The organism is Kribbella sp. NPDC050470, assembly GCF_044458365.1.
In the GTDB taxonomy this organism is placed as follows: domain Bacteria; phylum Actinomycetota; class Actinomycetes; order Propionibacteriales; family Kribbellaceae; genus Kribbella.
On record NZ_JBITHV010000007.1, the window covers coordinates 333,639 to 557,566 of the forward strand.

Below are 223,928 nucleotides of genomic sequence, written 5' to 3' on the forward strand. Positions count from 1 at the left end.
TCGTCGTCGATTGCGTACGTCGGCGCGGGAATCCTCGCCGCCCACTTCTCGGCGTTGGCAAACGAAGCGTCAGGATGGTGTTCGTGCTCCAGGTGCGGGATCACCCCGAAGTCGACGAGTCCCGTTCCCTGACCCGTGACCAGGATCCTGTCGATGTCGCCCTGGGGCGTGCTGAAGACCACCTCTTCCAACTTCAGCGGTCCATCGTTCACGCGGGGCGGATCGACGTACGTCTCGACGAACGTCGAGGTGGCAGCGATGCTCCCCGCGCTCACCCCCACGTACACCGCATCAGAGCGCAACGTCGGCAGGAGATCAGCCAGACCCGACCGCCGCATCCAATTAGCGAGGAACAACGGGTCACCACCCCAGACCAGCAGCGCATCGGCCTCCCGAACCGTCGGCACCCAAGCCTCCTCCTCGATACTCGGCAGCACCGACAACTCCAGAATCCCCAACGACTTCCAGCCCAATTCAGCCAACCGCGACGGCCCCTTACCGGAGAGCGCCCGCCACGCCGCCCCGGCCCCACCAGGGAACGGATAGATGGCCGTGGGGATGAAGAGAGCGCTGGACTCTTCGATCGACTTCCCCAACAAATCAACCAACGCATCCCGGATGCTGTCGTTCTTGATCCCGCCAGACGTAAGAAGAGCTCGCATTCTCCTACCTTCCTATTTCCCGTCACAGCATTCGATCAACCCGAATCGACCTGAGCCCAGCGCCACCGGCCAAAGGCCGTACCCATCGGGAAGCGCCATACGGATCTCTGTGCAGTCGACCCGAACGCGGTGTTCTCCCCACGCACAACCTGCACGCGCCTTCGACACCTTCCCCGGGCACGCGCGCACCGTACCCCCGGATCGTCAACCGTCGCCAGAAGCCAGCGTGCGCCTATCTCGCCCCGCGCTGAATCGCCCGCTGCCGCCATTCCTCGGTCCGGTCGCGACCGCGACGCCCGACGTACATGGTGAGATCACCGATCAGACCCTGTGCACTCATTCGAAAGGTCTCTCTGGTCCCGAAGTGGCCCATGAACGCGTGCGGCTCCGTGCGGTGGTCGGCGCAGAGTTCGATGATGCGCTTCTCAGCCGAGGCAACTTTGTCGAAGGGAGCACCGAGCCGCAAATGAGCGTCCAGCCGCCCAAGGCCAGATGTGGTGAGCCCAATCTTGAGCAGCCGACTCCCGCGGGCCTGGAACCGCACAAGGTAAAGAAGCGCCGGCCAAGCGGGGTCTCGCGCGGTGGACCGTCGCCATGGTTCGCCACCACAGAAGTAGCACAGCGGCGGCGCACCCTCACCTGTCTTGGGATCCGTCCGCCGGAATTGCCACGCCGGCACGATCGCGCCGCACGCTTTGTGCCGATACCAGACGGACGAGGCGAACTCGGGTCGGCCACCGGTGTTCAGCAGATGGTGCCGCGCGTAGGCGACCAACTCGAACCCTGCGGCGAGTTCCTCCGTACGGCGCTCAGCCAGAAACCGATCGTCCGACACCTGGCGAATGTCGCACTCGAAGCACGGCCGACGCTCGCCACGATGCACCATCACGCGATGCCCGCAGTTCGAGCAGGTCAGAAGATCGACCGGGAACTCCGGGATCTCGCGAGCCCGAATCCCACGAGTGCACGCCCTGCAGTACGACCGGCATCGATCGACACGGCGACAGCAGACCAGGTCCGGTGTCGCACGCTCACATCCCGGGCTCCGACAGACTGACACCGCCCCTCCTCTCGCTCAGAACGTTGCCGATTCGACGTATCCAGGATGGACTGGAACAGGTAGACCGACGCGAAATCCTGGGAGGACGAGTGTGGACTGGCTGACCAGACACTGCACGGAGGTCAAGGCCGTGTTCGATCTCCTCGGGCACGATGAGAACGACCTGACCGCCGCACTCGGATTCACGCTCCCACATTGCGACGACTTGCTCGAAGCAATCGTTCGCCGTACCGCACCAGGAATCGGCCGCCCGGATCGGAACCAGATCGCGATCGATCTCGAGGTCCGCGACCAGGTCGGCCGCACCGACCTGGAGGTCGCCTGTCCCAAGCCAGCGAGGCGCTGGCCAGGACCCAGCTGCCAGCGGAGATCGATGGGGTACCTAAGGTCCACCTGCCGTGGCTGCACGTTCTGGCCGGCATCGTCGCGGTGCGGTCGGCCTGCCGCGGCCGCGAGCGCTTCTGGCTCGACCAGCTCGACACCTACCTTGCAGGAGTGATCAACGTGCGAAGCGTGGCCGACAGCTGGACATACTGCGTCGCCGTGAACGACCAACAACCCGGTGGCGGCGGCCCACACACGTTCCGCCAGTTCGTCACCGACGAACACTGCTACTTCCACCCGTACGGCGTCAGCGGCTGGCCAACCGAACCACCCAACTTCATCGCGTTCCGATGGCAAGGCTCAGTCCACCGAGTCCGACCGCCGAGGTGGTCCCCAGCCTCCTGGAACGCTGGCCCGACATCCCACCAACCGAGGACACGACTCGACCCCACGCAATCTACGACCTGGGTCCACGCATTCCCCCATTCGACCCGATCCCCAACGGCGCCCAGTACCGCGCATCCCGCCTCTGGGTCCTACTGGACCAACTACAAACCTCCCCCGCCCTCGCCCAAACAAGGGCCCTCAACGCCTGACCCCATCGACCGAACTCACTCTCCACTGAAGTTCGTTGCGCCAAGCATCGATCGACACAGCTGCGCCTCGGGTGACGACGCGTGAGGTAGTCAGCTGTAGTGGGTACGGTCGAGGCAGTTCAGGAAGTTCGTCTCAGTCAGCCGGGTGTTCCAGATCCAATGCGTCCGGTCACTTGGTCGCAGCTCGTAGGAGTTGTCGCCGGGCACGTACCAGGAGAACGTCTCGACCTTCGCCGCGCGCAGGGCCAGCACCTCGTCGATCGCAGGAACCAGGTCGCTGTCCAGTGACGCGAGAATCACCAGATCGACATCGTCGCGCAGTGCGTGCCGCACCAACGCGAGTGCGCACAGCACGTCGACGCCCTTCTCCGATGGTGGACCGGACGGGATCTTGGTTCCGGTGACCGGATCGCGGAGCGCCTTTCCGTCGCCGTCGTACAGGTAGCGGTACTTCAGCGGACGGAGGGTCACCGTGACTCGCTTGTCGCGTTCCCAGTGTGCTTTCTGTGCCTGATTCCGGGCGTAGGCCTTCGGCTCGTGATCGGGGCTCGGCTCGCCGCGATACACATCCACCCGTCGAAGCACAGCATGTGGATATCCCGGACGCTGCCGTGAATTGCGCACGTGAAGCAACTGCTGAGCGAAGAACAGTGGATCGACCAGTACCTCGTGCTTCGGCCCGTACTTGGTCTTCTCGAAGCGTTGGTGTCCGGTGAGGTGCACGTTCTGGTAGTCGATCACCACAACAGCACGCAGGTCGGGCATCAGGCGTTATCCCCCAGGAAATGAAAAACCCCACCAGTCCCGGAGGACGGTGGGGAGCTAGACCGCAATCTTCACACGGCCGACCAGACGGAGGCAAATCGAAGTCTCATCCAGGCCCCCTCACTCTGGCACACGAGGCAGGCAACCGGCATGAGCCCGTACGAGGCGGTTGCAGCAAGCCGCGAGTGCGCGACGCAGGAGCGGGCGTAGCGGCTACGGCGTCCGGGGGCGGCGCCCAACCGACGCCGCCGAGCGAAGCGACGGCGCCACCCGACCGCCGCGCCCAACCGACGCCGCCGAGCGAAGCGACGGCGCCACCCGACCGCCGCGCCCAACCGACGCCGCCGAGCGAAGCGAGGGCGCTAGGGGGTGCGGGTGGCGGAGCCCCCGCCTGCGGCAAGCGAAGCGCAGCCGCACAACACGACGAAGGCGAGGCGGTCAGCGCAGAAACTGCGCGACACACCTCGCCTATCGCCTTCGTGGAGCTGAGGGGATTCGAACCCCTGGCCTCTTCGTTGCGAACGAAGCGCGCTACCAACTGCGCCACAGCCCCGAGCGGTGCGCCGGGTTTCCCTGGCGACCGCGAAACTCTAACACGCACATGGTCGCTGGTTAAAACCGAGGTTGTCGAGTGGGTTTCAGTCGCCGACGGCGCGCTTGACCTCGGGCTCGACGGGGGTCACCACCGGTTCGGCGGGCTTCTCGGCGGGGTCCGTCGTACGGGCGCTGGAGAAGACCTCGTCGTCGGTGAGGGAGATGGTGCGGACCGTGCGGTCGGGGGCCTTCTCCTTCATGACGTACGTCGGCAGCGTGACGGGCACCGGGTCCCACAGGCCCTCGGACGCGGCGGGCTTTTCGGCGGGCGCGGGCGATGAAGCGGGGAGCTTGACCTCGATGGTCAGCTCCTCGTCGGGCGACGGAGCGGGCTTGCCGGCGGGACCGCGGTCGTGTCGGGCCTGGGCGCGGGCCCGGCGCTCGGCGGCGATGCGGGCACGCTCGCGCGCCTGGCGCCGTAGCTGCACCCGGGTGAGTACGACGAACGCGACGATCAGCGCGCCCGGGATCGCGACCGTCCACCAGAGCAGGATCTCCAGGCCGGCCAGTGCGGTCACCGACAACAGCGAGAGGGTCAGGATCGACAGGACCCGCCGGCGGCGCATCGCGGCCACCCGGCGGGCACGGTTCGGGACGTAGCGGTGCCGAACCGGCGGCGGCAGGTCCTCCTCGACCGCACCCGAAGCCGAGCCGGCAGCAGCACCCGAGGCAGCCCCCGAAGCCGAGGCACCAGCCGGGCGTACGACGTACCGCGGCCGCGACGGGTCGCGCGAAAGCACCCGTGCGTCAGCGGCCGATGACACCGGCCGGCGCCGGGCCTCGTCTCCACGCTTCAGCATCATCGGGACGAGGTAGGCGGCCCACGCGGCGACGATCGCCACATAGATCAGCCCTGTCGTCCCCATGCGACGACGCTAAGACCCAGCGAGGGCCAGATGAGGCATGTCCGCCGGTGTGTCGCAAGAGAACTCGTGTGACTGGTGTGAACAGCACGCAGCGTAGTCAGGTCAGTCGCGATACGAGACCGGGCCCGACTTCCTCGACGTTGAGGGCGAAGATGCGGTGGTCGCGCCAGTCGCCGTCGATGTGCAGGAACCGCGGCCGCTCGCCCTCGTACCGGAAGCCGAGCTTCTCCACGACCCGCAGACTCGCCTTGTTCTCGGGGCGGATCGCCACCTCGATCCTATGCAGGCCGAGGGTGAACCAGCAGTGGTCCGCGGCCATCGCGACCGCGGTCGGCACGATGCCGCGGCCGGCGTACTGCTCGTCGACCCAGTAGCCGAGGTTCGCCCAACGCGCTGAGCCATAGGTGATTCCGGACACGGTGAGCTGCCCGACCAACGGCCACTTCGCCCGTCCACCAGCTCCTGCAGCACCGCCGTAGGTAATGACGAACGGCAGCATGCGCCCGTAGCGGGCCTGCCGGTTCCAGTCGCGTGCCATCGCGCGGAACGTGCGTGCGCCGTCCTCCGCGCCCGGCGGCTGGGTGGCGTCCCACGGACGCAGCCAGCTGACGTTGCGTTGGCGTGCGGCGGCCCACTCGGCGCCGTCGCCGGCACGCAACGGCCGGAGCCCGACCTGCCCGTGCCGAAGCTCGACGGGCCAGTGGACGATGGCCATCAGTCGGTGTCCGTCCTGACGTGGTCGCCACCGCGGACCTGGTCGACGGCGTGCCGCAGCAACGGCTCCAGCACGGCCAGCCCGTCCTTCACCCCGCCACGCGACCCGGGCAGGTTCACGATGATCGTCGTACCCGCGACACCGGCCAGGCCGCGCGACAGAGCAGCAGTCGGTACGCCGTTCACCACGCCATACGCGCGAATCGACTCGGCGATCCCAGGGATGACGCGGTCCAGGACAGCAGCCGTCTCCTCGGGCGTCGCGTCGGTCGGCGAGATCCCGGTCCCGCCGGTCGTGAGGATCACGTCGTACGACGCCGAGACACCTGCGCGCAGCGCATCACCTACTGGCGCACCGTCGGGCACCACTTCAGGACCGGAGACCTCGAAGCCCCACTCAGCCAGCCGGGAAGCGATCAGTGGACCTGTGGTGTCGGTGTAGACACCGGCGGCGGCGCGGTTGGACACGCTGACGACCAGAGCCCTCACGGCCGCTCCCAGTGCCCGGTCTTGCCGCCTTCTTTCAGCTCGACGCGTACGTCGGACAGCACCGCGGCCGGGTCGATCGCCTTCACCATGTCGATCACTGCGAGCCCGGCGACCGCCACTGCGGTCAGCGCCTCCATCTCGACACCGGTCCGGTCCGTCGTCTTCACCGCAGCGGTGATCAGTACGGCGTCGTCCGCCACCTCGAGGTCCACCTTCGCCCCGGTGATCGCGATCGGGTGGCAGAGCGGAACCAGGTCCGGCGTGCGCTTGGCGCCCATGATCCCGGCGATCCGGGCCACGCCGAGCGCGTCCCCCTTGGGCACACCCTCGCCGCGCAGCGCAGTCACCACCTCGGCCGAGACGTAAACCTTGCCGCTGGCAACGGCTCGGCGGCTGCCCGCCGACTTGGCCGAGACGTCCACCATCCGCGCGGCCCCGGTCTCGTCGACGTGGGTCAGTCCGGTGGCAGGCGTCGTACCGGTCTCGCGCCCGGGGTCCGTCATCCCGTCTCCTCGTCCAGCAGCATGAGCTCCACCTGGTCACCGGCCCGGACCGACGTCACGTCCTCGGGCACCACGATCAGCGCGTTCGAGCGGCTCAGCCCGCCGAGCAGGTGTGAGCCGTGCCCGCCGACTGTACTGGCCATCCAGCCCTCGTCGCCGGACGTGGCCGCAGCGCGGACGAACTGACGCTTCCCGCCCGGCGAGTTGAAGCTGTCCAGCGAGACCCCGTGCACCGGCTGTCGGCGGTACGGCATCTGCCCCATCAGCTTGCGCAGCGCTGGCCGGACGAACACCTCGAAGGACACGTACGCCGACACCGGGTTCCCGGGCAGCGTGAAGATCGGCACCTCCTCCTCACCGAGGACACCGAACCCCTGCGGCTTCCCCGGCTGCATCGCGACCTGCGGGAAGTCGACTGTGCCGGTCTTGGTGAGGACCTCCTTGACCACGTCGTACGCGCCCATGCTGACGCCACCGGTGGTGATCACCAGGTCGGCGCGGACGAGCTGGTCGGACAGGGTGTCCATGATGCGCTTCGGGTCGTCGCCGACGATCCCGACGCGGTACACCACCGCTCCGGCGTCCCGCGCCGCGGCGGCCAGCGTGTAGCTGTTCGAGTCGTAGATCTGCCCCTCGTGCAGCTTGCTGCCCGGCTCACGCAGCTCAGCTCCGGTCGACACGACCACTACCCGCGGCCGCGGCCGCGCCTTGACCCGGGCCCGGCCGACAGCGGCCAGTACGGCGACCTGCCGCGGACCGATCAGGGTGTCGGCGTCCAGCACCTTCTCCCCCGCCTGCACGTCCTCACCGGCTCGCCGCACCGACGCGCCCAGTGCGGGCTGCTGAGCAATGCGCACATTCGCCGTGCCACCGTCGGTCCACTCGACCGGTACGACGCTGTCGGCGCCACGTGGCATCGGTGCGCCGGTCATGATCCGCACGCACGTCCTGGGCGTCACCACGATCGGCTCGACCCGGCCGGCCGCGATCTCACCGACCACGGGCAGCGTGACCGGGTTGTCCTGGGTCGCCCCCGCCAGGTCGGCAGCCTGGACGGCGTACCCGTCCATCGCGGAGTTGTCGAACCCCGGCAGGCTCAGCCCCGAGACGACGTCCTCGCAGAGCACCAGCCCGACAGCCTCCATCAACGGCTGCTCGAACGCCGGCAGCGCCCGCACCCTCCCCAGCACCACTTCCAGGTGTTCATCCACACTCCGTCTCACGCCCCGACCCTAATCCAAGCGGGCCGCCGCGGCTCAGCCGGTGGATTCGGGGTGGTTCCCCCAGGTCATCCGGATGTCCGGAGCGCGCTCCTCGTTCGCGGAGCCGTCGGTACGGCGTACCTCAGTGAAGCCGTGCGCCTGGTAGAAGGCCTGCGCCCGGAGGTTGGACTGGAAGGTCCACAGCGCCAGACCGCCGGGCCGGAGGTCCTTGGCGAGGTCCACCAGCGCGGAGCCGATGCCGAGACCGTGCGCGTCCGGGTCGACGTACAGCTGGTCGAGGTCGTCACCGTCCAGGGTGAGGACTGCGACGATCCGGCCGTCGTCGAGCGCGACCCAGGTCTGGGCGTCGGGCAGCAGTACGTCGGCGAACCAGGTGGCCACCTGGTCGAGGCTGTGGATCGCGGCGGGCAGCTGCGCCGGGTCGGCGTGCCGCGAGCGCCACCACAGCCGGGCCGCCTCGTCGGTGTCGTACGGCTCCAGCGGCCGGATCAGCAGGTCGTCCACATGCTCCCCCAGGTACGAGCGTCAGCCGCCGAGCTCGGCGCCGTCCGGGATCTCCCGGCGCTCACCCTCTGCCGCGGCGATCTCGACGTCCCCGACCACCGTCACATCTTTGCCGAAGGCAACGTCACCGCGCACCTCGAGCCGGTCGGCCCGGACCAGCGACGGCGGCCCGGCCGGGAACCGGGCCTCGAAGTCGGCCAGGATCTTGAAGAACTCCGGGTCCAGGTCGACGTACGGCTCGTCACCCTCGTGGGTCGTGGTCAGGTCGCCGGCCTCGGTCAGCTCGTAGACGTCGGACCGCAGCACCAGCAGGTCGTTCGTGGTCTTCACCGGCTTGAAACGGCTCCGGTCCACCAGCACCGCCTGGGAGCCCTCGAAGGTCTCGATCGCGGTGCCCATCCCGGTCTCCAGCTGAATCACCTTCGGCGACGACGGGTCGGCCGGGTCGACGGTCTTGCGGTTCACGATGATCGGCAGCCCGAGGATCCCGTCGTGCCCGGCCATCAGCTCGGCCAGCCGGTCCAGGTCGATCCACAGGTTGTTGGTGTTGAACGTCTTGTGCCGGGTGATGTCCTGGAAGTGCTTGCCGTCCTCCTCGGCGACCTGTGCGCTGTCCCGCAGGATCAGCCGGCCGTCGGACTTGCGCACCGCGACGTGCCCGCCCTTGCGGTCGGACCGGGTCCGCCGGCAGACCTCCATCCCGAACGGCACGTCGTGCTCGGCCATCCAGGCGGCGATCCGGGCGTCCGGGGTGGCGCCAAGGTTGTCGGCGTTCGAGATGAACGCGTGCCGGAAACCGCGCTCTCGCAGCGCGTCCAGGGTGCCGGAGGCAACCAGCGCGGTGAACAGGTCGCCGTGACCGGGCGGGCACCAGGCCAGCTCCGGGTCCGGCGGCCATTCGGCCGGCGTCAGGTCGTCGGCGAGCAGCTTGGGCTCCATGTTCTGCAGGAAGTCGAGCGGGAGGCCGTCGAGCGCGAGGCCGTCGTACTCGCTCAGGATCTGCAGCGACTCCTCCTTGGTCCGGAAGGAGTTCATCAGCACGAGCGGCAGCGGTACGTCGTACTCCGCGCGGGTGCTGAGGATCTGGCGGGCGATGATGTCGAGGAAGCTCAGCCCGTCCTTGACCGGGAGCGCCGACTTCGGCCCGGTCACGCCCATCGACGTGCCGAGGCCACCGTTGAGCTTGATCACCACGGTCTCGGCCAGCGCGGCCCGCATCGCCGCCGGCTCGGCGTCGAGATGGTCCAGCTGCGGCAAGTCCCCCACCGGCTCGATGTCGTCCTCGCGGATCTTGCCCTGCTGACCCGACTCGAGCAGCCGGTAGTAGTGGGTGAAGACCCGGATCGCGACCTCGGCAGCGCCGGCCGCGCGCATCTTGTCCTGCGCTTGTCGTAGACCTGCCTCACTCATGTCCCAACCCTAGGGGACGCCGGGTAATCACCGTGTTATCCGCGTCACGTGCTTACGATCAGGGAGTGTTCCCGTCCAAGGCCGCTGCACGTCAGCACCTGCTGAGCGCCCGCAGGGCTCGTCCGCACACGGGCGACCTGCTGGAGACTGCTCAGGCGCAGCCTGTGGTGCAGGCGGCGCGGCGGATCGCTCTGTACGTGTCGATGGGCGCGGAGCCGCAGACCGGGGCGCTGATCGACTGGCTACTGGCTACTGGCCGTGAGGTGCTGCTGCCGATCCTGTACGCCGACAACGACCTCGGTTGGGGTGTCGCACCGGGCGCCGCCGACCTCGTACCCGGCCGGCTCGGCCTGCGGGAGCCACCTGCCGACCTTGGCCCGGACGCTATCGCCACAGCCGACCTGGTCATCTGCCCAGCGGTCGCGGTCGCCCGCGACGGTGTGCGTCTCGGCCGCGGCGGCGGGTCGTACGACCGCGCCCTGGCCCGCGTCAGCCCTGGTACTCCGATCTGGGCCGCGGTGTACGACCCAGAGGTAGTCGACGAGCTCCCGTCCGACACGCACGACCACCTGGTGCACGCAGCGCTGACGCCAAATCGGTTGATCGCGCTGAGAAGATCGGCGGATGACTGAGAACGCAGTACAAGCCGCCGCGGCAGCCGCACGGAGCCTGGGCCTGACTGTCGACGACCCGACCGTTCTGTACGACGCGTTCTCCGTGGTGGTCCACCTCAAGCCGTCACCGGTGGTCGCGCGGGTCCCTCTGGCCCTGCCAGAACCCCTGATGCAGCCGGAGGTCGCCGTACGGCGGATGCAGCGTGAGGTGGACGTGACCGCGTGGCTGGTGGCGCAGGGCAAGCCGTGCGTGACACCGAGCCCGCTGGTGCCGCTGGAGCCGGTGCAGCAGGACGGGTTCTCGATGACGTTCTGGCAGTTCGTTGAGCAGGACAAGTCCGTGGAGCTCGACTTCCTCGCCGGGACTGCGCGGGCTGCCGAGCTGCACGCCGTACTCGCGGACTACCCGCAGGAACTGCCGTGGATGACGCCGCTCCTCGCAGTGCCGTCGGCGCTCGCCGTGCTGGAGGCTGTGCCGGGTCTGCTCGAGCAGGAGGACCTGGACCGGGCACGAGCCGAGTGGGAGGTGCTGAAGCCGCTCCTGACCAGGCGGAGCGCCTTCGAGGAGGTCTTCCCGTCGGCGACGATCCAGACGATCCACGGCGACGCACCGTCGTACAACGTGATCCCCACCGCGGACGGCGTGCTGCGGTCCGACTTCGAGGACACCACGCTCGGTCCGATCGAGTGGGACATGGCCGGGTTCGGTCCGGACCTCGGGAAGGTCTACAACGAGGCTGCGGCTGCGCTGGGGCGCCCGCTGCTGGACGAGCGGGTCCAGCAGGTCATGGACACGTCACGGGTGCTGCAGGTCATCGCGTGCACGTCGATGGTGCCCTTGCTGCCCGCGCTGGCGGACGGGATCCGGATGTTCGTCGGGCAGTGGCGGGACACCCCGTTCGCTGGTGGACTGGGCTGATGCTGAGCCAGTACGTCGACAACGGCGACCTCCCGGGATTGGTATCGCTGGTGAGCCGGGCCGGTGAGACGCGCGTCGAGGTACTGGGCAACACCGCCTTCGACGGCCCGCCGATGCAGCGGGACAGCCTGTTCCGGGTCGCCTCGTTCACCAAGCCGATCGTCGCTGCGGCCGCGATGATCCTGGTCGACGAGCTTCGGCTGTCCATGGACGGACGGGTCGACACCCTGCTGCCCGAACTGGCCGCGACGCGGGTGCTGCGCAGTCCGGACGGGCCGGTCGACGACGTCGTCCCGCTGGAACGGCCGATCACGCTGCGGGACCTGTTGACCTTCCGGCAGGGGCTGGGTGAGACGGACCACCCGGGCATCCGGCAGCGGGAGGACGAGCTGGAGCTGCGGACGTTCGGGCCGCCGGTGCCGCGCACTCCGCTCGAGCCGGACGAGTGGATGCGACGGTTCGCGACGCTGCCGCTGCAGTACCAGCCTGGTCAGCGCTGGATGTACTCGACTGGCTCGCACTTGCTCGGCGTACTGATCGCACGAGCCACAGAGCAGCCGCTGGAGGAGTTCCTGCAGGAGCGGCTGTTCGAGCCGCTCGGGATGCGGGACACGGGTTTCACCGCCCCCGACCCCACGCGACTGACCACGGCGTACGTCGGCGACGACCTGCTCGACCCCGCGGCGGCGAGCCAGTGGCTGCAGCCGCCGTCGTTCCCCGACGCGAGTGGTGGGCTGATCTCGACGGCGGATGACTTCCACGCGTTCGCCCAGATGCTGCTGACCGGCGGCGACCGCATCCTGTCACCGGCGGCGGTCGCAGAGATGACGACGGACCACCTGACGGCCGGCCAGCGTACGGCGGCCGCCGACTTCCTCGGCCCGGACACCGGGTGGGGCTATGGGCTCTCGGTCAGCGCCGACCGCTACGGCTGGGCCGGCGGACTGGGCACGCTCTGGTCGACCACTCCGGCCGACCAGACGATCTCGATCCTGCTGACCCAGCGAGCGCTGTGGACCTGGCCGGAGGAGCTGTTCGCCGAGGCCAACTCCCCCGCCTGGTGACTGCTACGGCTCGGGCTTGGTGAAGGTGAGCGTGTGCTCGCGGACCGCCTCGACTGCGCCCTTGGTGTAGGCCCACGGCAGCGTCTCACCGCGCACCCACAGGTCCGTCTGGTCCGTGTAGTTCGACGAGAACGCGTGCCCGGACACACCGGTCAGGTTGATCCACCGGGACTTGTCGAAGTCGGACAGGTCCACGACCATCCGCATCGACGGCGTCGCGGTCACGCCGTACCCCTTCGAGGCGTCCCACGCGGTCGCGTTGACGATCGAGGAGCCGCCGCCCAGCTCGTACGGACCGCGGTTGAACAGCTTGTCCACCGCCCCGATGCCGGACTTGCCGAGCGTCTGGTTGGTCAGCGTGAGCTTGTGCAGCTGACCCCACTTCCAGTTGGCCGGGTCGCGCGCCATCTTCTGGGTGATCTCCTGCCGCGCGTCGATCATCGCCTCGCGCAGGATGTCGTCCCGGCTCTCGTGCTGCCCGGTCCGCAGGTCGTCCCACCAGCCGCTGTTCGGCTGCGACAGCAGCGTGCGGATCACCTCGAACCAGCGCGATCCGCCGTCCGGCCAGGTGCCCTCGGGCAGCTGGTCGTGGAAGGTCAGCGCGAGCAGGTTGCGCCAGACCACGTTGAAGTACGCCGCCGCCGCGGAGTCGGCCGGCTGGGTGAAGTCCCAGTTCCGCAGCGTGTCCTGGCCCTGGCGCTCGAACTCGTCGTCGATGCCGATCTGGAGCAGGTACGGCACCAGCATCTCGGCGGCCCGGTTCTTGGTGTCGAGCTGGATCGACGCCATCGCGTTCGCGTCCAGCTTCCCGGCGGTCTTGATCCGGTCCACGATCTGCTGCGACCGGTACCCGTAGTCCCAGTCGTTGGTCAGGTAGTAGGTGTACGTCCGCGGCACTACCGCCTGGTTCGCGGTCACGATGATCCCGTCCGCGGGATCGAACTCCGTGGGTAACGCCTCGAACGGGATGTACCCGGTCCAGTGGTACTTCGGGTCCCAGCCCGGCACCGGCCAGTCGCCGCGCCCAGTCTTGCGGATCGGGATCAGGCCGGGCGCCTGGTAGCCGATGTGTCCTTCGGTGTCGGCGTACACGAGGTTCTGCGACGGCACCTGGAACAGCTGCGCCGCGGATCGGAACTGGGTCCAGTTCTGCGCCCGGTTCATCGCGAACAGCGCGTCCGCGGTGCGACCTGGGTTCAGCGCGGTCCACTGGATCGCGACGCCGTACGGCGTGGCGTACTTGCCCTGTTTCGCGGCCAGGTCACCGGTCTCGCGCTGGTCGTCGCCGACGTCGGAGATGAGTGGACCGTGCCGGGTCTCGCGGACCGTGATCTTGACCGGTTCGTCCTGGCCGGCGACCTTGAACGTCTCCTCGCGGGTCGCCATCGCCCGCCACTTGTTGTTGTAGAGGACGTTGTCGCCGTCGATGCGCTCGAGGTAGAGGTCGGTGACGTCCGGGTCCAGGTTGGTGAATCCCCAGGAGATCGCGTTGTTGTGGCCGATCACCACCCCGGGCAACCCGGAGAAGCTGAAGCCGGAGACGTCGTACGGGCAGGCCTTGCCGACGTTGTTGCAGTGCAGGCCGACCTGGGTCCAGATGCCCGGCATGGTCGCGCCGAGGTGCGGGTCGTTGGCCAGCAGCGGCTTGCCGGTGGTGGTGTGGTCGCCGGAGACGACCCACGAGTTCGAGCCGATACCGTCACCGCGGCCGAGCAACTGCGGGAGGCCCTTGACGACCTTGTCGACCGAGTCCAGCGACTTCAGCAGGTCCTTGGTCAGCATCCCGCGCCGGGCCTCGGAGGCGATCGGCGCGGTGCTGAACTTGCCGTCCCGGACCGAGCCGGAGGCCATGATCGGCTCGTTCCGGTCGTACGGGTACGGCGGGTAGAGGCTCTCGATGTTGCGCGAGGGGAACGAGGCGAGCAGCTTCGTCCGGGTGATCTCCTCGTCCATGTTGCCGCCGAGGTCCCACGCCATCGCCTTCAGCCAGCCGAGCGAGTCGGCCGCGGTCCACGGCTCCGGGCGGTAGTTCTTCGGTCCGTTGGGCTGAACCGACAGGACGGCGTACTCGAGGCTGAGGCCGGAGCCGCTGTGGGTGTCCAGGTACGCGTTCACGCCGCGGGCGTAGTCGTCCAGGTACTGCCGGGTGGACGGGGTCAGCAGGCCGAGCTCCTTCTCCGCGACCCGGCGCCAGCCGAGCGTGCGGACGAACTTGTCGGTCTCCAGCGCGTCCTTCCCGAACAGCTCCGACAGCCGGCCGGAGGTGACGTGCCGGCGGAAGTCCATCTCGAAGAACCGGTCCTGCGCAGCCACGTAACCCTGCGCGGCGAACAGGTCACTCGGGGTGTCGGCGTAGATCTGTGGAATGCCGTTGGCGTCCCGGACCACCTCCACGTCGCCCTCGAGGCCGGTCAGCTCGATCGATCCGTCGTACGTGGGGAACGAGTGGCGGACGACGAAAACGACGGTACCGGCGATCACCAACAGGACGGTGGCGAGGGCGATTCCGCTCATGATGACGACTCGTAGCAGGCGACGCACGGACCAACCGTAGAGAATCCGGCCCCGCGCCCCAAATGGGGTGCCGCACAACTTTGCGTTGCTCTGCGTCCGGTGGACATCCACGCAGAGTTGAGGTAACACGCGCCCGACTTGGAATACTTCGGGGTCCTGGCGCATTATTAGCAGTCGAGTAGTAGGAGTGCCAACGGCCTGAAGGGAACGAACCGTGCCGACGTACCAGTACCAGTGCACCGACTGTGGTGAGGCGCTCGAGGTGCGGCAGAGCTTCACGGACGACGCGCTGACCGTCTGCCCCGCCTGCCAGGGCACCCTGCGCAAGGTCTTCAACGCCGTCGGCGTCGTCTTCAAGGGCTCCGGCTTCTACCGCACCGACAGCCGCAACTCCGGCAAGGGCACCGTCGCAGCCAAGTCCGACACCCCCTCGACGACCACCTCCTCCACCTCGGACTCCTCAAAGCCGTCCCCCAGCACCACCTCCTCCTCGACCACCAACACCAGCGCCGCCTGAGCTCAGCCGCCTGTGGATAACTGACAGGTGGGGTGCGGGGAAACTCGTACTTTCTCTGGCATGAGAAAGCCCTTCGCACTTCGTGAACTGTTGCGTGCTGTCAGGTGGCACCGCCGGCTCCTGGCCGGTGTGGCCGCCGCGGCAGCTGTGTACTTCGGCCTCGTCGCCCTCTCCCCACCACCCCCGCCGACCATCGCCGTGCTGGCGGCAGCGCGCGACCTGGTCGGCGGAGCTGTGCCCACCGGCGCCGACCTCCGCACGCTCGACCTCCCACCCGAGGCCGTGCCCGACGGCGTCCTCAAACCCGGCGCCGACCTGACCGCCCGCGTGCTCACCAGCCCGGTCAGATCCGGCGAACCACTCACCGACGCCCGCTTCCTGGCCCCGGCCGCCGTCCCCAAGGGCGAGCTCGCCTACCCGTTCCGCATCGACGACGCCGACATCAGCGCCCTGCTCCGCGTCGGCGACCACATCAATCTGTACGCCGCCACCAGCACCCCAACCGACTCCGCAAACCTCCTAGCCCGAGCCGTCCGCGTGGTCGCCCTCCCAACCCCGCGTACGACGACCACCGGCGCGCTGATCGTGGTCGCGACCACCCCCGAAACCGCGACCCGCCTGGCCCAAGCCACCACCAACTCCAAACTCACCGTCGCCCTCACCCCGGACACCAGCTGACGGTCACTTACCGGACACAACTGGACACGATCCGTGGTGTTGCGGTGCGCTCGCTCGCATGGGCAGGGCAGTGGCCCTACGTTGACCGGGAACATCACCCGCTCAGTGGAGGAATACCCACATGCTCAAGGGCTTCAAGGAATTCATCATGCGCGGCAACGTCGTCGACCTCGCGGTCGCGGTCGTCATCGGCGCCGCGTTCGGCCAGGTCGTGACCGCGATCGTGGACAACCTGATCAACCCGCTCATCGCGGCGATCTTCGGCAAGCCCGACATCAGCGGCGTGCTGACCTTCACGATCAACAACGCGAAGTTCTCGATCGGTGCGGTCCTGCAGGAGATACTCAACTTCCTGTTCGTCGCCGCCGCCATCTACTTCGTGATCGTGATGCCGCTGAACAAGCTCGCCCAGCGCCGCGCCCGCGGGATCGAGCCCGAGCCCGACCCGCTGACCACCGACCAGCAGCTCCTCACCGAGATCCGCGACCAGCTCGCCCGCCGGCCCTGACGGCGCCGGGAGCGGGTGGGGGCGCCCAAACCTCAGCCCCTGAGCTCGCCAACCGCCCATCACTCCCCACCCCCCACTTCCCAGCTCCCCACTTCCCAGCTCCCCACTCCCCAGCTCCCTGCTCCCACTCCCTGCTCCCACTCCCTGCTCCCTGCTCCCTGCTCCCTGCTCCCTGCAGGTCAACGTTTTCCACGGCCTCCTCGGGAGCGAGCCAGACCGCCCAGGAGACCCATTCCGTCAAACAGGCAATGCGATTCGAGCAGATCAGTACCGCGCACGATGCGGCCTAGCGGTGTCCTTCGTGGCACAATTTCGGTGAGCGCTTTCTGAAGGGCGGAGCCGGTGGCCAGACTGTCGTCAGGGGATCGCCCCACAGTGAAGGACGTCGCGGCGATCGCCGGCGTCTCGGCCACGACGGTCTCCCGGGTGCTCGCCGGCAACTACCCGGTCGCCGCCACCACCCGCGGCCGCGTGATGCGTGCGGTCCAGCAGCTCGACTACGTCGCGAACGCACAGGCCCGCGCCCTCGTCGGCGGCGGTCCGCGCACGGTCGCCTTCATCATCCGCGACCTGGTCGGCCCGTTGTTCGCCTACATCGGCCAAGGCGTCGAGCAGCAGACGACTGCCGAGGGACGACTCTGCCTGGTCTGCACCCACAACGGCGACCCCGACCGCGAGCTCGAGCTGATCGAGCTGATGCGCGAGCAGCAGGCCGAGGCCGTCGTACTGGTCGGTGGTGGTGTCCGTACGGCGTCCAACCTCGAGCGGATGACGCAGCTCGCGAACGCCCTGGACCGGACCGGCTCCCGGCTGGTGCTCTGCGGCCGCCCACCGATCGGCGCTGACGTGCCGTCGACAGTGGTCGAGTACGACAACGAGGGCGGCGCGTTCGCCGCCACGAGCTACCTGATCTCACTCGGTCATCGCCAGATCGCCATCATCGGCACCGGCGTACCCGAGCACACCACCACGAAGGCGCGCTTCGACGGCTACACGCGAGCACACAAGGCACGCGGTCTCGAGGTCGCGCCGGAGCTTGTCCTGCCCGGTGACTACGACCGCGAGTCCGGATACCAGCACACCAAGGCGCTGATCGACCAAGGCATTCCGTTCACCGCGGTCTTCGCGATCACCGACGTGGTCGCCAGCGGCGTCCTGCTCGCGCTGCGCGAGGCCGGTCGCCGCGTCCCCGAGGACGTCTCGGTGATCGGGTACGACGACATCCCGCTGGCGGCCGACCTGACACCAGGACTGAGCACGGTCCACCTCCCCCACGAGGAGCTCGGCCGGACCGCGATCCGCCTCGCACTGCACCGCGACCAGCACGCCCTCGACCAGCACGTCGTCCTCGGCACACATCTCGTCATCCGCGACTCGACCGGCCCGGCACCACACCAATAGCCGGGCCAGCCCCGGCAGCCGGCCCGGCACCACACCAATAGCCGGGCCAGCCCCGGCAGCCGGCCCGGCGCCACCACCCAGTAACCGGCCCGGCTCCACGCCGGGAGAACGTAGACTCGGCCCGCCGATTCAGGAGGGGACATCGATGCCACGCACCCCGCGGACAGCCGACGACAGCGCATCGTCGTCGCGCCGGAAGGCCGCTGCGACGCTCGGCGATGTCGCGACCCACGCCGGCGTCTCACCTGCGACCGTTTCCCGCGTCCTGGCAGGCAACTACCCGGTCTCCCGCTCGGCCCGTCAGCGCGTCCTCCGCTCGATCCGCGAGCTCAACTACGTCGCCAACACTCACGCGAGAGCGCTGGCCGGCGTCCAGACCAAGACGATCGCCTTCGTGCTGGCCGACGTACGCGGACCGTCGTTCGCCGAGGCCGCGCACGGCGTCGAGCAAGAGGCCGCGCGACTCGGCTGGCTGTGCCTGATCGGCACCACCCAGGGCGATCCCGACCGTGAGCTCGCGATCGTTCGGCTGATGCGAGAGCAGCGCGCCGGAGCGGTCGTACTGATCGGTGGAGTCGCGGACGCCGACGACTACGACGAGCAGATGACCGAGCTCGCGCATTCGCTGCGGGCTGCGGGATCCCTGCTCGTGCTCTGCGGCCGCCCGCCGCTCGCCAAAGGCGTTCCCGCGGCGGTGATCGGCTACGACAACGAGGAAGGCGCGTACGCGATCACCAGCCACGTGCTGGCACAAGGACACCGGCGCATCCTGTTCCTGGGCGGCGAGGAGCGGCACACCACGAGCATGGGCCGCCTCGACGGCTACCGCCGTGCCCTCAGCACATTCGGCGTGGAGTTCGATCCCGGCCTGGTCGAGCACGGCGTCTTCACCCGCGCCGCCGGCTACCAGCTCACCAAGAAGCAACTGACCGGGAGCCGCGACTTCACCGCGGTGTTCGCCGCGACCGACGTGATGGCCGCCGGCGTCTACGCCGCGGTCACCGAGGCCGGCCTGAGCGTCCCGGACGACATCTCGATCGTCGGGTACGACGATATCGAGCTGGCGCAGGATCTCCGTCCGAGGATGACGTCGGTCCACGTCCCGTACGAGGAACTCGGCCGGATCGCCGCCAAGGTCGCCGCCGACGAGGACCACCAGCGCGAGGACTGGCCGGGCCTCCAGGTCACCCTGAAGACCCACGTGGTCGTCCGCGACTCAGTCGCCAGAAGGGACTAACTCAGCCAGCGCCCGGCGCGCCGTCTCCCCGAGATCGTTGCCAAGAGCAAACGTAGTCACGTGCCGCGGCGAGCGCCCCGGCGGAGCGATCAGCACCAGCGGCACGTCGTGAGTCGCCAGGTACCCGAGTTGCGCCTGAGTGAAGTCGACCAGCACCCCCACGACACCCCGAGTCCCCCGCGCCGACACCTGATCGAGCCAATGCCGCGGCACCGGCCGATCAGGAATAACCGTCGTCACCACGACCGACAGACCGGTACGGCGTGCCTCCATGTCGAAAGAGTTCAGCACCGCACCGGCCGGTGCCGGACTGGCCACGACCACGTCGACCAAGGCGGCCGGCCGATGACCGGCCGCGCTCACATCTCCGGAGTACCCACGTTGCCGCAGTACGTCCCGGACCCGGGCCCGGGTGGCCGGCGCGACGTCCGGGTAGGCGCGGAGCACCTTCGACACCGTGGACACCGAGACGCCGGCCTCCCGGGCGACGACCGCCAGTTTCGATCGCGCGGTCATCGATCCGGTCCTACTGACCCTTGAGGTACGCGTCGGCCTGCTTGGCCATCTCGGCCTGCAGCTTGCTCAGCCCCGCCTTGTCCACGGCCTTCTTCAGCTGGTCCAGCCCCTTGTCGACGTCGACCGCGCCGATCCACAGCGGGTTGCCGTACTGCGTCATCGCCGCGGTGATCTGGCTGTCCTCGCGCTTCACCGGCGTCACGTCGGGGACGAACGAGGAGTACGGGTCGACGGTGAAGTTGTCGTAGTCCTGGGCCCAGTCGAACCACTCGTTCTCGGTGGGCGTGATGTCCTTGACCTTCTTCTCCAGCTGCTGCCGCCAGCAGAGCGCGTATCCCGGGAAGCTGTACCCGGACAGCTGCTCGATCCGGTCCGTGCCGACCGGCTTCCAGTCCTTGCCCTCGACGCCGTAGCTGAGCAGGTCGTGGTTCTCCTTGATCGACACCCAGTCCTCGAGCTGCATGGCCCGCTCGTTGTTGCGGCCCTTCGCGTTCAGCACCACGAAGTTGTCGGCCTGGAAGGTCTGGTTCGGCTTGGCGTTCTTGCCACCCCGCAGCGGTACGACGTTCGCCAGCTGCGCAGTCGGGACGGCCTTACGCAGCGGCGCGAGCGACTGCGACGACAGCCCGTCCGTCATCGCCCACCGGGTCGCGATGCGGCCGGACTCGAACTGGGTCTTGACCGCGTTGGAGTCGACGTTCAGCGCGTCCTTGTTGATGATGCCGTCCTGGTAGTACTTCCGAACGGTCCGGAGCGCGTCCATCACGCCCGGCGCCTCCCAGAACGGGATCGGGTTGGACGACCCGGTGGTCTTGCCGTCCTGGGCCAGGTAGAACGGGAACGAGCCACCGCTGAAGAACTGCACGCTGACGTGCGGGTTCTCCCAGTCGTGCCGGTTCAGCCAGCCGACGGGCGCGAACGCGATCAGCAGGTCGGGCATGTTGGACGTGATGCCGATCGGAGTCAGCTTCTCCTTCTGCTTCACGTCGTACCAGTACTTCTCCAGCTGGTCGAACGTGGTGATGTTGCCGAGACCGTGCTTGTCGGCCAGGTCCTGCCGGATGGTGAAGTGGTGCAACCGGGCGGCGGAGTTGACCTGCGGGATGCCGTACAGCTTGCCGGACCACTTGTTCTGCTCGATCAGCTGCGGGTCGAGGTTCTTGCTCAGGTTCGGGTACTTGCCGATCAGCTCGTCGACCGCGACCACCGACTTGCTGCCGACCAGCTGGACCATGTTCAGCCAGCGCGCCTGCAGCGCGGTGTCGAAGTTCTCGCCGGCGGTGAACTTCAGCAGCGCCTGCTGCTGGTAGTTCGACCAGGCGATGAACTGCGGGGCGATGGTGAAGCCGAGGTCGTTCTTCAGCTTCTTGTTCACCTCGGCCAGGATCGGATCCCAGCCCTTCGGCACATCACCGGGCAGCAGCAGCGACAAGGTGTCGCCGCCGGACGACGACGAGCCGGACGTGGACGAGTCGCCGCAGCCGCTGAGGCCGAGCACGGCACCGATCGACAGGCCGCCGGCCGCGGCCAGGAAACCGCGCCGGGAGAGTTGCGTGGCGGGCACAATGCCTCCTGAAAAAGGATGGAGTGGCTGGGGATCAGCCTTTGGTGGCACCCAACGTGATGCCTTTGACGAAGTAGCGCTGCGCGAACGGGTAGGCGAGCAGGATCGGGCCGATGGTGACGACCGTCAGCGCCAGCCGGAGCTGGTAGACCGGCGTGGACTGCCCCGACGAGGTGGGCAGCATCTGCGAGAACGACACGTTCGAGACGAGGTTCTGCAACAGCAGCGGAAGGGGGTACTTGTCCGTCTCGGAGATGAACAGCAGGGCCGTGAACCACTCGTTCCAGTAGTGCACGGCGTAGAACAGGCCGACCACCGCGAGGATCGGCTTGGACAGCGGCAGCCCGATCCGGAAGAAGATCTGCATCTCCCCGGCGCCGTCGATCCGGGCGGACTCCATGATCTCCTCGGGCAGCTGGCGGAACGCGCTGACCTGGATGAACACCAGGAAAGGGGCGATCAGCAACGGCAGGATGACCGCGAAGTACGTGTTCTGCAGCTTCAGGTACTGCGTCACCAGCAGGTAGAGCGGGACCAGTCCGCCGGTGAACAGCATCGGGATATAGGCGAAGACCGCCAGCGGGCGGCTCACGTACGGCAGCCGGCGGGCGATCACCCAGCTGAGTCCGGACGTGAAGGCGAGGGCGAGCGCCGTACCGACGACCGTGATGAAGACGCTCGCGGTGTAGGCGCTGAGCACCGTCGGGCCGGTGAAGATCAGCTCGTACGACGCCAGCGAGAACGGCTTGGGCAGCAGGCTGTAGCCGGTGGTGGCGAGCTTCTGCTCGTCGGTGAACGACCCGGACACGATCATCCAGAACGGCACCACGCAGACCACCATGAACAGTCCGACCCCGATCAGGCTGACGATGGTGAAGGGCTCGGGCCGGGTACGGCGTTTGCGCGTCGTGGCGCGACTGGTCACCTTGGCGACACTCGAAGTCATCGTGGTCACAGCAGGCTCGTCTCCTTCGAGTAGCGGCGCTGGACCAGCACCGCGGTCGTCACCAGGACGAAGCCGACGACCGACTGGAACAGGCCGACCGCGGCCGTGGTGCCGAAGTCGCCGATCTGGCGCAGCGACCGGAACACGTAGGTGTCGATCACATCGGTGGTCGGGAAGAGCGTGCCGTTGTCGCCGATGATCGCGTAGATGGTGCCGAAGTCGCCGTAGAAGATCCGGCCGACGCCGAGCACCAGCAGCACCGCGGCAGTCGGCTTCAGCAGCGGCAGGGTGATCCGCCACGCCATCTGAGCCCGGCTGGCGCCGTCGATCTGGCCGGCCTCGTAGACCTCCTCGGGGATCGAGGTGATCGCGGCCAGGAAGATGATGCTCATGTAGCCGCCGAGCTGCCAGACCTTCACCACGGTGAGGATCCACGGCCAGGGGCCGGGCTCGCTGTACCAGTCCAGCGTCGGCAGGCCGAGGCCGGTGAACGCGTCGTTGACCAGGCCGCCCGAACCCTGCGGGCCGGACAGCAGCACCTGCAGCATGATCGCGATGACGACCGGCGAGACGAAGTACGGGAAGAAGATCACCGACTGGGAGACCCGCTTGAAGTACCGGCCGCGGATCTCGTTCAGCATGATCGCGAGCGTCACGCCGGCCGCGAGTGTGGCGGCGAGGAACAGCGTGTTCAGCACCAGCGTGTTGACCAGGATCCGCTGGGCGTCACCGGAGCTGAAGAAGTAGCGGAAGTTGTCCAGGCCGTTCCACGGGCTGCCGAAGATGCCGCGGCTGATGTCGAACTCCTTGAAGGCGACCACCAGGCCCGCCATCGGCGCGTAGCTGAAGACCAGGAAGAACGCGACCGCCGGCAGTGCCAGGGTGCCCACCCACAGACTGCCCCGCAGGGTCACCCACCGCCGGCTGCGACTGGATCGGGTACTCATCGCGAGATCCCCTCGATTGGATAGAAAGCGCTTTCCAGTGCCGGAAACATAGCTCCGGCGCATAGGCCTGTCAAGAACGGAGTCGCCGGATGGCAAACGTTGTCTATGCGCACCTCAGGCCACCCGCTCGAGATCGGCCAGCGTGACCTCGTGCAGCAACGGCCGGCCGGCCACCAGACGGGCCAGCTCGTCCACCGCGCAGGTGCCCAGCCGGGCCAGCTCGTTGCCGTGCGACCCCGCGATGTGCGGGGTGACGAAGACGTTGGGCAGGTCGAACAGCGCCGACCCCGGCGGCAACGGTTCGGGATCGGTGACGTCGAGCACGGCGGAGATCCGCCCACTGCGCAGCTCGTCGACCAGCGCCTCGGTCTCGACCAGCTCGCCCCGAGCGGTGTTGATCAGTACGGCGCCGTCCGGCAGCAGCCCGAGTCCGGCCCGGTCGATCATCCGGTACGTCTCCGCGGTCGACGGCGCGTGCACGCTGACGATGTCGCTGGACGCCAGCAACTCCGGCAGGCTCACCCGCGGGATGTCGACGTCGTCGGCGTACGGGTCGTAGAGGCTGACCTCGAAGTCGAACGGCCGGAGCAGCTCGATCACCTGCCGGCCGATCCGCGACGCGCCGATGATGCCGACCCGGCGACCGTAGTTCCCGATGTCGGGATGGATGTAGGCGAGGGTGAACGATCGCCCGCTGCGGTAGTGCTCGCGGAGCGCGAAGACGCCCTTGCCGGCCAGCAGGATCGCGCCGAGCGCGTACTCCGCGACCGGGATCGCGTTCGCGGCGGCGGCCGACGAGACCAGGATGCCGCGCTCCCAGACACCCGTGGTGACGTGCGCCTTCACGCTGCCGGCGGCGTGCAGGACCGCCCGCAGCTTCGGCGCTCTGGCGAGGAACGCCTCGTCCAGCGGCGGGCAGCCCCAGCCGGTGATCAGCACCTCGAGGTCGTCCAGCCGGCCGGCCACCCGCGGGTCGTCGAAGTCGTCGACGACCAGGCCGGTGTCGATGTCGGCGAGCTCGCCGAGCCGCTGCCGGACGAGCGGCGGAAACAGCATCGGCCAGTGCTCCGCGGCGAGGGCGAACAGCGCCACCGGGCGATCGGTCACGGGCGGTTCTCCGATCAGAGTCAGGGATAGAAAGCGCTATCTACGCTAGGCCGCCAGGATCGGGAACGTCAACGTGGGAAATGCTCCATGAATGAAGGCGATGCGGGCATGCAGCCGCCGAGGAGGCTTGTCAGCCCCCTCGGGTCACCGTATGGTTAGGCGAACGTTTTCTATCCGGCGTACCGCATCCAGCGGTAGGCCAGCGGCTGTCCCGCGTTCCACTCGTCCATTTCGTGCTGGGAGACGTCCACGAAGCCCACCCCCAGATAGGTCCGGATCGCCGGCGCGTTGTCCGGCCGCACCCGCAAGAAAATGTCCGGGTGCCCGGCCGCGATCGCTGGTGTCAGCAGGGCGCGGACCAGCTCGGCCCCGATCCCCTGCCCTCGCCGTTCCGGATCCACGATGATCCGGGCCAGTTCGACCTCGTCCTCGTCGTCGTCGAGCCACACTTCGCCGTACCCGATCGGCTCGTCGCCGTCGAAGTACACGTACGCCTGGATGTCAGGCTCGAGCTTCCGCCAACTGGTGACGGCGTCGGCGGGAAACGGGTATTCCTCCCGGCCGCACAGCAACCCCACCTCGCGCGGTGTCCGGGCCCATCCGGCCACCTGGCCGTCGTACCCCTCGTGCACCCCCCGGAGCTGCCTCATTCGTGGTGCGGCGGGACCTCGCGCAGGATGCGCTCGTCGTCGTCGGCACCGAAGTCGTTGTCGCCCCACGACCGCGGGTCGTCGTCGCGGGTCTGGTCGGGCAGCAGCGGCTCGTCGTCTTCGTACGGGCTCGTCATGGCTCCAGATTACCGAGTCGACGCGGCTCTCCGGTATCCAATTCACCCGGTACGACGCCCGGCGGCAACTGTGGTTCGGCAGCGGCCTGCAGCAGCGGCGCAATCCCCGGTTCGCCTTGCCAGCGGTCGTTTCCGAGCACGCACCACGCGGTCAGCACGGACAGTGTCGGTGCCGCCAGGCCGGCCAGCCGCAACGGCTCCGCGTTCTGGAAACCGAAGGTGATCATCCAGTTCACCGGATCGGGGTAGAACTCCTGCACGGCGCTGTAGTAGAAGCTCAGCCAGCCACGCTGCGGCAGCATGCACAGGATCCGGTAGTTCGTCACCACGGTCGGGACTTCCTGCAGGTCGCGCCACAGCAGCTGCATGTCCCGTTTGGCCGCGGCCTTCCGGCTCGCGTTGATCGCCGCGTTGGCCGCCATCATCCCGAGCACGACACCCGGCTTGCCGATGAACAGTCCGCTGTTGTGCGTGTAGCGACCACTGCCGCCGTACAGCCGCGCGTAGTGCGCCGGGGTGTTGACGTAGGCGACCTCACCGGACTCGAGGACCAGGCCGTACATGGTCAGCGGCTGCGGACTGTTGCCGGCCAGCAGCCAGCGCGCCCAGTCGATCCCGAGCTTCCACTCGTCCCGCTCACGCTGCGCCGTCGCCTCGGCGTTCTTCTTCCGGCCCACGACAAGAGATCGTAATCGGGGTCGAAGGGCGTGTCTGGTGATCCAGCGCAGTAGGCGATGGATCGCCAGACACGCCCTACCAGCGCGTGCGCGTTACAGGTGTGCCTCGGTTGGCGCACGATCGGGCTGCGTGACCGGAACGACGCGCCGCCGTGATGGTTTAGGGGCGCGCGACGTGACTCCGGTCGACCATCATGGGTGACCTTGCCAACCCGGAAGGACCGAGTCGTGAGTGCATTACGGACACGGGGCCTGATCGGTGCGACGCTCGTCGTGGCTGTACTCGGAGTCACCGCCGCCTGCGGTGACGAGAGCGCCACGTCCCCGCCCGCCGCCCAGCCCACGGATACCCCGACCACCCCTTCGTCGCCCACCCCCAGCGGCACCCCGAGCATGGACTGCCCCGACACCATCGCGGCAGTGCGTGCGGCCACCGACAAGGTCGTCTGGGGCAAGGGCGCCGCCAAGTCCCTGTTCAACCCGGTCAGCGTGGCGGTCTGCCAGTACGACGCCAAGGCGTCCGGGCAGGACTACGCGACCGTCAGCACGAAGCGCAACGCCAAGCAGGCCGCGGAGCTGTTCGCTCTGGTGAACGCTCCGAAGCCGGTCGCCAAGAAGCCGGGCTACTGCACGCAGGAGCTCGGCCCGACGTACGTGCTGCGGTTCACCGACAACGACCGTGGCGTCCTCTCCTACACAGTCGAGGCCTACGGCTGCCGCCGCCTGGTGGCGACCTCCCTGGAGGGCCAGGGCAAGCCCGGCGAACTGCCGGCGCCCCGCCAGGTGACACCCGAGCTGATCAAGTCGCTCGGCCTGCGCTGACCCTGCCCGGACGCGCCCCCCGAAGCCGTCCGGACCGGGTCAACCCGCGCCTGCCTTGCGGGTCTCCTCCCTGGGTTGACCCGCAAGGCAGGTGGCGGCTCCTCGCCATCTGTTGCAAGCTGCAGCATGCGAGTGTTCCGGTTGCTGTGTGCGCTGCTGCTCGTCAGCACCGCCTGCTCCTCGCCGGCGGCGTCTCCCACGGCTCCATGCATCAGCGGCTTCACCTGTACGACGCTGAGCGTGCCACTCGGCGCTGGCGATCAGACCCTGAAGCTGGCCGTGGCCGCAGCCGACAACGTCGATGCGCCACGCGGTGTCCTGCTGATGCTCACTGGTGGCCCAGGCCAACCAGGTGTCTCCCTGCTACCGCGGGTCCGTACCAACCTGCACCCGGACCTGCTGCGCGAGTACAGGCTCGTCATGTTCGACCAACGCGGCACCGGGTCCGCTGGCATCAATTGCCCTTCACTGCAAGCAGCTGTGGGTGGTTCGGACTTCCTGGCTGCGCCGGCCGGGACTGTCGAGGACTGTGCGCAGCGGATCGGCCCAGGGCTTGGGTACTACGGCACGCCGGACACGGTCGAGGACATCGAGCGGCTGCGCCAGCACCTCGGCGTCGAGCGGCTGACGCTCAACGGGACGTCGTACGGGAGCTTCACGGCGGCGCAGTACGGGCTGAAATACCCGGACCGGGTTGCCTCGATCGTGTTGGACTCGGTCGTGCCGCACAAGGGGTTCGACCCGCTCAGCGTCGACCTCATGGCTGCTACAGGCTCCGTGCTCCGCGCTACCTGCCGACAGGACCCCGCATGTACGACGGACCCGGTGGCCGACCTGGCGTGGTTGGTTCGGCATGGGCCGGTCGACGGCACGAGCCTGTTGGAGAGCATGTCGATCTCCAGCCTCAACTCGGTCAACCCGTCGCTGAAGGGGATCCCGGCGATGCTGCACGCCGCCCGCAACGGGGACGACGCGGGCCTGAAGGAGTTCGTCCAGACCGTCACCAGCAGGAACATCGCGTACGACGAGTTGTCCGCCGGGCTGCACCTGGCCACGCTGTGCGCCGACTTGCACGTCACCAAGGCCAGTGTCGAGTCCGAACTGACGAAGCTGGATCCGGCAAAGCTGTATCCGTACGACGTGGAGACGTCACGCAACCAGCTGATCGTCGACGGGTGCTCCCGGTGGCCGGCTGCGCGGATGTCGACATATCCGGCGGCTGACAAGCTGATGCCGCGGACGCTGATCCTGCACGGCACCAACGACCTGTTCTGCCCGGTGGAGTGGGCGCGGTGGGAGCAGGAGCACGCACAGTCGGCGCGGCTCGTCGTCGTACCCGGAAGTGGACACGGCGTGCAGCGGGATCCGCGCGGCAAGGAGGAGGCCCGGGCTTTTTTGCTGGGCTGAGACTCGACTGTGTGTGATTGGTTGCAGCACCCTGAGCCACTCGATGCGTCTAATAGGTGTGAGGTGTTGTACGCCCAGCCGGGGAGTGGCGAGTGGAGTTCGAGGAGTACGTGTCCGCACGCGGACAGGAACTGGTGCGGCTCGGTTTCACCGTCTCCGGCGACTACCAGCGAGCAGAGGACCTGGCGCAGATCGCGCTGATGCAGGCGTTCCGGTCGTGGCGGAAGGTTCGGAAGGCAGACGACCCGCACCACTACGTCCGGCGGATCCTGATCAACGCGTACCTGTCGATGACGCGGCGACGGTCGTTCACCGAGTCACCGGCCGCCGAGATCGACGCGGAGCGCACGGTTCCCGACCACGCCACCGAGGTCGCGAACTCGGACGCGCTGTGGCGAGCGCTCGCTGAGTTGTCGGCGCGGGAGCGAGTCGTGCTGGTGCTGCGCTACTACCAGGACCTGGACGACCACACGATCGCCGAGGTGCTCGGCATCAAACCGTCCTCCGTCCGGGCGACCGCCAGCAGGGCGCTCGCCACGCTACGGACGACAAGGCAGTCCCACCATGTGTGATGAGAGGTTGTCGTGAGCAACACCGATCTCGAGGATGACCTGCGGGGTACCTTCGACCGTGCCGCGGCCTCGGTGCCGCAGGCCACCGGTCTGACCGAGCGCGCGACCACGGGCGCCCGGCAGGCCCAGCGTCGTACCTGGATCGTCTCCGGCGCCGCAGCGGTAGCAGTGGCCGCCATCGCCGTCGTCGGGTTCAGCCTGGCGGGCGGGAACTCACCAGTGCAACTGCCGGTCGCCGGCGGCGAGGCGTCTGTCGCCACGCCGTCCGTGCAGCCGCCGCCGTCGGCCGAGAGCGTGGCCGGCACGTGGCGTCCGGTCCAGATGGCCGGGCTCACTTCGCTGAAGACGGAGCGGCCCGACGACCCGGTGATCGAGTTCCTCGCGAACGGGACGTGGACCGGCTCGGACGGCTGCAACGGGCTGCAGGGGACATACACGATCGGTCAGCGTGGTGAGTTCACCGCGAAGGCCGGGCCGCAGCGGCTGGTCGGCTGCGACAACGTGCCGCATACCGCCGTACTGCAGGGTGCCAAGCGGATCACGCTCGACGCCGACACACTGAAGTTCTTCGGCGCCGACGGGCGCGAACTTGCGAGTTACGCTCGCGCACGGTAGTCGGAATTGCTCGCTTTCGGTGATCAGGCCTTGACTGAGCGGAGTCACTGACTGGACCATGGAGACGGCCGTCCACCGATTTGGGGAGCTACGTGCGACTCTCAGTTACCGTCCCGCTGCTCACACTCGGCTCAGTGTCACTCTTCGCGGTCGGCTTGACGGCGTCCGGGGCTGCCCCGGCCGCCGCGGCGCGGTGCTCACACGCGGAGCCCAGCGTGAGCTCGGTGCAGTCCCAGCGGCTGGCGCAACCGACGTCCGCGTCGGACCCGCGGCCGCTCGGTGAGAGCCTCGGCGACGGCATCAGCCTGGCCGTCCGGTCCCTCGAGCCGGTGGATGCCACCGGGCGGCCGACGTCCGGCCTGCCGTATGGGTTGAGCCAAGGTGTGATCGGCGTGGTCGGATCGGCGTCGACCGGCTACAAGGTCGTGGTGGACACCTCGATGGTGGACACCCGCAGGTATGAGGCCGCGATGAACCGCAACGTCCCCGCGGCCGGCAAGCAGATGGTCCGGGTCGAACGCAGCTGCCGATCGGCCCGCGCGATCGCCGACGCCTGGAACACGGTGGGCGCCCGGTCGTGGTCGGGCGACGCCACGCGGACCACGTTCGCCGCCGATCTCGACCCGGTCAGCGAGGACATCGTCGTCGAGTACGACAAGGAGACGACGTCCGGCGAATCGTTGGAGGGCCTGCGCGGGCTGTCCGGCGTACGGCTGGTGGAGAGCTCACTAGCGCGGACGTCCCGGCTCAACGACACCCCGAAGGGCGGTCACTGGGGCGGAGCGCGGATCACGTCGGCGCTGAAGAACTGCACTGCCGGCTTCTCCGTCGTACGGCGGTCCAACGGCCAGCGCGGATCGGTGACCGCCGGACACTGCGGCGGCGTCGGCACGCTGTGGAAGTCGGGCAGCCACTACTACGGCACCACCTCGGTCCGCACGAACTACCCCGACTACGACCAGGCCCTGCTCACCGGCAGCACGTACGGCGCCAAGATCTGGACCGACGGCCCCGGCGACTCGGCCGACACCCGCACGGTGAAGGGCGGCGGCGACCCCGGCGTCGGCACGGTCGTCTGCCAGTCCGGCAGCTTCAGTACGTCGCTCTGCGGCATCACGGTCCGCTCGACGTCAGCGAAGTACTGCGACACCGACGGCTGCACGACGTACGTGATCCGGGCCACCCGCGGCGGCAAGATCGCGATCATCGGCGGCGACTCCGGCGGCCCGGTCTACACCGGCCGCGGCTCCACCGGCGCCACTATCCGCGGCACCACCTTCGCCGGCTCCGGCTGCGCCTCCTCCCGCTGCACCACCCTCTACGCCGAGCGCTACGCCTCCATCTCCGGCCACCTCGGCGTCTCAGCCCTCACCGGCTAGGTCCACACCGCCAGAATCACCGCGATCACGAGGATGCTGACGGCGTGGTAGCCGGCCGTGATCCCGATCCACGTTTGCGGCTCGGGCTTCCGCGGATCGAAGAACCCGGTGACGTACAGTGCCGGCGCCACGAGCAACAGGCCCGCCACCAGGCCGAGCACCACACCCTCGCCGAACGTATCCGTCACGGTCGCCTCGGCCACCATCGCCAGCGCCACCGTCGACACGAGGCAGGTGATCGCCGGTACGACGTACATCACCGCCGGCGTCGCCCGCTCCGCGTCCGCCTCGGTCCACCCAATCGCCTCCTGCCACTGCTTGCCAAAGGCAACCGGGGCGTACCACAACCCACCGATCCCGAAGTACACCACCGCGCTCACGACCACCGCGAGCCAGTTCAAGTCCCCCAGCACACCAAAACTCATGATGCCTCCCCCACGAACCACCCCATCCCCGCAGCGTGCGCCCACCCCACCCCCGTGTCCAGCGCTCACCCTCCGCACACGAAGATGAGCCCCACCCCCAAGTTCCGCTACGCTGTCCCCGTCTGTCCGCCCCCGTAGCTCAGGGGATAGAGCGTCGGTTTCCTAAACCGTGCGTCGCAGGTTCGAATCCTGCCGGGGGCACCTATCGGTGCTGATGGAAATGCTTGATCGAGCATCCAGGCCGCGGCCGGGAAAACGCCGGGCTAGGGTGACCGTCGTGTCCGTGTACGACGAACTGGAACGGCTGCTGGTCACCGGGTCCTGGCGTGAGCTGGTGCCATATCTGGACGCCCCGGCGACCAGCCAAACCGGCAAGGAAACTCGAGCGTGGTACCGGTCGCGTCGGGCTCACTGGACCGGGGAAGTCCACTACCCCGAGTTCGATCTCGCCGCCTGTCTCCGCGCCCTCGCGGTCGCGCTGGCGAAGCCGGAGCAGGCGGCGAGGTGGCTGTCGAAGCTCGCGTCGGACTGGCGTCCCGGTCCCGCTGACGAGTTGCTGGTCGAGCTCGCTTCCCGCCGCGGCCGGGACTGGTGTGTGGCATTCCTCGAGACCGCGTCCACGGTGGCGAAGGGCGACGGGTTCCTTTCTGCGTGGATTGCGCGACTCGCGCGGCCGCTGATCGCGGCCGGTCTGGCCGACCTGCCGACCGGCCCGGCCTTTGCCAAATCCTGGGCCGAACTGCACGCGCTGGCAGCGTCGGAGATGAAGTGGGCGCTGTGGCGGCAAGAGCGTCACGGTACGCCGGAACCGCTGCCCACCGGATCACTCGTCGAGGAGTTGCGCGCTGACCCCGTCCTGCCCGAAGCCCTGTCAGCCGCGCTGGCCGGCCCGGGCGTGATCGGGATTCTGGAGCGGCACGCCGTACCGTCGTGGGAGCTCGGTCCAGCCGTCGCCGAACTGGTCGCCGATAGCCACCTCGACCGGTCCCGCGTTCTGGCCGACGCCTTTGTCGCATTGACTCGCCAGGACACTCCCAGCACCCAGAAGGGCATCGCGAAGCTGCTGGCAGCACTCGACCTGAAAGGTCCGGACCTCGCCGATCGCATGCCGTTGGTCCAGGGGTTGCTGGCGACCAGCCACGGATCGGTGACCGCCGTGCTGTTGCCCGCAGCGGTCGAAACCGCTCACGCCGACGACCTCCCCGACCTCGCGGCCACGATCTTCGCGCGTCCGGAGAAGGCCCAGAAGACCGTGCTGCTCAAGGCGTTGACCGGGCCGCATGCGGTCGACCGGTGGGGATCCGACGCGGTGACGATCGCGCTCAAGGTCGCGGCCGACGTACCCGACCAGGCGCTCGCGGACCGAGCCGCCAAAGCGCTGACCGCACTCGGAGTCGCCCAGGAAACCAACGCAGAGGCTCCGCCGTGCGATCTGTGGACCGCTCCCCTGCCGGTGGACGACACCGGGCCGGCCGCCAAGATCGAGCCGGATGAGCCTGGTCTGGCCGCTGCTCTGTCGCGGATCATCAGATCGATCACGGCTGCGGACGGCGCGGTCTTCTGGGACGCGATCGTCCGCTGGGCTGCCAGATCGCCTCATGAGGTGCGCTACTGGGCCTGGTCCGCACATCAGAGCCTCGGCGACGGAGTGCGCCCGCCGTCGGCGCTGTGGGCGGTGGTCACCGCGGCCGATGTGACCGCGAAGACCCACCTGACCTTGTGCGACAAGATCGCGAACGGCGTCCATGCGCCGACCGACTGGGAGATCGCCGGCCTGTCCCTGACCGGTGCGGTCCACGAGATCTTCGCGAGCGAGACGACCCTCAGACTCGGCACGATCCCGTACCTGCTGAGCACCCCGACACAGTGGAACGGCCTGCTCTCCTTCGACACCCTCGTGGACCGTCTCAAAGGCTATGGCCGCACGTCGGCAGGCCCGACGGATCTCTTCCTCGCGCTACTCCGCCTCGAACCCACACGACCCGAACACACAACCCAACTCGACGGATTGTCACTCGACCTGTGGTCTCCAGGATCCCGGTGGCGTACGGCGAAACACACCGTAGATGCGGTCGACCTGCTGCGACAGTGGATCGAAGGCGGCGGCCTCCCGAAGCTCGTGGCTCGGCATGACGGAGCCACCGTGACCGTCGAACCGGTCCGGCTTCCGATCGACATCGGCCTCATCCCAGGCATCCCGGCCGGGCTCCTCGACGGTCACACGAGCGGTACCCATCGCGAGTACCACGAGTGGGCGATCCGAGCCGACACCGGATTCGGGATCGTCCCGGCCTGGCCGGATCTGTTGGCCGCCAAGACGCAGACGCAGTACGACCAAGCCGCGCGGCACCCACCTCGCTGGTTGCCGATGATGGCGCACGCGCCCGGCCCCGGCCTCGCTGTCCAGCATGACATCGCGGCCACGCTGTGCCACGCCGACGAGGATCGACGGCTCCTCGCCGTCGAAGCAGCGCTGGCGCTGATGGGCCGCAGTCGGTGGGACAGCACGGCGTACACCGAGTGTTGTCTGCATCTCCTCGATGACGGCTTACTGCGTCTCGGTCGCCTTGGCCACTCGTGGGAGCAGCTGATTCTCGCGGGTGGCCTGCAACCACTCTGGCCGACCGCGATGACCGTGCTTGGCAAGGCTTCGGTGCTCGAGCGGAAGCCCCCTGGGCTGGCGGAGCTGTACGGCATACTGCGTCGCTACGTCGGTGCGGTCCCCGATCCACAGATCCCCGAATCCGTCCTGGAGCTGGCGGCATCGAAGGGTAGTAGCAAGGCGCGGGTGGAGGCAGCCGCCTTTGTGGCAGCAGCCGCACGGGGAGACGGCAGAGCGTGACGATCGAGGCCGGTTACCGCACTGATTCGACACTCGTCCGGCGTACCGATCGCAGCGCACTGCTGGAACTCGAGACAGCGCTCGGTGCGACTCCCGGCGGGCTCGTCGAGCAGCCGCGGTTCTTCAGCGGAATGCTGGCGCGGCCGGACGTGACCGCGGCCGGCATCCTGGCGGTCGCCGACGTGGCCAACAGCCGGTACTTCGACGCGGGTCTCGTCCACCGCCTCAGCAATCTCGATCCCGTGGTCACCGCGTCGGGCGACCGGCTGCGATTCGAGGCGTTCTCACTCTGCAACGGAGTCCATGCCCGGCTCGATCTGCTTGCCGACGGCATCGACTCGGGCGAGGTCGCGCACGGGACCACCAACGTGGACATCAACCAGCCGCTGCGCACCGCACTCGCCGGAGTCGGCGGCACCGAGCTCGTCCACCTCGACGTCGGAACCGAAGGCCTCTCAGTGGCGACGCTCGACGCGACCCATCACGAACGGAAGGTCGATCTCCCGGACCGATGGATCAGGGGCTTCGCCGAGACGCCCGTGCTCGCCGCGCGGATGACGCAGCGGGCCGAGCTCGCCGGATCGGCGGCGGCTCGATGGCTCGCCGCATTGCCCAAGTCCGCGCCGGGTCCGTCGTACCACCTGCTCCCGGCGCCAGGCGGATTGCGACAGTCGACCCGGCCATCGCCTGGGTCCGTGCATCTTGCCGGAGCCGCGCGGCTGGGAGCGTCGGCGCGGGTCGCGCGCTTCACGCACCGCCTGCGCGTGTTCGGGTCCGACGATCACGCCAGCGCGTGGGTGTTCGAACTGCCGGGCGCGCGGTTGACGCTGCTGCTTTCCCCAGAACCGTACCGAGGCTTCTCGGGTGAAGGGGGCCTGCTGACCACCTTGACGGCGCCTTCGGCCGGGTCCGCTGCCGCCCGGCTACTCGAACATCTCGCCTGGCAGCCGGACATCGATCGCGATCGGCTGGCGGCGACGACGGATCTTTCCCTCGCGGACGTCGATGCGGGCATCGGCTTTCTGGCCGTGTCCGGCAAGGTGGGCTACGACCTCCACGAGAGCACCTGGTTCCACCGAGAGTTGCCGTGGGACAGCGAACGGATCGAGCGTGACAACCCTCGACTGAAGGACGCCCGCCAACTACTGCAGGACCGAGCCGTCGCACCATCCGCCAACGGCTGGTCGATCACCTCCGGCAACCACCGTCACTGGGTCAAGGGCGATCCGTACACCTGCACCTGCCTGTGGTGGGCCAAGTACCACGGCCAACGCGGCCCCTGCAAACACGTCCTGGCAGTCACCCTGTACGTCCAGACGCAGCAGCACTAGCAGGTCACTCGCCGAACAAGAGTGGAGCGGTGCCGGGTTCCAGGGCGTGGCGGAAGTGGACGGGGTCGGGGAAGGTGGTTGGGACCTTGCCCAGGCCTTGGATGATCGTGGTGGGGCCGGTTGCGTGGCCGATGGCGTACAGGTAGCCGGACTGGGTTTCCTTGTCGATGCCGAGTAGCAGGGTGCCGTACTGGCCGCATTTCTCGGCGATCAGGGCGTCGAAGGCCTGCCACGTGGAGGCGCGGACCCGCTTCACGACCGGCTTCATCGGCGAGGTCAGGGGAAGCCGGATCGTGTAGAGGGCGCCGCCGCGCGTGGTGGCCAGGAAGGTGTCGTACGTCGAGGTCTGGCTGATCAGCGCCATCGTCTTGACTGCCGAGAAGCCACCCGCGGACTGCGGGTTGGTCCAGCCGAACCCGCCTCTGGAATCCCACCGGGTGAGCGTGCCGTCTCCGCGCAGCGAGTAGTGGTTGACGAGGGCAAAGGGGTTCGTGTCGTACGGGTAGCTCGTCTCGAGGAAGGTGACGTCGCCCCAGCCGCCACCGATCCGGGAGTTGAGGGCCTGCGACCGGTCGACCTCGCCGTCCTCCGTGAGCAGGTAGAAGCTGCTGTACAGCCCAGCGCCGATGACCACGTGGCCGTGGTAGCCGCCGCCGAAGTTGGGGATCTCCGGGTCATTGACGATCAGACTGCTCAACCTGGGCTGGCCGTCGGGGTAGATATCGGTGTACCGCGGCTTCTGCTGCACCGTTGGTGGCGAACCGGCAGTGATCACCCGGGCCGTGTGGTCACCACCGGCGGTCACCGATCCGACCTTGACGGAACAACCAGCCGACACCTGCGCCGGCGCAGACGTCCCCGCTTGTGCGGGACCAGGGGTGAATCCGACCACCAGACATGCGGCAACAGCCGCCTTACTCAATCGACCGGACATACCCAGCCCCTCGGATCGCAGTACGAAGTAGCACTCCTGCCTACCTCGATACACATCAGCCCCGGAAAGTTGCTGCGTCCGAACAGCGGGAGGCGAAGGTGGCGATTGGGGCGGCTACGGCCGATGGGTTTGTGGTTACTGAGAAGTGGTCGCCGTTGGTGAGGGTGGTCTCCTCGTGGTCGGGGAAGAGGGCGTGGAGGAAGGCTCTGGTTGCGGGGTTGAGCGGGTTTTCTGAGGCGGCGCTCCAGGAGAGGACTGGGCTGGTGATGGTTGCCGCCTGGTCGGGGTCGAAGGTCCAGTCGACCAGGGCGGAGGCTTCGGTCTCGATGAAGGTTGCCGCGTCTCTGATGCCCTGGTCGATGACGCCGGGTCCTGCGGCCTTCGTCGCCGTGCGCCAGTCCAAGCCGGTCGGCTCGAAGAGGGCGTCGAAGGCGCCGGCAACGTCCCCTGCCTGGTAGTGCCCTGCCATCGCCTCGAACGCCGGCCCAAGGATTCCCAGCAGGTCCGCGAAGTTGCTCGCGGCCAGCCAACTGCTCGACGGCAGCGGCTCGAGCAGTGCCAGGGATCGCACCCGATCCGGGTAGGAGGATGCGAGTACGAGCGCGATCATCGCGCCCTCGGAGTGACCCACCAGGTGTGCCCGGTCCACCCCGAGGTGGTCCAGCAGGGCTACGACGTCGGCCGCCTGCAGGTCGAACCCGCCGGCCGGTCCGCCGCTCTCGCCGTACCCGCGCCGGTGGTAGCGGATCCGCTGGAATTCGCTGAACGCCGGCTGCTCGGCCAACGGGCGAAGGAAGTCGGCCCAGATGGCGCCGTGGATGAACAGCACCGGTTCCCCCTCGCCTTGGACGTGGTAGGCCAACTCGGTGCCGTTCACGGTTGTCGTCTTCATCAGAACTCCCTGGTTTCGTAGGACGGCTTCTGATTCGAGACTGGCCGACCGTGCCACCGCAGGGATCGGCATTGGCTGCCACCCTGGATCCGAGGGTGTGGGTACAACTACCCAACTCCGATGGGCCGGGGGCATGCTGATGCCATGGATGCCATGGATGCCGTGGCCACGGCACACCTGGCCCACGCACGGGAGCTGCACCGGACCTCCCGGTGGGAGGCGGCGTGCGTCGAGTACGCCGCTGCAGACGCCGAAGAGCCGCTCACCGTCCAGGATCTGGAAGCGTTCGCAGAGGCAGCCCAGGTCTCCGCCCGGGGCGATGAGGCGGTCGCCCTCCTGCACCGGGTGTTCGACCTCCGAGTCAGTGCCGGCGAACCTGCAGCCGCAGCGCAGGTCGCGTTCTGGTTGTGGTGGGTGCTCCTGAACACCAACGAGGTCGTCCAGGCGAACGGCTGGCTGCAGCAGACGAGCCGCACCTTGGGTCCCGAAACGGCCGCCAGCCTGTGGCTCCGGATCCCTGAGGCAATGTTCCACGCCGCGACGGGCCAACACGGTCGCGCTGAAGAGCTGCTGAGCGCGATCGTCGACGAAGGTCAGGGCGAGGTGATCCCGTGGGCCTTGAGCATGTTGGGTCAGACCTTGATCGACGAGGGACGGCTGCAGGACGGGCTGGATCGCCTGGAGGAGGCGATGGCCCTCAACACCGGCCTGTCGCCACGCGTCACGCCGTGGATCTACTGCGCCGCCGTCCGCGGGTGCTGTCTGGCCCGCGACTTCGCTCGCGCCCGAGCCTGGAACCGGTCGATGGCCAGGTGGCTCGATTCGCTGAGCAGCCTCGGCGGCGCGTACCTCGGGAACTGCCGCATCTATCGCTCACGGTTGATGTGTCTCAACGGTGCCTGGCCAGCGGCGGTCGACGAGATCGCCGCGGTCTGTGACGACCTCGACGGCTACACAGGTTGGGTTTGCGGGCACGCGTACTACCAGCTCGGTGAGGTACGACGGCTCCGTGGCGAGTGGAATGCCGCCGAAGATGCCTACCGCCGCGCGGCGGAACACGGCTGCCTGACGCAGCCTGGACTCGCCCTCCTCAGACTCGCCGAAGGTGACGTCGACGCCGCGTCGGCCGGCGTACGGCGAGCGCTGGCCGAGGTGACTGCGGCGCCCGATCGCCTGGACCTGCTGAAAGCGGCGGTCGCCATCCACCTCGAGGAAGGGAACATCGAGGCGGCCCGGGATGCCGTGACCGAGTTCGAGGGGATCACGCGAGGGCTGACGACGCCGGCCATCGAGGCCGAGATGTCCGCCGTCAGCGGCGCGCTGGCCCTCGCCCATGGTGATCCCGCAAGCGCATTGCCACTCCTCCGGCGGGCCGCCGCCACCTGGCAGGAGCAGGGTGCCCCGCACGAGACGGCCAAGGTGAACGTCCTGATCGGCCAGGCGTGCCGCGCGCTCGCTGACCATGACGGTGCGCGGCTCGAGTTCGCAGCGGCCCGGGAGACGTTCGAACGGCTCGGCGCGCGTCCGGATCTGGCTCAGCTGAACAGGATTGTCGCCGCCACGGACGCCGACGCCCACGGGCTCACTCGACGCGAGATCGAGGTCCTCCGCCTCATCGCCCGAGGCAAGGCGAATCGTGCGATCGCCAACGAGCTGCACCTCAGCGAGCGCACGGTCCATCGCCACGTGTCCAACATCTTCACCAAGCTCGACGTCGACTCGCGTACCGCCGCCGTCGCGTACGGGATCACCCACCGCATCGTCGAGACAGGCACCCTCTGACCGGAGACTTGAAGGACTCGACGGTTGGCGCGGGGTTAGAGGCGTGAGACGGTGGGGTGGTGGGGAGCGCTCTGCTGATCATCGGTGGTCTAGTGGGGCTGTTGGGTGGGGCTGAACTGCTGGTCCGGGGTGGGACAGGGCTGGCGCTGCGGTTGGGGATTGCTCCGATCGTGGTCGGGGTGACTGTGGTGTCGCTGGGCACCAGCATGCCGGAGTTGGCGATCGGGATTGACGCTGCGCGACAGGGCAGTGCTGGGCTCGCGGTCGGCAACATCGTGGGGACGAACCTGGTCAATCTGTTGTTGATTCTCGGGTTGAGTGCCCTGATTGCGCCGATCGCGCTGGACACCCGCACGGTGCGGTTCGACCTGCCCTGTATGACTGCGGCGTCGGTGGTGCTGCTGGTTGTGGCGCTCGATGGGACCCTCGGGACGCTGGACGGTGTCGTGCTCCTGGTTCTCGGAGTCGGTTACACGCTGGGCGTACTGCGCACCGGCCGGCAAGAATCGCCGGCAGTCCAGGAGGAGTACCAGGCCGACTACGAGGCGAAGAAGGCGCGGCCCTGGGTGCACCTCGTGAGCCTGCTGGTGGGGATCGTCGTCATCGTTGTCGGCGCGACGCTGCTCGTCGACGGGGCGGTCGATGCCGCCAGGGCCTTCGGGGTGAGCGATGCGGTCATCGGACTGACGATCATCGCGATCGGTACGTCGGCTCCCGAGCTGGTCACCACGATCTTGTCGACGATCCGTGGGAACCGGGACATCGCCCTCGGCAACCTTCTGGGATCGAGCGTCTACAACATCGCGATCATCCTCGGCGTCACGATCCTTGCAGCGCCCGGCGCCGTACAGGTCCCTGACGAGATCCTCGGCGGGGACCTCCTGCTGATGGTCGGCGCGGCGGTCGCGTGCGTGCCGGTGTTCCTGTCGGGACGCCGGATCACCCGCGCCGAAGGCGGTGTGTTCGTCGCGGCGTACGTCGCCTACCTCACCTGGCTGCTCATCTCCCAGTAACGCTGACGTCCACTGGACTTCGGTGCCTTGAGCACCGACAGTGGAGCCATCGCGCGCTGCGCGAGTGGGGGGAAGGCACAATTTCATGGTTGATCTACGTGGGGTGGGATCAGCGATGCCGCGGCTCCTGAAGGACTGGGAGCGCACTGTCGCCATCGCCGTCGGCATCGTGACGCTGAGCGCGGCTTTGCTGACGTACGTCGCAGTCCGCCAGGACGACGCGGCCGCGGAAGCACGCGGTCAGGCCACACTGGAAACGCTGCAGGTACAGCGGCAGCGGTCCGTGGCCAGCATCCGGGTGGAGGCCGAGTCCAGCGCGGCCAGTCGCTACCGGCGGTCGCTCGCTGAGGCGGAGGCCATGGAGGCGCAGGCGACAGCCGCAGCGGCCGCCGGCCAGCAAGCGCGAGCCGCGCAACTGCGGGCGGAGGCGCTCGTACTGCGCAGTGTGGCCGACGCATACCGTGAGACGACGTTCGACGTCACACGCCTGAGCGGTACGACGGCGTCCGCCAGCTACGACACCGAGCGCCGACTCGAGACGATCAAGGGCTACGAGGCGTTCGAAGCCCTGCAGCCCGACCAGCCCGCGGCCACTGCCGAGGTCGCCGATGCCCGGCACGCGCAGAGCATCCGCACGATGCTGTCAGTCGTCGCACTGCTCCTGCTCGTCCTGCTGCTGACGGTCGGTCGGGTACTGCGTCCGCGGTGGCGCACACCGGTGCTGGCAACGGCCGCGATCGTCTTCGTGATCGCGACGGCCGGCGCCGGCCTCAACGCCACCGTCGGCGGCTGAGCGAACGGAGCCTGCCCATGCCTGTTCCCGAAGCCCAGATCGAGCTCCCGGACATCGACGTACTCGACACTCCGTTCAAGAAGGCAATCGCTTGTTCTGCAGCGCTTCTGGTGCTGCTCGGCAGCCTGCTCGCCCTGGCTGCGAGCCGAGCGGGCGAGCACGAGCGGAACCTGTCGGCGCATGCGCAGGAGACCTCGATCACCTCGCTCGCCCAGTACGGCGCTGCCTACGTGGAGATCTCCAAACTTGCGGCCAGCGACGGCGAGGTCCGCTCGCTGCGCCAGCGGGCCGAGTTGGCACGGTTCGCGTCCTCGCTGACCGGGACGGACACCTACACGACCGCGGCGCAGATGTGGGACAAGTCGTCGCAGGCGCTCGCCGACCTCGCGGTGACGGAGACGGGCTCGACGCACTTCGAGGACGTGAACCGGCAGGCCTCAGATCGCCTTCTGGAGCCGCGGGTCACCGCGCTCCGAGCCGACGCCGAACGGGAGACCGCCACGGCCTGGGGCACCAAGTCGGACCGCTACGTCCTCGGCATCACCTTGCTCGCGGTTGCCCTTTCCTTGTTGGGACTTTCGCTCACGCTGGCCCCGGGAACCCGGAACCTGGTGGTCGTCCCCGCGCTCGTGATCGCAGGCTTCGCGGTCCTGGTCAGCGTCATCGCGGCGAGCCAACACCCGTTCGTCACACCCGACGCGGCGGTCGTCGCGCTGGCCGAGGGCGACAAGCGGATGTGGCTGCGCCAGTACGACGGCGCCGTCGACTCGTACACGGAGGCGATCCGGCTGCGCGGCGACTACACGCAGGCGTACCGCGCCCGCGCGACCGCGATCGTGCTCGCCGGCAGCCCGGAGAACGCCGCCTACGTCTTCACCACGGTCGACGAGAAATCACGGCTCCGTTCGATCGCCGACCTGGACCGGGCGCTGGAGCTCAGCCCGGTCCCCGACCACCTCTCGCTCGTCAACCAGGGCGCGAATCTCTTCCACGTACGGCGCTACGCCGCGTCCGAGGTGCTGACGCGCAGAGCGCTGGAATCGAACGATCGCCTACCGCTGCCGTGGGCGAACCTCGGTCTCGTCCAAGCGGCCCAAGGCGATGAGGCCGAGGCGCGAGCGTCGTACGGCGAAATGATCCGCCGGACAGCGGAGCGGCCGGACCCGCTCGAGCAGGCCGAGTTGTATGCCAGCTCGCGCACCACGCTGGAGATCCTGGCCGTCAAGGAGCCGGACCGGAAGGAGCTGGTGCAGAAGCTGCAAGGGATGCTCGTTGCCGCACAGGCGGAGCAGTTCTCCCCCGGACCAAACCCGGCCGGCGCGGACGCGGCGATCTCCGCGCTGAAGCTGACCGCCATCGGTTGGTCCGTCGGGGCGACGTACCAGAGCACAAATCTCCCCGCGAAGTCACGGATCTCCTGGATCGGCTACTTCCGGCCGAGGTCCGGCGATCCTTGGCAACAGCGGTCCACTCTGGTCGCGACCGATCGGGTCGTTGCCGGGCAGCCGGGCCAGCGGTACTTCATGGACAGCGGCTGCCCGGGGCGTGGTGAGTACCGCCTCGATGCCTGGCTCGACGACCGGTTGCTGGCCTCTGCCACGGTTTCGAGCACTCCCAGCGGAACGACGTCCTTCGTCGGGTCCTACGACTCGTCAGGTCGCATCTCGGCCTGCCGACCGCCCGGTTGGGACCTCGACGACAGCGTGCCGGGGCGGATCCGGCTGTCCGCCCCGGGCGCTGCCATCGAGAGGTTGACCGTACGCTCGGCGCCGCTCCCGGCCGAGTTGCTCGGCCAAGCCGTGCCAGGCGTGATCGACACCGCGCTGAACACCGAGTCCCTGTGTACGAGCCTTGGCAAGCCGACCGCGCAGGCCCCCTTCGCGCTGGGTGGTGTCAACGGCGTGTTCCGCCAGTACAAGCAGCAGAACGGCGATCGTGCCGTCTGGTGCTGGGCTGGGGTCGGCGCAGACAACTCGGTGCGCACAGTGGTCGCCCAGTACGAGGACAAGGCAACGTCCAGGGGTCTCATGGGCGACCTGCTGACCCGCCTCTACTTCGACGTCCGCCGGCCCTGATTCACGCAGGTACGGCGACGGTCGCGAGCGCAGCCGTCAGTCGTTGCAGGTGAGACTCGGGCGCCTCGAGGAGCGGGCGACGTACGGTCGCGGAAGGGATGATGCCCAACTCGGCGAGGGCGGCCTTGGCCATGACGGCGCCTCCGGACGTACGCATGATGGCGTCGGCCAACGGGAGCAGGTCACGTTGGATCGCCTGCGCCTCGTCGAGGTTGTTGGCGCGGATCGCCCGGATGAGGTCGGCATTGCGGTTGGCAACTATGTTGCCGACGACGCTGACCACGCCAGTCGCTCCGGAGGCGAGGTAAGGCAGGTTGAGCTCGTCGATTCCGCAGTAGTAGGCCAGCGACGTCCGGGCCATCACGTTCATCGCTTCGAACAGGTCGCCCTTGGCGTCCTTGACCGCCCGGATCTGCGGGTGGCCGGCGAGCTCGATCAGCGTCGGGGCCTCCATCGCGATACCTGCTCGCGCGGGTACGTCGTACAGCATGACGGGCAACGCAGTCGCGTCGGCCACGGCCACGCAGTGGGCGACCACACCGGCCTGGCTGGGACGGGAGTAGTAGGGGCAGACGAGGAGCAGCGCGTCCGCACCGGCGGCTTCGGCTGCCCGGGCACGGTCGATGCTGGCGGCGGTGTCGTAGGTGCCGACGCCGGCGATGACCTTGGCTCGCTTGTCGGTCTGGGTCGCTACGGCGCGGACGAGGTCGGCCGACTCGGTGTCGGTGAGGGTCGGTGCCTCGCCGGTCGTGCCGCCGACGACGAGGCCGTCGCAGCCGGTGGCGAGGAGGTGGTCGACGAGGCTGGTGAGGCCGAGTTCGCTGATCGTGCCGTCGGGGTTCATCGGGGTCACGAGGGCGACGAGGTTCGCGCCGAAGAGTTGGTCGGTCATGGTTCGATCCTGGCGCGGACGATTGATGTGGTCCAGCGATGCTTTTTTGGCGATATTGCTTAATCTGTCTTCATGATCGACGTGGGAGCCCTGCAGGCGTTGCGGTCGGTGGCCGCGCTTGGGACGCTGGCGCGTGCGGCCGATGAGCTCGGGTTCACCGCGTCGGCGGTGTCGCAGCAGATCAAACGGCTGGAGCGTCAGGTGGGCGTGCCGGTGCTTGCGCCGGCCGGTCGCGGGGTCGTGCTGACGCCGGCTGGACAGGCGATCGTCGACTCCGCGCCGGAGGTGTTCCAGGCGTTGGAGCGCTGTGCGGAGGCGGCCCAGTCGGTCGCGGAGGGCTCGCCGCGTGGCGTTCTGCGAGTCGTCGCCTTCTCCACGGCCATCCGCGGTCTGCTCGCGCCCACGCTCCAGCAATTGTCCGTGCGCTGCCCGGACCTCCAGGTGCACCTCACCGAGCAAGACCCGGATGAGGCGCTGCGCAGTGTCGATGCGGGGACAGCGGACCTCGCTCTCATCCATGACGCCGATGGGATTCCGGCCGTGGTGCCACCCTCGCTTACCCAGCGCGGGTTGCACACCGACGTCGGCGACGTGGTCATGCATCGGACGCATCCGCTCGCGCGCCTTGACTCGCCTCTCACCGGTGCTGACCTTGCTGGCCAGGCCTGGGTGACGAGTCCGCCTGGGACGGTGTGCCACCAGTGGTTCCGGCGGCTGTTCGCCGACGTTGCCGAGGATCCCGACGTACGCCATCTGGTCGATGATTTCGGCACCCAGTTGGCGCTCATTGCCTCGGGCAACGTCATCGCGTTGATCCCCCGCCTGGCCCGCCCACCGCTCGGCTCCGACCTGGTCGCCCGCCCGCTCCGCCGCCCGCCGAAGCGCGAAGTCCACGCCGCCTGGCGCCGCAGCGCCAACACCAGCCCGGCGATCCAGGCGGTGCTCGCCGAGCTGTCCGCCTCAGGACGCTAGGGCCGGTTCGCGGCGATGGCGGTGTCGATCGCCGTACGGGCGCGGTCGAGGACCTTGGGGTTGCCGAAGAGGACGTGGTAGTAGTTCGCCAGCTCCACGGCCGCAGTCAGGTCGAAGACGAGTTGAGGTACGTCGGTGGAGCGCTTGAGCTGCCCGCGTTCCCGGGCCACGGCGGCGAAGGACTCGAGCAGCTCCGTCCAGCCCTGCTGGTCCGAGGCGACGGCGTCGTGAGCCGCCGTACCGGAACGGGCGTCGAACTCCGCGAGCATGCCGGCGAAGAAGCAGCCGCCGGGGAAGACGCGTCGCTCGATGTAGGAGAGGTAGGACGCGCAGATCTGCTCCAGCTGCGGGAGACCCTCGTCGGCGGCCAGGGCCGGCTGGATCACCTCGCGCTCGAAGATGTCCCGGGCCGCCTGGATGATGTCCAGCTCGAGCTGCTGCTTCGACCCGAAGTGCGCGTACAGGCCGCTCTTGCTCACCCCGGCCTCCTCGGCGAGCCGGCCGAGGGTGAGCGTGCTCAGGCCTTCGATCGAGGCGAGGCGGACGGCCGTCTCGAGGATGGCGGCGTACGTCTGCTCGCCGTCGGAGCGCCGGAGGCGGTTCACTCTTGACAAGGTAGCACGACCGTGCCATCTATGAGATAGACAGCACGGTCGTGCTGTCTATCGGGAGGGTTCAGATGTACGACGTGATCGTGGTCGGGGCGAGTATCGCGGGATCAACGGCGGCGACCCTGCTCGGACGGGCCGGCCTGCGGGTCGCGCTCGTGGAGAAGCATCACCGCATCGACAGCTTCAAGGTGCTGTGCACACATCATGTGATGGCCTGTGCGACTCCGACGATCCGGCGACTCGGCCTCGACCGGACGATCGAGGCGGCCGGTGGGATCCGGAACGGGCTCGACTGCTACACGCCGTGGGGGTGGGTGGTCGCTCCACCGGGCAGTCCGCACGGGTACAGCATTCGCCGGGCGAAGCTCGACCCGATGGTCCGGGCGTTGGCCGCCGGCACGAGCGGTGTCGACCTGATGCTGGGGCAGCGGGTGTGCGGGCTGCTCGACGATGGTGGCGTCCGGGTTCGGGGCGATGACGGCAGCGAGCGGTCCGTGTCCGGGCGGCTCGTGGTCGGCGCGGACGGCGTGAACTCGGTCGTCGCGCGGCTCGCCGGCACCGAACAGCGGGTGGCGGCGAACGAGCGGTTCATCTACTTCGCCGAGTTCACCGGTGTTCGGCTGACGTCGGGCTCGAGGACGCAGATCTGGTTGCACGAGCCCGGGATCGCCTACGCCATGCCGAACGAGGACGGCGTCACTGTGCTGGCGTCGATGCCGGTCAAGGCAGCACTTCCGGCGTACCGCTCCGATCGGGAGTCCGCGCTGCTGGCCGACCTGCGCCGGCTGCCGGATGCTCCGGTTTTCGAAGCAGCCCACCGCAGCTCACCGATCGTCGGTGCCACCGACTGCGCACTCATCACCCGCTCCGCGGTGCCGCGTCCTGATGTCGCTCTCATCGGTGATGCAGCGATGACCTCGGACCCGTCCCAGGGGGTCGGGTGCGGGTGGGCGTTCCAGACCGCGGAGTGGCTGGCCGACGCAGTCACACCGGCGCTGCTCGACGGCAGCCCGATCGAGCCGGCGCTTCGCCAGTACGTACGGCGTCGCAAGGCGCTGACCGGCCACCAGTCGACCATCGAGGACCAGGCGAAGGCCGGCCCGCCGACGCCTGTCGACCGGTTGCTGCTCGGGGCCGCCGTACGGGACGAGCGGACCGCGGCGCACATGCTTGCCTTCGTCAACCGAACCATCGGTCTTCGGCAACTGCTGGCGCCGGCGGCGATCGCGCGGGCTGCCTGGGTGATGGTCCGGGTGCCTAGTGGTACGTGAGGTTGGTGATCAGGGCGGCCAGGGGAGGCGGTGAAGAAGAGGGTCCAGGCGGCCAGTTGGTGGTCGTGGACTCGGAGGTGGGCTGCCAGGGCGCCCAGGAAGTAGAGGACGAGGCCGGCGCTGGCCAGGAGGCCTAAGGGCGGGATGGCCAGGCCGGCCAGGAGGCCCAGGGATGCTGCGCCCAGGAGGGTTCCGAGCGGGCGCATCCAGGTGTGGGGGACGTTGAGCTTGTCGGCTTGGGACTTGGGGTAGGCGTGGCCGATGAGGTTGGCTACTGCGGCTGAGGCGGTGAGGGTGGCGGCCAGGAGGGTTGCTGCGAGGTAGACGGCGTACATGGGGTTCCGTTTCGTCCGCTGGCGGGTGGGCGCCTCACGGACGAGATGGCTGGGTGGAGCGTGACAGGGCTGGCTGGTGAGTCAGATCACTTCCGCTACACCGGTGAGCTTCTGCGGGTTGCTGACGACATGGATGGTCTCGATCGCGCCGTCGACGAGGTGGAAGGTGGCTGCGATCACCGGGGTAGCGCCGGCGTAGATGACCAGGCCGGGCGCGCCGTTGACGTGCCGCAGTACGACGTGGGAGTCGGCGGGGCGGCGCTGGGACAGCAGGATGATCGCCTGGGCGACGTACTGCGGGCCGTGGATGGGCTTGCGTGGGGCGCCGGTCAGGCCGCCGCCGTCGCTGATCAGGGTGACGTCCGGTGCTAGGACGTCCATGAGCGCCTTCAGGTCTCCGCCGAGGCAGGCTTCGAGGAATCGCTCGGTGACCTGCTGCTGCGTTGCCGGGTCGGCGTCGTACTTGCGGCGGCGGTCGGCGACTGCGGCGCGGGCGCGGTGGGCCAGTTGGCGGACGTCGGCGTCACGGCGGTCGAGGATTGCTGCGATCTCCGTGAGGTTGTAGCCGAAGGCCTCGTTGAGGATGAAGACCGCGCGCTCGGTGGGTGACAACGCCTGCAGGACAAGGAGCATCGCGGTCGAGACTGTGTCGGCGCGGACGACGTCGTCGGCGGCGTCGGGGGTGGTGAGCATCGGCTCGGGCAGCCACGGGCCGACGTAGGACTCACGTCGTATTGCGGCACTGCGGACGCGGTCGATCGACAGCCGGATGGTGACTTTGACGAGGTAGGCCTCGGGGTCCTCGATCGTTGCCTGGTCCACCTCGTCCCAGCGAAGCCAGGCTTCCTGTACGACGTCCTCCGCGTCGGCGACGCTGCTGAGCATGCGGTAGGCGACGGCGTACAGGAGCCCTTTGTGGCGGGTGAAGTCGGCGACCGTCACTTGGGCAGGCCGGCGAGGTCGGCCATCAGGATCATGTGGTGGTCGAAGTACTCGGCGCGGGCCTCGATCATGTCGTCGAGACGGCCGAAGACCTCGAAGTTGAGGACGCCGAACAGGTGCGTCCACGCGACCAGCACGCGGTCGAGGCGCTCCTCGAGCAGCTCGCCCTGGCGCTCGTCGATGAGGCGGCGGAGGTCGGCGCGCAGCGGCATGGTGAGTGGTGAGGCCTTGATCGAGTTGAGCCGGCCGAGGCCGTCGGTGACGATGCCGACCAGCAGCAGGATCACCTTCGAGGCCGGCTCGACGGTGTCCTGCGGGGCGGCGTAGTCCGGGACCGGGGCGCCGTAGATCAGGCCATACTCGGCGGGGTTTGCGAGAGCCCAGGCGCGTACGGCGCGGCAGACGGCCAGCCAGCGGGCGCGGAGGTCGTCGCGGGGGACGGCGGACTCGGCTTCGGTCGCGGCGGCGGCGAGGGCCTCGTAGGCGTCGATGATCAGGGCGGTGAGCAGGGCGTCGCGGCTCGGGAAGTAGCGGTAGAGGGCGGAGGCGACGATGTCCAGGTCGCGGGCGACTGCGCGCAGGGAGAGGTTTGCGCCGTCGGTCGCCAGGTGCCGGCGGGCGACGGCCTTGATCTCCTGGCTCATCTCCGAGCGGACTCGGGCGCGGACCGATGGTGCGGACATGGGATCAGTCTGACACAGAGCTGAGAACACTGGAACGTTTCGAGAACAGTGTTCTTGACCATGGCATTGCGGTCTGCGTACAGTGAACTTGTTCGAGAACACTGTTCTCGCCCCGAGTACGAGAGGTCGCCCACCATGTCTCTGCACGTCGTCGTCGGAGCCGGCCCGGTCGGATCAGCCACCGCCCACCTCCTCGCCGCCCAAGGCGAGCAGGTCCGGCTAGTCACCCGCTCGGGCCGGGGCCCCCAACCCCTCCCAGCCCCCACCGCGGGCGGCCCCGGCGGCCCCACCGGAGCAGCCGCTGCCGGCGCGGGCGCTCCCGACGCAGCGGGTGCCGCCGGGGCAGGCGCTAGCGGAGCAGGCGTTGGCGTAGGAGGCGTTGGCGGGGAGGGGCGGATTGAGTGTGTGGCGGGGGACGCTTCGGATGGGGAGCGGTTGGCGGAGGTGGCCAAGGGGGCTGTGGGGTTGTACAGCTGTGCGGGGCCTGCCTATCACCGGTGGGCTACGGACTGGCCGCCGCTTGGGGCGGCGCTGGTGCGTGCGGCTGAGGAGACAGGCGCCGTACTGGTGACGACGGGGAACTTGTACGGGTACGGCGAAGCGGACGGGCCGATGACCGAGGGCATGCCGTTGCGGCCGAACTCTGTGAAGGGTGAGGTGCGCACCAAGCTCTGGACCGATGCGCTGGCGGCGCACGAGGCCGGGCGGATCCGGACAGCTGAGGTGCGCGGGTCGGACTACCTCGGCGCGCACACGGTGTCGCCGTTCAGCGTGATGGTGCTGCCGAAGGTGATCGAAGGACGGCGCGGTACGGCGCCCGCCGACCTGGACGCACCGCACAGCTGGACGTACGTCGGTGACGTCGCGCGCACGCTGGTCGCTGTCGCCGCGGACGAGAAGGCGTGGGGGCGGGCGTGGCACGTGCCCACTCCCCCGCCGCAGTCGATCCGCGAGCTCGCCACCCACGCTGCCGAGCTCGCCGGCGCCCCAACCGCCCGCGTCGCCAAGATGCCTGGCTTCGCGCTGCGTCTCGCCGGCCTCTTCAACCCAGCCGCCCGCGCAATGGTCGAAACGCAGTACCAGTGGCAGCGTCCCTTCGTCATCGACTCCACCGCCGCAACAGTTGCCTTCGGCATCAACCCCACCCCCACCACCCAAGCCCTCCAAGAAACCATCAACACCCTCCGCACCCCCGCGTAACAGCTCCTGACAGGAGTGTGGGGAGGTGGGTTGGGGGGCTGGCCTAGGCTGTGCGGGGTTGACGGGGTGTCGGGGCTTGCGGGCCGGATGGTGGGAAGGGCTGGGATGGGTTCGAGGAGACCGCGTCGTTGGGGGCGGCGTCTGGTGGTCACCGTGGTGGTGCTGGGGTGCCTCGTGGTGGGTGCTGATCGGGCTGCCGCGTGGGTTGCCGAGGATCGGCTGGCGACGATGGCTGCCGACGAGGCCGCGAAGTACGACGTCCAGGCCGCGGACACCAGCGTCTCGATCGGCGGGTTCGGGTTCCTGCCGCAGGTCGCGCGCGAGGAGTTCCAGTCGGTCACATTGACAATGCAGCAGCCCACGTTCTCGTCCGTCCCGGCCGAGGACCTCACGGTGACGATGAGCGGCGTGCACGTCCCGCGCGCGCTGGTGACGGGCGGAGCCGGCGCGGCGGTCACCATCGACTCGACGGACATGAAGCTCCGGCTGTCGCCGGCCGAGCTGACCAAGCTCGCCGCACGGGCGACTGGCGTCGACGACCTGACTCTGCGCGTCGTGGACGAGAAACTGCACGCCCAGCTGGCGGTTCGCGGTGTCGACGTGGACGCGACGCTCGTCCCGAAGGTCGAGAAGGGCCGCATCGTGCTCGCCGTCGACCAGCTCTCCGACGCAGTCCCGTCAGCACTCCGCACCGTCGTGAGCCGGTTGCTGGCCCGCGGCATCACGCTCCCCGAGCTCCCGTTCGGCGCCTCCCTCAAGCAGGTCGCCGTCGAAGGCAGCTCTGTCGTCCTCGTCGCCACCGCCGACGACCTGCAGTTCGCCGCCTGACCCCCGATCAGCAGCCCGTCAGGTCACGGGTTGCGTACCTGGGTCGGGGGTTGGCCGTAGGTTGCGCGGAACAGGCGGGTGAAGTGGGCAGGGCTGCTGAAGCCCCAGCGGGTTGCGATGGCGCTGACTGGTACGGCGTTCAGGGTGCTGTCGAGTAGATCGCGGTGGCAGCGGGCGAGTCGGCGGCGTCGGATCGAGGCGACCACGGTCGTCTGCTCGGCTTCGAAAAGCTTGTGGAGATAGCGGACCGAGATGAAGTTGGCCGCCGCGATGCTCCGCGGCGACAGCGCCGGATCCGACAAGCGTTGCTCGATGTACGCGTGGATCTGGACCAGCAGCGCCCGGCGCCGCGTCGCCGGCGGAACGCTTCGACCGTCGCCGAGCCGTTCGGCAAGGACCACGGTCAGCAGGTCCAGCATCGCCGTACCGAGTCGTCCGCCGTCGGCGTCGTCGAGGTGCTTCGGAAGCCGAAGCGCCAGCGAGGACACGAGCGCACCCAGCCCGTCGTCACCGGCGATCCGAATTCCGGTCAGCGAGTCCAGATCCCAAGCAGGCAAGAGCGATCGCGGAAATGCCACCGCCACCAGGCCGGCCGCCGGACTGTTCGCCCAGCCACAAGGCCGAGACAGATCGACCAGCGTGAAGTCCCCCGGCGCGCAGCGAGCCTCCCGACCGCCATGTGCGATCAGACCATGCCCGCGCGCCTGGACGTCGATCTTGAACACCTCAGGATCCGAGCTGCTGATATGCGTACGGCGACGAGTGGCCCGGCTCGACTCGCCGGTCGACAGCTCGACCACCCGCACCGGACCGACCTCGCCGACCCGCAAGCGGTCCCGGGCATCCAGCGACGGCGGAGCCGCCAGATCCAGGCGCGCGAGCGTGTCCCCGACCACCTGGTGCCAGTAGCCGGCTCGTGCCTTCAGAGGCTGGTCGTCGGCCCGGAACACGACGCTCATCCGCCCACCGTAACCAACCAGCACCGGCCAGTACACGGATCCTCAACGCCTGTGCACTCCTGGTCATGTCCCCGCAGTGCACCCGGTGTGAGCGTGGCCGAATGACCACGAACCAAGACCAATTGCTGTTCGGAGCGACCGTGACGAAGGTCGTCAGCGCGACCGCCGAGCTCGGCCTGGCCGACCTGCTGGAGGACGGGCCACGATCCAGCGCCGAGCTGGCGAAGATCCTCGACGCCGAGCAGCAATCCCTCCGGCGCCTCCTGCGCGCCTTGGCCGGACTGGGCCTCACCCGGCAGACCGACACCGACATGTTCGAGCTCACCGAGGCCGGTGGATGCCTCCGCAGTACCACTGACGACTCCATTCACGCCCTGTCCGCCATGTTGTGGGACAAGGCCTCCTGGCTCAGCTGGGGTGAGTTGGTCACCGCGATCCGAACTGGCGTACCCGGTTGGCTGCAGGCCCATGGCATGTTCTGGATCGACTACTACACAAGCCATCCGGCGGCATCCGCCGTCTTCAACAAGGCGATGGCGCAGCACTCCCGCGCCGCCGCGCCCGGCCTGGTCGACGCCATCCGCCCAGAGCGCTTCGACACCATCCTCGACGTCGGCGGCGGTGACGGCACCCTGATCGCCGAACTGCTCGCCGCACAGCCAACCCTGCAAGGCATCGTCTTCGACCTCCCCTCCGGCCTCGAGGATGCCGCGACGACACTCGACGCACGAGGTGTCGCCGATCGGTGCCGCCTGGAGCCCGGCAACTTCTTCGACGAAGTGCCCAAGGGCGCGGACGCCTACCTGCTCAAGCAGATCCTGCACGACTGGGACGACGCCGCAGCCCTGCAGATCCTTCGCAACTGCCGAACCGCGATGCCGCCGAGCGCAAGCCTCCTGATCCTCGACCGAATGCTCCCCGAGCTCGCCGGACCGAATGACGTGCCGACGCTGCTGGTCGATATCCACATGCTCGTCGTGACCGGCGGCCGGGAGCGCACCGAGGCCGAGTTCCGCAGCCTGCTCTCCCAAGCGGGCTTCACGCTGACCGCGGTCAGCGACGCGATCCCGCCGTACGACTACCGCGTGATCGAAGCGAGCTGAGGGTGGTACTCACAGGGCACCCCTGACCTACAACACCCGCGCTAGCCTCGAAAGCGTGGACAACCGCAGTGAGATCCGCGAGTTCCTGGCCAGCCGGCGGGCGAAGGTCACGCCGGAGCAGGCCGGGATCGGCGGCCTGCACTCGGGGCACCGCCGGGTGCCGGGTCTGCGGCGCGAGGAGGTCGCCCTGCTCGCGGGCGTCAGCGTCGAGTACTACGCTCGCCTCGAGCGCGGCCACCTCGGCGGAGTCTCCGACAGCGTGCTCAACGCAATCGCCGACGCCCTAAGACTGAACGAGGCCGAGCGTCAGCACCTGTCCGATCTGGCTCGCACCGCCGGCGCATCCCCGCGTACGGCGCGACGCCGCCGGACCACCGAGGAAGTCCGCCCAGGCATCCTGGCGATCCTGGAGTCGCTGACCGAGTCGCCGGCGTTCGTCCGCAACGGCCGACTCGACCTGCTCGCCTCCAACGAGCTCGGCCGGGCCATGTTCGCCCCGGTCTTCGCCACAGCCAGTCGACCGGCCAACCTGGCCCGCTTCAACTTCCTCGATCCGGCCGCGCGGACCTTCTACCCGGACTGGAACCACTCGGCGAACACCACCGTCGCCTTGCTGCGCACCGAGGCCGGCCGCGACCCCTACAACAGCAAGCTGACCGAGCTGGTCGGCGAGCTCACCACCCGGAGTGAGGAGTTCAGCAAGCGCTGGGCCGCGCACGACGTCCGCCTGCACCACTCCGGCGTCAAGCACTTCTGCCACCCGGAGGTCGGCCCGCTCGAGCTGCGGTTCGAGGCGATGCCGCTGCCCGCCGACCCCGGTCTGACCATGACCGTCTACACCGCCGAACGGGGCTCACCGACGTACGACGCGCTCCGGCTGCTCGCGAGCTGGCGGGCAACTGTGGAGTCGGCGGGCTGAATCCCTTGGGTTGCGATCGTTCGCGATATATCGTCGAACTATCGCATTCTCAGCCGAGGGACGGGTGGTCGAGATGACCGGATCGACGTACGCGGCGGGGTGGCCCTGGCAGCACCTCGCCCGGCACTGTTCAGCCTTCGAGGACCTGAAGGAAGAGTTGCGCGCCGCGATGAGTGGCGGCCGCAAGACCCATCACGGCCACCAGCACCCGTTCGGGGGCGGCCAGTGGGGGATGTTCGGCGGGCAGTTCTTCGGGCCGCCGTGGGGCGGGCCGCCGCCGCGCTGGCGCGGGCCCAAGGCCCGGCGCGGTGACGTCCGGGCGGCGATCCTCGCCGTCCTGGCCGAGCAGCCGATGAACGGCTACCAGCTGATCCAGGAGATCGCCGAGCGCAGCGGCGGGGTGTGGAAGCCGAGCCCGGGCTCGATCTACCCGACCCTGCAGCAGCTCGAGGACGAGGGCCTGGTCACCGCCGACGCCGAGGTCGGTCGCCGGACCTTCACGCTGACCGACGAGGGCCGGGCGTACGTCGCCGAGCACGCCGACGAGGTCCGGGCGCCGTGGGAGGCGATGGGCGCGCCACAGCACGACGACGAGAACGGGCTGAAACCGATGCTCGGCCAGGCCGCGGCGGCGATGTGGCAGATCCTCGCGACCGGCACGCCGGAGCAGCAGGCGCAGGCCAAGGACGCGCTCGCCGAGCTGCGGCGCAAGCTGTACGGGATCCTCGCCGACGACGAGCCGCAGGACCGGTCATGAACCCGTACCTTCCCGAGCGCCACGGCCCGGTCCGGATCGGCGACGCCGAGCGCGACCAGGCCGTGGCGATGCTCAGCGACCACTTCGTCGCCGGCCGGCTGACGCAGGAGGAGTTCGAGGACCGTAGCGAGCACGCGACCCGGGCCCGGTACGCCGACGACCTGGTGCCGCTGTTCGACGACCTCCCGGACCCGGCCGAGCTGCAACTCGTGCAGGGCCCCTGGTCGCCGGCCGGGAAGCCGGTCCGGCAGCGGCAACGGCAGGCGCCTCCGCCGTTCGTGATGCTCGCGCCGATCCTGATGATCGGCCTCGTCGTCACCGCGGTGCTGCTGACCGCGCCGTGGCTGTTGTGGGGCCTGTTCTGGATCGCCTTGTTCAGCGGGGCGCACCGCCACCGCTGGCAGCATCAGCAGCACTACCACCACCGTCGCCGCTGACCCGCCGCCCGCGCCGGCGCGGGATCTCCTGAGCCAACTCGACCACGAACCCGTCGGGATCGGCCACGTGCACCGTCCGGTGTCCCCACGGACGGTCGGCCGGCCCGCTGAGCACCGGCACGCCCAAGCCGGCGAGGCGATCGGCGCACGCGTCCACGTCGCCGACCATCAGCACGATCTCCGCGGCCGGGCCGGGCGTCACCGCCCGCCCGGTCAGCCACTCCGCCCGCCGCCGCTCGTACAGCGCGAACCGGGTCGCGCCCGTCGCGAACTCGGCGTACCCCGCGTCGGTGAACTTGTGCGGCAGTCCCAGCACGTCCCGGTAGAACTCCACCGAGACGTCGAGGTCCTCGACGTACAGGATCACGTATCCAAGCTCCACGGCCCCACGGTATGTCGGCGCGGCGAGTTAGCGTCGGGGGCGAGGAGAGGAGATCGGCATGTACGAGGGTGTGTTGATCCTGGAGAGCCTCCGGGTGGGGACGGAGTTGTCGGAGATCCCGCTGGCCGTGCGGAAGATCAGCAGGTACGACGTGAGCAGCGCCTCGACCGGCCAGCCGCCGGTGTGGTCGGTGCTGGAGTTCGAGGTGGAGGACTGGCACTCCGAGACGCTGGCCCGGGAGCTGGCGGCGAGCCTGGACTCCCCCGGCTGGTACGCCGACTTCCACAACGCCAAGGAGATCTTCGTGGTGTTCCCGGGCCGGGTGTTCCGGTACCCGCGCGGTGACGCGGCGGCCCGAGCAGAGGCGCAGGCATTCGGGCGCGAACTGGAGATTCCCGAGCCGCAACTGGACTGGACCGAGTAACCATGTCAAAGCGACCGGACCGGCTCCGACCAGCGGGTGTAAGCACAACCTGAGGAGACTGCCATGGCCAAGGTTCGGGTCCACAACTTCACCATCACGGCGGACGGATTCAGCGCCGGGGTGAACCAGCGCGAGGAAGCGCCATTCGGTGACGGCGTGGAGGGGTTGCACGACTGGTTGTTCGCGGCGCAGGAGCCCGGCGCGACCGGGATCGACGCCGAGCGGGTCGCACTGTGGGACCAGGAGGTCGGCGCGACGATCATGGGCCGGAACATGTTCGGACCGATCCGCGGTCCGTGGCAGGACGGCTCGTGGAAGGGGTGGTGGGGTGACAACCCGCCGTACCACCACGACGTCTTCGTGCGCACGCACCACCCGCGGGAGTCGCTGCCGATGGACGGCGGGACGACGTTCCACTTCACCGACGAGCCGGTCGAGGTCGTGCTCGAGCGGGCGTTCGCGGCCGCCAAGGGACAGGACGTGGTGATCGCGGGCGGCGCGGCGACGGTCCAGGCGTATCTGCGGGCTGGTCTGATCGACGAGCTGTACCTGGTTCAGGTCCCGCTGCTGGCCGGGGCCGGTGAGCGACTGTTCGACAACGTCGCCGAGGCTCTGCGGAACTACAAGGTGACTGAGATGATCAGCTCACCTGCTGCCACCCATCTCACGCTGAGGCGCCGATGACCGACGTACTTCGCTACACCGCTTTCACCACCAACCCGGCCGGCGGCAACCCGGCCGGAGTAGTGCTCGACGCGAGCGGTCTGGACGACGCCGCGATGCAGACGATCGCCGCCGACCTCGGGTACTCCGAGACCGCCTTCGTGACTGGCAAATACCAGGTGCGGTACTTCTCGCCCAAGGCAGAAGTCCCGTTCTGCGGACACGCCACGGTGGCCACCGCCGTGGCGCTCGCCGAGCGGATCGGCCCGGGTGAACGGGTCTTCTCGACACCCGCCGGCGACGTGCCGGTCACGGTGGACGAAGGCATGCGAGCGACGCTGACGAGTGTCGAGCCGTACGTCGAGGAGGCCGGCGACGTCAGCGAGGTCCTGGACATCCTCGGCTGGCGTGCTGACCAGCTCGACCCAGCCCTACCGCCGGCCATCGCGTTCGCCGGCGCCCGCCACCTCGTCCTGGGTACGGCGACCCAGCAACGACTCGCCGACCTCGAGTACGACTTCGACCGGCTGCTCGCTTACATGCTGGAGCGCGATCTCACCACTCTGCAGTTGGTCTGGCGGGAGTCCGAGACGACCTTCCACGTGCGCGATCCGTTCCCGGTCGGCGGGGTCGTCGAGGACCCGGCGACCGGTGCGGCAGCGGCCGCGTTCGGCGCCTACCTGCGCGAGCGCGGTCTCGTCCAGGCGCCGGTCACGCTCACGCTGCACCAAGGCGACGACCTCGGCCGGCCGAGCTTGATCCACGTCGAACTGCTGGCCGACGACAACAGGGTCCGGGTGAGCGGCAACGCCGTACCGATCAGGGAACCCGGGTGAGCCAGTCCTCGGTGCCGAACTTGGTGGTGACCCGGTCCTCGGCGAGCTCGACGGTGGCCGGGTCGATCGAGCCGGGCTTGAGGCCGTAGCGGCCGGCGAACGACGCGACCATGCGATCGATCACCTCGGCACGGTCGAGACCGGTCTGGCTGCGCAGCGGGTCGACGCGCTTGTTCGCGCTCGTAGTGCCCTTGTCGGACAGCTTCTCCCGGCCGATCCGCAGCACCTCGAGCATCTTCGCGGCATCCATGTCGTAGGCCATCGTGACGTGGTGCAGAACGGCGCCGCCCGCCAGGCGCTTCTGGGCGGCGCCGGCGATCTTGCCGGCCGGCGAGGTGATGTCGTTGATCGGCTGGTACGTCGCCGCGATGCCGAGATCGTTCAGCGCGCCGATGACCCAGTCGTCCAAGAATGCGTACGACTCGGTGAACGACAGCCCGGACACCAGCGACTCGGGGACATAGAGCGAGTACGTGATCGTGTTCCCCGGCTCGACGAACATGGCTCCGCCGCCGCTGATCCGCCGTACCACTGTCACGTCGTGCTTGGTGGCGCCGTCGAGGTCGACCTCGTTGCGCAGCGACTGGAAGCTGCCGATGATGACCGCGTTCGACGCCCACTCCCAGACCCGCAGCGTCGGCGGGCGCTCACCGGAGCCGACCTGCTCGGTCAGCACCTCGTCGAGCGCCATCTGCAGGGCCGGCTCGCGCGGTACGTCGTGCACGAACTCCCACTCGTGATCGCTCCAACCGGTTGCCCCGGTCAACGCACGCCGCACGGCGACCGCCACGGCATCCGGCGAGAACCCGAGCATCTCGACGCCATCCCCCAGGACACCGCGGACCCGGGCAGCCACCTGCGCCGCCGGAGTCGCCACCGGCAGACCGGCGAGGGCACCGTTGATCCGCTCCAGGGCGTCATCCGGTTCCAGGAAGAAGTCCCCACTGATCTGCGCCCTCCGGACGTGCTCGTCCACCACGTCGAGGTCCGCGACAACCAACTTCCCACCGGGCACCTTGTACTCACCATGCACGTTGTGCTCAACCACCCGCGTGCGTGGGATGTTCCCGGGATCAGGGATGCAGGACGACGTCGATCGGGTCGCCGACCGCGGCGCCCGCGGATTTCAGCGCGGCTTTGCTGACGCCGACACAAAAGCCGCCGCCGGCCACCAGCATGGTGCTGGCGGTGAAATCCGCGCCATTCAGAGTGCCGGTGATGCGTCGCTGTTTGCGTCCGCCCAGTTCCGTTACGAATTCGGCCGGTACGTCGACCACTGCCAGCCCGCCAGGCTTGTCGTCGCGCCACTGGCGCACGGTCCCGCGAAATGCCACCGCCATGTTGTCTCCGAATTCCGGGGATTTCAGCCTACACTCCGGATTCATGGCGGAAATGAGTATGAACAAGGCGATCCACGCCGCAGTACGGCGGGATCTGCAGCGATTCATCGATGCGTTGGGGCGATTTCCGGAGGGGGATCGGCAGCGGGCCGAGCAACTGGCCACGGCCTGGGCGAACTTCGACCAGCAGCTGACACACCATCACGAGGGCGAGCACGACATCGCCTGGCCGGCGCTGGAGCAGATCGGTGTGGGCCGCGACCTGCTCACCCAGATGGATGCCGAGCACGACACGATGGCGACCGCGCTGAACGCGGCGCGCAGCTCGATCGCGAGCTTGCGCAGTACGGCGAGCGCCGCGGACGTAGCGGCCGCGCTGGCGGCGATGCAGGAGCTGCAACGCGTGACGGTGCAGCACATGGATCACGAGGAGGCCGAGATCGAGGCCGTGTACCTGGAGAAGAAGGACTCCGCCGAGCTGAAGGCGATGGGCCGGGAGTTCGCCAAGATCGGGCCGTCGCAGGGCGGCACGTTCTTCGCCTGGGTCTCCGACGGCGCCGGACCCGACGAGATGGCCGCGATCACCAGCGGCATCCCGAAGCCGGTCTACACCGTGATCACCGGCATCTTCGGCCGCAACTACCGCAAGTCGGTAGCCCCCGTCTGGCGCACCTGAGCCCCGGGCAGGGCACCCGGGGCTCAGTACAGCTCAGGCTGCCGGCGGGGTGTCCGTGGGTGGAGTGCCGGTGGGTGGAGTGCCCGTCGGCGGGGTGCCACCGCCACCCGGCATGCTGAACGCGTCGTCGGCCCCGACCGCGGTGTCGGACAGGTCCAGGGCGATGGCGAACGAGGCCTCGTAGCCGCTGCTGGTCTGCTTCGGTTGCAGAAGCATCTGGTCGCCGAGGTCGGCGTAGTGCATGTCGGTGTCGTTCGTGGTGTCCGGCGTGCCCTTGGCGGCGTACGGCGCCGCGGCCAGGTAGGCCGCCTTGAACTCCTCGGGGAAATAGAGCTGAGACGTGAACTCGTACGGGCTGCCGTCGGCGCCCGTGGTGCGGACCTTCACGTGGGTGTGGACGGTCCGGCCCTGGTACCAGCCGGGCAGGATCGTGGTGAACTTGACGATCCCGCCCGGGTTGCTGACCTGGTAGCCGCGGAGGAAGTTCTTGCCCGTGGTCCCTTCGGCCGCGATGTCGGAGTAGATCCCGGCGGCGTCACAGTGCCAGAGGTCAACAGTTGCACCAGGCAACGGTGTGCAGGCCTTGCTGCCCACCTGCAGGATGTGCAGCACCAGGGTGAACGTGGTCCCGGCGACCCTGGACCCGTCCGACGTGTCCACCCGCAGGTCCGACCGGTTCAGCCCTTCGTCCACGAAGTAGGGCCCTTCGGTCATCTCCGGCTTGGCCACACAGTCGACCGTCGTACTCGTCGCGGCGTCGGCGGCCACCGCCGTACCCACGGCGGTGAACGTCACGCCGGCCGCGCCGAACACGGCCAGGGCCCGGCGCCGGGTGAGCACCCGGCCGACCGGCTTGTCGTCGTCTTCCACTGTCCTTCTCCTTCGTCGGTTCCGATCCCCGTGCGAAGGTAAAGACGTTAGAAAGACCCGCTGGGAGAGCCCGTGGACTTTCCTGGCAGTACGCCGTGAACGTCGCGGGTCACTCGGCCGGCGTAAGTTCGACGGCGACGTCGAGGACGCGCGTGCGGACTTCGTGGATCTCGCCGGTGCCGTCGATCTCGCGGAGGACGCCGCGCTCGTCGTACAGGCTGATCAGGGGGACGGTCTGGTCGCCGTACACCTGGAGGCGGCGGCGGATGACGTCCTCGGTGTCGTCGGAGCGGTGCTCGATCTCGGCCCGCCGGAGCAGGCGCTGCACCAGGGCTTCCTGGTCGACGCGCAGGATGACGACCGCGACCAGCCCGCGGCCCTGCGCCGCGAGGACCTCGTCCAGCACGGCGGCCTGCTCGAGGGTGCGCGGGTAGCCGTCGAGCAGGAAGCCGGTACGGCAGTCGGCGGCGGCCAGCCGCTCGCGGATCATCGCGTTGGTGACCTCGTCCGGGACGTACTCGCCGGCGTCGAGGTACCGCTGGGCCGTCCGGCCCAGGTCGGTCCCCTCGGCGACCTGGGCACGGAAGATGTCGCCGGTCGAGATGACCGGCACCCCGAGACGGCCGGCCAGCAACTCGGCATGGGTTCCCTTGCCGGCTCCGGGCGGCCCCATCAGGATGACGGTGGTCACGGGCAGTGCTCCTGACTCTCGGTAGTCGATTCAGAGTAGGAGAACTTCCGCACCGGCGGTACGGCGTACATCACTTGATTTGCGGGGCCCTGATCACATCAGCACGTCACATCATCACGGGCCGTAGCTCCACGGTGTCACCGGGACCGGCGAACTGGGTGGCGACCTCCTCGGCCCGCTCCCGACTGGCGAACTCGAACAGGAAGAACCCGGCCAGCTGCTCCTTCGACTCGGCGTACGGCCCGTCGGTGCTCACCGGACGCTTGCCCTGCCAGCGGTAGACGGTCGACGAGGCGGGGGCGTCGAGCGCGGCCGCGGACAGGAACTCCCCCGAGGCGTGCAGGTCGGCCAGCAACGCCTCGAACTCCTCGTACATCTGCTTGCGCTCCGCCGCCGGGATCGCCCGGCCGGCCTCGGTGAAGTCGGGGGTCGGGTGGCCCCACGGCTGCGGGTTGGAGTGGATCAGGATCACGTACTTCACGACAACCTCCTGCAGTTCTGAGTCGGTACGCGGGAGACGTCGGACCTGGCCCACTCCCCTCGACATTTTGCCCGAGTCACACTCCCCGATCGGGGTCCGTCAGAAGGGTGAGGGCCCGGGAGACGGGCCTCGGAGACGAGTGGAGGAATCGTGGGAACGATGCTGGTGACCGGTGGGACGGGCACGCTGGGGCGGCAGGTCGTGCCGCTGGTGCAGGCCGCTGGATGGAAGGTGCGGGTACTGAGCCGGCACGCGCAGGACCGGGGTGACGGGATCGAGTACGTCGCGGCAGACCTGACGCAGGGTGACGGCCTGGACGCGGTGGTCGAGGGCGCCGAAGTGGTCGTCCACCTGGCTGGTGGCCCGAAGGGCGACGACATCGGGACGCAGAACCTGGTCCAGGCGGCCGAGCGGGCCGGCGTACGTCACCTGGTGCACATCTCGGTGACCGCGGTGGACCAGTTGCCGTTGACGTACTTCAAGTCGAAGCTCGGCGCCGAGCAAGCCGTACGCCGGTCGTCGGTGCCGTGGACCGTACTGCGAGCCGCGCAGTTCCACGACTTCGCGTTGCGGACCACGCGGGCGATGGCGAAGCTGCCGGTGCTGCCTGTTCCCGGCGGGGTGCGGTTCCAGCCGGTGGATGCGCGGGACGTGGCCGAGCGGCTCGTCGAGCTAGCGCTGGGCGAGCCCGCCGGCATGGTGCCCGATGTCGTCGGACCGAAGGTCTACACCGTGGGCGAGCTCGCGCAGGACTACCTGAAGGCGACCGGCAAGCGCCGGCTGTCGCTCCCGATCCGGGTGCCGGGCAAGGCCGGCAAGGTGTACCGGGCCGGCGGTAACCTGACGCTCAGCGGCGCCCACGTCGGCACCCGCACCTGGGAGGACTTCCTGGCCGCGCAAACTTCCGCAAAAGCCGCCGCGGAGTGATGCTTGCCCCATGGCGATGGTGGGGCGCCGGGGGGAACTGCAGGCGCTGCGGGGCTGGGTGGATGAGGCACGCGCGGGACACGGACGCCTGGTGCTGTGCACCGGCGAGGCCGGAATCGGCAAGACCCGGCTCGCGCAGGAGGTCGCCGGTGTAGCCCTCGCCCAGGGCGCCGCCGTCGCCTGGGGACGCTGCGCCGAGACCGAAGGCGCGCCCGCTTACTGGCCCTGGCGGCAGGTCCTGCGATCTCTCGGGCTCGACGCGGATCAGGTGCTCACCGGAGACGACCGCTTCAAGCTCTTCGAACAGGTCACCGACGAGGTACGGCGAGCCGCCGGCGACCACGGCCTCGTCGTGATCCTCGACGACGTGCACCGCGGCGACGAACCGTCCCTGCTGGTCCTGCGGCAACTCGCCGGCCACCTCGCGAACCTGCGAGTGCTGGTTCTCGCCACCGCCCGCGAGAGCACCGGACTCGGCGACCTCTCCGCGGCCGAACGCCTGGACCTGCACGCGTTGGCCGCGACCGAGGTCGCCGAACAGTTGTCGCCGGCAACCACTGATCCAGAGTTGGCGGCAACGGTGTACGACGTCACCGGCGGCAACCCGCTGTTCGTCCGGGAGCTCGCCCGCGCGATCGCCGACGGCTCCTGGCGTCCGAACGAGCCACCGCCACGATCGGTGCGGGAGATCGTCCGGACCCGGCTCGATCGAGCCTCGGACGACTGCCGCCGCCTGGTCCAGGCGGCCGCTATCGTCGGCCGCGACTTCGGGCTCAGGACAGTTGCCGCGACGCTGCAACGACCAGTCGACGACTGCCTGCCACTGGTCGACGAGGCAACAACTCTCGGCTTCGTCGACCGGTTGGACCAGGACTTCCGCTTCGTCCACGCCCTCACTCGAGACGCGGTCGAGGCATCCCTGTCGACCACCGAGCGGACAACGCTCCATCGTGCCGTCGCGACCGCACTGGAGGCCGATCCCGAGACCAACCTGGCTGCGATCGCCAGTCACCACGCAGTCCTGGCGCAGTACGGCGACGGGACGACCGCCCGGATGTGGATGGTTCGCGCGGGCGAGGACGCCGTACGTCGACTGGCGTATGAGGAAGGTGTCCGGCTGTATCGGCAAGCGTTGACGACGCGGCCTCCCGATCCGCCAGCGTGCTGCGCGATCTTGATTGCGCTGGGCAAGGCCGCGTACCTGGCCGGTGATCTGCGTGCGTGTTGTGAGGCGGCGGTCGACGCCGCGGCAGCGGCGCAGAGTCCGGAGCAGGCGGCCGAGGCGGCGTTGGTGCTCGAGGCCGTGCCCGATCCGACGATCAACGCAACTGCCAAACGACTGTGTGAACAGGCGCTTGCGCTCGACGTCGGTCCGGCGTTGCGCGCTCGACTGCTGTCGCTGCGCAGCCATCTGGCCTTCTACGACGGTGAGCAAACGCGGCTCGACGCGATCAGTTCGGAGGCGCTCGAGCTGGCTCGGGCATCCAGGGACGACCGGGCGCTGGCGGATGCGCTGCGGGCGCGGCAGGAAGCCTGCCCAGGTCCCGAAGGTCGCACCGAGCGGTTGACGCTCGCGACCGAGATGCTCGACCTGGCCAAGCGGACGAGCGATCCGCGGGCCGAGATGTGGGGTGCGATCTGGCGACTCGATGCGCTGATCGAGAGCGGCCGGCTGGCTGCCGCAGCCGAGGAACTCCCCCGCCTCCGCGTCGCCGTCGATCGCCTCGGCGGACCGGTCGCCGCCTGGCACCACGACCGGATCGCCGCTTGTATCGCGCAGGCTCGCGGCCTCTACGCCGAAGCGGCCGTGCTTGCTCGCCGCGGGTTCGACCGAATGCGCCCGATCGAACCGGCGCCGGCGACCGGCGCGTACTTCGCCCTGCAGATCGCGTTGGCCGGACACGTCGGGCCCAGCGAGGAGATCCGCCGGTTCGCCGAGCAGCCGTTCACACCGCCACCGCGGTTCGTGACGCTGTCGCTGCTGTCGCGGGCCCATCTGTTGCTCTGCACGAACTCGCCCGAGCAGGCGGCCGCGTCGTACCGGCAAGCGGGGCCGATCGACACGTGGTCGCTGCCCGCGTTCTTCGTGCTGCCGGCGTACGTCTACGCAACGCTCGCTTGCCTGGGACTCGGCCGGTACGACGACCTCGCCGTACTGCTGGACCGGCTGCAGCCGTTCCGCGGGGAACATGCCGTCGGCAACGGTGTCGCCTACATGGGACCGGCCGAGCTGGCGATCGGTCGAGCCGGCGCGGCTCTCGGACGGCTGGATACCGCGGTCGACGATCTCAGCACAGCCGTCGAACTGGCCGAGACCGCCGGTGCGGCCGGGTTCGTCGCCGAGGCGCAGTACCACCTCGCCTCGACGCTGTTCACCCGGCACCGGCCGGGCGACCACGACCGGGCCCGGTCGTCGGCGACCGAGGCGGCCCGGCTGGTCGACATGCTCGGGATGACGGCGTACGCGGAGCGGACCGAGGTGCTCGTCGCGCGGTTGAACGGCGGGGAGGAGCACGGCCTGAGCGCGCGCGAACTCGAGGTCGCCGGCCTGGTGGCCGAAGGGCTGACCAACCGGCAGATCGCCGAGCGGCTGGTGATCTCCGAGCGGACCGCGCAGAACCACGTCCAGCACATCCTCACCAAGCTCGGGTTCGCCACCCGGAGCCAGATCGCCGCGTGGTCCAGCCGGCGATGAGTACCTCGAATGAGTGATCCGGCGGATTCGGCCCGGCGGTCCGATCCCTAGCGTCAAGGGTGTCGGAACTTACCGAGGAGGAATCATGCAGTGGATCGCAGTCGCCACCCCGCCGTTCGCGGCGATCGAGCAGTTCGACAAGGTCCTGGACCAGCTCGGCGAGGAGCAGGCCGACGGCCTGGAGGCCCGGTACGTCGGCACCACGGCCGACGGGCTGCGGGTCGTTACCCTCTGGACCACCCGGGAGCACGCCGACCGCTTCTTCGCCGAGCGCCTCGGCCCGGCGCTGGCCAAGGTCCTCGGACCCGAGCCAGCCGGCCGCCCCGAGATCCTCGGCATCGACGTCGCCCGCTCCTACACCCGCCAGCCGGTCGGCTGATCCAGCATGGTGGGCGGGTAGAGCCCGCCCACCAGGTAAGGCCGGAGCAGGTCGCTCGGACTGGCGTGCATGCGGCGGGCGATCCCGGCGAGCAGGTCAGCCACTTGGACCCGCGGGTCCCGACGCGAGTCGACCTGGGTCACCGTCAACAACGGCGTCGGAGCAGGGAACACGGCGCCGGCCAGGTAGGTCCGCAGCCGGGCGACGCGCCACTTGGTCAGCGCACTCTGCTCGTCATGCACTACCGCGACCGACCGGCGACCGCCGCTCCAGAACAGCGCAGTCTCCGCAAGCGCGGGCACCAAGGGCTCGAGCGGCGGCGGGATCGCGGGATCGTCGTCGATCAACCGCCGTACGACGTCCTCGACGTGCGCGCGGGTCAGGTCGCGCAGCGCCGGGACGCCGGGCGGCATCGTGGCGAAGAAGCGGTCGATCAGCGCGTGGTCGAGCAGCCGGATCCGCTTCGTCCGCGTCAGCTGGAGGAACGCGTCCAGGAACTCGGTCCGGTTCGCCGCCTGGTAGATGCCGAGCGCGGCAGCGTCGTGGTCGGTGGCCAGGCTGGTGCCCGCGCCGTACGACGGTTCGGCGACGAGTAGCTCGATCACCCGGCGGGCGACGTACCAGGTCTTGTCGATCACGTGGACGTTCGCCCGCCCGCGCAAGGCGGTGAGGAACCACTCCAGGTCGGCACGCTGCCCGGGCCGGAGCAGCAGGTTGGACTTGTACTCGGTGGACCCACGGCGGCGGAACGACGACCGCAGTACGGCGACCAGCTCGGCGGCCTCCGGTACGGCGAGATCCACGCCGGCGTGGGTGATCACGGGTGACTCGGGATCCAGGAGGTTGCTCCCGGAGAATCCCGACTCGTCACACGCGATCTCGACCCACGCCGGCGACGGCAGGGTGTGCATGGGTGATGAGCTCCAAAGACTGAGAGGGCTGCACGCTGAAGGGCCCGTCGGCGACGGGCGTGATCCTGCGGGGTGTCGCGCGATCAGTGAGCGGCAGCGGCCTTCGGAGTCATGCCGACCATGATCGGCCACGCGGCGGCCGGTGCACCAGTGATTTGGTCAGCGCTTGCGGCCGGCAGCGACCTGGAGCAGCCGGGCGGTGCCGGTGGGGTCGAGCTTCTGCGCGTTCGCCGGCCACCAGCCGGCAAGGTCGACCAGACCGGGTCCGGACAGGTCGAGACCGTCGAGCAGTCCGGCGATCTCGCCGGCGGTCCGGAACCGGACGTCGGGGAAGGCGTCCTTCAGCTTGTCCTCGAGCGAGCCGGCGAAGTCGGCCAGCGGGCTGCCGTCGCGCGGGTGCACCGGGTGGCTGATCGCGAGCCACGAGCCGGACGGCACGGCCTCGAGGTAGTCCGCGATGATCCGCCGTACCTGGTCGTCGTCGGGGACCAGGTGCAGGACCAGGCCGAGGACGATCCCGACCGGCTGGTCCAGGTCGAGGGCGCCGGAGACGACCGGGTGCCGGAAGACGCCCGCAGGGTCGGTCAGGTCGGCGTCGGCGAAGTACGCGTGCTGGTCGTCGGCGAGCAGCGCCTGTCCGTGGGAGACCGCGGTCAGGTCGTTGTCGACGTACACCACCTTGGCCGCCGGATCCGCGCGCAGCGCGACCTCGTGGGTGTTCTGCGCCGTCGGCAGGCCGGAGCCGAGGTCGAGGAACTGACTGACGCCGCCGTCGCGGACCATCAGGCAGACCGCCTCGGCCAGCCAGCGCCGGTTCTCGGCCGCCAGCAGCGGCGCCTCGGGGGCGATCCGGACCAGCTCCTGGTAGAGCCGGCGGTCCGCCTCGAAGTTGTTCTTCCCGCCGAGGAACAGGTCGTAGAGCCGCGCCTGGGACGGCCGGTTCACGTCGATACTCGTCGCGTCGGCGGCCCGGTGGTACGACGTGGACCGGCGCCCGGCGTCCTGCTCCGGCATCGTCCGGGTCCACCTCCGTCCGCCGCTCGAAAAGCTCCCGAAAATCCGAAAAGCCCGATTGTCGGGAAGGCTACCCGGGCCGGCTCCGGCGGCTGCACCCGGGCTGTGCCACGGAACCACCGGCCACTTGCGTCCCACCGGACGGGAGATCCGGGCATCATGGTTGGTAAACGCTTGCCAAGATCACCGTGCCGACCACAGACTGAGCGCCACCATCCGGATCACCGCCCCGAACAACCGGAGGACCGCCCATGCATCGCCGTACCTTCCTCACCGCCGTCGGCGCCGGTCTCGCCACCTCGGCCGTCGCCATCCCACCCGCCCGGGCGGCCGCCCGGCCGGTCCGGGCCCGCACCCTCGACGAGCTCCGCAAGGCGATCGCCGCGGCCCGGCCAGGCGCCGACATCGTGCTCGCCAACGGGACCTACGCCGTACCGGACGGCCAGACGATCGCCATCCAGGGCAAGCGCGGCACCGCGGACGCCCCGATCACCGTGCGCGCCGAGTCGGTCGGCGGGGTGACGCTGACCGGCAGCCGCGGCTTCGTGCTCGGCGACTCGTCATACGTCGCGGTGAGCGGCTTCAAGCTGCGGCAGGGTACGACGTTCGAGGTGCCGACCAGCTGTCATCACGTCCGGATCAGCCGCAACGACTTCCAGCTCGCCGACATCGAAGGCCTGCACTGGCTGATGGTCCGCGGCGACCACTCGACCGTCGAGCGCAACCACTTCCACGGCAAGTCGACGCTCGGCGTTTTCCTCGGGGTCGAGGGTCCCGACTCGGACGGGATGGCCCGCGGGGTCCGGATCACCCGGAACCACTTCTCCGACCACACCTTCGCCGGCGACAACGGCGGCGAGCCGATCCGGCTCGGCCTGAGCGGGCGGTCGCTGAGCGACGCCGGCGCCGTGGTCGAGTACAACCTGTTCGAGCGCGTCGACGGCGATCCGGAGGCGATCTCGGTCAAGTCGTCGGCGAACACCATCCGGCACAACACGATCCGCGACAGCCTGGGCGGGATCGTGCTCCGGCACGGCAACCGGACCCGGGCCGAGGGCAACTTCATCCTTGCCGGAAGCAACGGGATCCGGATCTACGGCAACGACCACCTGGTGATCAACAACTACCTCGAGCGGATCGGCGGCTCCGGCGTCGTATTGGGCAGCGGCAACGTCCAGGACCACAAGCCGGAGGATTCCCCGGAGAGCCGCCGCGGCAACGACGCGCCGGACCGGGTGACGATCGCGCTCAACACCGTGCTCTCCTGCGGTACGGCGATCAGCGGCGAGTCGCAGCGGACGCTGCCACCACGCGACTGCACGATCGCGGACAACCTGCTGCTCGGCGACGCCGGCCGGCAACTGGTGTCGATGCCGTACCTGGACGGCATCAGCTGGTCCGGCAACATCTGCTGGGGCGACGCCGCCGACGGCAACATCCCGGGCGGTTTCAGCCGGAAGGATCCGAAGCTGGCCACCGGGTCCGACGGCATCCGCCGCCTCAGCTCGACGAGCCCGGCGATCAACGCCGCGAGCAGGACATACCCGAGCGGCACTCGCGACCTCGACGGTCATCCGCGCACCGGCCGGGCCGATGTCGGCGCCGACGAGTACAGCCCGTCCGCACCGCTCAACCGCCCACTGACTCCTGCGGACGTCGGCCCGCGATGAGTTTTCCCCGGCTCGCTCGTCTGAAGATGGGTAGGGACGAGCGAGCCGGAGGTTTGTGATGGCGAAGGTGCTGTACTCGGTGACGATGTCGGTGGACGGCTTCATCAGCGGGCCGGGTGGCGACATGCAGTGGATGCGGCCGTACCTCGGCCCGAACCGGGAGGTCGAGGAGCTCATCCCGCGGATCGGATCGTTGCTGATCGGCCGGCGATCCCACGACGGCGACGATCCACACAAGGGCGAGCAGGGCGAGGGCGAAGCGTTCGGCGGCGGCTGGGACGGGCCGATGTTCGTCGTCACCCACCGCCCACCGGCCACTCCGGAGGCTGGAGTGACGTATGTCGGGGAGTTCGCCAAGGCACTCGCGATGGCGAAGGACGCGGCCGGCGACAAGTACGTCAACGTGATCGGGGCGAACATCGCCAAGCAGTGCATCGAGGCGGGTGAGCTCGACGAGGTCCTGCTCTGCTACGCGCCGGTGATGCTCGGCGACGGCACCCGTCTGTTCGAGCACGCCGGCGGCCGGACCGTCCGCCTCGAGCGCCTGAGTCTGACGGAGAACCCGCTCGCCTCCAACCTCTGGCTGAAGGTCGTGAAGGACGGCTAGAAGTCGGCCGCGGTCGAGTGCATGACCGCGCGGACCTCCACCGAGCGCCCGGCCGTGTGCGCGTCGGGCAGGAGCTGCGCGAGCTCGACCGCGCGGGCCCGGTTCTCCACGTCGACCAGGTAGTAGGCATCGATCGGGGTCGCGCGGGCGCGGTCGGGAACGGTGACCGCCGACTGCGGATCGGCGAGCAGCTCGCCGCCGACCAGCTCGCCGGCCTCGGACGCGACGTCCTCGAACTCGTCGCGGCACAGGTCCCCACTGGTGTCGCCCTGCAGGATCAGTAGGAATTTCATCGGCGCCACTCCTCTCACTGACAAGACGGAGCCGCGGCCGCGGTTTTGACATCATTGCGGCATGTTCGTGCGAACAGAGCGGTTGGGACTGCGCCGTTTCACGACCGCCGACGCGGAGGCGTTCGCGGCGTACCGGTCGGTGCCCGAGGTGGCCCGCTACCAGTCGTGGGAAACGCCGGTGACCCTGCCGGCAGCGGTCGCGCTGGTGGCGGACTTCAGCGAGGGGGATCCGGCCGCGCCGGGCTGGTTCCAGTACGCGATCGACCTGGACGGCGTGCTGATCGGGGATCTCGGCCTCAACCTGCACGAGAACCTGATGCAGGCCGAGCTCGGGTTCACGGTGTCACCGGCGTACCAGCGCCAGGGGTATGCGACCGAGGCCGTGCGTGGGCTGCTCGACCACCTCTTCATCGACTGGGACCTGCACCGCGTTTCGGCGGAATGCGACGCCCGCAACACCGCGTCGGCTCGCTTGCTGGAGCGCGTCGGCTTCAAGCGGGAGGGACTCCGGTTGGCCAACAGCTGGTTCAAGGGCGAGTGGACCGACGACCTGCTGTTCGGTCTGCTCCGCAGGGACTACGTCGGCTGACTGCCTTGGCTGCCCATGCCCTCGCGGTGAGGCGGATCGAGCCGTCTGCCTCGATCGGCAGCCGGGCGCGCACGGCCTCGCGCAGTTCGTCCTGATCCGTCTCGGGCAAGCTGCGCAGATACGCCGGCGCGACCCCCTGCCCACCCAGGAACGGCTGCCAGTAGTCGTCGAACGAGGCAAACTCCGTCGGTACGACGATCTCGCGCGTCCCGACCGTGGTGAACCCTGCTTGGGTGAACAGGTCGTCCAGCCCTTCCGCCGTACAGAACGGGAAGCGGAGGCCCTCGTCGTGGTCGCGGTCCTGCGGCCGGACGTCGATCATCGCGTCCCAGAAGTGCTTCATGAGTTGCATGCCGTCGGCGTAGTCCCAGACGTAGACCGCGACCGTCGAGCCGATCTCGCGCATCCGGCGCAGCGCCTCGACGCGTTCCGGGATGAAGTTGAGCACCAGGCCGGCGACGACCGCGTCGTACGGGCCGTCCGGGAGCTCGGCCGCGGACCTGACCTCGAAGCTCGCCCGCTCGTCGTCGACGGTCTGCCGGGCGTAGCCGATGAAGCCTTCCGACGGATCGACACCGAGGACTGAGGCAGGATCCGCCGTCCGCAGGATCGTGCTGGTCAGGGCGCCGGTGCCGCAGCCGATGTCCAGCCAGCGCAGGCCGGCGGGCTGGTCGAGCCAGCCGAGGAACTCCTCGGCGACCAGCCGGCTCCACCGGCCCACGTACGACTCGTAGATGTCGCCAGTCGACCACTCGCTCATTCCCGCAGCGTAGGGCCTACTTGACGCCGGTAGGGAGCGTGACGCCGGTGAGCTGTTCGGCGGCGTGCCACAAGCGGGCGTTGGTTTCGGGGTCGAGGGCTCGCTTCGGTGGGTGCACGACGGTGGCCGGGCCGACGAGGCCGAGGCGGCCGGACGGGCCGTAGTACGCTCCTGGCTCGGCGTCCGGGCTGGTTGCCGCGACCAACAGTGGCTCGGTGCCGACCTCGACCCCCTGGCTCGGGAGCGGGCTCAGTCGGTAGCCGATCCGGTTGAGCAGTGACGGCTTGTCCCGGCCGAGTGCTGCGCCGGCGCTCTGCAGGTTGGTGCGGGTGAAGCCGGGGTGAGCGGCGGTGCTGAGCAGTGGCCAGCCGCGGTCGGCGGCGACCTTCGCGAGCTGGATGCTGAGCATCAGGTCGGCCAGCTTGGACTGCGAGTACGCCACCGTACGGCGGTAGCTGCGTTCCCACTGCAGGTCGTCGAAGTTGATCCGGCCGAAGTTCGCCGCGCCGCTGGCGTGGGTCGTGATCCGCGGCGCCGGCGCGGCCAGGACGAGCGGCAGCAGCCGGATCGTGAGCGCGAACGGGCCGAGGTAGTTGGAGCCGAACTGCAGCTCGAACCCGTCCTTCGTGGTCTGCCGGGTCGGCGGGTTCATCACGCCGGCGTTGTTGACCAGCAGGTCGAGGTGCGGCTCGTCGGCGCTCAGCTTCTCGGCGAACTCCTGGACCGAGGCCAGGTCGGCGAGGTCGATCCGCCGGACCTCGAGCTGGGCGTGCGGGTGCTCGGCGAGGATCTCGGCGCGGGCGGCCTCACCCTTTGCGACGGTGCGGACCGCCATCACCACACGGGCTCCGGCGGCGGCCAGGCGCTTGGCGGCCTCCTTGCCGGTGCCGCTGTTGGCGCCGGTGACGACCGCGAGCTTGCCGGTCTGGTCGGGTACGACGTACATGATGGTCTCCATAAAAGACTGGTGGTCTGTTATGGCTTCGACAGTAACAGACCGGCGGTCCGTTAACAACAGACCGCCGGTCTGTAGACTGTGAGGGTGACGACATTCCAGCGCGCCCGGAGTGCGGAGCAGCGGGAGGCCAGGCGCCGGGCGATCCTCGGCACGGCCGCCACGATGCTGACCGAGATGCCGGTCGCCGACCTGAGCCTGAACGAGCTGAGCCGCCGCGTCGGCCTGGCCAAGTCCAACGTGCTCAAGTACTTCGAGTCCCGCGAGGCCGTGCTGCTCGAGCTGTTCGGCACCGAGTTCGACGCCTGGATCGACGATCTCCGGACCGCGCTACGAGACGCCAAGGGCTCTCCGGCCCAGCGCAGTGAACAGTTGGTGGACGCTGTGGTCCGGACACTGGCAGCGCGGCCGGTCTTCTGCGATCTGATCAGCGCGCAGGCCGCCGTGCTGGAGCGGAACGTCTCGACCGACGTGGCGCTCAACTTCAAACGCCACGCCCTCCGCGGCTACGAAGGGCTGCTGATGATCGTCATCGCCGCCCTCCCGCAGCTCAGCGTCGAGAACGCGTCCCGCTTCGTCGCCACCGCGAGCATGCTGGCCGGCGCGATCTGGACCCACTCGCACCCGACTGCGGCGATCCAGGCCGCGTACGACGCCGATCCCACCCTGGCCGCGATCCGGCTGGACTTCGAGCCCAACCTCCGCGACGCCCTCCAGAGCCTCCTCTACGGCCTCCTCCCCCGCTGACCACCGCCCGCTGACCACCGCCCGCCGGCCGCCGGCCGGAAGAACAGGTCAGGGCAGGTAGTAGTTCGGGTTCGGGACCTTGAAGGTGCGGTCGGCATACCCGCCCTTGAGGTCGCTGTACTGGTCGCCGAAGTTGGCGACGATGTCGTACCCGAGCGACTCGATGTGGGCGCGGGTCGCCGACTTGTAGTGGATCGTGGTGCAGGACCCGTTCGGGTCGCTCGCGCACGCCGTCTTCAGGTAGTCGGGGTAGTCCGCGACCGCCGGCTTGGTGAACAGGCCGTCCTCACCGTTCGGCAACGTGGTCGGCTTCGGGAAGCCGGCGTCGACACCGACGCCGTCCGCGGTCAGGTTGCCCAGCGTCGCCTGCTCCTGCGCGGCGCCGCGCCCGGTCAGGAAGAAGATCGCGTACCCCTCCCGCTCAGCCGTCGTCACCAGGTCGACCATCCCCGGTACGGCGGGGAATTTCTGGTCCAGCACGTAGGTCGCGTTGGTCGCCGGGTTGTACGCCCAGTTGCTGGCGATCTCGTAGTTCCAGGTCGCCAGCGAGGTGTCGTCGACGTCCAGCAGGATGGCCTTGGTCTTCTTGGTGTGATGGGGTGCCGAGATCCATCGCGCGCCCGCGGCGGCGACGGCCTTCGCCTCCGTGGCGTAGTTGCTGTTCGCACCGAACGTGCCGGTGCCGAGCGGATCGCCGTAGTAGTTGCGCAACTGCTGGCGCAGCACGTCGATGTTGGTGACCTGTCGTTCGGTCCGCGGTGTCGACGTCTGGATGGCCGGCTGCTGGGACGCGACCCCGGCCGAGTACGCGACCCCGCCGACGACCGACGTGATCGCGACCGAGGCAACCCCGGTGAGCAGCAGGCGGCGCGACGGCAGCCGCACGGAACGGATGTTCATGGGTGACCTCTCCAGGAAAGAAAGCTTGCCGAAGCAAACTAACTCCATTGGTCACCGATATATCTGCCGAACGACCGAAGTTCAGGGGAATCCTGCGTCAGACCGGCTTGACGTAGCGGTGGCAGGGGACGGGGATCGGGCCGGAGTCGGTGCCGGCCGGGTAGTTGAAGGCGCCGGCGTCGGACCAGCCGCTGCGTTCGTAGAAGCGGCGGGCACGGGCGTTGCCGGTGGCGACCGCGAGCCAGGCCTCGGCGTGCCCGTTGGCCTTGACCTGCCGTTCGGCCTCGGCAAGCAGTACGGCGGCGATCCCGGAGCCCCGGTGGTCGCGGGACACGTACACCTGCTCGACCTCGTCCGCCACCACCATCACGAACCCCGCGACCTGGTCCCCCTCGACCGCGACCGTGGTGTCCGCGACCCGCTCGGCCGCCCGGGTCCAGAACGACTCCGTGGTCCGGATCGCGACCAGTTCCTCGGGCACGTGCCCGAGATGCCCGTCGCCCCACCCGGAGTACCAAATCGCAGCAACCGCGTCGGCGTCCCCTGCCTGAGCCGACCGAATCAAAGCCGTCATCCAGTCAGGGTAAGCACCAACGAGGCCCCAGCCGCCCCCAGAAACACGACAGCCAGCCCGGCGGCACCGGTGGCCGTCATGTCAGTCCACCCAGCTTGTCCGGGTTGGTGATCGCGTAGATGCCCGTTACGTGGTCGTCCTCGACGTCCAGCACGATCAGTGCGAACGGCGTGTCCCCCGACAGCACCAGCGCCGCTGGGTCGCCGTTGATGGTTCGGTAGTGGATGCCGAGGTCCGGCAGCGGGCGGCGAAGGCGGTCGCCGATGATCAGTGGGGCGATCCGGTCGCGACCGAGGATCGGGTGCAGCCCGGCTGCCCGGGCCTTGCCGCCGCCGTCGGCCCACAGGGTGACGTCGGGCGAGAGCACGTCCATCAGGGCGTTCAGATCCCCACCCGCAACCGCCTCGACGAACCGTCGCGTCACCTCGTGCTGCACCTGGGGATCCGCCGGGAACCGAGGCCGCCGCGCCTCCACGTGCTCCCGCGCCCGGTGCGCCAGCTGCCGGACCGCCGCCGGCGTCCGGTCCAGGATCTCGGCGACCTCGGTGTGCGCGTACCCGAAGACCTCGTACAGCACGAACACCGCCCGCTCCAACGGCGTCAGCGTCTCCAGTACGACGAGCACCGCGAGCGACACCGCCTCGGCCCGCTCCACCGGATCGACCGGCGTGACCACAGGCTCCGGCAGCCAAGGCCCGACGTACGCCTCCTTGCGCCGGTTGATCGTCGTACGGCGGGCCAGCGCCGAGTTGACCGCGATCCGCACCAGGTACGCGCGCGGGTTGTCCACCGCCGACCGGGTCGACTGCGCGGACCAGGCCAGCCAGCTCTCCTGCAGCACGTCCTCGGTGTCGGCGACCGACCCGAGGATGTTGTAGACCACCGAGAACAGCAACTCCCGATGCTGCAGAAACACCTCGGTGGCCGCGTCCGAACTCATCTCCTCGTGTGCTTTCACACCTCTATGAGTCCAGCGGGCCACCGATGTGTGACATCACTCCGGGTCGTAGGCCAGATTCGGGCGTAGCCAGCGCTCGACCTCGTCGACTGGCAGGCCCCGCCGTACGGCGTAGTCCTCGATCTGGTCGCGGCCGAGACGGCCGACGCTGAAGTAGCGGGAGGCCGGGTGCTGGAAGATCAGGCCGCTGACCGCCGCGGCCGGAGTCATGGCGAAGGACTCGGTCAGGCCGAGACCGATCTTCTCCGCCTCGAGCAGCTCGAACAGCTCCTTCTTCTCGGTGTGGTCCGGGCTCGCCGGGTACCCGAGCGCCGGCCGGATCCCGCGGAACCGCTCCGCGTGCAGGTCCTCGAGCACCGGCTCGGCGTCCGGCTCGAACCAGTCCCGCCGCGCCTCCAGGTGGATCCACTCGGCGAACGCCTCCGCCAGCCGGTCGGCCAGCGCCTTGACCATGATCGCCCGGTAGTCGTCGTTCTTTGCCTCGTACGACGCCGCCAGTGCCTCGGCGCCGTGGATCGCCACCCCGAAACCGCCGAGGTGGTCACCGGCAGGTGCGACGTAGTCGGCCAGGCACCGGTTGTGCCGGCCGGCCGGCTTCTCGGTCTGCTGCCGCAGCATCGGGAACGACACGTCCTGGCCGTCCAGGACGATGTCGTCACCTTCGCTGTGCGCCGGCCAGAACCCGTACGCGCCCTCGGCCGTAAAGGAGCCATTGGCAACGATCTCGTCGAGCAACGTGTTCGCGTCGTCGAAGAGCTCACGGGCGACCGGCTGGTCCAGGATGGCCGGGTACTTGCCCTTCAGCTCCCAGGCGAGGAAGAGGAACTGCCAGTCGACCATCGCGCGCAGCGTCTCGATCGACGGCGACACCTGCTTCAGCCCGGTGAACGCCGGCACCGGCGGTTCGGCGTGGTCGACAGGCTCGGCGTTCGCCCGCGCCGCCGCCAGCGACAGCAGGGGGCTGCGCTGCTTGTTCGCGTGCTGCTCGCGCAACCGCTCCTGCTCCGCAGCGTTGCTCCGGGCAAGCTCCTCGGCTCGCTCGTCGTCCAGCAGGTCCGACACCACCCCGACCACGCGCGACGCGTCCAGCACGTGCACGGTGGTCCGGTCGTAGGCCGGTGCGATCCGTACGGCGGTGTGCTGCTTCGACGTCGTCGCGCCGCCGATCAGCAGCGGGAGCTTGAGCCCGCGGCGCTGCATCTCGGTGGCGACGGCCACCATCTCGTCGAGGGACGGCGTGATCAGGCCGGACAGGCCGATCGCGTCGGCGCCCTCGGCGACCGCGGTGTCCAGGATCCTGGCCGCCGGCACCATCACGCCGAGGTCGATCACCTCGTAGTTGTTGCAGCCCAGGACCACGCCGACGATGTTCTTGCCGATGTCGTGCACGTCGCCCTTGACGGTGGCGAGCACGATCTTGCCCTGGCCGCGGACCATCTCGGCCCGACCCTCCAGCCGGGCCTGCTCCTTCTCGGCCTCCATGAACGGCTCCAGGTAGGCGACCGAGCGCTTCATCACCCGGGCGCTCTTCACCACTTGCGGCAGGAACATCTTGCCGGCGCCGAACAGGTCGCCGACGATCTTCATCCCGTCCATCAGCGGGCCCTCGATCACCTCGAGCGGCCGCGGCAGCTTCTGCCGGGCCTCCTCGGTGTCGTCCTCGATGAAGTCGACGATCCCGTGTACCAGCGCGTGCGACAGCCGCTCCTCGACCGTCCCCTCGCGCCAGGACAGGTCGACCTCGCGCTGCTTGCCGCGGCCGCTGACGGTCTCGGCATGCGCGACCAGCCGGTCGGTGGCGTCCTCCCGGCGGTCGAACAGCACGTCCTCGACCAGCTCGAGCAGCGTCGGCTCGATGTCCTCGTACACAGCGAGCTGACCGGCGTTGACGATGCCCATGTCCAGCCCGGCCTTGCCGGCGTGGAACAGGAACGCCGAGTGCATCGCCTCGCGCACCACGTCGTTGCCGCGGAACGAGAACGACAGGTTCGAGATACCACCGCTCACGTGCACGCCGGGGCAGCGTTCCTTGATCAGCGGCAACGCGTCGAGGAAAGCCTTCGCGTACCCGTTGTGCTCGGCGATACCGGTCGCGACGGCGAGCACGTTCGGGTCGAAGATGATGTCCTCGGGCGGGAAGCCGACCTTCTGGGTGAGCAGGTCGTAGGCCCGGGCGCAGATCTCCACCTTGCGCTCGGTGGTGTCGGCCTGGCCCTGCTCGTCGAAGGCCATCACCACCACGCCGGCGCCGTAGTCGCGGACCCGGCGGGCGTACTCGAGGAACTGCTCCTCGCCCTCCTTCAGGCTGATCGAGTTGACCACGCCCTTGCCCTGCACGCACTTCAGCCCGGTCTCCAGCACCGACCACTTCGAGCTGTCGATCATGATCGGGATTCGGGCCACCTCCGGCTCGGTCGCGATCAGGTTCAGGAACGTGGTCATCGCCTGCTCGCTGTCGAGTAGGTCCGCGTCCATGTTCACGTCCAGCAGGTTCGCGCCGCCGCGCACCTGCTCCAGCGCCACGTCCACCGCGGCCTGGTGGTCACCGGACTCGATCAGCCGCCGGAACCGCGCCGACCCGGTCACGTTGGTCCGCTCGCCGATCATCACGAACCCGGTGTCCGGCCCGATCCTGAACGGCTCCAGCCCGGAGAACCGCGTGGTCTCGTTCGGCGGTACGACGTTCCGCGGCGGCAGGCCGGCCACGTTCGCCGCGATCTGCTTGATGTGCGCGGGAGTCGTCCCGCAGCAGCCGCCGACGATGTTGACCAGCCCGGACTCGGCGAACTCCTGCAGCATCCCGGCCGTCTCGTCCGGCGTCTCGTCGTACCCGCCGAAGGCGTTCGGGAGACCGGCGTTGGGGTGGGAGGCGACGTAGGTGTCGGCGAAGCGGGCCAGGTCGGCCACGTGCGGGCGCATCTCGGCGGCGCCGAGGGAGCAGTTGACTCCGACGACCAGCGGCTTGGCGTGCTCGACCGAGCTCCAGAAGGCCTCGACGGTCTGGCCGGACAGGGTCCGGCCGCTCAGGTCGACGATCGTCACCGAGATCCACAGCGGGAGGTGCGGCGCGACCTCGCGGGCCGCCATGATCGCGGCCTTCACGTTCAGGGTGTCGAAGATGGTCTCGACCAGCAGCAGGTCCACGCCGCCCTCGGCGAGCGCGGCGATCTGCTCGGCGTACGCGGCCCGGACCTGCTCGAAGGTCACCGCCCGGTACGACGGATCCTCGACCCGCGGCGACAGCGACAGCGTCACGTTCAGCGGGCCGATCGAACCGGCCACGAATCGGCCGCCGAGCTCGTCGGCCGCCTGCCGGGCCAGCCGGGCGCCGGCGACGTTCATCTCGCGCACGTGGTCCTGCAGGCCGTAGTCGGCCTGGCCGATGCTGGTCGCGGTGAAGGTGTTCGTGGTGGTGATGTCCGCGCCGGCCGCGAGGTACTGCCGGTGGACGTCGAGGATCACGTCCGGCCGGGTCAGGTTGAGCAGGTCGGGGTCACCGGTGACGTCGTGGGTGTGGTCGCGGAAGCGGTCGCCCTGGTAGTCGGCCGGACCCAGTTTCGCGCCCTGCAGCATGGTGCCCCAGGCACCGTCCAGGATCGCAACCCGCTGATCCAGCAGCTCCCGTAGAGCGGTTTCGCTCATCTGCCGTCACCTCCAGAAAATCTCCGGAGGCGCCCTTGCAACAGATACCCCGGGTCGAGCGTGGCGGACCTGAGCGTCCGTTGCAGCGCCTCTCGACCTGGCTGCACCATGTTAGCGGCGTCACACCGCGTGAACAGGGGGCCTGCCCACTAAGTGAGACTGCTGTTCACTCAGTGGATGAGCGCCTGGAGGCCCGGGGCGAACAGGTCCGCGATGGTCTCCGGGTCGGCCGTCGTACTCGGGCCGGTCTTGTCGATCGACATCACCGCGCCGAGTCCGAGCAGTTGGGCGGTGATCAGCTCCGCCCGCAGCCGGGCGTCGTCGCCGCTGAGCCGGGCGGTGAATGCACTGGTCACCTGGTCGCGGAAGTGCTCCCGGATCAGCGCCCGTTCGTCGCCGCTGCCGGCCGCGAAGATCACCCGGACGAGCAGGTCGAGACCGTTCTCCCGGCGGTAGTTCACCAGCGTCAGCACGGCGTGCCGGCCGAGCTCCTCGTCGGGTGCGTCGAGCAGCAACTGCGAGGCCTCGCTGAAGTCCGCGACCTTTTCGAACAGCGCTTCCTTGCTGCCGAAGTGCTTGACGATCAGGGCCGCGCTGACGTTCGCGTCGGCGGCGATCCCGCGCAGCGTGACCGAGTGGTACGGCTGCAGCGCGAACGCCCGCCGAGCCGCCCGGAGAATCGTGATCCGCCCCGGGTCCGTCACGTCGTGCCCACCGGGCTCTCCAGGTGCACCGGCGCCTGCCGCCGGGCCGGGATCAGCAGCACCGCCCCGGCCGCGACCGCCGCGGCCAGCCCGGCGATCACGAAGACGATCAGGTACGCCGACAGCGCCGGCGCCACCAGGTCGTCCTTGGTGATCGTCACGTTGGTCAGCACCGTCACCACGATCGCGCTGCAGATCGCAGCCCCGATCGTGCGCATCAGCGTGTTCAGTCCGTTCGCCGCGGCCGTTTCGGTCACGGGCACAGCATGCATGATCAGGGCCGGAAGTGCCGAGTAGGCGACCGCGGTTCCGGCCGAGACGACGGTGGCGCCGACCACGATCCCGGCCAGGTTCTCGCTGGTGAACAACCGGACGACGTACCCGGCGGCCATCAGGACCGACGCGATCGCGAGGGTGAACCGCGGACCGCGGGCGGACGAGATCCGCGCGGACACCGGGGACAGCACGACCATCGCGAGACCGCCCGGCAGCAGGCACAGACCGCTGACCACGATCGACGCGCCGAGCCCGTACCCGGTCCACTTCGGCTCCTGCACCAACTGCGCGGTCGACAGCGAGTTGGCGTAGAACGAGAACCCGATCAGCAGCGCGGACAAGTTGGTGAACAGTACGGCGGGCCGCGCGGACACCCGCAGGTCGACGAGCGGGCTCCTGGTCCGGAGCTCGAACAAGCCCCACAACGGGAGGACGCCAGCGGCAGCGACGTACAGGCCGATGGTCGCCGTCGTGCCCCACGCGCTGCCCTTCGAGACCGCCAGCAGCAGGCAGACCAGGAACACGCTGAGGCCGAACGCTCCTGGGACGTCGAACCGGCCCCGGGTCCGCACCGCCGACTCGGGCACAATCAGCAGCACTAGCAGGATGTCCAGCAGGCCGATGCCGAAGTTGACCCAGAACATCGTGTGCCAGTTGGAGTACTGCACCACCAGCGTCGCTGCCGGGATGCCCAACGCCGCGCCGACGCCCAGCGTCGAGCTCATGATCGCGATCGACGGCAGCACCCGGCGCGGCTCGAGCTCGTCGCGCAGGATGCTGATCCCGAGCGGCACGACAGCCACCGCGGCCCCCTGGAACGCGCGGCCTACGATCAGCACAGCCAGGTCCGCACTGCTTGCGCAGAGCAACGACCCGATCACCATCGAGCCGAGCGCGACCAGCAGCACCCGGCGCTTGCCGTACATGTCGCCGGCCCGGCCGAGCAACGGCGTGAACACCGCGCCGGTGAGCAGCGTGACGGTGACCAGCCAGCTGACGTCGGCGGGCTCGCTGTGGGTGATCCGCGGCAGCTCCGGCAGCAGCGGCACGACGATCGTCTGGCTGATCGAGACCAGTACGCCGCAGAACGCGAGGGCGGCCAGTACGAGCCGCGGACGAGCGGGGCGGACGGTCGAGGGCTCACGCGGTGTCCTCACGATGGTGAACAGCTGTTTACTTTCGCCCCACCCTAAACCCGCGGTGCCGAAGTGGCCCATGGGATTGATCACAGACTGGCCCCCGGCCGCAGCACAGCGTTCGCCTAGCGTGGGGCGCCATGCGGATCTTTCTCGCCGGCGCGACCGGAGCGATCGGACGCCTGCTGGTGCCACTCCTGCTCGCCGAAGGTCACCAGGTCACCGTCGTGACCCGACGCGATCCATCCACGCTCGACGGCGTGACCGCCGTACGCGGGGACGTGTACGACGCCGCGCACCTGCGTGAGGTGGTCGCGGCCGCCCGGCCGGACGTGGTCATGCACCAACTGACCGACCTGGCATCCCGCGACTTCGCGGCGAACGGACGGCTCCGGCGAGTGGGCACCCGCAACCTCGTCGACGCCGCGCTGGCGGCAGGCGCCGACCGGGTGATCACGCAAAGCATCGCGTGGGCCTACGAGGGCGGCGACGAACCGGCCGACGAGTCGACACCGCTGGACCTGGCGAACCCGGACGACGGACGCCGGGGAATGGTCGAGGCCGTGGCGGAACTGGAGGCCATGACTGCCGAGGCACCGGAGTGGGTAGTGCTGCGGTACGGGATGTTCTACGGCCCCGGCACCTGGTTCACGAAGGGCGGGCTGATGGCGGACCTGGCCGCCGCCGGCAACCTTCCCACCGGCCCGGACATCACGAGCTTCCTGCACGTCGAGGACGCCGCGATCGCCGCCGTACGGGCTCTGCAGTGGCCGAGCGGGCCGGTCAACATCGTCGACGACGAACCGGCTCCTGCCTCGACCTGGGCGCCGGTCTTCGCGGAAGCCGTTGGTGCGCCGACTCCGGCACCCACAGACGGGATCCGACCTGGCTGGGCTCGCGGTGCGTCGAACGTTCACGCCCGCACGCAGCTAGCGTGGACGCCGAGCCAGCCGACGTGGCGTGAAGGCTTCGCGAGCTAGCAACAACGCGCAGGCGATCACACCGAGGACCACGGTCGCGAGACCTGAGACACCGAGCGTTCCACGCGGACCCAGCGCCGTGGTGAGTGGGCCGCCCAGCGCCGTACCGAGCGGGGCCGCAGTCAGGAGCACCGAACTCCGGGCAGCGAGTACGGCGGCCAGGTGCTGCGGCGGCGACTTCGCCTGGACCAGCGTCACCGACAGCGGGACGAACGGGCCGTAGATCGCACCGCCGAGCATGAAGCAGATGACGGTCACCGCGATCGGAACGTCGAAGGCGAACGGCACGAGCAACAGACCCCAGAGCACAACGATGGCCACTGTCACCGGCCAGAGCGGGAGTTGGCGCAGCGCCCCGATGGTGAGGCCGCCGAGGACCGCGCCGATGCCGAACAGCATCCAGTAGAGGCCGAGCAGCGTGCCCGGCGCGTTCAGGTCGTTGGTCACGTGCAGCGGCAGGGCGACCTCGACCGGCCCGTAGAGGAAGTTGAAGAACCAGGTCAGCGCCAGCAGGCCCAGCAGTTCGGGATGCGAACGAATGAAGGCCAATCCACCGCGGGCGGCCGGCTCCTCCGGATCATCCGCGACCGGCTGCGAGTCCGGCATGCGAGTGGTCACCACGATCAGCGCCAGGAACAACCAGGACAACGCGTCCAAACCGATCACCAGGGCAGAGCTGACGTAGGTCACGAGCACGCCGGCGACGGCCGGCCCGGCGATCGTGGCCGCAAAGTTGATCGAGCTGACAAGAGTGTTGGCCGCCAGGCGATGCTCCTCGGGCAACAACTCGGCCATCAGCGTGTACATGCCCGCGCTCCCCCACGCGTGCAGCAACGACGACCCCGCAAGCACGACGACGAGCAGCGCAGGTGTCAGCACTCCGGCGAACCAGGCGAGAGGTATGACGACGAGGAAGACGCCACGTACGACGGTGTCGGCGAGCAGCACCCGCTTGGCCGGCAGCCGGCGAAGGCGGCGGCCGAACACCAGCGCGCCGACAACACCAGGCAAGGTGTACGCCGCCACCGCGCCGCCGACCCACAGCCCTTCGGACGCTTCCGGCGCAAGCTCGATCGCGAGCCAGGCCACCGCGACGAAGCTCATCCCGTCACCCAGGAACGAGACCGCGAAACCGAGGATGAGCCGCCGGAGCACCCGGTGGGCAAGCACCGGGCGGTACGCGGCGGGGACGAGGCGTCGGAGGACCATGACACTCACGCTAAGCGCGGTGCGCTGGCCTGGGCTTCTTGATTCCTGACAGAAGACAGCGATCGGGCCCGGCCGCCTCGTGGGGGGATGGAGGAGGCGCCGGGCCCGACCAGTCGGTCCGCTTCAGCGGGGGGTAGCGCTGGGGTCAGCGGACCGGGCCTGTGATGAGTTCGATGGTTGCCTTGTGCTGCTGTCCGTTCTGGTCGACCCAGCCGACCTCGACCTTGTCGCCGGGGTGGTGCCGGTTCAGCAGGGTCGAGAGCGTGTCGGGCGACTCGACGGTCTCGCCGGCGAAGGAGGTGATCACGTCACCGGCGGTGATACCGGCCTCGTCGGCCTTGCCGTTGGCGAGTACGTCGCCGACCACGGCGCCGGTGGTGTCCGCGTCCGGGACCACCGAGACTCCGAGCATCGCCGACTCGCCGATGTGCACGGTGTCGGACGCCTTGCCGTCCTGGATCTGGTCGGCGATCTCCATCGCCTCGTTGATCGGGATCGCGAAGCCCTGCGTGGTGCTCTGACCCGACCCGTTCGAACCGCCGTTGCCGTTGCCCGATCCGTCGCCGTTGCCTGATCCGTTGCCGTCGCCGAAGGGGTTGCCGTACCCGTTCCCGTCGCCGAGGCCGTTGCCGCCGAACGGTCCGTTGCCGGGGTCGCCGTACCCGTTGCCGTCTGCGGTCGTGGTCGTCGTGCCACCGGCCGACGCCAGGGTCGCGGTCGCCGCGGTGGCGGTGCTCGCGGCCGCCTGTCCCGGCCGGCCGGCGCCGCCGTTGTTGCCGCCCGAGCCGGCCGTGTCGACGCCGATCACCTCGCCGGCCGTGTTCGCCAGCGGTCCGCCCGAGTCACCGGCCTGGATGTTGGCGTCAGTCTGGATCATGCCGGTCAGGTGCTCCGGGTCCTGCCCGTTCTCGTCGGTCGCGGTGATCGACTGGTTCAGCGCGGTCACGGTGCCCGGCGCGTAGCTCGGCGTACCGCCGTCACCGCCGGCGTTGCCGATCCCGACCACCTGGTCGCCGACCTTGACCTTGTCCGAGTCGCCGATCTTGGCGGTCTGCAGCCCGGAGGCGTCCTTCAGCTTCAGTACGGCGACGTCGTGGTCCTCGTCGTACCCGACCACGCTCGCGGTGTACGTCTTCCCGTTGCCGATGTCGGTCACCGAGATCGACGTCGCGCCCTCGATCACGTGGTGGTTGGTCAGCACCTCACCGTCGGAGCTGAGCACGATGCCGGTCCCGGCGGCGCGGGCGTTCTCGTAGCCGAGCACCGTGTTGACGTCGACCAGCCCGGGCGACACCTTCGCCGCGACCGCGGCCGGGTCCAGCTGCTGCTGGGAGAGCTGCGACGAGTTGGCCACACGCTGATCGATGCCCCAGGCAACCGATCCGGCGACCAGTGCAGCGGCGAGACCGATGGCCCCGGCGCCGAGCAGCCGGCGGCCCCGCTTCCTCGGCGGGCGCTGCTGCGGAGGGCCGTAATAGCCCGGGTAGTAAGGCATTCCGGCGTACGGCTGCGGGCCACCCTGCTGCGGACCGCCGTAGTACGGACCACCCTGGTACGGAACAGACTGCTGCGGACCCGTCGGCGGCCAGTACCCCGGCTGCTGCCCCGCCCCACCCTGTCCTTGCCCCTGCTGTCCCGCGTTCTCGTTCATGTCCCGGTGCCCTCCTCGGCCAGTTCCCTCTGCCTTCGAGTAGAGCGCGCCGAACTGAGAACTCCTTCTGGCCAACCGATGAGTTCCCTGAGAATCACGAGTGGCCTGCGCCACACTCACCTAGGACAGGAGTCGCTGGACGGCTTCGACGACGGCGGCGCGGCGGGCGGCTCGGTCGGGTGCGGAGGCGCCGTACTCGGGGTTCATCGAGGACCAGCTGGTGGCGATCGCCTGGAGCAGGGCGAGCAGCTCGGCAGGAGTGAAATTCCCCGGTACGACGCCAGATCGCTGGGCCCGGTCGAGGTCGCCGAGGCGGCTCTTGTTGACCGCGACGATCGCCTCCAGCGCGCTGCCCTCGGGGCGCTCGAGGCGGTACCAGACGTTCAGCCGCTGGTGCTCGGGGTGCTCCTCGAAGTAGTCGAAGACGCGGCCGGCGTACCCGGGCAGGTCGGTGGTGTCGAACCCGACCTCGGCCAGGTAGGTGTCGACGGCGACGGTGTAGACGGCGTCGAACAGGCCGTCCTTGCTACCGAAGTACGCGTACAGCATCGCCTTGTTGCAGCCGGCCACCTCGGCGATCCGGTTCACCCGCGCGCCGGCGATCCCGCGAGCGGCGAACTCCTCGGTGGCGGCGGCCAGGATCCGGCCCCTGGTCCGGTCGGCGTTCCTCTGCATGTTTCTCAGCTTACCCGGGAATACAACCAACCAGTTGGTTGGTTAGCACTCACATGACCAAAACTTGGCTGATCACAGGCAGTTCCCGCGGGCTGGGCCGCGCCCTCACCGAGGCGGTTCTGGCCGCCGGCGACCGGGTCGTCGCGACCGCCCGCAAACCCGAGCAACTCAAAGACCTCGTCGACCAGTACGGCGACCAGGTCCGCGCGATCGCGTTGGACGTGACGGACGCGGCCGCCGCGCGCGCCGCCGTACAGACCGCTCTCGACGAGTTCGGCGGCCTCGACGTGGTCGCGAACAACGCGGGCTATGCGAACAGCGCCGCGATCGAGCAGACCACCGACAAGGACTTCCGGGCCCAGCTGGAGACGAACCTGTTCGGGCTCGTCAACGTCACCAAGGCCGCGCTGCCGGTCTTCCGGCAGCAGCGCAGCGGCCACTTCCTGCAGTTCTCGTCGATCGGCGGCCGGGCCGGCGGCACCCCGGGCATGGGCGCCTACCAGACCGCGAAGTACGCGGTCGAAGGGTTCTCGCAGGTGCTGAGCAACGAGGTCGCGCCGTTCGGGATGAAGGTGACGATCGTCGAGCCGGGTGCGTTCCGGACCGACTGGGGCGGCTCGTCGATGACGCTGGCGCCGGTCGACCCCGACTACGACTCGACCGTCGGCGCGATGAACCGCTACCGGCTGGAGACCGACGGCACCCAGCCCGGCGACCCGGCCAAGGCGGCCCGGGCGATCGTCGACATCGTCGCGCTCGACACCCCGCCGCTGCGGCTGCTGCTCGGAAAGGACGCCCTGCAGCACGCCGACCAGGCCTCCCGCTCGCGCGCCGAAGAAGCCGCCGCCTGGGCGCACGTCAGCGCATCCACGGATTACTGATCAGGGGTTGTCGGCGAGGAAGTCGTCGATCAGCGCGTTGACCTCGGCCGGTGACTCGAGCGCGGCAAGGTGCGCGGACTGCTCGAGTACGACGAAGCGCGCGCCGGGAATCGCGTCCGCCATCTCCTCGGTCTCCGCGACCGGGAAGGTGGCGTCTTCGGCGCCCGCGACGACCAGCACCGGCGTCCGGATCTGCGCAAACAGCTTGCGCTGATCCGGACGCCGCGGGACCACGCTCGTGACCGCGTGCCGGCCGGAGGTGATGTCCACCCGCCGGACCGAATCGTTGACTGCAGCAACGACCGCGGGCTTCTCCTGCTTGGCGGTCGGGCCGAGGAACGCGTCGATCACCGGCCGGACCAGCGGCCCGCGGACGCCTCCGATGAGCTGGGCGGATCGAGTCAGCACGCCGTACTCGACCTTCTGCCGCAGGCCCGCCGGTGAGGCGGTCGCGTTCATCAGTACGGCGACGCCGATCCGGTCGGGATGGAGCGCGGCGAAGGTGCCGCCGATCATGCCGCCCCACCTGTTGCCGACCAGATGGGCCTTGCCGACGCCGAGGTCGTCGAGGATCTTAGTGATCACCTCGGCGCACTGCTCGAAGCTGAACGGTCCGGTCAGCGGTGTGCTGTCACCGTGGCCGGGTGGGTCGACCAGGATCACCTGGAACCGGTCGGCGAAGTGCGCCGCCTGCCCGGACCACAGCGTCCCGTCCATCATCAGACTCGGCCAGAACACCATCGCCGGCCCTGATCCGCCGACCCGCAACCGGATCCGGCCCAGCACCGTGTCGACGTACCGATCCTGCAAGCCGTCGAGAGACATGACCGAACGCTACCCGCCGGACGGCAGCGCCGCGGTCAGGCGAGCGGTCAAAGTCTGGATCTCGGTGATCAGCTCGGGCGGCGACTCGACTTCGAAGGGGTAGCCGAGGAGACCGATGTAGAGGATGAGCTCGGTAAGGGAGTTGGCGCCGGTGTCCACCTGGGTCGTGTCCGCGGCCAGCGGCGTGAGGGTGGCGACGCTCGGCGACAGGCGGTCGGCGAGTTGCTCGGCCGGGGCGTCGACGCGGAAACGGGCCTGGTAGCGGTAGCCGCCGGAGGCCACACCGCGGGCGGTGAGGTCCGGATCGGGGACCTCGCGGGGTGCGAAGCGTGGGCCGGTCGGGATCCGCGGCTCCATCCGGTCGAGGCGGAAGGTCCGCCAGTCCTCGCGCTCGACGTCCCAGGCGACCAGGTACCACCGGCGTCCGGTATGCAGGAGGCGATGCGGCTCCGTCGTACGGACGCTCGACGTACCGTCATGGCTTCGATAGTCGAAGCGCAACCGCTGCCGATCGCGCGAGGCCGCGGCCACCGCGAGTAGGACGTCCGGCTGCACGACCGCCGCTCCGGACGGCGTCACATCGACTGACTGGAGCAGGCTGATGCGATGACGCAGCCGGGACGGCAGGACCTGCTCGAGCTTGGTCAGCGCCCGGACCGACGACTCCTCGATGCCCGCCACGTTCCCGGTCGCGGCCGCGCGCAGGCCGATCGCGACCGCGACCGCCTCGTCGTCGTCCAAGAGCAGCGGCGGCAGCGCCGTACCCGAGCCGAGCCGGTAGCCGGCCACCCCGGGTACGGCGTCCACCGGGTAGCCGAGGTTGCGCAGCTTGTCGACGTCGCGGCGAACGGTCCGCACGTCGACCCCGAGCTCGATCGCGAGCGCTGCGCCGCTCCACTCGCGAGGGAGCTGCAACAGGGACAGCAGCTTGAGCAGCCGGGCCGAAGTTTCGAGCATGTCCTGATTCTGTCAGCCAGCTAGGACCGGAACTGTCCTAACCGGCTGACAGAGTCGAGACATGATCAAGCCATTCCGCATCGACATCCCGCAGAGCACCCTCGACGACCTGGCCGCCCGGCTGCGCAACACCCGGCTGCCGGCCCCGCTCCCCGGCGACGACTGGGACACCGGTGTGCCGGTCTCCTGGCTGAGCGGCCTGGTCGACTACTGGCGCGACGAGTACGACTGGCGCCAGGCCGAGGCCGAGCTCAACGCGTACCCGCAGTTCACGACCGAGATCGACGGCCAACTGATCCACTTCCTGCACGTGAAGTCGCCCGAGCCGGACGCGCTGCCGCTAGTCCTGACGCACGGCTGGCCGGGCTCGATCGTGGAGTTCCTCGACCTGATCGGACCGCTGACCGACCCGGTCGCGCACGGCGGCGAAGCCCAGGACGCCTTCCACCTCGTGATCCCGTCGCTGCCCGGGTTCGGCTTCTCCGGCCCGGTCAGCAAGGGCGGCTGGACGCGGGCCCGGACCGGGCAGGCCTGGGCCGAGTTGATGGAGCAGCTGGGCTACGAGCGGTACGGCGTCCAGGGCGGCGACATCGGCGGCGCGGTATCACCCGAGGTGGCCCGGGCCGCGAAGGACAAGGTGGTCGGCGTACACACCAACGGCGGACCCAACCTGCCGACGTTCCCGCTCAGCGACGAGGAGCTGAAGAGCCTCACCCCGCTGGAGCAGGACCGGATCCGCCGGATCGGCGAGTTCATGCAGAAGGAGTTCGGCTATATCGCCATCCAGTCGACCCGGCCGCAGGCCCTCGCCTACGGACTGACGGACTCACCGGTCGGGCAGCTCGCCTGGATCATGGACAAGTTCCGGGCCTGGACCTACCCGATGGAGACGCTGCCCGAGGAGATCATCAGCAAGGACCGGCTGCTCACCAACGTGATGATCTACTGGCTGACCGGCACGGCGGGATCGGCGGCGTACGTCGGTTACGCGCAGGAGCAGGCGTGGGGCGAGACCCGCGAGTACTCGGGTGTCCCGACGGCCGCGCTGGTCCTGGCCCACGACGTCGCGATCCGCCGGTACTCCGAGAAGGACAACAACATCACCCGTTGGACCGACGTCGACCGCGGCGGCCACTTCGCCGCCCTCGAGGTCCCCGACCTGCTGCTCGCCGACGTCCGCGAGTTCTTCCGCACCCTGCGCTGACGGTCAGCGGCGCGGTGGGACCCGGGTCCGGGTCAGGTCGGATGCTACGACGAGGTCGCCGGAGAACTCCTCGGCGGCTTCGTCGTGGAAGGCCTGCGGGTCGAGGTAGCGCTGGGAGAAGTGGGTGAGGACGAGCTTGCGGACCCCGCACTCCTGAGCCACCCGGGCGGCCTGCCGAGTGGTCAGGTGACCGAACCGGCGGGCCAGGGTCGACTCCGTGGACAGGTAGGTGGACTCGATCACGAGCAGGTCGGCGCCGTCGGCGAGTTTGAGCACGTTGTCGCAGAGCCGCGTGTCCATCACGAACGCGAACCGCTGACCGGGCCGCGGCTCGCTGACCTGCTCGATCGTGACCTTCCGCCCGTCCACGTCGATCGATCCGGTCTCCTGCAGCCGGCTGATCGCCGGGCCGGCCACGCCGTACTCCGCGAGCTTGTCGGGGAGCATGCGGCGGCCGTCCGGCTCGATCAGCTGGTAGCCGAAGGACTCGATCGGGTGCTCCAGGCGGCGGGCCCACAGCTGCCCGAACGGCCCGACCGACAGCAGGCCGTCCTCCTCGACGGGCTCCTCCAGCAACTCGGCTCGCTCGTAGAACGAAGCGGCGTACCGAAGGCGGGTGAAGTACGTCTGGCCCGACGCCGGGTAGTGCGCCCGGACCGGATGCGGTACGTCGTCCAGCGATAGCCGCTGCACGATGCCGGGCACGCCGAGACAGTGGTCGCCGTGGAAGTGCGTCACGCAGAGCCGGGTGATCGCGCCGGCCGGGACCCCGGCGTACAGCATCTGGCGTTGCGTGCCCTCACCCGGGTCGAAGAGGAACCCGTCGGTGTCCCAGCGCAGGAAGTAGCCGTTCTGCGTGCGTTCCCGCGACGGCACCTGGCTTCCGGTGCCCAGCACAACCAGTTCGCGCACGCGCCAACAGTAGCTAACCGAGCGCCTTCTGGAACGCGGTTAAAAACTGCTCGACCTCGGCGGACTCCCAGATCAGCGGTGGGCGGATCTTCAGCACGCCTCCGCCGGGACCGGTGGTTCCGATGAGTACGCCGTACTCCCGCAACCGTTCGGCGAAGTCGGCCGCGTCGGGCAGCTCGACTCCGACCATGAGGCCTTGGCCGCGGACATTCGGGACGAGAGCCTCCAGGCCGGCGCGGAGCTCGGCGCCGACCTGGCCGGAGCGCTGCACCAGGCCGGTCTGCTCGATCACGTCGAGCACGGTCAGGGCCGCGACGCACGACACCGGGTTGCCGCCGAAGGTGCTGAAGTACTCGTCCACCTCGACGAACGCTTCCGCGATCTCCCGGCGGGTGATCAGCGCCGCGACCGGGTGACCGTTGCCCATCGGCTTGCCGAGCGTGACGAAGTCCGGTGTCAGCCCGAAGTCCTGGAACCGCCAGAGATTGCGTCCACCACGACCGAAGCCGGCCTGCACCTCGTCCGCCAGGAACAACCCACCGGACGCCTGCGCCTCGTCCTGCAACCCGCGCATGAACGAGTCGGCCGGCGTCAGGATCCCCGCGCTGCTGAACACGGTGTCGACCGCGAGCAAGGCAAGGTCGTGCCCGGCACGCTGCAGATCCGCTCGCGCCGCCCGGACGCGCTGCACGGCCGCAGGACCGTCGTCGGTGACCTGGCGGGGTGCTTCGAAAATCGCAACATGCGGCGGGCGGGCTTCCGGCGGGTACGTGTTGGTCGAGAAGGCCGCGGTTGCCTCGCTGACCCCGTGGTAGGAGAGGTCGGCAACGATCGCACCGCCCCGCCCGGTCACCACGCGTGCCATCCGCCACGCCAGGTCGTTGGCCTCGCTGCCGGAGTTGGCGAACACGCACGTGTCCAGCCCGTCCGGCATCGACGCCGTCAACCGCTCGGCCAGCTCGACCACGTTGGCATGCAGGTACCGCGAGTTCAGATTGAGTACGGCGGCCTGCCGCGAGATCGCCTGTACGACGGCCGGATGGGCGTGCCCGACCACGGGAACGTTGTTGTAGGCATCGAGATACCGGCGACCGTCCGCCGTGTGGATCCATGCGCCGGCCGCCCGGACGACCTGCAGCGGTGAGCGGTAGAACAGTGGCGACAGCTGACCGCCTAGCGCGGTTTGCCGCCGTACCAGCAAGGTCGGATCGGCTGCTTGGGCGGAGCGGACGCGCTTGGTCCCGCAGAGGCTGTGGAAGCGGGCGGCGAGGTCACCCGCCGGTACGTCGGTGAGTTCGTCGAGGATGCGCCAGCTGCCCGCGACCAGACTGGTCAGGTACTCCTCGTTGTCCGGGTAGAGCGGCGCGCGCCAGGCCGAGATCAGGACACTCGCGGCGGAGCGGGCCAGGACGAGCTCGCCGATGAGCTCGACCTCAGCGGGCTCGAGCGGCAGCACTCGCTGGTAGCCGTCGAGGAACCGGCCAGCGTCCCGCCAGAGGTCGTCGGACTCACGCAGCAGCGACGTCAGGCTGATCGCGAGCTCCGCGATGCGAGCCGTGTGGTGCATGTCGCCGAAGTCGATCACACCGGTGATGCCGCCGTCCCGCAGCAGCACGTTGCTCAATGTCACATCACCGTGCAGCACGAACCCGGGCAGCTCCCGCGCCGCCGCGTCGAGGCCTTCGAAGCGGTCGAGCAGGCGATGCATCGGGACCCGGCGCGTGTCGTCCGGCAGCCGGTCGGCGTACGGCCGCAAGGTGGTCACGATGCGCGGGTCCCAGTCGAGCCGCCGGTACGCCGCCGGATGCCCGAAGCCCTGCAGTGCACGCGTCAGCCGCGCGCTCACCGACCCGAACTCGGCGCCGAACCACTCGGGCAGCGCCATCAGGTCGGCGACCTCACCGGGCATCACCGTCATCACGCGGACCAGATGCGTTCGCCCGTCCGCGGCCTCGACGGTCACCGCCGAACGGCCGTCGAGGCTGGTCAGCACGCGCGGAATCGGCAGGTCGGGATCGACCTGCTCGACGTGCTGCATCGCGGCGTTCTCCATCGCGATCTGCTGCGGGTCGTCGCCGGTGTTCGACACCTTGACGACGAGCCGCCGGCCGTCGGCGGCGTGCGCGAGGAAGTTCCGGTCCCGTTCGCTGCGCAGGTCCGACACCTCGGCGTCGATCCCGTACTCCGACTGCAGCAACCGCGTCGCGGCGGCCACCCCGACCTCGGGTGGGTCCTCCTGCATGCTCGGCGTCCGGTCCGGCGTGGTCTGCACAGCAACTCCTTCGCTCACGGCACCCGGAACCCGAGTGGTGTCGCATCCCCGATGTAGTCGAACCCACGGATCGCGCGGTCATGCCCTGGATACACGACATCCGCCAGCTTGGCGACCCGCTCGACCGACGCATCCGCCTGCTCCCGGTCGTACGGCCGACCGGACGCTTTGCGGGACCGCAAGACAGCAAGCGTCGGTACGGCGTCCGCCGCGAGCACAGTGCCGTCGGACACGAGCAGGCCGATCGAGCCGGGGGTGTGCCCGGGGAGTTCGATCACCGTGACGCCGGGTATCACCTCGTCGCCTTCACCGGTCTCGCGGAGTTTCAGACCGGACAGGATCGCGTTGGCCCAGGGCGGCGTACCGAAGTCGGTGGCTGGTGGGTCGGCTAGGTTGCGCAGCTCGGCGGGGTGGATGAGGACCTCGGCGTCGCGGAAGAGGTCGGCGTTCTGGAGGTGGTCCCAGTGGCCGTGCGAGACGACGATCTTGGTGATGTCGGCCGGCTCCAGGCCGCGATCCTTCAAGGCGGTCAGCAGGATGCGGCGTCGGCCGACGTGACCGAAGTCGAACAGCACGCGCTCGTCACCGCTCTCGACGAGCAGCACCGAGCAGAAGGCCGGGTTGCCCTGGTCCGAGGTCAGGGAGTAGCCGTTGAGCAGGGGGATGACCGAGGGCATGCAGTCTCCGGGTGAGTGGTGCAGCAGTGCCCCGCGGAGTTATGAGCACGCGTCACGCGGGGCACTGCTGGATCAGGGGAGGGTGAGGGGGGCGGCGTCGATCAGCAGGGACGGGACGACGACGCTGTCCATGAAGGTGGTGTCGCCGCACTCCCGGGTGTTGCCGACGGCAAGGACCGCGTTGAGTACGTCGTCCATCCGGAAGGTGAACCGTACTTGCGGGTGCCAGGCGACGATCTCGCCGTCTTCGGCCCAGTAGGTGCCGTCGCGGGTCGTGCCGGTGACGAGTGTCTGCTTGGGGTGCAGGGAGCGGAGGTAGTCGAGGCGGTTCACGACCAGGCCGCTGCCGCAGTCATCGAGGAGTTGCTCGTCGGTCGCGTCGCCCGGGGCGAGCAGTAGGTTCGACGGGCTCGGGTCGCCGCCGAACCGCCAGCCGTCGGGTACGGCGTGCCCGGTGGGGACACCGCCGGTGACTGCTGCGCGGCGGCGGTCCGAGACGACGCCGGTGAGCACGCCGTTCTCGATCAGCTGGGTGCGGCGGCGTACGTTGCCCTCAGCATCGAATCCGCTGGGCAGGCCGGCGGCGTCGGCGCCGTCGTCGACCAGGTTGAGCAGGTCGCTCACGACCCGCTCCCCCAGCCGCCCGGCCACCGCCGAGCGGCCGGTCGCGTATCCGGTCGCGCCGAGCACGAAGTGCCCGTAGGTCGCGATCAACGTGATCACGGCCTGCGGCTTCAGCAGCACCCGGCACGGCCCGTGGTGCGCGTCCTTCGTCGGCAGCGGCGTGAGCGCCTCCCGCAGCCTCCCCGCGATCTCCCCCACCGGCACCTGGTCCGCATCCCGATGCATGTACCGCACACTGACCGAGTTGTCGCCTCTCTTCGCAATCGCCTGAATCGCAGCCTTCGTCAACGTCTCAGCCCGAAACAACCCCTCGGAGTCCGCCACCACCCGATCCAACACCTCAAACCGAATAGCACCCCCAAGCGTCGTCGACGAATCCAACCCGTCGCGTACACCAGCAAACCACCGGTGTCGGTCCGCGGGGTCTGCTTGCAGTACCGAGTCGGCAGCAGCCACGTGAGGTGTTTCAGTGGAGTGATCCACGGCAAAGGAATCTGTAGCTGCGGAGGCTTGAGGTAGATCGGCCAACGCGGCTTCTAGGCGGTTTGCGAGTGTGCGGACTGCGTCGGGGGCGAGGGTTTCCAGGGAGCCTGCGGCCGAGCGGCCGTTGCGGGTGGTGCGGACTCGGACTCGGAGCCGGCGTTCGCTGTGCTGGGCGGTGATCTGGGACTCGGCGTAGCGGAGCAGGTCGGCGTGCTCGCCGAGGACGTCGAGGCGGGTGCCCTCGCCGAGGATCTCGAGGGCCTGCTCGACCTGGGACTGCTGGATGCTCATCGTCCTACCTGCACCTTCTGGAAGCGACCTGGGACCGTGCCGTGGCCGACGTGCGCAACCTGCAGCGGCTCACCTTTGTTGCAGGACGGGACGCCGTGCACCTTCCACTCGTCCGGTCCGCCGAGCGCGTCGAGGCTGGCCCAGAACTGCGGCGTGACGCTCTGGTAGGTGCAGTTCTTCAGCATCCGCCCGAGCTTGCCGTCGCGGATCTCCCAGCCGATCTCGGTGCCGAACCGGAAGTTCATCCGCTGGTCGTCGATCGAGAACCCGCGGTTGGTGTCGACCAGGATGCCGCGCTTGGTGCCGGCGATCATCTCCTCCAGCGAGGACTCCCCCGGCTCCAGGCAGATGTTCGTCATCCGCACCAACGGCAGCCGCTGCCACCCGTCCGCCTTGGCCTGCCCGGTCGACTCCAGACCGAGCGCCCCGGCCGACTCACGACCCGACATATATCCGACGAAGATCCCGTCCTTCACCAGTTGCGTCCGCTGCGCCGGCACACCCTCGTCGTCGTACCCGAAGGAGCCGAGCGCGCCCGGGATCGTCGCGTCGGCGTACGCCGAGACGATGTCGGAGCCCCAGCGGAAGTTCCCCCGCCGTTCGGGAGTCGCGTAGGTGCCGCCGGCCAGGCTGACCTCGGTGCCGAGCGCCCGGTCGGCCTCCATCGGGTGACCGGCGCATTCGTGCAGCACCATCGCCAATTGGTTGCTACCAGCAATGAGTGTCGTAATCTCGTCCGGGCACTGCGGCGCGGACAGCAGCGCGACCGCCTCGGACGCGATCCGCGCCGCCTCCCGATCCAGGCCGAGCGAGACCACATGCTCGTACCCCGCGGTCGCGAAGTCGCCGCGCTGGCCACGGATCTGCCGCGGCACACCTTGCGGGAACGACCGCCGCTGCAGGTCGTCACCGTCGCTGGCGTTGACCATCAGGCCGCCACCGCACTCGGTCAGCGTCTGCTCGATCAGCGCGCCGTCGGTGTTCGCGAACACCTTCTCGTCGCGGTAGAAGTCCACCGAGGCCTCGATCTGCTGCACCAGCGGCCCCGCGGTCGACGCCTCCTTCACGGCCGCCGCCAGCAGGTCGAGCTTGCTGGACAGCGGCACCGTGAACGGGTCGACCTGCATCGGCGAGCTCCAGCGGTCGCGGGTCGTCACCGCCGACCCGAGCGACACCCGCCCACCACCGCCGGCTGCGCGAGCCTGGCCGACCGCCTGCGCTACAACGGCGTCGAGACCGCGGCGATCGAGCCGGTGCGTGGCAGCGAACCCCCACTGACCGCCGATCAGCACCCGCAGTCCGAGGCCGGTCGAGTCGTCGTACCCGACCTCGCCGGGGCCGTCGAGCTCGACCAGGACCTGCTCGTGCGTCCGCCGTACGACGCGGATGTCGCCGTACTGCACGTCCGTGGGAAGGAGGCCGAGCACCGCCTCGGCGGTGTCGCGCATCACCGGTGAATCGGACACTTCGGGACCTCCGATACGGAAGGGGAACGGGCGCCTCTCCGGCACTGTAGCAGACACTACGAGATTCTGAGAAGACGTTGTGTTTGCTACAGCGCCAACTGAAGAGGTCAGCGTTTCGGGCGGACGTCGATCGCCAGGCTGATGGCGAACGCCGCGAAGATCGCGACCCCGCCCAGGGCGGTCAGCGCCGTGTCGCCCAGCACGCCGGTAGCCATCACGACGAGCGTCACGCCCAGCGCGAGCACCACGGCGACGGCGATCTTCCAGTCGTCGCCGATGATGAAGTCGTACCAGAACTGCCCGAAGGCCTTGAGGAACTTCACTTCTTCACCTCCACAGCAACCTCGGCCGCTGCCACCGGCGCCGCGGACACTCGCAGGACCGCGACGAAGATCCGGCTGAGCAGCAACCACGCGGCCAGCAGGACCAGGAGCATCAGGTCGTGGCCGAGCCAGTCGAGACTCTCCCGGTCACCGCGGAAGATGCCGAGACCTTCGACCGCCCAGTAGGTGCCGAACGACGCGAGCAGCAGGCCGACGCCGTACTTGAGCAGGTTCTCGTTGATCATCGACAGCGGGCGGCGGAGTGCGACCGCGACGCCGAGCACGATCACCACGGCGGCGATCGCACCGAGCGCGGCGCCCGGGATGTTGTCCGCGTTCAGGCCGAACGTCAGCACGATGAACACGACCTCCATGCCTTCGAGGAAGACGCCCTTGAAGGAGACCATGAACGCGAACAGGTCCAGGCCCTTCGCGCTCTCACCGGCCGCCTTGGCCGCGGCGACCTCTTCCTTGTAGATCGCTTCCTCGTCGTGGATCGCCTTGCGCCCGGATGATCTCAGAATTGCCTTGCGCAACCACTGCAGCCCGAAGATCAGCAGCAGGCCGCCGATCGCGAGTTGCAGGGCCGACTCCGGCAGCCAGTTCGCCAGTGCGTACCCGGCCGCCAGGGTGACCACCGCGAGCGCGCCGAGCGCCGCGAACGTGCCGGCCAGCGCCGACCGCCAGCTCCGGGTGTACCCCATCGCCATCACGATCGTGGTGGCTTCCACCATCTCCACGAAGCACGCGACGAACGTCGCGATGATCAACCCCCAGGTTGCCGCATCCATCTCCCACATCCTCGTCTCAGTTGAAACATATGCTGCACGCAACGCTAGCTACATCGTTGCGAGTGTGTCAACGCAGTCCGCAGGCACCTGAAAACGGGCAGGCCGAAGCACCCGAGGGAGGGGCTCCTCGGGTGCTTCGGCGGGAGGGATTACGCCAGGGCGGCCACCAACGTGCCGGCCGAGATGTTGCCGCCGCAGGACACTACGGCGACGCGCTTGCCTTCGAGCTCGGTACGGCGGGCCCGCGCCGCCGCGAACGCCATCGCGGCGGACCCTTCGATCAACTGGTGCTCGGTGTCGATCACCATCCGCAGGGCGGCGCTGATCGCGTCCTCACTCACCAGCACCCAGTCGTCGACCAACTCACGGCACAGGTCGAACGTGATGCTGCCCGGCTCGACGCTGCCCGCCGTACCGTCGGACAACGTCTCCTGCGCGTCGACCTGGACGATCTCCCCGGCCCGCACGGACGCGGCCATCGCGTCGTCGCGGACCGGCGAGGCGCCGTACACGCGGATGTCGGGCAGGTGCTTCTTGAGGACCGCCGCGACCCCACTGACCAGGCCGCCACCGCCGACCGCGACGACCACCGCGTCGAGCGGCTCCCCGCCCAACTGCTCGAGGATCTCGACCGCCACCGTCCCCTGCCCGGCGATGATGTCCGGGTCGTTGTACGGCGGGATGTAGGCCAGATCGTGCTCGGCCGCGTAGGCCCGCGCCTTCGGCTCGAGCACGCCGGAGTCGTTGCCCTCGGCATGTAGTTCGAGACCGAGCCGGCGCAGTGCGGCCACTTTGCTCGGTGACGCGTTCTCGGGCAGATAGACCAGGCCGCGGCCGCCGAGCGTCGCCAGCGCGTTCCCGACCCCGAGGCCGTGGTTGCCGGTCGAGGCGGTGACCACGCCGCGTTCGCGCTGCTCGTCCGTCAGCGTCAGGATCTTCGCCATCGAACCACGGGCCTTGAACGAGCCGGTGCGTTGCAGGTGCTCGCACTTCACCAGCACGTCTGCCCCGAGCTCGTCGCTGAACGCGCCGAACCGGACGAACGGCGTGGGCGGCAGGTGCTCACGCAGTCGCGGCGCGACCCGTTCGGACCGCTCGGCGACTTCCGCAGGGCTCAACGTCATGCAGTAACTCCTATCCGGTTGCCACTGACAGCTCGGCCCGTAGGCCGGCCCTCAGCGGGATACACATCGGCTTGCCACTGACCGGGTGCGGAACGACCTTCGACTCCACCCCGAACACGTCCCGGATGATGTCGCAGGTGAACACGTCCTCCGGCGATCCCTGGGTGACCAGGCTGCCGGACTTCATCACGAACACGTGGTCGGCGTACTCCGCGGCCATGTTGAAGTCGTGGAGCACCATCGCCACCGTCTTGCCCTGCTCCTGGTTGAGCTGGTGCAGCAGGTCGAGCACCTCGAGCTGGTAGGCGACGTCCAGGTACGTCGTCGGCTCGTCGAGCAGGATCAGGTCCGTGCCCTGGGCCAGGCACAGCGCGATCCAGACCCGCTGCCGCTGGCCACCGGACAGCTGGTCCACGTGCTGGTGCCGCAGCTCCGCCGTACTGGTCACCTGCATCGCCCACTCGACAGCTTCCTTGTCGGCGGGGCTCGGGACCTTCAGTGAGGCCCGGTGCGGATGGCGGCCGAACCAGACCAGGTCCTCGACCGAGATCGACTCGGGCGTGACCAGCACCTGCGGCAGGATCGCGAGCAGCCGGGCCACCTCCTTGGTCGGGGTCTCCTGGATCGACTTCCCGTCCAGGATCACACTTCCCCGCTGCGGAGGCAGCAGCCGGGCCAGGGCCCGCAGCGCGGTGCTCTTGCCGGAGCCGTTCGGCCCGATCAGCACGCTGACCTTTCCGTCCGGGATGGTCAGGGTGAGGTCGCGAGCGATGACCCGCTGGTCATAGGCGAGCTGGACGCTCTGTGCCTGCAGACGCATGGCGGTTCTCCTACTTTCCGGTCTTCACGAGCAGGTAGAGGAAGTACGGTCCGCCGACGACGGCTGTCACCAGCCCGGCGGGGATCTCGAGCGGTGGGGCGATCCCGCGGCCGAGCATGTCGGCGAAGAGCATCAGCAGTACGCCGAACAACGCCGCGGCCGGAATCGACGCGAGGTGCCGGCCGCCGAACACCCGGCGGGCCATGTGCGGGGCGATCAGGCCGACGAAGCCGATCGTGCCGGACACCGCGACCGCGGCCGCGGCCAGCGCGACCGAGAACAGCAGCAACGTCCGGCGCGTCCGCTCGACCGGCTCGCCGAGCCCGGCGGCGAGGTCGTCACCGAGCCCGAGGACGTCGAGCTTGCGGCTCCAGATCACGATCAGCGGCACCAGGACCAGAACCCAGGGCAGGATCTCCAGCACCGACCGCATCGACCGGCCGAACAGGCTGCCGGTCAACCAGATCAGCGCCGCGCTCACGTCGAGCGGGTTGCGCACCAGCAGGAACCGGATCCCCGCCTCGAAGGCCGCGCTGACCGCGATCCCGACCAGCGCGATCCGCACCGGCGTCGCGCCCCGGCGGTAGGCCAGCAGGTACACCAGTGCAGCGGCCGCGAGGCCGCCGACGAAGGCTGCCGGTACGACGGCCACGACCGGGATCCCCGGGATCGCGAGCAGCAACAGCATGCCCGCGAACCCGGCGCCCTTGGTCACGCCGACGACGTCTGGTGCGGCGAGCGGGTTGCGGATCACGCCCTGCATCACCGCGCCCGACACACCGAGCGCGATCCCGACCAGCCAGGCCAGCAGAACCCGCGGCAACTGGAACTGCGTGACGATCTGCGCCGCCTGGTCGGTCGTGTTGCCGATCACGGCGTTGAACACGTCGCCCATCGACACCTCGGTCGCGCCGACGCTGAGGCTGTAGAAACTCAGCACCACGGCCAGCACGCCGAGCGATCCCATCAGGACACCGGGATAACGCTTGGCCAGCGACGTACGCCGTACGTGCTGCGCGACTATCGCCGTACTACTCATCGACGTCCTCGCTTCGCTCCGGGCGCCGATGAGGCACAAGTGGACTGAGCTGGATGATGAACTCGCTACGCTCGTTCATGAGCTTGTCACCTTCTGTCGGCGAGCGAGGTAGACGAAGATCGGAGCGCCGAGCAGCGCGGTGACAACACCGGCCGGCACCTCGAACGGCGGCTTGACGTAGCGGGACACGATGTCGGCGTAGAGCACGAGGACGCCGCCGGCCACCGCGCACAGCGGCAGCAGGACCGTGTAGCTGGAACCGACCAGCCGGCGCATGATGTGCGGCACGATCAGGCCGATGAAGGCGACCGGACCGGCCACCGACACCGCCGCGCCACACAGCACGATCACCAGCGCCGACCCCATCATCCGGGTCCGCTCGACGTTCTGGCCGAGCCCGCGGGCCATGTCGTCACCGAGCGCCAGCAGGTTCAGCGGCCGGGCCATCGCGAACGCTCCGAGCAGGCCCAGCACCAGCCACGGCAGCAGGTTGCGAATGTCCGCCCACGAGGCGAAGTTGACGCCGCCGACCAGCCAGAACAGCACGCTGTCGGCCGAGTTCTCGTCGAAGATGATCAGCACCTGCGTCAGCGAGATCAGCAGGCTGCTCGCCGTGACACCGGCCAGCGCGAGCCGGATCGGGCTGACCCGGCCGCGCCCTGATCCCGCGAGCAGCATCACCGAGACACCCGCCGCGGCAGCGCCGCCGAACGACAGCAGGATCGTCGGCGCCCCCGACAGCGACGGCACCACGGTGATCGCGAGGACGACGACGAACACCGCGCCGGCGTTGACGCCCATGATCTCCGGCGCCGCGAGCGGGTTCGCGGCGACCGCCTGCATCAACGCACCGGCGACCGCCAGGGCGGCGCCGACGCAGAGCGCCAGCACCACCCTCGGCAGCCGGATCGCCTGGATGATCAACTCGTCGGGCTGATCGGCCTTGACGATCGCGCCCGGGATCCGCGACAACGGAATCGGCTGGCTTCCGATCGACAGGCCCCACACCACGCCGGCCACGACCACCACCAGCAGCGCCAGCGTCACCCAGGTGACCCGCTGCCTGTTCGTGACGATCTTCGGACGCTTCCGGGTGGCGGCGTCCTCGGCCGGCCTGGGCCCTGGTCTGGACGCAGTGCCTACGGACATGGCCGGTTCACTTCCCGTAGAGGAGCTTGACGGCTTCCTTGGCGACGACCTCGGACGCGATCAGGCCGCGCGACCGGGACCACTCGTTCGGGTCGACGTCGTACGACGCGTTGTTCTTGACCGCCGGGATCTCCTTCCACAACGGGCTCTTCGCCCAGGTGTCGCGCAGCGTCGGTCCGTCGTTCGGGGCGATGAACATGACGTCCGGCTTGGTGGCGACCAGGGTCTCCAGCGTCAGCGAGACCGACGCGTCACCGGACTCGTCCGGCAGCGGCGACTCGATGCCGATCACGGCCAGCACGCCCGGCGTGTAGGCCTTCGGCGGGAACCCGGTGAAGCCCTTGTCCGACGCGCGGACGAAGAGCGCCTTGCGGCTCTCGTCGGCCGGTGCGACGGCCTTCAGGTCGGCCATCGTCTTGGCGTGCTCGGACAGCCGGGTCTTCATCTCGTCGCACTTGTTCAGCGCGATCGCGGTCGACATCTCGCTGTCCAGCACCTGCTGGTAGTTGCCGTTCAGGCTGGCGTACGCGATCGTCGGCGCGATCTTGGACAGCTGCGCGTAGATCGCTTTGTGCCGACCGCTGTCGGCCACGATCAGGTCCGGCTTGAGGGCGGTGATCACCTGGATGTTCGGGGTGGCGCGCAGGCCGACCGACTTGTACTCGCCGACCTTCTCGCGCAGGGCGGGGATGATCCGCTTGGGCTGGTCGTCGTCGGCGACCCCGATCGGCGACATGCCGACCGCGACCAGGGCGTCGACGAAGGAGTACTCCAGCGCCACCACCTTGGTCGGGCTGCCGGTCACGGTGGTGGTGCCGAGGTCGTGCTTGACGGTGCGGGTCGGTTTCCCGCACTGGTCCAGGTTGACGTCCGGGCTGACACCCTCGGCGGCCGCGGCGCGGTCGGCGTTCGGCGCCGCGCCGGTCGCGGGCGAGGACGAGCCGCCGCAGCCGGTCAGGGCAGCCGCGGCGGCGAACAGGGCGAGGGTGGCGACAGTACGCCGTACCTTCGTGGCGGAGTGGGACATGGCACGTTGCTCCTTGAGCTGAAGCAGGTCAGCGGATGCCGGCGAGGACTTGCGCCGGCCCGGGGACGTCGGGACGGTCGGCGGCGCCGGGGCCGTCGTACAGGTTCCACGGGAGCTGCTGGTAGCTGTTCGCACACGGCAGGCCCGGGGTGAGCCGGTAGGTGCCCGTGGTCAGATCGACCAGGCTGGACACGATGGTGGCGTAGCGGTCGAGCTCGTGCCGGCGCGGATCGACGTGCTGGCAGACGGCGTCGGGGTGACCGAAGTGGTCGCTCATCGTGGTGCGCACGAGCTGAGCGAGGTGCTCTTCCGTGGTGCCTTCGCGGCGGATCCGGTCGAGGCCGGTCTCGACCCGCGGCACCCGGTAGAGCGAGTCGACCGAGAACGGCTGGTAGGTGTTCTCGAGCTGCGGTGGGACGAACGCCTGGAAGTGGTTGCCGTGCACCAGCAACCCGTCGGTCGGGTACATCCAGGCGTTGCGTCCGGGCGTGGTTTCGACATCGATGGCGAAACCGTCGGAGTGCGTGAGCAGCAGATTGCTGGACAGGGTCTGGCGGGCGTCGAAGATCGCCTTCAGCGCCTCGTGGAAGTCCCAGCTCTCCAGCACCTTGCGGCGGACGAACGCGCCGGGAACACCGAGTCCGGTGCCGAAGCCGGCGCCGAGACCGTTGGCGTTCAGGGCGATGCCCGCCGAGTTCGCGCCGTGCCGGCCGACCTGGCCGGCCTCGACGTGACACAGGATCGTGGGCTTGCCGGGCTGCGCGATCCGGACCGCGACGACGGTGTCGGCGACGCCGGCCCACAGGTCCCAGTTCTGCCCGGCCCAGGTGCGGCCGAGCGGGTTGGCCGCGGGCAGGATCGCGAACGAGGTGCAGTCCTCGTCGTCGTCCGGCCCGGCTTCGCGAGTCGCGAACGGGTTGCCGCGGGTGAGCTCGCCGCGGCTGTTCAGCGCGACGATCTCCTCGAAGGTACGGCCGGAGCCGTCGGCGATCCCGCGCAGCTCGGGCACGATGCCCGGCAGGTAGCCCTCGATGATCGGCACCCAGGCGCCGGCCCGCTCCTGCACCTCCGGCCAGCGCAGGCCGGTCTTGTGGGCCACGGACTCGGCGTAGAAGGCAGTCGACGCGGCGATCTGCTCGCGGGCGGCCTCGCCGTACTGCCGGCCGCGTTCCCGCGGGTCCGCTGCCGAGATGTCGATGGTTGCGATCACGGATGCTCCCTGACGTGCCGTCCGTTGTGTTTACTACGAATATTCACTTGACGGTAGTGATTGCTACAATCGCTGTCAACGGTTGGCCGGGTGAAATGATTGAGCCGACTCGGACGGAGGGACCCTTGTGACCACCGCGGAAACCAAGCCGCCCACCCTGCAGGAGCGGGTGGCGGCGCGCCTCGGCGATCTCACCGCGACCGAGCGGAAGGTCGCGGAGTACCTGTCCGCGCACCCGCAGGAGGCCGCGTTCTCGTCCGCCGAGGAGCTCGGCCGTGCGACCGGCACCAGCGACGCCAGCGTCGTCCGCACCGCCAAGGCCCTCGGGTACGACGGCCTGCCCGGGCTGAAGCGTTCGCTACAGGGCCACCTGCAGACCCTGCTCACCCCGGCCAACCGGCTGAGTGCCAGCCTCGAGAACGTCGGCGACGGACCCGAGGGCGTGCTGCGGGCGATCCTGCGCGATCACATCGAGCACCTGACGATGGCCGAGCAGCTCATCGACCCCGACGAGTTCCGCCGGGCGGTCGAGCTGATCCACGGCGCCCGGGAGACGGTGGTCTGCGGGTTCGCCGGCCTGGACGGCGTCTCGGAGTACATCGCCACGCACCTGACCCGGATCGGGCACCGGGCCCGGATCGCGACCGACACCGGGTACCGGCTGGCGGACCGGATCCTGCTGCTCAGCGCCGAGGACGTCGTCATCGTGATGGCGCACAACCGGCTGAACCGCGAGGCCCGCATCGTCCTGGACCAGTGCACGGAGTCCGGTGTGCCGGTCATCCTGGTGACCGACACCCTCGGTGAGGCGTTGCGTGACGAGGTGGCCGTCGTACTGTCCACCCGGATGAGCCGCCCGGGCACGTTCACCAGCCAGGCGATGGTGCTGATCCTGCTGGAGGCGCTGACCATCGCCGTCGCCGCGCACGACCGCGACCGCGCGCTGAGCAACACCGAACGGATGAACCAGCTCCGCGAACAGCTGAACGGCTACCCGCTCGCCGACGAGACCATCCTCGGCCTCCCCCGCACCGCCGTACCCCGGCCGAAGCCCCGCAGGAAGAGTTAGGTCGTGTCTGGTAATTCCGCGCCGTAGCGAGCAGGTGCTCGGTGCGGTGCATCGGCGTGCTGGAACGGAGGTCTCGATGCGGAGCATCGTGGCCTTCGGGCCAGTGCGGCGAGGTGCCGTGCCGAGTGCCGCGCAGTAGGCGGGGAATTGCCAGACACGACCTACACCTTTCCCTCGGTGCGTTCGTAGACGTCGGCCTCGAACTCCTCCAGCAGGCGTTCGCAGTCGGCGACCTTGGTGCGGGCCAGTTCCTTGCCGTCGGCATCCATCCAGTCGCGACCCTCGACCTTCGCCAGCCAGCGGCGCAGCTTCTCCAGGTCCTGGCGGATCTCCTCGGCCTCCTCGAACGTGTAGTTCTCCCGGAACCGCTCGAACTCGATCTCCTTGACGAACTTGGTGTCGCACTCCTCGACGATCTCGGCGTACTCCTTCGCGGACTGGCTCCGGAAGCCCTCCACGAACTGCGTCCGCGCGTCCTCGTCGACGTCGGTGAGGGTGAGGAACACACTCGACCCGCCGAGCTCGGCGACCCGCTCCCGCACCTTCTCCATCCCGGCCCGCAACTCGTCGCGGTCCGGCAGCACGCACACCGCCTGCTGGACGTAGAACCCGCCGAGCCGCTTCAGCTCCCGCCAGACCGCCACCCGCGCCCGCGACGAGTCGCTGGGCACCTTGTAGATCAGCAGCAGCCAGGCTTCGGAGCCGTTCACCGCAGCCTTGGTCCGTCGGGTCGTCGCCATGCCGCACAGGTTATCCGCTCCCCCGAGCGCGCAGACCTTCCACCAGTTGCGGTATCACCTCCCGCCAGTCCGCGACCAGCCCGACGTCACAGTGCGCGAAGACCTCCGCGGCCGGGTCGGTGTTGATGGCCAGCACGGTCCCGGCCCGGCTCGCGCCGGCCAGGTGGTTCAGGTTGCCGGACAGGCCGACGGCGAAGTACATCCGCGGCGCGACGCTCCGCCCGGTGATCCCGAGCTGGCGGCCGTGTGGCAGCCAGCCCTGGTCGGTCACCTTGCGGGTCGCGGCGAGCTCGGCGTTCAGCAGCAGGCGCATGGGTTCGAGCTCGGGGTAGGCGTCCGGCGAAACTCCCCGCCCGACCCCGATCACCACGTCGGCCCGATCCAGCGCGTCCCCTTCGTTTCCAGTACGACGCTCGGCCCGTCGTACTCCTGGATCGTCGGCGACGTGGAGGGTGTGCTCGTCGATCCGGCGGGCGGCTCGTGGGGTCCGCAGTGGCAGCAAGCCGGTCCGGATCGTTGCAATCTGCGGGGAGCCGTGGCTGACGATCTCAGCCAGGGTGCCGCCACCCGACGGCTTCAACCCGGACAGCCGGCCGCCGCTCACCCTGAGACTCACCAAGTCAGACATCAATCCGGCACCCGTAGCCACCGCCAACCGGGCCAGTACCTCCCGGTCCCAAGGCAGCGCGGCCCCCAGCACGGCCCACGTGTCGCGCCCAGCCATCCACTTCGCCAGGCCCTCCACCACCGGCCGAGGCTCATCCCCGCTGAGCGTCACAACACAGTCCGCACCCCACCGCACAAGCTCCCCGGTGCTCTCCGCCGTCCGCACCGCAGTCACAAACCCACCAACCTCAGCCGCCAACGCCGCCGCAGCCCCCAGCAACGCCTGGGTCCCAGCCTCGGGCCCAGACCCCACCAACACGACCACCTCACAGCAGCCTCGCGGCCCTGCGGGCCGCTCGCCGGGGGAAGTCACGGAGGCGCCACCGGTGGTGGCGGAGGTACAAGTGGTGGCGGATGTAGACGCGCCGGTGGGCGCCGGCCGGTGCTGGGCGCGGGGCGCCACCCCGACCGGGACCACCTCGGCGACCGCGTCCTGAACTGGCTCGGCTGCCGGGTCCGGGACTGGCTCGGCGGGGCGGGGCGGCTGGGGTTCGAAGCAGCCGCGGGACAGGAGTTCTGTTATGGCTCGGGTTACCTGGGTTTGGGGGCGGCCTCGGAAGATGATGGGGTCTCGGGTGAGGGGCGCTGGGTGGACGTTGGCGACCTTGGTGGGGCTGCCGGCGAGGCCCCAGCTGCCGGGGCCCAGGTCTGCGACCTTCACACCGCGGATGCTGTGGTCGGTGGACCAGGTTTCCGGGGGCGCCTTGCAGGGATCGCAGGAGCGCTCGGCGATGGCTACTACGGCGGGCAGTTGTACGGCGACCATCTCCGTGCCGGTGTCGTGCTGGACGGTGGTGTGGAGCGTGGTGCCGGAGGGTTCGAGAGTGAGGACGGGGCCGGTGAAGGGCAGGCCGAGCAGCTCGGCGAGCATCGCGCCAACTGCGCCAGTGCTGCCGTCGACGGAGCTGGCCCCAACCAGGATCAGGTCGGGACGTTCGTCGAGCACCGCGATGGTGGCAGCCAGCGCGCGAGCCGTGACCAGGCAGTCCGACCCGGCCAGCGCCGGATCACTGAGGTGTACGGCGTCATCGACACCCCACGCCAGCGCCTCACGCAGTACGTCAGCCGCCACCGGAGGCCCCATGGTGATCGCCGTACTGCGACCACCCGACTCCCGGGCCAACCGAACAGCCTGAGCGACAGCCCGGCGGCACCACGGATTCATCTCCGTGACCGCCCCGGCCCGCTCGAGCCGCCCATCAGCATCCAGGCGCCCACTGTGATCACCCTTGGGCACCTGCTTGATCAACGCCGCGACACGCACCTGCCACCCTCCATCTCTGTCAAGACAATCCAGTGCCTACTGCCAGGCCGATCACGAAGGTGACTGCGGCTGACAGGCCGCCCAGGAGTAGTTGGCGGCCGCCGCCGTACCAGACGGGGCGGGCGGTGATCTTGCCGACGATGCCGCCGGTGACGACCAGGCCGAGTGCGCTGAGGAGCAGCGCCGGCCAGACACTGATGGCGCCGAAGATGAACGGCAGCAAGGGGATCACGGCGCCGACCGCGAACGCGGCGAACGACGAGCCGGCGGCCAGCCACGGCGACGGCAGGTCGTTGGGGTCGACGCCGAGCTCTTCACGGACGTGGACGTCGAGCGCGACCGAGGGATCGCTGGTCAGCTCACGAGCGACCTCGGCGGCGAGCTCGGGACGCAGGCCCTTCGCCTCGTACATCATGGCGAGCTCGCGCTCTTCCTCCTCGGGGTGGATCCGCAGCTCGCGCCGCTCCACCTCGATCTCGGCCTTCATCAGCTCGCTCTGCGACGAGACCGAGGTGAACTCACCGGACGCCATCGAGCAGGCGCCGGCGACCAGGCCGGCGAGTCCGGTGATGATCACGACCTTGCCGGACGCGCCACCGCCGACGACACCGGCGACGAGGGCGAAGTTCGACACCAGGCCGTCCATCACGCCGAAGGTCGCCGGCCGCAGCCAGCCTCCGGTGACGTCGCGGTGGGAGTGGTGGATCTCGGGGGGCTCTACTTCCGCTACTGACGCGGTCATTCAGAAGTTCCTTCCGCGGGTTAGGTGAGCGTAACCTTCGTTAAAATGCATCACCTGTTACATCAGTCTACCCGTTACTTTCCTGACCCGGCAACGGTCAGGCGGTGCAGCACGTAGGGCAGAACTCCGCCGTGGCGGTAGTAGTCGGCCTCCCGCGGGGTGTCGAGCCGGATCTTCAACCGGTACGACTTGCCGGCCGACGTCGCGGTCGCGAACCCGTCCGCGCCGAGCGAGATGTCGATCGGCTCCGCGCCGGTGAGGTCGTCGCCCTCGCCCGGAAGGAACTCCAGCGGCAGGATGCCGAGCCCGACCAGGTTCGACCGGTGGATCCGCTCGAAGGACTGCGCGAGCACCGCCCGCACCCCGAGCAGCGCCGGCCCCTTCGCAGCCCAGTCCCGCGACGATCCCGTCCCGTACTCCTTGCCCGCGACAACCACGATCGGCACACCGGCCGCGCGGTACGCCTCGGCGGCAGCGAAGATCGACGTCGGTACGCCGTCCGGCCCGGGCGTCACCGGTCCTTCGACGCCCTGGGCAAGCTGGTTGCGTAGCCGAACGTTGCCGAAGGCACCGCGCATCATCACCCGGTGGTTGCCTCGTCGCGACGCATAGGTGTTCAACTGCGTCACCCCGAGCCCCTGGAGGTAGCGCCCGGCCACGCTGTCCGGCGGGATCGCGCCCGCGGGCGAGATGTGGTCCGTCGTCACCGAGTCCCCCAGCCGCACCAACGCGCGCGCTCCGGTCAACAGGCCTGGCGCGGGCGGCTGGTCGAAGTACGGCGGTCGCTGCAGGTACGTCGAGTCGCCCCAGGCAAACGTCACACCCGAGGGCGCATCGAGCCGCCGCCACCGCTCGTCACCGGCGAACAGGTCGTCGTACACGGTGTTGAACAGCTCGGGCTTGAGCGTCTGACCAATCACCTCGTCGATGTCGGTCGGACTCGGCCAGAGGTCGGCGAGGTAGATCGGCTGGCCGCTGTCGTCGGCCCCGAGTGGTTCGGTGAGCAGGTCGATGTCCATCCGGCCGGCCAGGGCGTACGCGATCACGAGTGGCGGCGAAGCGAGGTAGTTGAGCCGCACGTCCGGCTGGATCCGGCCCTCGAAGTTCCGGTTACCGGAGAGCACGGCCGCGACGGTCAGATCCTGCTCGCGGACCGCCTGCCCCACCTCGGCGATCAACGCGCCCGATGCGCCGATACACGTCATGCAGCCAAAGCCTGCGAGGTGGAACCCGAGCTTCTCCAGGTACGGCGTGAGCCCCGCATCGCCGAGGTAGTCCATCACCACCCGCGACCCCGGGGACAGCGTCGTCTTCACCCACGGCTTGCTGGTGAGACCACGCTCGACCGCATTGCGCGCAAGCAGCCCGGCCGCGACCATCACCGCCGGATTGGACGTGTTCGTGCAGGAGGTGATCGCAGCAACAACCACAGCACCATGGCCTGGAGTCTGAGTAGTGCGCGGACCTGGAGGCAACTCTGTCTCTACGGCTGCTCGTGAATCAGCAAGCGACGTGCGCTGCTGCGGTCGGCGGGGCCCGGCGATCGACGGGACCACACGACTCAGGTCGACGTCGACGTACTCGTCGTACAAGAGCTCCGCCGACGGCTCGTGCCACAACCCTTGCTCCCGCGCGTACTCCTCGACCAGGCCGACCTTGTCAGCAGTCCGTCCCGTGAAGAGCAGATAGTCCAGCGTGCGCTGGTCGATCGGGAAGTACGCCGCAGTCGAGCCGAACTCCGGGCTCATGTTCGCGATCGTCGCCCGATCCGGCACCGGAAGCTCGGCCAGCGCCGGCCCACCGAACTCGACCAGCTTCCCGACCACACCGTGCGCCCGCAACGTCTCGGTGATCGTCAGCACCAGGTCGGTCGCCGTCGTCCCGACCGGAAGCGAACCACTCAGCCGTACGCCGACCACCTTCGGCAGCACCATCGACACCGACTGCCCGAGCATTGCCGCCTCGGCCTCGATCCCGCCGATCCCCCAGCCGAGCACGCCGAGCCCGTTGACCATCGTGGTGTGCGAGTCCGTGCCCAGGCAGAGATCCGGGAACAGCCAGCCGTCGCGTTCCTCGACGACCCGGGCGAGGTGCTCCAGGTTGATCTGGTGCATGATCCCGGCGCCCGGCGGCACCACCTTCAGCTGCCGGAACGTCTGCTGGCCCCAGCGCAGGAACCGGAACCGCTCGGCGTTGCGCTCGTACTCCAGCGCCACGTTCAGCTGCATCGCGTCCGGCCGTCCGAAGACGTCCGCGATCACCGAGTGGTCGACCACCAGCTCGGCCGGGATCACCGGGTCGACCAGCGCCGAATCCTTGCCCTGGGCCACCATTGCGTCGCGCATCGCGGCCAGGTCGACGAGCACGGGTACGCCGTTCGTGTCGTGCAGGAACACCCGCGACGGGTGCACCTCCAGCTCGCCGGCCGCGCCGGGCATCCAGTCCCGCAGTACGTCGCTCGCCGTGCCATGCCGGAGCGCGTTCTCGAGCAGGATGCGCAGCGTGCGCGGCAGGTGGTCCGGCGCGATCCCTCGCAGCGGCTGGATGCGGTGCCCGTTCATGTCAGCTCGTTGATCGACGCGACGACTGCGTCGGTGAACTCGGCCGTCCCCGCCGTGCCGCCGAGGTCAGCCGTACGGACGCCACGAGCGACGGCCGTGCGGAGACCTTCATCAACCAGTACGGCGGCCCGCCGGGAGCCGAGCCAGTCGAGCAGCATCGCGCCGGACGCGATCATCGCAGTCGGGTTGGCCAGGTTGCGGCCGGCGATGTCGGGCGCCGAGCCGTGCGCGGCCTGCGCCATCGCGCGCTGGTGGGACGCGTTGATCGACGGCGCGATCCCGAGCGACCCAGCCAGCTCGCCGGCCAGGTCGGACAGGATGTCGCCGAACATGTTCTCGGTGACGAGCACGTCGAAGTCGGCGCCGTGCCGGACCAGGTGAACGGTCATCGCGTCGATGTGGAAGTCGTCGACCCGCACCTCGGGATAGTCGGCAGCGATCTCGCGGCAGATGTCGCGGAAGAAGCCGGTGGTCAGCCGCAACACGTTCGCCTTGTGCACGATCGTCAGGTGTTTGCGGCGCCGCATCGCGAGCTCGAAGGCCTGCCGTGCGATCCGCTCGATCGCGGGCCGCGTGAAGATTCCCATCGCGATCGCCACGTCGGCGGTCGGCATGTACTCACCGGTGCCGCGGTACGTGCTGCGGTCGGCGTAGAAGCCCTCGGTGTTCTCCCGGACGACGACCAGGTCGAGCCCCGGCACCAGCGCCGGCGTCCCCTCGAAGGCCTTCGCCGGGCGGATGTTCGCGAACAGGTCGTAGTGCTTGCGCAGGAACCCGCTCGGGTTCAGCTGAACGCGGTGCTCCTCCGGGTACGACGCGCTGTCGTGCGGACCGAGCAGCCAGCCGTCGAGCTGCTCGAGTGTCTCCAGCGTGATCGGCGGCAGCGCGATGCCGTGCGTCTCGATCGCCTCGGCGCCGACCGGGAGCGGGACCCACTCGATCGGCGCACCACCGGCAGCAGCCACGGCGGCGTCGAGGACCTGGACGGTCGCGGGCACGATCTCCGGCCCGATGCCGTCACCGGACAACACTCCCAGCCTGTACTCGTCTGCCATGGCCATGAGTGTGAGTCGTTATAACCTTCTGCGTCAACCTCCCGCCGAGATCGTCTCGAAGCCTGGTCTTGAGGTAATCTCTGCCGTGACGCTGTTATAACCGTGGAGGTGCGCGCCCGTGACCGAGGCGAAGCTGGCGACCAAGGCCGAGACTGCGTACGAGCTCGTCCGCGCGCAACTCCTGCGTGGCGACCTCGTCCCGGGCGCCGTCATCCAGCAGGCCGCGCTCGCCCGTGAGCTCGGCATCAGCACCACGCCTCTACGCGAAGCACTGCGCCGGTTGATGACCGAGGGCCTCGTCGAGCTGGACGCACATCGGGACGCCCGCGTCACCCGGCTGACCGCGGAGGAGGCGCGCGACCTGATCGAGATCCGGCGTTCGCTGGACCCGCTGGCGGCCGGCCTCGCGGCGGAGCGCCGTACCCGGCAGGATCTCGAGCTGATCCGGCAGACGGCGGACGAGCTGCTGCCGTTGCACAGCGACCCCGGGCCGGCCGAGCTGGCGACCCATCGGCGCTTCCACGTCGCGATCTACACCGCGTCGCACAACCAGTTGCTGGTCCAGACCCTGGACGGGTTGTGGGACAAGGCGGACCGGTACCGCAGGCTTGCTCTCGAGGACGGCCGGACCGAGGAGGACCTGGACCGCACCCACGCCGAGCACCTCGCACTGGTCGGCGCGATCGCGGCCGGGGACGCCAAGACGGCCGCCGCGGTCATGCTCGCCCACGTCGACGCCAGCCTCGGTGCGCGCGCGGTCGCCCGCCTCACGTCCGCCGCCGCACAACCCGTCGCCCGGTCACTCCGGGGCATCCGAGGAGGACGAACATGAGTGACGCCTTGTGGTCCGGGTACCAGCACCGCGAGGCCGACGCGGACGGCTGGACGACGTACTGGCGGCTGGACCCGCGCGGTCGCGACTTCCGGATGATCGACTGGACCGGGTACCCGGATCGCCCCGGTCACCGGCTATGGGAGCGCGCCGCGACACCCGCCGGCGTCCGGGCCTCCTGGCGTACGGCGGCCTCCTCGGTCAGCCTGCAGATCCGCGCGAGCCTCGGCATCTACTCGGTGCTCGGCCCGCTCGACGTGCTGGTCGACGGCGAACTGCACCAGCGCCTCGAGGTTCGGGACGGAGAGCAGCGCCTCGTGGCCGACCTGCCGGGCCGCCCGGCCGAGGTCGAGATCTGGCTCCCGCAGTCAGGTGTGATCGCGGTCCGAGGCCTCACCTTCGACGGTGCGGCCGAGCCGCTCGCGCCGACCGGACCGCGGTGGGTCACCTACGGCAGCTCGATCACGCAGTGCACGGGTGCCTTCGGACCGTCCGAGACCTGGCCCGCGGTGGTCGCGCGCAAGCACGGCTGGGATCTGGTCGCGCTCGGGTTCGCCGGCGAGTGCCATCTCGACCCGATCGCTGCGCGGACCATCCGGGACACCCCCGCACGGCTGATCTCGCTGTGCCTCGGCATCAACATCTACGGCGGCGAGACCTACAGCGGCCGCACGTTGCCGGGCCAGGTTCAGGCCTTCGTGTCGACCGTCCGCGACGGCCATCCGAAGACGCCGATCATCGTGATCACGCCGCTCGTCGCCCCACACCTCGAAGGCAAACCGAATGCGGTCGGGCTCACGCTGGACGACGTACGCGCGTGTGTGGAGCTCGGCGCCCGGACGGATCCGGCGGTTCAGATCATCGACGGGCGGACGATTCTCACCGCGGACGAAGCGCTGGCGTTGTACGTCGACGACGTACACCCGGGTCCGGAGGGCTACCGCCTGATCGGCGAGCGGCTCGCTCCGTTGCTCACACTGGACGCCTGAGCACCAGCGTCGCGCGGACGCCGCCGGCCGGTGACTCGCCGAGGGTCAGCGTGCCGCCGTGGCGTACGGCGATCTCGCGCGCGATCGCGAGTCCCAGCCCGACGCCGCCCGCGTCCCGGCTGCGCGACTCGTCCAGCCGGGTGAACCGCTCGAACACCCGCTCCCGGTCGGCCGCGGGGATCCCCGGGCCGTCGTCGTCGACCTGCAGCACGACCTCGGTCGGCGCTCCGAGGATGCGTACGACGACCTGCCCGGCCGCATACTGGGTCGCATTGTCGACGAGGTTGCGTACAAGGCGATCCAAATGCTGTTCGTTGCCCAGCACCGGTGCCTCCTCGATGGACTCAAGCACGAGTGCCGGACCCTCGTCGTCGAGCCGCCGGGCCAGGTGCCGCCGAACGAGCTCAGCGAGGTCGACGGTCGTTTCGGGTACGTCTGCTTCCGCGTCCAGGCGGGCGACCAGCAGGAGGTCGTCGGCCAGCTCCTGCAGGCGGCGCGTCTCGTCGGCGGCGGTCCGCACCACCTGCTGCCAGTCCGCGCGATCCGGGTGCTCGGCGGCCACTTCAAGCGTCGCCCGCAGACTCGCGATCGGGCTGCGCAACTCGTGGGAGGCGTCCGCGACGAACCCGCGCTGCCGGTCCGCCGCGGACTCCAACCTCCCCAGCGTGTCGTTCAACGTCGACGCCAACCGGGCCACCACGTCCCGCGTCCCCGGCACCGGCACCCGCTCGTGCAGATTCCGCTCACTGATCGCCGCCGCCCGCACCCGCATCCGCTCCACCGGCCGCAACGCCGCCCGCGTCCCGACGTACGCCCCGACCATGATCAGCAACACCCCCGCCGGCAACGCCCACCGCAACACCCGATCGATCTCCCCCACCGCATCCTCAGCCTCGAACGGCAGCACGAACACCGCGATCGATGTGGTCGGTGCGTCACCTTCGACCTGCCTGGCATGCTGCAGCAGGAAGGCCGTCGGGTCGTACCTGCGGAAGACCTTGATGCGCCGGCCCGCCAGCCGTTTCGCGTACTCACAGCGTTTGTGGTCCTCGAGCCGGAGCCCGACGCAGCCGTCCCGGCTCGGGTCGTACGCGCCGAAAGTGACCTCCAGGCTGTCCATCTCGAAGGTGTCCCGGCGCGGCGGAACCGGTGCGACCGAGCCGGTCTGTTGATAGGCGCGCAGCTCACCGGTCGACTCGATGATCCGGCCCGAACTGTCCACGATCTCGTAGGTCGGGTGGAGCATGAAGCCGTTGGCCTGATCCGTCAGGGTCCGATTCGTCCACGCGTTGTTGAAGATCCGGAACCTGGCCTCCTCCGCGACGCGCTCGGTCACGCGGTACCGCGACTCGTAGACCTCGTGCCGGAGCCAGAAGGCGAAGCCGGTGGCGAGCAAGGTGCCGATCAGGCCGGCGACCACGGTGACACGGGCTGCTGTCGAGAGGCGGTTACGCATGGCGGCCGGTCAGGCGGTAGCCCATGCCTCGGACGGTTTGCAGGGAGCGGCGGCCGAAGGGGTGGTCGATCTTGCGGCGCAGGGCGCTGACGTGGACCTCGACCACATTGACCTCGCCGTCGTAGTTGGCGTCCCAGACCTGTTCGAGGATCTCCCGCTTCGTCACCACCACGTCCCGCCGCCGGGCCAGGCACTCCAGTACGGCGAACTCGCGCGCGGTCAGCTCGATCGACCGGTCACCCCGCCGGCAGGACCGGGCCGCCGGGTCGATCACCAGGTCGCCGATCTCGAGCGGAGTCGCCGGCGCACCACCCCGGCGGAGCAACGCTCGCAGTCGCGCGACCAGAACGACGTACGAGAACGGCTTGGTGAGGTAGTCGTCCGCGCCGGTGTCGAGTCCTTCGGCCTCGTCGTACTCGCCGTCCTTCGCGGTCAGCATCATGATCGGGGTGGTGTTGCCGGTCTGCCGGAGCGTCTCGCACACCTTGTAGCCGTTCAGGCCGGGCAGCATCACGTCGAGGATGATCGCGGCGTACTCGTTCTCCTCGGCCGCCCAGAGCGCCTCGGGTCCGCTGTGGACGACTTCGACGACGAAGCCGTGGGACTCCAGGCCCCACTTCACCGCCGCCGCGAGCCGCCGCTCGTCCTCCACCACCAGTAGTCGCACCGCACGAGGGTTGCACGCGACTCAGGCCAACCTGAAGAACACTTCAGGAAACTTCAGGCTCGGTCGGCTCGAACGACGTCCTCGACCCGACCGGATTCACCGCGCGGTCAGCGCACTCACTCAGCGGGGCTGAGGCTGGTGCCCAGCGCCTGCCAGTCGAGCACCGGAGCGGCCAGCGAGCTGATCGTCGCCAGCAGCCCGAGCCGCGCGGCCCGCAGGTCCGGGTCCTCGGCCATCACCAGGATCTCGTCGAAGAACGTGGTGACCGGCTCGACCAGGACCGACGCTGCGGTGGCGAAGTCGGCCAGCGCGGTCGGCGCCTGGCCGACCTTCTGCACTGCCTCGTGCAGGACGACCTCAGCCGGCTCCGTGAGCTTGCCCGCGTCGTACGACGCCTCCGTGCCCTCCGGGACGATCCGGCGCACCCGCTGCAGGACGGCGACCAGGTCGGCGAAGTCCGTGCTGGTGACCAACTCCTGCAGCGCGGCCAATGTCTCGTCCGCGACCGCCGGAGCCGTTGCCAGCGGCAACACCGCGGCCACCTGGTGGTGGTCGTCGCCGCGATCGATCAGCTGCTGCTCGTACCGCCGCACGGTGAACTCGGCGACCTCGTCGAGCGAGTCCGCCGGCACGTCGATGCCCTGGGCACCGATCTCCGCGGCGGCGGCCTGCAGACCGGTGGCGAGGGTGATCGCCTTCAGCTCCGGGTGCTCGCGCAGGATCGCGACCACACCGGCGGCCGCACGCCGCAGCGCGAACGGGTCGGAGCTACCGGTCGGCTTCGCGCCGATGCCGAACAGGCCGGCCAGCAGGTCGAACCGGTCGGCCAGCGCGAGCAGCGCACCCGGCGTGGTGGACGGCACCGGGTCACCGGCGGAGCGCGGCAGCTCCATGTCGTAGAGCGCCTGCGCCACGGCCTCGGTCTCACCAGCGCGCTGCGCGTACTCGCGGGCCATCGTGCCGGCCAGGCTGGTCAGCTCCACGACCATCTGCGAGCCGAGGTCGAACTTCGCCAGCTCGGCTGCCCGCTGCAGCGTGGTCAGGTCGTCGCCGTCCAGCCCCACGACCGCGGCCAGCGAGGTCGCGATCCGGCCGATCCGGGACGCGCGGTCGGCCATCGAGCCGAGCCGCTCCTCGAAGGCCAGCTTCTCCAGCTCGCCCTTCATCGTCTCCAGCGGCGTCTCCAGGTCGGCCCGCCAGAAGAACGCGGCGTCCTCGTAGCGCGCCCGCAGCACCGCCTCATTGCCACCGCGGACGACGTCCTCGTCGACCGAACCGTTGGCGACGGCAACGAAGTACGGCAGCAGCTTGCCGTCGCCGTCCCGCACCGGCAGGTACCGCTGGTGCTTGCGCATCACGGTGGTCAGGATCTCGCCCGGCAGGGTCAGGTAGTCGGCGGAGAATCCGCCCAGGATCGCGGTCGGCTCCTCGACCAGGTTGACGATCTGGTCGATCAGCGCGGACTCACCCTCGACGTCGATCACGCCGCCGACGCCCTTGGCCAGCTCCTGCGCGGCCTCGACGATCTGGGACCGGCGACGAGCCGGGTCGGCCTCGATGCCGTGGATCCGGAGCAGGTCCAGGTACCCCTCGGCGGCCGCGATCTCCACCTGCGGCTGCGCCGCGGTCCGGTGCACTCGCGTCGTCCGGCCGGCGGCCAGCGACGACACCGAGACGGGCACCACCTGGTCGCCGAGCAACGCGACCAGCCAGCGGACCGGCCGGGTGAACGACAGCTTGGCGTCGTTCCACCGCATGTTCTTGTCCGAGCGCAGGCCGCTGACGATCTCGCTCAGCACGCCACTCAGCACCTCGGCCGCGCCGCGACCCGGGTCGGGCTTGGTCACCGCGACGTACTCGACGCCGTCGACGTCCAGGTCGTGCAGCTCGCTGACGTCGACACCCTGGCCGCGGGCGAATCCTTCGGCGGCCTTGGTGACGTTGCCGTCGGCGTCGTACGCAGCCGACTTCCGCGGGCCGCGGACCACCCGCTCCGCGTCCGGCTCACCGGACTGGACGCTCGTCACGAACGCAACCACCCGGCGAGGCGTCGCGTACGCCGTGATGTCGCCGTGGCGCAGCCGGGTCGCGGCCAGCTTCTCGGTCAGCGCGGTCCGGACCGCCTCGGCGGTCTTGGTGACCTCCGACGGCGGCATCTCCTCGGTGCCGATCTCGAACGTCAGCTGACGCGTCCCGGTGCTGACCGGGAACTCGGTCGGCTCCGGCGCCGCCGCGGGCAGCTCGGCGATCCCCAGCGGGTGCTCGAGCTCGGTACGGCGCTCGGCCCACAGCTGAGCCACCTCACGGGCCAGCCCACGCATCCGGCCGAAGGCCTTGGCGCGCTCCGTCGTACTCACCGCGCCGCGGGCGTCGAGCACGTTGAAGGTGTGCGAGCAGCGCAGCACCATCACGTGCGCGGGCACCGGCAGCCGGGCGTCGAGCATCCGGCGAGCCTCGCTCGCGTACTCCTCGAACAGCCGCTTCTGGCTCTCGACGTCGGCGTCGTCGAGGTAGTACCGGCTCATCTCGTACTCGGCCTGGCCGAACGCCTCGCCGTACGAGATGCCGGGGGCGTAGTCGATGTCCTTGAAGTGCGAGACGCCCTGCAGCGCCATCATGATCCGCTCGATGCCGTAGGTGATCTCCACCGACACCGGGTCCAGCGTCATCCCGCCGGCCTGCTGGAAGTAGGTGAACTGGGTGATCTCCAGGCCGTCCAGCCAGACCTCCCAGCCCAGTCCCCAGGAGCCGGTGGCCGGGTTGGCCCAGTTGTCCTCGACGAACCGGACGTCGTGCGCGTCGATGTCGATCCCGAGCGCGGTCAGGCTGTTCAGGAACAGCTCCTGCGGGTTGCCCGGGTCCGGCTTGAGCACCACCTGGAACTGGGTGTGCGTCTGCAGGCGGTTCGGGTTCTCGCCGTACCGGCTGTCGTCGGGCCGGACACTCGGCTCGACGTAGGCGACCCGCCACGGCTCGGGACCGAGCACCCGCAGGATCGTCGCCGGGTTCAGCGTTCCGGCGCCGACCTCGGTGTTGAACGGCTGCACGACCATGCACCCGCGGTCGGTCCAGTACTTCGTCAGCGCCAGCAGCGCGTCCTGCATGGTGAGCACAACAAACCTCAAGCGTTCTTCCGAGGGGTATCGGGAGGAAGTCTATTCGGCCCCCGCCGACGGCGAGTGGCCGGACTACTATCGGCGCGTGACGGTTGTGGAGGCTCATGGGGCCGTTGACGCGGTCTGGCGGATCGAGTCGGCCCGGATCATCGCCGGGGTGGCCCGGATCGTGCGGGACGTCGGCCTGGCCGAGGAGCTGGCCCAGGACGCGCTGGTGGCGGCGCTGGAGCAGTGGCCGGAGTCCGGTGTGCCGAACAACCCCGGCGCCTGGCTGATGGCGATCGCCAAGCGGCGCGCGATCGACCTGATCCGGCGCAAGGAGACCTACCAGCGCAAGCTCGCCGAGATGGGCCACGAGCTCGAGATCGACAGCAATGGAGTGGAGGACAGCGTCGAAGACCAGGTCGAGGCGATCCTCGAGGACCACATCGAAGACGACCTGCTCCGGCTGGTGTTCACCGCCTGCCACCCGGTGCTGACCATGGACGCCCGGGTGACGCTGACGCTGAAGCTGCTCGGCGGCCTGAAGACCGACGAGATCGCCCGCGCGTTCCTCGCGCCGGAGGCGACGATCGCCCAGCGGATCGTCCGGGCCAAGCGCAACCTGGCCAAGGCGGGCGTCGAGTTCGAGGTGCCGTCCGGTGACGACCTGCTCGAGCGGCTCACGTCCGTGCTCGAGGTCGTCTACCTGATCTACAACGAGGGCTACTCGGCGACCGCGGGTGACGACTGGATGCGGCCGGCGCTCTGCAACGAGGCGATGCGCCTCGGGCGGCTGCTGGCCGAGCTGATGCCGCAGGAGCCCGAGGTCCACGGCCTGCTCGCGCTGATGGAGCTCCAGTCCTCGCGCGCCAACGCCCGGATCGGCCCGGACGGCGAACCCGTCCTGCTGCTCGACCAGGACCGCCGGCGCTGGGACCGCCTGCTGATCCGCCGCGGTCTCGAAGGACTCGACCGGGCCTGGGCGCTGGACAAACCGCCCGGGCCGTACCTGCTGCAGGCCGCAATCGCCGCCTGCCACGCCCGCGCGGCGGACCCCGACGACACCGACTGGGCGCGGATCGCCGGCCTGTACGCCGTACTCGCGCAGGTCACTCCGTCACCGGTGGTCGAGCTGAACCAGGCGGTCGCGATCTCGATGGCGTTCGGCCCCGAGCGCGGGCTCGAGTCGGTCGACGCGCTCGCGGACGAGCCGTCACTGAAGGACTACCACCTGCTGCCGAGTGTGCGCGGCGACCTCCTCTTCAAACTCGGCCGGCTCGACGAGGCCCGAGCCGAGTTCGAGAAGGCCGCCGCACTCACTCGCAACGAACGCGAACGCACGCTCCTGCTGGAACGCGCCGCGGCCTGCTGACTACTTGGAGCAGGTGTAGACGGCGGCGTTGTCGAGCCACCAGTTCGCCGGGATCAGGTCGGCGAAGTCCTTGCCGTGCTCGGTCCAGCGGAACTTGAGCTGCTTGCCCTGGAACTCGGTCAGGTCCAGCCGGCTGGTCTCCCAGCCGCCCGAGTTGCCGTGCCAGGCAGCCGGCTCGTCGGCGAAGTTCTCGTCGACGGTCGGGCCGTTGACCCAGCTCAGCCCCGCGCTGTCCTTCCAGGTCGCGCCACCGTTGTCGGAGTACTCCAGGGTGGCGGCGCCGGTGCGGACGCCGAAGATGACGAACACGTTGTAGAAGTTGTACGCGTGCGTGAAGCGCAGGTACGTCTTCGCCTTCTTGATCTTCGTCCCGTTCGCGGTCTGCAGGCTGATCGAGCCCTCCGGGTCGGTCGCCACGCCGAGCATCGAGTCGTCGCCGTCGAGGGAGTACGACGTGTCGACCAGCGAACCGTCCAGGCCCTCGGCCTTGCCCAGCACCCAGCCCTCGTCCCGGACCACCTTGCCGTCGGGGTACTCGGCGAAGCTGGTCCTGAACAGGTTCTTGGCCTTCGCACCGTTGGTGTCACAGACCGGCGCCTGAGCCGGCTTGCCGATCGTCGGCTCGAAGTCCATCTCGGTGGCCTTGACGGCCAGTTCGACCTGGGCGCAGTCGGCCTTGGTCATACCCGACTTCCTCTTCTTGGCGAGCTTGGCGCAGGTCGCCCGCAGCCCCTCGGCCAGGTCGCCGTAGTCGGCGCCGGTGGTGAGCACCTTCTGGGTCTCGTGCCACAGCACCTCGGAGCGGGCCAGGCCGATGCCGAGCAGCTTCTGGCCGTTGAACGCGCCGCCGTCCGCGATCAGGTACGCCGCCTTGTTCGCCACTCCGGAGTTGCTGTGCACGCCACCGTTGTCCTGGAAGAACGTGTCGTCGAACCACTTCGCGCTGCGCATCCGGTCCGGATCGTTGTACCGGGTCGGGTCGGACATGCTCCGGATCACGCCCAGGCTGGAGCCCTCGCCGATCTGCCAGCGGTTCGCCGGGATGTCGTCGGCCGACCCGTTGGTCAGGTCGACGAACTCGCCCAGGATGTCGGAGAACGCCTCGTTGATCGCGCCCGCCTCCCACAGGTAGGCCAGGCCGGAGGTGTGCTGGGTGACGCCGTGGGTCAGCTCGTGGCCGGTCACGTCGTCGGTGCTCACGCCCTCGCCGAAGGCCATCTGCTCGCCGTTCCAGAACGCGTTCGCGAACGGGCAGCCGCCCTCGACGCAGACCCGAACCGTGCCGCGCAGCGCCTTGCCCAGGCCGTCGCCGTAGTCCACGCCGATCAGCTCGGTCAGGTCGGTGCCGAGCGCGGCGTAGGTGTCGGAGGTGTCGCCGAAGAACTCGAACACCTGGTTGACGTCGGTAACGGTCGACGGCGGGCCGCCCTCGACGCGGGTCGGCTGGAACACCGTGCCGCAGCGAACGTCCTCGTAGCCGGTCTCGATGATCGCCCGGTTTGCGTCGCAGACGACCCGGTTGATGTTCGCGTTCAGGTTCCAGGCGAGCAGCGCCTTACCGGCCGAGGCGTGCACCATCGCCTGCCAACGCACGTCACCAGGGCCGTGGACCTCGAACATGTAGACCGGGATGGCGACCGAACCGGGCTGGCGGGACATCAGGCCGAGGTCGAACCAGCGCGGACCGATCAACTCGGACGACAGCTTGCCGGCGTCGACTTTCGCCCGCTGCGCCACAGCCTGTACGGCGGAACCCGTGGCGGCCGCCTTGGCCGCGTCCACCTTGTCGGCGGCGGGGAAAGCGCCGTACGTGGCCAGGGTGACCTCGCCGTTGGCGGACTCGAGCGAGCCGGCCTTGTCGAGGTTGGTGACGATCTCGCCGCCGTACACCGGGACGCCGTCGACGGTCTGCTGGAAGCGGGTCTGCGAGCCGTACTCGGTCAGCGTGCTGGTGGTGGCGACCAGGTCCGCGGGGCGGGCGCCGAAGTACGGCGCAACCGTGGCGACCTGGGCCTTGGCGACGGCCAGCGAGTCGGGCTTGCTGGTCGCCGACCGGGCGGCCTTCGACGCCACCGACGCCGGCGCCTTCAGCGGGGTCGCGGGCCGGATCGAGTGCGCGCGGCCGAGCGAGTCGCGCTTGGTGACCAGGCCGGCGCCACCGCCGGCCGGGCCGTCGAGCTTGCGGACCTCGGGGCTCTGGGCCACCGGATCCGGCGGGGCGCTGTTCGCGAGCCCGGGTGAGGTGAGCGTCAGTGCGACTGCGCCGGCGGCAAGGCCGGCCAGCCAGGTGCGTACTTTCACGGGGTTCCTCCCAGTTCCGTCAGGCGCCGGGAACGTCACGAGGGCCCCCAAGCCCGTCCCCAGCCGGAACGTCCGCCCATGCGAGGCGACAAGCGGGGGCGGACGCTTGTACTGACTGCAGACTGTCATCTGACAGACGCGCTGCGCGACCTTATTGTGGCCTAAGTCACACTCGGCACGGGATTTCCTACACCGCGGTCGATTTTCGCGACCGATGTTCGACGCGTCGGTGAGGCCAAGCCACGACGCGGGAGGATTCGACTATGAACACTGTTGTCTCGAAGGACGGTACGACGATCGCCTACGACCGGCGTGGCGACGGCCCCGCACTGGTACTGGTCGACGGCGCGCTGTGCAGCCGAGCTCAGGGCCCGATGCCGGACCTGGCCGAGCAGCTGGCGTCCGGGTTCTCCGTCTACAACTACGACCGGCGCGGCCGCGGCGACAGCGGCGACCAGGCCGAGTACGACATCGAGCGCGAGATCGAGGACCTGGCTGCCGTGATCGAGGCGGCCGGCGGATCGGCGTACGTCTACGGCACGTCGTCGGGCGCGGCACTGGCGCTCCGGGCTGCCGAGGCCGGGCTGCCGATCACGCGGTTGGTCGCGTTCGAGCCGCCGTACGTCGTGGACGACAGCCGCAAGCCGATCCCGCGGACCTGGGTGTCCGACCTGGGGGCGCTCGGTCCGGGCGACGCGGTGAAGTACTTCATGACCAAGGGCATCGGGCTGCCCGGGTTCGTGGTCGCGCTGATGAAGCTGATGCCGGGCTGGAAAGGCATGAAGGCGGTCGCAAACACCCTGCCGTACGACGCGGCGATGCTCGGCGAGAACTGCTTCGGGCAGCCGCTGGACGCATCGCAGTGGGCGAGCATCGACCAGCCGGTCCTGGTCGTCAACGGCGGCAAGAGCCCGGGCTGGATGAAGACCTCGGTGCGGGCGCTCGCGGCCGCCGTACCGGGTGCGAAGCATGAGGAAGTGCCCGGTCAGAACCACGTCATCAAGGCGTCGGCCATCGCACCGGTGATCGCCGGCTTCCTGCGCTGAAAACAGCAGGGGCGCCCGGACCACCTGGTCCGGGCGCCCCTCGGTGCTGTTCGCTCAGCTGACGGTGATCAGGCCGCCGGCGTTGCCGCGGGCCGCGTCGAAGCGGGCCTGCGCGTCGGCCCAGTTCACCACGTTCCACCAGGCCTTCACATAGTCCGGCTTCACGTTCTTGTACTGCAGGTAGAAGGCGTGCTCCCACATGTCCAGCATGGCGATCGGGATCTGCCCGGCCGGCAGGTTGCCCTGCTGGTCGTACAGCTGGTGGACGAGCAGCCGGCCGGCCAGCGCGTCCCAGCCGAGGATCGCCCAGCCGGAGCCCTGGATGGTGGTCGCCGCCGCGGTGAAGTGGGCCTGGAAGCCGTCGAACGAACCGAAGTACTCGTCGATCGCGGCGCCCAGCTCACCGTCTGGCTTGTCGCCGCCCTCCGGGGACAGGTTCTTCCAGAAGATCGAGTGGTTGACGTGCCCGCCGAGGTTGAAGGCGAGCGACTTCTCCAGCCCGACGATCGCGCCGAAGTCACCCTTCTCGCGGGCCGCGGCCAGCTTCTCCAGGGTGTCGTTCAGGCCGTTCACGTAGGTCTGGTGGTGCTTGGAGTGGTGCAGCTCCATGATCTCGCCGGCGATCGACGGCGCCAGTGCGCCGTAGTCGTAGGGGAGGTCGGGAAGCGTGTACGTGGTCAACTCTGCTCCTTCGTCGGGGCCCCGCGAGGGCCGGTATCTCCGATGTCCTTGTTCAGCGGCACCAGCTTGAAACTTCAACCACGGTTGAGGTCAAGGCGCCACGCGGGCCAGGTGGTGCATCTCTCAGGTCCCGGCGGGCACGTCCGACCAGTGCCCGGTCCAGGCCCGTTCACACAGGCCCGCACCGGTCACCACCAGCTTCACATACTCCGCCCTCGGAGCCACGGGCGGAGTCTCATCTCAGAGCAGCGGCCGCAGTACGGCGGCGAACGGCGCCGGGTCCTCCGCGAACCCGATGTGGTCACCGGGGAACCGGGTCGGCTCGATCCCGAGCCCGGCAGCCAGCGCGGTCGTGGTCCGGTCGCACAGCTGGCCGCCCGACTCCGCCCCGATCCCGGCCACGATCCGGACCCCGCCGTCCCGCAGCGCGCCAAGGTCCGGCTTCCAGGTCACACTCGCCCGCAGCTCGTGCTCGAACCAGAACCGCTCGTCGGCCACCACCCGCGGATCGCGCTCACCACCGAACATCATCTGCAGCATGTCGTCCGGCAGTTGGATGTTCGCGATCACGAAGAACTGCCGCCAGGCGCCGAGCACGTCACCGGCCAGGTAGTCGGCAATCATCCGCTCGGTCGCCGCCAGCAGTTCGTCCGCGTCGTCGACCAGCGTGTCCAGCGGCGGCTCGTGCGCGATCACCGCACTCACCAGCTCCGGATACTCCTGTGCCAGCGCCAAGGCCGTGACCGCACCCCCACTCGACCCGAACACGGTCGCCGGCCCGGCATCGACGTACTCGATCAGCCGCGCAAGATCCCCGGCCCGCTCCTCCGGCGTGGACCCCACACCGTGCAGCCGACTGCGGTTGATCCCCCGCGGATCGGTGGTCAGTACGGTGTGATCCACCGCCAGCAACTCCGCCAACGGCGCAAACGAGTCCGCATCCATCGGCGCCCCTACCAGGACGACCAACGGCCCACTCCCCCGCACCTCGTAGTACAACTCCGCTCCGGGAACTTCCAGTGTGTTGTTCATGGCATCACCACGAACGGCACCCCGCCGGATGGACACGGGCTCGGTCAGTTCTGGTAGAGGTCCGAGTTGGGGTCGAAGTCGGCTTCCTCGACGACGCGGCGGACTTCTACCTCGCTGGTGAGGGCTTCGGCGAGGCGGGCGGCCCATTCGATGGCTTCGTCGCGGTTGCGGACCTCGACGACGATGACGCCGCCGATGAGCTCCTTGGTCTCGGCGAAGGGGCCGTCGGTGACGGTGCGCTTGCCGGCGTCGACCTTGACGCGGGCGCCCAGCGCGCTGCGGTGGACGCCTTCGGCGAACAGCAGGACGCCGGCCTTGGACATCGCCTCGACGGCCTGGCCGACCGCCTCGGCGATCTCGTCCGGCGGGAACTTGCCGGCCTCGCTGTCGGCGTCCGCCTTGTTGATGATCATGTATCGCATCGCAGTGCTCCTCGTCGTGTCGGTCTGATCCTTACTCTCACGTCGAGCGGTTCATCGCCAGATCGACACCCGCGGCGCGAGAAACTCAGATCATCGGCCATCCTTGACCTCGACCAAACTTGAGGTTGAACACTGTCGTGCATGACTGAACTGAGCACGCAGGACGAGCAGGCCATCCGCGAGTTGGTCGAACACGCCGACAAAGCGCAGAGCGACGCGGAGGTGCTGCCCGGCCTGCACACGTCCGAGATGGTGATCGTCAACATCGCCGGGCGGCGGCTGTTCGGGCGGGACGCGTTCAGCCAGGCGATGGCCGCGGCGCTCGGCTCCGACCTGAAGGACGTCCGGACCAGCGTCGAGATCGTCGACGTCCGGGCGCTCACCGAGGACGTCGCCCTGGTGAGCTGCGTCAAGACGGTCCACGACGAGCGAGCGGATGCCGCCCCGGACGCACTGCCGGCCAGGGGCGCGTTGACCTACGCGGCACTGCGGACCTCGGAGGGTTGGCGGCTGGCGCTGGCTCAGACGACGCCGATTCAGTTCGGCTGATCGCCGTCCGGGTGGTAGGCGCAGGCGTCGACGAGGTCCTGGGTGGGAGCCGGCGTCGCAATGGTGGTCGGCTTGCGGGTGGGCTTGGTCGTGCCCGGCGTCGTCTTCGGGGCGGTGGTGGCCGGCGGCGTGGGCTGCTCGAGGGCCGCCTCGACCGTGTCGCGCAGGGCGTCGTAGTCCGGGTGCAGGTACTTCAGCCGCAGCTTGCCGGCGTCGAGGTGGACGTTCGAGACAGTCCCCGACTTCACCCGCAAGCCCAGCTCGACCAGCGCGGGCAGCAGTTCCTGCGGGATGTCGGTGCGCAGCAGTTGCTGGCCGGCCCTGGCGATCGCCTTGTACTTGGTCACCAGGGTCTGCGGGTCGGCCGCGTCGACGATGCCCTTGATCGCGCAGCGCTGCCGGATCTGGCGTTGGTCGTCGTCGGCGCCGTACCGGCCGCGGGCGAACCACAGCGCGTGCCGCCCGTCGAGGTGCTGGTTCGGACCCGGCTCGATCCACTCGCTGGGCGGGATGTGTGAGCTGCTGACGCCGCCCATCGCGACCCGCTCGTTGACGTTGACGGTGATGCCGCCGAGCGCGTCGACGAGTTCGGCGAACCCCTTCAAGTTGGCCTGCACGTAGTAGTCGAGCTTGAGCCCGATCGCCTCCCCGACGGACTGCTTCAGGACGTCTGCGCCCTCGTTGTCGGACGGGCCGAGGATTCCGGGGTGCGCGGCCGGGATGTTCTGGTACATCGCCGTCAGCATCCACTCCAGCCGGCCCTCCAGGCTGAGCCCTTCCTGGCCGTAGCCGTTCGGGTAGATCTCGTGCAGCGGCGAGTCCTTCGGGAACGGCATGAAGGTCAGTTGCCGCGGCATCGAGATCAGCGCGGTGTTGCCGGTCTTGGTGTCGATACTCGCCACGATCACCGTGTCGGTCCGGACCCCGGGCCGGCTCGGCGCGTCGTCGCCGCCGAGCAGCAGCAGGTTCAGCCGCGGCTTGTCCTCCCACGGGTCCTTGGTGTCGATCTCAGTCGGCCGGGTCGCGCTCTTGCCCTCGCCCTGCGCGACGAACACGTCCTGGACCAGGTCGCGCTGCGCCAGCACACTCTGTACGCCGATGGCCGCCGGCACCGCGATCGCGAAGCACAGCATCCCGACGAACAGCGCCCCGACGGCCCGGCCGACGGCCCCACCTGTTGCCGGACGCAACGAGCGGTGCGACGCGACGATCACCGCCATCCAGAGCACCGCGAGCGCGCCGATCGCGACCGAGGCCATCAGCAGCCGGCTCGGTACGACGCTCGCCGCGAGCACGTCCTCGCGCCGGGTCAGGCCGACGTACACACCGAGGCCGACCAGCCCAAGGGTCAGGATCAGGATCAACGCGCCGATCCGGCGGCGACCGCCGGCGATGAGTCCGGTCCCGGGGAGCAGGGCGCCGAGCAGCGTCAGCCCGAGCAGCCTCGGCACCGACCGCGGCCGGCGCGGCGGAACGGCATCAGCCACCTCGGAAGTCTCCGCACCACGTTTCCCCATGGCTCCCCTGTCGCCGTCCCCAGATGTCCCCAGATCCAGTGTGCGTCAAGTACCCGCACCTGTACCTCCTCAGACGTGTTACAGGGGTGATCGGTTGTCACACGGGGAGGTGACTGCCCGAAAGGCCCGGGGTTTCGACGAGGGTGCGGACCACGACGGCGATGCGTTCGGGCGGGCTCCAGCGGCTGGTGTCGGCCTTCGGCATCGCGGCCCGGTTGGCCGGGGTGTCGATGGTGCCGGGGATGATCGTGTTCACCCGAATGCCGTCGGCCGCGTACTCCGCGTGCAGGGCGTCGGCGAAGGCGAGCACCCCGGCCTTCGCGGTGATGTACCCGGCCGCACCGGAGAACGGCCGCAGCGCCGCGCCGCTCGACGTACAAACGATTGCTCCGCCGCCGCCGGCGAGCAGGTGCGGCAGCACTGCCTGGGTGATCAGGTACGTCGGACGCAGGTTGAGCCGGAGCAGTCGCTCGAAGTCCTCGACCGGCGTCTCGTGCACCCGCGCCCCGGACGCGAACCCGCCGACCAGGTTGACCAGCGCGGTCAGCGGTGCGCTCTCGTCGGAGGTGGCGAGCGCGACGACGTCCGCCGTACCGGCCGGGTCGAAGGGGTCGGCGACGATCGGGTTCAGCCCCGGATCCGTGCCGAGCCGGGCCAGCGACTCCTCGGTCCGTCCGGGGACGACCACCCGCCACCCGGACCGCAGGAACTCCGCGGTCACCGCCGCGCCCAACGCACCGGTGCCTCCGGCAACCACCACCGTCTCATCCATGGCCCCGAGCCTATCGGGGCGCACCGCCGCGTTAGGGTCGGCGGTTGTGCGGATTCTGATGCTGGGCGGGAACGGGTTCGTCGGGCGCGCGGTCGTGGCGGACGCGCTCGGGCAGGGCGCCGAGGTGACGTCGTTCAGCCGGGGCAAGAGCGGGACCGACCTGCCGCCGGAGGTGACGCAGTTGGTCGGCGACCGCGACACCGGTGACTACGAGTCGCTGCGGACCGGCGAGTGGGACACGGTCGTCGACCTGAGCGGCTACCAGAGCCGGCACGTCGACGACGCGATGGACGTGCTCGGCGACCGGATCGGACGGTACGTGTTCATCTCGAGCCACGCCGTCTACGTGCGCGACCTGCCGGCCGGCACCGACGAGACCGCAACCCGCCGGCCCCCGATGCGCGCGGCCGAGTTCCTCGACAACGACACCTACGGCATGTGCAAGGTCGCCTGCGAGGACGACGTCCTGGAGAGGTACGGCGACCGCGCGACGATCGTGCGGCCCGGACGGGTGACCGGTCCCGGCGACACGGCGAGCACAGTCCTCTACTGGGTACGGCGTGGTGCCCGAGGCGGCCGGGTCGCGTTGCCGACGAAGCCGGAGCAACCGCTGCAACTCACCGACAGCCGCGACCTCGGACGACTCGTGGTGCAGCTGGTCACGGACGATCGGTCCGGTGCGTTCAACGCGGTCGGCCCGTTCACCACCATCGCCGAACTGATCGAGATCTCTGCCGACCTGTCCGGCAGCACTGTCGAGTTGGTGCAGATCCCGACCGACGCCGTACCGCCGCGCTTCCCGCTGATCGAGCCCGAGGCTGAGTGGGGCGAGCGCCGCCGCAACCCGGCGAAGGCTCGGGCCGCCGGCATGCCGGTCACGCCACTGCGGCAGACGCTCGCCGACCTGATCGCCTGGGACCAGGGGCGCGGCGAGCCCGATCTCGGTTTCGGTCTCTCACCTGAAGAGGAGCAGCGCCTACTCGGGGAGCGCTAGAGTCCGGCCGGCGTCGCGGGCGGCGTTGATGCTGCGGGTCAGGGTGTCGCGGAGCGCGCTCGCCTCGTCGGCGAAGCCCTGGACGATGGAGGTGTCGCCGGCCGGTTCGGTGCGGGCGAGGAGCTCGATGTAGCGGTCGCCGTCCCCCAGCGCGGCCTCGGCGCGGAGGGCGGCGTCGGCCGAGCGGACCCGGTCGGCGTACCGGTCGAGCAGGTCGACCTTGCGCTTGATCGCCTCCACCGAGAGCGCGAGTGCCCGGCGTTGCGGTCCGAGCACGGCCTCCAGCTCGGCGGTCGCCATCCCACGCGCGACCTCGCGCTGCCGGGCCCGCAGCGCGGTCTGCTCGCGCAGCACCTGCGCGATGTCCCAGAGCTGTTCGGGCAGCACCAGGTCGTTCTTCACGTCGTCCAGCAAGCCCTGCCGGGTGACTGTTGCCTCAAGCACCGTTTTCACCGCGCGCTGCCCCCGGCCGAGCAGCCGGCCGGCCTCCTCGTCGAAGTCCTCCGGCAGCAGGTACTTGCCGTGCTGCAGCCGGACCGCCTTGTGGCCGCGGTCCTCGACCCCGGTCTTGACCAGGACGCCGACCGTGGCGACGCCGGCGATCCCGGCCAGTACGACGGCGGACCAGGCTGCCACCTCCGCCGGCAGCGTCGCGGCCATCACGATGAGGGCGAGGATCCAACCGCCGACGCAGACCGCCAGCCAGACCAGCAAGGTCCCGAAGGTGTTCCCGGGCGCGACCGACCAGGACGTCTCCCGCTTCGGCTTCGGTTGCCCGGCCGGGACGAACAACTCGGGCCGGTTCCGGTACAGCCGCCGTACGCCGTCGGGAACGTCGGGCGCGTACACCGGCTCCATCGGCACCTCCGCGGCGGTCGACACTGTCAGCACTCAGCGTAGCCGGGACAGCTTTACTTCGAGCCCGTCCAGAACCAGTTCGAGACCGAACTCGAACAGTCGGTCGAGGTCGTAGTCGAAGTCGAAACCGGGCTGGAACACGGCCCGGAATCCGGCCAGGCCCTCGAGGCTGATCATCGTGCTGATCGGGTCCAGGTGCTCGTCGGCCCACTCGTCGGCGGTCATCCCGGTGTCCTGCTCGGCCTGCACCTCGGCCTCCATCGCCAGCGCGACGCCCCGGACGTACGCGAACACCGTGATCGCGGTGTAGAGCGCCGTACTGCCGTCGAGGCCGAACGGACCTAGTGCACGTAGTACGGCGTCGGTGTGCGGCAGCAGGTTGGGCAGCGCCTGCGGACGGCTCAGGCTGATCGCGCTCGCCAGCCAGAGATGCCGCCGGTACGCCGCCCACTGCAGACGGGCCGCGGTCTCGATCCCCGCTCGCCACGTCGTCGCCGGCTTGGCCGGGAACGGGAACTCGCCGATCGCGGTGTCGACCATCCGCAGGACGAGCGCCTCCTTGCCGCCGACGTACCGGTACAGCGCCATCGTCGACACCCCGAGCTCGGCCGCGATCCGGCGCATCGACACCCCGGCCAGCCCCTCGGCATCGGCGATCGCGATCGCCCGCCGAACGACCTGCTCGCGGTTGAGCTCGAGCGGCTGCTCCCGGGTCGGCCGGACCGCGGCGGGCGGCGACCCGACCACGGTGCCGACGCCCGGCTGGGCGTGGACGAGGTCCTGCTGCTGAAGCACCTGAAGCGCCTTCGTGGCGGTCGCCATCGCCACGCCGAACTCGCGGACGAGCCCCCGCGTGGACGGCACCCGATCGCCCGCAGCCAGTTCGCCCGCCTCGATCCGGCGCCGGATCTCGGCCGCGATCACCTGGTACGGCGCCTCACTCATCAAGCCTCCTGCACTAGTGCGCTCCCCCCGTAGTTGGACTCGGCGAGTAGTGCGCTTCACGGTGTACGTGTACAGCGTACGTGCACTAGCTCCACGAGAGGAACCACGATGACGAAGACCGTTCTGATCTCCGGCGGCGGGATCGCCGGACCGGCCTTGGCGTACTGGCTGCGGCGGCAGGGGTTCACCCCGACGATCGTCGAGCTCGCCCCGTCGCCGCGGCCCGGCGGGCAGACCGTGGACATCCGCGGGACCTCCAAGGTGGTGGCCGAGCGGATGGGCCTGATGCCGGCGATCAAGAAGGCCCAACTGCACGAGCGCGGCCTTGCGTACATGCGGGCCGACGGCCGCACTGCCGCCGAGATGTCGGTCGAACTGCTCGACGGCGCGGGTGCGATCGCCGACATCGAGATCCTCCGCGGCGACCTGGCCGGCATCCTGCACGACGCGACCAGCAACGACATCGAGTACCTGTACGGCGACTCGATCGCCGCGCTGGACCAGGACGCGACCGGCGTCGACGTCACCTTCACCAGCGGCACCCGGCGCCGGTTCGACCTGGTCGTCGGTGCGGACGGCGTGCACTCCCGGGTCCGGAAGCTCGCCTTTGGGCCGGAGGAAGACTTCGTCCACCACCTCGGCGGCTACACGTCCTTCTTCACCGTCGAGTCACCCGAGCCGCTGAACCACTGGATGAAGATCTACTCCGCTCCCGGCGGTCGCTGGGTCGGACTCCGGCCGGACCACGACGAGCGGTACGCCAAGGCCCTGCTGAGCTTCCGCTCCCCCTTGCTCAACTACGACCGGCACGACGTCGACGCGCTGAAAGCCCTGCTGGTACGGCGATTCACCGGTCTCGGCTGGCACACCGGCCACATCCTCGCCGCGCTCCCCGACGCGGACGACTTCTACTTCGACAGCACCAGCCGGGTCGTCGTTCCGGACTGGTCACGCGGCCGCGTCGTCCTCGTCGGTGACGCCGGCTACTGCGGTTCGCCGCTGGCCGGCCACGGCACCGCGTTGTCCCTTGTCGGCGCGTACGTCCTCGCGGGCGAGTTGGCCGCCGCGGACGGCGATCATGTCCGGGCGTTCCCGTCGTACCAGGCTGAGATGCAGGCGTACGTCGACCAGCGGATGGAGCTCCCGCCGGGCGGGATCAAGATGGCGATGCCGATGACCGCACTGGGCATCCGGTTCCGCGACGCCTCGACCCGGCTGATGACGTCGCGGCTGCTCGCTCCGGCGCTGGCGAGGATGGCGGCCGCCGTACCGGACAGGATCGAGCTGAAGGACTGCTCAGTCCAGTGGCGAGACCCAGTCGGGGTTACGGCCGAGGAGACCGAGTAACTGGTCGAAGTCGGACGCGTCACCGGGGACCTTGACGCTGCGCTCGAACGCGGCGCCGGGACCCCGGACGGCGTCGGTGTCCGGGATCTTGCGGGCCAAGGCGAACCCCTGCTCGACCAGGTCCGGCGGCGGGTCGTACGTGACGTCGATCGCCCGGGCCAGGTCCCAGGCGTGGACGACGCAGTCGAGCAGGTGGAAGGTCAGCGCGATCCGGCGCGGGAACGAACCGTACTCGCGGACCTCCATCAGCCGGTCCAGCGCGCCGCCGTCGGCGAACGCGTCCGCGATCCGCGCGTTGGACCGCCGGTAGGCGCCGGACGGGTGGTCGCCGAGCCGGCCGCCGTTCCAGGCCTGCAGCGGCGCCGACCCGTTCAGCGCCGCGGCGGCGAAGCCCTCGTTCTCGCTGACGATGTGCCGGAGCAGGCCGCGGACGGTCCAGTCCGGGCAGGGGGTCGGGAACCACAGCTGCTCGGGGCGTACCTGCATCACCACTTCCCCGAGTACCGCTCCGGCCCTACGATCCAGATCCCGGATCTCCATCCGTGCTCCTCCCGTCGGCGCCCCCGGCTGAGCATAGGCGGGTTCGGGGTGTTTCGGCAGGGACCTGCGGCGAGCACAAGGGACATCCCGCGCCCCGCAGGCCCGTGAGATGATGCGGCGATGGGCTTCCAGATCGCCAACGTGCCGGACGCCGACCGCGTCCTCGACGAGTACCCGTTCGCAGTCGTGCTCGGGATGATGCTGGACCAGCAGTACGGAATGGAGCACGCCTTCCGCGGCGGCTACAAGGTGCTCAGCCGGTTCGGCACCCTCGACCCGGCGGCGATCGCCGCCGCCGACCCGGAGGCGTTCAAGGAGCTGTGTTCCCAGCCCCCGGCGATCCACCGGTTCCCCGGCTCGATGGCGGCCCGGCTGCAGGAGCTGGCCGCGCTGGTCGAGACCAAGTACGACGGTGACGTGACGCGGCTGTGGACCGAGCCGACGACCGGCAAGGAGCTGCTCAAGCGGGTCCAGGAGCTGCCCGGTTTCGGCAAGCAGAAGGCGCAGATCTTCGTCGCACTGCTGGCCAAGCAGCTCGGCGTCCGGCCCGAGGGCTGGGAAGCGGCCGCCGGCGACTACGCGCTCGACGGGTACCGCTCGGTCGCGGACGTCGTGGACGCGGACTCGCTGCTGAAGGTCCGTGAGTACAAGCAGGCGAAGAAGGCGGCCGCGAAGGCGACCTGATCAGCGGTTCGGGACCCGGGTCCGCCAGAGCAGGTAGACGAAGTACGGCGCTCCGATCAGCGCGGTCAGCAGGCCGGCCGGGATCTGCGCCGGGGCCAGCAGCGTGCGGCCGAGGCTGTCCGAGACGCTGACCAGGATCGCGCCGAGCAACGCCGCGACCGGCAGGATCCGATTGTGCCGGCCGCCGACAAGTGCCCGCGCCGCGTGCGGTGCGACCAGTCCGACGAATCCGACCACCCCGATCGCGGACACCGCCGCCGCAGTCAGCAGCGCCGCGCACAACAACGCGGTCAGCCGCTGACGCTCGAGCCGTACGCCGAGAATCCGCGGTACGTCGTCGTCCAGCGCCAGCAGATCGAGCTCGCGCCGGGAGTGCACGATCAGCGGGGTCAGGACAAGCAGCGCGAGCGCGACCGGCACCACCTGCGGCAGCGTCCGCCCGTAGGTGCTGCCGGACAACCAAGTCATCGCCAGGCTGAGGTTCCACGGATCCGTGGCCACGATCAGCAACGTGATGATCGCGGTCGCCCCCGAGGACACCCCGACACCGATCAGCACCAGCCGGTCGGAGCTCAGACCACCCCGCCACGACACCACGTAGACCAGCGCAAAGGTAGCCAGCGCAGCTACTGCTGCGACGCCGGACAGCAGCCAAATGCTTGCTGCTGGCAACAGCACGAGGGTGATCACGGCACCCACGCCGGCGCCACCGGTGATGCCGAGAATGCCCGGCTCGGCCAACGGATTCCGGCACACCGCCTGGACCGTCGTACCCGCGATCGCCAGGGCCGCACCACACAGTACGGCGGCCACCACGCGGGGGAACCGCTGGTCGAGAACATAGGTGATCGCCCGCCCGGAACGACCGTTGATCCAGTTCAGCACGTCGCCCGTGCGCAGGAACGCGTCGCCGGCCAGCATCGCCAGGACGCCGGCCACGAACAACAGCGTCACAAGCACAGCCGTGACGATCCAGAACGTCCGCCGGCTACGCAGGCCTGAGCTCGCGCCACCCGGCGTCCGGCTCGGACCAGAGTCCCGGTACCGCCGCGCCAGCCACACCAGCACGGCCGCGCCGACCATCATCGTCATCACACCGGTCGGGATCTCCACCCCGGCCTGACCACCGAGCAAAGCCCGGAGTACGACGTCCGCGCTGAGCACGACCAGCACACCGGCCAGCCCGCTCAGTGGAAGCAGCACACGGTGCCGCAGCAGGCCCGGCACCAGCGGAGCGATCAGCCGGACCAGCACCGGCGCGACCAGCCCAACGAAGCCGATCGGTCCTGCGACTGTGACGGCCGCGGCCGACAGCAGGACCGTGACGAGGGTGATCAGCACGCGCACCCGTCGTACGTGAACGCCGAGCACCGACGCGGTGTCGTCGCCGAGCCCGAGGATGTCCAGCTTCGGTGCCAGCAGCAACGAAGCGATGATGCCGACCACCACGACCGGCGTCATCTGGCCGACCGCGTTGAGGTCGGTCTGGACCAGCGTGCCCGCTCCCCAGGCGAACGTGCCGACCGTCTCCTCGCGGTACAGCAGCAAGAGCAGAGTGGTGACCCCGGCCAGCGCCATCGCGACGGCCGAACCGGCCAGGATCAGGCGGGTCGGCCCGGACGAGCCGCCCGCCGACAAGGCGAGGACCAGGACGGCCGCCGCCAGCCCGCCGAGGAAGGCGACTCCCCCGGCGGGCAGCACCGGCAGCGAAACCCCGAACGCGGCCACGACCACGACCGCGAGATAGGCCCCGGCGTTGACCCCCAACGTGTCCGGCGAAGCGAGCGGGTTCCGGGCCAGCGACTGGAGGCCGGCGCCGGCGAAGCCGAGCGCGACGCCGACCAGGACACCGGCCAGCAGCCGGGGCAGCCGGGACGCGATCAGCACGTTGGCCGAGTTGTCCGTGCCCTGGCCGACCAGCAGCCGGAGCAGGTCGCCGGCGTTCACCGACGACGTGCCCTGGGTGAGGTGCACAGCAGCCAGCAGTACGGCGACGACCGTGGCGATCACGAAGACGGTCGCCACCCGGAGCCGCCGTACCGGCTGCTGCAGTGCCTCGGAGACCTGGAGATCAGGCCTCGGGGCGGTCGTCTGGGTCAAGAGGTGACTGCCTGGACGGTTGCGTCGATGAACTGCTGGGTGGACTTCGGGCCGCCGAACATCCAGATGCCGTCCGGCAGCCGGTGCACGTCGTCGCTCTTCACGAACGGCAGGTTCTTCCAGATCGCGTTCTTGGCCAGGTCGCCGCCGAACACGTCACCGCCGTCGGCGTTGTTGGCGATGTAGAGGAAGTTGCCGTTCGGCAGCTTGGTCAGGCCCTCGAGGTCGGTCTGGGCCAGCCCGTAGTCCTTGTCACCGGCGCCGGTCCAGCCGTTCTTCAGGCCGAGCTCGGTGGTCACCGCGCCGAGCAGCGAGCCGGTGGTGTACATCCGGACCGAGATCGTGCTGCCCTGCTTCCAGCCGTCGGCCATGGTGAAGTTCTCGCCGGCCTTGCCCGCGTCGGCGATCTTTTGCTTGCCCTCGGCAACCGCCTTGTCGAAGTCGGCGTTGACCTGCTTGGCCTGGTCGGTCTTGCCGATCGCGCTGCCGATCAGCTCCAGGTTGGTCTTCATCTGCGGGATCGCGTTGGCCGCGTCCGCGCCGCGGATCACCAGCACCGGGGCGATCTTCTCGAACTGGGTGATCGAGTTCGCCGACTCGTCGGTGGTGGTGATGATCAGGTCCGGGCTGAGCGCGGCGATCGCGTCGACGCTGGACTCGCCGCGGGTGCCGACATCCTTCACCGAGGCGTCGAGCTTCTCCGCGGTCACCCAGGCGGTGTAGCCCTTCACGTCGGCGACGCCGACCGGCATCACGCCGAGGGTGATCAGGTTCTCGATCGCGCCCCACTCCAGGCCGACCACCTTGGTGGCCGGCGCCTTCAGGTCGACCTTCTTGCCGCGCGCGTCGGTGACCGAGACCGGCTGGGCCGTGGTCTGCGCGCCGGCGTCGGTGGTGGCGGGTTCGCTCGTCCCGCACGCCGTCAGCGCGAACAGGGCAGCAGCCAGCAGAGCAGTGGTTCTCTTCATCTTTGACCCTCAGATAGTGGTGACGCGGCTTGTATGCTTGCCGATCGGGCGGGTGGTGACGAGGCCGGTGGCCGGGTCGGTGCCGACCTCGATGCGGATGCCGTAGGTCTCGGACAGCGCATCGGCCTCGAGCACCTCCTCCGGCGTGCCGGACGCACGTACCCGCCCTCGATCGAGCAGTGCGATCCGGTCCGCGACGGCGGCGGCCTGGTTCAGGTCGTGCAGTACGACGCCGACCGCGACCCCATGCTGGTCGGCGAGCTCGCGCATCAGGTCGAGGATCTCGATCTGGTAGCGCAGGTCGAGGAACGTGGTCGGTTCGTCGAGCAGCAGGACGCCGGTGTCCTGCGCCAGACAGGTCGCGAGCCACACGCGCTGCAGCTCGCCTCCGGACAGCTCGTCGACCGCCCGGTCCGCCATCGCGGTCACCCCGGTGACCGCCATCGCGTGGTCGATGGCCCGCTTGCCGTCCGGGTCGTCGGTCCGCCAGCGCCCGCGGTGCGGATGCCGGCCGTACCCGACGACGTCGCGCACGCTCACGCCGTTGGGAGTCGGCCGCGACTGCGACAGCAGCGTGACCTTGCGGGCGAACTCCTTCGCGGACAGGTCGAGCGCGTTCACCCCGTCCGGGAAGGTGATCCGGCCGCCATCGGGGTGATGGAGCCGGGCCAGGGCACGCAGCAGCGTCGACTTCCCGCTGCCGTTCGGACCGACCAGCGCGGTGACACTGGCCGCCTCGATACGCAGGGACGCACCGTCGACCACCAGCTTGCCGTGATAGCCGAGGCGCAGGTCGTCTCCTGTCAGCCCCACCGTCTCCTGCATGGAGCAGAGGATAGCCTTACCTTAATTGAACTGTCAGCTTTGCGTTCAGTGCCCGGACGGGATCACAGAGTGAGCGCGAGCCGAGTGGCCTGGTCGATCGCACGCTTCGCGTCGAGCTCGGCGGCGACGTCGGCTCCGCCGATCAGGTGGACCGGGCGCCGGGTGTCCCGGAGCGCGTCGGCGAGGTCGCGGACCGGCTCCTGGCCGGCGCAGACGACGACGGTCTCGACGTCCAGAACCCTTGCATCCCTGCGATCCGGACCGAAGGTCAGGTGCAGGCCGGCGTCGTCGATGCGTTCGTAGTTGACGCCCCGCAACTGCTCGACCTGCTTGTTCTTCAAGGCGGCGCGATGCACCCAGCCGGTGGTCTTGCCGAGGCCGGCGCCGATCTTCCCGGTCTTGCGCTGCAGCAGGTAGACCTGCCGGGGCGACGGCTCGGGCCGCGGCTTGGTGAGTGCGCCGGGCGCGATTGTCGGATCGGTCACACCCCACTCGGCCTTCCACGCCTCGATGTCCAGCGCCGGCGACGACTCGGTGGTCAGGAACTCGCTCACGTCCACACCGATCCCACCCGCTCCGATCACCGCGACGGTGGCTCCGACCGGTCGACGGTCGCGGACGACGTCGACGTACGAGAGGACCTTCGGGTGGTCGATACCGGGGATGGCCGGGACGCGCGGTACGACGCCCGTGGCCAGCACGATCTCGTCGAAGCCGGCCAGGTCGTCGACGGTCGCGCGGCGGCCGAGGTGCAGCTTGACGCCGGTCAGCTCGAGCCGGCGCCGGTAGTACCGGATCGTCTCGGCGAACTCCTCCTTGCCGGGGATCCGCTGCGCGATCCCGAACTGCCCGCCGATCTCGTCGGCGGCCTCGAACAGCTCCACCGAGTGCCCCCGCTCGGCCGCCGTCACCGCCGCGGCCAGCCCGGCCGGCCCCGCACCGACGACCGCAAGGTTCTTGGTACGGCGAGTCGGCAGCAACTGGAGCTCGGTCTCACGGGCCGCCCTCGGGTTGACCATGCAGCTCGCCTTCCGCTTGGCGAACACATGGTCCAGGCAGGCCTGGTTGCAGGCGATGCAGACGTTGATCTCGTCGGCTCGGTCGGTGGTTGCTTTGAGCACCCAGTCCGGGTCGGCCAGGAACGGCCGGGCCATGCTGACCAGGTCGGCATCGCCGCGGGCCAGCACCTCCTCGGCGACCTGGGGCAGGTTGATCCGGTTGGACGTGACTACCGGGATACGCACGTGCGGTTTGAACGCGGCGGTCACCGACGTGAAGGCGGCCCGCGGCACCGAGGTCACGATGGTCGGCACCCGGGCCTCGTGCCAGCCGATGCCGGTGTTGATGATCGAGGCGCCGGCCGCCTCGATCTCTTTGCCCAGCGCAACGACCTCGTCCCAGCTCTGGCCGCCTTCGACCAGGTCGGCCATCGAGAGCCGGTAGATGATCACGAAGTCGTCGCCGACCCGTTCCCGGGTCCGGCGGACGATCTCGACCGCGATCCGGCGCCGGTTCTCCGGGCTGCCGCCCCACTGGTCGGCCCGCTGGTTGGTGCGCTCGGACAGGAACTGGTTGATGAAGTAGCCCTCGGACCCCATGATCTCGACACCGTCGTACCCGGCCTCGCGGGCGTAGGCGGAGCAGTCGACGTACGCCTTGATCTGCTTCTGCACCCCGCGGTCGGTGAGGGCACGGGGTTTGAACGGGTTGATCGGGGCCTTGATCGCGGAGGCGGAGACGCTCAACGGGTGGTACGCGTACCGGCCGGCGTGCAGGATCTGCAGCGCGATCCGGCCGCCCTCGGCGTGCACCGCGTCGGTGACGATCCGGTGCTTGCGGGCTTGCCGCCGACTCGTGAGCCTGGAGCCGAAGGGCGTGAGCCAGCCGGTCCGGTTCGGCGCGTAGCCGCCGGTCACCATCAGGCCGACGCCGCCGCGGGCCCGCTCGGCGAAGTACGCGGCCAGCTTCGGCAGATCCTTCGCCCGGTCCTCCAGGCCGGTGTGCATCGAGCCCATGATCACCCGGTTCGGCAGCACGACATGCCCGAGATCGAGCGGCTCCAGCAGGTGCCGGTAGCCGGTCATGGGGCCTCCCGGCCTGGACTGAGGAGCGGAGGGAGCGAAGCGACCGGAGTGACGAGGGAAGGCCGGGAGTTCCAGCCCCATGACCCGCCGCGCCGGAGGCGTGGCATCAGTAGAGTCATGACTCGTCCTTCCGGAGGGCTTCGATCACTTCGTCGCACCACTCGACGAACGACTCCTCGACACGGACGCCGCCGCGGAGGACCAGGTACTGGTGCAGGTCGCGGCCGTTCAGCGTGGCCGGCTTCGGGAAGTCACGCTTCTGGATCCCGCGGTAGACCTCGAGCCGGGTGGCGTGCTCGGCCCGGTGCCGCTCGACCTCACGCAGCACGACGCCGGGATCGCCGTACGACGCCCCCCGCAGCTTCACGCCGAGTCCGTCCCGCAGGACCGCGGGGTCCTCGGCCTCGGCCAGCCACCGGGCGAGCTCCGCCTTCCCGGCGGTGGAGATCCGGTAGACCTTCTTGTCCGGGCGGCCGTCCTGCGCGATCTCGGTGTGCCGGACCCAGCCGGCCTCGTCCATCCGGCGCAGCACCCGGTAGATCTGCTGGTGGGTGGCCGGCCAGAAGTACCCGATCGACCGGTCGAACCGCCGGGCCAGCTCGTAACCGGACCCGGCCCGCTCGGTCAGTGAGACCAGAATCGCGTGCTCCAACGCCATGGTCGGCACTGTACCTATGCAACTCGTTGCAGTGCACCTGTTTGCAAGTCAGATCACAGCAATCCGCCGGTGGGCGCTGAGGGAAGGAAAGAAGGGGAGGAGAGGGAGGGCGGAATCACCTCGGCGCGGGGGTGGTTGAACTGAAAGAATGGTTGCAGACGCCATCTATCGCGGGATCGAGGAACCATGGACCAGCAGGCCCACCCGACCAGGACGACGTTGCCCGGAATCGGCACCCGGTACGACCTGATCACCGACGGCGGCAAGCACGTCTCCGTGGTCGTGCACAACGACGGCCGGCGGTTCCTGGGGTTCCACGATCCCGACGACGACGACAACTGCAAGGACTCGGTCCCGCTGGATCCCGGTGAGGCGGCCGCGCTGTCCGCGCTGCTGATCCCGGCGCCGCTCGACCCGGTCCGCAACGAGATCGAGATCGACCTGATCACCGAGCACATCCCGATCACGGCCAAGTCGCCGTACTCGGGCCGCACGCTGGGTGACACCCAGGCCCGCAGCCGGACCGGCGCCTCCATCGTGGCGGTACTACGCCGCACCGGCGCGACCCCGTCGCCGACGCCGGACTTCCGGTTCGCGACCGGCGACACCCTGGTCGTGGTCGGCACCCGCGAGGGCGTCGACGCCGTGTACGACCTGATCGCGGGAGGGTGAGATGCACGAGGACATCACCGCCCTGCTGATCGAGCTGGGCGCGGTCATCCTTGCCCTCGGCATCCTCGGCCGGATCGCGTCCCGGTTCGGGTTCTCGCCTATCCCGCTCTACCTGCTGGCCGGCCTGGCCTTCGGGCACGGCGGGCTGCTGCCACTGGCCGCGAGTGAGGAGTTCGTCGCGACCGGCGCCGAGATCGGCGTCATCCTGCTGCTGTTGCTGCTCGGCCTCGAGTACACCGCGTCGGACCTGGTCGGCACGCTGAAGACGCAGTACGTCTCGGGTGCCGTGGACTTCCTGCTCAACGCGTTGCCGGGCGCAGCCGTCGCGCTGCTGCTCGGCTGGGGCCCGGTCGCCGCGGTCGCACTGGCCGGCGTCACCTGGATCTCGTCGTCGGGCGTGATCGCCAAGGTGCTCGGCGACTTCGGCCGGCTCGGCAACCGGGAGACCCCGGTGGTGCTGGGGATCCTGGTGCTCGAGGACCTGTCGATGGCGGTCTACCTGCCGATCCTGACCGCGCTGCTCGCGGGTGTCGGGCTCGCGGGCGGCAGCATCACGTTGCTGATCTCGCTCGGCACAGTCAGCGTCGTGCTGTTCGTTGCCCTGCGCTACGGACGGGTGATCAGCCGAGCGGTCTCGTCGGACAACCCGGAGATGCTGCTGCTCGTCGTACTCGGACTGACGTTGCTCGTCGCGGGGATCGCACAGCAACTGCAGGTGTCGGCGGCTGTGGGCGCGTTCCTGGTCGGGATCGCGTTGTCGGGTGAGGTCGCGCACGGCGCGCGGAACCTGCTCAGCCCGCTGCGGGACCTGTTCGCCGCGGTGTTCTTCGTGTTCTTCGGGTTGAGCACGGATCCGCGGGCGATCCCGCCGGTGCTCGCGATCGCGCTCGGGCTCGCGCTGGTGACCACGCTGACCAAGGTCGCCACCGGCTGGTTCGCGGCGCGCCGGGCCGGCGTGGGCACGGCCGGGCGCTGGCGGGCCGGTGGCACTCTGGTCGCGCGCGGAGAGTTCTCGATCGTGATCGCCGGCCTGGCGGTGGGGGTCGAACCACGGCTCGGTCCGCTGGCGACGGCGTACGTGCTGATCCTGGTCATCCTCGGCCCGATCGCCGCCCGCTACACCGAACCGATCGCCCGCCGCCTCACCGCTCGCCGGACCGCCGCCGGCCCACCCGCCGCCGAACGCCTGGACGACCCCGCCAACACCCCCACCTGAGCCACGGTCGCCGGGGACCGCGGCCAGGAACCGGGGACCTCGGACATCTGACAAGGTGTAGGAGCCCCCAGATGGTGTCCGAGGTCTCGCGGCGGGTTCAGCGCGCGCGCACGTTCTGCGCTGCCTGTGCGACGGTTTGCTCGATCCGGCGCGCACGAGTCTCCGGCCGCTTCGCAAGGGTGATCCACTCGAGGATCGCCCGCCTCGCCGACGGCGGGAAGGCCCGGAAGTGCTTGTCGGCTTCGGGCTTCGCGGCGAGCGCCGCGGCGAGGTCGTCCGGGACGATCAGGTTCTGGGCGTCGGCGAGCAGGTCCCAGGTGCCGGTGCGCTTGGCCAGGTCGATCAGCTCCTGACCCGACGGGTCCATCCGGCCCGCCGCGGTCAGGCGCTCGACCCGGTCGCGGTTGACCTTGCTCCAGGTGCTCCGCGGGTTCCGTGGCGTGAAGCACTGGTACGTCGTCTTGTCGTCGCGCTTCACGGTCTTGCTGTCGATCCACCCGAAGCACAACGCGGTCTCGACCGCCTCCGCGAGGTTCGGGCCGGCCGCGTCCCGGTGCACCACCAGCCAGACCGACCGCTCGGTCCGCCCGTTCGCGGCCAGCCAACTCCGCCACTCGCCGGCGGTCAGTTCCAGCGCGTCCACATCAGTCAGCGTGCTCATACCTGACAGCATGCGCCAGATAAGTGCTCAACCAATGAGCACTTTCTGACCGCGTTCGTGGTCCAGCAGGGCTTGCTTGCGCTCGAGGCCGCCGCCGTACCCGGTCAGGCTGCCGGTCGAGCCGACCACGCGGTGGCAGGGAACGATGATGCTGATCGGATTCTTGCCGTTGGCGAGCCCGACCGCCCGCGATGCCCCCGGCACGAGGCCGAGGGTCCGGGCGAGCTCGCCGTACGTCGTCGTCTCGCCGTACGGGATGTCCTGGAGCGCGGTCCACACGCGCTGCTGGAAGGGTGTGCCGGCCAGATGCAGTGGTACGTCGAACGTCGTCCGGCCGTGCTCGAAGTACTCGGTCAGTTGCTCGGCGACGGCCGGCAGCACCGAGTCGTCGCGGACGCCGAAGGTCTCCATCGGCGGGCGATGCCGGTGCCGATCCATGTAGACACCGGCGAGCTTGTCGTCGACCTCGACCAGCATGAGCGGGCCGAGGGGACTGTCCGTCAACGCATACGTCACCGCGTGGACTCCCACTGCGCGCGGTCGATCCGGTAGAAGACGTGACGCTGGAGTCGGTGGCCGGCCTCCAAACGCGGGTGGTCGAAGTCCCCGGGCTCGTCGTGGGTCATGCCGATCCGCTGCATCACCCGCTGGGACGGCAGGTTGGTGGTCGCGGTGAACGACACGATCGCGTCCAGCCCGGCCGGACCGAACCCATGAGCCAGCGCCGCCCGGGCCGCCTCGGTCGCATAACCGTTGCCCCAGGCCTCTTTCGCAAGTCGCCAGCCGACCTCGACCGCCGGCATGAAGTGCGCCTCGAAACTCGGCACGGACAGTCCGGTGAAGCCGATGAACCTGCCGGTCTCGCGCACCTCGAGGGCCCACAGACCCCAGCCGCGTTCGTCGATCGCGGTCGTGTTCCGGTCGATCAGGGCGTCGCTCACTTCCCGGCTCTGCAGCGACGGGAAGTGCTCCATCACCGCCGGGTCGGCGTTCAGCGCGGCGAACGGCTCGCGGTCGGACTCGCGCCACTGGCGCATCAGCAGACGGTCGGTGGTCAGCTCGGTCATACTCACTCCGCGGGGATCTTGTTGATGGCGTGGTCACCGGTGGCCCACAAGTACTGCACCGCGTAGGCACGCCAGGGCCGCCACGCGAACGCGTGGGCGGTCAGTGGTTTGGGGGCCTCGGGCAAGCCTAGATCACGCGCCGCGTAGCGGATACCCAAATCACTGGCCACGAAGGCGTCCGGGTCACCCAACGCACGCATCGCGATCGACTCGACCGTCCAAGGCCCGATCCCTGGCAGGGCCGCCAACTGCTCGCGCGCCCTGTCCCAGTCCGCGCCGGCCCCGAGGTCGATCTCACCGGCGGCCAGCGTCCGGATCAACGTCATCAACGTCGTACGGCGGGACTTCGGGAACGCCAGCGTCTCCGGATCGAGCCCGGCCAGCGCCTCCATGGTCGGGAACAGATGCGTGAGCCCACCGGCCGCGTCGTCGATCGGCTCGCCGTGCTGCAGGACCAGCCGATGCGCATGCGTCCGCGCGGCCGCGGTCGACACCTGCTGCCCGAGCACCGCCCGGACGGCGAACTCCTCGCCGTCGACCGTGTGCGGAACCCGGCGACCGGGGGCCTTCACGATCAGCGGCGCGAGCACCGGATCGCTGCTCAGCAGGTCGTCGACGGCGACCGGGTCGGCGTCGAGGTCGAGCATCCGGCGGCACCGGCTGATCGCGATCGCGAGATCACGCTGATCGGTGAGCGACAGCTGGCAGGCGATGTGGTCGGGCATCGGCTTCAGCGCGACCACTCCATGGCCGTGCGGGAGTCGCAGCGTGCGCCGGTAGTGCCCGTCGCGCCACTCCTCCACTCCCGGCACGCCGGTCGCGATCAAGTGGCCGAACAGGTTGTCCGGTGTCAGCGGTGCGCGGAACGGGAGCCGGAGCGAGATCGTGCCCGGTGCGGAGGTCGCCGTACCTTTCTTGGCCCTTCGGCGCAGCTCGGTCGGCGGGAGCGCGAACACTTCCTGGACCGTCTCGTTGAAGGTCCGCACGCTGGAGAATCCGGCTGCGAAAGCGACGTCCGCCATCTGCAGCTCGCTGGTCTCGATCAGCAGCCGCGCAGTCTGTGCACGCTGAGCCCGGGCGAGCGCGAGTGGACCGGCGCCGAGCTCGGCCTGCAGCTGGCGTTGCACCTGGCGGACGCTGTAGCCAAGCTGGCCGGCCAGTCCTGGTACGCCGTCCCGGTCGACGACGCCATCTGCGATCAGCCGCATCGCGCGGGCGACGAGGTCAGCGCGGTCGTTCCACTCCGGTGAACCCGGGCTAGCGTCCGGGCGGCACCGCTTGCAGGCGCGGAAACCGGCCTGCTGAGCGGCGGCGGCGCTCGGGTAGAACCGCATGTTCTCCACCTTCGGCGGCGCCACCGGGCAACTCGGCCGGCAGTAGATCTTCGTCGTCAGCACCGCGGTGAAGAACCACCCGTCGAACCGCGCGTCCTTCGACTGGACCGCGCGGATGCACCGCTCTCTGCACTCGTACACGTGGTCCAGCATCCCTGCTGCCACCGACAGTCTCTAGCGGTTTTGCGACATGGAGGTATCGCGAGAAAACGACGCCAGGATCCCGGGTCGTTTTCCCGCCAGAGTCCGGGTGGCTCACCGGGTGGACTGGAAGACATGAACGAACTGACTGGCAAGAAGGCACTGGTGACCGGTGGCAGCCGCGGAATCGGCGCGGCGACCGCGATCGCCCTGGCCGAGCGCGGCGCCGATGTCGCGCTGACCTACAACAGCTCTCCGGACGCGGCGGCGAAGGTCGTGAAGGAGATCGAGGCGCTCGGGCGGCGAGCGTACGCGTTGCCGGTGGATGCGGCTGATGCGAGTGCAGTGGCAGACGGCGTTGCGCAGGCCGCGGAACGGCTTGGCGGTCTCGACATCCTGGTCAACAACGCCGGCGTCGGCGCGATCGGGCCGATGACCGACTTCAGCCTGGACGACGTCGATCGGGTGCTCGCGGTGAACATCCGTGGCGTCTACGCGGCTGCGCAGGCCGCAGTACCGAGGCTGTCCGACGGCGGCCGGCTGATCCACCTCGGCAGCTGCGCCGCGGGTCGTGTCACCAGCCCGGGCATGACGCTCTACGCGATGAGCAAGGCCGCACTGGTCGGCCTGAGCAAGGGCCTGGCCCGCGAACTCGGCGCCCGCGGCATCACGTCGAACGTCGTCCAGCCCGGCCCGATCGACACCGACATGAACCCCGCCGACGGCCCCTTCGCCGAACCCCAGATCGCCGACCTGGCCCTCGACCGCTTCGGCACCCCCACCGAGGTCGCCGCCGCCATCACCTACCTGGCCGGCCCCAACGCCGCCTTCCTCACCGGCACCGAACTAACCATCGACGGCGGCCACACCGCCTGAGAGTTGTCGGCGCCGATGGCTAACGTCATCGGCATGCGTTACTCCGTGACAGTTGGGGCGGTCGGTCCAGGCCGCGACCCGCGCGGGCTCGCTGAGCTCGCGCGGGCAGCCGAGGCCTCCGGCTGGGACGCGATGTTCCTGGAGGACTACCTCGTCTACCAGGGCGACACCACACAGCCGACCTACGACCCGTGGATCTGTCTGGCGGCAATGGCGATGGCCACGTCGCGGGTCAGGATCGGTACGACGGTGACACCGCTGCCTCGGCGGCGGCCTTGGAAGGTCGCGGCCGAGGCAGTGGCACTGGATCACCTGTCGAACGGGCGGTTCGTGCTCGGGGTCGGCAGCGGGGATCCCGGCGACCCGTTCATGGGCGACGGCGACCCGAAGGCACTGGCCGAGATGCTGGACGAAGGGCTCGACGTGATCGCCGGGCTGTGGACCGGTGAGCCGTTCAGCTTTGCCGGAAACCACTATCAGCTCGATCAGGTGCAGCTGATGGCTCGGCCGGTGCAGACGCCGCGGATCCCCATCTGGGTCGGCGGGAACCTCCTGGTGCCCGGCGTACGACGCCGGATCCTGCGATGGGACGGGAGTTGCGCGTACAAGGGCTCGACCTCCGCACCACAGCAGATCACACCGGACGACGTACGGGCGTTGCTTGCCGAGCGTGACGGGCCCTTCGACGTCAAGGTCAGCGGTGGTGACCCTGCGGAGTTCGCGGCGGCAGGTGCAACCTGGTGGGGACGGTGGATCGCACCCGGGCCGCCGGAGGAAGCCCTCGCGATCATCAGGCAGGGGCCGCCGAGGCGTTGACACCGGGCGGGGCGGGAGAGAGACTGCGGATGTTTTTAACGTTCAAAATGTTCGTGGGAGGTTGCGGTGGCTACGTTGAAGCAGGTCGCCGCGCATGCCGAGGTGTCGGTGCAGACGGTGTCGAATGCCTTGAACGCACCGCATCGCCTCCGGCCGGACACGCTCGAACGGGTCAATCGCTCGATCGAGCTGCTCAACTACCGGCCCAATCGTAATGCCCGCAGCCTGCGCACCAGCGCGGTCGAGCTGATCGGCTACTGCGTCCCGAGCTGGCCGAACCAGACCCACCTGGTGATGGACCAGTTCCTGCACGCGCTCTGCGCCGCGGCGGAGACGAGCGGCCGGCACATCCTGCTGTTCACCGCCCCGGCCGCCGTCCAGGGCATGCCCGTGTACGACGACCTGCACGCGCGCCGCCTGGTCGACGGGTTCGTGCTCTCGCAGACCGAGACGCACGACCCGCGGCACGGCTGGCTGAAGGACAAGCAGATCCCGTTCGTGTCCTTCGGGCGAGTGTGGAAGCAGACCACCCAGCCCGGACCGTGGGTCGACGTCGACGGCGCGGCGGGGTCCGCGCTGGCCGTGCAGCACCTGTACGACGCCGGCCGCCGCCGGATCGCCTTCCTCAGCTGGCCGAAGACATCCGGCCTGGCCGAGGACCGCCTGACCGGCTGGCGCAACCGCTGCAAGAAGCTCGGGCTGCCGACCACCGGCCTGGCCGTGCGCTGCGGCGAGGACAGCATCGACGAAGGCGCCCGGGCCACCGCCGCGCTGCTGGACAGCGACCAGCCGCCGGACGGAATCGTTGCCCTGAGCGACATTCTCGCCCTCGGCGCGCACCGCGAGCTGAGCGACCGCGGGCTCACCCCGGGCGCCGACGTCGGCGTCACCGGCTTCGACGACTCCCCGCTCGCCTCCGTCGTCTCCCCCGGGCTGACCAGCCTCCGGCAGCCGATGGACCAGATCGCCTCCGAGCTCATTTCCATCCTGACCGGCACGTCGAACGGCATGCCGACCGAACGCCTGCTGCAACCCGAACTGGTGATCAGGGGTAGTTCAGCCCCTGGCTGATTGCGGTGCACGCGCGCCGCGAGAAGGAGGACCCGCCATGTCTCCCCGCCCAACCGTCAGACGCAGCACCGCCCCGCCGCGCCGGGCCCGTCGTACGGCCGGTGTCACGCTGCTCGCCGCAGCCACCATCCTGGCCGGCACCGCCTCCGCCACCGCCGGCTCGACCCCTCCGCAGGGGACCGCCGGCCCGACTGTCCAACCGTCCGAGCTCTCCGAGACGACAAGACTGGCCGACCGACGCTCACTCGTCGTCGGCGACCGCGCCTACGCAATGGGCGACGAGACCGGCCTCTACCCCGCCGCGGGGTGGCACATCCGCGGTGAGATGGGCGGCTTCTGGACCCAGCCGATCAAGCTCCTCGACGGCCTGTGGTTCGGCCTCGACGGCGCCTGGCTCGGCAAGGACGTGGCCGCGCAGAAGTACACCAGCGGCCACGGCTACAGCCGCATCGACTACTCCGGCGACGTCAGCGTCCGCCGTACCGACTTCGTCCCCGACGGCATCCGGGCGACACTGGTCGGCCTGACGCTGCAGTCCGATACGGCGAAGACGGTCAAGCTCGACGTCGACGCGCACTCCGAGCTGATGGCGTCGTACCCGTGGGGCTGGACCACCCCGAGCGCGGCCAACGCCAACCTGCAGGACACGGGCGCCTACGCGGACGGCTCGCTGCGCTTCCGCGAGCAGGGCACGCCGTCGCACCCGAACGCGACCGAGCACAACTACGCCGCGTTCGTCGGATCGTCCCTGCGTCCGACGAGCCACGCCCTCAGCCCGAACAACCGCGGCCCGCAGGACCCGGCAGTGATCTGCCCGGCCGACGGTACGACGCCCGCCCGCTGCGACGACTCGCTGATCGGCAAGGGCACCGGCGGCCGGCTCACGTACGACGTCAAGCTGGCAGCGGGTCAGTCGAAGACCATCTGGTTCGCGGTGGCCGGGTCGGACGACGGGACGTCCGCCGCGCAGCGCGAGTACCGCCGAGCTCTGAGCAGCCCGGATGCGTTGCTGAAGGCAAAGATCCGGGACCGCCAGAAGATCGACAACCTGTCTGCAGTGGACCTGCCTGGTGATCGGCTACTGCAGCAGAGCGTCGAGTGGAGCAAGCAGAACCTCGCCGACTCGGTGCAGGAGGCACGCAACCTGCGCATCCGGGACGTCAACGAGGGCAAGGACTATCCGGCGCCGGTAGGCACCGTCGAGGCGGCGCGCTGGTTCGGCGCGGGCTTCCCGGACTACCCGTGGATCTTCGCGACCGACGGTGAGTACATGGCCTTCGCAGCCGTCGCCGCCGGGCAGTTCGACACCGTGAAGGAGCACTTGCGGGCGCTGCGGGACATCAGCGACATCCTCAACAACCGCAGCGGCAAGGTCGCGCACGAGGTGGTCCCGACCGGTGACGTGTACTTCGGTTCCAACCAGAGTGCCGGCAACACCGACGAGACGGTGAAGTTCCCGAGCGCGGTCGCGCTGCTGTGGCGGTGGACCGGCGACGACCGGTTCCGCGACTCGATGTACGACTTCAGCGTCCGCAACCTGCAGTACGTCTACCGTGAGCTGGACAAGGACGGCGACGGCTGGCCGGAGGGCCTGGCGAACGTCGAGCGGGCCGGCATGGGTGTCGAGAAGCTCGACAGCACCGTCTACCTCGCCCGCGGTCTGCGCGACCTGGCCGACCTGGCCGCCTCCAAGGGCGACACGACGGTCCAGCAGTGGGCGACCGCCCGCGCGAACGACCTCGAGTCCCGCTTCGAGGCGCAGTGGTGGGTCCCGCAGGCGATGGGGTACGCCGACTCGGTCGACGACCCCGCGAACCCGGCGAACGACAACACGCCGATCTTCCAGCGGCACTGGATCGGTGTCACGCCGATGGAGGCCGTCCTGACCCGGCCCGGTCAGCCGGCGTCCCCGCTGGCCTCGGCCGAGCACGGGCAGATCGCCCTCGAGCAGCGCGAGAAGCCTTGTTTCACAGGAGAGTTCGGGCTCTACCACACCGGCACCGGACCGACGTCCGACCCGGCCGGCAACCCCGGACCGTCGTGTGACCCGATCGTCTCGCAGGTGAAGAGCGAGCGGGCGATGTTCGGCCTGAACACCGCGATCATGGCCGTTGCTGAGGGCAACTTCGGCCGGATGGGCGAGGACCAGCAGCAGTTCTACACGACCGGCAACGCGCGCATCCAGCTCGACCCGTCGGTCTGGGAGACGCCGGGCGCGATGCCGGAGATCGCGCCGTCGCCCGACTCGCCGGCGAACATCGGCCGGCCGTTCTACGACCGCTCGATGTCGCTCCAGGCGTGGGGCGCGTACGGCATCCTGTGGCCGGTCGTGCACCAGCAGCTCGGTGTCGCGCCGGATCTCGGGCACGGCAAGGTCGCGGTGGTCCCGCAACTGCCGGAAGGCCAGCAGAAGGTGGCCGGTAGCAACATCCGGCTCGGTCGCGGATCCGTCGACGTGTCCGCACGCCTTGCAGGCAAGGAGTTGCGGACCGACGTGCGGATCAAGGGGGTCGGCGCGAAGTTCACGGTCGGGGCCGTCCTGCCGGCGGGTGCGACGGTGAAGAGCGTCACGCTGGACGGCCGCTCGGCGCCGTACCAGCTCGTCACCACGACGCGCGGAGTGGAGGTGCACGTGGCGGCGCGCGGTTCGTCGCCGTCGCTGAAGATCACACTCAACTGATTGAACTTCGGGGCCTGACCCTGCCGGGCCCCGAACCGCCGGCCGGCGCACATCCGTCCTGTGCGCCGGCCGGCTTCGTCATGGTTACGGACTGGCCGGTGCCGCATGCGCACGGAAGCGGGGCCCCTCCGAGTATGAGTCGGAGGGGCCCCGCAATAGCTGAAGGAAGGTGACGTCTCCAGCCTCCCGAACGAATCCGTGGGGCCGGCAGACCCCGTCACCGGTCTACCTCGGTGGGGATCCCCACCGCCAGGGTCCTCGGTTTCCGTTCGACCCGCCGCTCAGATCAGAAGCGGCGTGTCGATATTTTTACCGCTGTCGCCGGGGGCCGCACAACCCTTTCCTGCCGAGAGATTTCGTCAATTCGCCACCGACTGCGTGTCGTCCACAGTGATACCGGAACCATCCACAGGTATCCCCCGACTTATACACACCCCCTGTGCATAACTGGGCTCAACTCTTCGACGGTTTGAGACCCATCGGGCGCAGCAGCAGGTAGCCCGCGTAGCACCCGAGGGCGCTGACCACCAGGATGGACGGCGCGGCGACGGCCAGTGGTGGACGGTGGTAGTCAAGTCGGCTCAGCACGTCGGCGAGCCACTGAGCGATCAACAGGAACTCGGCGGCCGCTGCCGGGAGCACCGCGAGCGGCAGCATCAGCACACCGCGCCAGAAGCCGAACCGGTAGAACGTGATGCCGAGCAGCCAACCGGCAGCCTCGTGCGACAGGATCAGCAGGAAGAACTCGGTGAAGATCAGCCCGCGCTGCGAGGTGTCGGTGAACAGGTGCGGGTTCTGCAGGGCCTGCGACCACCCCTGCGAGCTGTAGACGGCGTGCTCGACCTGGTACACGAGCACCCACAACGCCGCGGTCGCGAGCGCGGCGCCGGTGAGATAGATGCCCGCGGCAACGGAGAACATCCGCCGGGTGACACCTTGCGCGATCAGCAACGTGAAGAAGCCCGGCGTCAGCGTGATGCCCATCGCCATCGAGAAGTACTTCGGCGACTGGGTGCCGAAGTCCCACATGCTTTGGTCGAGCCCGCCGGTGGCGATCAGGAAGCCGACGCCGATCGCGGTGAACGACACCAGCATCACGACCCAGTACCCGAGCACTGCCGGCCGGGTGCCGACCACCATCGCCAGCAGCACTTGCCGCAGCCGGTGCGTCGCGGTGGTTCCGCGCGGCAGCGCGTACGCCGGTGCCGCCTCGTCGAGCGTGGTCACGCGCGGGCCCCCTTGCCGTTCGACGTCAGGTGCACGAAGAGGTCCTGCAGTCCCACCGGCCCGATCTCGAGCCCGGCGGCACTCGCCTGGGCGACCAGGTCGGGGTCGAGGTCGCCCAGCACGGTGGTCGACTTGGTGCCGCCGAGCCGATCCTCCGCGAGCACGGTGAGCCCGGCGGTGAACCTGTCGACCGCAGCCGCCGGCCCGACGATCGAGGCCCCACGACCGCGCAGCGAGTCCACCGGCGACTGGGTGACCAGGCGGCCGCTGTCCAGGATGACGACCTCCTCGAGCATCGTGCTGACCTCGCTGACCAGGTGGGTCGACAGGACGATCGTGCGCGGGACCTCGGTGTAGTCGGCGAGCAGCGCGTCGTAGAACAGGTTGCGGGACGGCACGTCCATGCCGAGGTAGGTCTCGTCGAAGATCGTCAGCGGCGCGCGGCTGGCCAGCCCGAGCACGACGCCGAGCGCGGACTTCTTACCGCGGGACAGCTTGTGCACCTTCTTGCCGGTCGGCACCTCGAAGCGGTCCAGCAGGTCACCGGCGAGCTCGCTGTCCCAGTACGGTCGCAGGCTGGCGGCGAGACCGAGCACGTGTTTGACGGGCGCCGACGCGACCAGGTCGCCCGACTCGCGGATCAGGCAGATCCGGCTGGTGACGACCGCGTCCTCGTAGGGCTCGGCCGCCGTACCGAGGTGGCCGCCCTCGATCAGGACGCGGCCCTCGTCCGGCTGCCGGAAGCCGGCCAGCGTCGCGGCCAGGGTGCTCTTGCCGGAGCCGTTGCGGCCGAGCAGGCCGTGGATCTTGCCGGGCGCCAGTCGCAGGTCGAGCCGGTCCAGCGCGGGCTCACCGGCGAACCGGACCGAGAGGTTCTCTGTCCGGGCCGCGAGCGGTGGCTCGGTGTCCGTCGTACGCACGAGCTCGGTGGTTTCCAAGGTGCGGTTGGTCATCACGCGTCCCCGTAGGTTCGGATGTGCTGGACGACGTCCTTGAGCGGTACGCCGATCGCCTTGGCCTCCCGGATCATCGGGTCGACCACGTCGGCGAAGAACGAGTCACGCCGGCCGGTGCGGAGGAGCTCGCGCGCGTTCGGGCTGACGAACATCCCGATCCCGCGCTTCTTGTAGAGCACGCCCTCGTCGACCAGCTGGGCGAACCCTTTCGCCGCGGTGGCCGGGTTGATCCGGTAGAACGCGGCGTACTGGTTCGTCGACATCACCTGCTCGTCCTCGGCGAGGGCGCCGGTGACGATGTCGTTCTTGATCTGCTCGGCGATCTGCAGGTAGATCGGACTCCGGTCGTCGAACATCCCGGCCCTCCTCTCACCGACGGCAGGTTCTTAGGTTCATTACTTGAGTAACGAACCATAGCACCCAGTCGGGTTCACCGGTCAACTATCCGCCGGCCTGGCTGCTCGACTGCTGCAAGGCCTTCTTCAGAGCCGGCACCACCGGACCGACCCGTACGGCGAGTTGCGCCAGCCGATCCTTGTGCCGTTTGCGCTGGTCCTTGGTCAGGACGGTGCGCAGGTCGCCGGTCGCGGCGAGGGTGACGACTGCTGCGTCGCGAAGATCGACCCGGGTGACCAGTCGGGACGGCCGGAGCGTGTCCGTCGCGTTGCGCAGGAGCTGACGCCGTACGAGCGGGTGCCGCAACGTGATGCGGTCGGCGGGGAACACACCGAGGATGCGGTAGCGCTCGACCTTGATCAGCCGGGCGCGTTCGAGCTCGTCGCGGACGTCACGGACGATCCGGCCGTGCCGCCGGTCGATCCAGGTCCGCCACTTGCGCGGGCCGATCCGGCGGATGTCGTTCAGCACCGCAGCCAGGACCGGGTCGGCCGGATCGGCCGCCTTGGTCAGCCGAGCCCGGCCGTTGTCGTCGGCAAGGTTCCCACGCAGCTGCAGGTCGGCGAGCGCGGCCGCGCGCAGGACCCGGCCCAGCCTTGTGTATCGTCCATTCAGGCGGCCGGTGGTCGGGTCGTAGGCGAGCAGGAAAAGCCTTGCAGCCAAGGCCTCCGGGGCCTTCACCCTGCCCAGCGCGGCGACCTGAGGACGACGGACCGGAGGCCGTCGCGGCAGCGTCCCGCGACTGCCCCGCACCAGGGTCAGATGGTTGCCTGAGGCGACTTTACTCATCGTCTTCCTCCTTTGACGGGCGGCCTGGCCGGCGCATCTTACCGACTCCGGAGGGGAGCCGGCCGGCGTCGGCGAGCGCCCGGCGCAGCAGGTACTCGATCTGGGCGTTGGTGCTGCGCAGGTCGTCGGCTGCCCAGCGGGCCAGCGCGTCGTGCACCACGGGATCCAGCCGGAGCAGGACCTTCTTGCGTTCGACGGCCACGTCGAACGCTCACTGGTAGAGCGTGCCGGTGTTCACGACCGGTTGAGCATCCCGATCGCCACACAGGACCACCATCAGATTGCTGACCATGGTCGCCTTGCGCTCCTCGTCCAGCTCCACGACCTCGTGCTCGGACAGCCGGGCCAGCGCGAGCTCGACCATGCCGACCGCACCTTCGACGATCCGCTGGCGAGCGGCCACGACGGCGCCGGCCTGCTGGCGGCGCAGCATCGCCTGGGCGATCTCCGGCGCGTAGGCCAGGTGGGTGATCCGGGACTCGATCACCCGGACCCCGGCGGCCTGCACCCGGGCGGAGATCTCGGCCGACAGCGTCTCGGTGATCTCGTCGGTGCTGTCCCGCAGCGACAGCGCGCCGTCCTCGGTGTGCACGTCGTACGGGTAGCTGTTCGCGATGTGCCGGACCGCGGTCTCGGTCTGGATCGCGACGAACTCGACGAAGTCGTCCACCTCGAACGTCGCCTGCGCGGTGTCCTCGACCTGCCAGACCACCACCGCGGCGATCTCGATCGGGTTGCCGTCGGCATCGTTGACCTTGGCAACGGCGGTCTCGTGGTTGCGGATCCGGGTGGACACTTCCTTGCGGGTGGAGATCGGGTTCACCCAGCGGAGTCCGTCGGTGCGGATCGTCCCGGCGTACCGCCCGAGGATCTGCAGCACCCGCGCGCGGCCCGGCGCCACCGGCGTCAGCCCACCGGCCACGATCAGCCCGGCCAGGAAGACCAGGATCGAGATCGCGACCACGGCGCCCTGCCCGGCCCCGATCCCGACGACGAACAGCACCACGCCGGCGACCACCAGCACGAACGCGAGCGCCGCCATCGGCCACCCGTTGACCTCCCACGCCACCCGCTCGGTCACCTTCGGGGCCGGCATCTCCACCGCAACATCCAGGTCCGCCATCACATGCTCCTCTCGATAGCCTCAAGGTAGCATTGTGATATCACTTTTTCAACACAATTTGGCCGCCGTACGGCAGCGGCGGGTGCTACAGGGGCTGAGCGAGGTCGGTCAGGCGTTGCTGCCAGGTGGTGGACTGGGAGTTGGGGAGCGGGTCGATCGCGGAGTCGGACCAGGCGTGGATCGGGCGGATGCCGTGCAGGGCGTTGAGGAGCCAGACCTCGCAGGACTGAAGGTCGGCAGGGGTGGCCGGGCGTTCCACGACCTCGACGCCTTGGGCCTCGGCGATCCGGCGGAGCAGCTTGGCCGTGACCGACGGGAGCAGCGGGCGGTCGGACGGCGGGAAGCACAGTACGTCGTCGTCCCACCAGGCGATGGCGGAGTACGCCGCCTCCAGCACGGTGCCGTCCTCGTCGAGCAGCAGGATCTCGTCGGCGCGGTTGGCCACGGTCTCCCGAAGTTTGCCGAGGAGCTCCAGGTCCGGGCCCTTCACCCGCGGCGCCGTCCGCGGATCCGGACCGTCATGGACGACGACCCGGAGACGTCCCCCGATCGGCGGAGCCGGCCGGAGCTGGACGGCCAGCTCACCGGAGTCCTTCAGCTCGAAGCGCGGGAACCAGCGCCCGAACCCGGGCAGCCGGCCGAGCTGCTCGGCCCAGAACCCCGAAGCGTCGACACCGGCCGCAGCACACGACCCGACGAACCGCTCCCGGTGCAGGTCGATCCCCCGGACCCGCCCGTTGGCCACCAGGAACGAGTCCGCCACCTGCAAACCACTCATTTCCCCCACCCTTCGGCCGCGGCGTTCCCGCCCACGGCTGCCGTTGCCTTCAGCACCATTTCGTCGTACTCCGCGATCGCGTCCGAGTCGAGCACGATCGCACCTCCCGCACCGATCACGGTCTCCGACGGCGTCAGCACCGCCGTACGGATCACCACGCTGAGATTCGCTCGCCCGTCCACGGTCAGGTAGCCGAGCACTCCCGAGTACACCCCGCGCGCGCTGTCCTCGAGCTCGTCGAGGATCTCCATCGTCCGGATCTTCGGCGCCCCGGTCATCGACCCCGGCGGGAAGCAAGCCCGAACGGCGTCGACCGCGGACACCCCGGACCGCAGCCGGCCGCGCACGGTGGTGACGAGCTGGTGCACGGTCCGGTAGCTCTCGACCTGCATCAGCTGCGGCACGTGCACGGTCCCGGCCTCGCTCACCCGGCCGAGGTCGTTGCGGATCAGATCGACGATCATCAGGTTCTCGGCCCGGGTCTTCTCGTCCTCGGCGAGCGCCTTCGCGGCCAGCTTGTCCTGCATCGGGTCCGGGTCCCGCGGTGCGGTGCCCTTGATCGGCCGGCACTCGGCCCAGCCGTCCGCGTCCACGGTGAGGAACCGCTCCGGAGACGAGCTGGCCACCGCGAGGTCGCCGTACCGGAGGAAGGCGGCGTACGGCGCCGGGTTGTGGGCGCGCTGCCAGAGGAAGAAGTCGAACGGCTCGGGGACGGCGGGCAGCCGGACTCGGTTCGTCAGGCAGACCTCGTAGGTCTCGCCGGCCTCGAGGGCGGCCATGCACTTCCCGATCCCGGCCAGGTACGTCGCCCGGTCCTGCTCCAGGTGCGCTTCGAGGTCGAGCCGCGCGATCGCCGGCGGCTCGATCTCGGCCATCGACCAGTGCGAGACGATCCGCGCCGCTCGATCCAGCCAGCCGTCGTCGGCCGAGTCCAGGCTGACCAGGTAGCTGAGCTCCCGGTCGTGGTCGATGACGACGAACCGGTTCGCCCAGATCCACAGCGCGTCCGGCGTCGGCGACTCGTGCGCCACCGCTCCCCCGGTCAGCGCCTTGAGCTCGTAGCCGAAGTACCCGACGTACCCGCCGTCGAAGAGCCCCGCCAGCTCCTCCGGTACGCCGTCCAGCCGGGCAGCCTTGTCCGCGATCAGCCCCTGCAACTCCGCGAACACGTCGCCGTCGGCAACCGCCCGTACGACGACCTTGGCGTCGGCGCCGAGCGTCGTACCAAGGACCGAAACCCGGCGAGCCGCCCGGTCGGTGAAGCTGCCGTCCAACCAGAACGCGACGGCTTCCCCGGCCAGCAGCTCGCGGTAGACCGTCTCACCGTCGAGCGCCCGGTCCACCACCCGCACGAACCAGCGCAGCGCACTCACACGCACACGTTACCTACCGTGGGCGCTGTTGGAGTGGGTGTTCAGGTGCCGGTCAGGGCCAGCTTGGTGCGCATGGCGGTGATTCGGCGGATCGGGATCGCGACCTCGAGGCCGTCCTTGGACTCGGCGCGGTCGGCCAGCCAGCCGGCGGCGGTCTCGCGGCGGGCGTCCGGAGTGCCGGGGAGGTAGAGCGCGTTCACCAGGCGCTGGGCGTCGTCGCGGGTGCGGATCAGGTAGACGTACCGCTCGCGCTGGCTCTCCATCACGTGGAAGCCGGCGTGGTGCAGCTTGTCCTTCAGCTCGGTGATCTCGCCACCGGCCGGGAACTGCGGGGTCGACCGCAGCCGCGTGGTCAGCCCGCTCAGCGTGCGGATGTCACCGCGCCGCAGCGGCCGGACGGCCGGCACGATCGCGGCCAGGACGCCGCCGCGCCGCAGCACCCGGGCCGCCTCGGACAGCACCGCGGGCAGCGGCTGCAGGACCGCCAGGCCCATCGAGCACGTGACGACGTCGAAGACCTCGTTCGCGAACGGCAGGTGCAGCGCGTCCGCCTGCACCTTCGGGCCCGGCGCGCCGGCGAGCTGGACCGGGTTGTTGTCGACGCCGACGACCCAGCGTCCGTACAGCTCCCGGGCTACCGGGCCGTTGCCACACGCCAGGTCGAGCACCCGGCGCGCCTCACCGGAGACGGCGCGCACCAGCCAGCGGTACGGCGTGTGGTCGCCTGCCACCGCGCGGGACAGCAGGGCTTCGGTGCTGCCCGGCGTCGCGGAGTGGAACTCCCGCAGGTACGCCGGCCAGTCGATCGCGTTCTCAGACATTGCGGACGGATGCTACTCCTCGACCACACGCTGTACAGCATCGAGCGCTCAGCGTCGATCGTCTTAATACAGCTTTGAAGTACGAACCTCAGACCCGGCTGACGAAGATGTGCCCGGCCGTCTCGTCACTGATCACACCGCCGGCTTCCCGGCTGCCGACCAGCACGCCCTCGGCGTCCAGCGTGGAGTCGACCTCGCGGCCCGGCAGCGCGCCGGCCTTGCGCAGCACCGCCATCGCGCCGTCGTCGGTCTGCACCGGCTCGGCGATCCGGCGGACCAGCACCCGGACGCTCTCCCCGGTGGCCTGGTCGAGCACCTTGTCCAGCGGCTCCACGCCGATCCGGAACTCCTCGATGCCACTCGCCTGACCGTCCTTGAGCAGCTCCTCCAGGCCCGGGATCGGGTTGCCGTACGGCGACTCGGTCGGGTTGTCGAGGATCTTCAGCAGCCGCAGCTCGACCGCGTCGCTCATCACGTGCTCCCAGCGGCAGGCCTCGGCGTGCACGTCCTCCCACTCGAGCCCGATCACGTCGACCAGCAACCGCTCGGCCAGCCGGTGCTTGCGCATCACCCGGGTCGCCTGCTTGCGGCCGACGTCGGTGAGCTCGAGATGCCGGTCGCCCTCGACCGTGACGAGCCCGTCGCGCTCCATCCGCGCCACCGTCTGGCTGACCGTCGGGCCGGACTGGTGCAGCCGCTCGGCGATCCGCGCGCGCAGCGGGAGGATGCCCTCTTCCTCGAGCTCGTAGATGGTCCGCAGGTACATCTCGGTGGTATCGATCAGCTCGCTCACGAAAACCATTCTCGCCTATGCAGGCAAGCCTTACCCAATCCGCGTGAACTCCGCCCCTCCGGCGCACGGACAGTTGCCGACGTTTCAGTTCGCTTACAGGCCGTTGTGGGCACCAGGATGCGGTGATGAGTCCTGCGGTGATGTGGTTCCGGCGTGATCTTCGGCTGGCGGACAATCCGGCGTTGCTGGACGCGGTCGCCGCCGGGGACGGGCGCGTCGTCGGCTTGTTCGTGCTGGATCCAGCGCTGTGGGAGCCCGCAGGTGAGCCTCGGCGGGAGCATCTGACCGCGTCGCTGCGGAGCCTGTCCGAGTCGATCGGCGGCAAGTTCGTCGTACGGCGTGGAGACCCCGCCGATGTGGTCCCGGCGGTCGCGAAGGAGGTCGGCGCGGCGAGTGTCCACATCAGCGCGGACCATGCGCCGTACGGGCGTCGCCGGGATGCCGCGGTCGAGGAAGCTCTGGACTGTCCGCTGGTCGTGACGGGGTCGCCGTACGCGGTCGCGCCTGGGCGGGTGCTCAACAAGCAGGATCGGTCCTACCAGGTGTTCACGCCGTACTTCCGCGCCTGGCTGGACCATGGGTGGCGGCGGCCGGTCGACCCGCCCTCGAAGGTGCGCTGGGTCGGTCTCGACGGCGAGTCATTGCCCAGGTCAACGGTCGACGGCGCGGGCGAGCAGGCTGCGCTGGACCACTGGCACGACTACCTGGACGACGTCGCGCAGTACGACGACGAGCGCGACCGACCCGATCTCGACAGCACCTCGCGGATGTCGATCCCGCTGAAGTACGGCGAGATCCACCCGCGCACCATGCTCGCCGACCTGGCCCGCAAACGCAGCGCCGGCGCGGAGGCGTACCGGCGCGAGCTCGCCTGGCGCGAGTTCTGCGCCGACCTGCTGGCGCGGAACCCGCACGCGGCGTGGAAGCCGTTGCGGCCGGAGTTCGAGCGGATGGAGTACGACGAGCCCGGCGAGCTCTTCGACGCCTGGCGCGAGGGGCGGACCGGGTTCCCGTTCGTGGACGCCGGAATGCGACAGCTCGCCGAGTCCGGCTTCATGCACAACCGCGTGCGGATGGTCGTCGCCTCCTTCCTGGTCAAGGACCTGCACGTGCACTGGAAGTACGGCGCCCGCTGGTTCATGCAGTCGCTGCGCGACGGCGACCTCGCGTCGAACTCGCTGAACTGGCAGTGGGTGGCCGGCTGCGGCGCGGACGCGGCGCCGTACTTCCGGATCTTCAATCCGGTCGGGCAGGGCACGAAGTTCGACCCGGACGGCGCGTACGTCCGCCGCTGGGTGCCCGAGCTGCGGCAGCTCGACGGCAAGGCCGCCCACGAACCGTGGAAGCACGGTGGCGCCGACGGCTACCCGGACCCGGTCGTCGACCACGCCGAGGCCCGCCGCGAGGCGCTCCGCCGGTACGACGCCATCCGCTGATCCGCCCCCCTCTTGACTTGGTCTTGCATCACACCCCTATAGTGCTAGTTACCTAGATGAATGGGGTTGTAGATGATCGAGTTCCATCTGGACGGCCGGTCGGGGGTTTCGCCGTACCAGCAGATCGTTCAGCAGACCCGGAACGCGCTGCGGCTCGGGCTGCTGCGGAAGGGGGACCAGCTGCCGACCGTGAAGGACGTGGTCGCGACGCTGGCGATCAACCCGAACACGGTGCTCAAGGCGTACCGCGAGCTCGAGCACGAAGGCCTGGTGCAGGCCCGCCCCGGCCGCGGCACCTTCGTCACCCGGACGCTGACCGACAACACGCTCGCGGCCCACGGCCCGCTCCGCCAGGACCTCCGCCGCTGGCTCACCAAGGCCCGCAAAGCCGGCCTCGACGACGAAAGCATCGAGGCGTTGTTCATGACAACCTTTCGGACCACCTCTGAGGAGGACATAGCATGACCGCGGTGCTGCAGGCGCACGGGCTGGGGAAGAGGTATGGGCGGCGGTGGGCGTTGGCCGACTGCGACTTGGAAGTGCCTTCGGGGCATGTGGTTGGGCTGGTGGGGCCCAACGGTGCTGGTAAGAGCACGTTGCTGAATCTGGCGGTGGGCATGCTGACTCCGACGACGGGGGCGGTCGAGGTGCTGGAGGCGCCGGCCGGGACGCAGCAGGCGAAGGTCGGGTACGTCGCGCAGGACACGCCGACGTACAGCCGGCTGAGTGTTGCCGACCACCTGAAGCTGGGCGCTCGGCTGAATCCGGCGTGGGACGATTCTCTTGCACAGCAACGGATTCAGGGTCTCGGATTCGACCTGAAGCAGCGAGCAGGCAAGCTGTCGGGCGGGCAGCGGGCGCAGCTCGCGCTGACGCTCGGCCTGGCGAAGCGGCCGGAGTTGCTGATCCTCGACGAGCCGGTAGCGGCGCTCGATCCGCTGGCTCGGCGCGAGTTCCTGCAGGACTTGATGGAAGCGGTCGCCGAGCAGGAGTTGAGTGTCCTGCTGTCGTCGCACCTCGTCTCCGACCTCGAACGCGCCTGCGACTACCTGATCGTGCTGGTCGATTCGCGGGTGCAGGTGAGCGGCGAGATCGACACCTTGCTGGCCACGCACGTGCGGCTCACCGGGCCGCGGAAGAACGCGAAGGATCTGCCGCGCGACCAGCACGTGGTGACCGAGAGCCACACGGACCGGCAGTCCACGTTCCTGATCCGGACCGACCAGCCGATCCTCGACCCGGCCTGGAACGTCACCCACCTCACGCTCGAGGACCTGGTCCTGGCCTACATGGCCCGCAACGTCCCGGCTCAGCCCGAGCGTCCGGTTCTGGAGGTGCAGCGATGATCTGGCTGACCTGGCGGCAGTTCCGTGTCCAGCTCCTGGTGGTCGCCTCGGCGATCGCCGCCGCGATCGTCTTCTTCGCGGTCACCGGGCCGGGCCTCGCGGACGACTACGAGCGGCTGACCACCGAGTTCATCAGGAACCTCGGCCTGCAGCGGCTGAACCCGACCCTCTACATCATCGGCCAGGCACTGCTGTACGCCGTGCCACCAGTCGTCGGGGCGTTCTGGGGCGCACCGCTGATTGCCCGCGAACTGGAGACCGGGACGCACCGGCTGGTGTGGAGCCAGAGCATCGGCCGGCGGCGCTGGCTCGCGACGAAGGTCGGGTTCGCCGGCCTGTCCGCGATCGCGATCACCGGTGCCCTCAGCCTCGCGGTGACCTGGTGGGCGGATCCGATCGACGACGCGCTCAACGCCGGCCAGGACTCGAACACGTTCCTGCCGCGCATGTTCCCGCCGGTGTTCTCCGCCCGCGGCCTGGTCCCGGTCGGGTACGCCGCCTTCGCGTTCGCTCTCGGGGTCGCGGTCGGCCTCGTCGTACGGCGCACCCTCGTCGCGCTCGCGGTCACGCTGGCCACCGTGATCCTGGTCCAGATCCTCACGCCGACCTTCATCCGGCCGCACCTGATGGAGCCGACGGACCGGTACATCGTCGCCTCCACGGACAACATCCGTGGCTTCATGCTCGACGGGTCCGGGCCCGATCCACAGGTGAAGCAGATCGAGGTCGCGACCGGGGTCATCGGCGCGTGGAAGCTGTCCGACGAGACTGTCGACAAGTCCGGTAAGGCGCTGAGCACGCTGCCCTCCTGGACCATCGACTGCGAACCGGGTCCGCCGCCGGGTATGCGCCCGGAGACGGCCCCGACGAACCCGAAGGCGGACGCGTGCTTCCAGCGGATGGCCGACGAGGGCTACCGGCAGCACGTCCGGTACTTCACGCAGGACACCTTCTGGGCACTGCAGTGGCGCGAGTTCGGATTGTTCGTCCTGCTGGCGCTCGGGCTGACCGGGTTCAGCTTCTGGCGGATCCGGCGGGATCTTTCCTGAGCCGCCGTACCAGGAGGGCGACCGCAAGCAGGGCGGCGGCCACTACAGCCGAGGTCCAGGGCAGAGTGACCGCGAGCACGACGCAACCGACCAGGCCGATCACGTTGAGGGCGCGCGGCCAGCGACGCTGATCGGCCGGTTGGGTGAACGCGGAGGCGTTCGCGATCGCGTAGTACAGCAGCACACCGAACGACGAGAAGCCGATCACGCCGCGCAGGTCGGTGGTGAGCACCAGGATCCCGACGACCACGGCGAGCGCGAGCTCGGCGTGGTGCGGGACCTGGAACCGAGGATGTACGGCGGCCAGCCAGCCGGGCAGATCGCGGTTGCGGGCCATCGCCAGCGCGGTCCGGCCGATGCCCGCGATCAGGGCGAGCAACGCACCGAGACTGGCGAGAGCGGCACCGATCCGGACTACTGGTTCGGCCCAGGCCGCGCCGACCGCCTCGGCCAGTGGTGCGGTGGTGCCGGCGGGGTCGAGCACCCGCAGCAGTCCGATGCCGACGAACAGATAGATGCCGATGGCAATGACCAGCGCGATCGTGATGGCGCGGGGGATGGTCCGGGCGGGTTCGCGGACCTCCTCGCCCATCGTCGCGATCCGCGCGTAACCGGCGAACGCGAAGAAGAGCAGTCCGGCGGCCTGCAGGACGCCGTACACGGAGGTATCGGTGAGTGCGGGCACGTCGCGGTGGGAGTCACCGGTGTACAGAAGGACGAGCACGAGGGCGAGCACTGCCAGGGTGCACCCGACGAGGATCCTGGTCAGCCGGGCGGTCCTGGTCACGCCGCGATAGTTCACCGCAGCAAGCGCAACGACGGCCGCGAGCGCAAGCAGTCGTTGCAGCCACTCGGTCTGAGGCGCCACGTACGTCGCAAACGTCAACGCCATCGCCGCGCACGACGCCGTCTTGCCGATGACGAAGCACCACCCCGCCGCGAAGCCCCACCACTCCCCCAGCCGTTCCCGGCCGTAGACGTAGGTGCCACCCGACACCGGGTACACGGCCGCCAACTGCGCCGACGAGACCGCGTTGCAGTAGGCAACAATCGCGGCGATCACCAGCCCGATCAGCAGCCCGGATCCAGCCGCCTCCGCAGCCGGCGTCCAGACCGCGAACACCCCGGCGCCGACCATTGACCCCAGGCCGATCACGACCGCGTCGGTCACGCCAAGGCGCCGCGCCAACGCGGGCTGGGAGTGCGACTGAGACCGGGCCGGCGGCGGGGTGGACGGCTGGGTGGGCGGCATCTCAGTCGCCCGCCGCCATCGCCGCAGCGATCTTCCGCTCGGCATCGGCGACGACCTCCTTGGGCGCTTCGGGCAGCAGGTCCGCCCAGAGCGGCAGCATCTCCCGCCGGGCCTCGAGCATGCCGAGCGGCCGCGGGAAGAACCACACGTGGAAGTGGGCCGAACCGTCGCCCCAACGATAGACGTGCACCCGCGCGATGTCGCCCAGTGCGAGGATCGCGCGCTCGATCCGGGCGACCACCGGCCCGTAGCTCGCGGCGACCCGGCCGGGCAGGTCGGCGAACGAGTCGTGGTGTCCGCGGCTGGCCAGCCAGACCACACCGGGGATGGTGACGTCGGCGGCGCGGCACAGCGCCCAGTCGTCATCGACCCAGAGCGGCGGCTCGTGCTCGGACTGCTCGTAGTTCGCCAGCCAGTCGCACAGGCCACACGGGTCGCCGCCGGGCTCGCCGACCCGCGGCGGCTCGGGGATCACCCGTGGCTGCGGCTCCAGGCGGACGAGTGGTTCGGCGTACGGAAGAGTCATGGCGGTCCCTCCAGAAGGTGGTTTCCACGAGTGAAACATGGCCGTTGCAGGAATTGCAACAGCCATGTTTCATCAGAACGCGACGACGCCGCGCAGCACCAGGTCGAGGGTGAGCCGGCGGACCCGGGCGCGGGACCAGTGGTGCCGGCCGCGCATGTGCACGTAGGTGAAGGTCGCGGACACCATCAGCACCTCGGCCACGTCGCTGATCCGGCCGTGCGGATGCAGCGTGCCGTCGGCCTCACCCTCGCGGAGGAACCGCTCGAACGGGTCGATGAACGACACCGGGCCGTTGCGCGCCTGCTCCTGATGGAAGACCAGGTCCGAGGACATGATGAGCGGCAGGTGCCGGTCGATCACGTCGAACAAGGCTTCCAGCGTCCGGACCAGGCCCTCGCGACCGGTGCCGGAGGCCGCCAGCACCGGCCACATCGTGTTCCGGTAGTCCTCGGCCAGCGCGTCGAGCAACGCGTTCAGCAGCACCTCGACGGTCAACCCCTGCCGCCACAGCGTGACCCGAGAGCGACCGACCTTCTCGGCCACCCGTTCCAGTGTGACCCCGGCCCAGCCGTGCTCGGCCAGCACCGCGATGGTCGCCGTCCGCAGTGTCCCGTCCACCGTCACGGTCATCCGGCCGGCTCCTCACCCGCGAGTATTGTGCAACACAGTCGTTGCACGGCACCATGACTGTACCAAGCGCACGAGGAGTGGACGTGGACAGCAGAACCGAGATCACGCTCCGGCTCACCGACCACGAGCGGACCGGACTGACCGCGCTCGCGGCCGGCCTGCGCGAGGTGGCCGAGTCCGACGTTTCCGAGGAGGACGCCATGGTCGCCGCTCTGGAGCTTGCCCTCACCCGGTTGATCGAGGACTTCGAAGTCCCCGACCCGAAAGCCCGCGAGCAGGTCCAGGTCGCGCGTGACGAGCTGCGCGCGCACTGGGTACGCGGCAGCGCGACCCTCTAGTAGACAGCCTTCAGGACACCCAGCAGGCGGGCCACCTCGGCGGCCACGGCAGCACGGGCCGGTCCGAGGTACTTTCGCGTGTCCACCAGCTTCGGGTTCGCCTCGAGGGTCTGACGTACCGATGCGGTGAAGACGTTGTTGAGGTGGGTGGCGATGTTGACCTTCGTCATGCCGGCCTCGACGGCGCGGGTCAGGTCGGGGTCGGCCACGCCGGACGAGCCGTGCAGGACGAGAGGTACGGCGACCGCCGCGTGCAACTCACCGATCAGGTCGAAGTCGAGGGTGGCGGTGCGTTCGGTCATCGCGTGCGACGAGCCGACGGCGACCGCGAGCGCGTCGACCCCGGTGGCCTCGGCGAAGGCGACGGCCTCGTCGGGACGGGTCCGGGCACCGGGTGCGTGTACGCCGTCCTTGCCGCCGACCTCACCGATCTCGGCCTCGACGAAGACACCGTGGTCGTGGCAGAACTTCGTCACTTCGCCCGTCGCGGCGACGTTGTCGGCGTACTCCAGCTTCGACCCGTCGTACATGACGGAAGTGAAGCCGAGGGAGACGGCCTCGGTGACCAGGTCGCGGTCCATCGCGTGGTCGAGGTGGACGACGACCGGGACCGATGCGGCGGCCGCGGCGGCGAGCGTCGCGACACCGATCGGCTTCAGGGCGCCGTGGTACTTCACCGCGTTCTCGCTGATCTGCAGGATGACCGGCGCACCGGCCTGCTCGGCGCCGGCGATCAGCGCGATCGCGTGCTCCAACTGGATCACGTTGAACGCACCGACACCCCGACCGGCCTTGGCTGCGGCCAGCACGACCTCGGCCCCGGATACCAACGGCATGAGCTCTCCTCCTAGTTCACGGCAACCTGAGGTTGCCACCGCCGGTACGCGGCGAGATCGATGTCGCCGGCAACCGGCGTCAGTACAGCGGCAGCCGAGGCGGCGACAGCAGACTTCAGTACGACGGACCAGTCCGGCTCCGGCGTCTCCGCGACGGCTGCGGCGACGACCGCCGTACATGCATCGCCTGCGCCGGTGGGATTCCCGGACACCTTCTCGACCGGGAGCGCGCGCCACACACCCTTGTGGCTGGCGGCAACCATTCCGCGGGAGCCGTCGGTGATCACAGCCGCGGTCGCGCCGAGCTGCACGAGCTCCCGCGCGCCGTCCTCGACCGTCGTCTCGCCCAGCGCCTCCCGCAGCTCGGCCGCGTTGGACCGCACGACCGCACCAGCCTTGGCCGCGGCGGTCAGCGCGTCACCACCGGCGTCGATCACCGTCAGTACGTCGTGGTGCCGAGCCCGGACCGCGATCTCGGCGTATGCGTCGGCCGGCAGGCCCGGCGGCAGGCTGCCCGAGCACGCGAGCACTCCGAGCCGTCCCCACGGCATCCGGTCGAGGAACGCGCGCCACTCGTCTGCGGTCACCGACGGACCGGCCTCGTTGAAGATCGTCGCGTCCCCGTCTGTGCCGTTGACGACGGCAACGGTACGGCGGGTCTCGCCGGCGATCGGCGTGAGCAGGGCGGTCAGCCCGGCGTCGAAGAGCTCCTCGGCGACCAGCTCACCGGTGAGACCGCCGACGAACCCGAGCACGAGCACCTGGTGCCCGAGCGTGGACGCCACCCGGGCGACGTTCACGCCCTTGCCGCCGGCCCGCTGCCGGATCCCGCCGACGCGGTGACTGCCGCCGACGACGAGCTCGTCGACCTCGTAGGTGACGTCCAGCGCGAGGTTGAGCGTGACGGTGCCGATCATGGGCCGATCAGTCCAGCCACGACCCGGCCCGCATCACCTTCTGGACGGCGTACTCCGCGTCCAGCAGCACCAGGTCGGCCCGCTTGCCGGTCTCGATCGCGCCGACGTCGTACCAGCCGAAGGTCTGGGCCGGGGTGGTCGAGGCCATCCGGGACGCGTCCACCAGGGACACCCCGGACTTGACCGCGTTGGCGTAGGCGACGTCCATGGTCAGCGTGCTGCCGGCGATCGAGTGCGTGCCGTGGGCCAGCGTCACCAACCCGTCCTTCACGTCCACCTCTAGGTTGCCGAGCTTGTACCGGCCCTCCGGCATCCCGGTGGCCTCCATCGCGTCGGTGATCAGCGCGATCCGGCTGACGCCGGCGGCCGCCAGCGCGACCCGGACGACCTGCGGGTCCAGGTGCAGCCCGTCGTTGATCACCTCGAGCAGCAGCCGGTCGTCGTTGATCGCGGCGCCGACCGGACCGGGGTCGCGGTGGTGGAACGGCCGCATCCCGTTGAACAGGTGCGTCGCCACGGTCGCGCCGGCGTCGGCCCCGGCGATCATCTGCTCGTACGTCGCGTCGGTGTGCCCGAGCGCTGCGACCGCGCCGGCGTCGACCACCTGCCGGATCGCGTCCAGCCCGTTCTCGAGCTCCGGCGCGATCGTCACCATCCGGACGACGTCGCTCAGCACTTTCGCCACGTCGTCCGTGAGCGGAGGCCGCAGCAGCGACGGCTCGTGCGCACCGCAGCGCGCCTCGGACAGGAAGGGGCCCTCCAGGTGCACGCCCGCGATCACGCCGTCCGCAACGAGATCGGCGAGACACGCGGTCTGCGAGACGAGATCGTCGAGCGGCGACGTGACCAGGCTGGCCATGGTCGTCGTCGTACCGTGCTTGGCGTGGAAGGCCGCGACCTTGCGGGCCTCCTCCGGGTCTGTGGTCGAGTACGTCGACCCGCCGCCACCGTGGGTGTGGATGTCGACGAAACCCGGGACGACGGTGGCGTCGCCCAGGTCCTCCGGCCGCTTCCCGTCGGCCGGCATCCCGTCGGAACGACGGCCCAGGGCGACGATGTCCTCGTCGACCACCTGGATCCACGCGTTCTCCAAGACGTCGTCCGGCGTCACCAGCCGGCCCACCCTGTACGTCGTCATACCGTCCCCTCGTTCTCGTCTGCAGCTACGCGGTCCCAGGCCATCAGCGCGGCGCCGAGGCAGCCGGCGTCCTCGCCCAGTACGGCGGCGACGATCTCCGGCTCGCGCTGGAACGTGAGCCGCGCGTGGATGCCGTCGCGGAGTGGTTGCAGCAGCGTCTCGCCTGCTCCTACCAGTCCACCACCAATTGCGATCCGCGTGGGCGCCACCAGGGTCGTGTAGAGGACGAGGGCGTCGATCAGGACAGTGAGCGCGTCGTCCCAGACCTGCGCGGCATCCGGGTCACCGGCCGCGAGCAACTCCAGGACCTCGCGAGCTCCGTCCACGGTCCGCCCGGTGCGGGCGCCGTACCGGCGAGCCAGGGCGGCGGCGGAGGCGACGGTCTCGAGACAGCCCCACTGGCCGCAGGCGCACTGCTCGGCGGCGTCGCCATGCACGAACCGGGTGTGGCCGAGCTCACCGGCGTACCCATCGCCGCTGACCAGGGAGCCGTCGACCACCATCGCGGCCGCGATCCCGGTGCCGAGCGGGAGGAACATCGAGTTGGTGGTACCGGCCAGGGCACCGTGCCGGAGCTCGGCGTACCCGCCGGCGCGCACGTCGTGGGCGAGCACGACCGGCACGCCCTCGCCGATCGCAGCCGTCAGCTCGGCGAGCACCGGCGTCCCGACCCAGGCCAGGTTCTCGGCGCTGACCGTGCCGCTGGCGGCGTCGATGACACCGGGAACGACGACGCCGATCGCACGCACCCGGTGGCCGTCGGCGGTCGCCTTCTGGCCGAGCTCGACGACTGTTTCCAGCAAGGCGTCGAGCACGGCGCGGCCCCCAGCGTCCCGGGGCGTCGGCCTGGTCTCGCGGTGCAGCACGGCACCGTCCGCGGCGACCAGGCCGCACTTCATCCGGGTTCCACCGAGATCGACGGCAACCACGACTTCACAGGGCTCCACGGAGCGCCATTATGCAGCGTTACCCGGCAGTCCGAACATCCGTGAGCAATTCTTGGACGTCGCTGTCCAGACCACCGGTGATGCTGGTCCGGTTGCGTCCGAAGAGCCGCGGGCAGGGCGCCGCGGGTAATCGGCCGCCTCCGGATCAGGCGCGCAGGCCGCGGTCGAAGGCCGCGACCAGGAACGCGATCAGGTTCTCGGCCAGCTTGCCGGAGTCCTCCGCGTCCTGCAGGCCCGGTGCCCGCGACAGCGCCTGCGACTGGTGCAGGGCGAGCAGGCCGAGCATGTTCACGTACCCGAACGCGACGGAGTCCGGTGTCGCGTGCGGCAGTGCCGACTGCAGTGCGGCCAGGTACCGAGCCTCGATCGGGTCGGACTCGGCCGCGTACAGGTCGCGGATCCGCTGGCTCGGATCGAACGCGATCCGGCCGATGAACCGCGCCACCACGGCGCCCCGGTCACCCCGGCGCAGGACCAGGTCCAGCCCGGGCTCGATGAACGCCCGGATCAGCTCCTCCGGCGTCGGGCTGCCCTTGGCCTCGAGCTGATCGAGGCGGCGCCGGCGTTCGGTGTTGACCGGCGCCATCGCGCGCGCCACCGCCGCGCGCAGCAGCGCCTCCTTCGAGCCGAAGTGGTAGTTGACCGCCGCGATGTTGGCGGCTGCCGCGACCGTGATGGCGCGCAGCGACGTGCCTTCGTAACCCCCCTCGCCGAATCGTTGCTCAGCGACGTTGAGCAACCTCTCCCGGGTCGTTTCGACCGGTGTCTCCACAGAGTTCTCCTTCCCCCCGGCCACTGCTTGCTCAGGCACCCCACCTGCTCACTCGCCGTAGCCTGCAGTCAGCATAGTTCAAGCGGTCGTTTGAACAGGAGTACTCAGCTCAGTAATCTCCGAGAATTCCTCAGATTTCTCTGACACTCCTCATTTCCCGCCTGGATCGGTCTCACACCTGTGTATTTCACCGGCGGCCGGGTCGGTCCCGGCCAGTGGGACGCAAAGGTTTGTTTGGTCACTTTCTGTGGCAACGTGGCGCACCAACGGTGAGCGACTAGGGTGAGGCGGCATGTGGATCGCCAAGCGGTTTCAGGGCCCCGAGAGATCCGGCAACGGCGGTTACGTGGCCGGGCAGCTCGGGACTGCGCTGGCCGGCCTGATCGAAGCGGGGACCGTGCCGCAGGTGACCTTGCGGATGCCGCCACCCCTGGAGCGGGAGCTCGAGCTGGCCGCGGATCCGTCCGGTGCGCGGCTGACCGACGGCGAGTCGCTGGTGGCCGGCGCCGTACCGGTCGACTCCGGGTTTTTGGGCGACGCAGTAGTGGAGCCGGTGTCGGCGGAGGAGGCTCTTGCGGCCGAAGCGTCGTACAGGGGTCTGCAGAACCACCCGTTCCCGTCGTGCTTCGTGTGCGGTCCGGCCAACGAGGGTGGTCTGCAGCTCAAGCCCGGGCCGTTGGGCGACGGACGTACGGCCTGCACCTGGAAGCCGGCCGCCGACCTCGCGACCGGCGGCGACGGGCTGGTGGACGCGGTGTTCCTGTGGGCCGCGCTGGACTGTCCGGGCGGCTGGGCGATCGACCTGGAAGGCCGGCCGTCGGTGCTCGGCCAGCTGACGGTGTGCATCGACGCCCGCCCGCAGGTCGGCGAGGCCTGCGTGGCGCTCGGCCGCTACCTGGGCGAAGACGGCCGCAAGACGTTCACGGCCAGCACCTTGTACGACGCCGACGGCCGGATCCTCGCCCGCGCCCGGCACACGTGGATCGCTGTCGACCCGGCGCTCTTCAACTAACGCACCCGGGCCGCGTGAGCCCGGACCTTCGCACGGTTGCCGCAGGTCGCCATCGAGCACCAGCGCCGGCGACCGCGCGGATCGAGGAACAACCAGCCGCACGCCTCCCCTGGGCACTTCCGGACGTGCGCCTGGGCATGGCCGGTCAGCAGCTCGCCCGCGAGCAACGCCACGTTGTCGAGCGGCAGCGCCAGATCCTCCGGTAGGTCCCACGTCGCGCCCTCGTCGGTACGCACGAGCTGCCGTCGGCTGGATGCTTTCTCGACCACCCGGGCCACTGCTTCGAAGGCGCCACCGGTCGCCTGGCCGGTCAGGACGTCGTACAGGTCGGCCCGGAACTCCAGGGCGGTGTGCAGCCGGCGGGTCGCCTCGGCCGGCTTGCCGCGGGCTTGGTCGATCAGGCGCGAGACGGTCGCCGGCGGCAACAGGCCGACGTACGAGTTCCAGACCAGGAAGGCCTCGTACGACGTCAGCCACTCGGTCCGGGCCGGGCCACGGACGGTGGTCCAGTCGGACCGAGTGTTGACGAAGTCGAGCACCGGGTCCGCGCCGACCGGCCGCGGCAGGACGACGCCCTGCACGAGCTCGAGATGGGACGGCAACGCGGACACCGTTTGATCAGCGGTTCGGCTGGGAGGCCTGACCGGACTGGTTCGGCGGGGTGGTCTGGGCGGTGGTCGGCACCGGGATGCTGACGTTGCCGTTCTGGGGGATCACCATGAACTGGATCGAGCCCGACTCGATCGCGGTCTTCAGCAGGTAGCCCTGCGACCCCAGCAGCGCGACCTGCTGCTTGACCGACTGCAGCTCGACGTTGACCTGCTGGTTCTTCTGCTCCTGCGTCGCCTTCGCCAGCTCAGCCCGCTGCTTGGCCTCCAGGCCGTCGATGATGCCCTTGTCCAGCGGCGTCGGCTTCTGGATCGTGAACGACAGCTCGCCGCACGGGTTGTTCCCGGTGTACGACGGCCCGCAGAAGTAGTCACCGCCGACGGCAGCCGGCAGCAGCCGGGTGAACTCCTCGGCGGCGGCCTTCTGGAAGGCCGTCTTCTTCGCCTCGTTGTTGTAGAGCTCGGCCCAGCTGTAGTTGGTCGCGACGGCCGACAGCGCGCGGTCGATCTGCGGCCGGAAGTAGCTCTGCAGCATGTCGTTCCAGCCGTCCTCCTCGTAGGCGTCGGTCTTCAGGCCGATCCGCTCGTGGAAGGACTTCAGCGTCGCCTCGTTCCGGTTCAGGGTGAAGTAGACCTGCACCCGGACGCCGAGCCGGACGTTGTCCTTGCTGACCACGGTGACCTCGTCGGCGCTGTCGGTGTCCGCGCCGTCGCCGCCGATGATGTAGGAGCGCTGGTCGATCGGGTAGGCGTAGACGGTGTCGCCCGGCCCGATCAGCTTGTTCGTCGAACCCGGCGGGATGATCGACTTGAAGGCCTTGTCCTCGACCACGCCGCCGCCGTAGTGCAGGCCGATCTTGTTCGCGTCGGTGTCGGCGAAGTTGAAGATGTTGAACAGCACGATGACGAAGATCACGGCCAGCACCACGCCGCCGATCACCTTGCCCTTGACCCCGCCGCTGCCCTTGGCCTTCACCGCGGCCGCGGCGTTCCCCAGCTTTGCCATCAGTCGTCGAGCTCCTTGCGTTCTACCAGTCGCCGGACGTCGGCGAGGGTCAGGTCGGCGGTCACCGCGACGTCCCGCGGCACCGACGGGTGCGAGCTGAGCGTACGCAGGCCCTGCTCGGCAGCCGCCACCGCCCGTTCGAGCGCCCTGGCCTCGTGCAGCAGCGCCCGGTTCTCGGCGTGCAGCTCGGCCAGCGCCTGCTCTGCCCGGGCGGCCCGGCGGTACGACGCCCACGCGAACCAGCCGGTTCCTACCAGCAGGACCAGTGGAATCAGCCCGAATCTGATCATGGCCCGATTGTCGTTCATCCCTGGGCGAAAACCGGTTGAACGGGGGTCCGGCCGGCAGTAGGTTTTCGGTACACGCGAAGGGAGGTGGTCCAACGCATGAATTGCTATCGGACTCGTGAGGTGGCGGCGGGTTGACCGCCAACCACTAGTTAGTGGGACATGTGGTCGGCCAATCCAACGCCGCCACCGGGCCCGCGGGCAGTCAGGCCAGTCCGCCTGACCCAGGAGTTCGGCCACCCGGTCGGCTGCTGGAAGCGTCCGCGGGCTTCCTTATGCCTCCGGCACCGGGCAGTCTCATGCCTCCGGCACCGGGCAGTCCAGCCCGAGGGCCTGGCCGATCTCGAAGAGCTGGGCCTCGAAGTAGGCGCCGGCGTCCTCCAGCGCCCAGTGCAGCTGGCCGAACACCTCCATGCAGATCAGGCCGTACAGCCGGGTCCAGTAGTTCAGCGAAAGATAGATCGCGCCGGCCGGCATCCCATCGAAGTACTCCGACTTCCGGGACAGCTGCGCCACCAGCACCGGGCCGAGCTCCTGCTCGGACGGGTGCGGGAACGGCTTCTGGTGCCAGACCTGCGCGACCAGCGCCTTGAACACCGCCGCGAACCGCATCGCCGCCTGGTGGCCGGGAAGGTCCTCGTGCCCCTCGGCGTCCGGGTCCGGGATCGCGGTGCCGAACAGCAGCCCGAACTCGGCCGGGTGCGCGAGCGCCCAGTCGCGCAGACCGTTCGCGAGCAGGTAGAGCTGGGCGCCCAGGTCCGGGTCGGCCTCGTTCTGCGCCAACTCCATCAGCGCTGCGGTCAGCTCGTCGTACAGGTCGGCGATCAGGGCCTGGAGGAGTGCCTCGTGGCTCGGGAAGTACCGGTAGAGCGCGGGCGGGGTGAGGCCGAGCTCGCGGGCGACGGCGCGCAGGCCGACCGCGCCCACACCTCCGCTGACCAGCAACCGCCGCGCGGCGGCCTTGATCTCGGCCAGCGTCGCGGCTCGTTGGCGATCGCGCCGACTCGGTTCCACAGATTCTCCCTTGACAAGCGTGCCTACCGGGTCTCTAGAGTTAACACCGTTAACAGTTAACGGTGTTAACGCAGTCGCCCGCCGCTCAAATCTACGCCCTGGGGGAGAGTTTCGTGTTCGAGACGCTCGGCCGGTTCACCTATCGGCGCCGCCGCCTGGTGCTCGCCCTGACCGCAGTCCTCGTCGCCGTCGGCCTCGCCTGGGGCACCGGTGTGTTCGGCTCGCTGGCCAACGGCGGCTTCGACGCACCCGACACCGAGGGGCACCGCGCAGTCGCCACCATCGAGAAGGCGATCGGCCCGACCGGGACCGACGTCATCCTGCTGTACGACGGCGGCACGCAGACCGTGGCCGACCCGGCCTTCCGACAGGCGGTGGAGAGCCACCTGTCCGGGTTGCCGTCGACCGAGGTGACCGGCAAGCAGACGTACTGGAGCACACAGTCGCCGGTGTTCGTGTCCAAGGATCAGCACAGCACATACGCCGTACTGACGCTGGCCGGCGCGGACGAGGAAGCACGGCTCGAGACCTTCGACCGGATCGCCGACAAGTTGCGCGCGGCACCGGCCGGGCTGGACGTCAAGGTCGGCGGCGAGGTGGCGGTGTTCGAGGAGGTGAACACCCAGACCGAGCACGACATCGTCCGGGCGGAGACCATCTCGACGCCGATCGTGCTGGTGCTGCTGGTCGTCGTCTTCGGCGGCCTGGTCGCCGCCAGCCTGCCGCTGTTCGTCGGCGCGCTCGCCATCCTGGGCGCGTTCGTGCTGCTCCGCGGCCTGTCGCTGGTGACCGACGTATCGATCTTCTCGATCAACATCGTCACGATGATCGGGCTTGGACTGGCGATCGACTACGCCCTGTTCATCGTCACCCGGTTCCGCGAGGAGCTTGGCAAGGGCAATGACGTCGAGACGGCGTTGGCGGTGACGATGGCGACGGCCGGCCGGACGGTCGCGTTCTCCGGAATCACGGTGGGCGTTGCGATCAGCAGCCTGGTGCTGTTCCCGGTGATGTTCCTGCGCTCGATGGCGTACGGCGGGGCGGCCGCGGTGGCGGTCGCGATGCTGGCGGCGTTGACCGCGCTGCCGGCGTTGCTCGCCGTACTGGGGCATCGGGTGAACAATCTGCGGATCTTCAAGCCGAGGAAGGCTTCAGCAGAGCATGGCGCGTGGTACCGGCTCGCGCACAGTGTGATGAAGCGGCCGGTGCGGTACGTGGTGGTGCTGATTCCGGTGCTGCTGGTGCTCGGGATTCCTTTCCTGCAGGCGCAGCTGGGTGGGGTGGACCATCGCGCGCTGCCTGAGGGCGCGACCTCCCGGACCGTGACGGAGACACTGCAGCGGGACTTCGCCGGGGCGGGTGGGTCGGACATCTTCGTGGCGGTGCGGTTCGACTCGCCGCCGGCTGATCCGTCGGCAGCCTTGACCGGTTACGTGGGCACATTGCAGCAGATCGATGATGTCGACAACGTGCGGATCGGCGGCTACAAGGACGGTGTCGCCTCGGTGGTCGTGCGCACGCACTTCACCGGACAGGAGTTGCCCGCGCGGGACGTCGTACACGATGTGCGTGCCGTGGCAGCGCCGGCCGGGACCTCGGTCGAGGTCGGTGGTGAGACGGCGGCGGTGATCGACCTGCTGGATGTGCTGGCTGAGCGAGCGCCGTACATGGCCGGGTTCATCGTGCTGGTGACCTTCGTCCTGCTGTTCGTTGCCTTTGGCTCCTTCGTGCTGCCGGCCAAGGCGCTGGTGATGAACGTGTTGTCGCTGTCGGCCGCGTTCGGCGCGATGGTGTGGATCTTCCAGGACGGGAGCCTGTCCGGGTTGCTCGACTTCACCCCGGCCGGGTTCCTCGACGCCACCAACCCGGTGCTGCTGTTCGCGGTGCTGTTCGGGCTGTCGATGGACTACGAGGTGTTCCTGCTCAGCCGGATCCGGGAGGAGTACGACCGGACCGGCGACAACACCCAGGCGGTCGCGCTCGGGCTGCAGCGGACCGGCGGCATCATCACCAGCGCCGCGTTGCTGCTGATCATCGTGGTGGCCGCGTTCTCCACCTCGGGCATTGTGTTCGTGAAGATGATCGGGGTCGGGCTGGTGATCGCGATCGCCCTCGACGCGACCATAGTCCGGGCGCTGCTAGTCCCGGCGACGATGCGGCTGCTCGGCCGCCGGAACTGGTGGGCACCCGCCCCGCTGGTGCGGTGGTGGGAGCGGTACGGCTTCCGCGAGACCTCAGACCCTCAGGGCTGGAGCCGGGAGAGCTCCCAGCCATCGGAGTTGGTACGGCGGTAGGCCAGGCGGTCGTGTAGCCGGCCGGTCCGGCCCTGCCAGAACTCGAAGGCGTGCGGGTAGACGAGGTAGCCACCCCAGAAGTACGGGGTGGAGATCTCGGTGCCCTCCGGCCACTGCCGCTCGTACGACGCGTACTGCAGGTCGAGTTCCTCGCGGGACTCGACCGGCTGGCTCTGCTGCGACGCCCACGCGCCGAGTTGTGACTCGCGCGGGCGAGCGGCGAAGTACGCGTCGACCTCCTCGGTGGGGAGCTTGCTCACCGTGCCCTCGACGCGGACCTGACGCTCCATCGCGTGCCAGGGGAAGACGAGCGCACAGTGCGGGTTCGCGGCCAGGTCGTCGGCCTTGCGGGACTGCTGGTTGGTGTAGAACACGAAACCGCGGGCGTCCAGGCCTTTGAGCAGAACGGTCCGGGCAGACGGACGGCCGTCGGCGTCCGCGGTCGCCAGCACCATCGCGTTGGGCTCGGGCAGGCCGGCTTCGGTCGCTTGTCCGAGCCAGGTGCGGAACTGAACGATCGGGTCCGGGTCCACCTGGCTCTCGAGCAGTTCGCCGAGCTGGTAGAGGCGCCGCATCTCTGCAAGATCCACGCTCCGAGCCTACTGACTCAGGCTGCGCCAGGATCGCCCGACTCTTGTACGACGGAACGCCTTCCACAGCCGGTTGCGGGCCAGGCGCCGTACGACGGGGTTCTTCACCACACGTCGGCTGGTCTTGGGCGCAGGCGGGCTGCTGCGGACGATGACCGTCGGCCTGGGGGTGGCTGGTGGCAGGTGGCGGTTGACCTCGTCCAGGTGCTGGTCGAAGGTTGCCCGCCAGAGCGCCTGGTTGAGCGCTGCCTCGCCTGCCGCCGAGCTCGCTCCGGCTGTGGATGCCGCCCACAGCGTGCTGACTGCTTGCGGGTCGAAGCCGTCGACGTCGGCGATGAGCTCTGCGATGCGATCACGGTCCGGCGCGTCGGCCAGGCAGCGTGGTCGTGCAGGGGCTCGGCGTGGGGCCGGTTGAGGCTTGAAGAACGGGATGTCGGCCCATTCCGGGATCAGCCTTTGCACGAGCTGCTGGTGCAGGGCGTTATCGACGCGTTGCGCCGGGCTGAGGGCGAACGCGGCCCGCACGAACGACGGGACGAGCAGCGGTGACACGACTCCGCTGCGCTCGCCCGTCGTACCCCAGCGGCGCAGCCGTTCGACCAGGTAGAAGTAGTCGAGCATGGTCGCGTTCTCGATGCCGCCGTGCACGGCTGTGCGCAGTACCCGGTCGATCTGCTCGGCGACGGCGGCACGGGCGAGCGCGGCTGGACCGGCGGTCGGCATCAGCCGGGTCTGCAGGCGGTTGCCGAAGGCAGACACCTTGTCGTGCAGGGGGAGCGCGTCCAGCTGCAGCACGTCGGCGGGGTAGAAGTGGCCGTGGGCAACTTCTCCGCCGGCGCCGCCGATGGCCAGGTGGGCGACGGTGGCGAGGGTGGCCGGCGGGGCGTGGAAGAGGTAGCTGGCCGGGCGGAGTCCCTCGGCGTACCGGTGCCAGCGGAGCGCACGATCGACGAGTGGTGGCGGCGTGACCGGTCGCGGGTTGGCTGCGGACTTGATCGGCTGCGGCTTGGCGGGTGCCGGGGTCGTGTGCTCGACCTGGAAGGGCAGTGCTTGGACGAGTGTCTTGGCTACCTCCAGTTCGCCGGGGACTGCGTCGTAGCTGTTGAGCTTCAGGTCCACACCGGCCTTGAGGAACGCGGCAGCGACCACTCGGGAGTCCCGGCCGCCACTGAGGTCGACAGTCGGCGTGCCAGGCCACAAGCGGGCTACCGACCTCGCGACGTCCTGCAGTGCCTCGGCCGTCTCGTCCACAGTGTCCGGACTGTCGGTGGACCAGACGCTGGTGGTCTCGATCCGAGTGACTGTCTGCCTTCGGCTCCTGCCGTCGGCAACGATGTGCGTCGCCCCCGGTACGGCGAGCACCCCGTCGTACGGCGTGCTGTCGTCCATGAACCAGCCGCAGGCCGCGGCGTAGCTCCAGCCCCTTGGCGCGGCAGCGGCAGTCATGCCGGCGAACAGCAGTGCCGCGGCGGGGCGGTTGCTCCACACCCAGCCGTCTGCCAGTCGCAGCTGGAACAGCCTGCCGACACCGATGGAGTCGGTGAAGAGGTCCAGTCGCTCTTCGGCCGGGTGGAGCGCGGCCATGGTGAACGGTGGCGCCAACTCGAGGAAGCTGGCCGGGGTACGTCGTACTGCGTGGGCCAGCTGGGAAGGACCGTCGTACGGCGAGACGTCGCCGATGACACGTTGGTAGCCGAGCGGTGCGTGCAGGCTGGCTACGCGCAGATCGCTGGCGTCGTGCCAGGACGGCCAGAGACAGGTGGAGTCGTCTCGGTCCCAGACATGCAGGCCGATGGTGCTCGTGTCGTAGCCCTTGTGCGTGGCCTTCCGGTCCCAGAGTGCGTTGTAGTAAGCCTCGACTCGTGCGACTCCCGCCGCAGCCCTGGCGCCACTCTCCCCGTGGAACGCATAGGCGACCAATGTTTCCATGCAGAGCCAGATGCAGGCCCCGCGCAGAAAGTTATCGCGGTGGTTGCTGCTGGCCCGGGTGCCCGCCCGGCGGTTGCTGACCGTAGTGCTGCGGTTGCTGCTGACCGGGGAACGTCTGCCCGTGCTGCGGCTGCTGGCCCGGGTGCGGTTGCTGGCCCGGGTGTGGTTGCTGGCCCGGGTGCGGTTGCTGGCCGGGGTGCGGCTGTTGTTGCTGGCCGGGGTAGCCGCCCCACTGCTGCTGCGCCGGGTACGTCTGGCCGTACGCCCGGTCCTGCGCCTGTCCCTGGGCGGTCAGCAGCCGGTAGACCTTGGCGTCCGACGCCCAGCGCCGTACACCGACGATCAGGAGGACGACGCCGAGGAACAGGTACGTCCCGTCGAGCATCATGTACGGGAGCAGCCGCCGCGCCCCGGGCACCTCGAAAACCTTGACGATGTCGAAGGCCTGCCGCAGCGGGAGCAGCAGGAAGAGCAGCCCGAACAGGGTCATGAACGCGCCGGCGCCGGTCATCACCCCGGCGCCGATGGCAGGCACGGCCATCAGCACAGCGGCAACGACGGAGACACCCACCAACAGCGCGAACCAAGGCAGGGCACGGCCGAGGTCCTGGTCGAACATCGCGCCACGCAGCTGGCCGAGCTTCGAGGCGGCGTGCGACGTGCCGACCATGGTGACGTAACCGATGATGACCCCGAGAACGAGTCCGAGGCCGGGAATGGGCTTGGCAGGCATGCGCACGAGACTAGACCTCTGCAAGGTTCAGCCACCCGCGCTCGCGCGTCCCCGTCTCATCCCCCGGGCGGCGCCTGCTGGTGGCGACGTGCCGAGCGCGTCACAGATCTGTCCGGGGGTCGCCGCCGAGAACTATGCTGCCTGAGCGCCTACCAGTGCGCGCGGCGGCTGGTGGGCCGGGTGCGCTGACCACGAGGACGAGGGAGCCGCATGTCAGATCCGAGGACCGAGGTGCAGCACGGCCTGGAAGGCGTGGTCGCGTTCGACACGCAGATCGCCGAGCCGGACAAGGAAGGTTCGGCGCTGCGCTACCGCGGCGTGGACATCGAGGACCTGGTCGGCCGGGTGCCGTTCGAGAACGTCTGGGGCCTGCTCGTCGACGGCGCCTTCACCCCGGGTCTGCCGCCGGCCGAGCCGTTCCCGCTGCCGGTCCACACCGGCGACGTGCGGGTCGACGTACAGTCCGCGCTGGCGATGCTCGCACCCGCCTGGGGTCTGCGGCCGCTCTACGACATCGACGACGTACAGGCCCGTGAGGACCTCTCCCGCGCCGCGGTGATGGCCTTGTCGTATGTCGCCCAGGCGGCTCGTGGCATCGGGCAACCGATGGTGCCGCAACGCGAGGTGGACAAGGCGAAGACGATCACCGAGCGGTTCATGATCCGCTGGCGGGGCGAGCCTGATCCGAAGCACGTGAAGGCCGTCGATGCGTACTGGACCTCAGCCGCCGAGCACGGCATGAACGCTTCCACGTTCACCGCCCGCGTGATCGCATCGACCGGTGCGGACGTGGCGGCTGCGCTGTCCGGTGCTGTCGGCGCCATGTCCGGCCCGCTGCACGGTGGCGCGCCTGCACGCGTGCTGACGATGATCGAAGGTGTCGAGCGCAACGGCGACGCGCGTGCCTACGTGAAGGGCTTGCTGGACGCCGGTGAGCGGCTGATGGGCTTCGGGCACCGCGTGTACCGCGCGGAGGACCCGCGGGCTCGCGTGCTTCGTCGTACGGCGCGAGAGCTCGACGCACCGCGCTACGAGGTCGCGGAGGCGCTGGAACAGGCCGCACTCACCGAGCTGCGCGAACGCCGGCCGGACCGGGTGCTCGAGACGAACGTGGAGTTCTGGGCGGCCATCGTGCTGGACTTCGCCGAAGTACCGCCGCCGATGTTCACGTCCATGTTCACCTGCGCCCGCACGGCCGGGTGGAGCGCACACGTGCTGGAGCAGAAGCGCACGGGCCGCCTGATCCGCCCGTCTGCCATCTACTCCGGCCCGCCCACCCGTCCCGCCACATCCATCGAGGGCTGGAACCCCGACTGGGCTTAGTCAAACGCGCGCTGAGCTGGGCGACCTGCCGGTGCGCTGCTTGTACTGCCTGCTGAAGTACGGCACGTCGGTGTAGCCCAGCGCAGCAGCAACCTGCGTCACCGTCATCCCGGCCTCAGTCAGCAGCTGGTCGGCCCGGTCGATCCTCGCCTGGATGAGGTACTGCGCAGGCGACATGCCCAACTGCGCGACGAACCGTCGCGTGAACTGCGCCCGGGACAGAGCCGCCCGCCCAGCCATCTCTGCAACCGTCCACTCCCGCCCAGGATCCTGCCGGAGCTGCCGAGCGACCTCGTCGACCGCGGTGTCCGTCCCACTCCGGCCCGGGTTGTGCACCGCGTCCCAGATCATCCCCAGCAACTGCTCCAGACACAGTTCAGCCTGCCGCCTCCCCAACAGGTCGCCCCGCCGGTACCCCGCGTCGCAAGCCCGCGCCAGCACGCCCAGCAACTCCCGATCCACCACCTCGCCCCACCTCGCCGCCGGCGCCACCCCGTTGCCTGCTTCGAAGTGCATGCCGAAGACCAGCAGCCGGCGCTTGGGGTCGTGGCCGGCGGTCGGGGCGTCGCCAGGCGCGAAGACCGCGCAGATGCCTGGATGGAGCTCCTGCTCGGCCCCGTCCAGCTCCAGCCGCCCGCGGCCGTCCAGCACGCACCACAGCAGATGATCCGGCAGCGGCCGCGACACCCACGACCAGCTCGGCTCACAGCGCCAGAATGTCGGCGCCGACAGCAGCCGCAACGTCAGCGGTTCACCCGCCGCCAGTCCGTGCGTCAATAGTCCAACTCCTTGCGCCGATCCTCCGTGGTCCGAGCCGGGCCCCGGCTCGGAGAATTGCAGTGTCGGAAACAGAGTACGGCGATCCGGGACAAGTCACCGGCACTACTGCGGGAGTAGCGCATGAGCGTTTCGTACAAGGTCGAGGAGAACCAGGCCTCGACGTACAAGGAAGAGTTCGACCGCACCGGGTACACGCTGGTGCGTGGCCTGTTCAGCACGGACGAGGCCGAGCGGCTGCGGGACCACTACATGGAACTGCGGAAGCGTGGGTCGGACCCGCACGACTTCGCCGGCCACACTTCCGCGAACCGCGACCCGCTGCGCAGGTACCCGCGGATGGCGCAGATGCACCGCTGGGACGACGTCTCGCTGGGCTGGCTGACCGACGAGCGGATCGACCAGGTGATGGCGGCGCTGCTCGGCCGGTCGCCGTACGCGGTCCAGACGATGCTCTACTTCAAGCCGCCGGGCTCCCGCGGGCAGGCGCTGCACCAGGACAACTTCTACCTGAAGGCGGAGCCGGGGACGTGCATCGCCGCCTGGATGGCGCTCGACCGCGTGGACACGGCGAACGGCTGCCTCGAGGTCGTGCCCGGTAGCCACCGCTGGCCGATCCTGTGCACCGAGAAGGCCGACACCAAGATCAGCTTCACCGACATCACGGTCCCGCTGCCCGACCCCGACGCCGCCGTACCGGTCGAGATGGAGCCCGGGGACGTGCTGTTCTTCCACGGCGCCCTGGTCCACGGCAGCGCCCCGAACGTCACCACCGACCGCTTCCGCCGCGCCCTCATCGGCCACTACATCGAAGGCGAGGCCGAGCGCGTCGCGAAGTACTACCACCCGGCACTGCGGATGGACGGCAGTCCCCTGGAGCTCGAGGTAGCCGAAGGCGGCGGCGCCTGCGGCGAATGGACCGACACCCCCGACGGCCCTGTCATCACACTAACCGGCACCGAAACCACCACCCGCAAACACGAGTAACCCCCACCCGCCCACCCAACCGGGACGCCGACACCTCCCGCCGCACCCCAGCGCGCCTGCGCGGTTCGGTGTGTGCGTGTTGGGTGAGACCCTGGGTTGGGAGTCGGGGGCGGTGTGCGAGGATGGGGTGCGCTGACAGCGTCGTCGGCTCTGGAATTGCAGACGACGAAGGGAACGCTGGTGACCAGCGACATTCAGATTCCTGTAGAGCTCAAGCCCGCCGACGGCCGCTTCGGCGCGGGTCCGTCGAAGGTGCGCCCGGAGGCCGTCGCCGCGCTCGCGACCGAGGGCGCGAAGCTGCTCGGTACGTCGCACCGCCAGGCGCCGGTGAAGAACCTGGTCGCCCGCGTGCAGCAGGGCGTGTCCGACCTGTTCCAGCTGCCGGACGGCTACCAGGTCGTGCTCGGCAACGGTGGCTCGACCGCGTTCTGGGACGTCGCGACGTTCGGGCTGATCCGGGAGAAGAGCCAGCACCTGAGCTTCGGCGAGTTCTCCTCGAAGTTCGCCAAGGCCGCTCAGCTCGCCCCGCACCTGGGTGAGCCGAGCATCGTCAAGTCCGACCCGGGCACCCGGCCGGTCGCAGTCGCCGAAGCCGGCGTCGACCTGTACGCCTGGCCGCACAACGAGACCTCCACCGGCGTGATGGCGCCGGTGCAGCGGGTCGAGGGCGCCGACGAGGGCGCGCTGGTCGCGATCGACGCCACCTCGGGCGCCGGCGGCCTGCCGGTCGACATCAACGAGGTCGACGTCTACTACTTCGCGCCGCAGAAGTGCTTCGCCTCCGACGGCGGCCTGTGGATCGCCGTGATGAGCCCGGCCGCGCTGGCCCGGGTCGAGGAGATCACCGCGAGCGGCCGCTGGATCCCGGCGTTCCTGGACCTCGCCACCGCGGTCGACAACTCCACCAAGCACCAGACGTACAACACGCCGTCGCTGGCCACGCTGTTCCTGATGGCGGAGCAGACCGACTGGATCAACAACCAGGGCGGCCTGGCGTGGAGCGTCGCCCGCACGACCGACTCGAGCAACCGGCTGTACACGTGGGCCGAGAAGTCCGACTACGCCACGCCGTACGTCGAGGACCCCGACGCCCGCTCGCTCGTCATCGGAACCGTCGACCTCGACGACTCGATCGACGCCGCCGCAGTCGCCAAGACCCTCCGCGCCAACGGCATCGTCGACACCGAGCCCTACCGCAAACTCGGCCGCAACCAACTCCGCGTCGCCATGTTCCCCTCGGTCGACCCCGACGACGTAGAAAAGCTCACCCACGCCATCGACTACGTGGTCGACCGCCAGAAGTAATCACCACGCAAACAGCCGCCGCCCCCATCGGGCGGCGGCTGTCTCACGTGTGCGGGCAATGGCCCACCGAGCCGCTCGCGATAGGCGTGGGCCGAGCCGGCACCGCGCACACCCCGGACCCTCGCAAGACACATGCGCCGTACCGCACCCCGCACTCCAGGAACCCGCGAGACACGTACGCCGTACCCGCACCCCCGGACCCGCGAGACACGTACGCCGTACCGCACCCCGCGCACCCAGGAACCCGCAAGCGACGTACGCCGTACCCGCCTGCCGGCACGCCCAGGAACTTGTGAAAGGTCCGCATACCCAGGTGTCCGCGAGAGGCGTGCGCCGAGCCGGCACTCCGCACACCCAGGTCCTCGCAAGGGGCGTGCGCTGTACCCGCACCCCGTACACCGAGGTGCTTGCGTGGGGCGTGGGGCTGGGCGCGCGCCGGGCACGCTGAGGTGCTTGCGGGGGTTAGGAGTGGGAGCGGCGGTGGGGGGTGGGTGGGGATTGGCCGGTTAGGCGGGCGTTTTCGGCCATGCGGTCGAGGCGTTCGCGGCGGCCTGGGGGGAAGGTGATGATCGTGATGAGGAGGGCGAAGGCGGCGGCGCCGATCAGGATCCAGCGGAGGTTGTTGCTCTTGGCTGATTCGGTGCTCGAGTCGTTGCCGGTGCCCGGTTTGGGGGTGACGGAGGCGGCGGGCGGGGTGGCGGCGGCCTTCTTCGCGGGGATGGGGACCTGGTAGACGGGTGAGTCTGCGCCTTCGGTGCCGGCCAGGACCGTCTGGCCGTCCGGGCCGACTGCAACCGACTCGCCTTGGGAGGCGGAGACGGTGGCGCTCGCGACCAGGGTGGGGGGTTCGCCCCAGGCGATGGTGGAGATGCCGGTGTAAGTCCGCAGTACCACTCGCTGACCGTCCGGGAGGAAGGTGCCGTCGGTGAAGGTGCCGGCCGGGGCGGGCGCGAGTTTGGTGAGCTCGTTGGTGCCCTGGCGGGACGGGGCAGGCGGGGCCGCGTAGATCGAACCGGCGCCCTTCGAGGACTTCGTGACGATGAAGAGCTGGTTCGTACCGGGCTCGACCAGCAGGGTCTCGGCGTCGTGGGCGCCGTCCGGGTAGGTGAAGTCGTACCGGTGGTAGGTCACGTTGGTGTTGTCGGCGAGGTCGGCCGGTTCGGGGATCGTGTAGATCTCGATCTGATCCCGGTTGCCCTTCGCGTCGCCGATGTCGGCGATGTAGATCGTGCCGTCGCCGTCCACAGCAACTGCCTCGACGTCCTGCACGTCCGCCTTGAAGCCGAGCACCATCCGGACCTTGCCGGTGTTGTCCACGCCGAACACCCGCGCGCGGTCGCCGGAGTCGTTCACCGTCCACCACAGGTCGTACTTCTGGCTCTTCGCGAGGCCGGACGACTCGGTGATCCGCTCGTCGCGCATCGTGAAGTACTTCTTCACCCCTGGCGACGGATCAGCCGCAGGTGCCTGGACGGCGGAGGGCGGTGACGCCGCCTGTCCGGTGGTGGCCGCAGGCGCGAGAGCTGAGGCTCCGGCGGGAAGAGCTGTGCCGGCAAGGCTGAAGAAGCCAGCCGCCAGGAGGGCGAGGCCAGCCCGGATCCGCATCAGGACCCCACCTCCGCACCGGGACCATCGGCGGGGTTGGGGGCAGATCCCGCCGCAGCAGGCGTGTCAGCCGAGGACGAGGCCGCGGATGCACCGACACCCGAGGGCGCCGCCGGGGTGGCCGAGGGCTCGAGGAGGAGTTGGGCCAGGTGGGGGGTTACGTGCCAGTCGGTGGTGAGGGACTGGTATTCGGCTGCGAGGTCGGGGGTGGGGTGGGCGCCGGTTCGGGCGGCTCGGAGGAGGAGGTTGCGGGGGGTGTGCTGGCTGTCCACGAACTGCACTACCTCCACCCGGTATCCGACCTGTCGCAGGACCGCCGCCCGGAGGGTATCCGTCAGGACGTCGGCAAATCGCTCACGAACGATGCCATATCTCGTCATCAGCGCATAAGGCGCCGGTGGTGTGACGCCTTTGAGCTGCTTTTGGATGTCGTGATGGCAACACGGAGCCGCAAGCACCAGCGGCGCCTCCCAGCGGACCGCTCGGGCCAGGGCGTCGTCCGTGGCGGTGTCGCAGGCGTGCAGCGCCAGTACGACGTCCGGGCGTACGTCGAGCTCCGCGTCCTGGATGGTCGCGTCGACGAAGCGCAGGTGCTCCTGCCAGCCGAGCGCCGTCACGACCCGGGTGTTGCGCTTGCGCGCCGCCGGGTTGTGGTCGATGCCGGTCATCCGTACGTCGTGACCGGCCGCGGTCAGCAGGTGGTAGGCCGCAAACGTCAGGTACGCGTTACCGCAGCCGAGGTCGACCACCTCCAGCGGCCTGCCGGTGGCGATCCGACCCGCGGAGATCGCCTCGTCGAGGGCCGGCGCGAGCTGCTTGCAGAACTCCTCGACCTGCTTGTACTTCGCCTGCCGGGACGGCTTCACCCGGCCGTGATGGTCGCTGATCCCGAGCTCGATCAGGAACGGCGCACTCGGCTCGAGCACCCGCTGCTTCACGCGGTCGTGGCTGGTCGTCTGCTCCCGGCTGTCCGACTGCCGGTGCAGCAACTCCTTGCCCTTCTTCGTGTACCGCAGCCGAAGCGTCTCGGTCGTCGTCTCGACGTGCCACGTCCCGTACGGGAGGTCCAGCAGCTCGTCGACGGCCTTCTCGACCTCCGGTCCGGCGACGTTGCGGGTGTGCGCCTGGCGTTCGTCGTACTCGGTGATCTGCAGGTGGCGGACGTCCTTGAGGTCGACGTAGCGGAGCTCCACGCGCTGGTAAAGCGGTGGTTCCAGCCCGCGGCGGCGGCCCGAGGCGACCGCGCGAACGAGGCCGGTCTGGTCCAGCAGCGCGGGACGGATCACGTCGCGCACGCCGGACTCCGCTCCGGAACCGGTGGCCGGCTCGCCGGAGCTCCGATCCGGATCCACGTCTGACTGCATCGCGCCATTGTCCCCGACCGCTTGGGTCGATCACAAAAGGGTCTCGCCCGACCCCGCACAGCTACCCTGCGTCACTCGAGTTTCTCGTCCTCCTTCAGCAGCCCCAGGCTGCGCAGGCGGGTGGCGATCCCGCCCTGTTGACGCCCCAGGGCTTCGACCAGCTCGTCCTTGGTCGCGCCGCCACGGAAGAGCTCGGCCAGGGTCTGCTCCTCCTCGGCGGACCAGGGGCGGAACGCGTTCGGGTGGTTCTTGCGGGCCGTCTTGATCCGATGGGTCATCGAGCGCGTGTCGAGCAGCTCCAGGGACCGGATGCGCGCCTGGCGGTGCCTGCCGACCTCTTCGCCGTCGCGCCAGAACACCACCACGCCGTCGTCGAACGTCATCAGCTCGGCCGGGACGTCGCAGTAGTCGTCGGCCTCGAGCATCACACGCATCATGGCTGGTTCTCTCCGTTTCGTCGGACGGTCCGGCGGCCACGGCGGCACATCCGGTCCCGTTTCTCGACAGAGAAGATGCCGCGATCCCACCCCCGCCCGACCACCGATTCGCAGCCTGTGGACAACCAACCGCACAATCAGTTTGCAAAATCTCTTTGCAAACCGTCTTTGCAGTCCTACTCTCGGACTCATGAGCGACGACGAACCCGCAGAGGCCGCGCTGATCGGCGGCAAGACAGTCCGCCTGGACCGGCACCTGATCCGGGCCCTCGCGCACCCGATGCGAAACCGCATGCTCGGACTGCTGCGGATGTACGGCCCCCAGACGGCCACCACGCTGGCCGGCCGGCTCGGGGTGAACACCGGTGCCACCAGCTACCACCTGCGGCAGCTGGCCGAGGCAGGCCTGGTCGAGGAGGACGACACCCGCGGGAACGCGCGGGACCGGTGGTGGAAGTCGGCGCACCAGGGCACGGCGTTCGACGCGGCCGAGCTGCTCGACCAGGAGCCGGAGCTGACGCTGGGCTTCCTGCACGGGATCGGCCAGACGTACGCGGAGAACATGTTCGGGTTCATCGACGCGATGCAGACACTGCCGCCGGAGTGGCGCGACGCCAGCATGCTGTCGGACTACATGTTCCACCTCCGCCCCGACGAGCTGAAGGCGATGCTCGCGGAGGTGACGGCGGTGTTCGAGAAGTACAAGACGCCGGACCTCACCGCTCCGCTGCCTGAGGGCGCCGAGCAGGTATCGGTCCAGATCCAGGCGTACCCGCGCGAGACCCGGTAAGGCGAGGTACGACGTGACGTCCGCAGAAGCACGTGGAGACCGGGCACCGCTGGTGGCGTTCCTGGTCGCCAACGTGGTGTCGATCTGCGGCACCCGCGTCAGTGCGATCGCGATCCCCTGGTTCGTGCTGACGACCACGGGCTCGCCGTTCAAGACCGGTGTGGTGGCGCTGGCGGAGATGGGCCCGCTGGTGCTGTCCAAGGCGGTCGGCGGACCGATGATCGATCGAGTCGGGCCGCGACGGATCAGTGTGATCGCGGACACGGCCAGCACCGGTGTGGTGGCGCTGATCCCCTTGCTGCACACGATGAACGCGTTGTCGTTCCCGCTGTTGCTCGCGCTGGTCGCCGTAGCCGGGGCACTCCGCGGGCCAGGTGATGCCGCCAAGGCAACGCTCATCCCGGACATCGCGCACGCCGCGAAGGTGCCATTGGAACGCGTGACCGGCCTGGAGAGCACGACCGAGCGACTGGCCGGGTTCATCGCGTTCGCTGTCGCCGGCGGGCTGATCACTCTGGTCGGCGAGGTCAACGCGCTGTGGATCGACGCGGCCTCGTTCGGCGTGTGCGCCGTACTCATCTACCGCTGGATCCCCAGGAAGCACGAGAAGGCCGACCGGCAGGACGACGGGAGCTACAAGGAGCGGCTGCTCGACGGCTGGCGGTTCCTCAGCAGGGACAAGCTGATGATGCCGCTTGTCATGATGATCGCGGTGACCAACCTGCTCGACGCTGCGGTCGGCGCCGTACTGCTGCCGGTCTGGATCAAGGAGCACGGCTTCGGGCCCGGCCACACCAGCCTGATCCTCACGTCGTTCGGAGTGACCGCGACCCTGTTCGCCCTCGTCGCGTCAGCAGTCGGCGATCGCATCCCGCGCAAGCTGGTCTTCACGGTGGCGTTCCTGATCTGCGGTGCGCCGCGGTTCGTGGTGATGGCCTTCGACGCGCCCGTGTGGGTTGTGATGGCCGTGTACGCCGTCGGCGGTGTCGGAGCCGGTTTCATCAACCCGGTGCTGGGTGCGCTATTCATCGAGCGCATCCCCAGGCACATGCTGGGCCGGGTCAGCTCGCTCGCCGACTCGGTTGCGTGGCTCGGCGTACCGCTCGGTGGCGTTGTGGCCGGTGCGGCGATCGCAGGCGTCGGTCTGGTGCCGGCGCTGCTCGCAGCCGGCGCGGTGTACTTCGTCGCGACCACGTCCCCGCTGTTCTTCGGCCGCAACGAGAGCTGGAAGGCTACACAGGATCCGACGGGTCCTCGGGGAACGGCGGCCGATTCGGATCCGGTGGCAGTCCCCACGTCTTAGCCTTCTTCGCCTCGGTCTCCTTGCGACGCAGCCGGTCCCGCTCCGCACTCAGCAGGCCGAGCAGTGCGAGGTCGAGCAGCATCCCGCTCACCGCCGCGAACTGCGTGCCCGCGAACTGGAACACCTGCGTGACCAGCAACGACACCAGCACCGCCAGTTCGAACAAGCGGATCGCACGGACCCTGTTCCCCTTCCGCAACTGCAGTCCGCCGCGCAGCGTGAAAGAGGCCGACAGCAAGCTTCCTGCCGCCACCCCAAGGACCGGCAGGTCCGCGGCCAGCCCGTCGTCGAACCGGAGCCCGGCGGCGATGGCGGGCGCACCGATCGCTTGGATGACCAGTACGGCGACTGCCACCCGAGGCGCGAGTGGATGCGTGGCCAGCCGGTCGAACCCACGCTGCAACGCCTGCCACGCGGCGTCGACCGGAGCGGCGAGCTCCACCTCGTCGGCCGGGCACGCGGCCAGCAGCTCCCTGGTCTCGCGGCGACCGTCGACGTCCAGGCTGACCTGGCGAAGCTGCTCCGAGGCCTTGGCCAGCCGGCGCCGCGACAGGCCGCCTGCGACCCCTTCGACGGCGTGGTCGACCACGTTGGCCAGCTGCTCCCGTTCGTCGATCGGACGGCGGGTGGTGAGGAACCGGCTGCCGAGCACGATCAGCACGAAGACGACGTACACGATCGCCGCGGTCGGTTGGTAGAAGTAGTTGTTGTCCGAGGTGACGAACTTCCCGACCTCGTCGATGAACAGGCCGAAGCCGACGCCACCGATCAGTGCCGCCGCGGGCCGCACGACGGGGCCGACGTACGCGAGCAGCAGGGAGATCGAGACCAGCATCAGCAGGCCGCCCGGGAGGACGTGGGCGATGTGCAGGCCCTTGCCGCCGATCTGCGGGTAGCCGCTCAGGCCGAGGAACAGGCGGGTGATCAGGACCGTCGCCACCCCGGACACCACGAAGGTGGTCAGGTGCTCGGCGGACCGGACGTTGCGGACCAGCCCCGCCCGCATCAGGTACGGCGACCGCGCGCCCGTGGTGCCGGTCATGGGGCCTCCCGGCCTGGACTGAGGAGTGGAGGGAGCGCAGCGACCGGAGTGACGAGGGAAGGCCGGGAGTTCCAGCCCCATGACCCGCCGCGCCGGAGGCGTGGCATCAGTACAGTCATGCGGCCCTACGTTAGTTGGAGACGTGTCAGCGGACGAGGGCGGCGATGACGACCATGGCGACCAGGGCGGCCAATACGAGCGAGGTCACCAGTCGGCGCGTGCGGGGGTCCACTCCGCCAGATTAGTGGACCCCCAATGAATAGTTGCCCACCAGGACACCCGACGGGTCCACCCGCTGTTTGATCGCGCGCAGGCGGGTGAGCTCTGTGGCGCTGTAGCTGTCGTGGAGAGTGTTCCAGGAGGACGAGCCGGTGGGCGGGAGCTTGCCGGCGCGCCACGGCGCCATGGCCTCCTGCAGAGCGGTCAGTGCCTGCTCGGTCCCCTCGGGCGAAGTCACACTGGGTTCGTGAAGTCTTACCACGCGAAGTTCGCGCGATCGGCACCGACCTCGGCGCGTTCGGGTGGTTCAGCGAGGGCTGACCAGTGGCTCGGGGCGGTGGACGCCGCGCGGGCGGTAGCCGACGGCGTCGGACAGGCCCAGGTAGTCCGAGAGCAGCCAGATGATGGACAGCCACATCTCGGTGCCCTGCAGCCCGGGGATGGCGCGGTCGTCGGTCCCGTCCGGCGCGAACGCGAACCCGGCGCCGTCGACCCAGCGATCCAGGATGCGGGTGAGCTGATCCTCGGCCCACCGGGTGCCGTCGGCCCGGCCCACGTCGGTCTGCTTGCCGGCCAGCCAGAGCGGGTGGATCACGTCCAGCACGTTGCACGCGTTGTAGCCGTCGCCGCTGAACATCCGCCGATCGTTGCTGTGAGCAAGCACCGTCTTGACCGCCTGCTCCGGGTACGGCAACGGCAACCCGAACTGCGCGTACGTCCCGCGCGTCAGCCGGTAGAAGCCGTTGACGACCTGCAACCAGCCGTCGTCCGGATGCTGCCGGCCCCACATGCCGGTCGCGGGATCGACGCGCAGCAGGAGCCACCCCATCAAGGTCTCCAACGGGCCTGATTCGCCATGATCCTTGAGGTTCCGGGCCAACGCGGTGCCGAGGGCATCGATCCCCGAACCGGACGACCAGGCGTGCCGCTCCCACGGCAGCTTGTCGAGCTCCTCGGGTGTGAAGTCGGTGGTGATCGGGTGCTCGAAGCTGCTGTCCAGCACCTGCAACGCGTAGCCGACACAGAGCACGTGATAGCTCGCCGGGCCTTGCAGGACGGACAGTTTGTCATCCGCGGGTACGTCGATACCGGCATCCGCGAGGTCTCCTGGTGAGACCAGTCCGGTCGCGGGATCCTGACGATGACGCAGGCGGCGGACCAGGTCGTCGCGCGTGTGTCCTTCCGGCGTACGTCGTACCAGGACGTCTGCGATCTCGATCGCGTCGCACCACGGGCGGATCGCGGGCTCGTGCCCGAGACCGGGGCGGTCGACGAAACGCTCGCCGTCCCAGCTGTGCTTCAGTACGTCGTCCACCTGCTCGCGAGCCTTGGCCGTGAAAGCAGCGAGTCGCTGGGAAAGGCTGCCCGACCGGACCGTGGATTCGCCCGAGCGGGAACGCAGTACGCGCGCCGGGTTGCCGGCGGCAATCGTGTTGGCGGGGACGTCCTTGGTGACGACCGCGCCGGCGCCGATGATCGAGTGCGGGCCGATGGTGACGCCGTCCAGGACCGTCACGTTCGAGCCGATCCAGACGTCGTCGCCGATCGTGATGCCGAGTGCGGTGTGCTTCTGCCGGAAGATCGGCTCTCCCGGTGCGGTGCCGTGGTTGAACGCCAGCAGCGACGTGTGCGCCCCGATCCGGACACCGTCGCCGATGGTGATCCGGCCGCGGACCACCGAGAACGGGTTGATCGTGGTGTCCGACCCGAGCGTGATGTGCCCGGTCACGTACGCGTGCGCCGCGATGTACGACCGCGCCCCCATCCGGAGCTCGTCGCAGTACACGGCCGCCGACTCCGCGACGTACACGTCGTCGGCCAGCGCGAGCGACCCACCGAGCCGCTGCTGCCGCTCGGCCTGGCGCTTGCGCTCGTCGTCGGAGCCGATCCGGGCGTACTCCCAGGGCAGGAAATCCAGTCGCAGCGGTTCACCATAGGTCATGGGAAAACGCTATCCAAACCTTGGGATCACCGCTACCCCGGAAAAGTCGCTGCTACTCTCTCGGCTGTGCGGGGTACCAGGCAGACATGACGATACCCGGATCCTTGGCCGGCGGGGACAACCCCGACGACGGTCCGGCGAGCAGTGGCGGGCGCCGGCGAGTCACCATCAGTGACCTCGCACGCCGTCTGCACATCTCGAAGGCGTCGGTCTCGTACGCGCTGAACGGCCGGGCCGGTGTCAGCGAGGAGACCCGGCAGCGGGTGCTCGACCTGGCCGAGGAGCTCGGCTTCCACCCGAACTCGGCCGCCGTCGCGCTGTCCGCGAGCCGGACCCGGACGATCGGCATCGTGATCGCGCGCGACCCCGCGCTGATCTCCACCGAGGCGTTCTACATGCGCACCCTGGTCGGCATCGAGCAGTACCTGAACGAGGTCGACTCGTCGCTGCTGCTCCGGCTGACGGGCGAGCACGGCGAGGATCTCGACGTACTGCGGAGATGGTCCCGGCAGGGGCGGGTGGACGGGTTCATCCTGTTCGACGAGCACGACGACGACCCACGGATCACGCTGCTCAAGGAGCTCGGGATGCCGTGCGTGGTGGTCAGCTCCAACGACCCCGACGACCAGGTCGGCCGGCTGATCAGCTCGCCGGTCGAGACGGTCACGCTGCTGCTCGACCACCTGGCCGAGCTCGGGCACCGCGACATCGCGCACATCAGCGGGCCGTTCACCTTCGTCCACGAGCAGCTGCGGGTGCGGATGCTGGGCGAGGGGGCCGAGCAGCGCGGGATGACGGTGCGGCACGTCGAGGGCAGCTACCGGTACGACGACGGCGCCGAGCTGACCCGCCGGTTGCTCACGGACCCGAACCCGCCGACCGCAATCGTGCTGGGCAACGACCTGATGGCGGTGGCCGCGCTCCGGGTGGCGATGGACCTCGGGACCGCCGTACCGGGTGAGGTGTCGATCCTCGCCTGGGACGACTCGCCGCTGTGCGAGCTGGCGCGGCCGGGGATCACCGCGATCGACCAGAAGACGATGGAACGCGGCCGGGCCGCCGCGGACCTCCTCCTCCGCGTCGCCACCGGCGACCCGGACCTCCACGAGCAGGCCCCGGCCGGCGAGCTCCACCCCCGCGAGTCCTCGGGTCCCGCCCGCCGCTGAGGGGTTACCCCCGCCGAGGGGTTGCCCCCTGCGCTCGCGCCCCGGCCGCCGCTAAGGGTTGCCCCCTCAACTCGGGGGTTGCCCCCGAAATTCCCAGTGGGCAACCCCCCACCTCAGTGGATATCCCTCGAGGTCGGAGGTTGCCTCCGGAGGGGCGAGTTTGAAGACTCTGTGAAATCGGGTGGTTTCGGAGGGTGTTGGATTGCGTCGGGCGCCTCGGCCAAGGTGGTTGCGAGCGCCTTCGTGGGGGCGCTCGAAGGAACTGTCATCGCCCTTGCCGGGCAGGTGCCGCACGACGAGCAGTACGCCGTTCGCGCGGTTGCCGGTGTGTTGAGGATTTCTCTGGAGGGAGAGCAATGAAGCTGCCGAAGTCCGCGTACACGGATCCGCCGTGGCGGATGCACGAGATCGATGAGGGGTTCACGGTCGAGGATGTCTGGGCGTTGCCGACGCCCGGCGGTCCGGACGACTTCCCGAGGCTGCTGCGGATGATGTCGGGTGGGGACACCAGTGACAACCCGTCCTGGATCGCCCGGACGCTGTTCGCGATCCGCTGGAAGCTCGGCGAGTGGTTCGGCTGGGACAGCCCGGAGGCGAAGGTCGGCTCCCGGGTGGCGACCCTGCGCGACCGGCTGCCGGCCGACCTGCGCGACGGCCCGGCCGGGCCGGAGTTCGACAAGCTCCCGTTCAGCTCGGTGTTCCTGACCAAGGACGAGTTCGCCGCCGAGATGTCCAACAAGACCTGCCACGCGGTCATGCACCTGACCTGGGTCCCCGACGGCAGCGGCGGGTACCACAGCCAGATGGCCGTCCTGGTGAAACCGAACGGCCGGCTGGGCGCGCTCTACATGGCCGCGATCCTGCCGTTCCGCCACATCCTCGTCCATCCCCCGCTGCTCAAGGGCATCGACGAGGAGTGGGCGAATCAGGCGAACAACTTGCCACCGCGGTCGCGACCGCGGTGGCAACTCCGGTCCAGACCAGTTTGAGTCGATCCCGGTGCCCGGACTTGACCAGGAAGGTGGCGAGGAGGAGCTAACCTAAGAACTCCCATTCGCCCACTGTGGTGTACGCCGCATTGCGTCCCGGGCCCTCGCCGAGCCGGGACTCGATCAGCTGCAGGCTCCCCGCAGTCCACGACGGACCGTCGTACGTGTCGAAGATCCGGACCCACCGGGTCGCGTCGACCGGCCGGCGCAACCGGGCCAAGGTGACATGCGGGGTGAACTTCCGGCCCTCCACAGTGACGCCGGCGCGGTTGGCCGCGGCCCGCGTGGTCATCGCCAGGTGCTTGAGCGACTCGGTGTCGTCGCGCACCCCGGCGTACAGCACCCGGGCGTCGGGCACGCCCGGGAACGCGCCGGCTCCGGTGAGTTGCAGCTCGAACGGCGACTGCCGTTTGGCGGCCCGCTCCAGCCGCTCCCCGAGCTCGTCGGTCTTCCAGTCCGGCACCTCGCCGAGGAAGGCCAGCGTGATGTGCCAGTGCTCGTCCGTGGCCCACCGGATGTCGTCATCCGGATGCTCCCGCCGCGGCTCCACGAACTCGCTCAGATCCTCCACAACGTCAATTGGTGGCACCACGGCCACGAACAATCGCATCCAGAAATCGTATCCGTGCGCGAAACTGCTTTTGTGGATGAGCTGAAGCTGCCGTCGCCGTGCGTGGTGATCCTGGCCGGGCCGGGGGCGTCGGGGAAGTCGACGTGGGCGGCGGAGCGGTTCGCTGCGGAGCTGATCGTGTCGAGTGATCGGCTGCGGGCACTCGTGGGGGCCGGGGAGGACGACATCGCGGCCAGTGCGGATGCGTTCACGTTGCTGGAAGAGGTGGTGCGGCAACGAATCGGGCGTCGGCTGACGACCGTGATCGACACCCTCGGGCTGGACCGGGAGCGGCGGTTGCGCTGGCTCGGGCTGGCACGGGACGCCGGGATGCCTTGTGTTGCGGTGGGTTTCGACACTCCCGCGGCCGAGTGCCGCCGGCGGAACCGGGAGCGAGCCAAGCGGATCCCGGCCGATGCGCTGACCTCGCAGTTGCGATCCTGGACCGCGGCGAAGCAGGAGTTGCCGACCGACGGGTACGACGACGTGCTCGAGCCGGCCGTGGTTCGCGTCGTACCGTCGGCGTTCGTCGAGGCGGGAGCGGCGGCGCTTCGGCAGGAGGAGACGCCGACCGGGTTGCGGTTCGGGCTGCAGTTGAGCAGCTACACCCACAAGGCCGGTCGGACGGGCACCGCGAGCTGGATCCGGGAGGTCGCCGGCCGGGCGGAGGCTGCCGGTTTCGACGCGATCTACGTGATGGACCACTTCCGGCAGATTCCGCAAGTGGGGCGGGCCTGGGAAGACTTCCTGGAGAGCTGGACGACGCTCGGGTACCTGGCCGCCTGTACGTCGCGGGTGCGGCTCGGGACGCTGGTCTCCGGGATCACCTACCGGAACGTCGCGCATCTGGGGAAGATCGCCGCGACGCTCGACGTACTGAGTGGTGGGCGTGCTGTCTGCGGTGTCGGGCTGGCGTGGTTCGAGCAGGAGCACAAGGCGTACGGGTGGCCGTTTCCGTCCGTACCCGACCGCTATCGCCTGCTCGAGGACGCGTTGCAACTGCTGCCGATTTTGTGGGGACCAGGTAACAAACCGTTCCACGGCAAGGTGCTCGACGTGCCGGACACCACCTGCTATCCGCGACCGCTGCAGGAGCGGTTGCCGTTGCTGGTCGGCGGAAGCGGGCCGCAGACCTTGCGGTTGGCGGCACGCTACGCCGATGCCGTGAATGTGTTCGGCGACGTCGCGCAGGTGCGCAAGCGGGTCCGCATCGTGCGGGAACTCAGCCACTCTGTGGAGCTGACGCATCTGTCCACAACCCTGGTGGGCAAGGACCACCGGGACGTCGACGAGCTGGTCGGCAGGCTCCGCCCCCGCAACCAGGACCCGGCTCGCTATGCCGCGTCGGTCAACGCAGGGACCGTCGCCGACCAGATCGGGCGCTTCCGCGAACTGTCCGAGGCCGGGGTCGCCGAGGTGATGATCAGCGTCCCCGACCTCGACACCCTGGAGACGGTCGGCGAGGTGATCTCAGCTTTTCGGCTTTAGGTCACGACCTAAGTCCAGCTTGAGCAGGGCGTTCTCGATCAGCTCGGACATGGCGGGGTGGATCCAGTACTGGTTGCGGGCCATCGAGTAGGCGTCCAGGCCGAAGCTCATCGCCTGGATGACCGGCTGGATCACCGACGACGCCTGCGGGCCGATGATGTGGCAGCCGATGATCTGGCCGGTGTCGGCGTCGGCCAGGATCTTGGCGAAGCCGGTGGTGTCCTCCATCGCCCAGCCGTAGGCGATGTCGGCGTACTGCTGGCGACCGACGACGTACCGGATCCCGCGCTCGCGGGCCTGCTCCTCGGTGAGGCCGACGGCGGCGACCTGCGGCGAGCTGAAGACGGCGTGCGGGACGAAGCGGTGGTCGGAGGTGATCCGGGCGTCCGGGTTGAGCAGGTTGTGCTTCACCACCCGCGCCTCGTGGTTCGCGACGTGCTTCAGCTGGTGTGGTGACGTGACGTCACCGAGCGCGTAGATGCCGTCGACGTTGGTCTGCTGGTACTCGTCGACGACCACCCGCTGCTCGGCGTCGACCACGACACCGGTGGCGTCCAGGTTCATCGTGTCCGAGTTCGGCGTCCGGCCGACGGCGACCAGGACCTCGTCGACCACGAGCTCGTCGACGCCGTTCGGGCTGAGCATCTCCAGCGCGATCGAGCCGTCCGCCTGCCGCTTCGCGCTGACCGTGTCGTGGTCGAGGCGGACGTCGTACTTGCCCTGTGCGATCTCGGTGTACCGCTCGGCGATCTCGGTGTCCTCGTGCCGCATCAGCAGCCCGGAGCGGGCGATCAGCGTGACCTCGACGCCGTACGACGAGAACACGTGCGCGAACTCGGCCGCGACGAAGCCGCTGCCGATGATGCCGAGCCGGCGCGGCAGCTCCTCGATCCGCATGATCGTGTTCGAGGTGTGGTAGCCGACCTCCTCGAGACCGGGGACGAACGGCACGATCGGCCGGCTACCGGTGGCGAGCACGAACTGGTCGGCGGTGAGCGTGCTGGTCGAGCCGTCCTTGCCGTCGACGGTCAGCTCCTTGTCGCCGGTGAACCGGCCGGTGCCGTCGTACACGGTGACGTTCGCGTTGTCGGCGTGGTGGTGCCGGTACTCCGAGCCGCCGGCGGCGATCGGGTCGATCCGGCCGAAGATGCGGTCCCGGATCGCGGGCCAGCGGACCCCGTCGAGCGTCTCGTCGACGCCGTACCGGGAACTGACCGACGGCGTCGCGGCCAGGTCGGCGGTGTGGACGAACATCTTGGTCGGGATGCAGCCGACGTTCAGGCAGGTGCCGCCGAACGTGTCGCGCTCGACGATCGCCACCTTCCAGTCCGTGAACCGCCGGTTCACGATGGTGTTTCCCGAACCGGTCCCGATGATCACCAGGTCGTAATGAGTCACACCTCATTCTGGACCCGTCCGTGCGGGATCATGGGGACGGTGTCAGGCAGTGAGTTGGTGAGCAGCAACGGAACGCTCGGATGGGACGGATTCGGGACGCTCCGGATCCGGTACGACGTGTCCACGGCCGGGCTGGGGAAGCTCACCAGATCGCTGCGCACCCGGCTGGGTGAGCGGACTGTTCCGGTCGAGGCGTTGCAGGGCATCGGCCTGAGCATGAGTCCAGGGGCTCCGGTGGTCAGTCTCGAGCTGCGGGAGCACGCCGATCCGCTGCTGTCGGTCGGCGGCGGGTCCTTCGCGGCGCTGCTCGATCCGTACCGGTTCTTCTTCGACGCCGCCGACCGGTCGGTCGCCGAGCGGCTGGTCGCCGACGTGAAGGCGATGCTCGCCCGGCGGCAGGTGCCCGCCTCGGCCTCGCAGCAGTGGCTGGTCGCGCCGCCGGTCGCGCCGGACCGGATCGAGGGGCGGGACGCGACCGTATTCCTGGCCGGTGGCCACCTGGCGTTCGCCTACAAGTGGCCGGCGAGCCGGAAGAAGAAGGCGGACGGCGACCGGTTGTCGGTGCCGCTGGCCGACATCATCGACGTCGAGTGGATGCCGAACGACCGCCGGCTCCGGCCCAAGGGCTTCTTCCGGATCAGCACCGCGCGGACCCCGCTCGAACGGCCCAAACCGCGGCACGACCCGGCGGCGGTGTTGACCGAACGGCGAACCGACGTCGACGTGCTGTTCTTCGCGGCGCGACTACTGACCCGGATCCGGCCCTAAGCCACTCTGGGCCCGAGGTCCTTGGCTTCGACCGGGGTCCGCGGCGCCGGTGCCGAGTCGACGGCGCGCGGCCCTGCCGCTGGGTCGACGGCGCGCGGCGTTGCCGCTGGGGCTGCGTCGACAGCGGCCTTCTCGCCGAGGAGCTCGGTCTGTGGGAGCACCTCGAGCCGCGGGCGCGGCAGCAGCCGCGGCCGGATGGCCAGGCCCCGCTTGCGCGAGAAGTACAGCACCGAGGCGACCGTGCCGGCGATGGTGAGCCCGCCGCCGACGATCAGCGACCAGCGGGCGCCGAAGGTCTGGCCGACCCACCCGATCAGCGGCGACCCGATCGGCGTACCGCCCATCAGGACCGTCATGTAGAGCGCCATCACCCGGCCGCGCATGGTCGGCTCGATGCTCAGCTGCATGGTCGCGTTCGCGGCGGTGAGCATGGTCAGCGAGGTCAGGCCGACCAGCGGCAGCACCAGCGCATAGGTCAGGTACGTCGGCATCAGGCCGCTGACCAGCGCCATCACACCGAACGCCAGGGCCGCGCCGATCACCAGGCGAGCGCGGATCCGGACCCGGCGGGCCGCCAGCAGCGCGCCCGACAACGACCCGATCGCCAGGATCGAGCCGAGGATGCCGTACTCCCCCGCGCCCTTGCTGAACACCTCGGTCGCCATCAGCGCGGACGTCATCTGGAAGTTCAGGCCGAAGGTGCCCGCGAAGAACACGGTCACCAGGATCATCATCAGGTCCGGCCGGCGCCACAGGTAGCGCATGCCGTCGCGGATCATGCCCTTCTCCCGGGCCGCAGGCTTCGGCGTGTGCAGCTCGCCGACCCGCATCAGCCGCAGCGACAGGATCACCGCGGCGTAGGTGAAGCCGTTGATCATGATCACCGGTCCGGTGCCGATCCAGTGGATCAGCAGGCCGGCCAGCGCCGGGCCGAGCAGCCGGGCCGCGTTGAAGGAGGCCGAGTTCAGCCCGACCGCGTTGGCGAGCTCGTCGCGGCCGACCATCTCGACCACGAACGACTGCCGAGCGGGGGCGTCGAACGCCGTACCGACTCCGAACAGCAGGGCCAGCAGGTACACGTGCCAGGGCACGACCAGCCCGGCGACGGTCAGTCCGCCGAGGACGAGGGCGACCGTGGCCATCGCGATCTGGGTGCACGTCAGCACCCGGCGCTTCGGGAATCGGTCGGCCACGACACCGGCGTACGGGCCGAGCAGGAGGGCCGGCAGGAACTGCAGTCCGGTCACGATGCCGAGCGCCGTACCGGAGTGGGTCAGCTCCAGGACCAGCCAGTCCTGGGCGACGCGCTGCATCCAGGTGCCGACGTTCGAGATGATCGCGCCGGTGGCGTAGAGACGGAAGTTGCGAACTTTGAACGCTCGGAAGGTCGGACTCATGTGGCCGCCAGGCGTTCGAGAACAGGTGCTGCCTTGCGCAGGATGTCGCGCTCCTCGGGGGTCAGTTGCTTCAGTTTGGTCTGCAGCCACTCGTCGCGGCGCCGCCGGTTGGCCTGGATCAGCTCGTCGGCGCGGTCGGTCAGCTCGACCACGATCTGGCGCTTGTCGGTCGGATGAGGCCGGCGGGCGACCAGGCCCGCCTCCTCCATGTTCGACACGATCCGCGTCATCGACGGCGGCTTGACCTGCTCGTGGGAGGCCAGCTCGCCGATCGTCATCGCGTCGTGCTTGGCCAGCGCACCGAGCACGCTGAGCTGGTTGGCGGTGAGGTCGTGACCGGGCTCGCGCTGCCGCCGGATCTGCCGGGACAGCCGTAGCGTCGACGACCGCAGGGCACTCGCCAGCCCGACGTCACTCTTCACCTGCTGGGCTACGACTTCGGGCATGTTCGTTAGCTTAACTCATTACCTTTGCTAAAGAAAACGGTTGACCGGCCGGTGGTATTCCCGGGCAGCCGCTGCCGAGGCGCTAAGGTTCCCGGACATGGGGACAACTGCCGAGCTCGAGCGGTACGAGCAACGGTTCCGGCGGGCCGGGCTGCCGCTGTTCATCGAGGACTTCTCGCCGACGCACGACATCTTCACCAGGGCCACGCCGCTGCTGGCGCTGGTGTTCCTGGCCGAGGTGCTCGGCGCCACCTCGCTGGACTGGTCGGTCTGGAAGAACGTGCTGGCCGCGGTCGTCGCACTGGCGGTTCTGGTCGGCGGGTTCGGCGTACTGAACGCGCTCCGCGGCCGTCCCTTCTGGTCACTGCCGACCCGGTTCGGCATCCCGGAGCTGGCCGTGTTCATCCTGCTTCCCGCCCTGCTGCCGCTGGTCACCGAGGGGCAGGTCCAGCAGTTCTTCGGTGTTGTCCTCGGCAACCTGCTGCTCGTCGGCCTGGTGTACGTCGTGGTCGGCTACGGCCTGATCGCGACGACGTACTGGAGCCTGCGCCGGCTGGCCGGCGACCTGGCCGACTCGATCGCGAGCATGGTCCGGGCGCTGCCGCTGCTGCTGGTGTTCTCACTGGTGCTGTTCATCAACACCGAGATGTGGCAGGTGTTCACCGGGATGCCGGTCGCGTTCATCCTGTTCTCGATGGCGGCGTTCACGCTGCTCAGCACGCTGTTCCTGATGGTGCGGCTGCCGAAGGAGGTCGACGAGATCGAACGCGACGCCGCCTCGGGCCCGCCGCTGCGCCGGCTGCAGCGGCTCAACCTCACCATCAGCCTGGCCATCCGGCAGTGGGTGCAGACGCTGGTCGTTAGCAGCGGGGTCGGCCTGTTCTTCGTTGCCTTCGGCATGCTCGGGATCAGCCGGAAGATCTACGAGAGCTGGGAGATCGACCCCGGCGGCTGGTCGTACGACGTCCAGCTGCTGGGGCACCCGATGGTGATCAGCGCCGGCCTGGTCAAGGTTGCCGTCGGCATCGCGAACTTCACCGGTCTCTACTACTCGATCGCGCTGATGACCGACTCGTCGTACCGCGAGGAGTTCCTCGACAGCGTCACCGTCGAGCTCCGCAAACTCTTCACCGCCCGCGCGGAGTACCTGCAGCTACGCGGTTAGCCCTCAGGTCAGCCAGTCGCTGAGCGGGCCGATCGCGAAGTAGACGACGAACAGGATCGAGACCACCCACATCAGCGGGTGCACCTGGCGGACCTTGCCGCGAACCAGCTTGAGCAGGACGTAGGTGACGAACCCGGCGCCGATCCCGGCGGTGATCGAGTACGTGAACGGCATCAGGATGATGGTCAGGAACGCCGGGAACGCGACCTCGATGTCGTCGAAGTCGATCCCCTTCACCTGCGTCATCATCAGGAACCCGACCAGGATCAGCGCCGGCGTCGCCGCCTCGTACGGCACCAGCGTGACCAGCGGCGCGACCACCATCGAGATCAGGAAGCAGATCCCGGTCACCACACTCGCCAGGCCGGTCCGCGCCCCCTCGCCGACACCCGACGCGGACTCGATGTACGACGTGTTGCTCGACACCGACGCGGCCCCACCGGCCGCGGCCGCCACCGAGTCGACGACCAGGATGCGCTGCGCGTTCGGCGGGTTGCCCTCCGCGTCCAGCAGCCCGGCCTCGGCGCCGATCGCGGTCATCGTGCCCATCGTGTCGAAGAAGTCCGCCAGCATCAGCGTGAAGACCAGCAGCAGCGCGGCCACCACGCCGATCTTCTCGAACGACCCGAACAGGCTGAACTCGCCGAGCGTGTCCAGGTCCGGCGTGCTGAACCAGTCGTCCGGCAGCGCCGGCACGGTCAGGCCCCAGCCGTCCGGGTTCTCGGCGGTCCGGGCCCCGATGCTCACGATCGACTCGACGACGATCGCGAGTACCGTCGTGGCCACGATGCCGATCAGGATCGCGCCCTTCACCTTCCGCGCGTACAGCGTGACGATCAGGGTCAGGCCGAACACGAAGATCAGCACCGGCCAGCCGCGAAGGTTGCCGGCCACACCGAGCTCCACCGGCGGGCCGGTCAGCGCGGCGGGACGCCGTACGAAGCCTGCGTCGACGAATCCGATGAACGCGATGAACAGGCCGATCCCGACACTGATCGCCACCTTCAGCTGCACCGGGACCGCCTCGAACACCGCCTTGCGGAACCCGGTCAGCACCAACAGCAGGATGATGATGCCCTCCAGCACCACCAGGCCCATCGCGTCCGCCCAGGTCATCTTGGTCGCGATCGAGAACGCCACGAACGCGTTCAGGCCCAGGCCGGTCGCCAGCGCGAGCGGGAAGTTCGCCACCACGCCCATCAGGATCGTGAGCACCCCGGCCACCAGCGCGGTCGCCACCGCGACCTTCGCGATCGACGCCGCCGGATCCGTCCCGCCACCGACGAACTGGCCGGTGCCGTCCTTCACGGTGCCGATGATCAGCGGGTTCAGCACCACGATGTAGGCCATCGTGAAGAACGTGACCACCCCGCCGCGGATCTCCCGGTTGACGGTCGAACCACGCTGGCTGATCTTGAAGAACGAGTCCACGAAGCCGGACCGGTCACGGGCGGTGGAAGCCTGGGGCGAGCTCATGGCGGAATCGTGCCAGTTCCTGGCAAGCTCTTGGAAGTAGGGGACTAAGGTGGGGCCGTGGCAGACGAGCAGCCCGCACCCAAGAAGCGCACCGACCCGACCAGCCAACTGGCCCGCGGCGAACTCGTGCACGCCGAGGTAAAGCCCCTCGACCTTTCCGGCATCCCCACCGTCATCACCGGCATCATCGCCTGGACCGTCGCCTTCGTCGCCGTCCTCATCTTCCGCGACGAGCTCAAGGAAGACGGCCTCGAGTGGTGGCTCTGGGTCACCGTCGCCGGCATCGGCCTCGGCTTCATAGGCCTCTGGTACTGCCGCCGCCGCTGGACAGCCATCCAAGCCGGCCACCGCCCCGCCATCGAAGACTAAGAACCACCCCAACGGACGCGGCCTCCGACCGCGACTGTCTTGACGCCTCCGGCGGACCCGCATCCTGCTGTCACAGATCGACGTGCTTGGCGCGTAGGACTGGAGTCACCCCTCACGCCGGACTACACGCGGTCCTTTCGTCGCATGCTCCCACCGACTCGGCGTGCTGTCGCCCGCGTCGTTCCGCCCGCGACAGCACCGCGATGTCGCCTTCAGGTGGGCCTCAATGAACCGACGTCGCCGGTTGACAGCCAATCAGCATCCGCACCTTCTTGCCGGTATCGGCAGGAAAGTGCGGATAGGCACGGCGCACTCGGCCGCCAGCAAGCGCTCCCGAAGCGGTAAATACGTTGGGAAAATCCCAACACTTCGCTAGACTTGGGTCATGGATCAGCAGTTGCTCGCAGTCGGCGAACGCATTCGCTCGCAGATGCCGCCCGGGCTCAGTCAGCGCAGGCTCGCGAGCCTCGTGGACATGACGCCGGACGCTCTGTCGCGTGCGCTCAACGGGCAGCGTGGGTTCTCGTCGATCGAGTTGGCCAGCCTCGCCGACTCGCTCGGTGTTGACATCTACTGGCTGATCACCGGGCGGGCGGACCCACTGCGTGTGGACGTTGCGGCTCGGCATTCCTGGGATCCCGTGCAAGCGCAGCGAGTGAATCCCGGCCGTGAGGCTGACGACAAGATCCTGGAGAAGGTCGTCGCTGTCTACCGGGATGCCTATCCTGACGGACCGTCGGTATCACCAGACCTCCCCGCTGAGCCGGGCGCAGTTCGAAGTCGCCTGGGGCGCGACTTCGTCCGGCGCTTCGCCGAGCAGATCGAAGCGGCGTTCGCCATCGATGTGCTCCGCATTCCTGAGCTCTCCACCGATTACTCGCTCCGCATCGGCGGTCGATCGGTGATCCTGCTGACGAGCACTCCGAACTGGTTCAGGAACAACTGGTCAGTCGCTCACGAACTCGGCCATCTCGTGCTCGGTCACCACGCCGGCCGCGGGGTCGAGAAAGCGAACGAGCAACCAGCCGATGAGTTCGCCGCTGCCCTGCTCCTCCCCGAGGACCGCGTGCGGGAGATCAACTGGTCCCACATCGACGGGACAGAGCTGGCCAAGTTCGTTTGGGACGCAGGCGTCTCCACCGAGGCGCTGCGCAACCGACTTCGGAAGCTTCGATTGAAGCCACATGCCGACGCGTCCGCCGCTCTGGAACAGCCAACCCAGCATCTTCTTCGTCGACACCTGACAACGCTCCGGGGCTACGGGGCTGGAGTAGATGCGGTGGTGGAGCGCGAAGCAGAATCCACTGGACGGATGTTCCCGATCCGGTTGATAGCCGATCTGTCGCATCGCGTGCGTTCCGGACAGGCGGATCCGGCCGCCCTCGCCTGGGTGCTGAACGTCCCCGTCGACGAGATCGACTTCCCGGAGCCGGACGACGAAGCAGCGTCACGCGAGTACGAAGAACTGCTTGCAGCGAGGCCGAGCGCTGCCGCGTGGAATGACAAGCTTCGCTTGAGCCATGGTAACGCGGCACCGTGGTGAACGAGCGACTGCTGAAATGGGAGCAGCTCGACAAGCATCAGGCGACGGAACTTCAGGCCTTCACCTGTACTGACGAATGGCCCCGCACCGCCAAGGGTCGTCGGCTCCCCAAGCACCCACGCGAATGGGAATGGGCCGCACAGCGACACTTCCGCACTCTCGCCCAGCGACTCCAGGCCGGCGAGACACTTCTCGTGGGACGAGACGACGAGAACGCCGTCGGCGCAGCCGTGCACCTGTCCTACGAACAGCACGGAGTCCTGCTGGTCGCGACCTTCGAAGCCGGAGCTGTGAGCACGCACTTCCGGAACATGAGAGACCGCTACGTCGGCGACGAGATCATGGCCGTCGGAAGAGCTGAAGCCGGCATCAAAGCAGTCGATTCCGGCGCATCCACCCTCGTCCTCCAGGGCTTCATTCACGAACAGAACCGAGCAAGCATGCGCATGGCTGCCAGAGCAGACTGGGAGCCGGAAGGTCTCCCTACGCCAAACGGCTACCAACTCTGGGCGACCGCATTCGATCCCATTCGGGAGTAAGCCCCACGATCCGGCGGCCGGACCCTTGGCTCGTCGGTACCGCGCGTGGGCAACGCAGTCTTCGCGCCGATCACGTTGAGACGCGACAAGAGTCTGCGGCGCGCCGGAGGCGCAGATAGGGCAGCCGCCGCCGGAGGTGGTGTCCTTAGTCGGCGACTACTTCGTCGTCGGATTCTGGTTCGGCGGTGGCTTCTACTTCGGCTTGGACTGCGTCGGCCTCGGCTAGTTCTAGGTTGTCGTAGCCGGTGGTGTCGAAGGCGTGGTGGGTGGCGGGCTGGTCGGGGAGGTCGATGGTGGCGTCGGAGTGGGCTCCGCAGCCGTAGTCGTAGGCGACCACGCGACCCTCGCCGGGGGCCATTTCGTTGGTGCAGACGCCGAAGGCCTGGCCGAGGCTGTCGGCAAGGCGGATCCAGTAGCCGCAGGCGTTGCATTTGTACGGGACGGCCTGGGCGATCGCGGAGGTCGGGCCGAAGTCTCCGCCGTACCAGCGCTCCGCTGCTTCCTCGCGGCCGAACGGCGACAGGACGCGCTCGCGGCCGAGGCCGAGCTCGTCGACGACGGCCCGGACGTCGTCGGGGGCGCCGGTGTCGGTGAATCCGGGCTCGAGGCGCGCGTCGTCGACGTGGGTCGGGAACAGGTCGCCGGGGCGCAGGTCGCCGGGCTGGACGCGGTCGGACCACGGGACCCACACGGGCGCGACGATGGCCTCGTCGCCGGGCAGCATCACGACCTCGTTGACGGTGACCGTCTTGGCGCGGGAGGCGCGGGTCAGCGTGACCGCCCAGCGCCAGCCGCGGTACCCGGGGTGCGTCGAGGCGAAGTAGTGCGTGACGAGCCGCTCACCTTCGACCAGGTGACCGAGGTGCTCGCCGATCTGCGCGGAGCCGGCCTCGGCGATCGCGGCCTCGCGGGCGGGTTCGACCGCCGCGACACAGACGGCGTCGGCCTTGGCGCGAACCTGGTCCGGAGTTCTGACGGGAGTCACAATCGCCCATTCTCGCACGCCCGCGCGGGTGGTCGGAACGCGCCGTGACTACGGTCTGTCCCCCGCAGGAGGCAGGATGGTTCCATGCAGAGCCCAGACCCCGCGGACCGGAAGGCGACGCCTGGTTCACCCGGCGCGAACCCGGCCGGTGGGACGCCTGGCGACCGCGCCGGTGACAAGCCTGGCACCCCGGCCGGCGACAAGACCGGTGACCGCCCCGGAAAGAGCAGAGCCGAGCGGGTCAGCGGCGCAAAGCAGAAGCTCGGTACGGCGAGCAAGAAGGTCGGTCACGCCTCGAAGGTCGGCGCCAGCGGCGTCGCGTCCGCATCCCGCAAGACGGCCACCGTCGGCGGGAAGGTCGGACGAGCCACCAGCCGCCGGATCAGCGGACTGACCGGCGCCCAGGGCGCACGTGAGTCCGGGCTGTCCCGGCTGATCGAGCTCGGCGCGGTCAACGCCGCCGGTGACACCGCGTTCGCCGTGTCCCTGGCCGGCACGGTGTTCTTCGCCGTACCTAGTGAGCAGGCGCGGGACCGGGTCGCGCTGTTCCTGGTGCTGACGATGGCGCCATTTGCGCTGATGGCGCCGCTGATCGGGCCGATCCTGGACCGGTTCCGGCACGGTCGCCGGTGGGCGATCGGGGCGACGCTCGGCCTGCGCGGGTTCCTGGTCTGGAGCCTCGCCGCCTCGATGACCGGCAGCGCCTCCCCCTGGCTCTACCCGGCCGCCCTGGGATGCCTGGTCGCGTCCAAGGCGTACGGCGTGACGCGGGCATCCGCCGTACCGCGGCTGCTCCCGAAGGAGATCACCCTCGTCACGGCGAACTCGCGGATCTCGCTGGCCGGTGTCGCCGGTGCGACCGTCGGCGCGGGGATCGCGGCGGCGTTCGCGGCGATCGGGCCGGAGTGGTCGCTCCGCTGGGCCGCGCTCGTCTACACCGTCGGCCTGGTGCTCGCGATCCGGCTGCCGAGCAAGGTGGACTCCCCCGCCGGCGAGGAGATAACGGGTACGGCGGGCCGCGAAGCGCGCCGGCGGGCGATCACATCGGCGGTGGCGCGCGGGATCCGGTGCAACCTCGGCCTGCGGTTCGTGTCCGGATTCCTGACCATGTACCTGGCCTTCCTGCTCCGGGACGCACCGGTCAGCGGGATCGACGGCGCACTGGCCGCGGGTGCCGTGGTCGCGGCGGCGGGTCTCGGCAACAGCCTCGGCACCGTGCTCGGATCGTTGCTCAAGGCCCGAAAACCCGAGACCGTCGTGCTGGTCGTGCTGCTCGCGGACGTGACGGTCGCGGTCCTGGTCGCGGTGTTCTACGGGTTCCCGATCCTGATCGCGCTCGGCCTGGTGGCCGGGTTGTGCAGCTCGCTCGGGAAGCTGTCGCTGGACGCGATGATCCAGCGTGACGTACCGGAGACCGTGCGTACGTCGGTCTTCGCCCGCTCGGAGACGGTGCTGCAACTGGCCTGGGTGATCGGCGGCGGCTGCGGCATCGTGCTGCCGCTGATCCCGCGCCTCGGGTTCGGGTTCCTGGCCGGCGTACTGCTGATCGTGGTCCTCCTCGTCATCCGGATGAGGCCGTCCGGCCGGCCGGCTGGCCCGATCAAGCCGCGGCAGCCGGCGCCGAAGCCGCCTGCAGCCAAGCCGGCCGCCGAGCCGGAAGCCGAGCAGCCGACACGGACGAGCCGGACGATCCTGACCACCAGCGTCGCCGAACAGCGCGCCAACCGCGAGAACACCCAGCGCCGACACGACGAACCGACGGTCGAGCTGAAGTTCGACGACCAGCAGCAGCCGCAGCAGCCGGTCGGGAAGTGGTGGAGCGGGCAGCCGGACGAGGACGACGAGGAGACCGTCGAGGACCAGGCCCCCTGGGCCGAGGAGCCGACCGTCGAACGCGACCGCGGCGGCATCTTCAACCGCCGCCGCGGCGGCGGCCGCCCACCCCGCTGAGCCCCCGAACCCGCTGAAGCACCCCGCCGCCCGAGCCCACACCCTCCGCACCCTCCGCCTGCCTGCCCACTGAAGTCGGGGGTTGCCCCCTCAAATTCCCAGTGGGCAACCCCCCACCCCGGGGGATAACACGCTGAGCTGGAGGGTTGGCGGGGCAACGGAGGGGATGCCTGCTGAGGTGGGGGGTTGCCCGCTGGAAATCTCAGGGGGCAACCCCCGAATTGGATGGATATCCCCTCCACTTGGGCCTTCTCCCCACTTGCACGAAGAGAGAGGGCGGCGTTCGAGGGGATAACCCCTTCGCTTGTGGGTTCTCCCCTCGCAGACGAGAGGAGAACCCACAACTCGAACGGATATCCCTCCGAAGGTCAGGCCCCGATGCGCAACGCTGCCCGTTCCGGGCCGAGGGGTCTCCCACGCCCCCGGAGCCCCGCCGGCCACGGCCCGCACCAAGCTGGCAGTTGTGGTCGCCTACCGCGGACGACGTTGCGTGGAGGGCCGGGACATGCGGACAGGTAGTGCACCGGCGAAACGCCGTACACGCCGACCCGACGGCGCTCAACCGCACCACCGTCGACCCGGCACTACCTGTCGAAATGCATGCCCTCCCGTCTCGCCGCCACCGCAGACTCACCCATGGCCCAGCCAGACCAGCACACCCGCCATACCAACCACACATCAGTCACAAGAGCCGGATATCCCATGCCGTTGTGGGTTCTCCCCTCGTAGACGAGCGGAGAACCCACAGCTCGAACGGATATCCCTTCGAGGGTCAGGCCCCGAGGTGCGGGGTCAGACCTCGGTTTCGTCGTCGTCGGGTTCCTCGTCGGCGTCGGCGAGGGACCACTTCAGCTGGAACTCGACCTCTTCCTCGCTGTCACCGCGTTCGTGCTCGACGCTGATCCTGGCGTTCTTCGGCACCGTGAACCGCTCGCCGGCGATCTGGATCCGGAACGGCTTGCCCGCTTCCAGGGCGTCCGCCAGCCGGCGCAGCTTGGCCGCGAAGTCGGCGACGGAGTAGTCCTTCTCGACATCTCTCTCACTCATGCGGCCCATCCAACCAGCCGACAGGTTCTTCCAGCCATTGACAATAGTTGTACGGCGCGTTAACTATTGCATCATGGTGGAAGATCAGGTCGACCGGTTCTTCGAGGTCCTGGCCGACCCGACCCGGCGGCAGGTGGTGCGGCTGCTCGGTGAGGGTCCGCAACGGGCCGGCCAGCTGGCGGCCGCGACCGGTGCGTCGTCACCCGCGATGAGCCGGCACCTGCGGATCCTGCTGTCCGCCGGGCTGGTCGCCGACGAGCGCGGTCCCGACGACGCGCGGGTGCGGATCTTCCGGCTGAACCCCGAGCCCGTGGTCGCCGTACAGGCCTGGCTGGACCAGGTCCAGGCGCACTGGAGAGACCAGTTGGGCTCGTTCAAGCGACACGTCGAGCAGAAGGAGTCCTGATGACCAAGCCATCGGCATCCGCGTCCGTCGAGGTCGCCACCGACCCGCAGTCCGCGTTCCGGATCTTCACCGAGGAGATCGACCTGTGGTGGGTCCGCGGCCCGATCAACTTCTGGGACTCGGCCCGCGCCACCGCGATGCAGATCGAGCCGGGCGTCGGCGGCCGCATCCTCGAGGTCTACTCGCTCCCGGACGACGTACTCGAACTCGGCACGATCACCGACTGGGAGCCGGGCGCGCTGATGGCGTACCGCAGTTCGGTCGACGACACCGAGACCCGGATCACCTTCGACGAACTCGACGGCGGTACGCGCGTCACCGTCGTACAGACGCTGGTCCAGGGTGGCGAGAAGGCGTTCTACTTCTGGGCGAACATCCTGCACTGGGTGCCGCAGTGGTTCGAGCGCCGCAACGCGCCGGAGGCCCAGCGCGAGCTCGACCGCCTCTCGATCGGCCTGTACTACGAGGACCCGGCCGCCGCCGCGCGCTGGCTGCACACCGTCTTCGGCCTGGACTCCTGGGACAAGATCCCTGCCGAAGGCTCGGACCCGTCCTGGATCGAGTTGCACGTCGGCTCGTCCGCGATCCTGCTGTTCAAGCTGACCGAGGAGCGTAAGGGCCTGGACCACGAGGTCTGGGTGTACGTCGACGACCTGGCTGCCCACTTCGCCCGCAGTACGGCGAACGGCGCCAAGATCGTGTCCGAGATCCACACCCACGGCTACACCCGCTACCAAGCCGAAGACCTCGAAGGCCACCGCTGGATCTTCGCCCAGGCCCGCCCCTCCCAGTGACCATCCCGCTCACCGGCGGCCGCCTCACGCCCGGTGTCGTCCGCATCGGCGACACCGTGCGGCGGCCGTCGTCCCCCTTCACCGCAACCCTCCTACGCCACCTGTCATCCGTAGGCTTCACCGCCGCACCGCGCTACCTAGGCCGCGACGCCGAGGGTCGAGACATCCTCGCGTACCTGGACGGCTGGGTCCCCACCCGCTTCCAACGCTGGACCGACGACCAGGTAGCCGCAGCCGCCCGCCTCCTACGCACCTTCCACGACGCAACCCGCGGAACCCACCTGACCGGCAACCACGAGGTCATCTGCCACCACGACCCCGGCCCCAACAACTTCGTCTTCGTCGACAACCTGCCGGCCGCCCTGATCGACTTCGACCTGGCCAACCCCGGCAACCCGCTGGAAGACGTCGCCTACCTGGCCTGGACCTGGTGCATAGCCTCAAAACACAACGACCCAGAACCCCAAGCCACACAGGTAAAACTCGTGGCCGACACCTACGCCCTGACCACCACCCAACGCCAATCCCTCATCGCCACCATCCTCGAACGCCAACTCCAAAACGCCACCTTCTGGACCAAAACCCAAGCCGAAGTAACCCCCGACCAACGCGCGGCCCGCATCACCTGGTCCCACCACGAACACACCTTCCTACAAACCCACCGCCCCATCTTCGAACGCGCACTGACGTAGACCTGAGCCCGCCTTCGGGCGTCCGGCGGAGTGATCAAAGTGTTATAGCATCGATGCTATGACCTGGGGTACCGTTGAACTGGAAGCTGAGGTGCGCGCCTGGCTCGAAGGGTTACCGACCGACCTGTTTGCACGTGCTGCGTTCTACGTGGATCTCCTCACCGAGCGAGGCCCACTGCTGAGCGAGCCGTACACCAAGCAGATCGGCGAAAGCTTCGCGAGTTGCGTTTCTGGCTCGATCGGGATGCGATGCGGATCAGTTACTGGATTGCCACCGATCGGCGGATCATCCTGCTGACCGTGTTCCGGAAGACCGGGATGCGGGAGACGCGGGAGATCGAGAGAGCGCGGACGGCATATCGCAGGTGTGTGCAGGAAGCGCACACCGTTCCGGTGACGGAGGAGGACTGAGGTGACGAGCCGGACGGGATGGGACGAGGTTCGGGGACGCCGGATGGCGGAGCCCGGGGCTGCGGAGGCGTACGACGCGACTCGGCGCGCCTTCGAGCTCGGTGTAGCGGTGCGGCAGATGCGCGAACAGCGCGGCTGGACCCAGACCAGGCTGGCCGAGGCCGCAGGGATGACCCAGTCCGCCCTCGCCCGCTTCGAAGCCGGCGGGACTGTACCCACCCTGGCCCTGCTGGAACGGATTGCCCAAGCATTCAACGCCCGCCTGGTCGTCCGCTTCGACGAACACAACTCAGCCGGCTGAACCGGACCGATACCTGGCGGGAGTCGTACGACGCGGCGGCCAGTCCCCGGGTACGGCGGGAGTCCGCCACCTGGTGGCGTTGGACGGGATGTGGCTGGCCTTGCTGACGGGCGCCGGCTGGCACTCGACGGAGGCGGACCACGGGTGGTTAAAGGCGGCCGGCCTTTTTCAAAGCTAGGTAGGTGTCGGCGAGGGCGGGGGCTATCTGGTCGGGGTTTTCGTCTACTACGGTGACGCCGGCTCGGGTGAGGATGGCGGTTACTCGTTCGCGGTCCAGGCGGGTGCGGGCGGCGGAGGCGGCGCCGTAGACCTCGATCAGGTCGGAGCGGGTGGACTCGAGCTCGGTGAGGCGGGGGTCGGCGACCGAGGCGAGCACGATGACGTGGCGGCGGAGCAAGGGGCCGATGACGGGGAGCAGGGACTCCTCGATGACGGCTGGGTCCAACCCGGTCAGCAGTACGACAAGCGATCGCTGGCCGAGGCGTTCGAGGACCTGTGACACGACCACGCGGAAGTCCGTCTGCACCAGCTCGGCCTCGACGTTCGCGAGTGCGTTCACGAACGACGGCAGCACGTCCTCCGGCGCCGGTCGTCGTACGTCGGCCCGCACCGCCGAATCGCAAGCCAGCAAGGAAACCCGGTCGCCAGCACGGGTCGCCAACGCAGCCAGCAGCAACGCGGCATCCATCGCGTGGTCGAGCCGAGGTGCGTCCCCAACCCGCCCGGCCGACATCCGCCCGGAGTCGATCACGATGGCGACCTGACGATCGCGTTCCGGCCGCCAAGTCCGCAGTACGACGTTGCCCCGCCGAGCCGTCGCCCGCCAATCGATGCTCCGCACATCGTCCCCAGGCACGTAGTCCCGCAGCGAGTCGAACTCCGTCCCCTGCCCCCGCACGAGCAACGCAGTCCGCCCGTCCAGCTCACGCAACCGCGCCAGCCGCGACGGCAGATGCTTGCGGCTCTTGAACGGCGGCAACGCCCGCACGGTCCACGGAACCGTGTGCGACCCCTGCCGCCCAGCGAAACCCAGCGGACCGATCGACCGGATCGTCACCCGATGCGCCTGCCGGTCACCCCGCCGTGTAGGCAGCAGATGCGTCGTCAGCCGCCGCCGCTCGCCATGCGGCAGGTCCAGCTTGTGCGGCGGATCCTGCACGCCGGCAGACGGCGGCCATGCGTCCCGCAGCAGCCCCTTCACCCGCCGCCCCGGGTTCGCGACCAGCAACTGCACCACAGCCGGCTCACCCAGCCGTACGGCGTTGTCGCCCTCCCGACTGAGCTGCAGTCGCCGAGGCGAGCCGGCCAGCAGCATGTCGACCAGGCAGACCACCAGCACGACCGCGACCACGATGCCGACCCCGCTCCAACTCGGCATGAGCAGAGCAACGAAGACGACGCCCGCGGCGGCGAGCAGCCCAGCCCGGCCAGTGAGAACCATCAGCTGTACGCAATCATCGTGGCACCGGCACCGTGGCCAGCACGCTCTCGAGTACGGCGTCCGCGCTGACACCCTCGAGCTCAGCCTCCGGCCGCACCTGTACTCGATGCCGAAGGCAAGGACGCGCCATCGCCTTCACATCGTCCGGAATCACGTAGTCACGCCCCGACAACCACGCCCACGCCCGCGACACCGCCAGCAACGCCGTGGCCCCACGCGGCGACACACCAAGCTGCAGCGACGGCGACTGCCGCGTGGCCCGGCAGAGGTCCACCACGTACGCCAACACGTCCTCCCGGACAGCAACCCGCCGTACGGCGTTCTGCCCGGCCAGCAGGTCCTCCGGCCCGGCCACCGGACGCAGACCGGCGCCGGCGAGGTCCCGCGGGTCGAAGCCCTGCGCATGCCGAGCCAGGACGGCGATCTCCGCATCGCGCGGCGGGATGTCGAGCGTGACCTTCAGCAGGAACCGGTCGAGCTGGGCCTCCGGCAGCGGGTAGGTGCCCTCGTACTCGATCGGGTTCTGCGTAGCGGCGACGACGAACGGCACCGGCAGTTTGCGCGGCACACCGTCGACCGTGACCTGCCGCTCCTCCATCGCCTCCAGCAAAGCGGCCTGTGTCTTCGGCGGCGTCCGGTTGATCTCGTCGGCCAGCATGATGTTGGTGAACACCGGCCCCGGCCGGAACTCGAACTCGCTGCTCTTCGCGTCGTACACCAGCGATCCGGTGACGTCACCGGGCATCAGGTCCGGAGTGAACTGCACCCGCTTGGTGTCCAGCCGCATGGCGGTCGACAACGCCCGCACCATCAGCGTCTTCGCCGTACCCGGGACGCCTTCGAGCAGCACGTGGCCGCGGCAGAGCAGAGCGAGCACGAGCGCCGTCACCGCGGTGTCCTGGCCGACCACCGCCTTGCCGATCTCGGTCCGCAAGGCGACCAGTGCCTGCCTGGCCTGCTCGGCGGTGACCTCGGTAGTCGTCACGGGTGTCGTACCTCCTGCGTCAGTACGTCGAGTTCGTAGGACAAGGACATCAGGGCGGCGTCGCTCAGCGGTGGGAGGCCGTAGAGCAGCTCGTACAGCATGGCCGGATCCCGGCCGGTGCGTGCGGCAACCGTCGCGACGACAGCTGACGGGTCGGCGCGCCGCGGGATCCCGTGCGCCTTGTGCAGCTTGCCGAGCGCCGACTCGCGCAGTGCGGCCGCAGCCCGGTCTCGGGCGCGTGAGCGCCGGTAGAGCCGCGCCCTGCCCTCAGTGGTCTCTGCAGCATGCACGATGACCGGGAGCCGCTCGGCAACCACCGGACCGAGCCGCCGGCCACGCCAAAGCGCTACGACGAGTACGGCGAACGCCAGCGCCCACCCGATGTACCGGACGTCCGGCGGGATGAGTGGCGGCGCGTCCTCGTCGGGTTCGTCGTACCCGGTGGACTCCCACTGCGGCAGGTACCAGGTCAGGTCCTGGTGGGTGCCGATCAGGTTGAGTGCGAGCGCAGCGTTGCCGTCGTCCGCGAGCTGGTCGTTGGTGAACGAGCGCTGCGACCCCACCACGTCGACGATCCCGTTGTCGGTCTCCAACCGGATCACCGTGTTCGAGATGCCGTCGCCGTAGCAGGCCTGGGCTGTGGAGGGAGCGGAGTAGGTGGAGCCGCTGACGGTCGCCGTGCCGGCCTTGACTGCGGCAGGCAGGTCGCAGTCCGGAGCACGGCTGCCGGACGACAGGGTCTGACCGGCGTCCAGGACACCAGGCGCCAGGGCCTCCAGAGCGCGGGAGCCGGGACGGATGAGGACGATGTGGCTCCAGCCCGCGTGGGCGATTCGCTCCCAGTCGGAGCGATCCAGCTGGCCCATCGGCCCGATCAGCAAGGTCTTGCCGGCTCCCGGAGCGAGTGCGTCCTCCAGGTCCTCGGTGCCCTGCACGTTGACGCCGTGCTTCTCCAGGAGCGCCGCGAGGGCGCGTGCTCCGTTCTGCTCGGTGGAGTCCGGGCTGAACGGTCCGGAGGTGCGCGCGGCGGTCGCGATCAGGAGGACGATCGCCGCCAGCACGATCAGGCCGGTGACGAGCAGCGGCACCCGCAGCACCCGCCAGCTCTCACCGGCACTTCTCCCGACCACAGTGCTCACGCTTGCACCAACGCCTTGGCGGTTCGGGCCGCGTTGTCAGCTGTCACCACTGGTGCATACCGCTCCGGCGTACCAGGACGGTTGCCGTAGACAACCTCGGTGAACGCCAGCGCCGCGGGCTGCAACGGGTCTTGCAGAGACGGTACGGCGCGGCCCGCGTCGGCCACCACCTCGTACGCAGTCCGCCCCGCCCGCTCGTCCAGAATGGTTCGCTCGGTCAACTCCGCCACACAGGCACGGAACCGGCTGCGGATGGCGAGTGCGTAGTCCCCACCAGCGGCTTCCTGCTCCGCCTGCGCTCGGTACTCGGCCGCACGGCGCGGCCTGGCCGTGTCGAAGACCGCCTGGCCCTTGATGCGGTAGCTGGTCCGCAGCACGCCGGCCCGCCAGAGCACCACGATCGCGATCAGGATGATCAGTCCGATCAGCATGAACAGACCGGCGTGACCGCCGGGAGAGGTCCCGGACAGGCTGTCCATCAGGTCGGCGATCCACTCCATCACCTTGCCGAGCGCCCGCTCGATCAGCGAGTCGCCGGACTGCCGGTACGCCGACTTGGACAGCTCCTCGGCCGCCTCGGCGGCGGCCTGGTCCCGGCCGATGTCGATCGGGGGCTCCAGGATGATCACGACGTACCTCCAGGTCCCTGAACCGGGCCCTGAACCGGGCGCAGCACCGGCCGCATCCACAGGTCGAGGCCCTCCCGCCGTACCCGGAGGTCCAGGTAGATCAGGGCCTGGACGGCGGACATGAAGGCCAGGCTGGCGATCAGCGTGATCGCGGTCGCCAGCCCGGCGGCCACGCCGAGCACGACCGCGGCGATCGTCGCACTGCTGCTCTCACTGCCGTCGGCCCAGGTGCCGACCGTCATCACGAGCGTGGTCACCCCGAACTGCAGCGCGTAGCTGACGATGTTCACCACCAGCCCGGCGAACAGCAGGATGCCGAACACCCGCCAGAACTTGCCCTTCACCAGCCGCCAGGACCGCTTCAGCGCACCCCAGATGCCCACCCGCGCCGGGATGTGCAGCCCGATGTCCGGCGCGTGCCGGCCCTCCATCAGTACGACGGTCCCGGCCAGCAGCAGCCGGATGCCGAAGATCAGCACGAGCACCGCGCCGAGCAGCATCATCACGATCGCCACCGCGCCGGCCACGTCGGACGACACCGCGGACTCGGCCCCGGAACCGACGCCGACGACCGCCAGGCCCCAGCCGCCGATCAGGATGATGAACGACAGCGACTGCACCAGCCCGACCGCGGCCAGTGCGGGCAGCGCGGGCCGGACCAGCCGCAGCAGCTCGAGAGGCCCGACCCCATGCGCCAGCTGGCTCCGTACGGCGGCCAGCGCGATGATGCCGGCCAGCATGCTCGACACGACGGTGAACAGCACCAGCTGGACACCGTACGTGAGCAGCAGCGCCGCACCGGCCTGCTGGAACGGGTCCTCGGCCCCGAAGAACCCACTGATCCCGCCCGGTACGGCGATCTCGGTCAGCACAGCCTGGACCGCGAGCAGGGCGACGGCGGCGAGCACCGGGAGGCCCAGCATGATCGTCTTGTTGTCGGAGATGGTCCGGGCGGCGTTGTCGAGCAGGTCCGCGGGCAGCCACGGCCGCAGTGGCTCCGCCGCCGGGTCCTCGTGCATGCTGATGTCCGTCACCTGTCACCTCCCTCCGTCGAACCGCGGGCCGGGCTGAACCGTGTAGTCCATAGGTTGTCCCGGGCCAGGGCTGTGCACCATGATCACAGCCCAACTCGGGGTCACTCGGCGATCCGGCGTGTGCACTACCCGGGGAATGGGACACTATCCGTAGTGCGTACGGTCAGCATCCGCTGGGCGCACAACGATCGGACGGCAAGGAGCTGGGCGTGGCAGACGGTAACCGGACGATGCGGGGTCGCATCCTCATCGTCGACGACGACACGGCGTTGTCGGAGATGCTCAGCATCGTGCTGCGCAACGAAGGCTACGACACCTATCTGTGCGCGACCGGTGACAAAGCGGTACCGGCGTTCCGTGAGTTCAAACCGGACCTGCTGCTGCTCGACCTGATGCTGCCCGGGATGGACGGGATCGACGTCTGCCGGGCGATCCGGGCCGAGTCCGGCGTCCCGATCGTGATGCTGACCGCGAAGAGCGACACTGTGGACGTCGTGCTGGGCCTGGAGTCCGGCGCCGACGACTACGTGGTGAAGCCGTTCAAGCCGAAGGAGCTGGTGGCCCGGATCCGGGCCCGGCTGCGCCGGATGGACGAGCCCGGTCCGGAGTCGCTGACCATCGGCGACCTGACCATCGACGTGGCCGGGCACTCGGTGAAGCGGGCCGGTGAGACGATCCAGCTGACCCCGCTCGAGTTCGACCTGCTGGTCTGCCTGGCCTCCAAGCCCTGGCAGGTGTTCACCCGCGAGGTGCTGCTGGAGCAGGTCTGGGGCTACCGGCACGCGGCCGACACCCGGCTGGTCAACGTGCACGTCCAGCGGCTGCGCTCCAAGATCGAGAAGGACCCCGAGCACCCCGAGATCGTGGTCACGGTCCGCGGTGTCGGCTACAAGGCGGGTGCGGACTGATCGAGTACGGACGCGACCAAGAGTCGCAGGCGGCCGCCGACGCCCCGGCCGCCACGCCCGGTCCGGAGCAGCAGCAACCGACACCGGTCGAGCAGGAGACGGCGGAGAACCGCGGGACGGAGCTCGAGCTCACCGCCGCCGTGGCCGATTGGCCTGCCTACCCGCAGCCGCTGTGGCGCACGCACCCGAAGCACTGGCCGGACATCTGGCGCCGGTCCATCCAGGCCCGGATCGTCACCGGCACCCTCCTGATGTCGACCGTCGTGCTGATCCTGGTCGGCTGGGTGATGATGAGCCAGGTCACCGACGGCGTGCTGGAGTCCCGCCGTACCAGCGCCCAGGCGGAGGCGATCGCGCAGCTCGCCTCGCTGTCCAACACGATCGACGCGGCCGACCCGAACTCGATCAACCAGCAGCTGTCCGAGCTGGTCCTCGGCACCAACCGCCCGGGCCTGTACGACGTCCTGCTGGTGCCCGGCGACTTGTCCTCGACCAACGCGATCCGCTACACCGGCCTCGTCGACAGCGACTCGATCCCGACCGAGCTGGCGTCCTCGGTGATGAGCGACGACACCAAGCTCTGGGACACCTACACGGTCATCAACTACCGCGACGGGCCCAGCGTGCCCGGCCTGGTGATCGGGTCCCAGCTCCGGGTCCCGACCGCGCCGACCGAGCGGTACGCCGTCTACTTCCTCTTCCCGCTCACCCCGCAGCAGGAGACGCTGGACGTCGTCCAGCGCGCGCTGGTCACGGCCGGCCTGCTGCTCGTCGTCCTGCTCGGAGCGGTCGCCTGGCTGGTCACCCGCCAGGTGGTCACGCCGGTCCGGATGGCGCGGCGGATCGCGGAGCGGCTGGCGGCCGGCAAGCTCGAGGAGCGGATGCAGGTTCGCGGCACCGACGACCTGGCCCGGCTGGCGGTCTCCTTCAACAAGATGGCCGGCAACCTGCAACGGCAGATCCGCCGGCTCGAGGAGCTGTCCCGGCTGCAGCGCCGGTTCGTCTCCGACGTCTCGCACGAGCTGCGCACCCCGCTGACCACGGTCCGGATGGCCGCCGACCTGCTGCACGAGAGCCGGGACCAGTTCGACCCGATCAGCCGGCGCTCGGTCGAGCTCCTGCAGAACGAGCTCAACCGGTTCGAGGAACTGCTCGCCGACCTGCTCGAGATCAGCCGGTTCGACGCCGGCGCGGCCGCCCTCGACCTGGAGGACGTGGACCTGCGCGACATCGTCAACCGGGTGCTGGAGAACCACGAGACCCTGCTGGAGCGCAAGGGCTGCGAGGTCCAGCTGGACATGCCGGAGCCGTGCCGGGCCCAGGTCGACTCGCGCCGGATCGAGCGGATCCTGCGCAACCTGATCGGCAACGCGATCGAGCACAGCGAGGGCCTGCCGATCCGGATCAGCACGGCGTACGACGACGACGCGGCCGCCGTCGCGGTCCGCGACCACGGCGTGGGCTTCCGGGCCGAGGAGGCCGAGATGGTGTTCAGCCGGTTCTGGCGGGCCGACCCGGCCCGGGCCCGGACCACCGGCGGCACCGGGCTCGGCCTGTCCATCGCGTTGGAGGACGCCCGGCTGCACGGCGGCCGGCTGGACGCCTGGGGGTCGCCCGGTGACGGCGCCTACTTCCGGCTGACGCTGCCGCGGCGGCCGGACGTCACGCTGTCCGGATCGCCGCTGCCGGCCCGCCCGGCCGACGCCAGCCGGGTGGTGACGGAGAAGTCCCTCGTCGACGTGGGAGCGCCGTACCAGAAACTGACCGGTGGTGAGGAGCGGTGAGGCGGAAGCTGCTTGCAGTGATCCTGGCGTTCCTGCTGCTGGCCACCGGCTGCGCGACGGTGCCGACCAAGGGCACCATCCGCAACGCCGGCCGGGAGGGCCTGGCGCCGGACTTCGGCGGCGTCGGCGTGGAGGCCAAGCCGCCGCGGGCGGACGCCCAGCCGCTGCAGCTGGTCAACGGCTTCCTGGAGGCGATGTCGGACTCCCGTGCCTTCGACGTGGCCCGGCAGTACCTGACCCCGGAGGCAGCGGCCGCCTGGAAGCCGGAGTCGCAGACGGTGGTGTACCAGCAGGCCCGTGACGCGGTCACCAGTTCTGGCGACCAGGTCCGGTTGCGGGCCGGCATGATCGCCACCATCGACGACCGCGGGTCCTGGACCCCGGCGAAGGTCGACGCCTCGGTCGACTTCACCTTCAAGCTGGTCAAGGTGGACGGCCAGTGGCGGGTCTCGACACCGCCGCCGGGGGTGTACCTGAGCAGCAACCAGCTCGACCCGAAACTTGCCCCGCGCAACCTCTACTTCTTCAACCCGGGCAAGGACATGCTCGTCCCCGACCCGGTCTACCTGCCGGTGAACCTGTCGGCCGGACAGGGCGCCACCCAGCTGATCCAGGAACTGCTCAAGGGCCCGACCAAACGCCTCGGCAACGGCGCCATCTCGCTGGCTCCACCGGGGACAGCGGTCCAGGTCTCCGTGCCGGTCGAGTTCGGCGTCGCGACGGTGGCCTTGAACGAGGCGGCCGCCTCGCTGCGGGACACCGAACGGCGACTGCTCGCGGCCCAGATCGTCTGGACCCTCAACCAGGTCAACCTGCGGGTCAAGATCACGGTCAGCGGCGCGCCGCTGCTGCCCGACGAGCCGGACGTGCTGCCGTTCTCCAACTTCGGGAACTACGACCCGCAGGTGCCCGACGGCGCGATGACCGAGCTGTACGGCGTCCGCTCCGGCCGGATCCAGCGGATCGAGGGGCTGGACGGGGCGTCCGACATCGCCGCCCGGCCGCTGACCAGCAGCAAGCTGTACGACTACCAGGCCGAGTCGTTCGCAGTCAGCCTGCGCGGGGACTCCGGCGCGATCGTGACCACCGACGACGGCGACAAGGTGGTGGCGTACGCCCGGCTGGAGTCCACCGAGAACGACAAGTCCGACCAGGTCCGGAAGATCCAGACCCAGGGCCGGGTGCTGCGGCCCAGCTTCGACAACCAGGACAACCTCTGGATCCTCGACCGCGCCGACGGCGCGGCGCCACGGCTCCGGGTCCGCAACCGCGACGGCACCGCGATCGCCGACGTGATCACCAGCTTCCACGGCGACGCGCCGATCGCGTTGCGGATGGCTCCGGACGGCGTCCGGGCGCTGCTGGTGATGCGGTCCAAGACCACCGGCCAGAACTACGTGCAGACCGGGACGATCCAGACCGCCAGCGGCGGCAAGCTCCTCCTCGGGCAGCTCCGCCAGCTTCAGTTGCCGCTCTCCGCCATCACGGATGCGGCCTGGAACAAGCTGGGCATCCTGGTCGCCGGCACGTCGCCCGACGTCGGCAACATCCGGCAGCCGTGGCTGGTCAACACCGACGGCTCCGGCCGGCAGTTGCTGCCCGGGGCGTCGTCCGGGTTCGAGACCGCGCTGCTCGCGTCGAACCTGAACAAGGACACCCTGCCGGTGGTCGAGGACGTGAAGGGCCAGCTGCACTGGCAGACCCGCGATCTCACCTGGGTCGACATGGACAACGATGCCAACGCGGCCCCGATCGTGCCGACCTACCCGGGCTGAGTTGTCCACAGGCTCGGCCTGTCCCGGTTGCGAGCGGGCGTGCTGTCGCGGATCGTTGAGCGGTGCCGGTCCGGGACGCGTTCGTGGATCTCGTGCTGGGTGGGCGGTGCGCGGGCTGCGACCGGCCGGGAGTCACTCTGTGTGGTCGTTGCCGGGAGCTACTGACTTCGGTGACTCCGTTCCGTGCTTGGCCGGACCCGCGGCCGGCCGGACTGCCTCCGCCCACCGCGAGTGCGCCGTACGCCGATGAGTTGCGCAAGTTGATCATTGCGCACAAGGAGGAGGCTCGGTACGCGCTGGCCCGTCCACTCGGCGCGGTGCTGGCAGCCGCCGTACGCGCTGCTCTCGGGGATCGGCGTGCCGTGTGGCTGTGCCCGGTTCCGTCGGCCAGGTCGACGGTCCGGCAGCGTGGGCACGACCCACTGCGCCGGATCACCCGCGCCGCCGCGCGATCCCTTCGGCGACAGGGAATCGACGCCCGGCCGGCTGCCGCGCTGACCGTCGTACGACGTCTCGACGACCAGGCCGGGTTGTCCGCGGAACGCCGTACCGCCAACCTGGACGGGGCTTTCGCGGCTCGTTCGCGCTGGGCTGAAACGCTGACGGATCAGCCGGTCCTGCTGGTCGACGACGTGATCACCACCGGTTCCACGCTGGCCGAGGCGGGCCGGGCCTTGGAATCCACCGGAATTCCGGTGCTCGGCTGTGCGGTGCTGGCCGCGACCCGCCGGCGCCGGCCGTCTGGTTCATGAGAACTTCCCTACCGGTTTTCGCCGAAGCCGACTAGCGTTGGCCTATGACACCCGCTAGGGACTGTCGGGCAGGGATGTGGTGCAGGTCCGGATCAGCCGGAATCCTCACTGCGGAGTCCGACCGGTTCCACAGCGGGTGTTCTCGTTTCGGGCACCGTCACACGAGGTACGGGGGTCCGGAGACGTAAGAAGAAGTCGCCGATCGATGGAGGTTTCCGTGGACGTCGTTGTCAAGGGTCATCACTGCGAGGTCAGTGACCGCTTCCGGCAGTACGTCGAGGAAAAACTCGAGCGGATCGAGAAGGTCGATCACCGGGTACTGCGGTGCGAGGTAGAAGTCAGCCAGGAGAAGAACCCGCGACAGCACGATCGGGCGATGCGTGTCGAGCTCACCATGTACACGAAGGGACCGGTGGTCCGCGCCGAAGCGACCGGCGAGACCAAGGCGGCGGCGTTCGACGTCTGCCTGGACCGGTTGCGGGCGCAGGTCCGCAAGGCGGCCGACCGCCGCCGGGTGCACCGTGGTGAGCGTACGCCGGAGGGCCTTCGGCACGTGAACGCGAAACAGCCACTCACCGACACCACTCCAGTGGAGGAACCAGCCGCCGAGGACGAGGTGGCGACGTACAAGTTCGGATCGCTCACGGTCACCGGTGACGGTCCTTTGGTGATGCGCGAGAAGACCCACACCGCCAAGCCGATGTCCCTGGACCAGGCGCTCTACGAGCTCGAACTGGTCGGACACGACTTCTACCTCTTCGTCGACGCCGACGAGAACCAGCCCAGCGTCGTCTACCGCCGCCGCGGCTACGACTACGGCGTCATCCGTCTGGCCGTCTGAGGCCGACAGCACGCGGGAGGAGCACATCACGAGGGGCCGGGCAGCTGCCCGGCCCCTCATCCTTCCCCTGCGAAGGTCTCTGCTACCCGTCGATCTGGGCCTGGAGGGCGGCTGCGTAGGTGGCTACCTCCGCGT

The 223,928-nt window shown here is 69.3% G+C and carries 221 protein-coding genes, 2 tRNA genes, 1 pseudogene and 1 riboswitch (2 of these 225 cut by a window edge); of the genes and pseudogenes, 89 read left to right on the top strand and 135 right to left on the bottom strand.

The window, feature by feature from the left end:
* The 11 genes from ACIBGM_RS22665 to ACIBGM_RS22715 form a co-directional block, all read right to left on the bottom strand.
* Positions 1–662 carry the 5' portion of a Type 1 glutamine amidotransferase-like domain-containing protein gene (locus ACIBGM_RS22665; RefSeq protein ID WP_396386682.1) on the bottom strand. Its footprint begins 82 nt before the window's first position, so only the first 662 of its 744 coding nucleotides appear in the window; the start codon lies at positions 660–662; its stop codon lies beyond the left edge, outside the window.
* A 232-nt stretch (positions 663–894) separates the two neighbouring features.
* Positions 895–1,497, bottom strand: coding sequence for a hypothetical protein (locus ACIBGM_RS22670; RefSeq protein ID WP_396386683.1), 603 nt, complete (start codon positions 1,495–1,497; stop codon positions 895–897).
* Positions 1,498–2,732: 1,235 nt separating this feature from the next.
* Positions 2,733–3,407: a hypothetical protein gene (locus tag ACIBGM_RS22675; protein ID WP_396386684.1), complete on the bottom strand. Its 675-nt coding sequence runs from the start codon at positions 3,405–3,407 to the stop codon at positions 2,733–2,735.
* Positions 3,408–3,887: 480 nt separating this feature from the next.
* Positions 3,888–3,960 (bottom strand) — tRNA-Ala (locus tag ACIBGM_RS22680).
* An 85-nt stretch (positions 3,961–4,045) separates the two neighbouring features.
* Positions 4,046–4,867 (bottom strand): hypothetical protein, encoded by an 822-nt coding sequence (locus ACIBGM_RS22685; RefSeq protein ID WP_396386685.1) that lies wholly within the window; start codon positions 4,865–4,867, stop codon positions 4,046–4,048.
* 97 nt (positions 4,868–4,964) lie between these two features.
* Positions 4,965–5,582, bottom strand: coding sequence for a GNAT family protein (locus tag ACIBGM_RS22690; RefSeq protein ID WP_360525453.1), 618 nt, complete (start codon positions 5,580–5,582; stop codon positions 4,965–4,967).
* A complete protein-coding gene (locus tag ACIBGM_RS22695) occupies positions 5,582–6,070 on the bottom strand; it encodes a MogA/MoaB family molybdenum cofactor biosynthesis protein (protein WP_360525456.1) in 489 nt (162 codons plus the stop codon). Before ACIBGM_RS22695 ends, ACIBGM_RS22690 begins: the two co-directional genes overlap by 1 nt.
* Positions 6,067–6,573 (bottom strand): cyclic pyranopterin monophosphate synthase MoaC, encoded by a 507-nt coding sequence (gene moaC / locus ACIBGM_RS22700; protein WP_360525459.1) that lies wholly within the window; start codon positions 6,571–6,573, stop codon positions 6,067–6,069. The genes ACIBGM_RS22695 and moaC overlap by 4 nt, the downstream gene beginning before the upstream one ends.
* Complete coding sequence (gene glp / locus ACIBGM_RS22705; RefSeq protein ID WP_396386686.1) at positions 6,570–7,796, bottom strand: gephyrin-like molybdotransferase Glp; 1,227 nt, start codon at positions 7,794–7,796, stop codon at positions 6,570–6,572. The genes moaC and glp overlap by 4 nt, the downstream gene beginning before the upstream one ends.
* A gap of 33 nt (positions 7,797–7,829) precedes the next feature.
* On the bottom strand, positions 7,830–8,300 hold the full coding sequence (locus ACIBGM_RS22710) for a GNAT family N-acetyltransferase (protein WP_360525465.1): 471 nt from the start codon (positions 8,298–8,300) through the stop codon (positions 7,830–7,832).
* Between the two features lie 21 nt (positions 8,301–8,321).
* Positions 8,322–9,710, bottom strand: coding sequence for a UTP--glucose-1-phosphate uridylyltransferase (locus ACIBGM_RS22715; protein WP_396386687.1), 1,389 nt, complete (start codon positions 9,708–9,710; stop codon positions 8,322–8,324).
* Positions 9,711–9,775: 65 nt separating this feature from the next.
* Between ACIBGM_RS22715 and ACIBGM_RS22720 the strand changes: the two genes are divergently transcribed.
* The 3 genes from ACIBGM_RS22720 to ACIBGM_RS22730 are packed head-to-tail and all read left to right on the top strand — an operon-like array spanning position 9,776 to position 12,307.
* Positions 9,776–10,342 (top strand): 5-formyltetrahydrofolate cyclo-ligase, encoded by a 567-nt coding sequence (locus ACIBGM_RS22720; protein ID WP_396386688.1) that lies wholly within the window; start codon positions 9,776–9,778, stop codon positions 10,340–10,342.
* Positions 10,335–11,243, top strand: a complete 909-nt coding sequence (locus ACIBGM_RS22725; protein ID WP_396386689.1) for a phosphotransferase — start codon at positions 10,335–10,337, stop codon at positions 11,241–11,243. The genes ACIBGM_RS22720 and ACIBGM_RS22725 overlap by 8 nt, the downstream gene beginning before the upstream one ends.
* Positions 11,243–12,307 carry a serine hydrolase domain-containing protein gene (locus tag ACIBGM_RS22730; RefSeq protein ID WP_396386690.1) on the top strand — a complete coding sequence of 355 codons (1,065 nt, stop codon included), beginning with the start codon at positions 11,243–11,245 and terminating at the stop codon, positions 12,305–12,307. Before ACIBGM_RS22725 ends, ACIBGM_RS22730 begins: the two co-directional genes overlap by 1 nt.
* Before the next feature lie 3 nt (positions 12,308–12,310).
* Here the strand turns inward: ACIBGM_RS22730 and ACIBGM_RS22735 are convergent, their stop codons facing one another.
* Positions 12,311–14,848, bottom strand: coding sequence for a penicillin acylase family protein (locus tag ACIBGM_RS22735; RefSeq protein WP_396386691.1), 2,538 nt, complete (start codon positions 14,846–14,848; stop codon positions 12,311–12,313).
* A 187-nt stretch (positions 14,849–15,035) separates the two neighbouring features.
* Here ACIBGM_RS22735 and ACIBGM_RS22740 point away from each other — a divergent pair, with 187 nt between their 5' ends.
* The 5 genes from ACIBGM_RS22740 (at position 15,036) to ACIBGM_RS22760 (ending at position 19,162) form a co-directional block, all read left to right on the top strand.
* Positions 15,036–15,338 (top strand): FmdB family zinc ribbon protein, encoded by a 303-nt coding sequence (locus ACIBGM_RS22740; RefSeq protein ID WP_396386692.1) that lies wholly within the window; start codon positions 15,036–15,038, stop codon positions 15,336–15,338.
* Between the two features lie 60 nt (positions 15,339–15,398).
* A complete protein-coding gene (locus ACIBGM_RS22745) occupies positions 15,399–16,016 on the top strand; it encodes a hypothetical protein (protein WP_360525486.1) in 618 nt (205 codons plus the stop codon).
* Positions 16,017–16,137: 121 nt separating this feature from the next.
* Positions 16,138–16,524, top strand: a complete 387-nt coding sequence (mscL, locus tag ACIBGM_RS22750) for a large conductance mechanosensitive channel protein MscL (RefSeq protein ID WP_396386693.1) — start codon at positions 16,138–16,140, stop codon at positions 16,522–16,524.
* A 375-nt stretch (positions 16,525–16,899) separates the two neighbouring features.
* On the top strand, positions 16,900–17,925 hold the full coding sequence (locus tag ACIBGM_RS22755; RefSeq protein ID WP_360525492.1) for a LacI family DNA-binding transcriptional regulator: 1,026 nt from the start codon (positions 16,900–16,902) through the stop codon (positions 17,923–17,925).
* A gap of 145 nt (positions 17,926–18,070) precedes the next feature.
* Positions 18,071–19,162, top strand: a complete 1,092-nt coding sequence (locus ACIBGM_RS22760) for a LacI family DNA-binding transcriptional regulator (protein WP_360525495.1) — start codon at positions 18,071–18,073, stop codon at positions 19,160–19,162.
* Here ACIBGM_RS22760 and ACIBGM_RS22765 read toward each other — a convergent pair.
* The 8 genes from ACIBGM_RS22765 to ACIBGM_RS22800 all read right to left on the bottom strand — a co-directional run bounded on the left by ACIBGM_RS22765 (position 19,142) and on the right by ACIBGM_RS22800 (position 25,706).
* A complete protein-coding gene (locus ACIBGM_RS22765; protein WP_360525498.1) occupies positions 19,142–19,678 on the bottom strand; it encodes a LacI family DNA-binding transcriptional regulator in 537 nt (178 codons plus the stop codon). The two genes, ACIBGM_RS22760 and ACIBGM_RS22765, sit on opposite strands and share 21 nt — an antisense overlap.
* A 10-nt stretch (positions 19,679–19,688) precedes the next feature.
* Entirely contained in the window at positions 19,689–21,242 is a 1,554-nt protein-coding gene (locus tag ACIBGM_RS22770; RefSeq protein ID WP_360525500.1) for an ABC transporter substrate-binding protein, read from the bottom strand.
* A 34-nt stretch (positions 21,243–21,276) separates the two neighbouring features.
* Positions 21,277–22,188: a carbohydrate ABC transporter permease gene (locus tag ACIBGM_RS22775; protein ID WP_360525533.1), complete on the bottom strand. Its 912-nt coding sequence runs from the start codon at positions 22,186–22,188 to the stop codon at positions 21,277–21,279.
* A gap of 5 nt (positions 22,189–22,193) precedes the next feature.
* Positions 22,194–23,135, bottom strand: coding sequence for an ABC transporter permease subunit (locus ACIBGM_RS22780; protein ID WP_360525503.1), 942 nt, complete (start codon positions 23,133–23,135; stop codon positions 22,194–22,196).
* A 114-nt stretch (positions 23,136–23,249) separates the two neighbouring features.
* Positions 23,250–24,242: a hydroxyacid dehydrogenase gene (locus tag ACIBGM_RS22785; protein WP_360525506.1), complete on the bottom strand. Its 993-nt coding sequence runs from the start codon at positions 24,240–24,242 to the stop codon at positions 23,250–23,252.
* 170 nt (positions 24,243–24,412) lie between these two features.
* The gene (locus tag ACIBGM_RS22790) at positions 24,413–24,892 is read right to left on the bottom strand and encodes a GNAT family N-acetyltransferase (RefSeq protein ID WP_360525509.1); all 480 of its coding nucleotides are present in this window, start codon (positions 24,890–24,892) and stop codon (positions 24,413–24,415) included.
* Positions 24,889–25,029 (bottom strand): hypothetical protein, encoded by a 141-nt coding sequence (locus tag ACIBGM_RS22795; protein ID WP_360525512.1) that lies wholly within the window; start codon positions 25,027–25,029, stop codon positions 24,889–24,891. The genes ACIBGM_RS22790 and ACIBGM_RS22795 overlap by 4 nt, the downstream gene beginning before the upstream one ends.
* A complete protein-coding gene (locus tag ACIBGM_RS22800) occupies positions 25,026–25,706 on the bottom strand; it encodes a hypothetical protein (RefSeq protein ID WP_360525515.1) in 681 nt (226 codons plus the stop codon). The genes ACIBGM_RS22795 and ACIBGM_RS22800 overlap by 4 nt, the downstream gene beginning before the upstream one ends.
* A 228-nt stretch (positions 25,707–25,934) precedes the next feature.
* Here ACIBGM_RS22800 and ACIBGM_RS22805 point away from each other — a divergent pair, with 228 nt between their 5' ends.
* From ACIBGM_RS22805 to ACIBGM_RS22825, 5 genes are all read left to right on the top strand, one after another.
* On the top strand, positions 25,935–26,528 hold the full coding sequence (locus ACIBGM_RS22805) for a hypothetical protein (RefSeq protein WP_360532503.1): 594 nt from the start codon (positions 25,935–25,937) through the stop codon (positions 26,526–26,528).
* Between the two features lie 126 nt (positions 26,529–26,654).
* The gene (locus tag ACIBGM_RS22810) at positions 26,655–27,935 is read left to right on the top strand and encodes an alpha/beta hydrolase (protein WP_360532506.1); all 1,281 of its coding nucleotides are present in this window, start codon (positions 26,655–26,657) and stop codon (positions 27,933–27,935) included.
* A 92-nt stretch (positions 27,936–28,027) separates the two neighbouring features.
* Positions 28,028–28,507 carry a SigE family RNA polymerase sigma factor gene (locus ACIBGM_RS22815; protein ID WP_360532509.1) on the top strand — a complete coding sequence of 160 codons (480 nt, stop codon included), beginning with the start codon at positions 28,028–28,030 and terminating at the stop codon, positions 28,505–28,507.
* 12 nt (positions 28,508–28,519) lie between these two features.
* A complete protein-coding gene (locus ACIBGM_RS22820) occupies positions 28,520–29,122 on the top strand; it encodes an META domain-containing protein (protein WP_360532512.1) in 603 nt (200 codons plus the stop codon).
* 215 nt (positions 29,123–29,337) lie between these two features.
* Positions 29,338–30,501 carry a hypothetical protein gene (locus ACIBGM_RS22825; protein ID WP_360532515.1) on the top strand — a complete coding sequence of 388 codons (1,164 nt, stop codon included), beginning with the start codon at positions 29,338–29,340 and terminating at the stop codon, positions 30,499–30,501.
* Here ACIBGM_RS22825 and ACIBGM_RS22830 read toward each other — a convergent pair.
* Positions 30,498–30,926 carry a DUF1761 domain-containing protein gene (locus ACIBGM_RS22830; RefSeq protein WP_360532518.1) on the bottom strand — a complete coding sequence of 143 codons (429 nt, stop codon included), beginning with the start codon at positions 30,924–30,926 and terminating at the stop codon, positions 30,498–30,500. The genes ACIBGM_RS22825 and ACIBGM_RS22830 overlap by 4 nt on opposite strands.
* A gap of 128 nt (positions 30,927–31,054) precedes the next feature.
* Between ACIBGM_RS22830 and ACIBGM_RS22835 the strand changes: the two genes are divergently transcribed.
* The 3 genes from ACIBGM_RS22835 (at position 31,055) to ACIBGM_RS22845 (ending at position 35,099) form a co-directional block, all read left to right on the top strand.
* Positions 31,055–31,127, top strand: a tRNA-Arg gene (locus tag ACIBGM_RS22835).
* A 76-nt stretch (positions 31,128–31,203) separates the two neighbouring features.
* Positions 31,204–33,768 (top strand): hypothetical protein, encoded by a 2,565-nt coding sequence (locus tag ACIBGM_RS22840; RefSeq protein ID WP_360532521.1) that lies wholly within the window; start codon positions 31,204–31,206, stop codon positions 33,766–33,768.
* On the top strand, positions 33,765–35,099 hold the full coding sequence (locus tag ACIBGM_RS22845; RefSeq protein WP_360532524.1) for an SWIM zinc finger family protein: 1,335 nt from the start codon (positions 33,765–33,767) through the stop codon (positions 35,097–35,099). The genes ACIBGM_RS22840 and ACIBGM_RS22845 overlap by 4 nt, the downstream gene beginning before the upstream one ends.
* A gap of 4 nt (positions 35,100–35,103) precedes the next feature.
* On the opposite strand, the gene ACIBGM_RS22850 is transcribed toward ACIBGM_RS22845, so the two are convergent.
* A complete protein-coding gene (locus ACIBGM_RS22850; protein WP_360532527.1) occupies positions 35,104–35,904 on the bottom strand; it encodes a hypothetical protein in 801 nt (266 codons plus the stop codon).
* A gap of 184 nt (positions 35,905–36,088) precedes the next feature.
* The gene (locus ACIBGM_RS22855; RefSeq protein WP_396386694.1) at positions 36,089–36,925 is read right to left on the bottom strand and encodes an alpha/beta fold hydrolase; all 837 of its coding nucleotides are present in this window, start codon (positions 36,923–36,925) and stop codon (positions 36,089–36,091) included.
* Between the two features lie 144 nt (positions 36,926–37,069).
* Between ACIBGM_RS22855 and ACIBGM_RS22860 the strand changes: the two genes are divergently transcribed.
* The 4 genes from ACIBGM_RS22860 (at position 37,070) to ACIBGM_RS22875 (ending at position 42,588) form a co-directional block, all read left to right on the top strand.
* Positions 37,070–38,707, top strand: a complete 1,638-nt coding sequence (locus ACIBGM_RS22860; RefSeq protein WP_396386695.1) for a LuxR C-terminal-related transcriptional regulator — start codon at positions 37,070–37,072, stop codon at positions 38,705–38,707.
* Positions 38,708–38,766: 59 nt separating this feature from the next.
* A complete protein-coding gene (locus ACIBGM_RS22865) occupies positions 38,767–39,720 on the top strand; it encodes a calcium/sodium antiporter (RefSeq protein ID WP_360532536.1) in 954 nt (317 codons plus the stop codon).
* A gap of 115 nt (positions 39,721–39,835) precedes the next feature.
* Positions 39,836–40,513: a hypothetical protein gene (locus tag ACIBGM_RS22870; protein ID WP_360532539.1), complete on the top strand. Its 678-nt coding sequence runs from the start codon at positions 39,836–39,838 to the stop codon at positions 40,511–40,513.
* 17 nt (positions 40,514–40,530) lie between these two features.
* Positions 40,531–42,588 carry a tetratricopeptide repeat protein gene (locus ACIBGM_RS22875; RefSeq protein WP_396386696.1) on the top strand — a complete coding sequence of 686 codons (2,058 nt, stop codon included), beginning with the start codon at positions 40,531–40,533 and terminating at the stop codon, positions 42,586–42,588.
* Between the two features lies 1 nt (position 42,589).
* Here ACIBGM_RS22875 and dapA read toward each other — a convergent pair whose 3' ends face one another.
* Positions 42,590–43,480, bottom strand: a complete 891-nt coding sequence (gene dapA, locus ACIBGM_RS22880; protein ID WP_360532545.1) for a 4-hydroxy-tetrahydrodipicolinate synthase — start codon at positions 43,478–43,480, stop codon at positions 42,590–42,592.
* Between the two features lie 72 nt (positions 43,481–43,552).
* Between dapA and ACIBGM_RS22885 the strand changes: the two genes are divergently transcribed.
* A complete protein-coding gene (locus ACIBGM_RS22885) occupies positions 43,553–44,452 on the top strand; it encodes a LysR family transcriptional regulator (protein WP_396386697.1) in 900 nt (299 codons plus the stop codon).
* Here the strand turns inward: ACIBGM_RS22885 and ACIBGM_RS22890 are convergent.
* On the bottom strand, positions 44,449–45,057 hold the full coding sequence (locus ACIBGM_RS22890) for a TetR/AcrR family transcriptional regulator (RefSeq protein WP_396386698.1): 609 nt from the start codon (positions 45,055–45,057) through the stop codon (positions 44,449–44,451). The two genes, ACIBGM_RS22885 and ACIBGM_RS22890, sit on opposite strands and share 4 nt — an antisense overlap.
* A 74-nt stretch (positions 45,058–45,131) precedes the next feature.
* Between ACIBGM_RS22890 and ACIBGM_RS22895 the strand changes: the two genes are divergently transcribed.
* A complete protein-coding gene (locus ACIBGM_RS22895; protein ID WP_396386699.1) occupies positions 45,132–46,334 on the top strand; it encodes an NAD(P)/FAD-dependent oxidoreductase in 1,203 nt (400 codons plus the stop codon).
* 41 nt (positions 46,335–46,375) lie between these two features.
* Here ACIBGM_RS22895 and ACIBGM_RS22900 read toward each other — a convergent pair.
* The 3 genes and pseudogenes from ACIBGM_RS22900 to ACIBGM_RS22910 all read right to left on the bottom strand — a co-directional run.
* Positions 46,376–46,669, bottom strand: a pseudogene (locus ACIBGM_RS22900) (DoxX family protein); the annotation flags it as partial.
* A gap of 81 nt (positions 46,670–46,750) precedes the next feature.
* Positions 46,751–47,611 (bottom strand): RNA polymerase sigma-70 factor, encoded by an 861-nt coding sequence (locus ACIBGM_RS22905; protein ID WP_396386700.1) that lies wholly within the window; start codon positions 47,609–47,611, stop codon positions 46,751–46,753.
* Positions 47,608–48,294 (bottom strand): TetR/AcrR family transcriptional regulator, encoded by a 687-nt coding sequence (locus tag ACIBGM_RS22910; protein ID WP_360532563.1) that lies wholly within the window; start codon positions 48,292–48,294, stop codon positions 47,608–47,610. Before ACIBGM_RS22910 ends, ACIBGM_RS22905 begins: the two co-directional genes overlap by 4 nt.
* Positions 48,295–48,429: 135 nt before the next feature.
* On the opposite strand from ACIBGM_RS22910, the gene ACIBGM_RS22915 reads away from it, so the two are divergent.
* Entirely contained in the window at positions 48,430–49,494 is a 1,065-nt protein-coding gene (locus ACIBGM_RS22915; protein ID WP_396386701.1) for an NAD-dependent epimerase/dehydratase family protein, read from the top strand.
* Between the two features lie 177 nt (positions 49,495–49,671).
* Positions 49,672–50,322, top strand: coding sequence for a DUF2993 domain-containing protein (locus tag ACIBGM_RS22920; protein ID WP_360532568.1), 651 nt, complete (start codon positions 49,672–49,674; stop codon positions 50,320–50,322).
* A gap of 23 nt (positions 50,323–50,345) precedes the next feature.
* On the opposite strand, the gene ACIBGM_RS22925 is transcribed toward ACIBGM_RS22920, so the two are convergent.
* Positions 50,346–51,281, bottom strand: coding sequence for a helix-turn-helix domain-containing protein (locus ACIBGM_RS22925; RefSeq protein WP_396386702.1), 936 nt, complete (start codon positions 51,279–51,281; stop codon positions 50,346–50,348).
* A 101-nt stretch (positions 51,282–51,382) separates the two neighbouring features.
* Here ACIBGM_RS22925 and ACIBGM_RS22930 point away from each other — a divergent pair, with 101 nt between their 5' ends.
* From ACIBGM_RS22930 to ACIBGM_RS22945, 4 genes are all read left to right on the top strand, one after another.
* Positions 51,383–52,384 (top strand): methyltransferase, encoded by a 1,002-nt coding sequence (locus ACIBGM_RS22930; protein ID WP_396386703.1) that lies wholly within the window; start codon positions 51,383–51,385, stop codon positions 52,382–52,384.
* A gap of 55 nt (positions 52,385–52,439) precedes the next feature.
* Positions 52,440–53,303: a helix-turn-helix domain-containing protein gene (locus tag ACIBGM_RS22935; RefSeq protein ID WP_396386704.1), complete on the top strand. Its 864-nt coding sequence runs from the start codon at positions 52,440–52,442 to the stop codon at positions 53,301–53,303.
* A gap of 73 nt (positions 53,304–53,376) precedes the next feature.
* The gene (locus ACIBGM_RS22940; protein ID WP_360532580.1) at positions 53,377–54,060 is read left to right on the top strand and encodes a PadR family transcriptional regulator; all 684 of its coding nucleotides are present in this window, start codon (positions 53,377–53,379) and stop codon (positions 54,058–54,060) included.
* Entirely contained in the window at positions 54,057–54,497 is a 441-nt protein-coding gene (locus ACIBGM_RS22945; RefSeq protein ID WP_360532583.1) for a DUF1707 domain-containing protein, read from the top strand. The genes ACIBGM_RS22940 and ACIBGM_RS22945 overlap by 4 nt, the downstream gene beginning before the upstream one ends.
* Here the strand turns inward: ACIBGM_RS22945 and ACIBGM_RS22950 are convergent.
* Positions 54,436–54,879 (bottom strand): VOC family protein, encoded by a 444-nt coding sequence (locus ACIBGM_RS22950; RefSeq protein ID WP_396386705.1) that lies wholly within the window; start codon positions 54,877–54,879, stop codon positions 54,436–54,438. The two genes, ACIBGM_RS22945 and ACIBGM_RS22950, sit on opposite strands and share 62 nt — an antisense overlap.
* 58 nt (positions 54,880–54,937) lie before the next feature.
* Between ACIBGM_RS22950 and ACIBGM_RS22955 the strand changes: the two genes are divergently transcribed.
* The 3 genes from ACIBGM_RS22955 (at position 54,938) to ACIBGM_RS22965 (ending at position 56,802) form a co-directional block, all read left to right on the top strand.
* Positions 54,938–55,303 carry a hypothetical protein gene (locus ACIBGM_RS22955; RefSeq protein WP_396386706.1) on the top strand — a complete coding sequence of 122 codons (366 nt, stop codon included), beginning with the start codon at positions 54,938–54,940 and terminating at the stop codon, positions 55,301–55,303.
* Between the two features lie 63 nt (positions 55,304–55,366).
* Positions 55,367–55,987 (top strand): dihydrofolate reductase family protein, encoded by a 621-nt coding sequence (locus ACIBGM_RS22960; protein ID WP_396386707.1) that lies wholly within the window; start codon positions 55,367–55,369, stop codon positions 55,985–55,987.
* Positions 55,984–56,802: a PhzF family phenazine biosynthesis protein gene (locus ACIBGM_RS22965; protein ID WP_396386708.1), complete on the top strand. Its 819-nt coding sequence runs from the start codon at positions 55,984–55,986 to the stop codon at positions 56,800–56,802. Before ACIBGM_RS22960 ends, ACIBGM_RS22965 begins: the two co-directional genes overlap by 4 nt.
* Here ACIBGM_RS22965 and ACIBGM_RS22970 read toward each other — a convergent pair.
* Together ACIBGM_RS22970 and ACIBGM_RS22975 are read right to left on the bottom strand one after the other, a co-directional pair.
* Positions 56,786–57,850 carry a biotin/lipoate A/B protein ligase family protein gene (locus tag ACIBGM_RS22970; RefSeq protein WP_396386709.1) on the bottom strand — a complete coding sequence of 355 codons (1,065 nt, stop codon included), beginning with the start codon at positions 57,848–57,850 and terminating at the stop codon, positions 56,786–56,788. The two genes, ACIBGM_RS22965 and ACIBGM_RS22970, sit on opposite strands and share 17 nt — an antisense overlap.
* A gap of 25 nt (positions 57,851–57,875) precedes the next feature.
* Positions 57,876–58,142 carry a DUF1905 domain-containing protein gene (locus ACIBGM_RS22975; protein ID WP_360532601.1) on the bottom strand — a complete coding sequence of 89 codons (267 nt, stop codon included), beginning with the start codon at positions 58,140–58,142 and terminating at the stop codon, positions 57,876–57,878.
* A gap of 43 nt (positions 58,143–58,185) precedes the next feature.
* Here ACIBGM_RS22975 and ACIBGM_RS22980 point away from each other — a divergent pair, with 43 nt between their 5' ends.
* Positions 58,186–58,818, top strand: coding sequence for a hemerythrin domain-containing protein (locus ACIBGM_RS22980; RefSeq protein ID WP_396386710.1), 633 nt, complete (start codon positions 58,186–58,188; stop codon positions 58,816–58,818).
* Between the two features lie 33 nt (positions 58,819–58,851).
* On the opposite strand, the gene ACIBGM_RS22985 is transcribed toward ACIBGM_RS22980, so the two are convergent.
* The 3 genes from ACIBGM_RS22985 to ACIBGM_RS22995 form a co-directional block, all read right to left on the bottom strand.
* Positions 58,852–59,688, bottom strand: coding sequence for a hypothetical protein (locus ACIBGM_RS22985; protein ID WP_360532607.1), 837 nt, complete (start codon positions 59,686–59,688; stop codon positions 58,852–58,854).
* A 109-nt stretch (positions 59,689–59,797) separates the two neighbouring features.
* Entirely contained in the window at positions 59,798–60,379 is a 582-nt protein-coding gene (locus ACIBGM_RS22990) for an adenylate kinase (protein ID WP_360532610.1), read from the bottom strand.
* A 106-nt stretch (positions 60,380–60,485) separates the two neighbouring features.
* Positions 60,486–60,860 carry a YciI family protein gene (locus tag ACIBGM_RS22995; protein ID WP_360532613.1) on the bottom strand — a complete coding sequence of 125 codons (375 nt, stop codon included), beginning with the start codon at positions 60,858–60,860 and terminating at the stop codon, positions 60,486–60,488.
* A gap of 159 nt (positions 60,861–61,019) precedes the next feature.
* Here ACIBGM_RS22995 and ACIBGM_RS23000 point away from each other — a divergent pair, with 159 nt between their 5' ends.
* From ACIBGM_RS23000 to ACIBGM_RS23010, 3 genes are all read left to right on the top strand, one after another.
* Positions 61,020–61,787 carry an SDR family oxidoreductase gene (locus ACIBGM_RS23000; protein ID WP_396386815.1) on the top strand — a complete coding sequence of 256 codons (768 nt, stop codon included), beginning with the start codon at positions 61,020–61,022 and terminating at the stop codon, positions 61,785–61,787.
* Positions 61,788–61,797: 10 nt separating this feature from the next.
* Complete coding sequence (locus ACIBGM_RS23005; RefSeq protein ID WP_396386711.1) at positions 61,798–64,482, top strand: ATP-binding protein; 2,685 nt, start codon at positions 61,798–61,800, stop codon at positions 64,480–64,482.
* A gap of 85 nt (positions 64,483–64,567) precedes the next feature.
* Positions 64,568–64,861, top strand: a complete 294-nt coding sequence (locus tag ACIBGM_RS23010) for a hypothetical protein (RefSeq protein ID WP_396386712.1) — start codon at positions 64,568–64,570, stop codon at positions 64,859–64,861.
* Here the strand turns inward: ACIBGM_RS23010 and ACIBGM_RS23015 are convergent.
* Positions 64,837–65,772 carry a DUF3800 domain-containing protein gene (locus tag ACIBGM_RS23015; protein ID WP_360532622.1) on the bottom strand — a complete coding sequence of 312 codons (936 nt, stop codon included), beginning with the start codon at positions 65,770–65,772 and terminating at the stop codon, positions 64,837–64,839. The genes ACIBGM_RS23010 and ACIBGM_RS23015 overlap by 25 nt on opposite strands.
* A gap of 159 nt (positions 65,773–65,931) precedes the next feature.
* Positions 65,932–66,786 carry an SAM-dependent methyltransferase gene (locus ACIBGM_RS23020; protein WP_396386713.1) on the bottom strand — a complete coding sequence of 285 codons (855 nt, stop codon included), beginning with the start codon at positions 66,784–66,786 and terminating at the stop codon, positions 65,932–65,934.
* 251 nt (positions 66,787–67,037) lie between these two features.
* On the opposite strand from ACIBGM_RS23020, the gene ACIBGM_RS23025 reads away from it, so the two are divergent.
* Positions 67,038–68,456, top strand: coding sequence for a polysaccharide lyase 6 family protein (locus tag ACIBGM_RS23025; RefSeq protein ID WP_396386714.1), 1,419 nt, complete (start codon positions 67,038–67,040; stop codon positions 68,454–68,456).
* A gap of 58 nt (positions 68,457–68,514) precedes the next feature.
* A complete protein-coding gene (locus tag ACIBGM_RS23030) occupies positions 68,515–69,063 on the top strand; it encodes a dihydrofolate reductase family protein (protein WP_396386715.1) in 549 nt (182 codons plus the stop codon).
* On the opposite strand, the gene ACIBGM_RS23035 is transcribed toward ACIBGM_RS23030, so the two are convergent.
* On the bottom strand, positions 69,060–69,356 hold the full coding sequence (locus ACIBGM_RS23035) for a hypothetical protein (RefSeq protein WP_396386716.1): 297 nt from the start codon (positions 69,354–69,356) through the stop codon (positions 69,060–69,062). The genes ACIBGM_RS23030 and ACIBGM_RS23035 overlap by 4 nt on opposite strands.
* Before the next feature lie 61 nt (positions 69,357–69,417).
* Between ACIBGM_RS23035 and ACIBGM_RS23040 the strand changes: the two genes are divergently transcribed.
* Complete coding sequence (locus ACIBGM_RS23040; RefSeq protein WP_396386717.1) at positions 69,418–69,945, top strand: GNAT family N-acetyltransferase; 528 nt, start codon at positions 69,418–69,420, stop codon at positions 69,943–69,945.
* Here ACIBGM_RS23040 and ACIBGM_RS23045 read toward each other — a convergent pair.
* Both ACIBGM_RS23045 and ACIBGM_RS23050 read right to left on the bottom strand, forming a co-directional pair.
* The gene (locus tag ACIBGM_RS23045; protein ID WP_396386718.1) at positions 69,884–70,705 is read right to left on the bottom strand and encodes a class I SAM-dependent methyltransferase; all 822 of its coding nucleotides are present in this window, start codon (positions 70,703–70,705) and stop codon (positions 69,884–69,886) included. The two genes, ACIBGM_RS23040 and ACIBGM_RS23045, sit on opposite strands and share 62 nt — an antisense overlap.
* A gap of 16 nt (positions 70,706–70,721) precedes the next feature.
* Entirely contained in the window at positions 70,722–71,663 is a 942-nt protein-coding gene (locus ACIBGM_RS23050; protein ID WP_396386719.1) for an SDR family oxidoreductase, read from the bottom strand.
* A gap of 84 nt (positions 71,664–71,747) precedes the next feature.
* Here ACIBGM_RS23050 and ACIBGM_RS23055 point away from each other — a divergent pair, with 84 nt between their 5' ends.
* Positions 71,748–72,407, top strand: a complete 660-nt coding sequence (locus ACIBGM_RS23055) for a TetR/AcrR family transcriptional regulator (RefSeq protein WP_396386720.1) — start codon at positions 71,748–71,750, stop codon at positions 72,405–72,407.
* A 48-nt stretch (positions 72,408–72,455) separates the two neighbouring features.
* On the opposite strand, the gene ACIBGM_RS23060 is transcribed toward ACIBGM_RS23055, so the two are convergent.
* From ACIBGM_RS23060 to ACIBGM_RS23085, 6 genes are all read right to left on the bottom strand, one after another.
* Entirely contained in the window at positions 72,456–73,307 is an 852-nt protein-coding gene (locus ACIBGM_RS23060; protein WP_396386721.1) for an HAD family acid phosphatase, read from the bottom strand.
* A gap of 97 nt (positions 73,308–73,404) precedes the next feature.
* Positions 73,405–73,881 carry a GNAT family N-acetyltransferase gene (locus ACIBGM_RS23065; protein WP_396386722.1) on the bottom strand — a complete coding sequence of 159 codons (477 nt, stop codon included), beginning with the start codon at positions 73,879–73,881 and terminating at the stop codon, positions 73,405–73,407.
* A 76-nt stretch (positions 73,882–73,957) separates the two neighbouring features.
* A complete protein-coding gene (sigJ, locus tag ACIBGM_RS23070) occupies positions 73,958–74,821 on the bottom strand; it encodes an RNA polymerase sigma factor SigJ (protein ID WP_396386723.1) in 864 nt (287 codons plus the stop codon).
* Positions 74,822–74,875: 54 nt separating this feature from the next.
* The gene (gene metH, locus ACIBGM_RS23075; protein ID WP_396386724.1) at positions 74,876–78,481 is read right to left on the bottom strand and encodes a methionine synthase; all 3,606 of its coding nucleotides are present in this window, start codon (positions 78,479–78,481) and stop codon (positions 74,876–74,878) included.
* Positions 78,482–78,501: 20 nt separating this feature from the next.
* A riboswitch (S-adenosyl-L-homocysteine riboswitch) is annotated at positions 78,502–78,581 on the bottom strand.
* Positions 78,582–78,651: 70 nt separating this feature from the next.
* The gene (locus ACIBGM_RS23080) at positions 78,652–79,185 is read right to left on the bottom strand and encodes a TetR family transcriptional regulator (protein WP_396386725.1); all 534 of its coding nucleotides are present in this window, start codon (positions 79,183–79,185) and stop codon (positions 78,652–78,654) included.
* A complete protein-coding gene (locus ACIBGM_RS23085; protein WP_396386726.1) occupies positions 79,182–80,618 on the bottom strand; it encodes an MFS transporter in 1,437 nt (478 codons plus the stop codon). The genes ACIBGM_RS23080 and ACIBGM_RS23085 overlap by 4 nt, the downstream gene beginning before the upstream one ends.
* A 119-nt stretch (positions 80,619–80,737) precedes the next feature.
* Here ACIBGM_RS23085 and ACIBGM_RS23090 point away from each other — a divergent pair, with 119 nt between their 5' ends.
* On the top strand, positions 80,738–81,577 hold the full coding sequence (locus ACIBGM_RS23090) for an NAD-dependent epimerase/dehydratase family protein (protein WP_396386727.1): 840 nt from the start codon (positions 80,738–80,740) through the stop codon (positions 81,575–81,577).
* Here ACIBGM_RS23090 and ACIBGM_RS23095 read toward each other — a convergent pair.
* The 3 genes from ACIBGM_RS23095 to ACIBGM_RS23105 form a co-directional block, all read right to left on the bottom strand.
* On the bottom strand, positions 81,527–82,786 hold the full coding sequence (locus ACIBGM_RS23095; protein WP_396386728.1) for an MFS transporter: 1,260 nt from the start codon (positions 82,784–82,786) through the stop codon (positions 81,527–81,529). The two genes, ACIBGM_RS23090 and ACIBGM_RS23095, sit on opposite strands and share 51 nt — an antisense overlap.
* A gap of 145 nt (positions 82,787–82,931) precedes the next feature.
* Complete coding sequence (locus ACIBGM_RS23100; protein ID WP_360532673.1) at positions 82,932–84,437, bottom strand: trypsin-like peptidase domain-containing protein; 1,506 nt, start codon at positions 84,435–84,437, stop codon at positions 82,932–82,934.
* Positions 84,438–84,557: 120 nt separating this feature from the next.
* A complete protein-coding gene (locus tag ACIBGM_RS23105) occupies positions 84,558–85,112 on the bottom strand; it encodes a TetR family transcriptional regulator (protein WP_360532676.1) in 555 nt (184 codons plus the stop codon).
* A gap of 53 nt (positions 85,113–85,165) precedes the next feature.
* On the opposite strand from ACIBGM_RS23105, the gene ACIBGM_RS23110 reads away from it, so the two are divergent.
* The gene (locus ACIBGM_RS23110) at positions 85,166–85,993 is read left to right on the top strand and encodes an oxidoreductase (protein ID WP_360532679.1); all 828 of its coding nucleotides are present in this window, start codon (positions 85,166–85,168) and stop codon (positions 85,991–85,993) included.
* Here the strand turns inward: ACIBGM_RS23110 and ACIBGM_RS23115 are convergent, their stop codons facing one another.
* Positions 85,994–86,818 carry an alpha/beta fold hydrolase gene (locus ACIBGM_RS23115; protein ID WP_396386729.1) on the bottom strand — a complete coding sequence of 275 codons (825 nt, stop codon included), beginning with the start codon at positions 86,816–86,818 and terminating at the stop codon, positions 85,994–85,996.
* Positions 86,819–86,827: 9 nt separating this feature from the next.
* Positions 86,828–87,775 (bottom strand): helix-turn-helix transcriptional regulator, encoded by a 948-nt coding sequence (locus tag ACIBGM_RS23120; protein ID WP_396386730.1) that lies wholly within the window; start codon positions 87,773–87,775, stop codon positions 86,828–86,830.
* Between the two features lie 61 nt (positions 87,776–87,836).
* Between ACIBGM_RS23120 and ACIBGM_RS23125 the strand changes: the two genes are divergently transcribed.
* Positions 87,837–88,979 carry an epoxide hydrolase family protein gene (locus ACIBGM_RS23125; protein ID WP_360532691.1) on the top strand — a complete coding sequence of 381 codons (1,143 nt, stop codon included), beginning with the start codon at positions 87,837–87,839 and terminating at the stop codon, positions 88,977–88,979.
* 3 nt (positions 88,980–88,982) lie between these two features.
* Here ACIBGM_RS23125 and ACIBGM_RS23130 read toward each other — a convergent pair whose 3' ends face one another.
* The 13 genes from ACIBGM_RS23130 to ACIBGM_RS23190 all read right to left on the bottom strand — a co-directional run bounded on the left by ACIBGM_RS23130 (position 88,983) and on the right by ACIBGM_RS23190 (position 103,187).
* Positions 88,983–89,891, bottom strand: a complete 909-nt coding sequence (locus ACIBGM_RS23130) for a ribonuclease Z (RefSeq protein ID WP_360532694.1) — start codon at positions 89,889–89,891, stop codon at positions 88,983–88,985.
* Positions 89,892–89,904: 13 nt separating this feature from the next.
* Positions 89,905–92,163, bottom strand: a complete 2,259-nt coding sequence (locus ACIBGM_RS23135) for an aminotransferase class III-fold pyridoxal phosphate-dependent enzyme (protein WP_396386731.1) — start codon at positions 92,161–92,163, stop codon at positions 89,905–89,907.
* A gap of 14 nt (positions 92,164–92,177) precedes the next feature.
* Positions 92,178–92,840: an MBL fold metallo-hydrolase gene (locus ACIBGM_RS23140; RefSeq protein WP_360532700.1), complete on the bottom strand. Its 663-nt coding sequence runs from the start codon at positions 92,838–92,840 to the stop codon at positions 92,178–92,180.
* 72 nt (positions 92,841–92,912) lie between these two features.
* Positions 92,913–94,238 (bottom strand): metallopeptidase TldD-related protein, encoded by a 1,326-nt coding sequence (locus ACIBGM_RS23145; RefSeq protein WP_360532703.1) that lies wholly within the window; start codon positions 94,236–94,238, stop codon positions 92,913–92,915.
* Positions 94,235–95,704 carry a TldD/PmbA family protein gene (locus ACIBGM_RS23150; RefSeq protein WP_360532706.1) on the bottom strand — a complete coding sequence of 490 codons (1,470 nt, stop codon included), beginning with the start codon at positions 95,702–95,704 and terminating at the stop codon, positions 94,235–94,237. Before ACIBGM_RS23150 ends, ACIBGM_RS23145 begins: the two co-directional genes overlap by 4 nt.
* 107 nt (positions 95,705–95,811) lie before the next feature.
* A complete protein-coding gene (locus ACIBGM_RS23155) occupies positions 95,812–96,027 on the bottom strand; it encodes a hypothetical protein (protein WP_360532709.1) in 216 nt (71 codons plus the stop codon).
* Positions 96,024–96,818: a hypothetical protein gene (locus tag ACIBGM_RS23160; protein ID WP_360532712.1), complete on the bottom strand. Its 795-nt coding sequence runs from the start codon at positions 96,816–96,818 to the stop codon at positions 96,024–96,026. The genes ACIBGM_RS23155 and ACIBGM_RS23160 overlap by 4 nt, the downstream gene beginning before the upstream one ends.
* Before the next feature lie 149 nt (positions 96,819–96,967).
* Positions 96,968–97,942, bottom strand: a complete 975-nt coding sequence (locus tag ACIBGM_RS23165; protein ID WP_360538872.1) for a threonine/serine dehydratase — start codon at positions 97,940–97,942, stop codon at positions 96,968–96,970.
* 10 nt (positions 97,943–97,952) lie between these two features.
* The gene (locus ACIBGM_RS23170; protein ID WP_360538875.1) at positions 97,953–98,762 is read right to left on the bottom strand and encodes an ABC transporter ATP-binding protein; all 810 of its coding nucleotides are present in this window, start codon (positions 98,760–98,762) and stop codon (positions 97,953–97,955) included.
* Positions 98,763–98,772: 10 nt separating this feature from the next.
* Positions 98,773–99,801, bottom strand: a complete 1,029-nt coding sequence (locus ACIBGM_RS23175) for an iron ABC transporter permease (protein WP_360538878.1) — start codon at positions 99,799–99,801, stop codon at positions 98,773–98,775.
* 75 nt (positions 99,802–99,876) lie between these two features.
* Entirely contained in the window at positions 99,877–100,950 is a 1,074-nt protein-coding gene (locus ACIBGM_RS23180) for an iron ABC transporter permease (protein ID WP_360538881.1), read from the bottom strand.
* Positions 100,951–100,957: 7 nt separating this feature from the next.
* Positions 100,958–101,977: a Fe(3+) dicitrate ABC transporter substrate-binding protein gene (locus tag ACIBGM_RS23185; RefSeq protein WP_360538884.1), complete on the bottom strand. Its 1,020-nt coding sequence runs from the start codon at positions 101,975–101,977 to the stop codon at positions 100,958–100,960.
* Between the two features lie 28 nt (positions 101,978–102,005).
* Entirely contained in the window at positions 102,006–103,187 is a 1,182-nt protein-coding gene (locus ACIBGM_RS23190; RefSeq protein ID WP_396386732.1) for a C45 family autoproteolytic acyltransferase/hydolase, read from the bottom strand.
* Between the two features lie 127 nt (positions 103,188–103,314).
* Between ACIBGM_RS23190 and ACIBGM_RS23195 the strand changes: the two genes are divergently transcribed.
* A complete protein-coding gene (locus ACIBGM_RS23195; RefSeq protein ID WP_360538890.1) occupies positions 103,315–104,256 on the top strand; it encodes a MurR/RpiR family transcriptional regulator in 942 nt (313 codons plus the stop codon).
* A gap of 161 nt (positions 104,257–104,417) precedes the next feature.
* Here ACIBGM_RS23195 and ACIBGM_RS23200 read toward each other — a convergent pair whose 3' ends face one another.
* The 5 genes from ACIBGM_RS23200 to ACIBGM_RS23220 all read right to left on the bottom strand — a co-directional run bounded on the left by ACIBGM_RS23200 (position 104,418) and on the right by ACIBGM_RS23220 (position 111,284).
* Positions 104,418–104,996, bottom strand: a complete 579-nt coding sequence (locus ACIBGM_RS23200) for a Chromate resistance protein ChrB (protein ID WP_360538065.1) — start codon at positions 104,994–104,996, stop codon at positions 104,418–104,420.
* Positions 104,997–105,006: 10 nt separating this feature from the next.
* Positions 105,007–106,926 (bottom strand): FAD-binding protein, encoded by a 1,920-nt coding sequence (locus ACIBGM_RS23205; protein ID WP_360538063.1) that lies wholly within the window; start codon positions 106,924–106,926, stop codon positions 105,007–105,009.
* A gap of 19 nt (positions 106,927–106,945) precedes the next feature.
* The gene (locus ACIBGM_RS23210) at positions 106,946–107,668 is read right to left on the bottom strand and encodes a VIT1/CCC1 transporter family protein (RefSeq protein WP_396386733.1); all 723 of its coding nucleotides are present in this window, start codon (positions 107,666–107,668) and stop codon (positions 106,946–106,948) included.
* A gap of 74 nt (positions 107,669–107,742) precedes the next feature.
* Complete coding sequence (acnA, locus tag ACIBGM_RS23215; RefSeq protein ID WP_396386734.1) at positions 107,743–110,229, bottom strand: aconitate hydratase AcnA; 2,487 nt, start codon at positions 110,227–110,229, stop codon at positions 107,743–107,745.
* A complete protein-coding gene (locus tag ACIBGM_RS23220) occupies positions 110,226–111,284 on the bottom strand; it encodes an isocitrate/isopropylmalate dehydrogenase family protein (protein WP_396386735.1) in 1,059 nt (352 codons plus the stop codon). Before ACIBGM_RS23220 ends, acnA begins: the two co-directional genes overlap by 4 nt.
* 118 nt (positions 111,285–111,402) lie before the next feature.
* Between ACIBGM_RS23220 and ACIBGM_RS23225 the strand changes: the two genes are divergently transcribed.
* Both ACIBGM_RS23225 and ACIBGM_RS23230 read left to right on the top strand, forming a co-directional pair.
* Complete coding sequence (locus ACIBGM_RS23225) at positions 111,403–112,116, top strand: GntR family transcriptional regulator (protein ID WP_360538055.1); 714 nt, start codon at positions 111,403–111,405, stop codon at positions 112,114–112,116.
* Entirely contained in the window at positions 112,113–113,105 is a 993-nt protein-coding gene (locus tag ACIBGM_RS23230) for a GDSL-type esterase/lipase family protein (protein WP_396386736.1), read from the top strand. The genes ACIBGM_RS23225 and ACIBGM_RS23230 overlap by 4 nt, the downstream gene beginning before the upstream one ends.
* Here ACIBGM_RS23230 and ACIBGM_RS23235 read toward each other — a convergent pair.
* The 3 genes from ACIBGM_RS23235 to ACIBGM_RS23245 all read right to left on the bottom strand — a co-directional run bounded on the left by ACIBGM_RS23235 (position 113,089) and on the right by ACIBGM_RS23245 (position 118,353).
* On the bottom strand, positions 113,089–114,561 hold the full coding sequence (locus ACIBGM_RS23235; RefSeq protein ID WP_396386737.1) for a sensor histidine kinase: 1,473 nt from the start codon (positions 114,559–114,561) through the stop codon (positions 113,089–113,091). The two genes, ACIBGM_RS23230 and ACIBGM_RS23235, sit on opposite strands and share 17 nt — an antisense overlap.
* Entirely contained in the window at positions 114,554–115,228 is a 675-nt protein-coding gene (locus ACIBGM_RS23240; RefSeq protein ID WP_396386738.1) for a response regulator transcription factor, read from the bottom strand. Before ACIBGM_RS23240 ends, ACIBGM_RS23235 begins: the two co-directional genes overlap by 8 nt.
* 116 nt (positions 115,229–115,344) lie before the next feature.
* On the bottom strand, positions 115,345–118,353 hold the full coding sequence (locus ACIBGM_RS23245) for a glycine--tRNA ligase (RefSeq protein ID WP_360538047.1): 3,009 nt from the start codon (positions 118,351–118,353) through the stop codon (positions 115,345–115,347).
* Between the two features lie 76 nt (positions 118,354–118,429).
* On the opposite strand from ACIBGM_RS23245, the gene ACIBGM_RS23250 reads away from it, so the two are divergent.
* Positions 118,430–119,698 carry an RNA polymerase sigma factor gene (locus ACIBGM_RS23250; protein WP_396386739.1) on the top strand — a complete coding sequence of 423 codons (1,269 nt, stop codon included), beginning with the start codon at positions 118,430–118,432 and terminating at the stop codon, positions 119,696–119,698.
* On the opposite strand, the gene ACIBGM_RS23255 is transcribed toward ACIBGM_RS23250, so the two are convergent.
* Positions 119,699–121,999 carry a M4 family metallopeptidase gene (locus ACIBGM_RS23255; RefSeq protein WP_396386740.1) on the bottom strand — a complete coding sequence of 767 codons (2,301 nt, stop codon included), beginning with the start codon at positions 121,997–121,999 and terminating at the stop codon, positions 119,699–119,701.
* Positions 122,000–122,262: 263 nt separating this feature from the next.
* On the opposite strand from ACIBGM_RS23255, the gene ACIBGM_RS23260 reads away from it, so the two are divergent.
* Complete coding sequence (locus ACIBGM_RS23260; protein WP_396386741.1) at positions 122,263–123,045, top strand: alpha/beta fold hydrolase; 783 nt, start codon at positions 122,263–122,265, stop codon at positions 123,043–123,045.
* Positions 123,046–123,099: 54 nt separating this feature from the next.
* On the opposite strand, the gene ACIBGM_RS23265 is transcribed toward ACIBGM_RS23260, so the two are convergent.
* The 3 genes from ACIBGM_RS23265 to ACIBGM_RS23275 form a co-directional block, all read right to left on the bottom strand.
* Entirely contained in the window at positions 123,100–123,726 is a 627-nt protein-coding gene (locus ACIBGM_RS23265; protein ID WP_360538266.1) for a superoxide dismutase, read from the bottom strand.
* 240 nt (positions 123,727–123,966) lie between these two features.
* Entirely contained in the window at positions 123,967–124,758 is a 792-nt protein-coding gene (locus ACIBGM_RS23270; protein WP_360538268.1) for an alpha/beta hydrolase, read from the bottom strand.
* 44 nt (positions 124,759–124,802) lie between these two features.
* Positions 124,803–125,180: a YciI family protein gene (locus tag ACIBGM_RS23275; RefSeq protein WP_360538270.1), complete on the bottom strand. Its 378-nt coding sequence runs from the start codon at positions 125,178–125,180 to the stop codon at positions 124,803–124,805.
* A 141-nt stretch (positions 125,181–125,321) separates the two neighbouring features.
* Between ACIBGM_RS23275 and ACIBGM_RS23280 the strand changes: the two genes are divergently transcribed.
* Positions 125,322–125,729: an SgcJ/EcaC family oxidoreductase gene (locus tag ACIBGM_RS23280; protein WP_396386742.1), complete on the top strand. Its 408-nt coding sequence runs from the start codon at positions 125,322–125,324 to the stop codon at positions 125,727–125,729.
* Here the strand turns inward: ACIBGM_RS23280 and ACIBGM_RS23285 are convergent.
* Both ACIBGM_RS23285 and ACIBGM_RS23290 read right to left on the bottom strand, forming a co-directional pair.
* Positions 125,717–127,216 (bottom strand): LCP family protein, encoded by a 1,500-nt coding sequence (locus ACIBGM_RS23285; protein WP_396386743.1) that lies wholly within the window; start codon positions 127,214–127,216, stop codon positions 125,717–125,719. The genes ACIBGM_RS23280 and ACIBGM_RS23285 overlap by 13 nt on opposite strands.
* Positions 127,217–127,343: 127 nt before the next feature.
* Positions 127,344–128,018, bottom strand: coding sequence for an SDR family oxidoreductase (locus tag ACIBGM_RS23290; RefSeq protein ID WP_360538276.1), 675 nt, complete (start codon positions 128,016–128,018; stop codon positions 127,344–127,346).
* A gap of 46 nt (positions 128,019–128,064) precedes the next feature.
* Here ACIBGM_RS23290 and ACIBGM_RS23295 point away from each other — a divergent pair, with 46 nt between their 5' ends.
* Positions 128,065–129,012 (top strand): NAD-dependent epimerase/dehydratase family protein, encoded by a 948-nt coding sequence (locus ACIBGM_RS23295; RefSeq protein WP_360538278.1) that lies wholly within the window; start codon positions 128,065–128,067, stop codon positions 129,010–129,012.
* Here ACIBGM_RS23295 and ACIBGM_RS23300 read toward each other — a convergent pair.
* Both ACIBGM_RS23300 and ACIBGM_RS23305 read right to left on the bottom strand, forming a co-directional pair.
* Positions 128,995–129,903: a hypothetical protein gene (locus ACIBGM_RS23300; RefSeq protein WP_360538280.1), complete on the bottom strand. Its 909-nt coding sequence runs from the start codon at positions 129,901–129,903 to the stop codon at positions 128,995–128,997. The two genes, ACIBGM_RS23295 and ACIBGM_RS23300, sit on opposite strands and share 18 nt — an antisense overlap.
* The gene (locus tag ACIBGM_RS23305; protein WP_396386744.1) at positions 129,904–130,815 is read right to left on the bottom strand and encodes a GntR family transcriptional regulator; all 912 of its coding nucleotides are present in this window, start codon (positions 130,813–130,815) and stop codon (positions 129,904–129,906) included.
* Between the two features lie 108 nt (positions 130,816–130,923).
* Here ACIBGM_RS23305 and ACIBGM_RS23310 point away from each other — a divergent pair, with 108 nt between their 5' ends.
* Entirely contained in the window at positions 130,924–132,162 is a 1,239-nt protein-coding gene (locus ACIBGM_RS23310; RefSeq protein WP_396386745.1) for an FAD-dependent monooxygenase, read from the top strand.
* Here ACIBGM_RS23310 and ACIBGM_RS23315 read toward each other — a convergent pair.
* Complete coding sequence (locus ACIBGM_RS23315) at positions 132,112–132,702, bottom strand: TIGR03086 family metal-binding protein (protein WP_396386746.1); 591 nt, start codon at positions 132,700–132,702, stop codon at positions 132,112–132,114. The two genes, ACIBGM_RS23310 and ACIBGM_RS23315, sit on opposite strands and share 51 nt — an antisense overlap.
* 120 nt (positions 132,703–132,822) lie before the next feature.
* On the opposite strand from ACIBGM_RS23315, the gene ACIBGM_RS23320 reads away from it, so the two are divergent.
* Complete coding sequence (locus ACIBGM_RS23320) at positions 132,823–133,386, top strand: HhH-GPD-type base excision DNA repair protein (RefSeq protein WP_396386747.1); 564 nt, start codon at positions 132,823–132,825, stop codon at positions 133,384–133,386.
* Here ACIBGM_RS23320 and ACIBGM_RS23325 read toward each other — a convergent pair whose 3' ends face one another.
* From ACIBGM_RS23325 to ACIBGM_RS23345, 5 genes are all read right to left on the bottom strand, one after another.
* The gene (locus tag ACIBGM_RS23325) at positions 133,387–135,486 is read right to left on the bottom strand and encodes an iron ABC transporter permease (RefSeq protein WP_360538290.1); all 2,100 of its coding nucleotides are present in this window, start codon (positions 135,484–135,486) and stop codon (positions 133,387–133,389) included.
* A complete protein-coding gene (locus ACIBGM_RS23330) occupies positions 135,483–136,454 on the bottom strand; it encodes an ABC transporter substrate-binding protein (protein ID WP_396386748.1) in 972 nt (323 codons plus the stop codon). The genes ACIBGM_RS23325 and ACIBGM_RS23330 overlap by 4 nt, the downstream gene beginning before the upstream one ends.
* Positions 136,455–136,463: 9 nt before the next feature.
* A complete protein-coding gene (locus tag ACIBGM_RS23335) occupies positions 136,464–137,279 on the bottom strand; it encodes an ABC transporter ATP-binding protein (RefSeq protein ID WP_396386749.1) in 816 nt (271 codons plus the stop codon).
* 62 nt (positions 137,280–137,341) lie between these two features.
* Positions 137,342–139,363, bottom strand: coding sequence for an FAD-dependent oxidoreductase (locus tag ACIBGM_RS23340; RefSeq protein ID WP_396386750.1), 2,022 nt, complete (start codon positions 139,361–139,363; stop codon positions 137,342–137,344).
* 115 nt (positions 139,364–139,478) lie between these two features.
* Positions 139,479–140,021 (bottom strand): PadR family transcriptional regulator, encoded by a 543-nt coding sequence (locus ACIBGM_RS23345; protein WP_396386751.1) that lies wholly within the window; start codon positions 140,019–140,021, stop codon positions 139,479–139,481.
* A 186-nt stretch (positions 140,022–140,207) separates the two neighbouring features.
* Between ACIBGM_RS23345 and ACIBGM_RS23350 the strand changes: the two genes are divergently transcribed.
* Together ACIBGM_RS23350 and ACIBGM_RS23355 are read left to right on the top strand one after the other, a co-directional pair.
* Positions 140,208–140,693, top strand: coding sequence for a cation:proton antiporter regulatory subunit (locus ACIBGM_RS23350; protein WP_396386752.1), 486 nt, complete (start codon positions 140,208–140,210; stop codon positions 140,691–140,693).
* A 1-nt stretch (position 140,694) separates the two neighbouring features.
* Positions 140,695–141,909: a cation:proton antiporter gene (locus ACIBGM_RS23355; RefSeq protein WP_360538616.1), complete on the top strand. Its 1,215-nt coding sequence runs from the start codon at positions 140,695–140,697 to the stop codon at positions 141,907–141,909.
* Between the two features lie 97 nt (positions 141,910–142,006).
* Here ACIBGM_RS23355 and ACIBGM_RS23360 read toward each other — a convergent pair whose 3' ends face one another.
* From ACIBGM_RS23360 to ACIBGM_RS23375, 4 genes are read right to left on the bottom strand one after another with little or no spacing between them, the layout of a single operon-like run.
* On the bottom strand, positions 142,007–142,570 hold the full coding sequence (locus ACIBGM_RS23360; RefSeq protein ID WP_360538614.1) for a YdeI/OmpD-associated family protein: 564 nt from the start codon (positions 142,568–142,570) through the stop codon (positions 142,007–142,009).
* A 27-nt stretch (positions 142,571–142,597) separates the two neighbouring features.
* Positions 142,598–143,086, bottom strand: a complete 489-nt coding sequence (locus ACIBGM_RS23365) for a methylated-DNA--[protein]-cysteine S-methyltransferase (protein ID WP_396386753.1) — start codon at positions 143,084–143,086, stop codon at positions 142,598–142,600.
* A complete protein-coding gene (locus tag ACIBGM_RS23370; RefSeq protein ID WP_396386754.1) occupies positions 143,083–143,637 on the bottom strand; it encodes a GNAT family N-acetyltransferase in 555 nt (184 codons plus the stop codon). Before ACIBGM_RS23370 ends, ACIBGM_RS23365 begins: the two co-directional genes overlap by 4 nt.
* A 2-nt stretch (positions 143,638–143,639) precedes the next feature.
* A complete protein-coding gene (locus ACIBGM_RS23375; protein WP_396386755.1) occupies positions 143,640–145,136 on the bottom strand; it encodes an AlkA N-terminal domain-containing protein in 1,497 nt (498 codons plus the stop codon).
* A 111-nt stretch (positions 145,137–145,247) separates the two neighbouring features.
* Between ACIBGM_RS23375 and ACIBGM_RS23380 the strand changes: the two genes are divergently transcribed.
* The 4 genes from ACIBGM_RS23380 to ACIBGM_RS23395 all read left to right on the top strand — a co-directional run bounded on the left by ACIBGM_RS23380 (position 145,248) and on the right by ACIBGM_RS23395 (position 150,555).
* Positions 145,248–145,988: an SDR family oxidoreductase gene (locus ACIBGM_RS23380; RefSeq protein WP_360538602.1), complete on the top strand. Its 741-nt coding sequence runs from the start codon at positions 145,248–145,250 to the stop codon at positions 145,986–145,988.
* A 33-nt stretch (positions 145,989–146,021) separates the two neighbouring features.
* Complete coding sequence (locus ACIBGM_RS23385; RefSeq protein ID WP_396386756.1) at positions 146,022–146,804, top strand: LLM class flavin-dependent oxidoreductase; 783 nt, start codon at positions 146,022–146,024, stop codon at positions 146,802–146,804.
* 66 nt (positions 146,805–146,870) lie between these two features.
* A complete protein-coding gene (locus ACIBGM_RS23390; RefSeq protein ID WP_396386757.1) occupies positions 146,871–147,875 on the top strand; it encodes a LacI family DNA-binding transcriptional regulator in 1,005 nt (334 codons plus the stop codon).
* 37 nt (positions 147,876–147,912) lie between these two features.
* Positions 147,913–150,555 carry a glycogen debranching protein gene (locus ACIBGM_RS23395; RefSeq protein ID WP_396386758.1) on the top strand — a complete coding sequence of 881 codons (2,643 nt, stop codon included), beginning with the start codon at positions 147,913–147,915 and terminating at the stop codon, positions 150,553–150,555.
* Between the two features lie 453 nt (positions 150,556–151,008).
* Here the strand turns inward: ACIBGM_RS23395 and ACIBGM_RS23400 are convergent, their stop codons facing one another.
* The 10 genes from ACIBGM_RS23400 to ACIBGM_RS23445 form a co-directional block, all read right to left on the bottom strand.
* Positions 151,009–151,782 carry a hypothetical protein gene (locus tag ACIBGM_RS23400; RefSeq protein WP_360537276.1) on the bottom strand — a complete coding sequence of 258 codons (774 nt, stop codon included), beginning with the start codon at positions 151,780–151,782 and terminating at the stop codon, positions 151,009–151,011.
* Positions 151,779–152,735 carry an ATP-binding cassette domain-containing protein gene (locus ACIBGM_RS23405; RefSeq protein WP_396386759.1) on the bottom strand — a complete coding sequence of 319 codons (957 nt, stop codon included), beginning with the start codon at positions 152,733–152,735 and terminating at the stop codon, positions 151,779–151,781. Before ACIBGM_RS23405 ends, ACIBGM_RS23400 begins: the two co-directional genes overlap by 4 nt.
* Positions 152,735–153,094, bottom strand: a complete 360-nt coding sequence (locus ACIBGM_RS23410) for a GntR family transcriptional regulator (RefSeq protein ID WP_360537280.1) — start codon at positions 153,092–153,094, stop codon at positions 152,735–152,737. The genes ACIBGM_RS23405 and ACIBGM_RS23410 overlap by 1 nt, the downstream gene beginning before the upstream one ends.
* Positions 153,095–153,179: 85 nt before the next feature.
* Positions 153,180–153,923 carry a GPP34 family phosphoprotein gene (locus tag ACIBGM_RS23415; RefSeq protein ID WP_360537282.1) on the bottom strand — a complete coding sequence of 248 codons (744 nt, stop codon included), beginning with the start codon at positions 153,921–153,923 and terminating at the stop codon, positions 153,180–153,182.
* Positions 153,916–154,125: a hypothetical protein gene (locus ACIBGM_RS23420; RefSeq protein WP_396386760.1), complete on the bottom strand. Its 210-nt coding sequence runs from the start codon at positions 154,123–154,125 to the stop codon at positions 153,916–153,918. Before ACIBGM_RS23420 ends, ACIBGM_RS23415 begins: the two co-directional genes overlap by 8 nt.
* Positions 154,126–154,134: 9 nt before the next feature.
* Positions 154,135–155,046, bottom strand: a complete 912-nt coding sequence (locus ACIBGM_RS23425; RefSeq protein WP_360537286.1) for an SPFH domain-containing protein — start codon at positions 155,044–155,046, stop codon at positions 154,135–154,137.
* Positions 155,047–155,131: 85 nt separating this feature from the next.
* Positions 155,132–155,824: an aminotransferase class IV gene (locus ACIBGM_RS23430; protein WP_360537288.1), complete on the bottom strand. Its 693-nt coding sequence runs from the start codon at positions 155,822–155,824 to the stop codon at positions 155,132–155,134.
* On the bottom strand, positions 155,821–157,197 hold the full coding sequence (gene pabB, locus ACIBGM_RS23435; protein ID WP_396386761.1) for an aminodeoxychorismate synthase component I: 1,377 nt from the start codon (positions 157,195–157,197) through the stop codon (positions 155,821–155,823). Before pabB ends, ACIBGM_RS23430 begins: the two co-directional genes overlap by 4 nt.
* A gap of 41 nt (positions 157,198–157,238) precedes the next feature.
* On the bottom strand, positions 157,239–158,018 hold the full coding sequence (locus ACIBGM_RS23440; RefSeq protein WP_360537292.1) for a class I SAM-dependent methyltransferase: 780 nt from the start codon (positions 158,016–158,018) through the stop codon (positions 157,239–157,241).
* An 88-nt stretch (positions 158,019–158,106) separates the two neighbouring features.
* Entirely contained in the window at positions 158,107–158,811 is a 705-nt protein-coding gene (locus tag ACIBGM_RS23445; RefSeq protein WP_396386762.1) for a metal-dependent transcriptional regulator, read from the bottom strand.
* A 125-nt stretch (positions 158,812–158,936) separates the two neighbouring features.
* Here ACIBGM_RS23445 and ACIBGM_RS23450 point away from each other — a divergent pair, with 125 nt between their 5' ends.
* From ACIBGM_RS23450 to ACIBGM_RS23465, 4 genes are all read left to right on the top strand, one after another.
* Entirely contained in the window at positions 158,937–160,247 is a 1,311-nt protein-coding gene (locus ACIBGM_RS23450) for a cryptochrome/photolyase family protein (RefSeq protein ID WP_396386763.1), read from the top strand.
* Between the two features lie 72 nt (positions 160,248–160,319).
* Entirely contained in the window at positions 160,320–160,712 is a 393-nt protein-coding gene (locus tag ACIBGM_RS23455; RefSeq protein ID WP_396386764.1) for a GntR family transcriptional regulator, read from the top strand.
* Complete coding sequence (locus ACIBGM_RS23460; RefSeq protein WP_360537300.1) at positions 160,709–161,593, top strand: ABC transporter ATP-binding protein; 885 nt, start codon at positions 160,709–160,711, stop codon at positions 161,591–161,593. The genes ACIBGM_RS23455 and ACIBGM_RS23460 overlap by 4 nt, the downstream gene beginning before the upstream one ends.
* Positions 161,590–162,642 carry an ABC transporter permease gene (locus ACIBGM_RS23465; protein WP_360537302.1) on the top strand — a complete coding sequence of 351 codons (1,053 nt, stop codon included), beginning with the start codon at positions 161,590–161,592 and terminating at the stop codon, positions 162,640–162,642. The genes ACIBGM_RS23460 and ACIBGM_RS23465 overlap by 4 nt, the downstream gene beginning before the upstream one ends.
* Here ACIBGM_RS23465 and ACIBGM_RS23470 read toward each other — a convergent pair.
* The 3 genes from ACIBGM_RS23470 to ACIBGM_RS23480 all read right to left on the bottom strand — a co-directional run bounded on the left by ACIBGM_RS23470 (position 162,608) and on the right by ACIBGM_RS23480 (position 165,050).
* Positions 162,608–163,939 (bottom strand): APC family permease, encoded by a 1,332-nt coding sequence (locus ACIBGM_RS23470; protein ID WP_396386765.1) that lies wholly within the window; start codon positions 163,937–163,939, stop codon positions 162,608–162,610. The two genes, ACIBGM_RS23465 and ACIBGM_RS23470, sit on opposite strands and share 35 nt — an antisense overlap.
* The gene (locus ACIBGM_RS23475) at positions 163,896–164,420 is read right to left on the bottom strand and encodes a hypothetical protein (protein ID WP_360537306.1); all 525 of its coding nucleotides are present in this window, start codon (positions 164,418–164,420) and stop codon (positions 163,896–163,898) included. Before ACIBGM_RS23475 ends, ACIBGM_RS23470 begins: the two co-directional genes overlap by 44 nt.
* 72 nt (positions 164,421–164,492) lie before the next feature.
* On the bottom strand, positions 164,493–165,050 hold the full coding sequence (locus ACIBGM_RS23480) for a TetR/AcrR family transcriptional regulator (protein WP_396386766.1): 558 nt from the start codon (positions 165,048–165,050) through the stop codon (positions 164,493–164,495).
* Positions 165,051–165,133: 83 nt separating this feature from the next.
* Here ACIBGM_RS23480 and ACIBGM_RS23485 point away from each other — a divergent pair, with 83 nt between their 5' ends.
* Positions 165,134–165,388: a hypothetical protein gene (locus ACIBGM_RS23485; RefSeq protein WP_360537310.1), complete on the top strand. Its 255-nt coding sequence runs from the start codon at positions 165,134–165,136 to the stop codon at positions 165,386–165,388.
* On the opposite strand, the gene ACIBGM_RS23490 is transcribed toward ACIBGM_RS23485, so the two are convergent.
* The 5 genes from ACIBGM_RS23490 to ACIBGM_RS23510 form a co-directional block, all read right to left on the bottom strand.
* Positions 165,385–166,224 carry a ketose-bisphosphate aldolase gene (locus ACIBGM_RS23490; protein ID WP_396386767.1) on the bottom strand — a complete coding sequence of 280 codons (840 nt, stop codon included), beginning with the start codon at positions 166,222–166,224 and terminating at the stop codon, positions 165,385–165,387. The two genes, ACIBGM_RS23485 and ACIBGM_RS23490, sit on opposite strands and share 4 nt — an antisense overlap.
* Positions 166,225–166,235: 11 nt before the next feature.
* Complete coding sequence (locus ACIBGM_RS23495) at positions 166,236–167,141, bottom strand: hexose kinase (RefSeq protein ID WP_360537314.1); 906 nt, start codon at positions 167,139–167,141, stop codon at positions 166,236–166,238.
* 7 nt (positions 167,142–167,148) lie between these two features.
* Positions 167,149–168,279, bottom strand: coding sequence for an N-acetylglucosamine-6-phosphate deacetylase (nagA, locus tag ACIBGM_RS23500; RefSeq protein ID WP_360537315.1), 1,131 nt, complete (start codon positions 168,277–168,279; stop codon positions 167,149–167,151).
* Positions 168,276–169,226 (bottom strand): ROK family protein, encoded by a 951-nt coding sequence (locus ACIBGM_RS23505; RefSeq protein WP_360537317.1) that lies wholly within the window; start codon positions 169,224–169,226, stop codon positions 168,276–168,278. Before ACIBGM_RS23505 ends, nagA begins: the two co-directional genes overlap by 4 nt.
* Before the next feature lie 145 nt (positions 169,227–169,371).
* The gene (locus ACIBGM_RS23510) at positions 169,372–169,998 is read right to left on the bottom strand and encodes a TetR family transcriptional regulator (RefSeq protein ID WP_360537319.1); all 627 of its coding nucleotides are present in this window, start codon (positions 169,996–169,998) and stop codon (positions 169,372–169,374) included.
* Between the two features lie 292 nt (positions 169,999–170,290).
* Between ACIBGM_RS23510 and ACIBGM_RS23515 the strand changes: the two genes are divergently transcribed.
* On the top strand, positions 170,291–171,010 hold the full coding sequence (locus tag ACIBGM_RS23515) for a hypothetical protein (protein ID WP_360537321.1): 720 nt from the start codon (positions 170,291–170,293) through the stop codon (positions 171,008–171,010).
* Here the strand turns inward: ACIBGM_RS23515 and ACIBGM_RS23520 are convergent.
* The 4 genes from ACIBGM_RS23520 to ACIBGM_RS23535 all read right to left on the bottom strand — a co-directional run bounded on the left by ACIBGM_RS23520 (position 171,007) and on the right by ACIBGM_RS23535 (position 173,925).
* Entirely contained in the window at positions 171,007–171,621 is a 615-nt protein-coding gene (locus tag ACIBGM_RS23520; protein WP_396386768.1) for a CGNR zinc finger domain-containing protein, read from the bottom strand. The two genes, ACIBGM_RS23515 and ACIBGM_RS23520, sit on opposite strands and share 4 nt — an antisense overlap.
* 7 nt (positions 171,622–171,628) lie before the next feature.
* Positions 171,629–172,624 (bottom strand): SPFH domain-containing protein, encoded by a 996-nt coding sequence (locus ACIBGM_RS23525; protein WP_360537325.1) that lies wholly within the window; start codon positions 172,622–172,624, stop codon positions 171,629–171,631.
* The gene (locus ACIBGM_RS23530) at positions 172,624–172,914 is read right to left on the bottom strand and encodes a hypothetical protein (RefSeq protein WP_360537327.1); all 291 of its coding nucleotides are present in this window, start codon (positions 172,912–172,914) and stop codon (positions 172,624–172,626) included. Before ACIBGM_RS23530 ends, ACIBGM_RS23525 begins: the two co-directional genes overlap by 1 nt.
* Positions 172,915–173,208: 294 nt before the next feature.
* Entirely contained in the window at positions 173,209–173,925 is a 717-nt protein-coding gene (locus ACIBGM_RS23535; protein WP_360537329.1) for a TetR/AcrR family transcriptional regulator, read from the bottom strand.
* Between the two features lie 113 nt (positions 173,926–174,038).
* On the opposite strand from ACIBGM_RS23535, the gene ACIBGM_RS23540 reads away from it, so the two are divergent.
* A complete protein-coding gene (locus tag ACIBGM_RS23540; RefSeq protein WP_396386769.1) occupies positions 174,039–176,219 on the top strand; it encodes an MMPL family transporter in 2,181 nt (726 codons plus the stop codon).
* On the opposite strand, the gene pdxH is transcribed toward ACIBGM_RS23540, so the two are convergent.
* The 3 genes from pdxH to ACIBGM_RS23555 are packed head-to-tail and all read right to left on the bottom strand — an operon-like array spanning position 176,168 to position 179,471.
* Positions 176,168–176,809: a pyridoxamine 5'-phosphate oxidase gene (gene pdxH, locus ACIBGM_RS23545; RefSeq protein ID WP_396386770.1), complete on the bottom strand. Its 642-nt coding sequence runs from the start codon at positions 176,807–176,809 to the stop codon at positions 176,168–176,170. The two genes, ACIBGM_RS23540 and pdxH, sit on opposite strands and share 52 nt — an antisense overlap.
* Positions 176,810–176,818: 9 nt before the next feature.
* Positions 176,819–178,738: a hypothetical protein gene (locus ACIBGM_RS23550; RefSeq protein WP_360537333.1), complete on the bottom strand. Its 1,920-nt coding sequence runs from the start codon at positions 178,736–178,738 to the stop codon at positions 176,819–176,821.
* 31 nt (positions 178,739–178,769) lie between these two features.
* Positions 178,770–179,471 (bottom strand): hypothetical protein, encoded by a 702-nt coding sequence (locus ACIBGM_RS23555; RefSeq protein WP_360537335.1) that lies wholly within the window; start codon positions 179,469–179,471, stop codon positions 178,770–178,772.
* Between the two features lie 210 nt (positions 179,472–179,681).
* Here ACIBGM_RS23555 and ACIBGM_RS23560 point away from each other — a divergent pair, with 210 nt between their 5' ends.
* Positions 179,682–180,794 carry a citrate synthase 2 gene (locus ACIBGM_RS23560; protein ID WP_396386771.1) on the top strand — a complete coding sequence of 371 codons (1,113 nt, stop codon included), beginning with the start codon at positions 179,682–179,684 and terminating at the stop codon, positions 180,792–180,794.
* Here the strand turns inward: ACIBGM_RS23560 and ACIBGM_RS23565 are convergent, their stop codons facing one another.
* On the bottom strand, positions 180,795–181,571 hold the full coding sequence (locus ACIBGM_RS23565) for a helix-turn-helix domain-containing protein (protein ID WP_396386772.1): 777 nt from the start codon (positions 181,569–181,571) through the stop codon (positions 180,795–180,797).
* A 123-nt stretch (positions 181,572–181,694) separates the two neighbouring features.
* Here ACIBGM_RS23565 and ACIBGM_RS23570 point away from each other — a divergent pair, with 123 nt between their 5' ends.
* Entirely contained in the window at positions 181,695–182,558 is an 864-nt protein-coding gene (locus ACIBGM_RS23570) for a phytanoyl-CoA dioxygenase family protein (protein ID WP_396386773.1), read from the top strand.
* A gap of 177 nt (positions 182,559–182,735) precedes the next feature.
* Complete coding sequence (serC, locus tag ACIBGM_RS23575) at positions 182,736–183,863, top strand: phosphoserine transaminase (protein ID WP_396386816.1); 1,128 nt, start codon at positions 182,736–182,738, stop codon at positions 183,861–183,863.
* 462 nt (positions 183,864–184,325) lie between these two features.
* On the opposite strand, the gene ACIBGM_RS23580 is transcribed toward serC, so the two are convergent.
* The 3 genes from ACIBGM_RS23580 to ACIBGM_RS23590 form a co-directional block, all read right to left on the bottom strand.
* A complete protein-coding gene (locus tag ACIBGM_RS23580) occupies positions 184,326–185,468 on the bottom strand; it encodes a hypothetical protein (RefSeq protein WP_396386774.1) in 1,143 nt (380 codons plus the stop codon).
* The gene (locus ACIBGM_RS23585) at positions 185,468–186,832 is read right to left on the bottom strand and encodes a class I SAM-dependent methyltransferase (RefSeq protein WP_396386775.1); all 1,365 of its coding nucleotides are present in this window, start codon (positions 186,830–186,832) and stop codon (positions 185,468–185,470) included. The genes ACIBGM_RS23580 and ACIBGM_RS23585 overlap by 1 nt, the downstream gene beginning before the upstream one ends.
* A gap of 71 nt (positions 186,833–186,903) precedes the next feature.
* Positions 186,904–187,269, bottom strand: coding sequence for a hypothetical protein (locus ACIBGM_RS23590; RefSeq protein WP_360537379.1), 366 nt, complete (start codon positions 187,267–187,269; stop codon positions 186,904–186,906).
* A 190-nt stretch (positions 187,270–187,459) separates the two neighbouring features.
* Between ACIBGM_RS23590 and ACIBGM_RS23595 the strand changes: the two genes are divergently transcribed.
* Positions 187,460–188,059: a helix-turn-helix domain-containing protein gene (locus ACIBGM_RS23595; RefSeq protein ID WP_396386776.1), complete on the top strand. Its 600-nt coding sequence runs from the start codon at positions 187,460–187,462 to the stop codon at positions 188,057–188,059.
* Between the two features lie 13 nt (positions 188,060–188,072).
* Positions 188,073–189,362, top strand: a complete 1,290-nt coding sequence (locus ACIBGM_RS23600; protein ID WP_396386777.1) for an MFS transporter — start codon at positions 188,073–188,075, stop codon at positions 189,360–189,362.
* Here ACIBGM_RS23600 and ACIBGM_RS23605 read toward each other — a convergent pair.
* From ACIBGM_RS23605 to ACIBGM_RS23615, 3 genes are all read right to left on the bottom strand, one after another.
* On the bottom strand, positions 189,292–190,404 hold the full coding sequence (locus ACIBGM_RS23605) for a hypothetical protein (RefSeq protein WP_396386778.1): 1,113 nt from the start codon (positions 190,402–190,404) through the stop codon (positions 189,292–189,294). The genes ACIBGM_RS23600 and ACIBGM_RS23605 overlap by 71 nt on opposite strands.
* Positions 190,405–190,645: 241 nt before the next feature.
* On the bottom strand, positions 190,646–190,861 hold the full coding sequence (locus tag ACIBGM_RS23610; protein WP_396386779.1) for a hypothetical protein: 216 nt from the start codon (positions 190,859–190,861) through the stop codon (positions 190,646–190,648).
* A gap of 69 nt (positions 190,862–190,930) precedes the next feature.
* The gene (locus ACIBGM_RS23615; RefSeq protein ID WP_396386780.1) at positions 190,931–192,565 is read right to left on the bottom strand and encodes an acyltransferase; all 1,635 of its coding nucleotides are present in this window, start codon (positions 192,563–192,565) and stop codon (positions 190,931–190,933) included.
* 86 nt (positions 192,566–192,651) lie between these two features.
* On the opposite strand from ACIBGM_RS23615, the gene ACIBGM_RS23620 reads away from it, so the two are divergent.
* Both ACIBGM_RS23620 and ACIBGM_RS23625 read left to right on the top strand, forming a co-directional pair.
* Positions 192,652–193,731, top strand: coding sequence for a LacI family DNA-binding transcriptional regulator (locus tag ACIBGM_RS23620; protein WP_396386781.1), 1,080 nt, complete (start codon positions 192,652–192,654; stop codon positions 193,729–193,731).
* Positions 193,732–194,087: 356 nt separating this feature from the next.
* On the top strand, positions 194,088–194,720 hold the full coding sequence (locus tag ACIBGM_RS23625) for a DUF2867 domain-containing protein (protein ID WP_396386782.1): 633 nt from the start codon (positions 194,088–194,090) through the stop codon (positions 194,718–194,720).
* A 46-nt stretch (positions 194,721–194,766) separates the two neighbouring features.
* Here ACIBGM_RS23625 and thpR read toward each other — a convergent pair whose 3' ends face one another.
* A complete protein-coding gene (thpR, locus tag ACIBGM_RS23630) occupies positions 194,767–195,330 on the bottom strand; it encodes an RNA 2',3'-cyclic phosphodiesterase (RefSeq protein ID WP_396386783.1) in 564 nt (187 codons plus the stop codon).
* Between the two features lie 33 nt (positions 195,331–195,363).
* Between thpR and ACIBGM_RS23635 the strand changes: the two genes are divergently transcribed.
* On the top strand, positions 195,364–196,818 hold the full coding sequence (locus tag ACIBGM_RS23635) for an LLM class flavin-dependent oxidoreductase (RefSeq protein WP_360537363.1): 1,455 nt from the start codon (positions 195,364–195,366) through the stop codon (positions 196,816–196,818).
* Here ACIBGM_RS23635 and ACIBGM_RS23640 read toward each other — a convergent pair.
* Positions 196,801–198,216, bottom strand: coding sequence for a mycothione reductase (locus ACIBGM_RS23640; RefSeq protein ID WP_396386784.1), 1,416 nt, complete (start codon positions 198,214–198,216; stop codon positions 196,801–196,803). The genes ACIBGM_RS23635 and ACIBGM_RS23640 overlap by 18 nt on opposite strands.
* A 57-nt stretch (positions 198,217–198,273) precedes the next feature.
* On the opposite strand from ACIBGM_RS23640, the gene ACIBGM_RS23645 reads away from it, so the two are divergent.
* Positions 198,274–198,984 carry a DUF4429 domain-containing protein gene (locus ACIBGM_RS23645; protein WP_360537359.1) on the top strand — a complete coding sequence of 237 codons (711 nt, stop codon included), beginning with the start codon at positions 198,274–198,276 and terminating at the stop codon, positions 198,982–198,984.
* On the opposite strand, the gene ACIBGM_RS23650 is transcribed toward ACIBGM_RS23645, so the two are convergent.
* Together ACIBGM_RS23650 and ACIBGM_RS23655 are read right to left on the bottom strand one after the other, a co-directional pair.
* Entirely contained in the window at positions 198,981–200,381 is a 1,401-nt protein-coding gene (locus ACIBGM_RS23650) for an MFS transporter (protein ID WP_396386785.1), read from the bottom strand. The two genes, ACIBGM_RS23645 and ACIBGM_RS23650, sit on opposite strands and share 4 nt — an antisense overlap.
* Positions 200,378–200,827 (bottom strand): MarR family transcriptional regulator, encoded by a 450-nt coding sequence (locus tag ACIBGM_RS23655; protein WP_360537355.1) that lies wholly within the window; start codon positions 200,825–200,827, stop codon positions 200,378–200,380. Before ACIBGM_RS23655 ends, ACIBGM_RS23650 begins: the two co-directional genes overlap by 4 nt.
* Positions 200,828–200,924: 97 nt before the next feature.
* Here ACIBGM_RS23655 and ACIBGM_RS23660 point away from each other — a divergent pair, with 97 nt between their 5' ends.
* The gene (locus tag ACIBGM_RS23660; RefSeq protein WP_360537353.1) at positions 200,925–201,992 is read left to right on the top strand and encodes a hypothetical protein; all 1,068 of its coding nucleotides are present in this window, start codon (positions 200,925–200,927) and stop codon (positions 201,990–201,992) included.
* A gap of 3 nt (positions 201,993–201,995) precedes the next feature.
* Here ACIBGM_RS23660 and ACIBGM_RS23665 read toward each other — a convergent pair whose 3' ends face one another.
* Positions 201,996–203,468, bottom strand: coding sequence for an NCS2 family permease (locus ACIBGM_RS23665; RefSeq protein WP_396386786.1), 1,473 nt, complete (start codon positions 203,466–203,468; stop codon positions 201,996–201,998).
* A 57-nt stretch (positions 203,469–203,525) separates the two neighbouring features.
* On the opposite strand from ACIBGM_RS23665, the gene ACIBGM_RS23670 reads away from it, so the two are divergent.
* From ACIBGM_RS23670 to ACIBGM_RS23680, 3 genes are all read left to right on the top strand, one after another.
* Positions 203,526–203,837, top strand: coding sequence for a DUF2530 domain-containing protein (locus ACIBGM_RS23670; RefSeq protein WP_360537349.1), 312 nt, complete (start codon positions 203,526–203,528; stop codon positions 203,835–203,837).
* Between the two features lie 385 nt (positions 203,838–204,222).
* Positions 204,223–205,380, top strand: a complete 1,158-nt coding sequence (locus tag ACIBGM_RS23675) for a helix-turn-helix domain-containing protein (RefSeq protein WP_396386787.1) — start codon at positions 204,223–204,225, stop codon at positions 205,378–205,380.
* Positions 205,374–205,919, top strand: coding sequence for a hypothetical protein (locus ACIBGM_RS23680; RefSeq protein WP_396386788.1), 546 nt, complete (start codon positions 205,374–205,376; stop codon positions 205,917–205,919). The genes ACIBGM_RS23675 and ACIBGM_RS23680 overlap by 7 nt, the downstream gene beginning before the upstream one ends.
* 145 nt (positions 205,920–206,064) lie before the next feature.
* Here the strand turns inward: ACIBGM_RS23680 and ACIBGM_RS23685 are convergent, their stop codons facing one another.
* Positions 206,065–206,904, bottom strand: coding sequence for a DUF3027 domain-containing protein (locus tag ACIBGM_RS23685; RefSeq protein WP_360537343.1), 840 nt, complete (start codon positions 206,902–206,904; stop codon positions 206,065–206,067).
* Between the two features lie 84 nt (positions 206,905–206,988).
* Between ACIBGM_RS23685 and ACIBGM_RS23690 the strand changes: the two genes are divergently transcribed.
* On the top strand, positions 206,989–208,854 hold the full coding sequence (locus ACIBGM_RS23690; RefSeq protein ID WP_360537341.1) for an MFS transporter: 1,866 nt from the start codon (positions 206,989–206,991) through the stop codon (positions 208,852–208,854).
* Positions 208,855–209,646: 792 nt separating this feature from the next.
* Here the strand turns inward: ACIBGM_RS23690 and ACIBGM_RS23695 are convergent.
* Entirely contained in the window at positions 209,647–209,901 is a 255-nt protein-coding gene (locus tag ACIBGM_RS23695; protein ID WP_360534861.1) for an amphi-Trp domain-containing protein, read from the bottom strand.
* A gap of 73 nt (positions 209,902–209,974) precedes the next feature.
* Here ACIBGM_RS23695 and ACIBGM_RS23700 point away from each other — a divergent pair, with 73 nt between their 5' ends.
* Genes ACIBGM_RS23700 through ACIBGM_RS23725 form a run of 6 tightly spaced genes read left to right on the top strand, consistent with a single transcriptional unit; the run spans position 209,975 to position 212,505 of the window.
* A complete protein-coding gene (locus ACIBGM_RS23700; RefSeq protein ID WP_360534859.1) occupies positions 209,975–210,307 on the top strand; it encodes a metalloregulator ArsR/SmtB family transcription factor in 333 nt (110 codons plus the stop codon).
* Positions 210,307–211,101, top strand: a complete 795-nt coding sequence (locus tag ACIBGM_RS23705; RefSeq protein ID WP_360534857.1) for a VOC family protein — start codon at positions 210,307–210,309, stop codon at positions 211,099–211,101. Before ACIBGM_RS23700 ends, ACIBGM_RS23705 begins: the two co-directional genes overlap by 1 nt.
* A complete protein-coding gene (locus ACIBGM_RS23710) occupies positions 211,098–211,793 on the top strand; it encodes a phosphotransferase (RefSeq protein WP_360534855.1) in 696 nt (231 codons plus the stop codon). Before ACIBGM_RS23705 ends, ACIBGM_RS23710 begins: the two co-directional genes overlap by 4 nt.
* 58 nt (positions 211,794–211,851) lie before the next feature.
* The gene (locus ACIBGM_RS23715; RefSeq protein ID WP_360534869.1) at positions 211,852–212,091 is read left to right on the top strand and encodes a hypothetical protein; all 240 of its coding nucleotides are present in this window, start codon (positions 211,852–211,854) and stop codon (positions 212,089–212,091) included.
* On the top strand, positions 212,043–212,204 hold the full coding sequence (locus ACIBGM_RS23720) for a hypothetical protein (protein WP_360534853.1): 162 nt from the start codon (positions 212,043–212,045) through the stop codon (positions 212,202–212,204). Before ACIBGM_RS23715 ends, ACIBGM_RS23720 begins: the two co-directional genes overlap by 49 nt.
* Position 212,205: 1 nt before the next feature.
* Entirely contained in the window at positions 212,206–212,505 is a 300-nt protein-coding gene (locus ACIBGM_RS23725; RefSeq protein ID WP_360534851.1) for a helix-turn-helix transcriptional regulator, read from the top strand.
* Positions 212,506–212,653: 148 nt separating this feature from the next.
* Here ACIBGM_RS23725 and ACIBGM_RS23730 read toward each other — a convergent pair whose 3' ends face one another.
* Genes ACIBGM_RS23730 through ACIBGM_RS23750 form a run of 5 tightly spaced genes read right to left on the bottom strand, consistent with a single transcriptional unit; the run spans position 212,654 to position 217,733 of the window.
* Entirely contained in the window at positions 212,654–213,946 is a 1,293-nt protein-coding gene (locus tag ACIBGM_RS23730) for a DUF58 domain-containing protein (protein WP_360534849.1), read from the bottom strand.
* A gap of 13 nt (positions 213,947–213,959) precedes the next feature.
* Positions 213,960–214,931 carry a MoxR family ATPase gene (locus ACIBGM_RS23735; protein ID WP_360534847.1) on the bottom strand — a complete coding sequence of 324 codons (972 nt, stop codon included), beginning with the start codon at positions 214,929–214,931 and terminating at the stop codon, positions 213,960–213,962.
* The gene (locus ACIBGM_RS23740; protein ID WP_360534845.1) at positions 214,928–216,070 is read right to left on the bottom strand and encodes a DUF4350 domain-containing protein; all 1,143 of its coding nucleotides are present in this window, start codon (positions 216,068–216,070) and stop codon (positions 214,928–214,930) included. Before ACIBGM_RS23740 ends, ACIBGM_RS23735 begins: the two co-directional genes overlap by 4 nt.
* On the bottom strand, positions 216,067–216,699 hold the full coding sequence (locus tag ACIBGM_RS23745; protein WP_360534843.1) for a DUF4129 domain-containing protein: 633 nt from the start codon (positions 216,697–216,699) through the stop codon (positions 216,067–216,069). Before ACIBGM_RS23745 ends, ACIBGM_RS23740 begins: the two co-directional genes overlap by 4 nt.
* Positions 216,696–217,733: a hypothetical protein gene (locus ACIBGM_RS23750; RefSeq protein ID WP_360534841.1), complete on the bottom strand. Its 1,038-nt coding sequence runs from the start codon at positions 217,731–217,733 to the stop codon at positions 216,696–216,698. Before ACIBGM_RS23750 ends, ACIBGM_RS23745 begins: the two co-directional genes overlap by 4 nt.
* Positions 217,734–217,963: 230 nt before the next feature.
* On the opposite strand from ACIBGM_RS23750, the gene mtrA reads away from it, so the two are divergent.
* The 5 genes from mtrA to hpf all read left to right on the top strand — a co-directional run bounded on the left by mtrA (position 217,964) and on the right by hpf (position 223,793).
* Positions 217,964–218,641 (top strand): MtrAB system response regulator MtrA, encoded by a 678-nt coding sequence (mtrA, locus tag ACIBGM_RS23755; protein ID WP_141859693.1) that lies wholly within the window; start codon positions 217,964–217,966, stop codon positions 218,639–218,641.
* Positions 218,642–218,781: 140 nt separating this feature from the next.
* A complete protein-coding gene (gene mtrB, locus ACIBGM_RS23760; protein WP_360534839.1) occupies positions 218,782–220,425 on the top strand; it encodes an MtrAB system histidine kinase MtrB in 1,644 nt (547 codons plus the stop codon).
* Positions 220,422–222,200, top strand: a complete 1,779-nt coding sequence (locus ACIBGM_RS23765; protein WP_360534837.1) for an LpqB family beta-propeller domain-containing protein — start codon at positions 220,422–220,424, stop codon at positions 222,198–222,200. Before mtrB ends, ACIBGM_RS23765 begins: the two co-directional genes overlap by 4 nt.
* A 170-nt stretch (positions 222,201–222,370) precedes the next feature.
* On the top strand, positions 222,371–222,952 hold the full coding sequence (locus ACIBGM_RS23770) for a phosphoribosyltransferase family protein (RefSeq protein ID WP_360534835.1): 582 nt from the start codon (positions 222,371–222,373) through the stop codon (positions 222,950–222,952).
* Positions 222,953–223,169: 217 nt separating this feature from the next.
* On the top strand, positions 223,170–223,793 hold the full coding sequence (gene hpf, locus ACIBGM_RS23775; protein WP_360534833.1) for a ribosome hibernation-promoting factor, HPF/YfiA family: 624 nt from the start codon (positions 223,170–223,172) through the stop codon (positions 223,791–223,793).
* Between the two features lie 82 nt (positions 223,794–223,875).
* Here the strand turns inward: hpf and ACIBGM_RS23780 are convergent, their stop codons facing one another.
* On the bottom strand, positions 223,876–223,928 hold the 3' portion of the coding sequence (locus ACIBGM_RS23780) for a serine protease (protein ID WP_360534831.1). 760 nt of this gene lie beyond the right edge of the window; 53 of the gene's 813 nt are visible here — the last part of the coding sequence; its start codon lies beyond the right edge, outside the window; the stop codon is at positions 223,876–223,878.

What these genes read in the sequence shown, in the direction of transcription:
- ACIBGM_RS23050 (WP_396386719.1), bottom strand. Translation starts at nt 71,663, where the DNA reads ATGGAGACCATCATGTACGTCGTACCCGACCAGACCGGCAAGCTCGCG.
- ACIBGM_RS23720 (WP_360534853.1), top strand. Translation starts at nt 212,043, where the DNA reads ATGCGGATCAGTTACTGGATTGCCACCGATCGGCGGATCATCCTGCTG.
- ACIBGM_RS23470 (WP_396386765.1), bottom strand. Translation starts at nt 163,939, where the DNA reads ATGCCGAGCGGAAGATCGCTGCGGCGATGGCGGCGGGCGACTGAGATG.
- ACIBGM_RS22675 (WP_396386684.1), bottom strand. Translation starts at nt 3,407, where the DNA reads ATGCCCGACCTGCGTGCTGTTGTGGTGATCGACTACCAGAACGTGCAC.
- ACIBGM_RS23030 (WP_396386715.1), top strand. Translation starts at nt 68,515, where the DNA reads ATGGCGAAGGTGCTGTACTCGGTGACGATGTCGGTGGACGGCTTCATC.
- ACIBGM_RS23595 (WP_396386776.1), top strand. Translation starts at nt 187,460, where the DNA reads ATGAGCGACGACGAACCCGCAGAGGCCGCGCTGATCGGCGGCAAGACA.
- thpR (WP_396386783.1), bottom strand. Translation starts at nt 195,330, where the DNA reads ATGCGATTGTTCGTGGCCGTGGTGCCACCAATTGACGTTGTGGAGGAT.
- ACIBGM_RS23415 (WP_360537282.1), bottom strand. Translation starts at nt 153,923, where the DNA reads ATGAGTAAAGTCGCCTCAGGCAACCATCTGACCCTGGTGCGGGGCAGT.
- ACIBGM_RS23220 (WP_396386735.1), bottom strand. Translation starts at nt 111,284, where the DNA reads ATGGCAGACGAGTACAGGCTGGGAGTGTTGTCCGGTGACGGCATCGGG.
- mscL (WP_396386693.1), top strand. Translation starts at nt 16,138, where the DNA reads ATGCTCAAGGGCTTCAAGGAATTCATCATGCGCGGCAACGTCGTCGAC.
- ACIBGM_RS23045 (WP_396386718.1), bottom strand. Translation starts at nt 70,705, where the DNA reads ATGAGCGAGTGGTCGACTGGCGACATCTACGAGTCGTACGTGGGCCGG.
- ACIBGM_RS22960 (WP_396386707.1), top strand. Translation starts at nt 55,367, where the DNA reads ATGGCCAAGGTTCGGGTCCACAACTTCACCATCACGGCGGACGGATTC.
- ACIBGM_RS23475 (WP_360537306.1), bottom strand. Translation starts at nt 164,420, where the DNA reads ATGACTCTTCCGTACGCCGAACCACTCGTCCGCCTGGAGCCGCAGCCA.
- ACIBGM_RS22975 (WP_360532601.1), bottom strand. Translation starts at nt 58,142, where the DNA reads ATGGCGGTGGCATTTCGCGGGACCGTGCGCCAGTGGCGCGACGACAAG.
- ACIBGM_RS23000 (WP_396386815.1), top strand. Translation starts at nt 61,020, where the DNA reads ATGCTGGTGACCGGTGGGACGGGCACGCTGGGGCGGCAGGTCGTGCCG.
- ACIBGM_RS23425 (WP_360537286.1), bottom strand. Translation starts at nt 155,046, where the DNA reads ATGGCGGACCTGGATGTTGCGGTGGAGATGCCGGCCCCGAAGGTGACC.
- ACIBGM_RS22980 (WP_396386710.1), top strand. Translation starts at nt 58,186, where the DNA reads ATGGCGGAAATGAGTATGAACAAGGCGATCCACGCCGCAGTACGGCGG.
- ACIBGM_RS23125 (WP_360532691.1), top strand. Translation starts at nt 87,837, where the DNA reads ATGATCAAGCCATTCCGCATCGACATCCCGCAGAGCACCCTCGACGAC.
- ACIBGM_RS23210 (WP_396386733.1), bottom strand. Translation starts at nt 107,668, where the DNA reads ATGACCGCGTCAGTAGCGGAAGTAGAGCCCCCCGAGATCCACCACTCC.
- ACIBGM_RS23560 (WP_396386771.1), top strand. Translation starts at nt 179,682, where the DNA reads ATGTCAGATCCGAGGACCGAGGTGCAGCACGGCCTGGAAGGCGTGGTC.
- ACIBGM_RS23380 (WP_360538602.1), top strand. Translation starts at nt 145,248, where the DNA reads ATGAACGAACTGACTGGCAAGAAGGCACTGGTGACCGGTGGCAGCCGC.
- ACIBGM_RS23105 (WP_360532676.1), bottom strand. Translation starts at nt 85,112, where the DNA reads ATGCAGAGGAACGCCGACCGGACCAGGGGCCGGATCCTGGCCGCCGCC.
- ACIBGM_RS23360 (WP_360538614.1), bottom strand. Translation starts at nt 142,570, where the DNA reads ATGAGCACGCTGACTGATGTGGACGCGCTGGAACTGACCGCCGGCGAG.
- ACIBGM_RS23690 (WP_360537341.1), top strand. Translation starts at nt 206,989, where the DNA reads ATGCAGAGCCCAGACCCCGCGGACCGGAAGGCGACGCCTGGTTCACCC.
- moaC (WP_360525459.1), bottom strand. Translation starts at nt 6,573, where the DNA reads ATGACGGACCCCGGGCGCGAGACCGGTACGACGCCTGCCACCGGACTG.
- ACIBGM_RS23120 (WP_396386730.1), bottom strand. Translation starts at nt 87,775, where the DNA reads ATGCTCGAAACTTCGGCCCGGCTGCTCAAGCTGCTGTCCCTGTTGCAG.
- ACIBGM_RS23270 (WP_360538268.1), bottom strand. Translation starts at nt 124,758, where the DNA reads ATGAACAACACACTGGAAGTTCCCGGAGCGGAGTTGTACTACGAGGTG.
- ACIBGM_RS23665 (WP_396386786.1), bottom strand. Translation starts at nt 203,468, where the DNA reads ATGAGCTCGCCCCAGGCTTCCACCGCCCGTGACCGGTCCGGCTTCGTG.
- ACIBGM_RS23345 (WP_396386751.1), bottom strand. Translation starts at nt 140,021, where the DNA reads ATGGCGTTGGAGCACGCGATTCTGGTCTCACTGACCGAGCGGGCCGGG.
- ACIBGM_RS23040 (WP_396386717.1), top strand. Translation starts at nt 69,418, where the DNA reads ATGTTCGTGCGAACAGAGCGGTTGGGACTGCGCCGTTTCACGACCGCC.
- ACIBGM_RS23655 (WP_360537355.1), bottom strand. Translation starts at nt 200,827, where the DNA reads ATGCCCGAAGTCGTAGCCCAGCAGGTGAAGAGTGACGTCGGGCTGGCG.
- ACIBGM_RS23315 (WP_396386746.1), bottom strand. Translation starts at nt 132,702, where the DNA reads ATGGAGATCCGGGATCTGGATCGTAGGGCCGGAGCGGTACTCGGGGAA.
- mtrA (WP_141859693.1), top strand. Translation starts at nt 217,964, where the DNA reads ATGCGGGGTCGCATCCTCATCGTCGACGACGACACGGCGTTGTCGGAG.
- ACIBGM_RS22955 (WP_396386706.1), top strand. Translation starts at nt 54,938, where the DNA reads ATGTACGAGGGTGTGTTGATCCTGGAGAGCCTCCGGGTGGGGACGGAG.
- ACIBGM_RS22940 (WP_360532580.1), top strand. Translation starts at nt 53,377, where the DNA reads ATGACCGGATCGACGTACGCGGCGGGGTGGCCCTGGCAGCACCTCGCC.
- ACIBGM_RS22875 (WP_396386696.1), top strand. Translation starts at nt 40,531, where the DNA reads ATGCCTGTTCCCGAAGCCCAGATCGAGCTCCCGGACATCGACGTACTC.
- dapA (WP_360532545.1), bottom strand. Translation starts at nt 43,480, where the DNA reads ATGACCGACCAACTCTTCGGCGCGAACCTCGTCGCCCTCGTGACCCCG.
- ACIBGM_RS22685 (WP_396386685.1), bottom strand. Translation starts at nt 4,867, where the DNA reads ATGGGGACGACAGGGCTGATCTATGTGGCGATCGTCGCCGCGTGGGCC.
- ACIBGM_RS22860 (WP_396386695.1), top strand. Translation starts at nt 37,070, where the DNA reads ATGGATGCCATGGATGCCGTGGCCACGGCACACCTGGCCCACGCACGG.
- ACIBGM_RS23465 (WP_360537302.1), top strand. Translation starts at nt 161,590, where the DNA reads ATGATCTGGCTGACCTGGCGGCAGTTCCGTGTCCAGCTCCTGGTGGTC.
- ACIBGM_RS22885 (WP_396386697.1), top strand. Translation starts at nt 43,553, where the DNA reads ATGATCGACGTGGGAGCCCTGCAGGCGTTGCGGTCGGTGGCCGCGCTT.
- ACIBGM_RS23100 (WP_360532673.1), bottom strand. Translation starts at nt 84,437, where the DNA reads ATGAACGAGAACGCGGGACAGCAGGGGCAAGGACAGGGTGGGGCGGGG.
- ACIBGM_RS23570 (WP_396386773.1), top strand. Translation starts at nt 181,695, where the DNA reads ATGAGCGTTTCGTACAAGGTCGAGGAGAACCAGGCCTCGACGTACAAG.
- ACIBGM_RS22965 (WP_396386708.1), top strand. Translation starts at nt 55,984, where the DNA reads ATGACCGACGTACTTCGCTACACCGCTTTCACCACCAACCCGGCCGGC.
- ACIBGM_RS23515 (WP_360537321.1), top strand. Translation starts at nt 170,291, where the DNA reads ATGTGGATCGCCAAGCGGTTTCAGGGCCCCGAGAGATCCGGCAACGGC.
- metH (WP_396386724.1), bottom strand. Translation starts at nt 78,481, where the DNA reads ATGAGCGAAACCGCTCTACGGGAGCTGCTGGATCAGCGGGTTGCGATC.
- nagA (WP_360537315.1), bottom strand. Translation starts at nt 168,279, where the DNA reads ATGACGACGTACAGGGTGGGCCGGCTGGTGACGCCGGACGACGTCTTG.
- ACIBGM_RS23020 (WP_396386713.1), bottom strand. Translation starts at nt 66,786, where the DNA reads ATGCCGGAGCAGGACGCCGGGCGCCGGTCCACGTCGTACCACCGGGCC.
- ACIBGM_RS23140 (WP_360532700.1), bottom strand. Translation starts at nt 92,840, where the DNA reads ATGCCCTCGGTCATCCCCCTGCTCAACGGCTACTCCCTGACCTCGGAC.
- ACIBGM_RS23335 (WP_396386749.1), bottom strand. Translation starts at nt 137,279, where the DNA reads ATGCAGGAGACGGTGGGGCTGACAGGAGACGACCTGCGCCTCGGCTAT.
- ACIBGM_RS23260 (WP_396386741.1), top strand. Translation starts at nt 122,263, where the DNA reads ATGAACACTGTTGTCTCGAAGGACGGTACGACGATCGCCTACGACCGG.
- ACIBGM_RS23015 (WP_360532622.1), bottom strand. Translation starts at nt 65,772, where the DNA reads ATGCACACCCTGCCGTCGCCGGCGTGGGTCGAGATCGCGTGTGACGAG.
- ACIBGM_RS23090 (WP_396386727.1), top strand. Translation starts at nt 80,738, where the DNA reads ATGCGGATCTTTCTCGCCGGCGCGACCGGAGCGATCGGACGCCTGCTG.
- ACIBGM_RS23395 (WP_396386758.1), top strand. Translation starts at nt 147,913, where the DNA reads ATGTCTCCCCGCCCAACCGTCAGACGCAGCACCGCCCCGCCGCGCCGG.
- ACIBGM_RS22690 (WP_360525453.1), bottom strand. Translation starts at nt 5,582, where the DNA reads ATGGCCATCGTCCACTGGCCCGTCGAGCTTCGGCACGGGCAGGTCGGG.
- ACIBGM_RS22915 (WP_396386701.1), top strand. Translation starts at nt 48,430, where the DNA reads ATGTCTCTGCACGTCGTCGTCGGAGCCGGCCCGGTCGGATCAGCCACC.
- ACIBGM_RS23370 (WP_396386754.1), bottom strand. Translation starts at nt 143,637, where the DNA reads ATGACCGAGCTGACCACCGACCGTCTGCTGATGCGCCAGTGGCGCGAG.
- ACIBGM_RS22810 (WP_360532506.1), top strand. Translation starts at nt 26,655, where the DNA reads ATGCGAGTGTTCCGGTTGCTGTGTGCGCTGCTGCTCGTCAGCACCGCC.
- ACIBGM_RS22855 (WP_396386694.1), bottom strand. Translation starts at nt 36,925, where the DNA reads ATGAAGACGACAACCGTGAACGGCACCGAGTTGGCCTACCACGTCCAA.
- ACIBGM_RS23235 (WP_396386737.1), bottom strand. Translation starts at nt 114,561, where the DNA reads ATGCGTAACCGCCTCTCGACAGCAGCCCGTGTCACCGTGGTCGCCGGC.
- ACIBGM_RS23490 (WP_396386767.1), bottom strand. Translation starts at nt 166,224, where the DNA reads ATGCCGTTGGTATCCGGGGCCGAGGTCGTGCTGGCCGCAGCCAAGGCC.
- ACIBGM_RS23700 (WP_360534859.1), top strand. Translation starts at nt 209,975, where the DNA reads ATGGTGGAAGATCAGGTCGACCGGTTCTTCGAGGTCCTGGCCGACCCG.
- ACIBGM_RS23320 (WP_396386747.1), top strand. Translation starts at nt 132,823, where the DNA reads ATGGGCTTCCAGATCGCCAACGTGCCGGACGCCGACCGCGTCCTCGAC.
- ACIBGM_RS23355 (WP_360538616.1), top strand. Translation starts at nt 140,695, where the DNA reads ATGCACGAGGACATCACCGCCCTGCTGATCGAGCTGGGCGCGGTCATC.
- ACIBGM_RS23060 (WP_396386721.1), bottom strand. Translation starts at nt 73,307, where the DNA reads ATGAACATCCGTTCCGTGCGGCTGCCGTCGCGCCGCCTGCTGCTCACC.
- ACIBGM_RS23430 (WP_360537288.1), bottom strand. Translation starts at nt 155,824, where the DNA reads ATGAGTGGTTTGCAGGTGGCGGACTCGTTCCTGGTGGCCAACGGGCGG.
- ACIBGM_RS22895 (WP_396386699.1), top strand. Translation starts at nt 45,132, where the DNA reads ATGTACGACGTGATCGTGGTCGGGGCGAGTATCGCGGGATCAACGGCG.
- ACIBGM_RS22790 (WP_360525509.1), bottom strand. Translation starts at nt 24,892, where the DNA reads ATGAGGCAGCTCCGGGGGGTGCACGAGGGGTACGACGGCCAGGTGGCC.
- ACIBGM_RS23290 (WP_360538276.1), bottom strand. Translation starts at nt 128,018, where the DNA reads ATGGATGAGACGGTGGTGGTTGCCGGAGGCACCGGTGCGTTGGGCGCG.
- ACIBGM_RS23170 (WP_360538875.1), bottom strand. Translation starts at nt 98,762, where the DNA reads ATGCGTCTGCAGGCACAGAGCGTCCAGCTCGCCTATGACCAGCGGGTC.
- ACIBGM_RS23450 (WP_396386763.1), top strand. Translation starts at nt 158,937, where the DNA reads ATGAGTCCTGCGGTGATGTGGTTCCGGCGTGATCTTCGGCTGGCGGAC.
- ACIBGM_RS23580 (WP_396386774.1), bottom strand. Translation starts at nt 185,468, where the DNA reads ATGCGGATCCGGGCTGGCCTCGCCCTCCTGGCGGCTGGCTTCTTCAGC.
- ACIBGM_RS23165 (WP_360538872.1), bottom strand. Translation starts at nt 97,942, where the DNA reads ATGACGTTGAGCCCTGCGGAAGTCGCCGAGCGGTCCGAACGGGTCGCG.
- acnA (WP_396386734.1), bottom strand. Translation starts at nt 110,229, where the DNA reads ATGAACGGGCACCGCATCCAGCCGCTGCGAGGGATCGCGCCGGACCAC.
- sigJ (WP_396386723.1), bottom strand. Translation starts at nt 74,821, where the DNA reads ATGAGTTCGGACGCGGCCACCGAGGTGTTTCTGCAGCATCGGGAGTTG.
- ACIBGM_RS23175 (WP_360538878.1), bottom strand. Translation starts at nt 99,801, where the DNA reads ATGAGTAGTACGGCGATAGTCGCGCAGCACGTACGGCGTACGTCGCTG.
- ACIBGM_RS22780 (WP_360525503.1), bottom strand. Translation starts at nt 23,135, where the DNA reads ATGAGTACCCGATCCAGTCGCAGCCGGCGGTGGGTGACCCTGCGGGGC.
- ACIBGM_RS23555 (WP_360537335.1), bottom strand. Translation starts at nt 179,471, where the DNA reads ATGCCTGCCAAGCCCATTCCCGGCCTCGGACTCGTTCTCGGGGTCATC.
- ACIBGM_RS23330 (WP_396386748.1), bottom strand. Translation starts at nt 136,454, where the DNA reads ATGAAGAGAACCACTGCTCTGCTGGCTGCTGCCCTGTTCGCGCTGACG.
- ACIBGM_RS23650 (WP_396386785.1), bottom strand. Translation starts at nt 200,381, where the DNA reads ATGAGTCCGACCTTCCGAGCGTTCAAAGTTCGCAACTTCCGTCTCTAC.
- ACIBGM_RS23160 (WP_360532712.1), bottom strand. Translation starts at nt 96,818, where the DNA reads ATGGATGCGGCAACCTGGGGGTTGATCATCGCGACGTTCGTCGCGTGC.
- ACIBGM_RS23480 (WP_396386766.1), bottom strand. Translation starts at nt 165,050, where the DNA reads ATGACCGTGACGGTGGACGGGACACTGCGGACGGCGACCATCGCGGTG.
- ACIBGM_RS23695 (WP_360534861.1), bottom strand. Translation starts at nt 209,901, where the DNA reads ATGAGTGAGAGAGATGTCGAGAAGGACTACTCCGTCGCCGACTTCGCG.
- ACIBGM_RS22870 (WP_360532539.1), top strand. Translation starts at nt 39,836, where the DNA reads ATGCCGCGGCTCCTGAAGGACTGGGAGCGCACTGTCGCCATCGCCGTC.
- ACIBGM_RS23615 (WP_396386780.1), bottom strand. Translation starts at nt 192,565, where the DNA reads ATGACCTATGGTGAACCGCTGCGACTGGATTTCCTGCCCTGGGAGTAC.
- ACIBGM_RS23705 (WP_360534857.1), top strand. Translation starts at nt 210,307, where the DNA reads ATGACCAAGCCATCGGCATCCGCGTCCGTCGAGGTCGCCACCGACCCG.
- ACIBGM_RS23095 (WP_396386728.1), bottom strand. Translation starts at nt 82,786, where the DNA reads ATGGTCCTCCGACGCCTCGTCCCCGCCGCGTACCGCCCGGTGCTTGCC.
- ACIBGM_RS23410 (WP_360537280.1), bottom strand. Translation starts at nt 153,094, where the DNA reads ATGTTCGACGACCGGAGTCCGATCTACCTGCAGATCGCCGAGCAGATC.
- ACIBGM_RS23525 (WP_360537325.1), bottom strand. Translation starts at nt 172,624, where the DNA reads ATGGCAAAGCTGGGGAACGCCGCGGCCGCGGTGAAGGCCAAGGGCAGC.
- ACIBGM_RS23385 (WP_396386756.1), top strand. Translation starts at nt 146,022, where the DNA reads ATGCGTTACTCCGTGACAGTTGGGGCGGTCGGTCCAGGCCGCGACCCG.
- ACIBGM_RS23115 (WP_396386729.1), bottom strand. Translation starts at nt 86,818, where the DNA reads ATGTCTCTCGACGGCTTGCAGGATCGGTACGTCGACACGGTGCTGGGC.
- ACIBGM_RS23010 (WP_396386712.1), top strand. Translation starts at nt 64,568, where the DNA reads ATGCAGTGGATCGCAGTCGCCACCCCGCCGTTCGCGGCGATCGAGCAG.
- ACIBGM_RS23675 (WP_396386787.1), top strand. Translation starts at nt 204,223, where the DNA reads ATGGATCAGCAGTTGCTCGCAGTCGGCGAACGCATTCGCTCGCAGATG.
- ACIBGM_RS22945 (WP_360532583.1), top strand. Translation starts at nt 54,057, where the DNA reads ATGAACCCGTACCTTCCCGAGCGCCACGGCCCGGTCCGGATCGGCGAC.
- ACIBGM_RS23180 (WP_360538881.1), bottom strand. Translation starts at nt 100,950, where the DNA reads ATGTCCGTAGGCACTGCGTCCAGACCAGGGCCCAGGCCGGCCGAGGAC.
- ACIBGM_RS23585 (WP_396386775.1), bottom strand. Translation starts at nt 186,832, where the DNA reads ATGCAGTCAGACGTGGATCCGGATCGGAGCTCCGGCGAGCCGGCCACC.
- ACIBGM_RS23200 (WP_360538065.1), bottom strand. Translation starts at nt 104,996, where the DNA reads ATGGCGACGACCCGACGGACCAAGGCTGCGGTGAACGGCTCCGAAGCC.
- ACIBGM_RS23275 (WP_360538270.1), bottom strand. Translation starts at nt 125,180, where the DNA reads ATGCGATACATGATCATCAACAAGGCGGACGCCGACAGCGAGGCCGGC.
- ACIBGM_RS22760 (WP_360525495.1), top strand. Translation starts at nt 18,071, where the DNA reads ATGCCACGCACCCCGCGGACAGCCGACGACAGCGCATCGTCGTCGCGC.
- ACIBGM_RS23530 (WP_360537327.1), bottom strand. Translation starts at nt 172,914, where the DNA reads ATGATCAGATTCGGGCTGATTCCACTGGTCCTGCTGGTAGGAACCGGC.
- ACIBGM_RS23405 (WP_396386759.1), bottom strand. Translation starts at nt 152,735, where the DNA reads ATGACCAACCGCACCTTGGAAACCACCGAGCTCGTGCGTACGACGGAC.
- ACIBGM_RS22765 (WP_360525498.1), bottom strand. Translation starts at nt 19,678, where the DNA reads ATGACCGCGCGATCGAAACTGGCGGTCGTCGCCCGGGAGGCCGGCGTC.
- ACIBGM_RS22715 (WP_396386687.1), bottom strand. Translation starts at nt 9,710, where the DNA reads ATGAGTGAGGCAGGTCTACGACAAGCGCAGGACAAGATGCGCGCGGCC.
- ACIBGM_RS23460 (WP_360537300.1), top strand. Translation starts at nt 160,709, where the DNA reads ATGACCGCGGTGCTGCAGGCGCACGGGCTGGGGAAGAGGTATGGGCGG.
- ACIBGM_RS23185 (WP_360538884.1), bottom strand. Translation starts at nt 101,977, where the DNA reads ATGTCCCACTCCGCCACGAAGGTACGGCGTACTGTCGCCACCCTCGCC.
- ACIBGM_RS23310 (WP_396386745.1), top strand. Translation starts at nt 130,924, where the DNA reads ATGACGAAGACCGTTCTGATCTCCGGCGGCGGGATCGCCGGACCGGCC.
- ACIBGM_RS23005 (WP_396386711.1), top strand. Translation starts at nt 61,798, where the DNA reads ATGGCGATGGTGGGGCGCCGGGGGGAACTGCAGGCGCTGCGGGGCTGG.
- ACIBGM_RS22925 (WP_396386702.1), bottom strand. Translation starts at nt 51,281, where the DNA reads ATGAGCGTCGTGTTCCGGGCCGACGACCAGCCTCTGAAGGCACGAGCC.
- ACIBGM_RS22775 (WP_360525533.1), bottom strand. Translation starts at nt 22,188, where the DNA reads ATGACTTCGAGTGTCGCCAAGGTGACCAGTCGCGCCACGACGCGCAAA.
- ACIBGM_RS23605 (WP_396386778.1), bottom strand. Translation starts at nt 190,404, where the DNA reads ATGACCGGCACCACGGGCGCGCGGTCGCCGTACCTGATGCGGGCGGGG.
- ACIBGM_RS23025 (WP_396386714.1), top strand. Translation starts at nt 67,038, where the DNA reads ATGCATCGCCGTACCTTCCTCACCGCCGTCGGCGCCGGTCTCGCCACC.
- ACIBGM_RS23230 (WP_396386736.1), top strand. Translation starts at nt 112,113, where the DNA reads ATGAGTGACGCCTTGTGGTCCGGGTACCAGCACCGCGAGGCCGACGCG.
- ACIBGM_RS23730 (WP_360534849.1), bottom strand. Translation starts at nt 213,946, where the DNA reads ATGGTTCTCACTGGCCGGGCTGGGCTGCTCGCCGCCGCGGGCGTCGTC.
- ACIBGM_RS23625 (WP_396386782.1), top strand. Translation starts at nt 194,088, where the DNA reads ATGAAGCTGCCGAAGTCCGCGTACACGGATCCGCCGTGGCGGATGCAC.
- ACIBGM_RS23340 (WP_396386750.1), bottom strand. Translation starts at nt 139,363, where the DNA reads ATGACCGGCTACCGGCACCTGCTGGAGCCGCTCGATCTCGGGCATGTC.
- ACIBGM_RS23110 (WP_360532679.1), top strand. Translation starts at nt 85,166, where the DNA reads ATGACCAAAACTTGGCTGATCACAGGCAGTTCCCGCGGGCTGGGCCGC.
- ACIBGM_RS23350 (WP_396386752.1), top strand. Translation starts at nt 140,208, where the DNA reads ATGGACCAGCAGGCCCACCCGACCAGGACGACGTTGCCCGGAATCGGC.
- ACIBGM_RS22910 (WP_360532563.1), bottom strand. Translation starts at nt 48,294, where the DNA reads ATGTCCGCACCATCGGTCCGCGCCCGAGTCCGCTCGGAGATGAGCCAG.
- ACIBGM_RS23305 (WP_396386744.1), bottom strand. Translation starts at nt 130,815, where the DNA reads ATGAGTGAGGCGCCGTACCAGGTGATCGCGGCCGAGATCCGGCGCCGG.
- ACIBGM_RS23590 (WP_360537379.1), bottom strand. Translation starts at nt 187,269, where the DNA reads ATGATGCGTGTGATGCTCGAGGCCGACGACTACTGCGACGTCCCGGCC.
- ACIBGM_RS22730 (WP_396386690.1), top strand. Translation starts at nt 11,243, where the DNA reads ATGCTGAGCCAGTACGTCGACAACGGCGACCTCCCGGGATTGGTATCG.
- ACIBGM_RS23715 (WP_360534869.1), top strand. Translation starts at nt 211,852, where the DNA reads ATGACCTGGGGTACCGTTGAACTGGAAGCTGAGGTGCGCGCCTGGCTC.
- ACIBGM_RS23440 (WP_360537292.1), bottom strand. Translation starts at nt 158,018, where the DNA reads ATGTCTGAGAACGCGATCGACTGGCCGGCGTACCTGCGGGAGTTCCAC.
- ACIBGM_RS22745 (WP_360525486.1), top strand. Translation starts at nt 15,399, where the DNA reads ATGAGAAAGCCCTTCGCACTTCGTGAACTGTTGCGTGCTGTCAGGTGG.
- ACIBGM_RS23065 (WP_396386722.1), bottom strand. Translation starts at nt 73,881, where the DNA reads ATGACGGCTTTGATTCGGTCGGCTCAGGCAGGGGACGCCGACGCGGTT.
- ACIBGM_RS23495 (WP_360537314.1), bottom strand. Translation starts at nt 167,141, where the DNA reads ATGATCGGCACCGTCACGCTCAACCTCGCGCTGGACGTCACCTACGAG.
- ACIBGM_RS23455 (WP_396386764.1), top strand. Translation starts at nt 160,320, where the DNA reads ATGATCGAGTTCCATCTGGACGGCCGGTCGGGGGTTTCGCCGTACCAG.
- ACIBGM_RS22725 (WP_396386689.1), top strand. Translation starts at nt 10,335, where the DNA reads ATGACTGAGAACGCAGTACAAGCCGCCGCGGCAGCCGCACGGAGCCTG.
- ACIBGM_RS22830 (WP_360532518.1), bottom strand. Translation starts at nt 30,926, where the DNA reads ATGAGTTTTGGTGTGCTGGGGGACTTGAACTGGCTCGCGGTGGTCGTG.
- ACIBGM_RS23620 (WP_396386781.1), top strand. Translation starts at nt 192,652, where the DNA reads ATGACGATACCCGGATCCTTGGCCGGCGGGGACAACCCCGACGACGGT.
- ACIBGM_RS23660 (WP_360537353.1), top strand. Translation starts at nt 200,925, where the DNA reads ATGGGGACAACTGCCGAGCTCGAGCGGTACGAGCAACGGTTCCGGCGG.
- ACIBGM_RS23145 (WP_360532703.1), bottom strand. Translation starts at nt 94,238, where the DNA reads ATGAGCATCCAGCAGTCCCAGGTCGAGCAGGCCCTCGAGATCCTCGGC.
- ACIBGM_RS22795 (WP_360525512.1), bottom strand. Translation starts at nt 25,029, where the DNA reads ATGACGAGCCCGTACGAAGACGACGAGCCGCTGCTGCCCGACCAGACC.
- ACIBGM_RS23035 (WP_396386716.1), bottom strand. Translation starts at nt 69,356, where the DNA reads ATGAAATTCCTACTGATCCTGCAGGGCGACACCAGTGGGGACCTGTGC.
- ACIBGM_RS22930 (WP_396386703.1), top strand. Translation starts at nt 51,383, where the DNA reads ATGACCACGAACCAAGACCAATTGCTGTTCGGAGCGACCGTGACGAAG.
- ACIBGM_RS23280 (WP_396386742.1), top strand. Translation starts at nt 125,322, where the DNA reads ATGACTGAACTGAGCACGCAGGACGAGCAGGCCATCCGCGAGTTGGTC.
- ACIBGM_RS23550 (WP_360537333.1), bottom strand. Translation starts at nt 178,738, where the DNA reads ATGGAAACATTGGTCGCCTATGCGTTCCACGGGGAGAGTGGCGCCAGG.